Source organism: Pseudomonas sp. NPDC077649 (genome assembly GCF_044542855.1).
Taxonomy (GTDB): domain Bacteria; phylum Pseudomonadota; class Gammaproteobacteria; order Pseudomonadales; family Pseudomonadaceae; genus Aquipseudomonas.
In genome coordinates, this window is the sequence record NZ_JBITVF010000008.1 from 1 (window position 1) to 226,121 (window position 226,121).

Sequence of the window (226,121 nt, forward strand, 5' to 3'; positions counted from 1 at the left end):
CGGGTTACCTGGTCGATTTTGATCGACGGCCCGCTTTCAAAAGCAGCGAGGGCTGAAGTTGACCGGAAATACAGGGCTACTTCAGACCTTCCCTAGTAGCTCCGTTTAACCGGATTTCTCAAGCTCGTAGGGTTCGCACCGCCCATTCGGCGCGCTAGCACAAGACCGGCCTCGCTAGCCGTCAAGTCGAGCCCCTAGTGGGTGTTTGGGTCCTAGTCAAACATCTGTGGTTAGGCGAGGTGCAGGAGCTGCCTGCTTCGGGCGTCCCCAATCAGGCACCCAAAGCTAATTCTATAATGTTCTATAATCACTCTATAATCGACTATAAACCCGGTTCTAGAGCGCCCGGCGCTGCCTAAGAAGCCGATCAGTTGCTGTATGCATGTGTCACTTAGATACTGCATTCAAGGGCGGCGGCAAAGACATCTGGTTGGCGAGACTGCTTTCGGCTCGGCAGTAACGAAATGGCCAGTCATAATGGACGACAGTCCGCAGCCCTTCGTTGCGTAGGAGTAGCCCATCATGATCTGCCCAATCGAAACCCGGGTTATCACGGCTCACGTCCCAGTACAGCTAGCTGAGAGAGTCGATCAGATGGCCGCACATCTGGGCCGCTCCACGGACTGGATTCTCAAGCAAGCCTTGGCCACATGGATTGATCAGGAAGAAGAGCGCGGCCGCCTGACCCGAGCGGCCCTGGCCGATGTGGACGCAGGCCGCGTGATCGATCACCAAGCAGTTCAGGCCTGGGCCGACAGCCTTAGCAGCAATACACCGCTGCCGGTGCCTCGCTGAAGGTCATTTGAGTAGGTGACCAGTAAGCGTACGGGGAATACGTCTTGCGCAGGACGGGAAGTAGTGATCCAACTGCATTCGGTCATATTGAGTTCAAGCATGAAAGGCTGACGAAAAAATCAGAGTGCCGGCGCTGAGGGAAGTAAAAATCCGAAGCTGGGGGAAATTCCGCGATTTGGATTATTGATACACAGAAATTTGGATCTTCACTTCCGGGTACTACAGGGGCTGGTACATTCATGCACATATCTGAAATGGCACGTTATTTAACATAATATACATTATGCGAAGCCTTGGTTGTGCGGGAGTGGGTCGCCCTGGGAGCTTTTGGGCGATCAAAGCTGGTGTGGAGCTGGGTTCGTCAGTTGTTGGCCGGAACTGCTGCTGTCGGTCGCTCCGCTCGCGACAGTAGCAGTTCGGCCAACAAGCTTGCGGGAGTCGCTTGCCCAGTGCGTGGAATCACCCCGACCGCTCCAGGGCGTGGCCCGCATGCCGTCCACCTGGCAATGCCAATTCACGCCATCAGGGAACGCCTCGCACTCAGTCGAGACCACGTAGCGCAGGCCGTGAATCTCAGAGTGCAGAATCACCAGATCGGGCATCGTACCGCGCTTGCCCTCGGCCTGAACGCCGTTGTAGCCACCAACCGAAGACCAACCAGCCTGACCAGCATCACCCTTTTCGCCGCGGCGGATGTAGCCGGCGACACGCCAGATGATCGAATCGACCGGGCCGGCCGGAACGACCTCGACAGGCACCGATACTGCCTGAGCAGGCGAGGAGCTGGAGCCAGGCGGCGGCGGGTTCACGTTACCGACAATCGCAGGTGCCGGAGCCGATTGCTCGGCCCCCTCTTCGACCAGACCAAAGCCAGACGTGAAGAAGCCCACCAGCCACCAGAGCAGCAAAGGAATCAGCAGCACAGGCGCGACAAACGAGGCTATCAACCAGGGCGACCGCCAGACGTTGGCACGCTTGTCGGCCCGCTTTTCATTGCCAACGTCGCCCGTTTTGCTCTTGGTCGAAGACGAGTAGTAGGCGTAGTAAGCAGGGTCGTATTTATCGAAGATCGAACGAATAAACTGCGACTTCGGCGGCTTCTGCCCGGTTACACAACCCTCATAGATATCGACTCGAAACCGGTTGTCAGCGCCCACAGCATCGAGCTTCTGGCTGCGATAGGTCTTATCGACCTTGCCCCGAGCGAAGGCAGCGATATCCGCCAAATCCTGAGTAACCAGCACCACGCGCGTCGTGTTGCCGTTCTCATCCACGTTATGGCCGTGTTCTGCGAGAAACTCCTTATCCTTGAACGGAAACACGTTGGCTTTCATGCCGGACGGCCAGCGGCGCCAGAGTTCGTCCAGCGCAACAACCGCGCCGGCCGGAAACAGGTCAGCCAGATCGGGCGAACTAAACCAGTCCTTAGCCAGCTGGTGAATCTGACCGGGAAACTCGTCGTGCGCCTTCTGCGTCATCGGAATATTCGTGTAGACGTGCCGACCTTCCCGGAGGCTAGGAAGGATCACGTTTTTTACCACGCTGTAGCTTTTGCCACTGCGCGGGTTGCCAGTGTATGCATCGATAGCCATAGGTCACCCGATCAGCGGAATGCGGCGGATCAAAAAGCGGATACCGTAGGCCGCGAGAACCATTGCGACCCCTTCACCAAACGCGAATTTCTGCGCGAAGAACAACACGTTGCCCGACAGCGAGCCGAACGCCGATTGCGCCTGATAGACGAAATCAGGCACCGGGATAGCAGCGATGACAGCCGCCAACCCCTCAAGAATTTGCGCCCATATCGTCTGGAACAGCCACGCGAAGAAGTCTTTCAGCCACTCCAACACCTTGTTGATCATTTCGGCCATGTCGTCACCTATGCGCTCATCAGGACGCGGACGGCAGCGAGTGCCCAGACCGCGAGGAAGACGTAGTAAAGATCGTTGAGCCAGTTAGAGTTCTGACAGATGTAATCCAGGGATATAGTCCCAATCGCGGTGCTGGTGCTGCCCATGTTGCAGGAGCCGCTACCGCTTACGCCGATGCCGCTGATGGCGGTCATGATCGGAGAGCCCTCGACAGCCGAAACGAAGTTTTCAACCGATTCGCCATAGCCTGGAACGTCATCGAGCTCAGGACCGGCCACCTCGCCGCCCTCATCTTCATCGCAGTCAACGATGCAAGTCCCCTCCCCGTCGCCGTCACCGTCCCCTGACTTGCCGGTGCCGCATTTGGCACCAGTGCAATCGGTGCTACTGGAGACCGTGTTGCCGTTGCCGTCCTTGATGGTCACGTTTGTCGTTTTTGTCGTGACTGACTGGCAGGCGTTGACGCCGGTACAGTTCACATCGGTGCGGACGTCTGTTTTCGTTACGGTGGTAGTTCCGTCCGGGTTCGCCTTTGTCTGCACAGTCGTGTCGATTTTGGCGCCAGTGGAAGTAGGCTTTTTGGCGGTGATGCACTGCCACTCACCGTTGACGCTACCGCAATCGGTCGACTCGCCAGGGACGCCTCGGTAGTCCAGGGAGCTGCAAGACACCATGCCCTCACCGTCCGCGTAGTAGCTGCACGGCTCGCTTTCCGTGATGACAGGCTCATCCGGGAGAGCGCAGTCGTCACCGGGAGCGCAGACGTCCGGAACAGTGGGCGAAGTGTTGAATTGCGGAGAATCACCCTCAGCGACCTCGCCGGAAAAGTTGACCGCAACGCGACAGCGCTGGGCCGGCGGGCCAAGAGTGATAGTGCCAGTTGCGCGAGTCGCCGGGGCCTTGCAGTTGGTCACATCAAGAACGGTGGCAACACAGCCCTGTTCTATGACCGGAGGCGGCGGAATCGGATTGCCGTCACCGTCGAAGTTGACGTACGTAGTAGTGAATCGAGTCTCCTGAGCGAAATGCGCGCACTGGGAAGGCTTATCGGCGGTCTCGAACTCCACACAATCGCCTGTCGCGTTGATGATTTTCGGAAGGCCAGTGGTGTCGCTGACGCCGCACTGCTCTCCACCGGGCGCAGGGGGAGCAATGCATTCGCCGGTCAGCGGGTCGATACCGTCAGGACAAGCCGGGGGAGCTGGCGTATAGGTCTTATCGTTCTTGTCGTAAAGGGGGCCGCCAGGGAACGTCGAAAACTTGAAGCGACAGCGGAAATAGTCATTTTCCGGAACAAGCGTATAACCGCCTGATCGATAAGGGGAATTATTGAAAAGATAGGAGCAGGCCGCGTCGGGGGAGGACTTTGGCGTGCTCGGGTATGTTTCGGTGTACCAAGAAGCGGCAGACGCGACACCGGAGACCAACAGGAACAGGATTGACGATAAAAACCTGAACATGGATCACCACCCCTGAAACGCAAGGAAGGCAGCCCCGCCGCCGAAGATGAACAGGGTCAGGTACCAGACTTGATCCATAGCGAAGCCCTCAAATGAAAACGGGGGCAAAAGCCCCCGTGGTGCCCAGGGGCGCCGTTACTTGATCATGCCCAGCAGCTTGCGAGCGCCCATGCGGGCGACCAGAGCCAGGGCGATGACAGCAGCGATGCCACCGATGCCAGTGACGACGTCGGTAACGGATACAGCGGTAACGATTGCTTCCATGTTTGAAACCTCACTTGATCATCGAGAGAAGAACCCTGAAGCACTTGCCGGCAAACCAGCAGGTACCCAGGATCACGAATCCAGCCGAGAACGCGGCCGCCAACATGGCGGGGTCGAGGTGTTCAAGGCTGAACGGCTCAGGCACCGGGACCAATTCCCAGACACCAGAACACAAGGGAGCGCCATCCCCGGCGACGGTTACCGAACCGTCACAGCGGAGGACGCCGGAACTCATTTGCAGGCCTCGCGTATAGCGCTGGTGAAGGATTCATCGAGCAGCGGAATAAGCTCGACAACCTGCCAAGACCAGATGAGCCACGAGGTAATAGCGCCGATCAGGAACGGGATGGACCAGTGCCAGAGCAACGCAACGAAGTAGCGAGGACGGAACGTCATAGGGCAGCCGCCAGGGCGAAATCAGCGAAGGCCCACACGTAGCCGGAGACCAGACCCACGGCGAACATCGAGAGATAACGGAACATGGCGGCGCCCTCCCCTTAGCTGGCCGCTGCGGCGGCAGGCTTGGCCTGCTGCTGGGGAGCGGACGGAGCTACAGCAGCAGGTCGCTCGCGGGCAACTTCCTGGAGGCGCAGCGGGATGCCGGCGAGGCTGTAACGAATACGGGACTTGCCGTTGTATTCGTCGATTTCGTCGGAGAAAGGCGCGTAGACCTCGGAGCCTTCCAGGGCGCGATAGGCGTTATGGAGACCGTCCTTGAACTGCTGGCCGGCGACCATGAATTTGTGCAGGTGGACCTGATCGAAACCGTCGCGATCCTGGCTGATGGACTCGATACCAACGAGCGCCCAGGGCTTTTGCTCGCTGCCCTTGGTGACGACACCTTTGACGAAGCCGCGCAGAATTTTCATTGGGGGTTTTCCTCTTGCGTAGTGGATCGGTCACCACAGAACGGGGCGCCGGTAAAGGACTCCTCGGTGACGAGGCGACCGTATTTCTCGAACGAATCGACCATCGACCAGTAAGCGCTATCGTCCTGCTGGGCGGTGAGCTTGGGGCGCGGGGCTGGAGGGCCTACGAGCACCGGAAAGCGCTCGCGCAGGGCCGGCCAGTCGGGCTCGGCGTAGTTACCAGGACGCATGGCGCGCTCAAGCTCCAGGCGGCGGCGCTGGCTGGCGGAAAGGCTCATTCCCTGATGGGATACACGTTTCATGCGGGCACCAGCGGGGCGAGTAGCCAAGTGAAGCCGGAAACACAGGCGAGCAACAAAATGGCCACAGACAAGGCGAACAGGACTTCTGTTATGTCGCTCATGCGGCCACCAGTTGCAGATGGCGCGGCACGACCGCATGGCGGTAAAACGCAGGAACCTGATGGTCGAAGGTGACCTCAACCTCGCGCACGTTGCGGGTGAACGTGAACACCGTCCCATGGCGGGTCTGGTCGTAGGGCACCTTGATGTCGATATTCAGCCGACGAAGCCGGGCGCGATGCTCCTGAACAGCCGACTTGTTAAAGTCGAAAGTCTGGCCGGCGCGCCAGAGCGACACGTACTGCGACGTGGTGTAAGCCGCTTTGGTGTTTTTGCAGATGCCTTCGGCAACCAGCTGTTGCGCGATGGTCAGTTCGTCGTAGTTGGTCACTTCCAATCGGTTGCCGACCATGAGGAACCCCTTGTGGATTTCCACTAGCTTGGTTTCGTCAAAGAGGCCCCAGAAGCTGAGGCCCTCCCGTTTCAAGAACTCTGATCGACACTTGATTTCGGAGCGCACCATGCCGACAGAGGCGCACCAGTCGCGCAGGTCCCGGACGTACCGGTATTCGTCAGAGTCTTCGCCGTAAGAGCGCTTCACCTTGGGCAAGAGGTGAGCATCGAGCTCGGCGGCTTTCGCGTAGTTGCCCGGGTAGACCAAGCGGCCGGCCTTCTCGCCGCCCTTGGGAGTCCAGACGCAGGTATTGCCGTCCGGGTAGAGATACGCAATCGAGTTGCGGTAGCGCTGGCTGGAAATGGCGCGCATATACGCCCTTTCGTTGCCCTGCCCTACGTAGAAATTCGAGGTCAGGTCGAGGCGCTGGAGAACGGCGCCATTGGCAATGGCCGAACCGTCCTGCAAACGCTGGACGCTGGTGCATCGTGTCAGCGGCGGCAATCCATACTCAGCAAGCAGCGCGTTGATGACGCGGAAACAGCCGTCGAGGCTGTCGATGCCGAACACGTTATCCAGGCGGTTGATCCGGGACGGGTTGCCGTCGACTGTGATTCGGCGGCCGCAAACATGAATGCGAAACGTGGTGCAGTAGCTCCCTTCGGCGAAAAAGGCGGGAACGGACGTCGAAAGGAGGGCCTCAGTCTCAGCGTCAAAGCGTCGGGTAATGACATCGCCGACCTGAGGGAGGTCGTAGTCATAGTCCTGAAAGGCCTTGATCCAATCGAAGAACATTCCGTTTCTCAACTTCTAAGAAATTAGATTCCGAGCGGAAATTAGTTTCTGAGAATCTCATTGTCAAGGGCCTTAGAAAATAAGCCTAAAATCCGATACCAGAAAATTGACGGGAGACTGGCAGTGCCGACCAAGCACATCGACGACGAAACCTGGCGGAAGGTGGAGCAGGCAGCCGTGAAAGCGACCATCGCAACCAAGCGATCAGTGAAAGAAACGCAGATGCTGCGTTGGCTGATCCTCAAGGGTCTGGAGGAGATCAACGAGGACGACTTTCAGCGACTGGTCAAGGGGAAGGACTGATGAAATGGGCCCTGCTGCTGTGGGCAACAGGGGGCGATATGGCGCCCCTGGAGATCGGTCTATTCCCGTCCGAGCAGGAATGCAGGAAGGCAGGAATGCTGATCCAGCTGGTGGCAGGAAAGGCAAAAAATCCCGATGAGAAAGAGGCCCTGAATCAAATGCTTCTGTCGGGGCTGGAAAGCAAGTGCGAGATGAAATAACCCCGGGATTCCGGGGCAAAGTGGGGGTGTTACAGCACCCCCACCCCTCAGCCGGCGTCGCCAGGGGTGCCGCAAACGTCGTAGGGCGCTGCCCTACAACCCGCTCTCGCCGCCGAGGGCTCGGGAGCAGGGAGGGAAAAGCGCCCTCCCTACTCACGAGCAGAGGCTGTTCCTGGTCGAGGGAAGTTCAAGTGTTCGCTTCGCCCGGCGCTCCGTTCTGCGGGCGGTGAAGCGCTGCCCGCCGAGCCGGTGCGGCGGCACTTGACCAGGCGAGCGAGGCGCGCGAATTGACGTTACGGAATGGCGTAACAGATATTCCGACGAGCGGTCGAATTATCGTTACGTAACGATAGCCTATTTATCGTTACGTAACTATAATTACTCCATAGCGAAACGCACTGGAGCTGAGATCATGATCGACCACCTGGACAAGCAAACCCAATCCCTCCCCCTGGAGCCGAAGCGCGGGCGCGGCCGTCCAGCTACCGGGCAGGCACTCAGCAATGCCGAGCGTCAACGCCTCTACCGCGAGCGCCAAAAAGCGCAACGTAACGAAAAACCGGACAGCCACAAGGCGCCCTATGAAGAAGTGGTAGCGATTGCCCAGGAGCTAGGCGAGCGCTGCAAAAAAGCAGAGGCCGAAGTAGAGCGATGGAAGAAGCTGGCAAGAGCAGCTGAGCGAGCCAGGCAGGTAGTGGCAGAAGAGTTAGCGCAACGTAACGATAATGAGCTGATGAAGCGCGTAGAGCTGGCCGAGGCCCGCGCCGACGCAATGGGCAACGAGCTGGCCATCGTCAAAGCGCAGCTCAGTAATCCACGCAAGAAACGCCACAGGGACGACCCGCCAGTAGATATCAGAGAATGGGCGATTCAGCGTCAGTCGCCGAAGGGGCAGTGGCGAACGGTCGCGAAATACGATACCGCCGCAGAGGCCAATATAGCGTTGGCAGATCAGGCAGGGGCGATGGGGCATCTGTACAGGGTCAAAGCTCCAAAATAGCCCGGCAGGCGTCCTGCAGGGCTGATACTCGGGCGTCCAGGGCGGCGCCCTCCTCGTCCATCTGCGCTAACCGGCGGCGCAGCTGGCGAACATCACCGACAAGCCGGCCATAGTCCTCAAGCACATGCGCGACAGCGCCCAGATCGTCACGACCTGGAGCGTAGAGGCGTGCGTTACGTAACAGATATTCAGGAAGGTCGAGGACTGGCATCGCATAATGGACGTTACATTCAATCGCGCCGGGAGCTTACCAGCATTGTCCCGACGCGATTAAACGTAACGTCACGGATATTATGCGAAGCCTTGGTTGTGCGGGAGTGGGTCGCCCTGGGAGCTTTTGGGCGATCAAAGCTGGTGTGGAGCTGGGTTCGTCAGTTGTTGGCCGGAACTGCTGCTGTCGGTCGCTCCGCTCGCGACAGTAGCAGTTCGGCCAACAAGCTTGCGGGAGTCGCTTGCCCAGTGCGTGGAATCACCCCGACCGCTCCAGGGCGTGGCCCGCATGCCGTCCACCTGGCAATGCCAATTCACGCCATCAGGGAACGCCTCGCACTCAGTCGAGACCACGTAGCGCAGGCCGTGAATCTCAGAGTGCAGAATCACCAGATCGGGCATCGTACCGCGCTTGCCCTCGGCCTGAACGCCGTTGTAGCCACCAACCGAAGACCAACCAGCCTGACCAGCATCACCCTTTTCGCCGCGGCGGATGTAGCCGGCGACACGCCAGATGATCGAATCGACCGGGCCGGCCGGAACGACCTCGACAGGCACCGATACTGCCTGAGCAGGCGAGGAGCTGGAGCCAGGCGGCGGCGGGTTCACGTTACCGACAATCGCAGGTGCCGGAGCCGATTGCTCGGCCCCCTCTTCGACCAGACCAAAGCCAGACGTGAAGAAGCCCACCAGCCACCAGAGCAGCAAAGGAATCAGCAGCACAGGCGCGACAAACGAGGCTATCAACCAGGGCGACCGCCAGACGTTGGCACGCTTGTCGGCCCGCTTTTCATTGCCAACGTCGCCCGTTTTGCTCTTGGTCGAAGACGAGTAGTAGGCGTAGTAAGCAGGGTCGTATTTATCGAAGATCGAACGAATAAACTGCGACTTCGGCGGCTTCTGCCCGGTTACACAACCCTCATAGATATCGACTCGAAACCGGTTGTCAGCGCCCACAGCATCGAGCTTCTGGCTGCGATAGGTCTTATCGACCTTGCCCCGAGCGAAGGCAGCGATATCCGCCAAATCCTGAGTAACCAGCACCACGCGCGTCGTGTTGCCGTTCTCATCCACGTTATGGCCGTGTTCTGCGAGAAACTCCTTATCCTTGAACGGAAACACGTTGGCTTTCATGCCGGACGGCCAGCGGCGCCAGAGTTCGTCCAGCGCAACAACCGCGCCGGCCGGAAACAGGTCAGCCAGATCGGGCGAACTAAACCAGTCCTTAGCCAGCTGGTGAATCTGACCGGGAAACTCGTCGTGCGCCTTCTGCGTCATCGGAATATTCGTGTAGACGTGCCGACCTTCCCGGAGGCTAGGAAGGATCACGTTTTTTACCACGCTGTAGCTTTTGCCACTGCGCGGGTTGCCAGTGTATGCATCGATAGCCATAGGTCACCCGATCAGCGGAATGCGGCGGATCAAAAAGCGGATACCGTAGGCCGCGAGAACCATTGCGACCCCTTCACCAAACGCGAATTTCTGCGCGAAGAACAACACGTTGCCCGACAGCGAGCCGAACGCCGATTGCGCCTGATAGACGAAATCAGGCACCGGGATAGCAGCGATGACAGCCGCCAACCCCTCAAGAATTTGCGCCCATATCGTCTGGAACAGCCACGCGAAGAAGTCTTTCAGCCACTCCAACACCTTGTTGATCATTTCGGCCATGTCGTCACCTATGCGCTCATCAGGACGCGGACGGCAGCGAGTGCCCAGACCGCGAGGAAGACGTAGTAAAGATCGTTGAGCCAGTTAGAGTTCTGACAGATGTAATCCAGGGATATAGTCCCAATCGCGGTGCTGGTGCTGCCCATGTTGCAGGAGCCGCTACCGCTTACGCCGATGCCGCTGATGGCGGTCATGATCGGAGAGCCCTCGACAGCCGAAACGAAGTTTTCAACCGATTCGCCATAGCCTGGAACGTCATCGAGCTCAGGACCGGCCACCTCGCCGCCCTCATCTTCATCGCAGTCAACGATGCAAGTCCCCTCCCCGTCGCCGTCACCGTCCCCTGACTTGCCGGTGCCGCATTTGGCACCAGTGCAATCGGTGCTACTGGAGACCGTGTTGCCGTTGCCGTCCTTGATGGTCACGTTTGTCGTTTTTGTCGTGACTGACTGGCAGGCGTTGACGCCGGTACAGTTCACATCGGTGCGGACGTCTGTTTTCGTTACGGTGGTAGTTCCGTCCGGGTTCGCCTTTGTCTGCACAGTCGTGTCGATTTTGGCGCCAGTGGAAGTAGGCTTTTTGGCGGTGATGCACTGCCACTCACCGTTGACGCTACCGCAATCGGTCGACTCGCCAGGGACGCCTCGGTAGTCCAGGGAGCTGCAAGACACCATGCCCTCACCGTCCGCGTAGTAGCTGCACGGCTCGCTTTCCGTGATGACAGGCTCATCCGGGAGAGCGCAGTCGTCACCGGGAGCGCAGACGTCCGGAACAGTGGGCGAAGTGTTGAATTGCGGAGAATCACCCTCAGCGACCTCGCCGGAAAAGTTGACCGCAACGCGACAGCGCTGGGCCGGCGGGCCAAGAGTGATAGTGCCAGTTGCGCGAGTCGCCGGGGCCTTGCAGTTGGTCACATCAAGAACGGTGGCAACACAGCCCTGTTCTATGACCGGAGGCGGCGGAATCGGATTGCCGTCACCGTCGAAGTTGACGTACGTAGTAGTGAATCGAGTCTCCTGAGCGAAATGCGCGCACTGGGAAGGCTTATCGGCGGTCTCGAACTCCACACAATCGCCTGTCGCGTTGATGATTTTCGGAAGGCCAGTGGTGTCGCTGACGCCGCACTGCTCTCCACCGGGCGCAGGGGGAGCAATGCATTCGCCGGTCAGCGGGTCGATACCGTCAGGACAAGCCGGGGGAGCTGGCGTATAGGTCTTATCGTTCTTGTCGTAAAGGGGGCCGCCAGGGAACGTCGAAAACTTGAAGCGACAGCGGAAATAGTCATTTTCCGGAACAAGCGTATAACCGCCTGATCGATAAGGGGAATTATTGAAAAGATAGGAGCAGGCCGCGTCGGGGGAGGACTTTGGCGTGCTCGGGTATGTTTCGGTGTACCAAGAAGCGGCAGACGCGACACCGGAGACCAACAGGAACAGGATTGACGATAAAAACCTGAACATGGATCACCACCCCTGAAACGCAAGGAAGGCAGCCCCGCCGCCGAAGATGAACAGGGTCAGGTACCAGACTTGATCCATAGCGAAGCCCTCAAATGAAAACGGGGGCAAAAGCCCCCGTGGTGCCCAGGGGCGCCGTTACTTGATCATGCCCAGCAGCTTGCGAGCGCCCATGCGGGCGACCAGAGCCAGGGCGATGACAGCAGCGATGCCACCGATGCCAGTGACGACGTCGGTAACGGATACAGCGGTAACGATTGCTTCCATGTTTGAAACCTCACTTGATCATCGAGAGAAGAACCCTGAAGCACTTGCCGGCAAACCAGCAGGTACCCAGGATCACGAATCCAGCCGAGAACGCGGCCGCCAACATGGCGGGGTCGAGGTGTTCAAGGCTGAACGGCTCAGGCACCGGGACCAATTCCCAGACACCAGAACACAAGGGAGCGCCATCCCCGGCGACGGTTACCGAACCGTCACAGCGGAGGACGCCGGAACTCATTTGCAGGCCTCGCGTATAGCGCTGGTGAAGGATTCATCGAGCAGCGGAATAAGCTCGACAACCTGCCAAGACCAGATGAGCCACGAGGTAATAGCGCCGATCAGGAACGGGATGGACCAGTGCCAGAGCAACGCAACGAAGTAGCGAGGACGGAACGTCATAGGGCAGCCGCCAGGGCGAAATCAGCGAAGGCCCACACGTAGCCGGAGACCAGACCCACGGCGAACATCGAGAGATAACGGAACATGGCGGCGCCCTCCCCTTAGCTGGCCGCTGCGGCGGCAGGCTTGGCCTGCTGCTGGGGAGCGGACGGAGCTACAGCAGCAGGTCGCTCGCGGGCAACTTCCTGGAGGCGCAGCGGGATGCCGGCGAGGCTGTAACGAATACGGGACTTGCCGTTGTATTCGTCGATTTCGTCGGAGAAAGGCGCGTAGACCTCGGAGCCTTCCAGGGCGCGATAGGCGTTATGGAGACCGTCCTTGAACTGCTGGCCGGCGACCATGAATTTGTGCAGGTGGACCTGATCGAAACCGTCGCGATCCTGGCTGATGGACTCGATACCAACGAGCGCCCAGGGCTTTTGCTCGCTGCCCTTGGTGACGACACCTTTGACGAAGCCGCGCAGAATTTTCATTGGGGGTTTTCCTCTTGCGTAGTGGATCGGTCACCACAGAACGGGGCGCCGGTAAAGGACTCCTCGGTGACGAGGCGACCGTATTTCTCGAACGAATCGACCATCGACCAGTAAGCGCTATCGTCCTGCTGGGCGGTGAGCTTGGGGCGCGGGGCTGGAGGGCCTACGAGCACCGGAAAGCGCTCGCGCAGGGCCGGCCAGTCGGGCTCGGCGTAGTTACCAGGACGCATGGCGCGCTCAAGCTCCAGGCGGCGGCGCTGGCTGGCGGAAAGGCTCATTCCCTGATGGGATACACGTTTCATGCGGGCACCAGCGGGGCGAGTAGCCAAGTGAAGCCGGAAACACAGGCGAGCAACAAAATGGCCACAGACAAGGCGAACAGGACTTCTGTTATGTCGCTCATGCGGCCACCAGTTGCAGATGGCGCGGCACGACCGCATGGCGGTAAAACGCAGGAACCTGATGGTCGAAGGTGACCTCAACCTCGCGCACGTTGCGGGTGAACGTGAACACCGTCCCATGGCGGGTCTGGTCGTAGGGCACCTTGATGTCGATATTCAGCCGACGAAGCCGGGCGCGATGCTCCTGAACAGCCGACTTGTTAAAGTCGAAAGTCTGGCCGGCGCGCCAGAGCGACACGTACTGCGACGTGGTGTAAGCCGCTTTGGTGTTTTTGCAGATGCCTTCGGCAACCAGCTGTTGCGCGATGGTCAGTTCGTCGTAGTTGGTCACTTCCAATCGGTTGCCGACCATGAGGAACCCCTTGTGGATTTCCACTAGCTTGGTTTCGTCAAAGAGGCCCCAGAAGCTGAGGCCCTCCCGTTTCAAGAACTCTGATCGACACTTGATTTCGGAGCGCACCATGCCGACAGAGGCGCACCAGTCGCGCAGGTCCCGGACGTACCGGTATTCGTCAGAGTCTTCGCCGTAAGAGCGCTTCACCTTGGGCAAGAGGTGAGCATCGAGCTCGGCGGCTTTCGCGTAGTTGCCCGGGTAGACCAAGCGGCCGGCCTTCTCGCCGCCCTTGGGAGTCCAGACGCAGGTATTGCCGTCCGGGTAGAGATACGCAATCGAGTTGCGGTAGCGCTGGCTGGAAATGGCGCGCATATACGCCCTTTCGTTGCCCTGCCCTACGTAGAAATTCGAGGTCAGGTCGAGGCGCTGGAGAACGGCGCCATTGGCAATGGCCGAACCGTCCTGCAAACGCTGGACGCTGGTGCATCGTGTCAGCGGCGGCAATCCATACTCAGCAAGCAGCGCGTTGATGACGCGGAAACAGCCGTCGAGGCTGTCGATGCCGAACACGTTATCCAGGCGGTTGATCCGGGACGGGTTGCCGTCGACTGTGATTCGGCGGCCGCAAACATGAATGCGAAACGTGGTGCAGTAGCTCCCTTCGGCGAAAAAGGCGGGAACGGACGTCGAAAGGAGGGCCTCAGTCTCAGCGTCAAAGCGTCGGGTAATGACATCGCCGACCTGAGGGAGGTCGTAGTCATAGTCCTGAAAGGCCTTGATCCAATCGAAGAACATTCCGTTTCTCAACTTCTAAGAAATTAGATTCCGAGCGGAAATTAGTTTCTGAGAATCTCATTGTCAAGGGCCTTAGAAAATAAGCCTAAAATCCGATACCAGAAAATTGACGGGAGACTGGCAGTGCCGACCAAGCACATCGACGACGAAACCTGGCGGAAGGTGGAGCAGGCAGCCGTGAAAGCGACCATCGCAACCAAGCGATCAGTGAAAGAAACGCAGATGCTGCGTTGGCTGATCCTCAAGGGTCTGGAGGAGATCAACGAGGACGACTTTCAGCGACTGGTCAAGGGGAAGGACTGATGAAATGGGCCCTGCTGCTGTGGGCAACAGGGGGCGATATGGCGCCCCTGGAGATCGGTCTATTCCCGTCCGAGCAGGAATGCAGGAAGGCAGGAATGCTGATCCAGCTGGTGGCAGGAAAGGCAAAAAATCCCGATGAGAAAGAGGCCCTGAATCAAATGCTTCTGTCGGGGCTGGAAAGCAAGTGCGAGATGAAATAACCCCGGGATTCCGGGGCAAAGTGGGGGTGTTACAGCACCCCCACCCCTCAGCCGGCGTCGCCAGGGGTGCCGCAAACGTCGTAGGGCGCTGCCCTACAACCCGCTCTCGCCGCCGAGGGCTCGGGAGCAGGGAGGGAAAAGCGCCCTCCCTACTCACGAGCAGAGGCTGTTCCTGGTCGAGGGAAGTTCAAGTGTTCGCTTCGCCCGGCGCTCCGTTCTGCGGGCGGTGAAGCGCTGCCCGCCGAGCCGGTGCGGCGGCACTTGACCAGGCGAGCGAGGCGCGCGAATTGACGTTACGGAATGGCGTAACAGATATTCCGACGAGCGGTCGAATTATCGTTACGTAACGATAGCCTATTTATCGTTACGTAACTATAATTACTCCATAGCGAAACGCACTGGAGCTGAGATCATGATCGACCACCTGGACAAGCAAACCCAATCCCTCCCCCTGGAGCCGAAGCGCGGGCGCGGCCGTCCAGCTACCGGGCAGGCACTCAGCAATGCCGAGCGTCAACGCCTCTACCGCGAGCGCCAAAAAGCGCAACGTAACGAAAAACCGGACAGCCACAAGGCGCCCTATGAAGAAGTGGTAGCGATTGCCCAGGAGCTAGGCGAGCGCTGCAAAAAAGCAGAGGCCGAAGTAGAGCGATGGAAGAAGCTGGCAAGAGCAGCTGAGCGAGCCAGGCAGGTAGTGGCAGAAGAGTTAGCGCAACGTAACGATAATGAGCTGATGAAGCGCGTAGAGCTGGCCGAGGCCCGCGCCGACGCAATGGGCAACGAGCTGGCCATCGTCAAAGCGCAGCTCAGTAATCCACGCAAGAAACGCCACAGGGACGACCCGCCAGTAGATATCAGAGAATGGGCGATTCAGCGTCAGTCGCCGAAGGGGCAGTGGCGAACGGTCGCGAAATACGATACCGCCGCAGAGGCCAATATAGCGTTGGCAGATCAGGCAGGGGCGATGGGGCATCTGTACAGGGTCAAAGCTCCAAAATAGCCCGGCAGGCGTCCTGCAGGGCTGATACTCGGGCGTCCAGGGCGGCGCCCTCCTCGTCCATCTGCGCTAACCGGCGGCGCAGCTGGCGAACATCACCGACAAGCCGGCCATAGTCCTCAAGCACATGCGCGACAGCGCCCAGATCGTCACGACCTGGAGCGTAGAGGCGTGCGTTACGTAACAGATATTCAGGAAGGTCGAGGACTGGCATCGCATAATGGACGTTACATTCAATCGCGCCGGGAGCTTACCAGCATTGTCCCGACGCGATTAAACGTAACGTCACGGATATTATGCGAACCTTAACATAAGCCGTTATGTACGAAGGGATGCACATTAAAAAAGCCGCACTGGAAACCCAGGCGGCTGCTAAGTCTTAACCAAGGAGATGAAGCGCAGTCAGCGAGCCGCGCCGAACGCGCGGCTCATGGAATCTTCATCGCGTGCAGGCTAGCGCCGTTCGTCCCGTTCGGCTTATCGAAGCAATCGATAGTGATCATCGATCAGCGTCAATGGTCCGCTCGCCAGCCCGGTGATAACTCTTAGCGGCCCCTCTGGGCCGGGCCTGACCTCGCTGTCAGGCCTGCTCGCATAAAACACCGACACCGGGAGCCCCCATGTACAACAAGCACTGTCTCGCGCTGGCATGCAGCCTCGCGCTCGGCACGCCGTTGGCTCATGCCAGCAGCCAGGCACAATCGAACGGCTTCGTCGAAGATGCCAGCCTCGATCTGCTGCTGCGCAACGCCTACTTCAACCGCGACTACAAGGACCGTACCAACGACGCCAAGTCCTGGGGCCAGGGTTTCATCGCCACCTTCGAGTCGGGATTCACCCAGGGCACCGTCGGGGTCGGCGTCGATGCCTTCGGCCTGCTGGGGGTGAAACTCGACAGCGGCCGCGGGCGCAACTACCGCGCCTTCTTCGACACCGACAGCGAGGGCCGCCCGGTCGACGAGCTGTCTCAGGCCGGCGCCGCGGTCAAGCTGCGCCTGTCCGATACCGTGATCAAGTACGGCAACCAGTTCCCGTCCCTGCCCGTGCTGGCCCATGACGACAGCCGCCTGCTGCCGCAGTCCTTCACCGGCACCCTGGTCACCAGCAACGAGATCGAGGGCCTGGAACTCAATGCCGGCCGCTTCACCGCCGACAGCCCGATGGGCGATCCGGCGCGCGATCCCAATCGTCTCAAGAGCATCGACGTGCTCGGCGGCAGCTACGCGGTCAGCGACGATCTGAGCCTGGCGCTGTACCACTCCGACATCGAGGACCTGTACAAGCGCTATTACGCCAACCTCAACTACAACCTGGCGCTGACCGCCGAGCAGGCGCTGAATTTCGACTTCAACCTCTACCGCACCAAGTACGACGACGGCTCTACCGCCGCGCTGGATTTCGGCGGCGACGGCCAGGGCGATCGCAACAGCATCTGGAGCCTGGCGGCCAAGTACAGCGTCGGCGCCCACGCCTTCATCCTCGCCCATCAGCGCAACAGCGGCGATGCCGGTTTCGCCTACGACTACGGCGACGGTGGCGCGAGCATCTACCTGGCCAACTCCTACTACTCGGACTTCAACCGCAAGGACGAGCGCTCCTGGCAGGCCAGCTACGAGCTGGATTTCAGCGACTATGGTGTTCCGGGGTTGCGCTACAAGCTCGCCTACGTACGCGGCGACAATATCGACACCGGCGTCGACAACGAGGGCACCGAGCGCGAGCTGTTCAACCAGGTCAGCTACACCGTGCAGAGCGGTGCGGCCAAGGACCTGTCGCTGCGCCTGCGCAATTCCATCTACCGCTCCAGCACCGATGTCGGTCCGGATCTCAACGAGATTCGCGCCTTCGTCGAGTACCCGCTGAACATTCTCTGAGCAGCGCCCTGCCCCGGCCTTGATGGGCCGGGGCAGGGAATGCGAAGAGGAAGACGCGGCCTAGCGCTGGCCGCTGATCTGGCGAAAGGCGTTGAGCAGGGCCTGGCTCAGGTCGACCGAGGAAAACTTGGTGAGCACCGCGTTGGCGCCCACCGACCTGGCTTTCTCGGTGTTCATGGTGCTGTCCAGCGAGGTGTGCAGCAGCACGTAGGTGTCGGCGATGTCGGCACTGCGGCGGATTTCCCGCACCAGGTTGTAGCCGTCCATCTCCGGCATCTCGATGTCCGAAACCAGCAGCTCGAACGGCATGCCGGCCTGGCGATACTCCTGCAGCTTTTGCAGCGCGGCCTGGGCGCTGCGCACCGCGGTGCAGTCCAGGCCCAGCTGCCGCAGGACATTGACCGTCTGCTGCAGGGCCACCTGGGAGTCGTCGACTATCAGTACGCGGCGGCCCTGCAACAGCTGGCCGTCGTCGCCTTCGAGCAATTGCCCCACCGGCGCATCGTCCAGCGCCGGGGCGATGTCGTGCAACACCTTCTCGATATCGAGGATCTGCACGATGGCGCCATCGATCTGGGTCACCCCGGTGATGAAGGCGCGACTGCCGGAGGCGGCAGGTGGCGGCCGTACGTCGCGGGTCGAGCATTGCACGATGCGCTCGACGCTCTTGACGTGCAGACCCTGGCGCGAGCGACTCAACTCGGTGACGATCAGACAGCCCTCGTCCTCGCTGGAGCCGCCGCGTTCGCCGATGGCGCGAGCCAGGTCGATCACCGTCAACGCCGAGCCGCGCAAGGTGGCGATGCCGCGCACGTTGGGATGGCGGTTGGGCAGCTTGGTCAGCGGCGGACAGGGGATGATCTCGTTGACCTTGAGCAGGTTGATGCCCAGCAGCCTGCCGCTGTGCAGGCGGAACAACAGCAGCGACAGGGCATCGCCGGTGACGAGGGTCATGAAGGGATCCTTGGACTGAAAACCTGCAGGTTATAGCGGCCGAACGGCCGCGGACTTTAATCCGCGGCCAGTTCCAAGGCCACCCGCCCACGATTCGGACAGGTTTCCATATAGTGGTGTGCCGCGACGAAATCCTCGAAGGCGAACACCTTGTCGATCACCGGCGTAAGCAAACGGTCGGCGGTCATCTGGTTGATGTGCTGCAGCGCGCGCTGCACCGCCTCGGCGTTGGGCTCGATGCCCAGCTCCGGGTGGCCGGTGAAATCCAGCACGCAGTGCCGGTAGAACTGCAGGTGCTTCTTGAACGCGGCGCAGGCCGGAAACGCGGTGTCGTTGCCACCGTTGACCCCGTAGAGGATCAGCTTGCCGCGCGGCGCGGCGATGTCGCCGAGCAGCTTCATCTGCGGCCCGGCGCACTGGTCGAGGATGACCTCGACGCCCTTGCCTTCGGTGTAGCGCTCGATTTCCAGCACCAGGTCCTGTTCCTCGGTGACCACCACCTTGTCGGCGCCCAGGCCGCGCAGGAACTCGCGGTCGTCGGCCGAGCCGGTGGCGGCGATGACCTTGGCGCCGAGCGCCTTGGCCAGCTGCACGGTCTGCGGCGCCATGCAGTGACTGGCCTCGGTGATCAGCACGTGCTGGCCGGGTTTGAGCTGGGCCAGGTCGACCAGGGCGAAATAGCCGAACAGCAGTGCGGTGTAATGCACGCTGGCAGCCACCGGGCTGAGCACCTCGGGATAACGGGTCAGTGCGTAGCGCGGCATCAGCACCAGATCGCCCCAGGTCGGGTAGCGATTCGGCGTGCTGGCGGGGAAACCGGCCACGGCGGTGCCGAGCGGAAAGTCGTCGACGCCCTCGCCCACTGCAGCCACCGTACCGGCCAGTTCGAAGCCCATGCCGGCCGGCAACTGCGCCTGCTCGGCAGCCAGATTCTGCCGCCACAGCACGTCCTTCCAGCCCAGGCCCACGGCCTGCACGCGCACCAGCACCTCGCCGGGGCCCGGCACAGGAGTGGGTACTTCCTCGTACTGGAGTACCTCGGCATCGCCGAATTTATGGAAACGGATCATGCGGGACATCGCTATACCTCGAGCTCCGATCACGGATTAACACTTCAATGCCTGTGGACTCTATCCGCAGATCGCCGCTGGCACCACCCGCCGGCATCGATAGTGCACATGCCTGGCAGTGATTCAACAGCGTGCCGGGCACCTTTCAATCTCGCCCGTACTGCCCGTACTATTGCGCGGCAAGGCTCTCATTTGCCACGCCGTGCTGACAAGGCCCGGTCTCTCGGATGGTAACCGGATGAACCGCAACGACCTGCGCCGCCTCGACCTCAACCTGCTGATCGTCTTCGAGACGCTGATGCACGAGCGCAGCGTGACCCGCGCCGCGGAAAAGCTGTTCCTCGGCCAGCCGGCGATCAGCGCCGCCCTCGCCCGCCTGCGCAGCCTGTTCGACGACCCCCTGTTCGTGCGTACCGGGCGCAGCATGGAGCCGACCCCGCGCGCCCAGGAAATCTTCGCCCTGCTCGCCCCGGCACTGGACTCGATCTCCACCGCGGTCAGCCGCGCCGCCGACTTCGACCCGGCCACCAGCAAGGCGGTGTTTCGCGTCGGCCTGTCCGACGACGTCGAATTCGCCCTGCTGCCGGCCCTGCTCCGCCGTCTGCGCGCCGAGGCACCGGGCGTGGTGCTGGTGGTGCGGCGCACCAACTACCTGCTGATGCCGGGCCTGCTGGCCTCCGGCGAAATATCCGTAGGCGTCGCCTACACCGAGGAGCTGCCGGCCAACGCCAAGCGCAAGGTGCTGCGCCGCAGCAAGGCGCGCCTGCTGCGCGCCGACGCCGTGCCCGGTGCGCTGAGCCTGGACGACTACTGCGCCAGGCCGCATGCGCTGGTGTCGTTCGCCGGCGACCTCACTGGCTTCATCGACGAGGAACTGGAGAGGATCGGCCGCAAGCGCCATGTGGTGCTGGCCGTGCCGCAGTTCAACGGCCTAGGCACGCTGCTCGCCGGCACCGACATAGTCGCCAGCGTGCCGGACTACACCGCCGCCGTGCTCACCGCCGCCGGTGGCCTGCGCGCCGAGGAGCTGCCGCTGCAGACCCAGTCCTTCGAGCTGCACATGGCCTGGCGCGGTGCCCAGGACAACGACCCGGCCGAGCGCTGGCTGCGCTCGCGCATCCAGATGTTCTGCGGCGATCCGGACAGCCTGTAGCCGCCAGGCGAAAAGGCACCGATAACGGGCGCCGCAACGCCTTCGCGCACCATCATCGAGCCTCGACGATAGAGCGCTGCCAATCATCATTACCGCTGATATTCAACTTCGCGGCATTCGATTCGTCGTCGGCCAGCCCTCGCAGCAGACTCCGCCCATTCACAAATCCGACTGGCGGAGTCACTCATGGAACAGCCCCATAAGAACATCTGGATTTTTCCCCTGGCGCTCGCCGCCACCCTGGTGCTCAGCGCCTGCGGTCAGGCGCCGGACGCCATGCAGCAGCTGCCGGCGCCCAAGGTCAGTGTGGCCGAGGTGATCGAGCAGCCGATCAACGAGTGGGACGAGTTCACCGGCCGCCTCGAGGCACCGCAGTCGGTCGAGGTGCGCCCGCGGGTGTCCGGCTATATCGACAAGGTGGCCTTCGCCGAAGGCGGCCTGGTGAAGAAAGGCGACCTGCTGTTTCAGATCGACCCGCGTCCCTTCCAGGCCGAGGTCAAGCGCCTCGAAGCCCAGCTGCAGCAAGCCCGCGCCAACCTGACCCGAGCCAACAGCGAAGCCCGTCGCGGCGAACGTCTGCGCCAGAGCAACGCCATCTCCGCCGAACTGGCCGACGCCCGCGCCAGCGCCGCCGCCGAGGCCCAGGCCCAGGTCGCGGCGATCCAGGCGGAGCTGGACAACGCCCGCCTCAACCTCGATTTCACCCGCATCACCGCGCCCATCGACGGCCGCGTCAGCCGCGCCGAGATCACCGAAGGCAACCTGGTCGGTGCCGGCGAGAGCCTGCTGACTTCGGTGGTCTCCACCGACAAGGTCTACGCCTACTTCGACGCCGACGAGCGAGTGTTCCTCAAGTACCTCGAGCTGGCCCGCCAGGCCGGCGGCGACGCCCGCGGCGCCAGCCCGGTGTACCTCGGTCTGTCCAGCGAAGACGGTCATCCGCACCTGGGCCAGCTGGACTTTCTCGACAACCAGGTCAACCCGCGCACCGGCACCATCCGCGGTCGTGCGGTGTTCGACAACGCCGATGGCCGCTTCACCCCGGGCCTCTACGCCCGGCTGAAACTGGTCGGCAGTGCGGCCTACCCCGCCGCGCTGATCAAGGACGAGGCGGTCGGCACCGACCTGGGCAAGAAGTTCGTCCTGGTGCTCGGCGAGGACAACGCCGTGGCCTACCGCGCCATCGAGCTGGGGCCGAAGCTGGAGGGCCTGCGCATCGTCCGCAGCGGCCTGGCCAAGGGCGAGAAGATAGTGGTCAACGGCCTGCAGCGGGCCATGCCTGGCGCCACCGTCGATCCTCAGGCGGTGCCCATGGCCGATCCCGCGACCCTGGCCCAGCTGGCGCAGATGCGCCAGGCCGTGGATGGCACTCAGGCCCCGCGCCTGGCCAGCAAGAGCAACGCCGCCGGTACGCCGCGCAGCTGATAACGCCTTGGTGCGCGCAGCGCTCCCTGCATAGGGGGCGCATGGCGCACCCGTGCCCGAGGACAGTCCCATGAATTTCTCGCAATTCTTCGTGCTGCGGCCGATCTTCGCCGCGGTGCTGTCGCTGATCATCCTGATCGGCGGCGCCATCTCGCTGTTCCAGCTGCCGATCAGCGAATACCCGGAAGTGGTGCCGCCTACCGTGGTGGTGCGCGCCAACTTCCCCGGCGCCAACCCCAAGGTGATCGGCGAGACCGTCGCCTCGCCGCTGGAGCAGGCGATCACCGGCGTGGAAGGCATGCTCTACATGTCGTCGCAGTCCACCGCCGACGGCAAGCTGACCCTGACCATCACCTTCGCCCTCGGCACCGACCTGGACAATGCCCAGGTGCAGGTGCAGAACCGCGTGACCCGCACCATGCCGACCCTGCCCACCGAGGTGCAGCGCCTCGGCGTGACTGTCGACAAGGCCTCGCCCGACCTGACCATGGTGGTGCACCTGACCTCGCCGGACGACCGCTACGACATGCTCTACCTGTCCAACTACGCCGCGCTCAACGTCAAGGACGAGCTGGCGCGGCTGGACGGCGTCGGCGACGTGCAGCTGTTCGGCCTGGGCAACTATTCGCTGCGCGTGTGGCTCGACCCGAACAAGGTGGCCTCGCGGGGCCTCACCGCCACCGACGTGGTGAGCGCCATTCGCGAGCAGAACCGCCAGGTGGCGGCCGGCTCGCTCGGCGCGCCGCCCTCAGACGCCGGCAACAGCTTCCAGCTGTCGATCAACACCCAGGGCCGCCTGGTCGACGAGGAGGAGTTCGAGAACATCATCATCCGCGCCGGCGAAGACGGCGAAATCACCCGCCTCAAGGACATCGCCCGCATCGAACTGGGTTCCAGCCAGTACGCCCTGCGCTCGCTGCTCAATAATAAGCCGGCGGTAGCCATCCCGGTGTTCCAGCGCCCCGGTTCCAACGCCATCGAGATCTCCGATGCGGTGCGGGCACGCATGGCCGAGCTCAAGCAGAGTTTCCCCCAGGGCGTGGACTACGAGATCGTCTACGACCCGACCATCTTCGTGCGCGGCTCCATCGAGGCGGTGGTGCACACCCTGCTTGAGGCCATCGTGCTGGTGGTGCTGGTGGTGGTCCTGTTCCTGCAGACCTGGCGCGCCTCGATCATCCCGCTGGCCGCCGTGCCGGTGTCCTTGATCGGGACCTTCGCCGTGATGCACATGTTCGGCTTCTCGCTCAACGCCCTGTCGCTGTTCGGCCTGGTGCTGGCCATCGGCATCGTGGTGGACGACGCCATCGTCGTGGTGGAGAACGTCGAGCGCAATATCGGCCTGGGCAAGACGCCGGTAGAGGCGACCAAACAAGCCATGAAGGAAGTTACCGGGCCCATCGTCGCCACCGCCCTGGTGCTGTGCGCGGTGTTCGTGCCGACCGCCTTCATCTCCGGGCTGTCCGGGCAGTTCTACCAGCAGTTCGCGCTGACCATCGCCATCTCCACGGTGATCTCGGCGTTCAACTCGCTGACCCTGTCGCCGGCGCTGGCCGCCGCCCTGCTGAGGAGCCATGATGCGCCCAAGGACGGCTTCTCGCGCCTGCTCGACAAGCTGTTCGGCGCCTGGCTATTCACCCCCTTCAACCGCTTCTTCGACCGCGCCAGCCACGGCTATGTCGGCACCGTGCAGCGCGTACTGCGCACCAGCGGCGTGGCCATGTTCCTCTACGCCGGCCTGCTGGGGCTGGGCTACCTGGGCTTTTCGACGACGCCCACGGGCTTCGTGCCGCAGCAGGACAAGCAGTACCTGGTGGCCTTCGCCCAGTTGCCGGACGCCGCCACCCTGGACCGCACCGAAGCGGTGATCAAGCGCATGTCGGAGATAGCCGGCAAGCACCCGGGCGTGGAGAACACCGTGGCCTTCCCCGGTCTGTCGATCAACGGCTTCACCAACAGCCCCAACAGCGGCATCGTCTTCACCCCGCTCAAGCCGTTCGACGAGCGCAGTGACCCGTCGATGTCGGCCAACGCCATCGCCGCCGAGCTCAACGCCCAGTTCGCCGAAATCCAGGACGCCTACATCGCCATCTTCCCGCCGCCGCCCGTGCAGGGTCTCGGCACCATCGGTGGCTTCCGCCTGCAAATCCAGGACCGCGGCAGCCTGGGCTACGAGGAGCTGTACGCGCAGACCCAGAACATCCTGGGCAAGGCGCGCCAGTTGCCGGAGCTCAACCCCATGTCGGTGTTCACCAGCTACCAGGTCAACGTGCCGCAGATCGATGCCAACATCGACCGCGAGAAGGCCAAGACCCACGGCGTGGCCATCAGCGACATCTTCGACACCATGCAGGTGTATCTGGGCTCGCTGTACGCCAACGACTTCAACCGCTTCGGCCGCACCTACCAGGTCAACGTCCAGGCTGACCAGCAGTTCCGCCTGGAGCCGGAGCAGATCGGCCAGCTCAAGGTGCGCAACAACCGCGGGGAAATGGTGCCGCTGTCCACCTTCGTCAAGGTGGAGAACAGCGCCGGCCCCGACCGGGTGATGCACTACAACGGCTTCCTCACCGCCGAGATCAACGGCGCGGCGGCGCCCGGCTACAGCTCCGGCCAGGCCGAGGCGGCGATCGCCAAGCTGCTGAAAGAAGAACTGCCCAACGGCATGACCTTCGAGTGGACCGAGCTGACCTATCAGCAGATCCTCGCCGGCAACAGCGCGATCTTCATCTTCCCGCTCTGCGTGCTGCTGGTCTTCCTGGTGCTGGCCGCCCAGTACGAGAGCTGGAGCCTGCCGCTGGCGGTGATCCTGATCGTGCCGACGGTGCTGTTCTCCGCCATCACCGGGGTGATCCTGGCCGGCGGCGACAACAACATCTTCACCCAGATCGGCCTGATCGTACTGGTGGGCCTGGCGTGCAAGAACGCCATCCTCATCGTCGAGTTCGCCAAGGAGAAACAGGAGGAAGGCCTGGATCGCATCAGTGCGGTGCTGGAAGCCTGCCGCCTGCGTCTGCGGCCGATCCTGATGACCTCGATCGCCTTCATCATGGGCGTGGTACCGCTGGTGCTGTCCTCTGGCGCCGGCGCCGAGATGCGCCATGCCATGGGCGTGGCGGTATTTAGCGGGATGATCGGCGTGACCTTCTTCGGTCTGCTGCTGACCCCGGTGTTCTACGTGCTGATCCGCGCCTTCGTCGAGAAACGCCAGGCGCGCAAAGCCCAAGCCGCTGCCCACGAGGTGCACGCATGAAGCGCGTTGCCAATGCCCTGAAGATCAGCCTGCTGGCCCTGGCGGTCAGCGCCTGCGCGGTCGGCCCGGATTACCGCGCGCCGCAGACCGAACCGGCGCGCCTCGACGCGCTGGAGGCCGGCGACTACGACCGCACCCGTTTCGAGGCCGCCTGGTGGCAGCAGTTCGACGACCCGACGCTGAACCGCCTGGTGCAGCGCTCGCTGGCGGACAACCGCGAGCTGCGCGTGGCCTTCAGCCGCCTGCGCGCGGCGCGGGCGATCCGCGACGATGTCGCCAACGACCGCTTGCCCACCGTCACCAGCCGCGCCAGCGGCGAGTTCGGCAAGGCCCAGCAGCCGCCCACCAGCGAGCAGCGCATCCGTCAGGAACGCTACGACCTGGGCCTGGACATGGCCTGGGAACTCGACCTGTTCGGCCGCATCCAGCGCCAGCTGGAGGCCAGCGAAGCGCAGATCGAGGTGGCCGAGGCCGACTACTACCAGCTGCAGGTGAGCCTGATCGCCGAGCTGGTGGATGCCTACGGCACCCTGCGCGGCGCCCAGCTGCGCGAGCACATCGCCCGCGAGAATCTGAAGAACCAGCAGGACTCGCGGGCCATCACCGAGCAGCTGCGCGACGCCGGCGTCGGCAGCGAGCTGGACGTGCTGCGCGCCGACGCCCGCCTGGCCGCCACCGAGGCCAGCCTGCCGCAGCTGCAGGCCGAACAGGTGCGCGCACAGAACCGCATCGCCACCCTGCTCGGCCAGCGTCCGGAGCAGCTGGAGGTGGACCTGTCGGCCCGGCCGCTGCCGGCCATCGCCAAGGCCCTGCCGATCGGCGATCCGGGCGAGCTGCTGCGCCGCCGTCCCGACGTGCAGGCCGCCGAACGCCAGCTGGCCGCGGCCACGGCGCAGATCGGCGTGGCCACCGCGGATCTGTTCCCGCGGGTCAGCCTGTCCGGTTTCCTCGGTTTTACCGCCGGGCGCGGCTCGCAGCTGGGCTCCTCGGCCGCACGCGCCTGGGGCGTGGCGCCGAGCATCAGCTGGGCGGCGTTCGACCTGGGCAGCGTGCGCGCCCGCCTGCGCGGCGCCGAGGCCGACGCCGACGGCGCCCTGGCGCAGTACGAGCAGCAGGTGCTGCTGGCCCTGGAAGAATCGGAAAACGCCTTCAGCGACTACGCCAAGCGTCAGCAGCGCCTGCTCTCGCTGCTGCGCCAGGCCGAGGCCAGCCGCGCCGCCGCCGAACAGGCGGCGATCCGCTACCGCGAAGGCACGGTGGATTTCCTCGTGCTGCTGGACGCCGAACGCGAACGCCTGGCCGCCGAAGACGCCCAGGCGCTGGCCGAGGTCGAGCTGTACAGCGGCATAGTCGCCATCTACAAGGCGCTCGGCGGCGGCTGGCAACCACAGGCCTGACGCTTTCCTCTCTCCCGACCGGCAACCGCCAGTCGCTCCGGCCCCAGGGTGTTGGCTCCTTACCCTGGGGCTTTTTTTGCCGATGAAGGCATGGCCGTGGGGAGCGCCGCCACTGCAGATACAGGATGCCTCAGGGGTGACCGAGATAATCCATCTTGCCCAGCGGCACGCCGTTATGGCGCAGGATGGCGTAGGCGATGCTGAGGTGGAAATAGAAGTTGGGCAGGACGAAATTGAGCAGATAATCCTGACCGCTGAAGCGCAGTTCCAGGCCGGGAAAACTCAGGCTGACGGCGCGGCTTTCGCTGCCATCGAGCTGCTGCGGGCTGACGCTGCGCAGAAAGTCGCAGGTCTTGCCGATGCGCGCCTGCAGCTCGGCGAAGCTACTCTCGGTGTCGGCGAAGCTGGGCACCTCGATCCCCGCCAGGCGCGCCGCACAGCCCTTGACCGCGTCGCTGGCGATCTGCACTTGGCGGGTCAGCGGGTACATGTCCGGCGCCAGGCGGGCGCTCAGCAGCACCTCGGCGGCGATCTTGTGGTCGTGGGCATGCTGCTCGGCCTTGTCGAGAATCGCCGCAAGATTGCCGAGCATGCGCAGGAAAACCGGAATCGAAGCGTGGTACATGGACAGCGACATGGTGCACTCCCAGGTGGGTGGATAGACTTGCCAGCTTAGTCCTCCGCCAATCGCCCTGGAGCCGGAAATGACCTCCGATCAGATCGCCGCCTTCTGTCTGGCCCTGCCCGGCGTCCGCGAAGACCTCAAGTGGGGCCGCAACCGGGTATTTTCGGTGGCCGGCAACAAGATGTTCGCCATCCTCGATTTTCTCGGCGAAGACCTGGCGTTCAAGGTGGACGGCGACCTGTTCCTCGGCTTCGTCGACCGCCCCGGCATCCGCCCGGCCCCGTACCTGGCGCGGGCACACTGGATCAGCATGAGCGGGCGGCAGCCGCCGCTGGGCGAAGCTGAACTGCGGCGATTGCTCACCCGCTCGCACCAGTTGGTGGTGCGCAAGCTGGCCAAGCGCCTGCAGCCGGGGCTGCTACTGGACGAACAGCGGTAAATGGCGGGCGATATAGGCGCCATCGAGCAGCAGCCAATCGAGCCAGAACGCCTGATGAGCGGCGACGATCAGCCAGAAAACCGTCTGGTAGGAAGCCTTGCGCGTCTTGTGGCGCAGGAACTGTTGCGCGAGCAGCGCACCGGGCCAGCCGCCAGCCAGCTCCACCAGGTGCAGGGTGTTTTCCGGGGTACGCCGGCCGCCGCCCTGGGCGCTGCGTTTATCCAGCCAGTACAGCAGCAAGCCGAGCAGACTGGCCGCCAGATACAGCGGCAACACCCACGGCAGCCCGGCGCCGAGCAGCTGCAAAGCCCCCAGTAGCGGCAGCGCGCAGAGCGCGGCGAACAGCGCGAGCTTCAGCCCCGGATTGCGAACGCCGTTAGTCGCGCCGCGCGCCTCCCGCGCCCCTGCAGGCTGGCGCGGCGCCCTGGGTTGGCGGCGGATCGCCGGCCGGTCCAGACTCGGTGAGCCCGCCAGGCGCATATGCTCGGCCCGCGGCCGGCCGCGGGTATCGCGCCCCTCGACATAGAACAGGCTGTCGCCGACTTGCGGGCGCCGCTCACCGCGCATCGCCGAAATATGCGCGAACACCTTGGCGCCGCCGCCCTGCGGCTGGATAAAGCCGAAGCCCTTGTCGTCGTTCCAGCTGGTGAGGCGCCCCGCGCGCTCCTTGGCCATCATCCCTGCGCGGTGCTCCAGTCGATCAGTTGCAGTTGCCAGGTGGCGAGGATCAGCAGACCGAAGCCAATGCGGTACCAGGCGAACAGAGCGTAGCTGTGGTTGGCGATGAACTTGAGCAATGCCCGCACGGTGAACATCGCCACGATAAAGGTGGTGACGAAGCCAATGGCAAAGGTGGGCAGGTCGCTCAGTTGCAGGATGTCGCGATACTTGAACAGGGAGTAGACGGTCGCGGCGACCATGGTCGGCATGGCCAGGAAGAAGGAAAACTCGGTGGCCGCCTTGCGTGACAGGCCGAACACCAGTCCACCGATGATGGTGGCGCCGGAGCGGGAAGTGCCGGGAATCAGCGCCAGGCACTGGGCGAAGCCGACCTTGAGGGCCAGGCTCCAGGTCATGTCGTCGACCGTTTCGGCCTTGATCTCGTGCTCGCGCTTCTCTGCCCAGATCATCACGATGCCGCCTACTATCAAGGCAGTGGCCACGGTGATGGGGTTGAACAGCCAGTGCTCGATGAGATCGGCGAAGGCCAGACCGAGGATCACCGCCGGAATGAAGGCCAGCAGCAGGTTGAAGGTGAAGCGTTGCGCCTGCGGCTCGCTCGGCAGCCCGCGCACCACGTCGAAGATCCTCTGGCGAAACTCCCACATCACCGCGAGGATGGCGCCCAACTGGATGATGATCTTGAACGCGGTGGCGGTCTCGCCGTTGAAGTCCAGCAGGTCGCCGACCACGATCAGGTGTCCGGTACTGGAAATCGGCAGGAACTCGGTCAGCCCTTCCACTATGCCCAGAATCAAGGCCTGCATGGCCGCCCAGAAGTCCATCGAATTCCCCCAGAAATCGCGGCGAACGCCGCACAAGTAAATAGGCCGGCACAGTCGAACGCTGTGCCGTGCGCTGGGACACGGAGGCGCCCCAGAGGTTCCCCGTCTCCTCTAGCCCGATGCAAACTCAGGTTCTGCGCCGAGCGGCCGAAATGCTATCAGACAACTAGAGTAAAGAATGCCTCGCCGTGACCGGCAGTTCGCGCCGCCCGGCCAGGCCGCTTCGGGCCCGACAACAACAAGAATCAGGAACTCGTCCATGAACAGCTTACGTAGTCTTCCCATCAGCCGGCGCCTGTGGCTGATCCTGGCGCTGGCCATCCTGACCCTGATCCTGCTCGGCGCCTATATGCTGCGCCAGATCAATCTCGACCTGTATGCCGGCAAGGCGGAAAAGACCGAGCACGTGGTGCAGAGCGCCGCCGGCATCCTCAAGCACTACCACGGCCTGGAGAGCGCCGGCAGCCTGAGCCGCGAAGACGCGCAGAAACAGGCCATGGAGCTGATCCGCGGGCTGCGCTACGCCGGCCAGGAGTACTTCTGGATCAACGACCAGACTCCGGTGATGATCATGCACCCGACCAACCCCAAGCTGGAGGGGCAGAACCTCTCCGGTTTCAAGGATCCGGACGGCAAGGCGCTGTTCAACGAGATGGTGGCCGTCACCCGCAGCCAGGGCGCCGGCCAGGTCGACTACCGCTGGCCCAAGCCGGGCGCCAGCGAGCCGGTGCCGAAGATTTCCTATGTCGAACTGTTCCAGCCCTGGGGCTGGATCATCGGCTCCGGCGTCTATGTCGACGACGTCCAGGCGGTGTTCAAGGAACAGGCCCTGCGCGCCCTGGGCATCGGTCTGCTGATCACCCTGATGCTCGCCGCCCTGGTGTTGCTGATCGCCCGCAGCATCGCCCAGCCGCTGCAGGCCGCGGTGGACGCCATGGCCAATATCGCCAGCGGCGAAGGCGACCTGACGCGCAACCTCGATACCCACGGGCGCGATGAGCTGACCGCCCTGGCCAGCCATTTCAACGCCTTCACCGACAAGCTGCGCGGCGTCATCCGCCAGCTGCTCGACTCGGCCGGCTCGCTGGATCAGGCCGCGCGCTCGCTCGGCGACATTTCCAGCGAGGCGCAGCAGCACAGCCAGCAGCAGGCGCAGCAGATGGAGCTGGTGGCCACAGCGGTCAACCAGGTGACCTACGGCGTACAGGACGTGGCGAAGAACGCCGAGCACGCCTCCAGCGAGGTGCACGCCGCCGAGGAACAGGCCATTCAGGGCCAGCAGAACATCGAGGCCAGCCTGCGCCAGATCGACCAGCTATCGGCCACCATCGACAAGGCGGTGGCGGTGATCCAGTCGCTGGCCAGCGAAAGCACGCAGATCGGCAGCGTGCTCGAGGTGATCCGCTCGATCGCCGAGCAGACCAACCTGCTCGCACTCAACGCCGCCATCGAGGCGGCGCGGGCCGGCGAACAGGGCCGCGGCTTCGCCGTGGTAGCCGACGAGGTGCGCCTGCTGGCGCAGCGCACCCAGCAGTCGACGGCGGAAATCCAGGGCATGATCGAACGTCTGCAGGGCAACTCCGAGGCGGCGGTCAAGGTCATCCACGAAAGCAGCCGCGCCTCACAACTGACCGTGGAACAGGCCAGCCAGGCTGGTCAAAGCCTGGCGCAGATCGCACAATCGCTACGCAACCTGACCGGGCTCAACGCCTCGATCGCCAGCGCCACCCTGGAGCAGTCGCACGTGGTGGAAGACATCAACCAGAACGTCACCCAGACCGCCGGCCTGGCGCACAACACCGCCGCGGCCGCCGAGCAGTCCAGCGCCGCCAGCCAGCACCTGAAGCAGCTGGCCGACCAGTTGGGCCGCCTGCTGGGACAGTTCCGCGTATGAGGCAAGCATGAGCAACATGGAGCATCAGGAGGTCGACTTCAGTCGGCCGCAGAACCAGGACCTGATCTGGGACCTGGACAGCATGGGCCGCCGCGAGCTGGCCGAGCGCTTCATCAAGCTGTTCGAGAACCGCCTGTGCGTCTACTCCGAGTCGGTGGGCCAGCTGTACACCAACTACAGCCTGCATTTCCCCAGCGACCTCGGGCGCAAGATGGTGGTGCTGCCCAACCCCTACGCCTTCCACGACACCCTGCACGGCATCGACAGCCAGGCCATACGCAAGACCGGCCTGTGCGTGCTGCCGGGCCAGGTGCTGGGCAAACCCGGCCTGCTGCTCGGCACCCAGCTCAAGGACGGCGGCCCGGCGCCCAAGACCATGGCCTTCAAGCCGGCGCTGGCGCAGATCATCAGCAACCAGAAGAAGGTCGGCGATGTGTTCCTGCCGGTGCTGATCAAGGGCGATCTGCGCGAATTCGATCAGCAGATGCCCTATATCCACCTGCACCGCCTGCAACTGGCGCGCCTGCCGCGGCTGTCCAGCTTCGAACGCGAGGACATCCAGCAGACCATCACCCGCAAGCTGCTGATGCTCTATCGCCTGGCCGACACCCTGGCGTGCTGAACGCCGGGCGGATCGCTACAATCGCTCCCCCTTTCCCTCCCGAGTAGCTTGGATGTCCTGGCTCGAACTCATCGCCGCCGGTCTCGGCATCGTCGCGGTCTGGCTGACGGTACGACAAAACCCCTGGTGCTGGCCCATCGGCCTGGTCATGGTGCTGCTCTATGCCTGGCTGTTCTTCGACTGGCGGCTGTATTCCAATCTGCTGCTGCAGCTGCTGTTCGCCGGCCTGCAGCTGTACGGCTGGTGGCAATGGACCCGCGGCGGCGAGCATCACGACGGGCGCCAGGTCAGCAGCCTCAGTGTTTCCGGCCTGGCCGCGGGACTGAGCGCCGGAGCCGGCGGCGCCCTGCTGCTCGGCTACCTGATGGCCACCCACACCGACGCCAGTTCGCCCTGGCTGGACGCCACGCTCACCGCCTTCAGCCTGATCGCCCAGTTGTGGATGGCGCAGAAGCGTCTGCAGTGCTGGGCGCTGTGGATAGTCGTGGACCTGTGCTATGTCGCCTTCTTCCTGCACAGCGCGCTGTACCTGACCGCCGGCCTGTACGCCGCCTTCACCGCGCTGGCTGTCAGCGGCTGGCTGAGCTGGCGTCACGCCACGGCGCTGCGAGCCAGCGCATGAAGGTACTGGTGTTGACCGGCCCCGAATCCAGCGGCAAGAGCTGGTTGGCGACCGAGATCCAGGCGCGCTTCGGCGGCCTGGTGGTGGGCGAGTACGTGCGCCATTTCATCGAGCGGGAGCGGCGCGACACCTGTTACGCCGATATCCCGGCCATCGCCCGCGGCCAACTGGCCTGGGAGGATGCCGCGCGGGCCGAACGCCCGGCGCTGCTGATCCTCGACACCCACCTGCTGAGCAACCTGCTGTGGAGCCGCTGCCTGTTCGGAGACTGCCCGCCGTGGCTGGAACACGAACTGCGCGCGCGCCGCTACGACATGCACCTGCTGCTCGACCCGCAGGGCGTGCCCTGGGTCGACGACGGCCAACGCTGCCAGCCGCAGCTGGCCGAGCGCTTGGCCTTCCAGCGCGCCTGCCGACAGTGGCTGGTGGACAACCGCCAGCCATTCTGCGAGCTGTCCGGCGATTGGCCGCAACGCCGCCAGACCGCGCTGGAACGGGTCGAGGCGCTGCTGGACTCAGCGGATCAGCACGCTGGCCCAGGCCAGTAGCAGGCTGGCGCAGACCACCAGGGTCAACGGCGTGCGCAGCGCCGGGTACCACTGCGGCGCCAGCCCCACCTTGACCGCGTGCAAGTCGGCCAGATAGAGGCCGATGAAGGCCAAGAGGAAGATCGGCAGCGCCAGGGCCATGGGCAGACCGCTGGCCAGCGCGGCCCAGCCGAGCAAAGGCGGAATCACCGACAGGCCCAGTTGCAGTTGGGCATTCTCGTCGGTCTCCTCCGCGCGCATCGCCAGGCCCCAGTGGATCGCGCCCATGAAGGCGAGGATCACCGCGGCAAAATCCAGCAGCGCCGCCAGCACGAAGGGCCGCCAGCCCAGCGGGATCACCCAGATCCCCAAGGCTCCGCTGACGAAGGGCACCAGCCCGGCATAGCCCAGCAGCATGGCCAGTTGCGGCGGTTTCTCGGCGTCGAACGGGTGCATGGCGATCTCCTTGGCAAGATGGTGCGCCCTGCACCTTAGCAGTGTTTCGCCAGCGATACAGCCGCGGCGGGTCAGCGCAGGCGGTGCTTGTGCAGCAACCGATAGAAAGTCGGGCGGGAAATACCCAGGCTGCGCGCCGCCTGGCTCATATTGTTGGCGTAGCGTGCCAGCACGTCGTTGAGCGCCTGGCGCTCGGCGCGCAGGATGTAGTCGGCCAGGGTGGCGACCGCCGCGCTCTGCTCCTGCCCCGGCTCCAGGCCGAGATCGCGGGCGAGAATCTGCCGCCCCTGCGCCAGCACCAGGGCGCGCACCACCCGATTGCACAGCTCGCGCACGTTGCCCGGCCACAGGTGCTCGGCCATGGCGTCGATCGCCTCGTCGCTGAACCGCCGATGGCGCCGACCGATGACCGCGCCATAGACCTTGGCGAAATACTCGGCCAGCAGCAGCAGGTCGCCGCGGTGCTCGCGCAGCGGCGTGGTCTGCAGCTGCTGGCTGGCCAGTAGGCGGTACAGGTCGTCGCGCAAGCGGCCCTGGCGCACCGCCTCCTCCAGCTCGCCGCGGCTGATGGTCAGCAGGTGCAGGCCCGGATGCGCCTGCAGATGCTGCAGCAAGCGGCGCTGCCCGGCGCCGTCGAGCGCGGCGACGCCCTCCAGCACCAGGGTGCCGCCCGCCGCTGCAGCCAGGGCGCCTCCTTCGCCGAACAAACGGGCCTCGAGCTGTGCGGCGGGCGGCGCGGCACAGTCGAAACGCAGATAGAGCTTGCCGGCGCGCGCCGAGCGCTCGTGCAACAGGCGCGCCAGCAGGGCCTTGCCGCTGCCGCGTTCGCCAGTGAGCAACAGCGGCGCCTCCAGCCCGGCGCAGCGCTCGATCTGTTTGCGCAGTGCGCGGGTCTGACTGCTGTTGCCGAGAAACTGACGGGGGTGGCGCTCGCCCTGCAGGCTGCGCAGGCGCGTGGTGGCCTGCGCCTGCGCCAGCGACTCGAGCAGCACCTCGGCCTCGCACGGCAGCGCATGGGCGGCGAAGAACCATTCGCCGATCAGCTCGGCGACCTCGCTCCGCGCCAGGCTCGGCCCATCGAGCAAGGCGACGCAACTGGCGGCGCTGCGCCGCAACAGCGCAAGCAGTCCCTGCGGCTGTAGCAGCAGCGCCTCGCCCAGGCGGATCAGCACGACATCGCCGTGCAGGCTGTCGCACTCGTCCAGGCGACAGCGGCGCAGTGCCCAGCCGGCGGCCTGCACACGCGGCAGCAGGCGTTCGCACTCGTCACAGGGGTCGATCACCAGTAACTGGCGGGATGCGACGGATACAGCCTCCAACATATCCCATCCTTGGCGCCATTATTTTGTAATCCCAATAAAAACAATGATTTGGCGCACATAGCTGTAACGCTAGCAAGAACTTTGACGCCGCTTGGAACATTTCTCTATATCACTTGTTCTGGCTGGTTATGGCGAACTTCTCTTAGCCGTCAAGATGGCAACTTGCCAAGCGCCTGCGGTATTGGCATAACAAGCCCATTAATAAGAACGCCACAAGGAAGTCTCTGATGCGTCTGCTCCGTCGTACCCTGAAACTCATCCTGTTGCTGGCGCTGATCGGCCTGGCGGTGGTGCTTTACTACATCGCCAACCCCAACCTGCCGACCTTCGAACAACCCAGCCGGCTGCATTACCTCGAGCAATGGAGCGACGAGGAACGTCAGACCTACTACTACACACCCCAGGGCACTACGGTAAAAGGCCTGCGCTACGACTGGTTCAGTGCCCTGGAAATGCCCTTCGGCAGCGCCAAGTTCGCCCGCCCCGAATACCTCGCCCGCTTCGGTTTTCTCACCGACCCGAACCAGCGCGCCACGCCCCTCAACCCCGGCAACCTGCCGGTGGGTTTCGCCCGCCACCAGGACGACGACAGCGGCGAGCACTTCCTCGACATCAGCTGCGCCGCCTGCCACACCGGCGAGCTGCGTTACCAGGGCCAGGCGGTGCGCATCGACGGCGGCGCCGCCCTGCACTCGCTGGCCTCCACCGTGCCGACCCTGCGCGGCGGCGGCTTCGGCCAGGCCCTGGGCATGAGCATGGCCTTCACCTACTACAACCCGCTGAAGTTCCGCCGCTTCGCCCGCGAAGTGCTCGGCGAGCAGTACCCGCAGGGGCGCGACGAACTGCGCAAGGACCTCAAGCAGGTGCTCGATCGCCTGCTGGCCACGGCGAAGAACGACTGGCACCGCGGCCTGTATCCCACCGAGGAAGGCTTCGGCCGCACCGATGCCTTCGGCCGCATCGCCAATACCGTGTTCGGTGACGCCCTCGACGAGGCCAACTACCGCATCGCCAATGCCCCGGTGAGCTACCCGCAGCTGTGGGACATCTGGAAGTTCGACTGGGTGCAGTGGAACGGCTCGGCGATGCAGCCTATGGCGCGCAACGTCGGTGAGGCCCTCGGCGTCGGCGCCAGCCTGCACCTGCTCGACGAGCAAGGCCGCGGCGTCGCCGAGGCCGAGCGCTATGCCTCCAGCGTGCGCCTGCACGACCTGCATACCCTGGAAGAAACCCTGAAGAAACTGCAGCCGCCGAAGTGGCCGCAGGCCGTCTTCGGTCAGCTCGACCTGCCGCTGGCCAGTCGCGGCAAGGCGCTGTACACGGAAAACTGCGCCTACTGCCACGCCCCCGATCCGAAGCCGCGCGACCAGCGCCTGGCGCCGGCGCGCGACCCGGAATGGAAGATGCGCATCGTGCCGACTGCCATCGTCGGCACCGACCCGACCACCGCCGACAACATCGCCGACCACCGCTTCGACATCAGCCGCCTGGGCTGGACCAAGGCCGAGCTGTCGCGGCTGGACGTCCAGCTGTTCGGCGCCAGCCTCGACGAGGTCGACTTCAAACGCATCTCCAGCGCCAAGGGCCTGGCCTATATCACCGCCTACGTGGAAAACCGCGCCTATCAGGACGCCGGCATCTCCCCGCGCCAGCGCTGGCGCATGGACGGCTATGGGCTGTCCATCGGCGTGCAGGAGAAGCGCGGCTACAAGGCCCGTCCGCTGGACGGCATCTGGGCCACCCCGCCCTTCCTGCACAACGGCTCGGTGGCCAACCTGTTCGAGCTGCTGTCGCCGGTGTACGAACGGCAGACGCAGTTCTGGGTCGGCAACTTCGAGTTCGACCCGGTGCGCGTCGGCTACCGCAGCGAACCTTTCCCCGGCGGTTTCCTGTTCGACACCCGCATCACCGGCAACGGCAACGGCGGCCACGAGTTCCGCGACGGCTGCCGCCAGCAGGGCGTGATCGGTCGCGCCCTGGCGCCGGAGGAACGCCTGGCGCTGATCGAGTACCTCAAGGTGCTCGGCAACGCCGAACTGGAAAGCCAGCTCAGCAACGTGCCGGCCAAGGCCTGGACACCGGGGCCCGAGTGCGCGGGCCTGAACTGAACCCGACTGAAGGAAGACATCCGATGCTCGAAACGCTCTGGCTGTGGTTCTGCCGTCTGTTCGGCCGGCTGCTGGCCCTGCTGCTCATCCTCGCCGGCCTCGCCTGGGCGCTGGGTGAACTCTATTACGCCTGGAAGTTCTCCGGCCCGGTCTCCAGCGAAGAACAGATTCCGCCGGACGAAGCGGCGCTGACCCGACTGATCATCGAAGACGCCGTGCGCATCGTCGAACAGCACCGCGACAACACCCGTGTGCTGCGCGATGCCCACGCCAAGGCACATGGCTGCGTCAAGGCCGAAGTGCAGGTGTTGGACGATCTGGACGAGAGCTTGCGTCATGGCGTATTCAGCGAACCGGGGCACACTTGGCAAGCCTGGATGCGCCTGTCCAACGGCAACGCCTACCCGCAGTTCGACCGCGCCCGCGATGCCCGCGGCATGGCCATCAAGCTGCTCGAGGTACCAGGCGAGAAGCTGATGAAAAGCCCTGCGCATGCCGGCGAACAGGACTTCGTGATGTTCAACCATCCGGTGTTCTTCGTGCGCGACGTGGCCGAATACCGAAGCAACTTCGCCGCCCAGGCCGACGGCAAGAAGGTGCTGGCCTTCCTGCCCAGCTGGGATCCGCGCAGCTGGGAAATCCGCCACCTGATCATCGCCCTGAAAACCCTGGCGCCGGCGCCGGAAAGCCCAGTGGCGACCACCTACAACTCCATCGCGCCGTTCAAGCTCGGCCCGCACAACATCAAGTACCGGGTGGTGCCGGCGCCACAGCACTGTCCACCCTACCAACTGCCGGAGCAGAACAGCGCCCTGCCCAACTTCCTGCGCAACGCGCTGTACCAGCAACTGTCGCTGGATCGCGCGCCGGCCTGCTTCGAACTGCAGGTGCAAAGGCAGAATCCGCAGTACTACATGCCCATCGAAGACACCAGCGTCGAGTGGGACGAAAAGATCGCGCCATTCGAAAGCGTGGCACGTATCAGCGTGCTGGCCCAGGACTTCGATAGTCGCGAACAGAATCTGTTCTGCGACAATTTGTCCTTCAATCCCTGGCATGCCCTGCCGGAACATCGGCCGATTGGCGGTATCAACCGTTTGCGCCAGGCGGTATATGAGGCGGTGAGCGCTTATCGCCATCAACGCAATGCTGCGCCCTGAGCCACAGGGCGCGTGGTTCCGGGCCTGCAGCCGGTAGAGCGAAACAGGAAAAAGGAACTTTCGCGGCAGGAAGTTGTAAAGGGCGCGACGTTGAAACTTCTTTACCGGACACTTTTGCGAACTGCGTTAAAACTTTTTTCGGTACCGTGTGACTTATAGGTCGACTGCGTTCATCAACAGCTTTGACAGGCCAACTCAATAAACCGCTGGCCGCCATTATTGCTGGGATCAACTCGGAGATACCGACCCCATGAACACCCCGCTGCGTTTTAACGAAGCCCTGCTGATTGCCGATCGCGCCTTCCGCCCGTTCCAGTGCGTGGCCTGGGCCCAGCAGGACGGCACCGGCGTCGTCAGCATCAGCGTCATCGACCGCACCAGCACCCGCCTGCTCGGTCGCACCCAGCTGTCCAGCGCCACCTACAGCGACCCGGAGCAACTGGCCGATGCCCTGCAGCGCTCCCGCGAGGAACTGCGTCGCCAAGGCTTCGACCTGGCGCCCTGGAGCATGCCGGAGTAAGCCCGTTCGGGGCGCCGCCCGGCGCCCCCTGAGTTTTGCTACCCCTTGGCAATATCTGTGGGCTTATTGTCCTTGTTGCCATGATCCTGCCGGCGCAGACTGCCTCCAATTCCCTAGGAGGCCCTCATGGATGCGCTCAGAACCATCGCCTGCCTGATCTACCCCGACGTCATGAGCCTGGACGTCAGCGGGCCGTTGCAGGTATTCGCCTCGGCCAACGTCGAACGCCAGCGCCAGGGCCTGCCGCCCTGCTACCGCATTCGCCTGCTGGCCGACGAGGCCGGCCCGGTGAGCACCTCCGCCGGTTTCCAGCTGGTGGCCGACGGCAGTTGGCGCCAGCTCGACGGCGCAACCCTGGATACCCTGCTGGTTCCCGGCGGCCTGGGCGAAAGCCGGCAATGCGTCAACGCGCCGCTGCTGGCCTGGCTGCGCGAGAACGAGCCGCGCGTGCGCCGGCTCGGTTCGGTTTGCTCCGGCGCACTGATCCTCGCCGCCGCCGGACTGCTCGACGGGCGCCGCGCCACCACCCACTGGGCCGACGTAGAGACCCTGCGTCAGGGCTATCCAGAGGTCGAGGTGCTGGGCGACTGCCTGCACACCTATGACCCGCACGACCTGGGCGGTGCCGCGCACCTCTTCACCTCCGCCGGGGTCACCGCCGGTATCGACCTGGCCCTGGCGCTGGTGGAGGCCGATCTGGGGCGGGCCATGGCCCTGGCGGTCGCTCGCCGCCTGGTGATGTTCCTGCGCCGGCCCGGAGGACAAGCACAGTTCAGCGCCCTGCTCAGCCCGGAGCCAAGCCGCGTGCCGCGCCTGGCGACCCTGCTCGAATGGATCCCCGCCCACCTCGGCGACGACCTGTCGCTCGAGGCGCTCGCCGCCCAGGCACGCATGACCCCGCGCACCCTGTCGCGGGTGTTCAGCCAGGAACTGGGCATGGGGCCGGGCCGCTACGTCGAGCGCGTCCGCCTGGAGGCCGCACGCAACCTGCTGCAGGACGCCCAGGCCTCGATCGCCACGGTGGCGCGCCTGACCGGCTTCGGTCATGCCGAGAACCTGCGGCGCAGCTTTCACAAACACCTGGCCGTCAGCCCGCAGGACTACCTGCAGCGCTTCGGCCAGCGCCAGGAGAACGTCCATGCTTGAACTGCGCCCCAATTGCGAATGCTGCGACCGCGACCTGCCAGCCGACAGCCTGGACGCACTGATCTGCTCCTTCGAATGCACCTTCTGCAGTGCCTGCAATGAGCGGGTTCTGCACGGCAGCTGCCCGAACTGTGGCGGCGAACTGGTCAGGCGACCGATCCGTCCAGCCGAAAAGCTGGAGCGTTTCCCGGCCTCCTGTCAGCGGGTGCTCAAGTCCGCCAACTGCGACTAGAAGCAAGACACCTCGAGACCCTAGCTGTTATCTGGAGCCAGCTGATGCTGCTGATACGTAACCCTTCGATCCGCATACTGTTTGCCGGCCAGGCACTGTATTGGTCCTGCTCGATGATCGGGATCACCCTGACCGCGCTGGTGGGGCTGCAACTGGCCCCCTTGAATGCCCTGGCGACCCTGCCACTGGGCTTGTGGATGCTGGGCAACTTGTTCGCCGTACAACCCTTGTCGCTGTTTATGCAGCGCCATGGTCGTCGCCCCGGCTTGCTGCTCGGCGCCGGTGCCGGCGTGGTGGGCGGTTTGCTCAGTGCACTGGGCGTCTGGCTGGCCGATTTCGCCCTGTTCTGCCTGGGTGCACTGCCCATTGGCGTCTATCAGGCGTCGGCGATGTACTACCGCTTTGCCGCGTTGGAGGCCGCCGAAGAGGCGCACAAGGGCCGCGCCAGTGCCTATGTGATTGGTGGTGGCGTACTGGCGGCCGTGCTGGTACCGAGTATGACGCTGTGGGCGCGCTCCGCCCTGAGCACGCCTTTTGTCGGTGCCTACCTGCTGATCGCGATCCTGGCAGCGCTCGCTGCGTTGCTGATGATGAAGCTACCGGAGGGCACTGCACCGCGCCGGGCCAAGGCTGGCCTCGGTGAGCTGAGACTGCTGCTGCGCCGCCCGGTGGTACGCGCGGCGATCGCCACCACGGCGATTGGCAATGGGCTGATGGTCTTGGTGATGAATGCTACGCCCTTGGCCATGAACCTTTGCGGATTTGGCCTGGCCAGCAGCGCCCAGGTGATTCAATGGCACATGCTCGGCATGTTCCTCCCGGCCTTTCTGGCGGGCCCCTTGGTGGATCGCCTCGGCAGCCGACGGGTAGCCGTGCTGGGCGGGGTGATACTGCTGGCAAGTGCCGCCATAGCCTTGGCCGGCCTGCAGCAGTTGCACTTTCTGCTCAGCTCGCTGCTGCTCGGACTGGGCTGGAACCTGATGCTGGTCGCCGGCACCACCCTGCTGGCCGAAGGCCACAGCGACACGGAACGTGGCCAGGCCCAGGGCTTGATGGAATTGCTCAACGGCCTGATGGCGGCCTGTGCCGCGTTCACCGCCGGCGCGCTGATCAGTGGCCTTGGCTGGGACGCGATCAACCTGATCATCCTGCCCCTGGTAGGCCTGGCCATGCTGATGTTGCTGCCGGCCAGGCGTTGCCTGCTGGAGGCCGCCGGCTAAGCCGATGCACCCAGCCAGGCAGCAAAAAGGCGACCCATGGGGTCGCCTTTTCATTTGACTCGCAACTGGGTGCCTCAGTAGTAGGCGTTTTCCCGGTTGCTGTGGTCGGTCACGTCGCGCACGCCCTTGAGTTCGGGAATGCGCTCGAGCAGGGTTTTCTCGATGCCTTCCTTGAGGGTGTAGTCGGCCTGACCGCAGCCCTGGCAGCCGCCGCCGAACTGCAGCACGGCGATGCCTTCGTCGACCACGTCGACCAGGGTCACCTGGCCGCCATGGCTGGCCAGGCCGGGGTTGATCTCGGTCTGCAGGTAATAGTTGATACGCTCGTTGAGCGGACTGTCCTCGTTGACCATCGGCACCTTGGCGTTCGGCGCCTTGATGGTCAGCTGGCCGCCCATGCGGTCGGTGGCGTAGTCGACCACGGCGTCTTCGAGGAAGGGCTCGCTGACCGCGTCGATCCAGGCGGTGAAGCTGGCCAGGCCGACGGCGGTGTCTTCAGGTTTCTGCTCACCCGGCTTGCAGTAGGCGATGCAGGTTTCCGCATAGGACGTGCCCGGCTGGGTGATGAACACGCGGATGCCGATGCCCGGCGTGTCCTGCTTGCTCAGCAACTCGGCCAGGTAGTCTTCGGCGGCTTGGGTAATGGTGATGGCGCTCATGGCAACTCCTCGCAAACATGGGCGCAGTGTACGCCAGTGCGTTGCGCGGTTAAAGCCCAAGCAAATTAGTAGGAATTAATTGCAGCTATGGCGACCGCCGGGATTGGTTGGTCGCCACAGGTGGGTGCCGAGCTGACGAAGCCCAAGCTACAGGTTCTGGTAGCGGTTCATGTCCAGCACGCCGGCCTCCAGCGGCTGGGTCTCGCGGATATGCTCGGCCAGGTCGTGGAAATAGCGCCAGAACTCGGGGTGGCTGCGGCGAATGCCCCAGCGTTCGACGATGCGCTCGAAGGCCTTGGCATCGGCGGCGCGCTCCATCTGCGCAACGAACGCGTCCATCTCCTCGGCCTTGAGGCTGAACAGGAAGTTCGGGTAGCTGCTCAGCACCTCCGGGTAGATGGTCAGACTGTCCAGGCGCGGCTGGTAACGCAGCTCTTCGCCGAGCATGAAGGCCACGTTGCTGTGCGCACGGTTGCGCAGCAGGCTGTAGACCTCGTGCGAGCCGTCGCTCAGCTCGACCCGCAACAGGGTCGCCTCCGGCAGCTGCTCGATCACCCGCAGGCCGCCGGCCGGGCGACTGGCCAGGCGCGCCAGCGCCTGCTCGGCGTGCTGCAGCTCCGCCGCCAGCCCCTCGCGGTAGCAGCGTGCGCCGGTGCAGCGGTTGATCGGGTCGGGCCGGGCATTGAGCTTGGCCAGGCGCTGCAGCAGTTGCTCGGCGAACTGGCGCTTGGGATCGCCGCCGTCCAGCGCCAGCGCGCTGGGCGTGCGGTGGTCGACCGCGGTGTAATCCAGCCACATCTTCAGCTTGCCGCTGTTCTGGTACCAGTCGTCCAGGTAGCCCTTGCGCGCCTGGGCCGGCAGCAGGCGGAGGAAGTTGACCTCGGCGCCGTTGCGGATCAGATCGAAGTACAGGCGGGTCTGCGCCTGGTGCGAGACGTTGCCGAACACGTCGAAATTGACCACCAACTGGTAGTAGGTGCGCTCCAGCAGCGGGTAGTCCATCCACCAGAGGGTCTGCGGGATCTCGCCGAGCAGCCCCTTGCGCACCGAGGCGCTGTCGTGCTGACGGAAGATCGACAGCAGCGCGTTGTCGTTGCCGCGCCAGATATGCGCCCAGTCGGCCGGCGGCGCGTCGGCGTAGGCGTCCTTGCGCAGGTTCTCGTAGTGGTTGCGCTTGTCCCGGTAATTGCGCCACAGCCCGGGCAGGTCGCCGATCTCGTCGAACTGCCCGGGCATCGCCAGCAGCGGCGTGGCCTGGGCACGATAGTCGGCATCGGTGATATAGAGGTCGTGCTGCGGGTCCTGGAACAGTGTCCAGAAGTTGTCGCGGATCACGTCGGTGGCGATCTGTCCGCGGCACACCGGGCCGCGAATAAAGGTGCGCACGAAGTACTCGGCGTTATCCAGCATGAACTGGTAGCGCGCCCGCGGCGGGATCGCGGCGAAGGTCTCGAAGGGGTTGGCGCGGCGCTGCGCGCCGTAGCCGGGCACCGCGTCCAGCGGCCAGTCCTCGGCGAAGAACAGTTCCTTGACCCGCGCCAGCTTGGCGCTGCTCAGCGGATAGGTGATGTGGGTCTTATGCACGATGACGCCCTGGATCGGCCACAGACGATAGTGGAACGCGGTGCCCGGGTCGTCGTTGGGCCGGCGCGTGGCAATCGGATCGATGGCCTGGCCGCTGGGCGTGCGCGAGCGCACCAGCTGGAAGAAATGCCCCGGCTCGCCGCCGTCGACATGCAGATGGGCGAGAAACAGGTGCTCGTAGAGCCAGCGCGACACCAAGTTCTGCCGCGCGCCGGGGGCGTTGAGGAAGGCCTCCCACTCGGCGATCTGCCGACGCTCGGTGGCGTTGGGGTACAGGGCCTGCTCGGCCACCGGCGCGCCCTGCTCCAGCCATTGCTGCAGGGTGGCGTACTCGGCGTCGCTCAGGCCGGCGACGGCGAAGGGCATGCCGCCGTGAGCATTTTTCTTGGCATAGGCGGCGAACTCGCCGGGCAGCGGGCAGCTGTTGCTGCGGTTGATGGAGATGTCCAGGGCCTCCGGCAGCTTGGCACCCGCTTCCAGCGGTTGGCTGTGCCCCAGTTCCAGCATGCGTTTGAGCAATGCGGCCTGGCCTTTCCCGTCGCCGAGCACCGAGTGGAAATCGCGCTGGCGCCAGGCGGCCTCGCCGCGGGCATCCAGGTACAGGCGCGAAGTGGCTTGCGCCTTGGTCCGCGTGCCGTCGTACACCGGCTGCTTGCTGGCGCCGCGCATCAGCCCTTCGCCGCTGCCCAGGTTGAGTTGGCAGGGCGCGTCGTAACAGGCGTGGCAGGCCACGCACTTGTGGGTGAGGATGGGCTGGACGTCGTTCGCGTAGGAAATCGGCTCGGCCCGCGCCAGACCGGCTGCGAAGGAAAGAACAAACAGGGCAGCGGGCTTGAGCATGGCAACTTCCTTGATGACGATAACGGCGATTCTAGCCAGATGTCGCCGCCTGCAACATGAGCGCAATTCATGCAAAAGGCGCAGGCACTCCAGAACCCTGCAGCTTTGCTATCATCGCGCACCTTTGTTCCCGCTTTGCTCAGGTAGTTCCCATGTCCGATCGCAGCGCCCGCCTCCACGCCCTCCAGCAAGCCCTGAAGGAGCGCATCCTGATCCTCGACGGCGGCATGGGCACCATGATCCAGAGCTACAAGCTGGACGAGGCCGACTATCGCGGCGAGCGCTTCGCCGACTGGCCGAGCGACGTCAAGGGCAACAACGACCTGCTGCTGCTGTCGCGCCCGGACGTGATCCAGGCCATCGAGAAGGCCTACCTGGATGCCGGCGCCGACATCCTGGAAACCAATACCTTCAACGCCACCCAGGTGTCCCAGGCCGACTACGGCATGGAGGCGCTGGTCTACGAGCTGAACGTCGAAGGCGCGCGCCTGGCCCGTGAAGTGGCCGATGCCAAGACCCTGGAAACCCCGGACAGGCCGCGCTTCGTCGCCGGCGTCCTCGGCCCGACCAGCCGCACCTGCTCGATCTCCCCCGACGTCAACGATCCCGGCTACCGCAACGTCAGTTTCGACGAGCTGGTGGAGAACTACACCGAGGCCACCCGCGGCCTGATCGAGGGCGGCGCCGACCTGATCCTGATCGAGACCATCTTCGACACCCTCAACGCCAAGGCGGCCATCTTCGCCGTGCAGGGCGTGTTCGAGGAACTCGGCATCGAGCTGCCGATCATGATTTCCGGCACCATCACCGACGCTTCCGGCCGCACCCTGTCCGGCCAGACCACCGAGGCCTTCTGGAACTCGGTGGCGCACGCCAAGCCGATTTCCGTGGGCCTGAACTGCGCCCTCGGCGCCGCCGACCTGCGCCCCTACCTGGAAGAGCTGTCGAACAAGGCCGGCACCCATGTCTCGGCTCACCCCAACGCCGGCCTGCCCAACGCCTTCGGCGAGTACGACGAGACCCCGGCGGAAATGGCCGCGGTGGTCGAGGAGTTCGCCGCCAGCGGCTTCCTCAACATCATCGGCGGCTGCTGCGGCACCACTCCGGCGCATATCCAGGCCATCGCCGAGGCCGTGGCCAAGTACCCGCCGCGGGCGATCCCGGAGATTCCGCGCGCCTGCCGCCTGTCGGGCCTGGAGCCCTTCACCATCGACCGCAATTCGCTGTTCGTGAACGTCGGCGAGCGCACCAACATCACCGGCTCGGCCAAGTTCGCCCGACTGATCCGCGAGGAAAACTACACCGAAGCGCTGGAAGTGGCGCTGCAGCAGGTGGAAGCCGGCGCCCAGGTGATCGACATCAACATGGACGAGGGCATGCTCGACTCCAAGGCGGCGATGGTGAAGTTCCTCAACCTGATCGCCGGCGAGCCGGACATCTCGCGCGTGCCGATCATGATCGACTCCTCCAAGTGGGAGGTGATCGAGGCCGGCCTGAAATGCATCCAGGGCAAGGGCATCGTCAACTCCATCTCGATGAAGGAAGGCGTCGAGCAGTTCAAGCACCACGCCAAGCTGTGCAAGCGCTACGGCGCCGCCGTGGTGGTGATGGCCTTCGACGAGGTCGGCCAGGCCGACACCGCCGCGCGCAAGAAGGAAATCTGCAAGCGGTCCTACGACATCCTGGTCAACGAAGTGGACTTCCCGCCGGAAGACATCATCTTCGACCCGAACATCTTCGCCGTGGCCACCGGTATCGAGGAGCACAACAACTACGCGGTCGACTTTATCGAGGCCTGCGCCTATATCCGCGACGAGTTGCCGTACGCCCTGAGTTCCGGCGGCGTGTCCAACGTGTCGTTCTCCTTCCGTGGCAACAACCCGGTGCGTGAGGCGATTCACTCGGTGTTCCTCTACTACGCGATCCAGAACGGCCTGACCATGGGCATCGTCAACGCCGGCCAGCTGGAAATCTACGACGAGATACCCAAGGAGCTGCGCGACGCGGTCGAGGACGTGGTGCTCAACCGCCACGACGGCGCCACCGAGGCGCTGCTGGCCATCGCCGACAAGTACAAGGGCGACGGCGCCGCCAAGGAAGTGGAAAACGAGGAATGGCGCTCGCTGCCGGTGAACAAGCGCCTGGAACACGCGCTGGTCAAGGGCATCACCGCTTTTATCGTCGAGGACACCGAAGAGTGCCGCCAGCAGTGCGCGCGCCCCATCGAGGTGATCGAAGGCCCGCTGATGAGCGGCATGAACCTGGTCGGCGACCTGTTCGGCTCGGGCAAGATGTTCCTGCCCCAGGTGGTCAAGTCCGCGCGGGTGATGAAGCAGGCGGTGGCGCACCTGATCCCCTTTATCGAAGCCGAGAAAGGCGACAAACCCGAGGCCAAGGGCAAGATCCTCATGGCCACCGTGAAGGGCGACGTGCACGACATCGGCAAGAATATCGTCGGCGTCGTTCTGGGCTGTAACGGCTACGACATCGTCGACCTGGGCGTGATGGTGCCGGCGGAGAAGATCCTGCAGACGGCGATTGCCGAGAAATGCGACATCATCGGCCTGTCCGGCCTGATCACCCCCTCGCTGGACGAGATGGTCCACGTGGCCAAGGAAATGCAGCGCCAGGGCTTCACGCTGCCGCTGATGATCGGCGGCGCCACCACCTCCAAGGCGCACACCGCGGTGAAGATCGACCCGCAGTACAGCAACGACGCGGTGGTCTACGTCACCGACGCCTCGCGCGCCGTCGGCGTGGCCACCCAGCTGCTGTCCAAGGAGCTCAAGGCCGACTTCGTGCAGAAAACCCGCGAGGAATACGTGGTGGTGCGCGAGCGCACCTCGGCGCGCGCCTCGCGCACCGAACGCCTGAGCTATGCCGACGCCATCGCCAACAAGCCGCAGTTCGACTGGGCCGGCTACAACGCGCCCAAGCCGAGCTTCATAGGCGCGCAGGTGCTGGAGGATATCGACCTGGCCACCCTGGCCGAGTACATCGACTGGACGCCCTTCTTCATCTCCTGGGACCTGGCCGGCAAGTACCCGCGCATCCTCACCGACGAGGTAGTCGGCGAAGCCGCCAGCGCGCTGTTCGCCGACGCCCAGGCCATGCTGAAGAAGCTGATCGACGAGAAGCTGATCAAGGCCCGCGCGGTGTTCGGCTTCTGGCCGGCCAATCAGGTGGCGCACGACGATATCGAACTGCGCGACGCCCAGGGCAAGCCCATCGCCCTGCTCCACCACCTGCGCCAGCAGAGCATCAAGGCGGACGGCAAGCCGAACCTGTCGCTGGCCGACTTCGTCGCGCCCAAGGAGAGCGGCAAGACCGACTATGTCGGCGGCTTTATCACCACCGCCGGCATCGGCGCCGAGGAAGTGGCCAAGGCCTACGAGGCCAAGGGCGACGACTACAACAGCATCATGGTCAAGGCGCTGGCCGACCGCCTGGCCGAGGCCTGCGCCGAGTGGCTGCACGAACGTGTGCGCAAGGAGTACTGGGGCTATGCCGCCGACGAGCAGCTGGCCAACGAGGACCTGATCAAGGAGCAGTACAAGGGCATCCGCCCCGCTCCCGGCTACCCGGCCTGCCCGGACCATAGCGAAAAGGCCACTTTGTTTAGGCTGCTCGACCCCGAGGCCGGCTACAACCAGGCCGGGCGCAGCGGCGTGTTCCTTACCGAGCACTACGCCATGTTCCCGGCGGCCGCGGTGTCCGGCTGGTACTTCGCCCACCCCGAGGCGCAGTACTTCGCCGTCGGCAAGGTGGACCAGGACCAGGTCGAGAGCTACAGCAAGCGCAAGGGCCAGGACATCGCCGTCAGCGAGCGCTGGCTGATGCCGAATCTGGGCTACGACGGCTGACGCGGGCTCGCGTTGCGTAGGGTGGGCAACGCTCTGTTCGCCCACCGCTGCCTGGCCAATCGAAAACGCCTTGCGCGCTTTCCGGACTATGCCCGAGCGCCGTCAGACCCTGCTGCGCACGATCTTGATCGAGTACTCCATCTGCGGCTTGCGCGTCACGCTGACGGCACGGCGGCTCACGGTATCCAGGGTGATGTTCCAGAAACCGCTGCTCGGCACGCGGATCTTCGCCGGGAACTTGATAAAGGCGCCGCCGTGGTAGCTGTGCCGGCCACGGTTCTTGAAGGCGCGGAAGTTGGCGTCGTTCATCAGGCGGATGTTGCAGGGCTGCGAACACTCGATGACCACCAGGTCGCCCTCGTTCAGCTGTTCGCGTTGATGGATGAATTTCATGCGTGCTTCCGGTTGGATCGGGGGCGCGACGATAGCACGAGCGCGCGCCGCGGGCAGCGCCGAGACGACGGGGCGCGCCTGCCCAAGCGCTGCTAGGCTGATTTCAGCCACCGCGCCGGAGCGCGCGGCAAGCACCTTCGGCAAACGCAGCACGTCGCCTCTCGCAGGAGCCCGCCCATGAAGATATCCAGCTTCCTTGCCCCCTTTCTCGTCGCCGGCCTGCTACACGGCGGTTATCGCCAGGCCGAGGAGCAGCTCGGCGGCGAGCATGACCGCAGCGAATCCTTCGAACCGGGCAAGCCCGGCGGCGCGGTGCTCGAAACCGAAGAGGTACACGCCAAGGTCAGCGCCATCGATACCGCCACGCGCAGCTTTACCCTCACCGACGAGCAGGGGCACAGCCGCACCCTGCAGGCGCCGCCGGAGATGCGCAACTTCGAGCAGCTCAGGGTCGGCGACCAGGTGCGCGCGATGATCGGCCTGGAACGCATCGTCCAGCTGCGCGAGCCGGGCGATACCAGCGAAGACGGCGCCGCCGGCATCCTAGCTACCGCACCGGAGGGGGGCAAGCCGGGCCTGCTGATGGCCGAGACACTGGAAATCACCGCGGTGATCAAGGCCATGGACAGCACCCAGCGTACCGCCACGTTGCAGTTTGCCGACGGCAGCCAGCGTACCGTCAAGGTGCGCCCCGACGTCGAGATGAAACCCGAGTACCTGGGCCGCGAGCTGGTGCTGCGCATGACCTCGGCGGTGGCCGTCAGCGTCGAGGCGCAGTGATAGCTGACGGCTGAATGGGCAGGCGAGGCCGTAGCGCTGGCGCCCCGCGGCAACGGCCGTTAGCGCGGCGCAGTCACGGCCCGGGCTGGACACCCTGGGGAGCGGGCCCTAGCATGCGCGGCCACGCCGTCGTACAGCGCCGCCATGAAAATCCTGCTAGACCGCATCCCCACCCTGCTCGCCTGGGTCCGCCGCTACCCCGGCCTGGTCGCCGCCTTCGGCTTCTGCTCGGGCTTGGCCAGCTTCCTGCTGGTCGAGCGCCAGGCCAATCTGGCCAAGGTGCTCGGCGTGGTGCTGCTGGCCAGCTGGTTGTGGCTGATGCTGGAAAACCTACTGCGCGAGCACATCGCCCGGCGTTTCGGCTTCGAGCTGCCGATCCCGCTGCTGCGCTACGCGACGCAGATGATCCACCAGGAAAGCCTGTTCTTCGTCCTGCCGTTCTTCTTCATCACCACCACCTGGAATAGCGGCCAGTTGCTGTTCAGCGGCCTGCTCGCCGTCGCCGCGCTGATATCCATTACCGATCCGCTCTACTACCGCTGGCTGGCGGCCCGGCGCTGGCTGTTGCTGATGTTTCACAGCCTGGCGCTGTTCGCGGTGATGCTGACCGCGCTGCCGATCATCTTCCACCTCAGCACCCCGCAGAGCTACCGCGTCGCCCTGGTCCTGACCACGCTACTGACGCTGCCGAGCCTGCCCGGGCTGATCGGCTTCGTCGGCTGGCGCCGCGCCGTGGCCCTGGCCGCGCTGCCGCTGATCCTCGGCGCCGGCGGCTGGCTGGCACGCACCTGGGTGCCACCGGCCACGCTCTGGCTGAACGAGGTGGCGGTGACCGCCGAGTTCGACGGCGCGCAGCGCTCGCCGGGGCGCTCGATCGAACGCATCAGCCCGGCCCAGCTGAGCGCCGGCGGGCTCTACGCCTACACCGCGATCAACGCGCCGCGCGGGCTGAACGAACGCATCTACCACGTCTGGCGCCACGACGGCCGCGAGGTCGACCGCATCGCCCTGGATATCCAGGGCGGGCGCAAGGAGGGCTACCGCGCCTGGAGCCACAAGCAGAACTTCCCCGCCGAGGCCCAGGGCCGCTGGCAGGTGCAGGTGCTTACCGAGGCCGGGCAGCTGATCGGCGTGCTGCGCTTCGACGTGGCCGACGCCCCCGGCACCTGATAGCATCCGCGCCCCATGCAGCTCGCCGATCTCACTCAACGCCTCGCCGCCCTTGGCGCCAAACCCCAGCACATCGGGCGGATCACCCGTGCCTGGCTGCAGGGCAAGGCGCTGGACACCGGCACCAAGCACCAGAAGACCGAGAACTTCCTGCCGCTGTCCGTACGCCAGGGCCTGCCGGCGCTTGCCGCCGACCTCGATAAGCTGGCCCGGCTGCGCTCCGAGCATCCCGGCGCCGACGGCTCGGCGCGCCTGCTGGTGGAGCTGGCCGACCAGCAGATGGTGGAAAGCGTGCTGCTGCCGCGCGATGGCCTGTGCATTTCCAGCCAGGTCGGCTGTGCGGTGGGCTGCGTGTTCTGCATGACCGGCAAGAGCGGCCTGCTGCGCCAGCTCAGTAGCGCCGAGATGGTCGCCCAGGTCGCCCTCGGCCGGCGCTTTCGCCCGGTGAAGAAGGTGGTGTTCATGGGCATGGGCGAGCCGGCGCACAACCTCGACAACGTGCTCGAGGCCATCGACCTGCTCGGCACCGAGGGCGGCATCGGCCACAAGAACCTGGTGTTTTCCACGGTGGGCGATCCGCGGGTGTTCGAGCGTCTGCCGCAGCAACGCGTGCGCCCTGCCCTGGCGCTGTCGCTGCACACCACCGACGCCGAGCTGCGTCAGCGCCTGCTGCCCAAGGCGCCGCGCATCGATCCCGAGCAGTTGGTGGAACTGGGCGAGGCCTACGCCCGCTGCATCGACTACCCGATCCAGTACCAGTGGACCCTGCTCAAGGGCATCAACGACAGCCAGGAGGAAATGGACAACATCCTGCGCCTGTTCAAGGGCAAGTTCGCCGTGCTCAACCTGATTCCCTACAACAGCCTGGAAGCCGACGACTACCAGCGCCCGGACGGCGAGCGCATCGTGCAGATGGTGCGCTACTTGCACAGCCGCGGCGTGCTGACCAAGGTGCGCAACTCGGCCGGCCAGGATATCGACGGCGGCTGCGGCCAGCTGCGCGCCCGCGCCAGCGAGCTGATCCCGCTGCGCCGGGTTCGCTGACCCCGCCCGCAGGGTGGCGCCGGGCCGCCTAGGCCGCGTGCACCAGCAATCGAAGCCCTCCTCAACTCATCAGACGTTCCATGCGCTCGGCCACGGCCTGCGCCAGACGCCGGCGCCAGGCCGGGCTGTGCGGATTGGCCAGCACCCGATCCTCGTGGACGAAGCTGCGGATGATGGCGTTATAGCCGAGCCAGCGGCACGGCTCGGGCTCCCAACGGCGCAGGCGGGAAATCGAGCTGTCGGGTAGCACCCAGGGCTGGCGCAGCAGTTCGCTGTCGCGACCGAGGATGAGGTCGGCCAGGGTGCGCCCGCCCAGGTTGCTGGCGCCGACGCCCTCGCCGCCGTAGCCGCCGGCCAGGGCGATGCGCTGCTTCAGGTCGCGCAGCATATGCGGCTGGAAGCGCCGCGCCATGCCCAGATTGCCGCCCCAGGCGTGGCTGAAACGCACCGTGCGCAGCTGCGGGAACAGCTCGCCCAGCAGGTAGCGACGCAGATTGCGTTCGTTCTCGGTCAGGTTGAAGTCGCGGCGCAGGCGGCCACCGAAGCGATAGCCACCGCGCGCGCCGAACACCAGGCGGTCGTCGCGACTGCGCTGGCCATAGGTGACCTGGCGACTGAACTCGCTGAAAGCCTGGCCGCGCTGCAAGCCAATGTCGGCCCAGACCTCCGCCGGCAGCGGCTCGGTGGCAATGATCAGGCTCTGCACCGGCAACTGATGCCGGCCCAGCGGCGGCAAGCCGGCGGCGTATCCCTCGATGGCCGGCACCACCCAGTCGGCACGCACGCTGCCTTGCGCGGTGCGCACCAGACCGGGCTGCCAGTCGATCACCGCACTGCGTTCGTAGAGCTGGACGCCGAGCGCCTCGACGCAGCGTGCCAGGCCGCGCACCAGCTTGGCCGGATCGATGGTGGCGCAGTGCGGGCTGTACAGCGCGCCGTAGGCGTTGGCCAGGCGCAGTTGCTCGGCCAGCTCGCTCGGCGCCAGCCAGCGGTAGTCGTCCTCGCCCAGGCCGAGCGCGCGCAGGCCGCCGAGGTACTCGCGCAGGCGCACTTCCTGCTCGGGATAGCGCGCCGCGCAGTAGAGCACCCCGCCCTGGCGCAGGTCGCAGTCGATACCCTCGCGGGCCACCACCTGCGCCACCTCGTCGGGAATGCCATGCAGCAGATCGAAGGAAGCTTTGCGTTCGGCGGCAGGCAGGCCCGCCAGCAGGCGATCCTCGCCGAGCAGGTTACCCATCAACCAGCCGCCGTTGCGCCCGGAGGCGCCGAAGCCGGCGGTCTCGGCCTCCACTATCGCCACGCGCAGCTGCGGCGCCTGGCGCTTGAGGTAATAGGCGGTCCACAGCCCGGTATAGCCGGCGCCGATGATCGCCACGTCCGCCTGCAGATCGGCCTGCAGGCGGGGTCGCGCCTGCAGCGGATCGTCGATTCGATCCATCCACAGACTGATATTGCGCCAGGGATTCATCCACGCCTCCGTCATCGATCGATGCCCCAAGGCTAGCGGCACGGCTCAGTAGCTGTCTTGCGTGCGGACCCGCGCGGAAATCTGCTAGAGAACCCGCCTAGAATCTGCTGCGCGTCGGCCCTGCTGCGTTAAAAACGGGCTATAGCTCGCCAGATCCTGGACGGGCTCTAAGATAGGCCTTCGGCGACAGCCCGGTATGCCGCTTGAAGCAGCTGTAGAAGGCCGACAGCGAGTTGAAACCGGCGGCGAAGGCCAGCTCGTCGATGCGCTTGAGGTCGCTGCCCGCCTCCAGACCGGCGAGCAGGTGCTGCAGGCGGGCGCGACTGACGTAGCGGTAGAAGCTCTCGCCGAGCACCTGGTTGAGCAGATGGGAGATCTGGTTGCGGCTGTAGCCGGTGGCCGCCGCCACCTGCTGCAGGTTCAGCTCGGGATCGAGAAAGGCTTTGCTGCGCTGGAAATACTCCTGCAGGTCCTGCGCCAGCTGGCCGAGCTGACGGGGCGACAGACCCAGCCGGCTGATCGCCGGGCGCGCACCGACCGGCTGGTCGGCAGGGTTCGCCTCGCGCACCAGGGTGGCGTACTCGTTGATGCGCCAGATCAGCCCGTCGCGCACGGTGATCGCCTCGCCGGTGCGGAACGACACCAATCCCGCACCGCCCTGCAGGCTGGTGCGGTACTGGATGAAGGCGGTGTGGCCGTCGATGCGGATGCGGTCGAGATGCTCCAGCACCTCGCCGGGGTGACGCGGCAGGTTGCTCTCGACATAGCCGCGCAGCTCGGCCAGGCGCATGCAGCGCTGCTGGTAGAAGTCGTTGTACTCCACGTCCGGGTGGTACAGCGCCAGCACCGCCTCCAGGTCGCGCTGCTTCCAGCTCAGGTGATAGCGCAGGACAGTCTCGCGGGTGCGCGCGGTCTGCGCGGCGTCGTCAGGGAAATTGTCGTCGAACATGGCGGGCATCGTTTCAGGGGCGCCTTGCAGCTTGCCCGATTCGCCCTGGCCAGCCTAGAGGGCTATGCCAGGGGCCCCTCGCGCGGGTCACGGCGCCTTCATCTCGAGCCAGTCCTCCAGGCGCACCGGCTTGTGCACGGCGAAGCCCTGCACGTAATCCACGCCCATTTCCAACAGGCGTGCGCGAATGGTGGGGGTTTCGACATACTCGGCGATGGTCTGACGCCCCAGGGCATGAGCGATTTCGTTGATCGAGCGAACCATGGCCAAGTCGCTGGGCGAGCGCTCGATCTCCTTGACGAAGCTGCCGTCGATCTTTACGTAGTCCACCGGCAGGCGCTTGAGGTACTCGTAGGAGGAGAAACCAACGCCAAAATCGTCGATGGAGAAGCTGCAACCTGCGCTCTGCAGGTGGCGCACCAGATCGGCGGTCTTGGCCAGATTGGCCACCGCCGTGGTCTCCGTTAACTCGAAACAGATGCGCCGCGGATCCACTGCATAGCGTTCGAACAGGCTCTCGATGAACCCCAGCAGCTTGTCGTCGCTCAGACTGCTGCCGGACAGGTTGATGGACATGCCGCTGCAGCGCTCCCACAACTGCGGATGACGTTCCAGTTCGCTGAAGATGCGCCGCAGCACCCAGCGATCCACCTTGCTCATGCGGTGGTAGCGTTCGGCGGCGGCGATGAAATCTTGCAGCAGCAATTCGTTCTGCATCACCAACAGCAACTCGAAATGCGGCAACTCGTTGGCGTCTTCGGCGGTCGGTGCGATCTGCTGGACGCGCAGCGCCAGCTCCTCGCGCTCGACTATGTCGTCGACCCGCGCGGCAATGGCCTGCAGCCCGGTGCGCACCTCGTCGTCAGCCACGCTGAAACGGTGCACGCGGTTGCGTCCGGCCTCCTTGGCGCTGTTGCAGGCGGTCTGCAGGTCGCAGAACAGGTTGGCCACATCATGGCGCTCGGCTGCCTCGACCACGCCGATGCTGAGGGTGATACCGTGACGGTGATCGGCCCAGACGAATCCGCTGCTCTCCGCCTCCAAGCGAACCTGTTCGGCCAGCGCCATGGCCTCGGCCTCGCCGCAATCGGGCAGCACCGCGGCGAAATCCACCCCACCGATACGCGCCACGCAACTGGCAGCCGCGAGCCGATGGCGCAGCTGACCGGCCACCTGGCGCAGGCAGGCATCGCCGGCCACCGGCCCGGCGAGGTTGTTGAGCAGGCTGAACTGGTCGATATGCATCATGATGAAGGAAGGCCGCGCCCCTTCGGCCAGACTCTGCGCCACCAGGCCCTCGAAAATCCTTCGGTTGTACAATCCGGTCAGCTCGTCGTGGCTGCGCGCATGGGCCACCTCGCGATACAGCCTCCCGACTATGTCCTGCATGCCCTGCTGGATCAGACTCTGCGGTTCGCTGACGACCTCGCCGATCAGCAGCGCGCCCTCGGCCAATTGGCTGGCCAGTTCGGCGGCGCGAAAGCTGCCGACCTCACGGCCCTGGGCGCTGACCAGTACATAGTGATCCAGGTCGCGGTTGCTCCAGATCAGCTGTAGCGGCTGGCCGTCGCGATCATGTAGCCAGTCGCCCTCCTGCAGGGCGTCGAGGCGTTCGTGCCAGCGCTGCAGCGCCTCGGGAACCGCCGGAGGAGCAGGTGGAGCAGGCGGAGCAGCGACGAACTGCACAGGTTCCTCGCCGAGCAGCTCGGCGCGCAGGCGCGCCAGCACCACACCATGTTGATAGAAGCCAGGACTGAACTCCTCGATGCGCCGGCGCAGTATCTGCAGCTGATGGTCCACGTCATAGACCCGTGCCACCTGGTCACCGTGGCTGCTGCTCTGCCCCTGTAGCTGCAACTGCCTGCAAAGCATGCTGGTCAGCGACAGGTCCAGCCGCCAGTGGTAGTTGTCCCTACCCAGGCGGATCAGGCCGTGGACCAGCAACTCGCGCCAGCCAACCGCGAGCCAGTCGAGAAAGGATTGCGCCACCCGCTCGCCACTCATCTGGGCCAACGCGCCAGCCACCTCGCGCTGGGCCAGCTCCAGGGTGTCGCGCCCCTTGTTCAGCTGTTTGAGCCACTCGACGTTTTGCCGACAGGCGCGCTGCTGCAGCTTGAGCAGCTCGTCCAGTTCCCCGTCGCAGGCGGCGAAGGCGTCGTTGTCGCCCTGGTAGTCGTTGAGGATGCGGTCGATCAGCTCCTGCAGGCGCTGTTCTAGTGCCTTGTTCGGCAGCTCGCTGTTATGGGCCAGGTGCAGCAGGCGATCCAAGGTCGCGCGTACCGGATGGGCGCTGTCGGAGATGGCTGCCGGCTCCCTGAGGGTGGCCTGCAACACCGGCAGCAGCAACCGCTCCACCGCAGGCCGGATGCTCGGAACCAGCTGCTCGCCCTGGACTATGTACTGAAACAGCTCGCTGACCAGATGGGTGTCTTCGCGCTGGCGCGCACTCAAGTGGCAAGCCTGCTGTTCGAACTGCTCAAGCAGAACTTGGGCACTCCAGCCACCGGGCGGCGCCTCGAGCCGACGCAGGTAGCCCAGCACTTCCTCGGGCACCAGTGAACTGCCCTGTTCCCGGGTCTGGGGCTCGTCCGGCGACTCCGGCGCGCACTGGCGCAGTTGGCCTATGGCCTGATAGGTTGCGCTATCCGAGGGTGTGGGTGCCGGCCCCTGGCGCCCGCGTACCAGCACCTCGGGCTCCGGCAGGGGCTCGACCTGATGGCTCTGGAAGGCTTCAAGCAGGGTTTGCAGATAGGGCTTGAGCAGCACGGGCAGGACTCGCCCGGCCTCGCCGAGATACAGCGCCCGTACTGCCGCTGGCTGATGACGCAACTGCAGGTTGGTCTGTAGCTCGCGCAGCAGAAATTCGAAGGCCAGCGGATGATCGGCATCGGTCACGTGGTGGCCGAGCAGGCGGTTGTAACAGCCACAGATATGCCACTCCAAGGCGCCTAGGGTATCGCGCAGCACCCGCACCAGGCGTCGAGCCAGGAGCATGTCCTCGACCTCGGCATCGTCGACCAGGCGCCATTCACCGCGATCATCGAACACCGTTGGCTGGATCCCGCCCATCCGCTGGATGCCTTGAGCCACGGCCTGGTAGGTCGCACGCAGCACACGCTCGCCCTGGCCGTGGCAGAAGCGCAGGAATTCGTCGCAGGCCTGCGCCTCTCGATTGGAGAAGGCGCGCATGCGCTGCTCTATCAAGGCATGCTCCAGGCCCTTGAGCAGTTCATGCAGGATAACCGGCAAACGGCCCCGCACCTGGGCGATAAGCGCATCGCGAAGTGGTACGGGTAGCAAACTGGACATCCGTGTTGCGCTCCTACCAAACAGCATTCTGGCATGACTATAGCCGGTCTTGCCGCCACGAGAACTCCCGCCATCAGAATCATGCCACCAAATAGCCATCCTTATGCATAGGGTGCACGCCGCCGGCAATGAGCAGAAACGCACGTCCTGACCAGGGCCTCGGGCTGCAGCTCGACTAGGCTAATTGATATAAGAGGGGATTGAACATGAACGAACCGGACAAGCAACCGCCGCCACCGCCACTGACGTTCTGGGAAATGCTGCAGAGCGTGCTGGCCGCCGCCTTCGGGGTGCAGAGCGGGAAGAATCGCAGCCGCGACTTCAGCCGCGGCAAACCCAGCCACTTCATCCTCCTCGGGCTGCTGTTCACCGGGTTGTTCGTGCTGGTGCTGCTGGCCCTGGTGAAACTGGTGCTGCACTTGGCGGTCGGCTGATCAGCGCAGCAGGCTGTCGATGGAGCAGGCGTAATGGCTCATCTGCGGCTGGCGAGTGGCACTGAACTGGCGGAAGTCCAGGTCGAGGTCACCCTGTTCGAGGCGCCGCATCAGACGCCCGGCAGCTTCGTCATCGACCAGGCGCAGCAGGCTGGCCACCTGATCCTTGCCGCCGCGCGCGGCGAAATCCAGCCCCTTGGCGTGGTCGTGGAGCATCACCAGGGCACAGGCGCCGAGCAGGAAATGTCCGCTGGCCAACACCTCGATGCGCCCGTCGACGCGCGCCTGCAGCACCCGCGCGGAATTGTTCAACGCCGCGTAGCGCAGCTGCCGCCCCTGCTCGGCGGCCGCCTGCATCACGCCGAAGGCCATCTCGTCGTTGGCCGACCACACCAGGCTCAGCTGCGGGTAGCGCGGCAACAGGGCCAGCGACTGCTCGTAGGCGCGCTGCTGGCGCCACTCGCCGTACAGCACCTGCTGCAGGCGGACATGCGGCGCCTCGGCCAGGGCTCGCTGCAGGCCGACGATGCGCAGGGTCGCCGAGGGCGTCTGCTTGATGCCGGTGAACGCCAGCATCTGCGCCGGCTCACCGCCGGCCAGGGCGATCAGCGCCCGCCCCATCAGGTAGCCGGCTTCCTCGTCGTTGGGCACCAGACTGCCCAGCCAGTGGCGATAGCGCTCGCGGCTGCCGCCGACCAGCGCCTGCTGCTCCGGCGTCAGGGTGCTGTGCAGGGCGAACAGACGCACCTGGGTGCCGTCGAACAGGCGCAGGATCTCCGGGCCGGTGAACTGCTCGTTGACGAAGATCAGGTAGTCGGGCAACTCGCCCCGCTCCAGGACCTCATGAGCGTTGCGCAGAATGCGTGCGGTATCGCGCTCGCCGTAGATCACCCGCAGGTCGATGCCCAGATCGCCAGCGGCGTCCTGCATATAGTGCGAATAATCGGCCCAGAACGGCTCGGCGGCATGGCCGGGGTTGAGAAACACCACGGAAAGCGGCCGCCCCTGCGCCTCGGCAACGCACCAGCCCAACATGGCCAACAGCCCCAGCACCCACCTGATCACGACGCCCCTCCCAATAACCGGGCGCAGTATAAGGGCATAAGCGCAAAAAGGCCGACCGCGGTGGCGGGTCGGCCTGTATGCCGGCGCGGGTGCTACTGACCGCTGACCCAGAACACCGCCGTGGCCACGGCAATCAGGATCAGGCTGAAGATGGCCCAGGCGTCGACGCGGCTGTCGGTTTTTTCCATTTCGCTGTGGTCGTGCATGACTCCCCCTGGTTCTTGTGCTTATGGGTGACACGCCCTGCAGTTAAGACCAGCCCGAGCCAGGGCTCAAGCCCTCAGGTTATGTTCCGTCGCGCTCTTATTGCTCAAAGTTCTGTTTATATACTCAAACATCACTTTTACGCATAAAGCTGAGCTGGTATCGTGCCCCGGCTCCGTGGGGAGTGCGCGGCCGTGCGCGCTGATTGGCAGTAGTAGCCTGACAACAGGACCCTTCATGTACGTATATGACCAGTACGATCAGAAGATCGTCGAGGATCGCGTCAAGCAGTTCCGCGATCAAACCCGCCGCTACCTCTCCGGAGAGCTGAGCGGCGAGGAATTCCGCCCGCTGCGCCTGCAGAACGGTCTTTATATCCAGCGTTTCGCGCCCATGCTGCGCATCGCCGTGCCCTACGGCCTGATGTCCTCGGCACAGGTGCGCATGATGGCCAAGATCGCTCGCGACTACGACAAGGGTTACGCGCACATCAGCACCCGGCAGAACGTGCAGTTCAACTGGCCGGACCTGGAAGACGTGCCGGAGATTCTCGCCGAGCTGGCCACCGTGCAGATGCACGCGATCCAGACCAGCGGCAACTGCATCCGCAACACCACCACCGATCAGTTCGCCGGCGTGGCCAAGGACGAGATCGTCGATCCGCGCCCCTGGTGCGAGATCATCCGCCAGTGGTCGACCTTCCACCCCGAGTTCAGCCACCTGCCGCGCAAGTTCAAGATCGCCGTCAACGGCGCCGTCAGCGACCGCGCCGCCATCGAGGTGCATGACATCGGCCTGGAAGCGGTGAAGAACGCAGCCGGCGAGCTGGGCTTCCGCGTTTCCGTCGGCGGCGGCCTGGGCCGTACCCCGATCGTCGGCAGCTTCATCAACGAATTCCTGCCCTGGCAGCACCTGATCAGCTATCTCGACGCCATCCTGCGCGTGTACAACCGCTACGGCCGTCGCGACAACAAGTACAAGGCGCGCATCAAGATCCTGGTCAAGGCGCTGACCCCCGAGGTATTCGCCGAGCGGGTGAACGCCGAATGGGCGCACCTCAAGGATGGCCCGAGCACCCTGACCGACGCCGAAGTGGCGCGCGTTGCCGGCCACTTCGTCGACCCGGCCTATCAGGCCCTGAACGACGAAGACGCCCTGCTCGCCCAGCAGGACGCCGAGCACCCGGGCTTCGCCCGCTGGCGCCAGCGCAACACCTTCGCCCACAAGAAGCCCGGCTACGTCGCCGTGACCCTGTCGCTCAAGCCCACCGGCACCGCGCCGGGTGACGTCACCGACAAGCAGCTCGATGCCATCGCCGACCTGGCTGATCGCTACGCCTTCGGTGAAGTGCGCAACAGCCACAACCAGAACATCATCCTCGCCGACGTCGAGCAGCGTCAGCTGCTGACCCTGTGGGGCGAGCTGCGCGAGCAAGGCTTCGCTACGCCGAACGTGGGCCTGCTGACCGACATCATCTGCTGCCCGGGTGGCGATTTCTGCTCGCTGGCCAACGCCAAGTCGATCCCGGTGGCCGAAGCCATTCAGCGCCGCTTCGACGACCTCGACTACCTGTTCGACATCGGCGACATCGACCTGAACATCTCCGGCTGCATGAATGCCTGCGGTCACCACCACGTCGGCCATATCGGCATCCTCGGCGTGGACAAGAAAGGCCAGGAGTTCTACCAGGTCTCGCTGGGTGGCAGCGCCGGTCGCGAAGCCAGCCTGGCGCAGATTCTCGGCCCGTCCTTCGCTCAGGACGACATGCCGGACGTGATCGACAAGATCATCAAGGTCTACGTCGAGCAACGCACCGAAGAAGAAAGCTTCCTCGATACCTACCGCCGCATCGGTATCGACCCGTTCAAGGAGCGCGTCTATGCAGCGAATCATTAAGAACGGCCAGGTGATCGACGAAACCTGGCACCTGCTGGCCAAGGACGTGACCCTCGACGCCATCCCCAACTGTGACGACATCATCGTTCCGCTGGCGCTGTGGCGCGAGCACGCCCATGCGCTGAAGGCCCGCGACGGCGGCCTGGGCGTGTGGCTGGAAGCCGGCGACGAAGTCGAGGAAATCGCCGACGATCTCGCGCATTTCCAGGTGATCGCCCTGGACTTCCCGGCCTTCACCGACGGTCGCCATTCCTCCAGTGCCTACCTGCTGCGCACTCGCTACGGCTACACAGGCGAAGTGCGCGCCATCGGCGACGTGCTGCGCGACCAGCTGTTCGCCCTGCGCCGCGTCGGCTTCGATGCCTTCGCCCTGCGCGCGGACAAGGACCCGTACGACGCGCTCAAGGCCTTCGAGGACTACAGCGAGGTCTACCAGGCCTCGGCCGACCAGCCACAACCGCTGTTCCGCCGCCGCGCCTGATCGCCGCCGCTTGTACGCAAAAGCCCCGCTATTGGCGGGGCTTTTGCGTTTGGTGTGGCGCAGCTGCGCTCCGCGAATGCGCGACGGCTTACCCCCAATTGCAGCCGGGCTACCGGCAAGATCCTGCTTCCCTGCGCCTAGGAAGTCGCCCGCACCGACTCCCAGGCGATCTGCGCCAGGAGTTCGCGACAGGCCCCCAGCTCGCTCTGGCTGCGGCCGGCCAACCAGTTGCGAGCCAGATCCTGGCTCGGGCCGATCACCACCGCGGCGAAGCAGTCGTCGGCCATGGCCCTGAACAGCCCCTGCTGGCGGTACTCGTCCAGTGCCGCGAGAATCCGCGCGAAGTGCAGGCGATTGGCCTCGCGCAGCGCCTCGCCCATTTCCCCTGCCTCGACCCGACCGCGACTGTGCAGGATGAAGCGCGCCCAGTCCGGATTGGCCACCACCCAATCGATATAGCTGGTCACCAGCAGCTTGACGCAGGCCTCGGCGCTGCCTGCCTTGGCGAAACCGTGCTCGAGCCGTTCGGCGTACTGCGCGGTGCCGGCCAGGTACAAGGCACCGATGATGCGCTCCTTGTTGCCGAAGTGGTGATACAGGCTGCCGATGCTGGCGCCGGAACGGTCGCGGATCATCTCGATGGTGGTGGCATCGACGCCCTGCTCGGTGAAACAGGCCAGCGCGGCCTGGAGAATCTCGTCTTTACGCGATGGACGGGCCATGCCACTCCCTGATGACTAGAATATTTTTCTAGAATTATTTTCTAACGTTCGTATACTGCCCCGGCGCGCGCTCATCTTCAATCGCAAACCCGCAGGAGACAGTCATGAGTCAGATGTTGCAGATGTTCCAGCAAGCCGGCCCGGCGCAGTTCAACGCACTGATCGGCCAGGTCGCCCCCTACTTCGCCAGCATCGCCCCGCAGATGGTCGAGCTGCGCCCCGGCTATGCCGAGCTGACCTTCCCCAAGCGTCGCGAGGTGCTCAACCATATCGGCACGGTGCACGCCATCGCCCTGTGCAACGCCGCCGAACTGGTCGCCGGCAGCATGACCGACGCCTCGATCCCGGCCGGCTGTCGCTGGATTCCCAAGGGCATGACGGTGGAGTACCTGGCCAAGGCCGACGGCGATATCCGCGCCGTGGCCGACGGCAGCGCGTTGGACTGGAGCCAGCTCGGCGACATCAAGGTGCCGGTGCTGGCCTATGTCGGCGACAAGCCGGTGTTTCGCGCGGAAATCACCATGTACGTCAGCCGGGCGTGAAACGCAGAGGCCCGTCGAAGGCGGGCCTCTCGCTCAATCCAGCCTCACCAGCACGCGGCCGACCATGCCGCCGGCGAGTATCCGCTCGATGGCCGCCGGCAACTCTTGCAGGGCGACTTCCTGGCACAACGCCGAGAGATCGAGCTTCCACTGCAGCGACAGCTTGTCCCACATCGACGCCTTGACCACCAGCGGCAGCTCAACGGAATCCACGCCAAGCAGGTTGACCCCGCGCAGGATGAACGGCAGCACGCTGGCCTGGAAGCCGACGCCGGCGGTCAGCCCGCAGCACGCCACGCTGCCGCTATGGCGTAGGGACTTGACCACATTGAACAGGATGTCGCCGCCCACGGTGTCCACCGCCGCCGCCCAGCGCTCCTTGAGCAATGGCCGTTCGACGCCCTGCAGCAGCTCTTCGCGGCTGACGATCTCGTCGGCGCCGAGACCACGCAGGAATTCGCCCTGCTCGGCCTTGCCGGTGGCGGCCGCGACCCGGTAGCCCAGCGCCTTCAACAGCACCACGGCGATACTGCCGACCCCGCCGGTGGCGCCGGTAACCAGCGCAGTGCCGGCCTCGGGGGTGACTCCGGCCTGCTCCAGCTTGTCCACGCACAGCGCGGCGGTGAGGCCGGCGGTGCCGAGGATCATCGCCTCGCGCAGGGACAGGCCCTGCGGACGCTTGATCGCCCAAGCCGCCGGTACGCGAATGTATTGGCCGAAACCGCCGGCGGTGTTCATGCCCAGGTCGTAACCGGTGACTATCACCTCGTCGCCTGGGGCGAACTCGGCGACGGCGGACGCCTCCACCACGCCGGCAGCGTCGATGCCCGGCGTGTGCGGATAGGCTTTGGTGACGCCACGGTTGCCACTGGCCGACAGCGCGTCCTTGTAATTGAGCGAGGAATAGCGCACGCGGATCAGCAGCTCGCCAGCGGGCAGCTCCTCGATCCGCCGCGCCACCACCTGGCGTTGAAAACCGCCATCGGCGCCTTCGCTGACCAGCAAGGCCTTGAATTCAGTCATCACCTTCTCCTCTTGTCGTTGTTCGGTGGCGTGCTCTTACCAGAAGCGCTGCTGATTGAGTCTGCTCAGCCAGGTCAGCACGAAGCGGTCCAGGGCCATGCTGGCAGCCAGCCCCACGCGCTCCTGCAGGCTCTTCTTGTGGGCGAAATGCAGGTGGAACAGCTCGGCCTCGGCAGCGCGCTCGGCCAGGTATTGGTCGCTGGTCTTCAGTTCGTCCACCAGCAGGCGCTCCTGGGCGGACAGGCCCAGCCAGACCTCGCCGGTGGCGATGGCGTCGATATCCAGTTGCGGGCGGTAACGGGCGACGAAGCCCTTGAACAGCTCGTGGGTGGTTTCCAGGTCTTCCTGGAACTTCTCCCGGCCTTTTTCGGTGTTCTCGCCGAACACGGTCAGGGTGCGCTTGTACTCGCCGGCGGTGAGCACCTCGAAATCGATGTCGTGCTTCTTCAGCAGGCGATGCACGTTGGGCAGCTGCGCCACCACGCCGATGGAACCGAGGATGGCGAACGGCGCAGCGAGAATCTTCTGGCCGATGCAGGCCATCATGTAGCCGCCGCTGGCCGCCACCTTGTCGACGCAGACGGTGAGCGGGATGCCGGCCTCGCGAATGCGCACCAGCTGCGAGGAGGCCAGGCCATAGCTGTGCACCATACCGCCGCCGCTTTCCAGGCGCAGCACCACCTCGTCCGAGGCCTTGGCCAGCGACAGCAGCGCGGTCACCTCATGGCGCAGGTGATCGGTGGCCGAGGCCTTGATATCGCCGTCGAAGTCCAGCACGAACACCCGCGGCTTGCTCGGCGGGTGCTTCTTCTCCCGTTTGGCCGCCTTGGCCTCGGCCTTGCGCGCGGCCTTGAGCTGGTCCTTGTGCAGTACGCTGTGCTCCAGGCGCTCGCGCAGGTCTTTGTAGAAGTCGTTGAGCTTGTGCACCTGCAACTGGCCGCTGCTGCGCCGGCCCTTGCCGCGCGTAGCGGCGACCGCCGCCAGCACCAGGACGATGGCGACCACCAGGGTCAGGGTTTTCGCCAGAAAGCCGGCGTACTCGCTAAGAAACTCCACAGATCCCCCTTGGACAATGCGGCGGCGCCGAGGCGCGCAAAGGCTCAAGCATACCGGCGCCATCGGCCGGCGGCCAAGCGCGACGAAGGTCGACGGGCACCGTACAGCGGATTCAAACAAGCGTATGTTTTTTCGTTGACAGCCCCCGAGCTTCCTCATACCCTCGCGGAACTTTCAACGCGCCGGGACCGAAACGGACGTGGGCAGCATTTACCTGATTCGACATGGCCAGGCCTCATTCGGCGCGGACGACTACGATGTCCTGTCCGCCATCGGCGTGCGCCAGGCAGAAGTATTGGGCGAGCACCTGAATCAGCTCGGCATCGTCTTCGATCGCTGCGTCAGCGGCAGCCTGCGCCGCCAGCAGCATACCGCCAATGCCGCGTTGCAGCGCATGAGCGACGCCCCGCCACTGGACATCGACGCGGCCTTCAACGAGTTCGACGCCGATGCGGTGATCCGCGCCCTGCTCCCGGGCATCCTGCCCGAAGAACCCGAGGCCCTGCATATCCTGCGTAACGGCGCGCAGAACCGGGCCGAGTTCCAGCGCCTGTTCTCCAAGTTGATCGCCCGCTGGGTTTGCGGCGAATACGAGCAGCCCGGTCTGCAGAGCTGGCAGGCCTACGTCGAGCAGGTCGAAGGCGGCCTGGCCCGCATCCTCGAGCAGGCCCGGAGCAAACAGAACATCGCCGTGTTCACCTCCGGCGGCACCATCACCGCCCTGCTCCGGTTGATCACCGGCGTACCGGCGGACAAGGCCTTCGAACTGAATTGGCAAATCGTCAACACCTCGCTCAGCCAGCTGAAGTTCCGCGGCCGTGAGGTGAGTCTGGCTTCCTTCAACAGCCATGTGCATCTGCAGCTGCTGAAGGCGCCGGAGCTCATCACCTACCGATGAGTTTTGGCCCACTGCGGCCGCGAGGCTGCGCGAAAAACCTGAAAAAAGGATAAGACCATGAGCGTTGCTGACATCGTCCAAACCATGCAATCCAAGTTCAACGCCAGCGCCGCCGCCGGCCTGGATCTGGTGTTCCAGTTCAATATCGAAGACGGCGAGAACTACGCGCTGATCGTCAAGGACGGCACCTGCGCCGTCGAGCAAGGCGACAACCCGAACGCCAACGTGACCCTGATCATGGACAGCGAAACCCTCAAGGGCATCACCAGCGGCGAAACCGACGGCATGCAGGCCTTCATGGCCGGCAAGCTGCGCGCCGAAGGCGACATGATGCTGGCGATGAAGCTGGGCGAACTGTTCCCGGTCTAAGCGTCTAGGCTGACCGTGACACAGACGAAACCGGAGTCCTTGGGCTCCGGTTTTTTTATGCGCAGCCGCCGCCTGCGGGCGAATCAGGCAGCTTGATTGTGGTGCAACACGCCCGCCTATAACGGCGCGTATTGCTTGTGACGGTTCGGGTGCAGCATTAGATTAGCCAATTATCTAGGGCACCCATCATAAGTAGAAGGGATAAGCATGGCGCTCACCGACCAATCCACCCGCATCCGCGCAGGCGAAGAACTCGACGCCTCCGTCATCGACGCCTATCTCAAGGCCCATATTCCCGGCCTGAGCGGCGCAGCGAAGATCAGCCAGTTCCCCGGCGGCGCCTCGAACCTGACCTACCTGATCGAGTATCCGCAGCAGGAGTTCGTCCTGCGCCGCCCGCCATTCGGCCACAAGGCCAAGTCGGCGCACGACATGGGCCGCGAGTACCGCATCCTCAACCAGCTCAATGCCGGTTTCCCCTACTGCCCCAAGGCCTACGTGCACTGCACCGACGAGTCGGTGATCGGCGCCGAGTTCTACGTGATGGAACGGGTCAAGGGCATCATCCTGCGCTCGGAGATGCCGACCGAGCTGAACTTCTCGCCCGAGCAGACCCGCGCGCTGTGCAAGAGCTTTATCGACAAGCTGGTCGAGCTGCACAACGTCAACTACAACGCCTGCGGTCTCGGCGACCTGGGCAAGCCGGAAGGCTATGTGGAGCGCCAGATCGGCGGCTGGATCAGCCGTTACGAGAAGGCCCTGACCCCCGATGCGCCCACCTGGGAGCCGGTCAAGGCCTGGCTGCGCGACAAGATGCCGGCCGACCACCACAAGCCGGGCATCGTGCACAACGACTACCGCTTCGACAACGTCATCCTCGACCCGAACAACCCGATGCAGATCATCGGCGTGCTCGACTGGGAAATGACCACCATCGGCGACCCGCTGATGGACCTGGGCAACACCCTGGCCTACTGGATCGAGGCGAACGACCCGCCCCCCGTGCAGCTGATGCGCCGCCAGCCGAGCAACGCGCCGGGCATGCTGACCCGCCGCGAGTTCGTCGACTACTACGCCGAGCGCGCCGGCATCCGCATCGACAACTTCGATTTCTACTACGTGTACGGCCTATTCCGCCTGGCCGGCATCGTCCAGCAGATCTACTACCGCTTTTACCATGGCCAGACCCAGGACAAGCGTTTCGCCCAGTTCATTCAGATGAACAAGCTGCTGGAACAGATGAGCCTGCAGGTCATCGGCAAATCCACTCTCTAACCCCGGGGTAATCACAATGTCCAAGACCCAACTGTTCGACCTCGACGGCAAGATCGCCTTCGTTTCCGGCGCCAGCCGCGGCATTGGCGAGGCCATCGCCAAGCTGCTGGCCCAGCAAGGCGCGCACGTGATCGTCTCCAGCCGCAAGCTCGAAGGCTGCCAAGCCGTGGCCGACGCCATCGTGGCCGAGGGCGGCAAGGCCACTGCCATCGCCTGCCACATCGGCGAGATGGAGCAGATCGCCAGCGTCTTCGCGCAGATCAAGGAGCAGTTCGGCCGCCTCGACATCCTGGTCAACAACGCCGCCACCAACCCGCAGTTCTGCAACGTGCTGGATACCGACCTCGGCGCCTTCCAGAAGACCGTGGACGTGAATATCCGCGGCTACTACTTCATGTCCATCGAGGGCGGCAAGCTGATGAAGGCGGGCGGCGGCGGCTCGATCATCAACGTCGCCTCGATCAACGGCGTCTCGCCCGGCGAGTTCCAGGGCATCTACTCGGTGACCAAGGCCGCGGTGATCAGCATGACCAAGGTGTTCGCCAAGGAGTGCGCGCAGTTCGGCATCCGCTGCAACGCACTGCTGCCTGGTCTGACCGACACCAAGTTCGCCTCGGCACTGACCAAGAACGACGCCATTCTCAACATGGCGCTGCAGCGTATTCCGCTCAAGCGCGTGGCCGACCCCAGCGAGATGGCCGGCGCGGTGCTGTACCTGGCCAGCGCAGCGTCCAGCTACACCACCGGCGTGGCGCTCAACGTCGACGGCGGTTTCCTCTCCTGAGGTCAAACGCCATAAACGACGAAGGCACCCTAGGGTGCCTTTTTGCTTCGTAGAATATTTCGCTCTCCTCTCCCACCCTTCGGACACCCTCCGGGTCGCCAAATGGCCGCAAAGCGGCCGCTACCAATCCTTCAATGCCGCTTCGGCTGCCGGATTCATCGGCTCGGCCAGCAGCCCGGTCGGCGTCAGGCTGACGCTGTACACCGCATCGGCGGCGATCGGCAGGTAGGTCACGCGCAATGCCTGCGGGTCGAACAGCAGCAGGTCGCGCTGGCTCAGGCGCAGCCAGCGCCACAGGTCGACGCCGTAGGGGCTCTCGGCCAGCTGCACGCGACCGTGCTGGGCCAGGGCCTGTTGCTCGATGGCGAGAAAGCGCCCGGACAAGCGCTCGAAACGGTAGCCGGGCTCCAGGCCGATCAGCTCGGCCAGGCCCTTCCAGCGGATCAGCCGGCCATCGAGCTGCCACAGATCACCCTCCAGGATCAGCGTGCGCTCGCGGCCGCCTTCCAGCAGGCTGACACGGTAACGCTGCGGGCCGTCGGCCTTGAAACTGAGCGTCGCCAGCGGCTTGCCCTGCGGCAGCGGCGCGTAGCTGTAGAGGTCGTAGGCGACCAGGCCGACCAGGCCGGCCAGGGCGAGGAACGCCAGGCCGCAGGTGCCGCGCAGCCAGCCGAGAAACCAGCCGCTATTGAGCAGAATGCGCAGCGCCACCAGCAGTGCCAGCACCGCCAGCAGCGCCACCGCCCAGGCCAACCCGTCGTATTGCATCTATTGCGTTCCTTCCGCCGGAAAATCCCGGCATTATGCGCAGCTCGCCGGACGCCGAACAGTCGGCAGGCTGCGCACTCGCCCACAAGTCGACACTTTATATGCCCTTCGCTCTCGAACTCGCCATCGATCCCAGCACCCTGGCCATCCTGGCGCTGGTCGCCTTCATCGCCGGATTCATCGATGCCATCGCCGGCGGCGGCGGCCTGCTGACCATTCCCGCGCTGCTCACCGCCGGGCTGCCGCCGCACCTGGTGCTGGGCACCAACAAGCTGTGCGCCACCTTCGGCTCAGGCACCGCGGCGCTGACCTTCTACCGGCGCAAGCTGTTCGATCCCGGACAATGGCGCGGGGCACTGCTGGCCACGCTGATCGGCGCCCTGCTCGGCGCGCTGATCGCCCACTGGCTGCCGGCCGAATGGCTCAACCAGATGCTGCCGGCGGTGGTGTTCGCCTGCGGCCTGTACCTGCTGTTCGGTCGCACGCCCGAGGCGCCGAGCGAGCAGAACCTGCCCATTGCCCGCGGCCGCCAGTGGCCGCAAGGCCTTGGCCTGGGCTTCTACGACGGCGTCGCCGGCCCCGGCACTGGGGCCTTCTGGACCGTCAGCAGCCTGCTGCTCTACCCGCTCGACCTGGTTCGCGCCAGCGGCGTGGCACGTACCATGAACTTCGTCAGCAACGCCGCGGCGCTGGCGGTGTTCATCGCCTTCGGGCAGGTGGCCTGGGTGCTGGGGCTGAGCATGGGCGCGGCGCTGATGGTCGGCGCCTTCCTCGGTGCGCGCACGGCGATCAAGGGCGGCTCGAAGTTCATCCGCCCGGTGTTCATCCTGGTGGTGCTGGCGCTGACCGCGCGCCTGGCCTGGCAGCACTGGTTTGGCTAGCTCCGACGGGCCATCCGGGATCTTGTAGGAGCGGCTTGAGCCGCGAAAAGGTAACCGAGGTTCGCGGCCGAAGCCGCTCCTACAAGGGGTCTTACGCTGGCAGCACAGGCTCGGGCAAACCCAATCGGCGTGCCACGTAGAGATCGATCAGGTGGCGGGCGATGGAGCGCGACGCCGGCAGCGGCGGCAAGTCGTCGACGCGGAACCAGCGGGCATCCTCGATCTCGTCCGCCTGCATGACGATCTCGCCGCCGGCGTACTCGGCGTGAAAGCCGAGCATCAGCGAATGCGGGAAGGGCCAACCCTGACTGCCGATGTACTGCAGGTTGCGCACCTCGACGCCGACTTCCTCGCGCACCTCGCGCGCCACGCAATGTTCCACCGACTCGCCCGGCTCGACGAAGCCGGCCAGGGTGCTGTAGACCCCGGCAACGAAACGCGGCGAACGGGCCAGAAGGATTTCGTCGCCACGGCTGACCAGCACGATCATGCTCGGCGAGATGCGCGGATAGTGCTGCGACTCGCAGGCGTCGCAGCGCATCGCCCGCTCGCCGGGTAGCTGGCGGGTCGGCGCGCCGCAACTGCCGCAGAAACGATGCTCGGCATACCAGGTGCCGATCTGCGCGGCGTAGGCGAGCATGCGGAAGGTCTCGGCCTCGCCCTGCAGCATGAACTGGCGCAGGCTCTGCCAGCTGGCGCCGTCCAGCTGGGTGGAGGGCGTAACCTGCAGCAGGTAGACGGCATCCTCGCCGAAATGACCGATGCCCTGCTCGGCGAGAATGTCCAGCTCCTGGCGCTTGATCCAGTCGCGGGGAAACAGCACACCATTGGCGTCGGCGAGAAACTGCTGCCGGCAGTACAGCAGCGCCCAACCGCCGGGCTGGGCGGGGTCGAGAAAGGCGTTGCGCCAGACCATCAGGCCGCCACCGGCATTCCCAGGGCCTTGACGCTCTCCTCGGCCAGATCGAGTACGCTGGGCTGGGTTTCCGGACGCAGCACGGCGCCGGCTTCCAGGTAGTACTCCAGGCTGCTCAGGGCGTCGGCCAGGGTTTCCAGCATCTGCTCGGAGGGCATCTGCCCGGACTCGAGCATGCGCGTCTGGATATAGTCGGCGCAGGCGCCGACCAGGGTCGCCGCACGGCGCTGCTCGAGGAACCACAGGCCGCCACGCACCGCCTGCAGGCTGAACGGCACGTTGGCCAGGTGCATCCTGTCGCCGCCGGCTTCGAGGTAGGCGGTGATCGCCCGCTTGGCCAGGGCCAGGCCGGCCTGAGCCTCATCGACCACGACGATGCGCGCCTCGTTGAGCTGGTGGCTGGCGAAGGAATCAGCCTCGCTGCCCGGCTCGGCCGGGGTCGGTCGCGTGTCGCGGCTTTCGCCGCGTTCCAGACTGGCGACCATGCCTTCGACGTAGAGCACCGCATCGGCCAGCTTGTGCAACTGCGCAGGCGCCGGCGGCGTGGCGTCGCTCCAGGCGGCGACCAGTGGCAACTGGGCGCCGAGGGCGTTGCCGGCGGAGGTCAGGCCGACCATGCCCAGGGTCTTGGCCAGCTTGCCGAGCAGGGCGTGCAGCGTGCCCAGGGTCTCGCTCTGCAGGTTGCCGCGCTCCATCAGGTCGAGCATGTCCTTGACGCTGGCCAGCTCCTCGCGAATGGCGGTGGACAGCGAACGCATCACCGCCTTGCCGGGGCCGGCCAGGCGCTGGTACTCGGCTTCCAGCAGGTGGTCGGTGAACGGTAGCGGGGTCAGGCCGAACACCTGGCGCATGGCGCTGGCATGCGGGCCGTGACTGTCAGCCAGGGCCACCAGGTACAGCAATTCCTTGAGCAGGCTGCGCGGCGCCTCGTACTGCGGGTTGCCCAGCATCAGCTTGAGTTCGCGATCCAGGCGCGAGAACAGCTGCTTGCGCGACTTGCGCGGCAGCAACTGGCCGTCGCTCTGCGCCTCAATGGCGGCGGCGCCGATCCAGCACATGCGCCCGCGCGGCTCGTTGGCGAACAGGCTGTCCAGGCGGCCCATGGCGCGCACCATCAGCTTGAGGCTGGCCTGTGGGTTCTGCTCGCGGATAAAGCCGAGCAAGCCCACCTGGTACATATGGCGCAGGCGCTTGCCTTCGGCCAGCTTGGCCGCGCCGTCGAGTGCCAGGCTGGCGCTGTGCGGTCGGGCCTGGTCGAGGCGCACGCTGAAGAAGAAGCTTTCCGGCAGCGGCTGCTGGGCGCCGGCCTGGCGCAGGTCGTTGATCGCCGGCAGCAGCAGCTCGGGCATTTCCTGGCGATGGGCGTCGACGTTTTCCAGGTAGCGGCGCAGCACGTGCAGCGCGTTGCTCAGCGCCGCCAGCTGCACGTCGCGCTCCTCGCCGGCGCCGGCGGGGATGTCGGTGGCCTGGTCCAGCACTTCCTGGGCCAGCAGCTCGGCGCCGGCCAGCTCGATCAAATTGAGCGTGCCGCGCACCTGCTGCAGGCTCTCCACCGCCTGCTGCAACAGGCTGCCGTTGTGCCGTTCGGCGATGAAGTGCTCGAGGCTCTGCTCGGCCTCTTCCATGGTGACGAACAGTTCGTCGCGCACCAGGCTCAGGGATGTGGCTCCACTCACCATGCTCTAGGCACCTCGCGGCTCGCTGCGGACAACAGTGGATACGGCATCAGTCGGCGAACTCCGGTTTCTGCTTGCTCATGTGCGCGGTCATGGCCAGGCGCAGGTCTTCGGACTGCAGCATGGCCGCGTTCCAGGTGGCGATGTACTCGAGGCCATCGTCGACCCGATGGTCGCGCATGTAGCGAATCATTTCCTTGGTGCCGCGTACCGCCACCGGCGACTTCGCCGCGATCTCGCCGGCGATCTGCAGCACCCCGGCGAGCAGCGCCTCCTGGGTCTCGTAGGTGCGGTTGACCAGACCGATGCGCTGGGCCTCGACGCCGTCGATGCTGCGCCCGGTGAACGCCAGCTCGCGCATCATGCCGTCGCCGATGATCCGCGGCAGGCGCTGCAGGGTGCCGACGTCGGCGGCCATGCCCATGTCGATTTCCTTGATCGAGAACTGCGCGTCCAGCGTGGAATAACGCATGTCGCAAGCACTGATCAGGTCGATGGCGCCGCCCAGGCAGTAGCCCTGGATGGCCGCCAGCACCGGCTTGCGGCACTGGTCAACAGCGTTGAAGGAAGCCTGCAGCTCGAGGATCTTGCGCCGCAGGGCATCGGCATTGCGGCCGACGTCCTTGCCCAGCTGAGCGCCGACCAAGGCCAGCAGCATCAGGTCGATGCCGGAGGAGAAATGCTTGCCGGCGCCGGACAGCACCACCACGCGCACCGCATCGGTGGCGTCGACCCAGCGGAAGATCTCGACGATCTCGCGCCAGAAGTCGGCGTTCATGGCATTGACCTTATCCGGACGGTTGATCTGCACATGGGCGATCTTGTCCGCCAGTTCGACGCGAAAGGCTTGGTAGTCGGACACGGCAGTCATCCTCAGCCGCTGCTCGGCAGCGCACGCAATTATTTTGTGATTAAAACCGAGCAACTATAACAAGCACGACATAAAAGTCGATGCTTGCCGCTGTGACGCAGGGCACGCCCCGGAGGTTAAGAACTGCTTTGACTATCGTGAATAAGGGATTGATCTGCCAAGGGTCTCGCCCCCTCGGCAGAGCGCCAAGCTCACTCCACCAGGCAGTCGACGCAGTACTGGCCAGCCTCGGTCTGCAGACCGTGCACGTCGATATCGAAGCCCGGGAAGGCCTGGTCGAAGGTGTGGGCGAAGGCCAGGTAGTCGAGGATCGAACGGCTCGCCGCGGTGAAGCGTTCGCCCGGCATGATCAGCGGGATGCCCGGCGGATAGGGCACCAGCATCACTGCGGCGATGCGCCCCTCCAACCGCTCGATCGGCACCGCCTCCACCGCGCCGCGCACCAGGCGGTCGTAGGCGTCGGCCGGTTTGATCGCCACTTCCGGCAGCGCCGTGTACATGCTTTTCAGCGCCTTGGCCGTGGCGTTGTCGCGGTAGCAGCCGTGCAACGCGTCGCACAGGTCGCGCAGGCCCATGCCCTGGTAGCGCCCCGCGCCGGCCTGGGCGATGGACGGCAGCACCTGGGTCAGCGGCAGGTTGGCGTCGTAGCTGCGCTTGAACTCCAGCAGCTCGGTCAGCAGGGTGCTCCACTTGCCCTTGGTGATGCCCATGGAGAACAGCACCAGGAAGGAATACAGACCGGTCTTCTCCACCACCAGGCCACGCTCCCAGAGGAACTTGCTGACCACCGCCGCGGGGATGCCCTGCTCCTCCAGCTTGCCGGCGGCATTGAGCCCGGGCATCACCAGGGTCACCTTGATCGGATCAAGCAGCACGTAGTCCTCGGCCACTTCACCGAAGCCATGCCAGTCGGCATCCGGCTGCAACACCCAGTCGGCGGTGGCCAGGCTATCGGCACCGTCGGCCGCCGCCGGCTGCCAGATGCTGAACCACCAGTCATCGGCGTCGAGATTGCGCCGCACGTTGGCCAGGGCGCGGCGGAAGCTCAGCGCCTCGTCGAAGGTTTCCTGAATCAGCGAGCGGCCAGCCGGGCCCTCCATCATCGCCGAGGCCACGTCCAGCGAGGCGATGATGCCGTACTGCGGCGAGGTGGAGATGTGCATCATGAAGGCTTCGTTGAAGCGGTCGCGATCCAGCTGGCGCTGCCCGCCGTCCTGCACGTGAATCATCGAGGCCTGGCTGAAGGCCGCCAGCAGCTTGTGCGTGGAATGGGTGCTGAACACCAGTGGCGAATGTTCGTCGCACTGGGTGCCCATACCGTAGCGCCCGGCGTAGAACTCGTGGAAGGCGGCGTAGGCGTACCAGGCCTCGTCGAAGTGCAGCACCTCGACCGAATCGCCCAGGGCCTGCTTGACCATCTCGGCGTTGTAGCACAGACCGTCGTAGGTGGAGTTGGTCACCACCGCCAGCTTGACCTTGGGCGCGCGCCCCTTGGCCAGCGGGCTGGCGTCGATCTTGGCCTGGATCGACTCCCTGCTGAACTCACTCAGGGGAATCGGCCCGATGATGCCCAGCTCGTTGCGCTCCGGGCACAGGTACAGCGGAATGGCGCCGGTCATGATGATCGAATGCAGGATCGACTTGTGGCAGTTGCGATCCACCAGTACCAGGTCGTCACGGCCGACCATCGAATGCCAGACGATCTTGTTCGCCGTCGAGGTGCCGTTGATCACGAAGAAGGTGTGGTCGGCGCCGAAGTTGCGCGCGGCGCGCGCCTCGGCCTCGGCCAAGGGGCCTGTGTGATCGAGCAGCGAGCCCAGCTCCGGCACCGACACGGATAAGTCCGAGCGCAGCGTGTTCTCGCCGAAGAACTGGTGGAAGGCCTGCCCCACCGGGCTCTTGCGGTAGGCCACGCCGCCGCCGTGGCCGGGCGTGTGCCAGGAATAGTTCGATTGCGCAGTGTGCTGCACCAGCGCCTTGAAGAACGGCGGCAGCAGGCCGTCGAGGTAATTGTGTGCGGCGCGCGCCACCTGGCGGGCGAGGAAGGACACGGTGTCCTCGTACAGGTAGAGGATGCCGCGCAGATGGTTGAGATCGGCCATGGCCTCGGCCGGCGCGTTCTCGATGGTCACCTGCTCGCCCAGGGCGAAGATCGGCAGCTGCGGCGCGCGCACCCGGGCGATGCGGATCAGCTCGACCATGTCCTGCAGCAGGCGCTGGTTCTCCCCCGCGCCCTCGGCGGCCACCAGGATGCAGGCCAGGCCGTGGTGGGTGGAGGCGACGATGCGCCCCTCGGCGGCGCTGGCGGTGGGCAGGATGCTGAAACCGTCCTGCGTCAGCTCCTGGGCGATAGCACGCACGCGATCACCGGCGACGGTATCGGCCTTGATATCGCGGTGGACGATGAGGACGGGGAATTTGAGGTCTTTGTACATTGTGACGTCCTGAAGGCTGGCAGGTCCGACCTGCCCATCGTCTCAGGGTAGAGATTCGCCCGAACGGGCGGAACCCCCCATGCGTCACGCTATACGAAAAGGTCGCAATTGCGCTGTTGGCTTATTCCGGCGCCTGTTCCAACTGCGCCCACAAGGCCGGCCCACCGGCGGATTTCTCGATGGCCGCCAGCCGCGTCAGGTGCGCGGCCAGCTCGTCCTGGCTGGCGCGAATCACCCGGGTACGCGGCCGCGCGGCGTCCAGACGGCGGATCGGAGTGGCCTGCTGACGACCGCTGCCATCGCCGTCGCCGCCTTCGCCGGCCAGCGACAGGTTGGTCTGCCCGCCGGTCATCGCCAAGTAGACGTCGGCGAGGATCTCCGAGTCGAGCAAGGCGCCGTGCAGTTCGCGGTTGGAGTTGTCCACGCCGTAGCGCTTGCACAGCGCATCCAGGCTGTTGCGCTGCCCCGGATGCCGCTCGCGCGCCATCATCAGGGTGTCGAGCACGGTGCAGTAATCGCTGACGTCGGCGCGCTCGCTCTGCCCCAGCAGGGCGAACTCGTTGTTGATGAAGCCGACGTCGAACGCCGCGTTGTGGATGATCAGCTGGGCGCCCTTGATGAATTCGTAGAACTCATCGGCCACGTCCTTGAACCGCGGTTTGTCGGCGACGTATTCGTTGGTGATGCCGTGAACCGCGATGGCGCCTTCGTCGATCTCGCGATCCGGGTTGAGGTAGACGTGAAAATGCCGCCCGGTCAGGCGCCGGCCCATCAGCTCGACGCAGCCGATCTCGATGATGCGGTGCCCCTCGGCGACCGGCATACCCGTGGTTTCGGTGTCCAGCACCACGTAGCGGATGACACTGTTATCGCTTGTCACGTCTCGTCTCTCTCATCAATCGCTTGCCGCACGCGGCCAGCGCGGCATCTTAACCCAGCGGCTCAGCGCGCCGCGCGCACCTCGTCGACGCCGCGGTTGGCCAGCTGGTCGGCACGCTCGTTGCCAGGATGGCCGGTGTGGCCGCGCACCCATTGCCAGCTGACCTGGTGACGGTTGACCTCCTCGTCCAGCTTCTGCCAGAGGTCGGCATTCTTCACCGGCTCCTTGGCAGCGGTTTTCCAGCCGCGCTTCTTCCAGTTCGGCAGCCATTCCTGGATGCCCTTCATCACGTACTGCGAGTCGGTCACCAGCTTGACCGAGCAGGGCCGGGTCAGGGCGACCAGCCCGGCAATCGCCGCCATCAGCTCCATGCGATTGTTGGTGGTACTGGGATCGCCGCCCCAGAGTTCCTTTTCCGCCCCCCGGTAGACCAGTAGAGCGCCCCAGCCGCCGGGGCCGGGATTGCCCTTGCAGGCACCATCGGTATAGATCACGACTTGATCGGTTTCAGACATCGTTTCCAGGCCTACGAAAATCGCCGCGCGCAGGCGCTGCTCGTAGAGCGCCTAACGTTCGGCATTGCGCCGGCTGACCTTGGCCACCGGCATCGGCAGCAGCTTGCCCATGGGCTCGCGACGTGCCGGACGCAGCGGGCGCAAGCCGACCACCAGCTTGCGCGCCACCAATAGATAGAAGCCGGCGCCCGGCAACTGCCAGGCCTCGCCCCATTGCTCCAGTCGGCTCAGGCGCGCTTGCCAGGCCGCTGCAGCGAGCGGCGGACGATAGCACCCGAAGCGGCGTTTCTCCAGCGCGAAGCCGAGCAGGGTCAACCAGTCGCCGACCCGATTGGGCGAGATGCAGCGTGCGCGCTTGAGTCCGTCGCCGGCGAACAGGCTGCAGGCGCCCCAGCTGCTCCAGGGGTTGATGCCGAGAATCAGCAGATGGCCGCCCGGCCGCACGCTGCGCGCCGCCTCGCGCAGCAGGCCGTGCGGCGACAGGCTGAAATCCAGGCCGTGCTGCAGCACCACCACGTCGGCGGCGTGCTCGCTGAGCGGCCAGGCCTGCTCCTCGCAGACGATCTGCACCCCCGGCAGCGGCGCCCCGAGGCGCACGTTGCACTGGATCTGCCCGGCATCCGGCGGTGGCTCGGCCCCCGGGCCATAGCTGACCAGGTAACCGCCGAAGAATTTCGCCAGCTCCTCCTCCAGCAGGCGCCGCTCCTCGCCCAGCAGCAACTGGCCGAGCGGCCCGGCCAGCCAGTCACGGGCCTCGCCGATCAGCTTGAGCCAGTCGGGGTCGGCTTGGGCGAATGCCTGATCGCTCATCGGATTCCTCTCATGACAGTCGTCGTGCATGGGGACTAAGATGCACCTTTATTAGCAGCTTAGCGACCCGCAATGATCCGCATCGACGCCCTGCCCGCCTTCACCGACAACTACCTCTGGTTGCTGCAGGATGCCGCCAGCCAGCGCTGCGCCGTGGTCGACCCGGGCGATGCGGCGCCGGTGCTGGCCTGGCTGGCGGCCCATCCGGGCTGGCAGCTCAGCGACATCCTGGTCACCCATCATCATTTCGACCATGTCGGCGGCATCGAAGGGCTCAAGGCCACCACCGGCGCCCGCGTGCTCGGTCCGGCAGACGAAAACATCCCGGGACGGGACCTGGGCCTGAGCGACAACGACAGCATCGAGGTGCTCGGCCTGAAGTTTCGGGTCATCGCCGTGCCCGGTCATACCCTCGGTCATATCGCCTATTACCAGGCCGAGCAGCACCTGCTGTTCTGCGGCGACACCCTGTTCGCCGGCGGCTGCGGGCGCCTGTTCGAGGGTACGCCGCAGCAGATGCACGAATCGCTCGGGCGCCTGGCGGCGCTGCCCGGCGCCACCCAGGTGTATTGCACCCATGAGTACACCCTGAGCAACCTGCGCTTCGCCCAGGCGGTGGAGCCGGACAATCCGCAGATCGCCGCCCGTCTGGCCGAGGTCAGCCGCTGGCGCGAGGCCGGGCGCATCAGCCTGCCCTCGAACATCGCCCTGGAGCTGGCCAGCAACCCCTTCCTGCGCACTGCCGAGGCTGCGGTGATCGGCGCCGCCGAACGGCGCGACGGCCGGACCCTTGCCGAGCCAAGCGCCGTGTTCGCCAGCCTGCGCGCCTGGAAAGACCAGTTCTAAAAGCACGACGGGCGCGCAAAAAAAAACGCCTGGAGCGTTTATTGACGTCGCTCTGCGACGGCCCGGCAGGCTGACCGACAGGGATGCCGGTCACAAAAGACTGGTGAAAACTTGACCAGTCCAGGCTCGATTCCTAGAATCGCCCGACCTTTTCGCCGGGAATACCACCTCGACCAATGCCTTTATCACCACGCAAGCCCTTGAATTTAAAGGCATTGGCACAAAGCACTCAGGTGCTCGTGGTGATGTGCTGCATGACCCTGGCCGGCTGTCAGAGCCTGGCCCCGTCCGCTCCGGCCGACGCCGACACCTCGCGCGCCGTCGGCCTGGAGCGTGAACCGGAGTGGCTCAGCAGCCAGGTCAAGCCTCGCGAATACGCCGACATCTGGGAGCGCATGCGCGACGGTTTCAAGCTGCAGGACGAGATCGGCATCAACCCGCGCATCGAACGCCTGCGCCTGTGGTACGCCAGCAACCCCAAGCACGTCGATACCGTCAGCGAACGCAGCGCCCCCTATATCCACTACATCGTCGAACGCCTGGCCGAGCGCGACATGCCCATGGAGCTGGCGCTGCTGCCGGTGATCGAGAGCGCCTACGACCCGCAGGCCTACTCCTCCGCCCACGCCGTCGGCCTGTGGCAGTTCATCCCCTCCACCGGCCGTCACTACAACCTGCGCCAGACCAGTTGGTACGACGGCCGCCGCGACGTCACCGCCTCGACCCAGGCTGCGCTCAACTACCTGAGCCGCCTGCACGAGATGTTCAACGGCGACTGGCTGCTCGCCCTGGCCGCCTACAACGCCGGCGAAGGCCGCATCAGCAGGGCCATCGAGCGCAACGAGAAACTCGGCCTGCCCAGCGACTACTGGAACCTGGCGCTGCCCAAGGAAACCGAAGACTACGTGCCCAAGCTGCTGGCCCTGTCGCAGGTGATACTCACCCCGGAGGCCTATGGCGTGAGCCTGTCGCCGGTGGCCAACGAGCCCTATTTCGAACAGGTGGCGATCAAGCAGCACATGGACCTGTCGCGTGTCGCCCGCCTGGCCGACCTCGACGAGGAGGAGCTGCTGCAGCTCAACCCCGCCTACAAGCGCGGCGTCACCCTCGACGGCCCGCAGCACCTGCTGGTGCCGACGGACAAGGCGGAGATGCTCAGCGCCAACCTGGCCCTGATGAAACCGCAGGAGCTGGTCGCCTGGCAGAGCTACACCGTGCGCGCCGGCGACAGCCTGCATGGTATTGCCAACCGCCATCACCTGACGGTGAACACGCTCAAGGACGTCAACCGCCTCAGTGGCAACAACCTGCGTATCGGCCAGGTGCTGACCATTCCCGGCAAGCCCGGCGCGCAGCCGAGCGAACCGCTGTACCAGCGCAGCACGGCACAGGCGCCGGCAGCGCGCAGCTATCAGGTGAAAGACGGCGACAACCTGTGGCAGATCGCCCGCGCCCACCAGGTCTCGGTGCACGACCTGCAGCGCTGGAACAAGTTGCGGGGCAACCAGTTGAAGGTCGGCCAGCGCCTCAGCCTGGCGCCTGCCGACACGGGCAGCCAGGTCGCCAGCAACACGCGCAGCAGCACCTCGCGCGACAAGGCCACCTACTACCGGGTGCAGAAAGGCGACTCGCTGTACGTCATCGCCAAGCGTTTCAAGATCGACCTCAAGCGCCTGCAGGCCTGGAACCCGCGCAGCAGCAGCCTGCGCCCGGGACAGATGCTGACCCTCTACCTGCCCTGATCAGCGCCGACTCAAGGCCTCCAGACAACGCCCGGTCAGCTGGGTGAAACGCTGGAAGGCGACGAACTGCTCGTGACGCAGCGCGCGCCCGGACAACCGGCTGTCGGCGTAGAGCACGCCGATCTCCCGCGTCCCCGCAATGATCGGCGCGATAAAGAACATCCCCGCTCCCAGACTGCGGCGGATCGGCTGGGTGACCAGCTCGGCCAGGTTATAGCTGGCCGGCACGCCCATCCAGATCGCCTCGCGATGGCGCAGGGCATAGCTGAAGACATGCGGCTGTTCCACCTGCTCGGCCGGCAGGACGAAATCCTTCAACCACTGCTCGGTCTTGTCGCCGATCACCCGCTTGGCGCGGAAACAGCTCTGCTCGTCGGCCAGCACCGCCAGCATCACCCGCTCCAAGCCGGCGCCGCGATGCAGGCCCTTGAGCAGAGTATCGAGGATCAGGCCGACGTCGCCGCGCTTGCTCACCATCAGGCCGAGATCCTGCAAGGCCTGCTGCAGCACCAGCAGATCCGGCTGCAACAGGCGCGCCTTGCGCTCCTCCTGCTGCAGGCGGATCTGTTCGGGGTCGGTATTGGGAATCAGTCGGCACAGCTTGCTGGCGCCGAAGGTGGAGGCCACCTTGACCGCCTCCTCGGCGCTGGCCAGCACCTGCTGCAGGGCTTCCTCCGGGCTGAGGTCGACGAAGACGGCCATCTTCGCCAGCACCGCCTCCATTTCCGGCGAATCCCAGCCCTGCAACGCCGCCTCGCTGATGCGCACGCCCAGCTGCACCGCGTAGGCCGCCGGGTCGTGCTGGTTGGCGCCGGCATGCGCCAGGCTGACGGTTTCGCCCAGGTTCCAGCTTTTCACCAGGCCCTGGGTCAACTGCCGGAAGCTGGTGCCGAGCACCTCGCGCACCGCCTCGTCCACCTCCACCCCCGGCTGAGCCAGGGCGGCGGCCAGCTCGTCGGCCTGTTCGCCGCCGCAGCCCCAGAACGCCAGTTCGCCCAGGTGGTGGAGCAAGGCGGCGATGAACACTTCCTCGGCATGCTTGGAGAGCACGTACCCGGCGATGTTGCGCGCCTGCACCGCGGCGTGGAAGGAGCGCGCGAGCAGCTCCTGCAGCTGCTCGCGCGGGGCGCGGGTGAGCAGACCGTCGATCAGGCTGACCGACAGGCCGATCAGCCGCACGTTGTCGAAACCGATCAGCACGATGGCCCGCGAGATGGTCTTGATGGCCTCCTGCGAGGGGTTGTAATAGACGCTGTTGCCGACCCGCAGCACCTTGGAGGTCAGCGCCGCGTCGCGCAGCAGCACGTCGGCCAATTGCTGCACCGAGGCCGAATCCTGCTGCGCCAGGCGCTGCAAATCCTGCACCACGGCGGCCAGCGCGGGCAGTTCGGCTTGGTTCAAGCGATCGATCCATGACTGCAAACCATGGCTACGTTCTGGCAAATCGGTACCCTCGCTGAGCTTTCCCCAAGTGTATGCCAAAGTGCCGTCATTGCTTGCCTGGCACGGCGGTCTTTTTCCTGCCGATACAAGCTGTTACTGTACCGACCCAGAAGCCCAAAAGCCGCCATGGATCGGATCTCACCCCCGATGCGTTCCCCCCTCCCGCTGTTCCTCAGCCTGGCCTTGAGCTTTCCCGTCTCTGCGACCATCAGCGAGAGCCACGGCTACGCCCAGTTCGGGACGCTCAAATACCCCGCCAGCTTCAGCCATTTCGACTGGGTCAACCCCGAGGCGCCCAAGGGCGGCACCCTGCGGATCATGGCCTCGGGCACCTTCGACACGCTCAATCCCTACACTTTCAAGGGCAGCAGCCCGATCTCCACTGCGCATTTCCTGCAGTACGGGGTCAACGAGCTCAACGAGCCGCTGATGGTCGGCACCGGCGCCTACGACCCCTCCGGCGACGAGCCGGCCTCCAGCTACGGGCTGATCGCCGCCAGCGTGGAGTACAGCGAGGACCGCAGCTGGGTGGTGTTCAACCTGCGTCCCGAGGCGCGCTTTCACGACGGCAAGCCGATCACCGCCTACGACGTGGCCTTCTCCTACCGCCTGCTGCGCAGCGACGGCCATCCGCAGTACCGCACCCACCTGCAGGAGGTGAAGCGGGTCGACATCCTCAATCGCCAGCGCATCCGTTTCGTCTTCAAGCGCGCCGGCAACCCGCTGCTGATCCTGCGCCTGGGCGAGCTGCCGGTGCTGCCGCAGCACTACTGGAAGGACCGCGACTTCAAGGCCACTACCTTCGAGCCGCCGTTGGGCAGCGGCCCCTACCGCATCGCTCAGGTGGTGCCGGGGCGAAGCCTGGTGTTCCAACGGGTCAAGGACTGGTGGGGCAAGGATCTGCCGGTCAATCGCGGCAAGTACAACTTCGACCGCGTCGAGGTGGAGTTCTACCGCGACAACCACGTGGCCTTCGAGGCCTTCAAGGCCGGCGAATTCGACTTCTACATCGAGAACCAGGCGAAGAACTGGGCCAACGGCTACCGCTTTCCCGCCGTCACCCGCGGCGAGGTGATCCGCGCCGAGATCGCCCACCAGATCCCTACCCAGACCCAGGCACTGTTCATGAACACCCGCCGCGGCCTGTTCGGCCAGCGCAAGGTGCGCGAGGCGCTGGGACTGATGTTCGACTTCGAGTGGACCAACCGCACCCTGTTCAACAACTCCTACGTGCGCGCCAGCAGCTACTACCCCAACAGCGAGTTCTCCGCCACCGGCAAGCCGGAAGGCGCCGAGTGGCTGCTGCTGTCGCCGCACCGCGACAAGCTGCCGGCGCGGCTGTTCAGCCAGCCCATAGTGCAACCGGTGACCGACGGCCGCGGCATCCCGCGGGAAACCTTGCGCCGCGCCCTGGGTCTATTGGCCGACGCCGGCTGGAAGCCTGCCGGCCAGGAGCTGCGCAACGCCCGCGGCGAGCGTTTCGAATTCGAGATCATGCTGGTCAACCCCAGCCTCGAGCGCATCCTCCAGCCCTACGTCGCCAATCTGGCCAGCATCGGCATCCGCGCCAACCTGCGCACCGTCGACCGCGCCCAGTACAAACAGCGCCTCGACCAGTTCGACTACGACATGATCCTGCTGACCCTGCCACAAACCTTGAGCCCTGGCCTGGAGCAGTCGCTGTATTTCCACTCCAGCCAGGTGAACGTCAAGGGCAGCAAGAACTACGCTGGCGTCGCCCACCCGGTGGTCGACGCGATGATCGACAAGTTGCTCTCGGCGCAGACCCGCGACGAACAGATCGCCGCCACCCGCGCCCTGGACCGGGTCTTGCTTTGGCAGCACTACAGCATCCCCAACTGGTACATCAACTATCACCGCCTGGCGTACCGCAACCGGTTCGCCTTCGTCACCACGCCGCCCTACACCCTGGGCCTGCGCACCTGGTGGCTGAAGCCCACGGAGAACGCTCGATGACCCACCCGCTGCGCAGTTTCCTGCTTCACGGTAGCAGCCTCATCCTGCTCGGCCTGGCAGGCCTCGCCCTCGCCGCCCCCAAACACGCGGTCACCCTCTACGACGAGGCGCCCAAGTATTCGGCCGGCTTCCAGCACTTCGAGTACGCCAACCCCGATGCACCGAAAGGCGGCACCCTCCGCCAGGCCGGCTTCGGCGGCTTCGACAGCCTCAACCCCTTCATCAACAAGGGCGTCGCCGCCGACGATATCGGCCTGATCTACGACACCCTCACCGTGCAGAGCCAGGACGAGCCGTTCAGCGCCTACGGCCTGGTGGCGGAGAAGATCGAGAAGGCCCCCGACAATGCCTGGGTACGCTTCCACCTGCGCCAGGAGGCACGCTTTCACGACGGCACGCCGATCACCGCCGAGGACGTCAAGTTCACCTTCGATACCCTGATGGAGAAAGGCGCGCCCATGTACCGCGGCTACTACGCCGACGTCGAGCGGGTCGAGGTGGAATCGCCGCAACGCGTGCGCTTCGTCTTCAAGCACGCCGGCAATCGCGAGCTGCCGCTGATCGTCGGCCAGTTGCCGGTGCTGCCCAAGCACTGGTGGGCCGAGCGCGACTTCAGCAAGAGCAACCTGGAGGTGCCGCTCGGCAGCGGCCCCTACCGGGTCGCCCGGGTGCAGGCCGGGCGCAGCATCCGCTACGAGCGGGTGACGGATTGGTGGGCCAAGGACCTGCCGGTGAGCCGCGGTTTCTACAACTTCGACGCCATCCAGATCGACTACTACCGCGACAACACCGTGGCCCTGGAGGCGCTCAAGGCCGGCCAGTTCGACTACTGGCTGGAGACCAGCGCGAAGAACTGGGCCACCGCCTACAGCGTGCCGGCCGTGGCCAACGGCCAGTTGGTCAAGGAAGAGATCCAGAACCGCAACCCTACCGGCATGCAGGGCTTCGTCTTCAACACCCGCCGCGCGCAGTTCCAGGATCGTCGCGTGCGCGAGGCCCTCGGCCTGCTGTTCGACTTCGAGTGGGCCAACAAGCGCCTGTTCAACGGCGCCTACACCCGCACCCGCAGCTACTTTGACAACTCCGAGCTGGGCTCCAGCGGCCTGCCGGGCGAGGACGAGCTGGCCATTCTCGAACCGCTGCGCGGCCAGATCCCGGCCGAGGTATTCAGCGAGGAGTACCGCGTGCCGACCACCGACGGCAGCGGCATCATCCGCGAGCAGCAGCGCCGCGCCTACCAGTTGCTGCAACAGGCCGGCTGGCGCATCGACGGCGACCGCATGCTGGATGCCAGCGGTCAGCCGGTGAGCTTCGAGTTCCTCCTGGCGCAGACCGAATTCGAGCGCATCCTGCTGCCGTTCAAGCGCAACCTGGCCGATCTCGGCATGGAGCTGGTGATCCGCCGGGTCGACGTCTCGCAGTACATCAATCGCCTGCGCTCGCGCGACTTCGACATGATCGTCGGCGGCTTCGGTCAGTCCAACTCGCCGGGCAACGAGCAGCGCGAGTACTGGCACTCCTCCAGCGCCGACAATCCCGGCAGCCGCAATTTCATCGGCCTCAAGGATCCGGCCATCGACCAGATCGTCGAGGGGCTGATCAACGCCGACTCGCGCCAGAGCCTGATCGCCCATACCCGCGCCCTTGACCGCGTGCTGCTGTGGGGCCACTACGTGATCCCCAACTGGCACATCAAGACCTGGCGCGTGGCCTACTGGAACCGCTTCGAACACCCCAAGGTGACGCCGCTCTATGACATCGGCCTGCACACCTGGTGGGTACGCCCTGGCCTCAAAGAGCCAAGCGAGGCCCAGCAACAGGCGACCGAAGAGGCGAAGCAATAATGCTGGCCTATATCCTTCGCCGCCTGCTGCTGATCATCCCGACCCTGTTCGGCATTCTGGTGATCAACTTCGTCATCATCCAGGCCGCGCCCGGCGGCCCGGTCGAGCAGATGATCGCCAAGCTGGAGGGGTTCGATGCGGCCGCCGGCGGCGCCACCGGGCGCATCGGCGGCGGTGGCGCCGAAGTCTCGGTGGCCGGCTCCAATTACCGCGGCGCCCAGGGCCTCGACCCGCAGCTGATCGCCGAGATCGAGAAGATGTACGGCTTCGACAAGTCGGCGCCGGAGCGTTTCTGGATCATGCTGAAAAACTACGCGCAGCTGGACTTCGGCGAGAGCTTCTTCCGCGACGCCAAGGTCATCGACCTGATCGTCGAGAAAATGCCGGTGTCGATCTCCCTGGGGCTGTGGAGCACCTTGATCATGTACCTGGTCTCCATCCCCCTGGGGATCGCCAAGGCCACCCGCCACGGCAGCGCCTTCGACGTCTGGACCAGCTCGGCGATCATCGTCGGTTATGCCATCCCGGCCTTCCTCTTCGCCATCCTGCTGATCGTGCTGTTCGCCGGCGGCAGCTACTTCGACTGGTTCCCGCTGCGCGGCCTGACCTCGAACAACTTCGATGAGCTAAGCCTCGGCGGCAAGATTCTCGACTATCTCTGGCACCTGGTGCTGCCGGTCACCGCGCTGGTGATCGGCAACTTCGCCACCCTGACCCTGCTGACCAAGAACAGCTTCCTCGACGAGATCAACAAGCAGTACGTGGTCACCGCCCGCGCCAAGGGCCTGACCAACCACCGCGTGCTCTACGGTCACGTGTTCCGCAACGCCATGCTGCTGATCATCGCCGGCTTCCCCGCCGCCTTCATCGGCATCTTCTTCACCGGCTCCTTGCTGATCGAAGTGATCTTCTCCCTCGACGGCCTCGGCCTGATGAGCTTCGAGGCGGCGATCAACCGCGACTACCCGGTGGTGTTCGGCACCCTGTTCATCTTCACCTTGCTGGGGCTGATCGTGAAATTGATCGGTGACATCACCTACACCCTGGTCGATCCGCGCATCGACTTCGAAAGCCGGGAGGGCTGAACATGAAGCTTTCCCCGCTCAATCAACGGCGTTTCGAGCGTTTCAAGGCGCACAAGCGCGGCTGGTGGTCGCTGTGGCTGTTTCTCGTGCTGTTCGGCCTGAGCCTGGGCGCCGAGCTGATCGCCAACGACAAGCCGCTGGCGGTGCGCTACGACGGCCAGTGGTACTTCCCGGTGCTCAAGCGCTACCCGGAGACCGTGTTCGGCGGCGAATTCCCGCTGCAGGCCAACTACAAGAGCCCCTATATCCAGGAGCTGATCGCGGAAAAAGACGGCTGGATGCTCTGGCCGCCGATTCCCTTCAGCTACTCGAGCATCAACTACGACCTGGAGGTGCCCGCCCCCGCCCCGCCCTCGGCGCAGAACTGGCTGGGCACCGACGATCAGGGCCGCGACGTGCTGGCGCGGGTGATCTACGGCTTTCGCATCTCGGTGCTGTTCGCCCTGATCCTGACCCTGGCCAGCTCGGTGATCGGCGTGATCGCCGGCGCATTGCAGGGCTTCTACGGCGGCTGGGTCGACCTGCTTGGCCAGCGCTTCCTGGAAATCTGGTCGGGCCTGCCGGTGCTCTACCTGCTGATCATCCTCGCCAGCTTCGTCCAGCCGAACTTCTGGTGGCTGCTGGGCATCATGCTGCTGTTCTCCTGGATGAGCCTGGTCGACGTGGTGCGCGCCGAATTCCTGCGCGGGCGCAACCTGGAGTACGTGCGCGCCGCGCGGGCGCTGGGCATGGGCAACGGCGCCATCATGTTCCGTCATATCCTGCCCAACGCCATGGTCTCGACCATGACCTTCATGCCCTTCATCCTCACCGGGGCGATCGGCACCCTGACCGCCTTGGACTTCCTCGGCTTCGGCCTACCGCCTGGCGCGCCGTCGCTGGGTGAGCTGGTCGCCCAGGGCAAGAGCAACCTGCAGGCGCCCTGGCTGGGCATCAGCGCCTTCGCCGTGCTGGCGATCATGCTGAGCCTGCTGGTGTTCATCGGCGAAGCCGCCCGCGATGCCTTCGACCCGAGGAAATGACATGAGCCAGCACGAAACCCTGCTGCAAGTACGCGACCTGGCCGTCGAGTTCGTCATGGGCGAGCAGTGCCAGCGCGTGGTCGAAGGCGTCAGCTTCGACATCCGCAAGGGCGAGACCCTGGCCCTGGTCGGCGAAAGCGGCTCGGGCAAGTCGGTCACCGCCCACTCCATCCTGCGCCTGCTGCCCTACCCGCTGGCGCGCCATCCGGCCGGCAGCATCGAGTACGCCGGCGAGGACCTGCTCAAGCTCGGCGAGGGCCGTCTGCGCGGCATCCGCGGCAACCGCATCGCCATGGTGTTCCAGGAGCCGATGACCTCGCTCAACCCGCTGCACAGCATCGAAAAGCAGATCAACGAGGTGCTCGCCCTGCACAAGGGCCTGCGCGGCAAGGCCGCCAGCGCCCGCACCCTGGAACTGCTGGAGCTGGTCGGCATTCCCGAACCGAAGAAGCGCCTGAAGGCCTACCCGCACGAGCTGTCCGGCGGCCAGCGCCAGCGGGTGATGATCGCCATGGCCCTGGCCAACGAGCCCGAGCTGCTGATCGCCGACGAGCCGACCACCGCGCTGGACGTCACCGTGCAGCTGAAAATCCTCGAACTGCTCAAGGATTTGCAGGCGCGCCTGGGCATGTCGCTGCTGCTGATCAGCCACGATCTCAACCTGGTGCGCAGAATTGCCCATCGCGTATGTGTCATGCAGCACGGTCGCATCGTCGAACAGGCGTCGTGTGAAAACTTGTTCCAGGCGCCGCAGCATCCCTATACCAAGGAACTGCTCGGCGCCGAACCCAGCGGCGAGCCCGCGGCCAACCCCGCGGGCCAGCCGCTGCTGGAAGTGGACGACCTGCGCGTATGGTTCCCGATCAAGAAGGGCCTGCTGCGCCGGACGGTAGATCATGTCAAGGCGGTGGACGGCATCAACTTCAGCCTGCCCCAGGGTCAGACCCTGGGCATAGTCGGCGAAAGCGGTTCCGGCAAATCCACCCTGGGCATGGCCATCCTGCGGCTGCTCGCCAGTCGCGGCGACATCCGCTTCCAAGGCCAGCAGTTGCAGGGTCTGAGCCAGCATGAGGTACGGCCGCTGCGGCGGCAGATGCAGGTGGTGTTCCAGGACCCCTTCGGCAGCCTGAGCCCGCGCATGTCGGTGGGCCAGATCGTTGGCGAGGGCCTGCGCATTCATGGCATGGGCAACGAGGCGGAGCTGGAACAGGCGATCATCGACGCGCTTTTGGAGGTAGGGCTGGACCCGCAGACGCGGCACCGCTACCCCCACGAGTTTTCCGGCGGGCAACGGCAGCGGATTGCCATTGCTCGGGCACTGGTGTTGAAACCGGCGCTGATCCTGCTGGACGAGCCCACCTCGGCGCTCGACCGCACGGTACAGCGTCAGGTGGTGGAGTTGTTGCGCGGCTTGCAGGCCAAGTACAACCTGACCTATCTGTTTATCAGCCATGACCTGGCGGTAGTCAGAGCGCTGAGCCACCAACTGATGGTGGTCAAGCAGGGCCAGGTGGTCGAACAGGGGTCTGCCGAGTCGATCTTCGGCGCACCGCAACACCCTTATACACAGCAGTTGCTGGAAGCCGCTTTCATGGCCCCGGCAACCGCTCACTGATCCTTGAAACAGGAAGAGGAATAGCACAATGGGTTTTCTAACCGGTAAGCGCGTACTCATCGTTGGCGTTGCCAGCAAACTGTCCATCGCCTCGGGTATCGCCGCCGCCATGCACCGCGAAGGTGCCGAGCTGGCTTTCACCTACCAGAACGAAAAGCTCAAGGGCCGCGTCGAGGAGTTCGCCGCCGGCTGGGGCTCCAGCGCCGACCTGTGCTTCCCCTGCGACGTGGCCAGCGATGAGGAGATCGACGCGGTATTCGAAGCGCTGAGCAAGAAGTGGGACGGCCTGGACTGCATCGTCCACTCCGTCGGTTTCGCCCCGGGCGACCAGCTCAATGGCGACTTCACCGCGGTGACCACCCGCGAAGGCTTCAAGATCGCCCACGACATCAGCGCCTACAGCTTCGTTGCCCTGGCCAAGGCCGGCCGCGAGATGATGAAGGGCCGCAACGGCAGCCTACTCACCCTCTCCTACCTGGGTGCCGAGCGCACCATGCCCAACTACAACGTCATGGGCATGGCCAAGGCCAGCCTGGAAGCCGGCGTCCGCTACCTGGCCGGCAGCCTCGGCCCGGAAGGCACCCGCGTCAACGCCATCTCCGCCGGGCCGATCCGCACCCTGGCCGCCAGCGGCATCGCCAGCTTCCGCAAGATGCTGGCTGCCAACGAGAAGCAGACCCCGCTGCGCCGCAACGTCACCATCGAGGAAGTCGGCAATGCCGGCGCCTTCCTCTGCTCCGACCTGGCCTCGGGCATCAGCGGCGAGATCATGTACGTCGACGGCGGCTTCAACACCACCGCCATGGGCGCGATGGAAGACTGATGGACTCGTTCTCGGCAATAGCAGATTGCCGGGAACGACTTGAGACGCCCCATCGGGCAATAAAAAACCCGCACGATGTGCGGGTTTTTTATTGCCCGAAGAGCGCCTCGAACGAGGCGCCCGGAAAGGCTTAGAAACGCTCGATATCGGCCTTGGCTTCGAGCTGCTTGCGGTAGGCGGCGAAGTCCTGCTGACCGGCGCGCGAGGCCAGGAAGTTGCGGTACATGCCCAGCTCCTCCGCGCTCAGCGCCTGCTCCGGCACATTCACCCCATCCAAACGCAGCAGCACGTAGTCGCCGTTGTTCAGCGTCACCCCGGCATAGGTCGGCGTGCCGGCGGCAACCGGCTTGGGCATGCGGAACAGCGCCTGCAGCACCTTGGGCTCGACGCCCTCCTGGCTGCGCGTCGCCGCTTCCTGCACCTGCCAGCTCTCGCTGCTGCCCTCGCCGGCCTGCACCGCCGCCAGCAGCTTCTCGCCTTCGGCCTTGGCCGCGGCCGCGGCGCGCTCCTGCAACAGGTGGCTGCGAATGCTCTCGGCGACCTGCTCCAGCGGCAGCTGTTCGGGCTTCTTGTGCTCCTTCACCCGGACCACCACGACCGTGCTCGGATCCAGTTCGATGGTGGAGCTGTTGTTGCCGTCTTCCAGTACTTCCGGGCTGAACGCCGCCTGCAGCACCTGGCGGTTGGCGGTGACACCAGTGGCGCCGCCTTCGCGACCGACCGCCTCGCTGACCTTGACCTCCAGACCGAGCTCCTGCGCCGGCTGCGCCAGATCGGAGGCCTCGAACGCCGCGTCTTCCAGCTGCTTGGTGGCCTCGACGAAGCGCTGCTCGACCTGCTGCGCCTTGTAGTCGCGCGCCAGCTTGTCCTTCAGGCTGTCGAAACTCGGCACCTCGGGCGCCTGCACGCCGAGCAGTTTGATCAGGTGCCAGCCGAATTCGCTCTTCACCGGTGCAGACACCTGGCCCTGCTGCAGGGCGTAGAGCGCCTCTTCGAAAGACGGGTCGTAGACGCCGGGGCCGGCGTAACCCAGATCGCCGCCATCGGCAGCGGAGCCCGGATCCTGGGAGAACTCCTTGGCCAGCGCGGCGAAGTCCTCGCCGGCGTCGATACGCGCCTTGAGCTCCTCGAGCTGGGTACGCGCCGCCTCGTCGTCGCCCTCGATCAGGATATGCGCCGCCTGGCGCTGCTCGGCCAGGTTGGCGATTTCGCTCTGATACAGCGGCTGCAGCTCTTCGTCGCTGACCTCGACCTGATCGAAGAAGCTGTCCTTGTGCAGCTCGACGTACTCCAGCACCACCTGCTCGGGGCTCATGAACTCGCTGGCGTGTTCGTCGTAATAGGCCTGCACGTCGCCATCGGCCAGCTCGACCGTCGCCGGGTCGGCCTTGATCGCCAGGCTGGCGAAGTCGCGGGTCTGCCGCTCCAGGCTGGCGAACGTACGGGCTTCCTGCTCGGTGACGAAGCTGCTGGCACCGAGGCCGGCGCGCAGCTGACCGATGAGCATTTCCTCTTCCAGCATCCGGCGGAACTGCAGGCGGCCGTAGCCCATCTGGCGGATCACCTGATCGAAGCGCGCGGCATCGAATCGGCCATCGACCTGGAATTCGGGGGTTTGCAGAATGACCTGATCCAGCGCCGCCTGGGAGAAGGCGAAATCGGCATCGCCGGCGCCCTGCAGCAGCAGCTTGCGGTCGATCAAGCCCTTGAGTGCGGACTCGCGCAGCAGGCGCTCGTCGAGCAGCGAGGCATCGAAATCACGCCCCAGCTGTTGCAGCAGCTGACGACGCTGCATTTCCACGGCCTGGCCCAGCTCGTTGAGCGTGACCTCGTCACCGTTGACCGCGGCAGCATTCTGGCTGTTGCTGGTGCCGGTGAGAATCGCCTCGAAGCCGGTAAAGGCCATAAGCAGGACGATGAGGCCGATGATGGTTTTGGCAATCCAACCCTTTGAATTGTCCCTGATATTTTGCAGCATGCTTCCCCCAGAACGTCCGTAAAGAATGACCGGCCGCGCAGCGTGGGTAATGTCCGGATAGAAGAAAGGCGCATCCGAGGATGCGCCTTCTCGTAACGTGCGAAGCGGCTGATGCGGGCTGAGCCGACCTTGGCGCTTCGCGACCGCTGCGCAACCTGTGTGCAGCGGCGGGGCAAAGACCCGGAAGACGCTTAGTTGACGGCGTCTTTCAGAGCTTTACCGGCTTTGAAGCCCGGGATCTTGGCAGCAGCGATGCTGATCGGCTTGCCGGTCTGCGGGTTGCGACCAGTGCGAGCAGCGCGCTCTTTGACAGCGAAGGTACCGAAACCAACCAGTACAACGGAATCGCCAGCCTTCAGAGCGCCAGTGACGGATTCAATCACTGCATCCAGCGCGCGGCCAGCAACAGCTTTCGGGATATCAGCAGATGCAGCGATGGCATCGATCAGTTCCGACTTGTTCACTCTAAGTCCCCTTATTTCTGTTGAGTTTGTTTCTTGATTTTTAGTGTAAGCAAAGCGGGTGCTGGATGGCCTGCCGACACAATAAGAGCCGCTTTATAACAAGGGCTCAAAAAATGTGTCAAGGAAGCCCCCCGGCTAATGCGTGCTGATTCGCTCCTTGGAATCAGACTCGCGTTTGTCATCCGTTGCAACCATCTCCGGAGCCGCATCGGGCAAGGGCTCCGGGGCGTATTGCAGCGCAATTTGCAGGACCTCGTCAATCCATTTAACCGGTTTAATCTGCAGGTCTTGCTTAATATTTTCCGGAATTTCCCGCAGGTCGCGCACGTTTTCTTCCGGAATGATCACCGTCTTGATCCCGCCCCGGTGAGCCGCCAGAAGTTTTTCCTTGAGCCCGCCAATGGCCAACACCTGACCACGCAGGGTGATCTCGCCGGTCATGGCCACATCGGCGCGCACCGGAATCTGGGTCAATGCCGACACCAGCGCGGTGCACAGGCCGATACCCGCGCTGGGGCCGTCCTTGGGCGTGGCGCCTTCCGGCATATGGATGTGAACGTCGCGCTTCTCGTTGAAATCGGCGGCGATCCCCAGGCTCTTGGCGCGACTGCGGACCACGGTCATTGCAGCGGTCATGGACTCGGCCATGACGTCGCCGAGCGAGCCGGTCTTGATCAGCACGCCCTTGCCCGGTACCACGGCGGTTTCGATGGTCAGCAACTCGCCGCCCACCTGGGTCCAGGCCAGACCGGTGACCTGGCCGATCTGATCCTGCTGCTCGGCCAGGCCGTAGCGGTACTTGCGCACGCCGAGAAAATGCTCCAGCGACTCGGCCGTGACCTGTACCTGGAAGCGCTTCTCGCGCAGGTGCTCCTTCACCGCCTTGCGGCAGACCTTGGCGATCTGCCGCTCCAGGCCGCGCACCCCGGCCTCGCGGGTGTAGTAGCGGATGATGTCGCGAATGGCGCCTTCGTCGAACGCCAGCTCGCCCTTCTTCAGGCCGTTGGCCTGGGTCTGCTTCGGCGCCAGATACTTGATGGCGATATTGACCTTCTCGTCCTCGGTATAGCCCGGCAGGCGGATGACTTCCATGCGGTCCAGCAGCGGCCCGGGAATGTTCATCGAGTTGGCGGTGCAGAGGAACATCACATCGGACAGGTCGTAATCGACTTCCAGATAGTGATCGTTGAAATTGTGGTTCTGCTCCGGATCGAGCACCTCGAGCAACGCCGAGGCGGGGTCGCCGCGCATGTCCTGGCCCATCTTGTCGATCTCGTCGAGCAAGAACAGCGGGTTGCGCACGCCGACCTTGGTCATCTTCTGGATCAGGCGGCCGGGCATCGAGCCGATGTAGGTGCGGCGGTGGCCGCGAATTTCGGCTTCGTCGCGTACACCGCCCAGGGCCATGCGCACGAACTTGCGGTTGGTCGCGGTGGCGATGGATTCGGCCAGCGAGGTCTTACCCACGCCGGGCGGACCGACCAGGCAGAGCACCGGCCCCTTGAGCTTCTTCACCCGTTTCTGCACGGCGAGGTACTCGAGGATGCGCTCCTTGACCTCCTCCAGGCCGTAGTGGTCGGCATCAAGAATGCTCTCGGCGCGCGCCAGATCGAGACGCACCTTGCTCTCGGCCTTCCACGGTACGTTGACCAGCCAATCGATGTAGGTACGCACCACGGTGGCTTCGGCAGACATCGGCGACATCTGCTTGAGCTTGTTCAGCTCGGCATTAGCCTTGGTCAGCGCCTCCTTGGACAGACCGGCGTTGTCGATACGCTTGCGCAACTCGTCTAGCTCGCTATGCCCTTCGTCTATGTCCCCCAGCTCCTTCTGAATGGCCTTCATCTGCTCATTCAGGTAGTACTCGCGCTGGCTGCGCTCCATCTGCTTCTTGACCCGGCCGCGAATGCGCTTTTCCACCTGCAGCAGGTCGATCTCGGCATCCAGCAGCGCCAGCACATGCTCGACACGAGCGGACAACGAGGTGATTTCGAGGATCTCCTGCTTCTGCTCGATCTTCAGCGCCATATGCGCCGCCATGGTGTCGACCAGCCGGCTCGGCTCGTCGATGCCGTTGAGCGAGGACAGCACCTCGGCCGGCACCTTCTTGCCCAACTGCACATACTGCTCGAACTGGCTCAGCAGGCTGCGGGTGAACACCTCGGACTCGCGCTCGGCGGTGTCGCCCTCCTCGATCAGCTGCACCTCGGCACGACAATGACCGTCGACCTCTATGAAGCGCTCGATGGCGCCGCGCTGCTCGCCCTCGACCAGCACCTTGACGGTGCCGTCGGGCAGCTTGAGCAGCTGCAGTACGGTGGCGACGGTACCGACCCGATACAGATCCTGATCATCCGGATCATCGACCGCAGGATTCTTCTGGGCGACCAGAAGAATCTGCTTGTCGCCCGTCATCGCTGCCTCCAGGGCTTCGATAGATTTCTCGCGCCCGACAAAAAGCGGGATCACCATGTGCGGATAGACCACAACATCGCGCAATGGCAGGAGAGGCAATTCGATGGTTGTCTTCATGATTTCGGCTCAGCGGCGGCCATAAGGCCGTAAACAGATGGGATTACCCTTGGCTTTTAAGATGGGGGTAGGCCCGGCAAAAAACAAGCACTGCGGCCAGAAAAGCGAAGGGGCCCAGCGGGCCCCTTCATTGCACCATGTAACTTGAGCGTTACACGTCTGGCGCGGCTTTGGCTTGCGGCTCGCTGTTCTCGTAGATCAGCAGCGGCTTGGAGCTGCCTTCGATCACGCTCTCGTCGATCACCACCTTGCTCACTTCCTGCTGGGAAGGGATCTCGTACATGGTGTCGAGCAAGATACCCTCGAGGATCGAACGCAGGCCGCGGGCGCCGGTCTTGCGCTCCAGGGCCTTGTGTGCGACTGATTTCAGCGCATCCGGACGGAACTCCAGATCCACCCCTTCCATCTCGAACAGCTTGGCGTACTGCTTGGTCAGCGCGTTCTTCGGCTCGGTGAGAATCTGCACCAGCGCCGCTTCATCCAGCTCCTCGAGGGTGGCGATCACCGGCAGGCGACCGACGAACTCGGGGATCAGACCGAACTTGACCAGATCGTCCGGCTCCACTTCACGCAGGGACTCGCCGAGTTTCTTACCGGTGTCCTTGCTGCGCACCTCGGCGTTGAAACCGATGCCACCCTTGGTCGAGCGCCCCTGAATGACCTTCTCCAGGCCGGAGAAGGCGCCGCCGCAGATGAACAGGATGTTGCGCGTATCGACCTGCAGGAACTCCTGCTGCGGATGCTTGCGCCCGCCCTGCGGCGGAACCGAGGCCACGGTGCCTTCGATCAGCTTGAGCAGCGCCTGCTGCACGCCCTCGCCCGACACATCGCGGGTGATCGAGGGATTGTCCGACTTGCGCGAGATCTTATCGATTTCATCGATATAGACGATGCCCATCTGGGCCTTCTCGACGTCGTAGTCGCACTTCTGCAACAGCTTCTGGATGATGTTCTCGACGTCCTCGCCCACGTAACCGGCTTCGGTCAGGGTGGTGGCGTCGGCGATGGTGAACGGCACGTTGAGCAGACGCGCCAGGGTTTCCGCCAGCAGGGTCTTGCCCGAGCCGGTCGGACCGATCAGCAGAATATTGCTCTTGCCCAGCTCGACATCGTCTTTCTTGTCGCGCTGGTTGAGGCGCTTGTAGTGGTTGTACACCGCTACCGAAAGCACCTTCTTGGCCCGCTCCTGACCGATCACATACTGATCGAGGATGCTGCTGATTTCCTTGGGAGCCGGCAATTTGTGCGCACTGCTCTCGGCCTGGGCTTCCTGCACCTCCTCGCGGATGATGTCGTTGCACAGGTCGACGCACTCGTCGCAGATGAATACGGAGGGACCGGCAATCAATTTGCGTACTTCATGCTGGCTTTTGCCGCAGAAAGAGCAATAGAGCAGCTTGCCGTTGTCCTCGCCGTTGCGGGTATCAGTCATTCGATCAATCCAATACGGTAGGCTTGAAACACAAGATGAAGGCAAATGCGGGCATTTTCAAGCCCGCGACGCGGCCGACTCGTCGCCGACCGCTCTATGGCGCGGTGCTTCAGACCGCCAGTTGACGCTTGTCCAGAACCTTGTCGATCAGACCGTACTCCACCGCCGCCTCGCCGCTCATGAAGTTGTCGCGGTCGGTATCCTTGGCGATAACCTCGATCGGCTGGTTGCAGTGGTCGGCGAGGATCTTGTTCAGGCGCTCGCGAATGGTGAGGATCTCGCGGGCATGGATCTCGATATCCGAGGCCTGGCCCTGGAAGCCGCCCAACGGCTGGTGGATCATCATGCGCGAATGCGGCAGGCAGTAACGCTTGCCGGCGGCGCCGCCAGCCAGCAGCAACGCCCCCATGCTGCAGGCCTGGCCGATGCAGATGGTGGAGACGTCCGGCTTGATGAACTGCATGGTGTCATAGATCGACATGCCGGCAGTCACCGCACCGCCCGGCGAGTTGATGTACAGGTGGATGTCCTTGTCCGGGTTCTCCGCTTCGAGGAACAGCAGCTGCGCCACCACCAGGTTGGCCATGTAGTCTTCGACCGGGCCGACCAGGAAGATCACCCGCTCTTTGAGCAGGCGCGAATAGATGTCGTAGGCACGCTCACCGCGGGCCGACTGTTCGACGACCATGGGCACCAGGCCGCCGGCGGCCTGGATGTCGGGCATGTGTTGCATAAAAGGATTGCGGGACATGTCTTGCGCTCACTCCCTAAATAGTCATGTCTCAAATACGCATAAGCCAGCACTAAGGCTGGCTTATGGTGTGCTCGAACGAGGTTGCGAGATCAGTCGGCTTTCGGGGCTTCTGCCGGCTTGACTGCGTCTTCGTAGGAGACCGTTTTGTCGGTCACGTTGGCCTTCTGCAGAACAGTATCTACAACTTGTTCTTCCAGTACAACCGAGCGAACTTCGTTCATCTGCTGGTCGTTCTTGTAGTACCAGGCCACGACCTGCTCCGGCTCCTGGTAGGCCGACGCCATTTCCTGGATCAGCTCGCGCACGCGGGCGTCATCGGGCTTCAGCTCGAACTGCTTGACCACTTCGGCGACGATCAGACCCAGCACGACGCGGCGCTTGGCCTGCTCCTCGAACAGCTCGGCCGGCAGCTGATCCGGCTTGATGTTGCCGCCGAACTGCTGAACGGCCTGCACGCGCAGACGGTTCACTTCGTTGCTGATCAGCGCCTTCGGCACTTCGACCGGGTTGGCGGCCAGCAGGCCATCCATCACCTGGCTCTTCACCTTGGACTTGATGGCCTGGCGCAGTTCGCGCTCCATGTTCTTGCGTACTTCGGCGCGGAAGCCTTCCAGACCGCCTTCCTTGATGCCGAACAGGGCGAAGAACTCGTCGTTCAGCTCAGGCAGTTGCGGGGCGGAAACGCTGTTCACAGTGACGGTGAACTCGGCGGTTTTGCCGGCCAGGTCGAGGTTCTGGTAGTCCTCGGGGAAGGTCGGGGTGATCACGCGCTCTTCACCGGCCTTGACGCCGACCAGGGCATCTTCGAAGCCCGGGATCATGCGACCGGAGCCCAGCACCAACTGGGTGCCCTTGGCGCTGCCGCCGGCGAAGGCTTCGCCGTCGATCTTGCCGACGAAGTCGATGTTCAGCTGGTCGCCATTCTCGGCGGCACGCTCGACGGCTTCGAAACGGGTGTTCTGCTTGCGCAGGATGTCCAGCATGTTGTCGACGTCGCTATCGACCACGTCGGCTTGCAGGCGCTCGATGGCGATGGAGTCGAAACCGGCAACCTGGAACTCGGGGAACACTTCGAAGGTGGCGACGTATTCCAGATCCTTGCCCTTCTCGAAGGACTTCGGCTCGACGGACGGCGCACCAGCCGGGTTCAGCTTCTGCTCGACCACGGCTTCGTAGAAGGTGGCCTGGATCAGGTCGCCCAGAGCTTCCTGACGAGCGGCGTCTTCGTAACGCTGACGGATGACGCTCATCGGCACCTTGCCAGGACGGAAGCCAGGAACCTTGGCGCGACGGGCAGTCTGCTGCAGACGCTTGTTGACTTCGGTCTCGATGCGCTCGACGGGGACGCCGACGGTCATGCGGCGCTCAAGAGCAGAAGTGCTTTCAACAGAAACTTGCATGGATATTCCTCGTTGCACAGACATAAGCCGGCTCGAACCGGCCCCGAATCAAGGGCATGCATTCTAGAGGGTCGATGTGCAGAAGTCACCCTAGAAGCAGGCGGCAGTCGGGAGGGCTAGATAAAGATGGTGCGGACGGAGAGACTCGAACTCTCACACCTTGCGGCGCCAGAACCTAAATCTGGTGTGTCTACCAATTTCACCACGTCCGCGTGGTCGGAACCTTAAAACAAAAACGCCAGGCTTTGGGGCCTGGCGTTCTGGAATATGGGGTGGACGATGGGAATCGAACCCACGACACCAGGAGCCACAATCCTGTGCTCTACCAACTGAGCTACGCCCACCATATTGCTTTTTTGCTTGCATGCCTAGCTGCCAAATGGCACGCCCGGCAGGACTCGAACCTGCGACCATCCGCTTAGAAGGCGGATGCTCTATCCAGCTGAGCTACGGGCGCCTATCCATCTGCAAGCGCAGACTTAAAGCTTTCGGCTTAGGCTCTACCACAAGGGCTTTACCGCTGCCGTCTTACCCAGCGACTGGCTGTGCTCGACAAGCGGGGCGAATGTTATAGAGGCGGCCACACCCCGTCAACAGAAAAAATCAAAAAAATTCAGCGATATAAAGGAGTTACGCGAAAACGACGGCAGGCGCCTTTGCCCGGGGGAGCGCCCATGCGAGAATGCGCGTCCTTTTTTCATCCTTATTAATGGTTAATCAGCGCAATGACCGCACAACTGATCGACGGCAAGGCGATCGCCGCCAGCCTCCGCCAGCAGATTGCCCAACGTGTCGCCGAGCGCCGCCAGCAAGGCCTGCGCGCGCCGGGCCTGGCCGTGATCCTGGTCGGTACCGATCCCGCCTCCCAGGTCTATGTGTCCCACAAACGCAAGGACTGCGAAGAGGTCGGTTTCCTCTCCCGCGCCTACGACCTGCCAGCCGAGACCAGCCAGGCCGATCTGCTCGCCCTGATCGACGAACTCAACGAAGACCCGGCCATCGACGGCATCCTGGTGCAACTGCCGCTGCCCGAACACCTGGACTCCTCCCTGCTGCTCGAGCGCATTCGCCCGGACAAGGACGTGGACGGTTTCCACCCCTACAACATCGGTCGCCTGGCCCAGCGCATGCCGCTGCTGCGCCCCTGCACGCCGAAGGGCATCATGACCCTGCTGCAAAGCACCGGCGTCGATCTGTACGGCATGCATGCCGTAGTAGTCGGCGCCTCCAATATCGTCGGCCGGCCGATGGCCATGGAGCTGCTGCTGGCCGGCTGCACCGTCACCGTCACCCACCGCTTCACCAAGGATCTGCCGACCCACGTTGGCCAGGCCGACATCGTCGTGGTCGCCGCCGGCAAGCCTGGTCTGGTCAAGGGCGAGTGGATCAAGGAAGGCGCCATCGTCATCGACGTCGGCATCAACCGTCAGGAAGACGGCAAGCTGGTCGGCGACGTGGTCTACGAGACTGCCCTGCCCCGCGCCGGCTGGATCACCCCGGTGCCGGGCGGCGTCGGCCCGATGACCCGCGCCGGGCTGCTGGAAAACACCCTGCACGCCGCCGAACACCTGCATAAGTAAGCAGCGCTCACAACGAACAACGGCACCCGCGGGTGCCGTTGTCGTTTCTGCCTTACCGATCAGTTGCGCGTCTGCTCCCAGGACTTGAGCAGCTCGTCATAGGCGATGGTCTCGCCCTTGGGCTTTTCGTTGTCCAGCTTCGGTTTCGGCGCACCCGGCTGATCCAGCCAGTATTGCGGATCACGCGGCTCGTTCAGCTTTGGCCCGCATTCACCCAGCACGCCGGAGCGCTCCAGGCGGCCGAGCATGGTGTCCTGCGCCGCGGCCAGACCATCGAGCGCCTGCTGCGGGGTCTTGTCGCCGCTGGCGGCCTCGGCGATGAACTGCCACCACAGCTGGGCCAGACGTGGATAGTCCGGCACGTTGGTGCCGGTCGGCGTCCATTGCACCCGCGCCGGGCTGCGGTAGAACTCCACCAGCCCGCCGAGCTTGGGCGCGGCGTCGGTCATGGCCTGGGAATTGATGTCCGACTCACGAATCGGCGTCAGGCCGACCAGGGTCTTCTTCAGCGACACGGTCTTGGAGGTGACGAACTGGGCGTAGAGCCAGGCAGCCAGACGCTGCTTCTCCGGGGTGGACTTGAGGAAGGTCCAGGAGCCGGCGTCCTGATAGCCGAGCTTCATGCCCTCCTCCCAGTACGGGCCCTTGGGCGACGGTGCCATGCGCCACTTCGGCGTACCGTCCTCGTTGACCACCGGCAGGCCCGGCTTGGTCATGTCGGCGGTAAAGGCGGTGTACCAGAAGATCTGCTGGGCGATGGCGCCCTGCGCCGGCACCGGCCCGGCCTCGGAGAAGGTCATGCCCTGGGCCTCCGGCGGGGCGTACTGACGCATCCAGTCGACGTACTTGCTGGTGGCGTAGACCGCCGCCGGGCCGTTGGTGTCGCCGCCACGGGCGACGCTGGAGCCCACCGGCCGGCAACCGTCGACACGAATGCCCCATTCGTCCACCGGCAGGCCGTTGGGCAGGCCCTTGTCGCCACCGCCGGCCATGGAGAACCAGGCATCGGTAAAGCGCCAGCCCAGCGACGGGTCCTTCTTGCCGTAATCCATATGGCCGTAGACGCGCTGGCCGTCGATTTCCTTGACGTGCACCGAGAAGAACTCGGCGATGTCCTCGTAGGCCGACCAGTTGACCGGCACGCCCAGCTCGTAGCCGTAGATTTCCTTGAACTTGGCCTTGAGCTCCGGGCGCTCGAACCAGTCGGCGCGGAACCAGTAGAGGTTGGCGAACTGCTGGTCCGGCAGCTGGTAGATCTTCTTGTCCGGCCCGGTGGTGAAGGAGATGCCGATGAAGTCCTCGAGATCCAGGGTCGGCGAAGTGAAGTCCTTGGCCTCGCCGGCGATCATGTCGCTGATCGCCACCGCCTTGCCGTAGCGCGCGTGGGTGCCGATCAGGTCGGAGTCGTTGACCCAGCCGTCGTAGATGTTCTTGTCCGACTGCATCTGCGTCTGCAGCTTCTCGACCACGTCGCCTTCCTGCAGCAGGTCGTGCTTGAGCTTGATGCCGGTGATCTCGCTGAAGGCGCGAGCCAGCACCTTGGACTCGTACTCGTGGGTGGTGATGGTTTCCGACACCACGCTGATGTTCATGCCGCGGAACGGCTCGGCGGCCTTGATGAACCATTTCAGCTCTTCGAGCTGCTGCTCGGGCGTCAGGGTCGAGGGATTGAACTCCTCGGCGATCCATTTCTTCGCGGCCTCCTCAAAGGCATCGGCCCAGGCCGCACCGCTCAAACCGGACAACGCCAGCAGGGCGGCCAACGCCATGCTATGTCGGGTCTTGTTGTTATTGTCGAACATAGAGACCTCCATCTCAGGATATGGGGAGAGGCATACCGGTGGCAGCCCGGCTCAGCCCCAGCGCATGACTGCGCACAACCACAACAGCGATAGCAGCGAGGCTATCCACACGCTCCAGTCGGTCACGCCTATCACCAGCAGGTGCAGGTAGGCGCTGCCGAGCAGACCGATAAACAGCCGATCGCCCCGGGTGGTGGCAATCGGCAGAAAACCCTTGCGCTCGACGCAAGGCCAGCGCAGCTCGACCAGCGTCATGCCGGCCAGCAGCATGGCGATGCCGGCGAAGAACAGCGCGGTCGGTAGAGTCCAGGCCATCCAGCTCATGACGAACCTCCCTTACACGCGACCGAGGGCGAAGCCCTTGGCCACATGGTTGCGAACGAACCAGATCACCAGCATCCCCGGAAGGATGGTCAATACCCCGGCAGCGGCCAGCACGCCCCAGTCGATGCCCGAGGCGGACACGGTACGGGTCATCACCGCCGCGATGGGCTTGGCGTCCACCGAGGTCAGGGTGCGCGCCAGCAGCAGCTCGACCCAGGAGAACATGAAGCAGAAGAAGGCAGTGACGCCGATGCCGGAGCGAATCAGCGGAATGAAGATCTTCACGAAGAACTTGGGAAAACTGTAGCCGTCGATATAGGCCGTCTCGTCGATTTCCTTGGGCACGCTGGACATGAAGCCCTCGAGAATCCACACCGCCAACGGCACGTTGAACAGGCAGTGGGCCAGCGCCACGGCGATATGAGTGTCGAACAGGCCGATGGACGAGTACAGCTGGAAGAACGGCAGCAGGAACACCGCCGGCGGCGCCATGCGGTTGGTCAGCAGCCAGAAGAACAGGTGCTTGTCGCCAAGGAAGCGGTAGCGCGAGAAGGCATAGGCCGCCGGCAGCGCCACGCTGAGCGAGATCAGGGTGTTGAGGCTGACGTAGTACAGCGAGTTGAGGTAACCCTCGTACCAACTGCGGTCGGTGAAAATCACCCGGTAGTTGTCCAGGGTGAAGTTTTGCGGCCACAGACTCAGGCCGCCGAGGATCTCGGTATTGCCCTTGAACGACATGTTCAGCAGCCAGTAAATCGGCACCAGCAGGAACAGGAAGTAGAGCAGCAGCACCAGGCGTTTGCGCAGCATCATGGTCGGCCTCAGCGGGTTTTGTCGTCGTGGGTCATGGCGGTGTAGAACAGCCAGGACACCAGCAGGATGATCAGGAAGTACACCAGCGAGAACGCCGCCGCCGGGCCCAGGTCGAACTGGCCGATGGCCATTTGCGTCAGGGTCTGGCTGAGGAAGGTGGTGGCGTTGCCCGGCCCGCCGCCGGTGAGCACGAAGGGCTCGGTGTAGATCATGAAGCTGTCCATGAAGCGCAGCATCACCGCGATCAGCAGCACGCTTTTCAGCTTGGGCAGCTGAATATGGCGGAACACCGCCCAGTTCGACGCGCGGTCGATGCGCGCCGCCTGGTAGTAGACGTCGGGAATGGCGCGCAGCCCCGAGTAGCACAGCAGCGCCACCAGCGAGGTCCAGTGCCAGACGTCCATGATCAGCACCGTCACCCAGGCGTCCATGGTGTTGGAGGCATAGTTGTAGCTGATGCCCAGCTTGTTCAACACCCAGCCCAGCAGGCCGATGTCGGCGCGGCCGAAGATCTGCCAGATGGTGCCCACCACGTTCCACGGGATCAGCAGCGGAATGGCCATCAGGATCAGGCACAGCGAGGCCCAGCGCCCGCGCGTCGGCATGCACAGGGCGATGGCGATACCCAAGGGAATCTGGATCAGCAGCACGCAGGCGGAGAAGATGAACTGGCGCAGCAGCGAATCGTGCAGGCGCGGGTCCTGCAGCACCTGGCGATACCAGTCGACGCCGACGAAATAGCGGGTGGACGGATCGAAGATGTCCTGCACCGAGTAATTGACCACCGTCATCATCGGCACGATGGCGCTGAACGCCACCAGCAGGAACACCGGCAGCACCAGCCACCAGGCCTTGTTGTTCTGCACCCTCATGGCGCCACCTCCACCAGGTAGTCTTCGGCGTAGAGCATCAGCCACTGCGCCGGGAAGCTCAGGTACACCTGCTCGCGCGGCACCGGCTGATCCTCCTGCAGGCGCGCCTTGAGCACCTGGCCGTCGAGGTCGAAGGTGAGGATCTTGTAGGTGCCGAGGTCCTCGACGTGCAGCACCCGACCGCACAGCGCGTCTTCGTAGGCGCCATCCCAGACGTGGACGAACTCGGGACGGATGCCCACCTGCAGGCGCTTGCCGTCCAGCTCGACCAGGCGCTGGTTGAGCGCGTCGGAGAGCGGCAATACCGTCCCGGCAAAACGCACCCCGCCCTCGCAGCGCTGCACCTCGATCAGGTTCATGCCCGGACTGCCGATGAAGTAGCCGACGAAGGTGTGCCCGGGGCGCTCGAACAACTCGCGCGGCGTGCCAAACTGGACGATCTGCCCGCCGTACATCACCGCGATCTTGTCGGCGAAGGTGGAGGCCTCCAGCTGGTCGTGGGTGACGTAGACCATGGTGATATTGAACTGCTCGTGGATCTGCTTGAGCTTGCGCCGCAGCTTCCACTTCAGGTGCGGGTCGATCACCGTCAGCGGCTCGTCGAAGAGGATCGCCGACACGTCGTCGCGCACCAGGCCGCGACCCATGGAGACCTTTTGCTTCTCGTCGGCGGTGAGGTTACGCGCCTTCCTGTGCAGCAGCGGATGCAGTTCCAGCACCTCGGCGATCTCGTGCACCTTGCTCATCACCCGCGCTTCGTCCAGGCCCTGGTTGCGCAACGGGAAGGCCAGGTTGTCGAACACCGTCATGGTGTCGTAGACCACCGGGAACTGAAAAACCTGGGCGATATTGCGCTGCTGCGGCGACAGCGCGTTGACCGCCTTGCCGTCGAACTGCACCTCGCCCTGCGACGGGCTGAGCAGGCCGGAGATGATATTGAGCAGGGTCGACTTGCCGCAGCCCGACGGCCCCAGCAACGCATAGGCGCCGCCCTGCTGCCAGACGTGATTCATCTCGCGAATTGCATAGTCTTCCGGCGCCTTCGGTGCGCCGCTGTAGCTGTGCGCGAGGTTGTGCAGACGAATCTCGGCCATCAGGCGGCCCTCCCCTGACGGCGGCTGGGCGCCTGCACCAGTTGCCCGTCGGCGGCGAAGACGAACAGCTTGTGGGTGGGGATATAGATGAGGATCGGCGCATCCACCGCGTACTCGTGCACCCCGGGTAGGTGCAACACCAGCACGAACTGCTCGTTGCGCACGTGGAGGAAGGTTTCCGAGCCGCTGATCTCGGCCAGCTCGACGGTCACGGCCAGTTCCAGATCATCGTCGTTGGACGGCACCAGGCCGATATGACTGGGCCTGACGCCGAAGCGGTACTCGCCCTCGGCGATGCCGCGCAGATCGGGGTTGAGCGGAAAGTGCACGCAATCGGCGAAGCTCACCTCGGTGCCACTGATGCGCCCCGGCATCAGGTTGATCGCAGGTTCCGAGAACAGCTCTGCGGCCAGCACCTGCTGCGGGCGATGGTAGACCTCGGCGGTCCTACCGCTCTGCACCACCCGTCCTTCGTGCAGGATGGTGGTGGTGCCACCCAGGGCCAGCGCCTCGTTGGGCTCGGTGGTGGCGTAGATGGCGATGGTGTGGCGCGCCTGGAACAGCTCGCGCATTTCCTGACGCAGCTCCTCGCGCAGCTTGTAGTCGAGGTTGACCAGGGGCTCGTCGAACAGGATCAGCGAGGCATCCTTGACCAGCGCCCGCGCCATCGCCGTGCGCTGCTGCTGACCGCCGGACAGCTCCAACGGATAGCGCGACAGCAGTTTCTCGATGCGCAGCATGCGCGCCGTGGCCTCGACCTTCTCGACGATCTGCTCCTTGGCCACACCGGCCTGGCGCAGCGGCGAGGCGATATTCTCGAACACCGTCAGGGTCGGGTAGTTGATGAACTGCTGGTAGACCATCGACACGTTGCGCTGGCGCACCGGCACCCCGGTGACATCGGCGCCGTTCATCAGCACCCGCCCGCTATTGGGCCGATCCAGCCCGGCCATCAGGCGCATCAGGCTGGTCTTGCCGGCCAGGGTACGACCGAGCAGAACGTTGAAGGAGCCGGGTTCGAAACTGAGGCAGGCATCGTCGATATGCACCTGGCCGTCGACGATACGGGTGACGTGTTCGAGCTTGAGCGACATGGCCTGTCCTTTTTCTTGTGCTGCCATTCGGTTTCGAACACCTACAGCGACAAGCGTGCCAGACCGCCAAAAATCAGAATATCTATCTGTTCCAGAAGAGAAATAAGCGCAGAGCCGGGTTGCTGGACGATGTTCGACTGAACACTTTTGAACAGTCGAATGTGAACAACTGAACAATTCGTTCGTTGACATTGAACAGTGTTGAACGAGACTGGACCCATCGCGACGCAGATCGCGAACCGACAAGAAGAGATCGCACCATGACAGAAGCTGCCCGTGCCCCGGCGCACGACACCATCATCCAGGAGTCCTGGTCGCGCTGCCGTGACTACGGCCTGACCCACCAGAGCACGCCGCGCTTCGACCCGCCGCCCCCCGGCGAACTCTCGGCCCTGCTGGAAAGCCGCCAGGCCTTGGTGCAGACCACCCACCAGGAGGTGCTGCCCTACTACGGCACCATCCTCGCCAACTCCAACTGCCTGATCATGCTGGCCGACGAGCAGGGCCGGCTGCTGCAGTCCTGGGGCGACCGGCGCTTCATCGAGCCGCGCCAGGCCGCCGGCTTCGTCGCCGGCGCCAGCTGGCTGGAGCGCTACACCGGCACCAATGCCATCGGCACCGCACTCGGTTGCGGCCAGGCCGTGCATATCCAGCACGACGAGCATTTCCTCAAGGCCAACCGCTTCATGACCGGTTCGGCCTCGCCGATCTTCGACGAACAGCGGCGCATGATCGCCGTGCTCGACGTCTCCAGCGACAGCTACCTGCCGCCGGCGCATACCCTCGGCATGGTCAAGATGATGAGTCAGTCGGTGGAGAACCGCCTGATCCTCAAGCTGTTCGCCGACCAGTACCACCTGCTCAGCTTCAACACCAGCCTGGACAACCTCGACAGCCCCTGGGCCGGCCTGGTGGTGTTCGACGAACAGGGCCATGTGGTCTCGGCCAACCGCCGCGCCGATAACCTGCTCGGCCAACCGCTGGCCTACGGCGCCATCGAGCAGCTGTTCGACGTGCCCCTGCAGCAACTGCTCAACCAGCCGGACGGCCAGCCATTCGGCCTGCGCACCAGCGGCCAGTTGCGTTTCCATGCGCGGATTCGACGCCCGGCGCAGCCGGCACCGATCCAGGCCCGCGATTTCCGCCCGCAGACCGCACCGCGCCCCAGCGGCGAACCCGAGCTGCATGCGCTGAGCCTGGGCGATGCGCGGATGGACAAGGCCATTCGCCAGGCCGAACGCCTGCTGGAGAAGGACATTCCGATCCTGGTGCAGGGTGAAACCGGCGCCGGCAAGGAGGTCTTCGTCAAGGCCCTGCACCGTGCCAGCTCACGCGCCAGCCACCCCTTCGTCGCGGTCAACTGCGCCGCCATTCCGGCGGAACTGGTGGAATCGGAGCTGTTCGGCTACGAAAAGGGTGCCTTCACCGGCGCCAGCCAGAAGGGCCATGTCGGCCTGATCCGCAAGGCGCACAAGGGCACCCTGTTTCTCGACGAGATCGGCGACATGCCGCTGCGGGTGCAGGCCCGTTTGCTGCGCGTGCTGCAGGAGCGCTGCGTGCAGCCGCTGGGCAGCAGCGAACAGCATCCGGTGGACGTGCGGCTGATTTCCGCGACCAACCGCCCGCTGCGCCAGGACGTCGACAGCGGCCAGTTCCGCGCCGATCTGTACTACCGCATCAGCGGGCTGAACCTAGAACTGCCGCCGCTGCGCGAACGCAGCGACAAGCAGGCGCTGTTCCAGCGGCTGTGGGAGCAGCACCGCGAGCCCAAGCAATGGGCCGGACTCAGCCGCGAGGTGGTGGAACTGTTCCAGCATCATCCCTGGCCGGGCAACCTGCGTCAGCTCAGTAGCGTGCTGCGCGTGGCGCTGGCCATGGCCGACGACCAGCCCATCCGTACCGAGCACCTGCCGGACGACTTCTTCCTCGATCTGCCGGCGAGCGCACCCGGTACGGCGCAGGCATCGTCGGTCGAGCCCAGCGATCTGGCCAGCCAGTACCGCGCCTGCGGCGGCAACGTCTCAGGCCTGGCGCGGCGCCTGGGCGTCAGCCGCAATACCCTGTACAAGCGCCTGCGCGAGCAAGGCGTGCGCGTCTAGCGCGGGAGGTTGCATGCCACACGAAGCCTTCTGTCGCGAGGCCGGCAACGGCCCGGCGGTGGTCTGCCTGCACGCCAACGCCAGCAGTTCCAGCCAGTGGCAAGCGCTGATGGAGCGCCTGGCGCCCGACTACCGAGTCCTCGCGCCCGACGCCTACGGCGCCGGCAAGAGTCCGGACTGGCCGTCGGATCGGCAGATCAGCCTGGGCGACGAAGTCGGGCTGATCGAGCCGCTGCTGGCGAGGGCCGGCGCGCCGCTGGCGCTGGTCGGTCACTCCTACGGCGCGGCGGTGGCCCTGCTCGCTGCCCTCAGGCACCCCGAGCGGATCGCCGCCCTGGTGCTCTACGAACCGACGTTGTTCGCCCTGATCGATGCCCGGCAACCGCCGCCCAATGCCGCCGACGGCATTCGCGCGACAGTGGCGCAATCGGCGGCCGCTCTGGATGCGGGCGATCCCGCGGCGGCCGCCGAACACTTTATCGACTACTGGATGGGGCCCGGCAGCTGGCGGCAGATGCCCGAGCGGCGTCAGGCCCCCATCACCGCCTCGGTGCGCAACGTGCGCCGCTGGGCTTATGCGCTGCTCAGCGAGCCCACAGCGCTAGCGGCCTTCACCACGCTGCGCGTGCCGGTGCTATACCTGATCGGCGAGCGCTCGACCGCCGCCGCGCACGCGGTGGCCGAGCTGTTGCTGGCCAGCCTGCCCCGGGTCGAGCGGCTTGAATTCGCCGGTCTCGGCCATATGGGCCCCGTCACGCACCCGCAGCCGGTCAACGAGGCGATTGCAGCCTTTCTCGCCCTGCATCACCCTGTACGCTGATCTCACTGGCTAGCATTGGCGACGCCGCCGCATCGCCAGCGTCGCGCTAACGAGCGCGCACAACATGACAATTCACCTCATATAAACTCAATAACCAACTGATTTTAATGAAATTAAAAATCCTAGAATCTACTTTAAGTCGCCTGCGTGCAGCGTTTCTGCTGGGCTTGCTGCTCGGCGCCGGCGACACTCTGGCCGGCAGCACGGCGAAGCAGCAGATCGAAACGGCGGTGAACGCCATCATTGAACCGCTGATGGCCGAGCACGCCATTGCCGGCATGGCGGTCGCCCTGAGCGTCGAGGGCCGGCGCTACACCTTCAACTACGGCCTGGCCTCGAGGGAAACGGGGCAAGCCGTCGACGACGTCACCCTGTTCGAGATCGGCTCGGTCAGCAAGTTGTTCAGCGCCACCCTGGGCGCCTACGCCGCGGCCAGCGGCACACTCGACCTGCACGACAGCGCCAGCCAGCACCTGAGCGAGCTGCGCGGCGGCCCCTTCGAGCAGATCAGCCTGCTCGACCTGGCCACCTACAGCGCCGGCGGCCTGCCCCTGCAGTTTCCCGAACAGGTGCTGGATCGCGCGTCGATGCTGGCCTATTACCGCAGCTGGCAACCGAGCTATGCCACCGGCACCCAGCGCCTCTACTCCAACCCGAGCATCGGCCTGTTCGCCCACCTGGCCGCCGCCAGCCTGGGCGAGCCTTTTGCCGAATCGATGGAACGGCGGCTGTTTCCGGCCTTCGCCCTGACGCAAAGTTATATCCAGGTACCGCCCTCGCGCCTGCCCGCCTACGCCCAGGGCTACGACAAGGCGGATCAGCCGGTGCGGGTCAACCCCGGCATGCTGGACGCCGAGGCTTATGGGGTAAAAGCCAGCGCGGCGGATCTGCTGCGTTTCGTCGAGGCCAACCTGCACCCCGAGGCGCTACCCGAGCCTTGGCCGCGCGCCGTGGCGATGACCCAGGCCGGCTATTACCGGGTCGGCGACATGAGCCAGGGCCTGGGCTGGGAGCGCTACGCCTACCCCATCGACCTGGCGCGCCTGCAGGCCGGCAACTCCGCGGACATGGCGCTGCAGCCACAGGCCATCGAGCGCTTCGACGCGCCCATACCCGCCACAGGCGACCTGCTGCTGAACAAGACCGGCTCGACCAACGGCTTCGGTGCCTACGTCCTGCTGCTGCCGGCACGGGACATCGGCCTGGTGCTGCTGGCCAACCGCAACTACCCCAACGCCGAGCGGGTGCGGGTGGCCCTGCAGATACTCGAGGCGCTGCCGCGCTGAATGTCGCTGTAGCCCGATGCAATCCGGGCAGGCGCCGACTGCAGGCTGGCGCGGTCACGGCGCTTGGCAGATGAAACCCGCCAGCGCCGGGCGCCGCAGTTGCCTCATCAGCCCGGATGCGGTCAGCGGCGAGCCCTCGCCGAGCGGCAGCCCGGCCGCCGCCAGCGCCTCGACGACCCAGGTGTTGCAGGTATTGAGCAGCGAGTAGCGGCCGTTGGCCCGGTAGAAGCGACTGTGCCCGTACAGGCCGGGGCCGAGCGCTTGCGGCCGACCTTCGGCATCCAGGGCGAAGCCGGCCTGCAGGTAGTCCAGCAGACGCTGGTAGCCCGCCTCGTCCAGCGCCAGGGTCATCTGCCCGCCAGTCGGCCGCGCGACCAGCTGCACCAGGTGCAGCACGCTGTCGCCCGACCAGAACAGCGCCTGCACGCCCTGAGCGAAACCGGCATCCGGGTTGCGGTAGAAGCCCTCGTCGCCCCAGCCCAGCTCGATAAAACCCGTGCCAGGGAAGTCCTCGGCCAGGCCCGGCAGGCGCTGCAGCAGGTCGGCTGCCGGCAGCAGCAGGCCGGCGTGCAGGCCGTGGTCGACCACCTGCACCGCCCTGCGCGGGGCGCAATCCGGCGGCGCCTGGGGAGGCTCGGGCGCAGTGGCGCAGCCGAGCAGCAGCACGACAAACAGCAACGGGATGCGCATAGGCGGTCGACTCGCAGCCGGGATCAGGCTCAACCATAAGCCAGATCCCGCCCATCCGTGCACGCGGGCCGCGCTAACCGAAGCGCGGCACCCGCTCACCCTCCTCCAGCTGCTGCAACAGCGCCGCACGGGTCGCATCGCGCAGGCGGATCGCCTCCAGCCAGCTGTTCTGCTGCGCCCTCAGCGGCGCACAGAACTCGACCCGCAGCGAACTCCGACGAGGCAGCCAGTGACCGTCGCGCAGCCACTCGCGCGTACCGCCGATGGCCAGCGGCAGCAGCTCGGCGCCACTGCGCGCGGCCAGGACGAAGGCACCCATGCGCAACGGCCGCAGCCCCGGCTCGGGGCCGAAGGTGCCCTCGGGGAAGATCACCAGCGACTCGCCTGCCGCCAGCGCCGTCAGCAGTGCCTCGGCATCGGCGGCGCCACCGCGCGGGTCGACGCGCTCGACGAAGTGGGCGCCGAGCCGGCGCAGGAAACGCCCGGCGATGCGCTGCTCGGCCAGCTCGCGCTTGGCGACGAAGGCGAACTGCGGCGGCAGCACGGCGCAGAGCAGCAGACCGTCCAGGTAGCTGGCATGGTTGGCGGCCAGGACCTGTACCGAAGCGGTGGACAGCCGCTGCAACCCGCCGACCGCCGGCGACACGCCGGACAGCGCGAGGTACAGGCGCGCCCCGGCCCGCGCCCACAGACGACACCAGCGCCGCCGCGGCAGCAGGGCCACGCCGAGCCAGGTCGGCGCCGCCAGCAACGCGAACAGCAGCCAGCAGTACAGGCCATAGAGCCACGCGCCGGCATCACGCCAGCTGCGCCGCAACTGCCCGCGCAGGCCCTGGCCGACCAACCGCAGCAGCTGCCGCCAGACCGCCAGACGCGGCCGGCCTATGTCGCCGCGCTCGTAGGCCTCGCGGCAGGCCGCGCGGCGGATCTTGCCGCTGGAGGTCTTCAGCACGCTGTGCGGCGGCGCCAGGACGATGTCGTCCGGCGGCACGCCGGCCAGCTCGAGCACCACGCGGCTGACCTCCTGCTGCAGTTGCCGACGCCGCCCGGCCTCCTGCTCCAGGGTTTCCGCCAGCACCACCAGGCGCTCCGTGCCACTGGCCGGATCCTGGCTGCCGAACACCGCGACGCAGCCCTTGCGCAGCCCCGCCAGGTTGCCCACCGCGGTTTCCAGGTCGTAGGGGTAGATATTGCGCCCGGCGCGGATGATCAGGTCCTTGGCGCGCCCGGTCAGGTAGACCTCGCCGCCGGCCATGTAGGCCAGGTCGAGCGAGTCCATCCAGCCGTCGCGCAGGACCCGGCGGGTTTCCTCCGGGTTGCGCAAGTAGCCGGCGCTGGTGGACGGGCCGCTGAACTGCAGGTGCCCTTCGCGGCGCTCGGGCAGTTCGACGCCGCGCTCGTCGACGATGCGGATGCGGTGCCCCGGCAACGGCCGGCCGCAGGCGACGAACTGCAGCACCGCGTCATCCTGCACGCCCGCCGGCCGCGCCTCGCCGCGGCGCTGGAACGCCTCGCGCTGCACCCGGTCGACCAGCAGCCCGCGGCCCAGCGGCGGAAAGGCCACGCCCAGGGTCGCCTCGGCCAGGCCGTAGACCGGGGTCTGCGCGGCCGGGGCCAGGCCGTAGCGGGCAAAACGCTCGGCGAAGCGCCGCAGGGTGTCCGGGTTGACCGGCTCGGCGCCGTTGCAGGCCAGGCGCCAGCAGCTCAGGTCGAGGCCCTCCAGCTCCGCCTCGGGCAACTTGCTCAGGCACAGTTCGTAGGCGAAGTTGGGCGCCGCCGACAACGTGCCGCGCAAGCGATGGATGGTCCACAGCCAGCGCGCCGGGCGGGCGAGGAAGGCCAGCGGCGACATCAGCGCCAGGCGCACGCCGTGGTACAGGCTGCCCAGCCAGGCGCCGATCAGGCCCATGTCGTGATACATCGGCAGCCAGCTGACGAACACATCCTGCGGCCCCACCTGCAGGGCCTGGCCCATGGCGCGCAGGTTGGCCAGCAGGTTGGCGTGGCTGACCATCACCCCCTTGGGCTGGCCGGTGCTGCCCGAGGTGTACTGCAGGAAGGCGAGGTCCTGCGCGCCCCTGGCCGGCGTGACGCAGCCACCGCCCTCGCCGGCCAGTTCGGCGACGCTGGCGATACGCCGCAGGCTCGGCACCTGCGGGCGCAGCAGGCGGGCCAGCAGGCGCGCCTCGCTCACCGTGATCAGCAGCCGCGCCTCGGCGTTGGTGAGGATGCCGACCTGGCGGCGCAGGTGCTCCTCGATCTGCGACAGGCGCAGGGGCGGATAGATGGGCACGGGCACCCCGCCGGCCAGCAGGATGCCGAAGAAGGCGTAGAGAAAGTCGCGCCCGGTGGGCAGCATCAGCGCCACCGCCTGTCCCGGCCGCAGGCCGCCGAGCTGCAGGCCGGCGGCCACCGCCTGGGCGCCGCGGTGCAGAGCGCCGTAGCTGATGTCCTCTTGCTCGTCGCCCTCGCCCAGCAGGTGCACGTGGGTGCGTTGCGGGTGGCGGCGCGCGTGCCACTCCAGCACCTGCATCAGGGTCTGCGCCGTCGCCGGCACCCGGGCGGTGTCCGCCTCGGTGTCGGGCGCGACGACGGGCGACGCGGCGGCCGCCGGCGCAGTGCGCCCCTGCAGCGCCCGCAGCAGGTCGGCGGGGGTCTCGGCACTGGCGAACAGGCTATCCGGCAGGCGCACGCCGAATTCCTGCTCGATGCGCGCCCACAACTCGGCGCGGGCCAGGCTGTCCAGGCCCAGATCGCGATCCAGCACGCTGTCCAGGCCCGGTTGCAGCGCAGTCGCGGCCTGCGGGCGCAACTCGCTGACGGTGTGCCGCACGATCTCCAGCAGGCGCTCCACATCCCTTTCGCAACCCGGCGCGGCCTTGGTTGACGGTGGCGGACGAGACATCGGCGACCCTCACAGGTTGTGTAGGTCAGTGGCCATTATGCGCCCAATAGGCAAGATGGGCGTTCCGCCTGACGAGACGGCCACCCCCGGCTAGGCTTGCAGCTACCAACGCGATGAAAGAGAGAGCCGCATGCCAAGCAGTCTCGCCCCCGGCGTACGCCGCCGAGAAGTCTGGGCCTGGGCGATGTTCGACTTCGCCAACTCCGGCTACACCACGGTGGTGATCACCGCGGTGTTCAACGCCTACTTCGTCGCCGTGGTGGCCGGCGGCCAGGCCTGGGGCACCCTGGCCTGGACCAGCGCAATCGCCCTGTCCTATGCCCTGGTCATCCTCAGTGCGCCGCTGCTCGGCGCCTATGCCGACGCCCTCGCCTGCAAGAAGCGCCTGCTGCTGGTCAGCGCCCTCGGCTGCATCCTGTTTACCGCGGGGCTGGCACTGGCCGGGCCGGACACGCTGGTCGTGGCGCTGATCTTTATCGTGCTGTCGAACTTCTGCTTCGGCACCGGCGAGAACCTGATCGCCGCCTTCCTCCCCGAACTGGCCCGACGCGAGGCGCTGGGCCGGGTCTCGGGCTGGGGCTGGGGCTTCGGCTATATCGGCGGGCTGGTCAGCCTGGGCGCCTGCCTGGCCTACGTGACCTGGGCGCAGGCACAGGGCCAAAGTGCCGAGCAGTTCGTGCCGGCCTGCATGCTGATCACCGCGGCGCTGTTCGCCATCGCCTGCACGCCCACCTTTCTCTTCCTGCGCGAGCGCAGCCGGCCGCAGCTGGGCGCCGCCACCGGCGCACGGGCGGCCTGGGCACGCCTCGCCCAGACCCTGGGCGAGGCCGGGCGCTACCGCGACCTGCTGCGTTTTTTGCTGTGCACCGTGTGCTACCAGGCCGGCATCTCGGCGGTGATCACCCTGGCCGCCATCTATGCCGACCAGGTCATGGGCTTCAGCACCCAGGACACCCTGCTACTGATCTTCGCGGTGAACGTCACCGCCGCCATCGGCGCGGTGCTGTTCGGCTGGCTGCAGGACCGCATCGGCCACCGCGCCACCCTGAGCCTCACCCTGCTGGGCTGGATCGCCATGGTCGGTCTGGTCTGGGCGGCCCAGGGGCCGGGGCTGTTCTGGCTGGCCGCCAACCTCGCTGGCCTGTGCATGGGCGCCAGCCAGTCGGCCGGGCGCGCCATAGTCGGGCTACTGGCGCCGTCGACGCGCCTGGCGGAGTTCTTTGGCCTGTGGGGCCAGGCGGTCAAGCTGGCGTCCATCCTCGGCCCCATGACCTACGGCCTGACCAGTTGGCTGTCGGGCGGCGACCACCGCCTGGCGATGCTGATCACTGGCAGCTACTTCGTCATCGGCCTGCTGATCCTGGCCAGCGTCGACCTGGAGCGCGGCCGGCGCGCGGCGCTGGCATAAACGACAAGGGCCACTCGAAAGCGGCCCTTGTCGTGTTACCTGCGCAATCTGTTACTCGGCCAGGCGCCAGCTGGTGCCGCCCTTGCCGTCTTCCAGCACCACGCCCATGGCGGTGAGCTGGTCGCGGATGCGGTCGCTCTCGGCCCAGTTCTTCTCGGCGCGGGCCGCAAGGCGCGCGGCGATCAGCGCTTCGACCTCGGCGGCGTCGACCTTACCGGCGGCGCCGGCCTGCAGGAAGGCATCCGGCTCGAGCTGCAGCACACCGAGCACGGAGGCCAGCTGCTTGAGCTGGGCGGCCAGGCCGGCGGCAGCCTGGACATCAGTCTCGCGCAGGCGGTTGACCTCGCGGATCATCTCGAACAGCACAGCGCAGGCTTCCGGCGAGTTGAAGTCGTCATCCATCGCCGCACCGAAACGCTCGACGAATTCCTCGCCGCCGGCAGGTGCCACTTCCGGCAACCCCTTCAGACCGTTGTAGAAGCGCTCCAGGGCGCCCTTGGCTTCCTTGAGGCTGTCTTCGGAATAGTTGATCGGGCTGCGGTAGTGGCTGGACACCAGCAGGTAGCGCACCACCTCGGGGTGGTACTTCTCCAGCACTTCGCGGATGGTGAAGAAGTTGCCCAGGCTCTTGGACATCTTCTCGCCGTCCACGCGCACCGCGCCGGCGTGCATCCAGGCCTTGGCGTAGAGCTTGCCGGTGGCCGCCTCGCTCTGCGCGATCTCGTTCTCGTGGTGCGGGAACACCAAATCCGGGCCGCCGCCGTGGATGTCGAAGGTCTCGCCCAGGCAGCAGGTGGACATCACCGAGCACTCGATGTGCCAGCCCGGACGGCCCTTGCCCCAGGGCGAATCCCAGCACGGCTCGCCGGGCTTGGCGCCCTTCCACAGGACGAAGTCCAATGGGTCCTGCTTGATCTCGTCGACCTCGATGCGCGCGCCGATCTTCAGCTCGTCGATCTTGCGGCGCGACAGTTTGCCGTAGCCTTCGAACTTGCCGACGCGGTAGTACACGTCGCCATTGCCCGGGGCGTAGGCGTAGCCCTTGTCGATCAGGGTCTGGATCATCTGGTGCATGCCGGCGATATGGCCGGTGGCGCGCGGCTCGATGTCCGGGCGCAGCACACTCAAGCGCGCCTCGTCCTCGTGCATGGCTTTGATCATGCGCTCGACCAGGGCCTCGAACGGCTCGCCGTTCTCCTGCGCGCGCTTGATGATCTTGTCGTCGATATCGGTGATGTTGCGCACGTAGGTCACATCATAGCCGCGCTGGCGCAGCCAGCGGGTGACCACGTCGAAGGCCACCATGACGCGGGCGTGGCCGATATGGCAGAAGTCGTAGACGGTCATGCCGCACACGTACATGCGCACGCTGTTGCCTTCCAGCGGCTGGAAGGCGTCCTTGGTCTTGCTCAGGGTGTTGTAAATGCTCAGCATCTTTTCAGATTCCTCAAGAACGGCTTTCAAAGCAGCGAGCGAAGATCAGGCAAGGCGAAGCGGGGTGAGGAAGCGGAATGTACTGCAGTACATGAGCATTCCGAACCTCGCTTCAACACAGCATGATCGAGCGCAGCAATTTGACAGCCGTTATTGCCCCCAGGAGTCGCGCAGGGTGACGGTACGGTTGAACACCGGCTTGCCCGGCTGCGAGTCCTTCAGGTCGGCGACGAAGTAGCCTTCGCGCTCGAACTGGAAACGCTCTTCCGGCGCGGCCTGCGCCAGCGACGGCTCGGCGCGGCAGCCCTTGAGCACCACCAGCGAATCCGGATTGATGTTGTCGAGGAAGGTCTGGCCCTCCTCGGCCTTCTCCGGGTTGGCCGAACGGAACAGGCGATCGTACAGACGCACTTCGCACTCGACGCTTTCGGCGGCCGGCACCCAGTGGATCACACCCTTGACCTTGCGGCCTTCCGGGTTCTTGCCCAGGGTGTTCTCGTCATAGCTGCAGCGCAGCTCGATCACGTTGCCGGCGGCGTCTTTCACGGCCTCGTCCGCGCGGATCACATAGCTGCCGCGCAGGCGCACTTCGCCGCCCGGGATCAGGCGCTTGAAGCCATCCGGCGGGGTTTCCTCGAAGTCGCTGGCGTCGATATAGAGCTCGCGGCTGAACGGCAGCACGCGCACGCCCATGTCCTGCTTGGGATGGCGCGGCAGTTCGAGGTTCTCGACCTGGCCCTCCGGGTAGTTGGTGATGACGACCTTGAGCGGCTTGAGCACGCACATGGCACGCGCGGCGTTGGCGTCCAGGTCCTCGCGGATGGCGAACTCCAGCATGCCGATATCCACCACGCCGCCGGCGCGGTTGACGCCGATCATGTCGCAGAAGGCGCGGATCGAGGCCGGGGTGTAGCCGCGGCGGCGGTAGCCGGACAGGGTGGACATGCGCGGATCGTCCCAGCCCTGCACATGGCCTTCATCGACCAGCTGCTTGAGCTTGCGCTTGCTGGTGATGGTGTAGTTCAGGTTGAGCCGGGCGAATTCGTACTGACGCGGCTGCGCCGGCACCGACAGGTTGGCCAGGAACCACTCGTAGAGCGGGCGATGGTCCTCGAACTCCAGGGTGCAGATGGAGTGGGTGATACCCTCGATGGCGTCCGACTGACCGTGGGTGAAGTCGTAGCTGGGGTAGATGCACCACTTGTCGCCGGTCTGATGGTGATGGGCGTGACGGATGCGGTAGAGGATCGGATCGCGCAGGTTGATGTTCGGCGAGGCCATGTCGATCTTGGCGCGCAGCGAGCGGGCGCCGTCGGCGAACTCGCCGGCCTTCATGCGGGCGAACAGGTCGAGGTTCTCCTCCACCGAACGCTCGCGGAACGGGCTGTTCTTGCCCGGCTCGGTCAGGCTGCCGCGGTAGGCGCGCATCTCGTCGGCGTTGAGGTCGCAGACGAAGGCCTTGCCGGCCTTGATCAGCTCGATGGCCCAGGCATGCAGCTGGTCGAAGTAGTCGGAGGCGTAGCGCTCGCTACCGGCCCACGAAAAGCCCAGCCACTCGACGTCGGCCTTGATCGCATCGATGTATTCCTGGTCTTCCTTGGCCGGGTTGGTGTCGTCGAAGCGCAGGTTGCACTCGCCGCCGAACTCCTGGGCCAGGCCGAAGTTCAGGCAGATGCTCTTGGCATGACCGATATGCAGGTAGCCATTGGGCTCCGGCGGGAAGCGGGTGACGATCTTGGCGTGCTTGCCGCTGTCCAGATCGGCCTGGACGATGGGGCGCAGGAAGTTGGCGGCTTTTTCGACGGTGGGCTTGCTCATGGGGTCCTTAAGATCATGCTGGCGCGGCGCAGGGGGGAACCTCTAAAAACGTAGGCGAGGCAGCCAGAGCAAGGCGCAACGACCAACGGGAGTAACAGCCAAAGGCTGGCCCGAAGGGCGAGCGCCAGCGAGTCAAACAGGCGAGGAAGCGCAGTTTACGAGTTGTAAATGAGCATTCCGAGCCTGTTTTTAACGCAGCAATGGCAACGCAGGTAGTTTTTAGAGATTCCCCCTGGGTAGGCCGACTGGAACAAAGCCCGTATCATACCCAACCCGTCAACCCCCTGACAGCTGCAATGCAGTGGCCGCTCCGGCGCCCGCCCGAGCTCGGTGCCCTGCCCCATTCGAGAGTGAGTCCCCCCATGATCAAACTGCACACCAACCACGGCGTCATCACCCTGAAGCTGTTCGCCGACAAGGCCCCGGAAACCGTGGCCAACTTCGAACAGTACGTGAAGGAAGGCCACTACGACGGCACCATCTTCCACCGCGTGATCGGCAACTTCATGATCCAGGGCGGCGGTTTCGAGCCGGGCATGAAGCAGAAGCCGACCCGCGCGCCGATCAAGAACGAAGCCAACAACGGCGTCGCCAACAAGGTCGGCACCATTGCCATGGCCCGCACCATGGAGCCGCATTCGGCCAGCGCGCAGTTCTTCATCAACGTCGCCGACAATAGCTTCCTCAACCACAGCGCACCGACCGTTCAGGGCTGGGGCTACGCGGTGTTCGGTGAAGTGGTCGAAGGCATGGACGTGGTCGAGAAAATCAAGGCCGTGGCCACCACCATGAAGGCCGGCCACCAGGACGTGCCGGTGGACGACGTGATCATCGAGAAGGCCGAAGTCGTCGCCGAGTAAGTCGATGATCCTGCTGATCTCCGATCTGCATCTCGAAGAGCAACGCCCGGACATCACCCGGGCGTTTCTGCATTTTCTCGCCACTCGCGCGCGCCAGGCCGAGGCGCTGTACATCCTCGGCGACTTCTTCGAAGTCTGGATCGGCGACGATGGCATGACGCCCTTCCAGCATGAAATCGCCCGCGCGCTGCGCGAACTGAGCGACGCCGGCACGCGCATCTACCTGATGCACGGCAACCGCGACTTCCTCATCGGCCAGCGCTTCTGCCGCGAGGCCGGCTGTACCCTGCTGAAGGATCCCAGCCTGGTCGAAATGGCCGGAGAGCGCGTGCTGCTGATGCACGGCGACAGCCTGTGCACCCTGGATGTCGGCTATATGAAGCTGCGTCGCTGGCTGCGCAACCCGCTGTCCTTGCTGATCCTGCGCAACCTGCCACTGGGCACCCGACAGAAGCTGGCGCGCAAGCTGCGCAACGAAAGCCGCGCACAGACGCGGATGAAAGCCAGCGAGATAGTCGACGTCACGCCGGCGGAGGTGGTGGAGGTGATGGCCGCGCACGGCGTGCGCACGCTGATCCATGGCCATACCCACAGGCCGGCGGTGCACGAACTGGACGTGAACGGCCAAGCGGCGCGGCGCATCGTGCTGGGTGACTGGGATCGCCAGGGGTGGGCGCTGCAGGTCGATGACGAGGGGTTCAACCAGGCGCCGTTCGAGCTTGCTCCCGCAGGAGCCTCCAAACCGTAGCCCATACAAATTTGCAGGAGCGGCTTCAGCCGCGAAAGGCCGTTATCGCCGTGTTCGCGGCTGAAGCCGCTCCTCCATATTTTGTGCGCGTTCTCCCGCCCGCTTTCAGGCCGGCACACCGCTATGGAAACGGAACTGCTCGTCCGCCGAGGTGATCAGCTCCTGCTCCACCGCACGCACCACTTCGATACGCGCATCCACGTCGGCTGAGTCGCCATAGAGGTAGGCGAGCTTGAGATAGCCCCGATAGTGGCGCCCTTCGCTCTCCAGCAGCCCGGCATAGAACTTGGCCAGTTCGGCATCCAGTCGCGGCACCAGAGCGGCGAAGCGCTCGCAGGAGCGCGCCTCGATAAAGGCGCCGATCACCAGCACATCCACCAGCCGCTCCACTTCCCCGCCCCGCAGCAGCGCGCGCAGGCCGGCGGCGTAGCGCGAAGCGGAAACGTGGCGGACCTCGATGCCGCGGCCGCGGATGATCTTGCTCACCTGCTCGAAGTGCACCAGCTCCTCACGGGCCAAACGCGACATTCTCGCGGTCAATTCGGTCTTGGTCAGGTAGCGCCCCATCAGGCTCAGGGCCGTCTGCGCCGCCTTGTATTCCAGATTGCGGTGGTCGAGCAGGAGGATTTCCTGCTGGCGCAGGGCCTCGTCCAGCCAGGCCGCCGGGGTGGCGACGCCGCCGAGAAACTCGAGGATTTCCTGCAGGATCGACGCGCTTTCCTCGCCTTTACTCGGAATATGCTGGGCAATTGACATCATCAGGGGGCGCTCTCGAACGCTGGCGGGGTTGGCAATGGCGGGCCATTATACGAGTGAGCGCCAAGACGGCCAGCGCGCCGTTGATGCAGGTCAACAAGCCCGTCAACCGCGCACCGCTATAGTTGAACAAGTGCCACTCATTCTCAGGGAGACGACCATGCAAGCGATCCGCAGCATCCTGGTGGTAATGGAGCCGCAGCACCCGGAGGGCCTCGCGCTCAAGCGCGCGAAACTAATAGCCGGAGTCACCCAATCGCGCCTGCACCTGCTGGTGTGCGACAAGAAGGGCGAGCACAGCGCCTGGCTCAACGACCTCAGCAGCAGCCTGAGCGAGGAAGGTTTCGCCGTCTCCGCCCAGCAGGCCTGGCACGACAGCCCGCACCAGACCATCATCGCCGTGCAACAGGCCGAAGGCTGCGGCCTGGTAGTCAAGCAGCATCTGCCGGACAACCCACTGAAGAAAGCCATCCTCACCCCCGACGACTGGAAGCTGTTGCGCTACTGCCCAGGCCCGGTGCTGATGGTCAAGACCGACAAGCCCTGGACCGGCGGCACCATCCTCGCCGCGGTGGACGTGGGCAATGCCGACGGCGAGCACCGCACCCTGCACGCCGGCATCATCAGCCACGGCTACGACATCGCCGGCCTGGCCAAGGGCGAACTGCACGTGATCACCGCCCACCCAACGCCGATGCTGTCGGCGGCCGACCCGACCTTCCAGCTCAAGGAAACCATCGAGGCGCGCTACCGCGAGCAGTGCAGGAGCTTCCAGGCCGAATACGAGATCGGCGACGACCGCCTGCACATAGTCGAAGGCCCGGCCGACGTGCTGATCCCACAGATCGCCCACCAGCTCAGCGCCGTGGTCACTGTGATCGGCACCGTGGCGCGCACCGGGCTGTCCGGCGCCCTGATCGGCAATACCGCCGAAGTGATTCTCGACTCGCTGGAAAGCGACGTGCTGGTGCTCAAGCCGGACGAGATCATCGCCCACCTCGAAGAGCTGGTGGCGCAACGCTGAAATAAACGCCAGCCAGACAAAAATGCCGCTCGCAAATGCGAGCGGCATTTTTTGTGCTCCGGACAAAAGCCAGGCAGTGGATCGCCGTGCGCGAGCTGGCGGATTGCATCCGGGCTACCCACCCGGTCTCACACACGCAGTTCCAGGCCTTCGCGGAGGAATTTCGGCGCGATATAGCGCTCGTAGTGCGCCTCGGAGAGCAGGAAGAACTCGCGGTCGATGGCGTCACGCAGCTCCGGCAAGGCCCAACCACGGAACTCGGGCAGCAGCGCCATGCCGTAGGCATCGAGCTGGTTGATCACCCGCGCGCCGCGTGCGATCAGCTGGTAGGCCCAGCAATAGGGCGACTGCTGCGGCACGAAACGGATTTGCCGCTGCTCCAGCTGGGTGCGCAGGCGCTGCTCGTCGAACACCTCGACCTTGGCCGTCATCACCTGCACCAGCAACACTTCCAGGCGCAGCCAGACGGCGCGCTTTTCCTCGTCGCCGTAGCTGTTCCAGTTGATCACCTCGTGGTGAAAACGCTTGCAACCGCGGCATACCACATCGCCGTAAACGGTCGAGCACAGACCCACGCAAGGCGTCTTGATGCGTTGATTGGACATGGAGAAGCAATATAGACAGCAGGACGGCCGAGCATGTTAGCCCTTTGTCTAAGCAAGATCACCCCCGCCAAGCCCAGGGCTTTGGCTTAACTTTATCCGCGCTTTCCATTAGAATCGGCCCGCCTTTTACGGCGCCAATGTCCGTTGGAAGCTGTTTTCAAAGCGTCACGAGCACAGTCGATCCTGCAGGTACGATGGCGGCGCAGTCACTCGGAGTCCCCCCGAGCCTCTGCGCCCGCCCTCATCAGACCCCGTCCTGCCGGCGTAAAACTTTGAAAGCAGCTTCTACAAGAGACTCGTGAAACCTCGGCTGATCGGCTCATAAAGTCGAAAAGCGCCTGGTTCATGAGTATCTGGATCGCGTCCCGGACAACCCTTTGGGACCACTGATGAGGGTAATAACTGTGCTTGAAGCCTATCGCAAACACGTAGCAGAGCGTGCCGCTCAGGGTATCGTGCCCCAGCCGCTGAACGCCGAACAAACCGCAGGCCTGGTCGAGCTGCTGAAAAACCCGCCGGCTGGCGAAGAAGAATTCCTCGTAGACCTGATCACCAACCGCGTACCGCCAGGCGTCGATGAAGCCGCCTACGTCAAGGCCGGTTTCCTCTCTGCCGTGGCCAAGGGCGAAGCCACTTCCCCGCTGATCAGCAAGCAACGCGCCGTCGAGCTGCTGGGTACCATGCAGGGCGGCTACAACATCGCCACCATGGTCGAGCTGCTGGACGACGCCACCCTGGGCGCCGTTGCCGCCGAGCAACTCAAGCACACCCTGCTGATGTTCGACGCCTTCCACGACGTCGCCGAGAAGGCCAAGGCCGGCAATGCCAACGCCAAGGCCGTGCTGCAGTCCTGGGCCGATGGCGAGTGGTTCACCAACAAGCCGGCCATCGCCGAGAAATACAGCCTGGCCGTGTTCAAGGTGCCGGGCGAAACCAACACCGACGACCTGTCCCCCGCTCCGGACGCCTGGTCGCGCCCCGACATCCCGCTGCACGCCCTGGCCATGCTGAAAATGGCTCGCGACGGCATCGTGCCGCAGCAGCAAGGCGCCATCGGCCCGCTGAAGCAGATCGAAGAGATCAAGGCCAAGGGTTTCCCGGTTGCCTACGTCGGTGACGTGGTCGGTACCGGTTCGTCCCGTAAGTCCGCCACCAACTCGGTGCTGTGGTTCTTCGGTGACGACATTCCTTACGTTCCGAACAAGCGCGCTGGCGGCTTCTGCTTCGGCACCAAGATCGCCCCGATCTTCTACAACACCATGGAAGATGCCGGCGCCCTGCCGATCGAGTTCGACGTATCGAACATCAACATGGGCGACGTGATCGATGTCTACCCGTACGCTGGCAAAGTCTGCAAGCACGGCACCGACGACGTCATCACCACCTTCGAACTGAAAACCCCGGTGCTGCTCGACGAAGTCCGCGCTGGCGGCCGTATCCCGCTGATCGTCGGCCGTGGCCTGACCGAGAAGGCGCGTGCCGAACTGGGCCTGGGCTCCTCCGACCTGTTCAAGAAGCCGGACCAGCCTGCTGCCAGCACCAAGGGTTTCACCCTGGCGCAGAAGATGGTCGGCAAGGCCTGCGGCGTCGAAGGCGTGCGTCCGGGCACCTACTGCGAACCGAAGATGACCACCGTCGGCTCCCAGGACACCACCGGCCCGATGACCCGCGACGAGCTGAAAGACCTGGCGTGCCTGGGCTTCTCCGCCGACCTGGTGATGCAGTCCTTCTGCCACACCGCGGCCTATCCCAAGCCGATCGACGTTACCACCCACCACACCCTGCCGGATTTCATCCGCACCCGTGGCGGCGTGTCCCTGCGTCCGGGCGACGGCATCATCCACAGCTGGCTGAACCGCATGCTGCTGCCGGACACCGTCGGCACCGGCGGCGACTCGCACACCCGCTTCCCAATCGGCATCAGCTTCCCGGCAGGCTCCGGCCTGGTGGCCTTCGCTGCCGCCACCGGCGTCATGCCGCTGGACATGCCGGAATCCGTGCTGGTGCGCTTCAAGGGCAAGATGCAACCCGGTATCACCCTGCGTGACCTGGTCCATGCCATCCCCTACTACGCCATCCAGAAAGGCCTGCTGACCGTCGAGAAGAAGGGCAAGAAGAACATCTTCTCCGGCCGCATCCTCGAGATCGAAGGTCTGGACAACCTGACCGTCGAGCAGGCCTTCGAGCTGTCCGACGCCTCCGCCGAGCGTTCGGCTGCCGGTTGCACCATCAAACTGCCGGAAGCGGCCATCGCCGAATACCTGCAGTCCAACATCACCCTGCTGCGCTGGATGATCAGCGAAGGCTACGGTGATGCCCGTACCCTGGAGCGTCGTGCTCAGGCGATGGAAGCCTGGCTGGCCAACCCGGTACTGATGGAAGCCGACAAGGACGCCGAGTACGCCGAAGTCATCGAAATCGACCTGAGCCAGCTCAACGAGCCCGTCCTGTGCGCCCCGAACGACCCGGACGACGCCCGCCTGCTGTCCACCGTGGCTGGCGACAAGATCGACGAAGTGTTCATCGGTTCGTGCATGACCAACATCGGTCACTTCCGCGCTGCCGGTAAGCTGCTGGACAAGGTCAAGGGCGGTATCCCGACCCGTCTGTGGCTGTCGCCGCCGACCAAGATGGATGCTCACCAGCTGACCGAAGAAGGCTACTACGGCATCTACGGCAAGGCCGGTGCACGTATGGAGATGCCGGGCTGCTCGCTGTGCATGGGTAACCAGGCACGTGTGGCTGCCAACTCCACCGTGGTATCGACCTCCACCCGTAACTTCCCGAACCGTCTGGGCGATGGCGCCAACGTGTACCTGGCCTCTGCCGAACTGGCCGCGGTCGCTTCGATTCTCGGCAAGCTGCCGACCGTCGAGGAGTACATGGTCTACGCCAAGGATATCGACAGCATGGCTGGCGATATCTACCGCTACCTGAGCTTCGACCAGATCGCCGACTTCCGCGAAGCGGCGGCCAACGCCAAGATCCCGGTCGTTCAGGCCTGATCCCAGCGCTGTAGAACAAGCCCCGCCCCGTGCGGGGCTTGTTGTTTATGGCTGGCGCAAAACGTCGCGGCGCCTTGCGGCGGCAACGGCAGCGTCTACCTTCTGAATTGGGAACACCCCATACGACCATTCAGGAGCACATCATGAAGCCATGGATCATCGCCGCCCTGTGCCTGTTCGGCCTGGCCGGCTGCAGCAGCGAGTACATCATCACCACCACCGATGGACAGATGCTCACCAGCGACGGCAAGCCGGAACTGGATCGGGACACCGGCATGCTCGAGTTCACCGACAGCGAAGGCCGCAAGCAGCAGATCCCGCAGAGCAACGTCAAGCAGATGCTGGAGCGCTAGCTAGCGCCTCCCCCTCAAAGATCGGCAAACGCCAGCACGCCGCCCGTGATGGCATATGCATTGCTTCAGTCCCGATAACAGAGCGCTTCCAACGGCGGAAGCCGCTCACGACAATGGCGTCGTTCCCCTGCTGCCCCAGTGGCGGACGTGGGTGCGGCGCCTTTTTGCGTGGAGAAGGGACAAGCAACATGAGCGAACGACAAGCAGTCCTCAGCGATGCGCCGGGTGGAGCCGGGATCGGCGATGCGCCGGAGAAGCGTACGCTGAACATCGGTTTCATGGCCCTGACCGATGCCGCCTCGGTGATAGTGGCCGCCACTCAGGGCTTCGCCGAGAAACACGGACTGACCCTCAATCTGCAGCGCCAGAGTTCCTGGGCCGGGCTGCGCGACAAGCTGCTGAGCGGCGAACTGGACGCCGCGCACAGCCTCTACGGCCTGATCTATGGTGTCCAGTTCGGCTTGGGCGGCGCTCCGGCTACCGACATGGCGGTCCTGATGGGCCTGAACCAGAACGGTCAGAGCATCAACCTGTCGCAGCCGCTGCTGGCCGCAGGCGTGAGCAGTGGCGAAGCACTGCTGCATCGCGCGCACCAACAAGGTGCACGCCTGACCTTCGCCCAGACCTTCCCCACCGGCACCCACGCCATGTGGCTCTATTACTGGCTGGCCAGCCAGGGCATTCACCCATTGCACGACGTCGACAGCGTGGTGGTGCCGCCGCCGCAGATGATCGCGCACCTCAAGGCGCGCCGCATCGACGGTCTCTGCGTCGGCGAACCGTGGAGCGCGCAGGCGGTGGACGAGGGCCTTGGCTGTACCGTCGCCACCAGTCAGTCGATCTGGGCCGATCACCCCGAGAAGGTGCTCGGCTGCACCCGCGAATTCGCCCTGCAGTATCCCAATACCGCCCGCGCGCTGATCATGGCGGTGCTGGAAGCCAGTCGCTTCATCGACGAGAGCGAGGAGAACAAGCGCAGCACGGCACAACTGCTCAGCGGCCGCGACTACGTCGACGCACCGCTGTCGGCCATTCAGCCCCGTTTTCTCGGCCAGTACCAGGACGGCCTCGGTCACGCCTGGCAGGACGCCCATCCGCTGCGCTTTCATGGCGAGGGCGCGGTGAACCTGCCCTACCTGTCCGACGCCATGTGGTTCATGACCCAGTTCCGCCGCTGGGGCCTGCTGCGCAGCGACCCCGACTACCTCGGCGTCGCCCGCCAGGTGCAGCAACTGGAGCTTTACCGCGAGGCGGCGCAGGCGCTGAATATCCCCATACCCGCGGACATGCGCAGCGCCACGCTGCAGGATGGCACCCGCTGGGACGGCAGCGACCCGGCCGGCTACGCCCGCAGCTTCCGTCTCCACGCCCTGGCCGACAGCCCGGCTGTCGCCCTGTAATCGCCCGGAGAGTCCACGATGCTGCGTATCCTGCTGATCAACGACACCCCGAAGAAGGTCGGCCGCCTCAAGTGCGCGCTGATCGAGGCCGGCTTCGAGGTGATCGACGAGTCCGGGCTGACCATCGACCTGCCCGAGCGGGTCGAGGCCGTGCGCCCCGACGTGATCCTGATCGACACCGAGTCCCCCAGCCGCGACGTGATGGAACAGGTGGTGCTGGTCAGCCGCGACCAGCCGCGACCGATCGTCATGTTCACCGACGAGCACGACCCCGGCGTGATGCGCCAGGCGATCCAGAGCGGGGTCAGCGCCTACATCGTCGAGGGTATCCACGCCCAGCGCCTGCAGCCGATTCTAGACGTGGCCATGGCCCGCTTCGAGAGCGACCAGGCCCTGCGCGCCCAGTTGCAGGCGCGCGACGCCCAGCTGGCCGAACGCAAACGCATCGAGCTGGCCAAGGGCCTGCTGATGAAGATGAAGAGCTGCAACGAGGAAGAGGCCTACACCCTGATGCGCCGCCAGGCCATGAGCCGCCAGCAGAAGCTGATCCAGGTCGCCGAGCAGATCATCGCCATGCACGACATGCTCGGCGGCTGAGCGCCGCTGCAGTAGCCCAGGCGCACTGCACCGGCAATTTTTCCCGCCACTGCGCTGGACAGCAGAGCTGCCGGCGCCTTATCGTCGCCTCCGGCCAGCGCAGTGGCCAACGTCGCTCGGACGGTTCCGGGCGCTTACGTACTTCGAGGAAATCATGGCCGACAACGCCAAGCGCCGCTTTGCGCGCATCGATCGTCTCCCCCCCTATGTGTTCAACATCACCGCCGAGTTGAAGATGGCCGCCCGCCGCCGTGGCGAGGACATCATCGACTTCAGCATGGGCAACCCCGATGGCGCCACGCCGCCGCACATAGTCGAGAAGCTGGTGCAGGTCGCCCAGCGCGAAGACACCCACGGCTACTCCACCTCGCGCGGCATCCCGCGCCTGCGCCGCGCCATCTCGCGCTGGTACCAGGAGCGCTACGCGGTGGACATCGACCCGGAAAGCGAAGCCATAGTCACCATCGGCTCCAAGGAAGGCCTGGCGCACCTGATGCTGGCCACCCTGGACCATGGCGACACCGTGCTGGTGCCCAACCCCAGCTACCCCATTCATATCTACGGCGCGGTGATCGCCGGCGCCCAGGTGCGTTCGGTGCCGCTGGTGCCGGGGGTGGACTTCTTCGCCGAGCTGGAACGGGCGATTCGCGAATCCATCCCCAAGCCGAAGATGATGATCTTGGGGTTTCCCTCCAACCCCACCGCGCAGTGCGTGGAGCTGGACTTCTTCGAGCGCGTGGTGGCCCTGGCCAAGCAGTACGACGTGCTGGTGGTGCACGACCTGGCCTACGCCGACATCGTCTACGACGGCTGGCAGGCCCCCTCGATCATGCAGGTGCCGGGGGCCAAGGACATCGCGGTGGAGTTCTTCACCCTGTCCAAGAGCTACAACATGGCCGGCTGGCGCATCGGCTTTATGGTCGGCAATAAAGAACTCGTGTCCGCCCTGGCGCGGATCAAGAGCTACCACGACTATGGCACCTTCACTCCGCTGCAGGTGGCCGCTATCGCCGCCCTGGAAGGCGACCAGCAGTGCGTGCGCGACATCGCCGAGCAGTACCGCCAGCGTCGCAACCTGCTGGTCAAGGGCCTGCACGAGATCGGCTGGATGGTGGAAAAACCCAAGGCCTCGATGTACGTCTGGGCCAAGATTCCCGAGGCCTATGCCCCGCTCGGCTCGCTGGAATTCGCCAAGAAGCTGCTGGCCGAAGCCAAGGTCTGCGTCTCGCCGGGCCTGGGCTTCGGCGACTACGGCGACGACCACGTGCGCTTCGCCCTGATCGAGAACCAGGATCGCACCCGCCAGGCGCTGCGCGGGATCAAGGCGATGTTCCGCGCCGACGGCCTGCTGCCGGCGAAGAAGGCCAAGGCCGCTGACGAGTAAAGCCACCAGGGCGCCGCGAGGCGCCCTGGTCATATCAGCCGGAATAATCCAGCGCCGTCCAGGCGCGACTCAGGCCCTGGGCCAGCACGCAGCCCGGGCTGGCCAACTCCTCGTTGAACGCCGCCGGCAGCAGGGTGGTTTCCCCCTCCGCCGCGCCATGGCGCTCGGTCAGCCACTGCAGCTTGCCGCAGTTGGGCGTGTCGATCACGTAGCTGGCGGCAATGCTCGAGTGATGTCCGGGCAGGCGGATCACGTCCAGCACCCTGCCCGCCTCCTCCACGCGCCGGCCGTCGGACACCAGCACGGCCCAGGCCTGCTCGCCCTCGATCACCAGGTAGGCGCCATTGGCCTGCGGCCGTTCGATCTGCGGCTGGGCGCAGCCGCTCAGCACAGCCAATAGCACAATCGTCATCAGCATCTGTTGCATTGCCAATTCTCCTCTCGCAAGGCGTCCACCGTGCGGGGCGGACGGGTCGATGTCGCTGCAGTGGCCTCACTATTCACCAACACTGTTTATTTGTACAGTATTTTTCGTTTACCCTTGGTCTCTCGAACCAATGCACAGGTGCCGCACCATGCTGGACGTACTGCAGCTGAAACACCGGGTGAACCGCATGCCGCTGGAGCGGGTGCGCGAAATGGTCGAGGAACTGCAGCTCGAGGGCATCGTCACCGAGAACCGCACGCCCTTTAACCGCCAGCACTTCAACACCTGCTTCGCCGAGATCGAGGCGCTGCTGCAGCGCGCCGGCTACCACCGCCAGCTGGATGTGGTCGGCTATCAGGGCCTGGCCTACGCCCTGTTCGACCCGGCGCGCTGGGAGGCGGTGGAAGTGCTGCGCTGGCTGCGCGATTTCGTCGAGGAAGCGCGCGTCCAGCCAGCCTCCTGAGCTCGGCACCTCGAACCAAAACGGCTCAGCGGCGCCCGGCCATGCACGCCATTGGCCCACGAGCGCGCCGGCGCCGGCGGCTGCTGGGCCGCCCGGCAGGCCCCTGCCAATGGCTCCAGCCCATATCCAAGTCATTGATTTCTATCGGCTAGCCATTCGCCAGCTGAGGCCCCTGCGGCACTCGCCGTGCGCTGCCGAGAACGTCAGGGTCTTTGCCTGGAAAAACTGGCAAGCCCCTTGCTACGTCCCTGTCAACCATCCTGCGTAGCACGCCAACGGCGGCGGGCCGAGGATCACGGACAACGGCGTCCGTCAGGCCACCTCCTCTTACCGAGGCGGCCTGGCGTACGCCGTTTTTTGTTTATGTGCCTGACAAGGATTAGCCCCATGACCGAGCGTGATTCGAACAAGCCCCTGGATACCAGCCGCCGCAACTTCCTCAAGCAATCCATCGCCCTCGCCGGTGCCGTTGGCGGCATCGCCGCGCTCGGCCTGTCGGCGCCGGCCTCACTGCGCAGTGCGGCCTGGGCCGCCGGCTCCGACGCACCGGAAAAGGCCGCGCTGAAAGTCGGCTTCATCCCCCTGACCGACTGCGCCTCGGTGGTGGTGGCCGCCACCCAGGGCTTCGGCGAGAAGTACGGCCTGAGCATCACCCCGAGCAAGGAAGCCTCCTGGGCCGGCGTGCGCGACAAGCTCAACACCGGCGAGCTGGATGCCGCCCACGTGCTCTACGGCATGATGTACGGCGCCCAGCTCGGCCTGGCCGGGCCACAGAAGGACATGGCGGTGCTGATGGGCCTGAACCAGAACGGCCAGGCCATCACCCTGTCCAAACAGTTGCGCGACGCCGGTGTGACCAACGGCGCGCAACTGGCCGCGCACGTGAAGAAAGGCGGCAACCCGCTGACCTTCGCCCAGACCTTCCCCACCGGCACCCACGCCATGTGGCTGTACTACTGGCTCGGCAGCCTGGGCATCAACCCCTTGAGCGACGTGAAGACCATCGTCGTGCCGCCGCCACAGATGGTCGCCAACATGCGCGTCGGCAACATGGACGGCTTCTGCGTCGGCGAGCCCTGGGGCGCGCGGGCGATCTTCGACAAGATCGGCTTCACCGCCACCACCACCCAGCAGATCTGGCCGGACCACCCGGAGAAGGTGCTTGGCACCACCCGCGCCTTTATCGAGCAGTATCCCAATGCCGCCCGCGCACTGATCATGGCGGTGCTCGACGCCAGCCGCTTCATCGAGGCCAGCGAGGAGAACCGCAAGAGCACCGCCAAGCTGATTTCCGGCAAGGCCTACGTCAACGCGCCGGTACAGGTGATTGAACCGCGCTTTCTCGCCCAGTACGAGGACGGCCTCGGCAACAGCTGGCAGGACGAGCACGCCATGACCTTCTGCAAGGACGGCAGCGTCAACTTCCCCTACCACTCCGACGGCATGTGGTTCCTCACCCAGTTCAAGCGCTGGGGCCTGCTCAAGGACGCGCCGGATTACGCCGCCGTGGCGGCGCAGATCAACCAGACCGCGCTCTACGCCGAGGCGGCCGGCGCCCTCAAGCTGGCCGTGCCGAGCAGCCCGCTGCGCAGCAGCACGCTGATCGACGGCGTGGTCTGGGACGGCAGCAACCCGGCCGCCTACGCCGACTCCTTCGCCATCAAAGCCTGATCGGAGGTGACCATGAATGCGCCCCTGAAAACTCCGCTGCCGCAGCTGGCCAAGCCGCGCTTCTCGCCCATGACCCTGCTGCCCAGCGTGCAGACCCTCGGCAACGGGCTCAAGGCGGCCATCGCGCCGCTGCTGGGCATCCTCGCCTTCATCGGCCTGTGGGCCCTGCTCGCCCAGCACAGCGAGGGCCTGCCCGGCCCGCTGAGCACCTGGCAGGCCGCCCTGGTGCTGTTCGCCGATCCCTTCTACGACAACGGCCCCAATGACATGGGCATCGGCTGGAACATCCTCAACTCGCTCGGCCGGGTCGGCGTCGGCTTTGGCCTGGCGGCGCTGGTGGGCATTCCGCTGGGCTTCGCCATCGGCCGCTTCGCCTTCCTCGCCGGCATGCTGGCGCCGATCATCAGCCTGCTGCGTCCGGTGTCGCCGCTGGCCTGGCTGCCAATCGGCCTGCTGGTGTTCGAGGCCGCGGGCCCGGCGTCGATCTGGGTGATCTTCATCAGCTCGATCTGGCCGATCATCCTCAACACCGCCGCCGGCGTCGCCAGCGTGCCGCAGGACTACCTGAACGTGGCCCGCGTGCTCAAGCTGTCGGAGTTCAAGGTGCTGACGCGCATCCTGTTTCCCGCCGTGCTGCCGCACCTGATGACCGGCATCCGCCTGGCCATCGGCGTGGCCTGGCTGGTGATAGTCGCCGCGGAGATGCTCACCGGTGGCATCGGCCTGGGCTTCTGGGTGTGGGACGAGTGGAACAACCTCAACGTCGAACACATCCTCATCGCCATCATCATCGTCGGCCTGGTCGGCCTGGCCCTGGAGCAGGCGCTCCTGCTGCTGGCCAAGCGCTTCGACTACGCGAATTAAGGAGCCACCCATGGATAAGTTCGTCGAGCTGACCGCCGTCAGCAAACACTTCGACACCAAGAAAGGCCGCTTCCAGGCCCTGGAAGGCGTCAACCTGAGCATCGCCCGCGGCGAGTTCGTCTCGCTGATCGGCCACTCCGGCTGCGGCAAATCCACCGTGCTCAACCTGATCGCCGGCCTGCTCGAAGCCAGCGCGGGCGGGCTGATCTGCAACGGCCGCGAGATCGACGGCCCCGGCCCCGAACGCGCCGTGGTGTTCCAGAACCACAGCCTGCTGCCCTGGATGACCTGCTACGGCAACGTCCACCTGGCCGTGGAGAAGGTCTTCGGCGCACGCGAGAGCAAGGCCCAGCTCAAGGCGCGCACCGAGCAGGCGCTGCAGTTGGTCGGCCTCGCCCATGCCATGCACAAGCACCCCAGCGAAATCTCCGGCGGCATGAAGCAGCGCGTCGGCATCGCCCGTGCCCTGGCCATGGAGCCCAAGGTGCTGCTGATGGACGAGCCGTTCGGCGCCCTCGATGCGCTGACCCGCGCCCACCTGCAGGACGAACTGCTGCGCATCGTCGGCGCGACCCACAGCACCGTGGTGATGGTCACCCACGACGTCGACGAAGCGGTGCTGCTGTCCGATCGCATCGTGATGATGACCAACGGCCCGGCCGCCACCGTCGGCGAGATCCTCAAGGTGGAGCTGGCGCGCCCGCGCGACCGCCTAGCGCTGGCCAATGACGCGCAGTACCACGGCTATCGCGGTGCGGTACTGGAGTTCCTCTACCAGCGCCAGCAGCGCCCGGCCGCCTGACAGGCGCGGCAACCGCTCTGGCACGCTGGTCGGAGCGGTTGAACCAATGGCCGAACGGGCACACGAAGAGAGGTTCCCCCAGCCCTCGACCAAGGAAAGCCCGTGCTCGACCTCACCACCTGGAACCTCTCGATCCCCACCGATCCCAGCCCCACCACCATCAGCACCGCGCGGCTGAACAACGGCTACCAGAGCCAGTACCTGCGCCGCAACGCCGACGGCAGCCTGACCTTCTGGGTGCCGGTCGGCGGCTCCACCACCGCCGACGCCAGCTACCCACGCAGCGAACTGCGCGAGACGCAGAGCGACGGCAGCCTGAGCAACTGGCTGCACGCCAGCGCCGACAGCTACCTCAGCGCGGTGCTGCAGGTCGACCAGGTACCGAGCAAGAACAAGGTGGTCATCGGCCAGATCCACAGCAAGGACGAGCCCGGCAGCCACAACGATCCGCTGCTCAAGCTGCAATACCACTATCGCCGAGGCGTCGGTCGCCTCGAACTGCTGCTGCGCGAAAAACCCGGCGACAGCCAGGTGCAGAACATCCTGCTGGCGGACAACGTGCAGCTGGGCGAGCGCTTCGGCTACGACCTGCGCGTCACCCCCAGCGGCAGGCTCGGCGTCAGCGTGGTCAGCAAGGACGGCGACCAGGGCTCGCTGTACCGCCAGCTCGACCCCGCCTGGAGCACACAGCAGCTGTATTTCAAGGCCGGCGCCTATATCCAGGACAACGAAGGACCGAGCGACGAGGGCGGCCGGGTGACCTTCTTTCATCTGAACAGCCTGCATCGCTGAGGCGTCGCGCCGTCATTGCCGCGGCGAATGACGGCGCCAGCCCCTGTCGCTCGCGTACAATCGCCGCCCCACCTGCGACGAGACGCGCCATGGCCCGCCTGACCCTCGAGTTTCCCGAAGACCAGTACTGCTACAGCACCCACCTCACCGTGCGAGTCACCGATATCAACGGTGCCAACCACCTGGGCAACGACTCGATGATCTCGATGATTTCCGAGGCGCGGGCGCGTTTTCTCTACGAGTTCGGCATCCGCGAGACCGACGGCAACGGCACCGGCATCATCGTCACCGACCTGGCCACCACCTACCGCGCCGAAGCCCATGCCCGCGACCAGTTGCTGTTCGAGGTGGGCGTGATGGACTTCAACAGGTACGGCGGCGACATCACCTTCCGCATCAGCCGTCCGGCCGACGGCACGCTGGTGGCCATGGCCAAGTCCGGCTTCGTGTTCTTCGACTACCGCCAGTCCAGGGTGGTGCCGATGCCGGCGGAGTTCGCCGCCAAGTTCCCGCGGGTCAATCGCCTCGACTGAGTCACCGCGCGCTGCCAGCCCGCGCGGCAGCCCGCGAGGCAGCGCCTATACTGGCCAGTGACGGCTCCCGCGCCGGGGCCGCCGAGCCCTGACGCCGCGATTTGCAACGCCGTTCGCCACCGGCAGGGGCTTTGTGTAGCCAGGCGCGCCCGGAACAGGATGCGGCCCCATGGCGTTTGCAATCGTCTTGATACTGCTGGTGATCGGCTCGCTGCTGTTTCACCTGCTCAGCCCCTGGCAGGCCACCGAGGCGGCGTCCAACTGGGTGTCCATCGACACCGCCCTGCTGATCACCCTGCTCATCACCGGGCTGTTCTTCGTCGCGGTGTGCCTGTTCATGGTCATCGCCATCATCCGCTTCCGCCACAAGGCGGGGCGGCGGGCGGCCTACCAGCCGGAAAGCAAGAAACTCGAGTGGTGGTTGTTCGCCGTTACCAGCCTGGGCATCGTCGCCCTACTGGCCCCCGGCCTGGTGGTCTACGACGATTTCGTGCGGGTGCCGCAGGAAGCCCGCGAGGTCGAGGTGGTGGCCCAGCAGTGGCAGTGGGCCTACCGTTTCCCCGGCGCGGACGGCCGCCTGGGTCGCTCCGCCATCAAATGGGTCGAGCCGCGCAACCCCTTCGGCCTCGACCCCGGCGACCCGGCCGCGGCGGACGACGTGCTGGTGCAGGGCGGCGAGCTGCGCCTGCCGCTGGATCAGCCGGTCAAGGTGCTGCTGCGCTCCAAGGACGTGCTGCACAACTTCTACGTACCGCAGATCCGCGCCAAGATGGACATGGTGCCGGGCATGGTTTCCTACTTCTGGTTCACCCCGACCCGCCTGGGCCGCTACGAGGTGCTCTGCGCCGAGTATTGCGGCGTGGCCCACTTCAATATGCGCGGACGCCTGATCGTCGAGGAGGCCGAGGCCTTCGAGCAGTGGCTGGCCGGCCAGCCGACCTTCGCCCAGAGCCTGCGCGCCGCGCCGCCGAGCGCCGCCAGCCTGCTGGACAAGGGCCGCCAGCTGGCGCAGAACCTCGGCTGCCTGGCCTGCCACAGCCTCGATGGCAGCGCCAACCTGGCCCCGACCTGGCAGGGCCTGTACGGCAGCACCCGGCAACTGGCCGACGGTAGCAGCCTGCAGGCCGACGAGGCCTACCTGCGCGAATCCATCCTCGCCCCGCAGGCCAAGCTGGTGCAGGGTTTTCCGCCGGTGATGGTGGCCTACCGCTTGAGCGAGGAGGAACTGGCCGCCCTGCTCGCCCTGATCCAGTCGCTAAGCGACAAGGCACCGGCCACCGAGCACGACGCTGCCAGCCCGGCCGAACAAGGCCGCGCGCTGGCCGCCAGCCTCGGTTGCCTAGCCTGCCACAGCCTCGACGGCAGCGCCGGCATCGGCCCGACCTGGCGCGGGCTGTACGGCAGCACCCGGGATTTCGTCGACGGCAGCACGGCCCGGGCCGATGCGGCCTATATTGAAGAGGCGATACGCCAGCCCAACGCCCAGGTGGTGCAGGGCTATGCCGCGATCATGCCGGTCCTGGCCGTCGACGCGGCGCAGCTCGAGGCGCTGACCGCCTTTATCGCCTCCCTCGCCGACGGCTCCGACGAGGCCGCGGATCCCTCGCCCTGACTGCCTGACCAGGAGGATGACGCGATGGCCTATGCGCACCAAGCCGAAAGCACGGCCCTGCATGAGCCGCGCAGCTTCCTGACGCGCTATATCTGGAGCCAGGACCACAAGGTCATCGCCATCCAGTACGCGCTGACGGCGATCTTCGTCGGCCTGATCGCCCTGGTGCTCTCGGGCCTGATGCGCCTGCAGATCGGCTTTCCCGGCAGCCTGGAGTTCATGGACGCCAGCACCTATTACCAGGCCATGACCCTGCACGGCATGATCATGGTCATCTACCTGCTCACCGCGCTGTTTCTCGGCGGCTTCGGCAACTACCTGATCCCGTTGATGGTCGGCGCGCGGGACATGGTGTTCCCCTACGTCAACATGCTCAGTTACTGGCTCTACCTGCTCTCGGTGCTGGTGCTGCTGGCCAGTTTCTTTGTTCCCGGCGGCCCCACCGGCGCCGGCTGGACCCTCTATCCGCCGCAGGCGATCACCGCCGGCACCCCGGGCACCGACTGGGGCATAGTGCTGATGCTGGTGTCGCTGGCGATCTTCATCGTCGCCGCCACCATGGGCGGCCTCAACTACGTGACCACGGTGCTGCAGGCACGCACCCACGGCATGACCCTGATGCGCATGCCGCTGTCGGTGTGGGGCATCTTCATGGCCTCGATCCTCGCCCTGCTGGCCTTCCCGGCGCTGCTGGTCAGCGCGGTGATGATGCTGTTCGACAGCCTGCTCGGCACCAGCTTCTTCATGCCGGCGACCATCTCCCTTGGCCAGCCGCTGGAGCACGAGGGCGGCAGCCCGATCCTGTTCCAGCACCTGTTCTGGTTCTTCGGCCACCCGGAGGTGTACATCGTCGCCCTGCCCGCCTTCGGCCTGGTCTCCGACCTGATCAGCACCCACGCGCGCAAGAACATCTTCGGCTACCGCATGATGGTCTGGGCCATAGTCGCCATCGGCGTGCTGAGCTTCGTGGTGTGGGCGCACCACATGTACGTCAGCGGCATGAACCCCTACTTCGGCTTCTTCTTCGCCATCACCACGCTGATCATCGCCGTGCCCACCGCGCTGAAGGTGTACAACTGGGTGCTGACCCTGTGGCAGGGCGACATCCACCTGACCGTGCCCATGCTGTTCGCCCTGGCCTTCATCCTCACCTTCCTGGTCGGCGGCCTGACCGGGCTGTTCCTCGGCAACGTGATAGTCGACATCCCGCTGTCGGACACCTATTTCGTGGTCGCCCACTTCCACATGGTCATGGGCGTGGCGCCGATCCTGGTGGTGTTCGGCGCCATCTACCACTGGTACCCGAAGATCACCGGGCGGCTGCTCGACGACCGCCTCGGCCAGCTGCATTTCTGGATCACCTTCCTCGGCACCTACGCCATCTACTTTCCCATGCACTACCTGGGGTTTCTCGGCATGCCGCGGCGCTACTACGCCTTCGACGACTACGAGTTCATCCCGCAGTCGGCGCAGGACCTCAACGCCTTCATCACCGTCGCCGCCCTGGTGGTCGGCGTCGCCCAGCTGCTGTTCCTGTTCAACCTGTTCTGGAGCCTGGCCAAGGGCAAGCCCGCCGGCGCCAACCCCTGGCGCGCCGCCAGCCTGGAATGGCAGACCCCGCAGACTCCGCCGGTGCACGGCAACTGGGGCGCCCGCCTGCCGGTGGTGCACCGCTGGGCCTACGACTACAGCGTGCCAGGCGTGGAGCAGGACTTCGTGCCGCAGACGGTATCGGACGAGGAGCTGCAACGGATGAAGAACGCGGCGACGGAGCACAGGCCATGAACCGGCTCTTGCTGCGCGACGGCGAGGAACTCGGCCCCGGCGGCTGGCCGCAGACCCCGGAGACGACGCCGGCCGAGCGCCTGCACACCGCCCGGGTCGGCCTGCGCCTGCTGCTGGCGGCGATCAGCTCGCTGTTTCTGCTGTTCCTGCTGGCGTTGCTGATGCGCTCGCAAGTGGGGGACTGGCAGCCCTTGACCGACCCACTGGCGCCGCTGGCGCAGCCCTGGCCGCTGTGGGGCAACAGCGCCGTGCTGCTCGCCGCCAGCCTGTGCCTGCAGGGCGCCCGGCTGGCCGCGCGGCGCTCGCGAATGGCGACGAGCCAGCTGGCCTTCGCCGCCGGCGGGCTGCTGGCGGTGGTGTTTCTCCTCGGCCAGCTGTGGTTCTGGCAACGCGTCGCCGCCTGGGGCTATCCGCTCGCCGGCAACCCGGCCAACAGCTTCTTCTACCTGCTCACCGGCCTGCACGGCCTGCACCTGCTCGGCGGCCTGGCAGTCTGGGCCTGGGCCCTGGCCACGCGGCTGCGCCGGCCGCACGCCTTCGCCGTCGCCGTGGAGCTCTGCGCCAGCTACTGGCACTACCTGCTGGGGCTGTGGCTGCTGCTGTTCGCCGTGCTCACCAGCAGCCCGCAGACCTACCAGGCCATCGCCGCCTTCTGCGGCCTGAGGTGATCCGCCATGGCCAGTCGTCGCGAACACGCCACACCGGACACCGCCACGCCGCCCTGGCAGGCAGTCGCCGCCGACTGGGCCGCGGATAAGGAAGCCTTCCACCAGGTGCCCTGGGGCAAGGCGATGATGTGGATCTTCCTGCTCAGCGACACCTTCGTCTTCACCTGCTTCCTCACCGGCTACATGGCGGTGCGCATGACCACCACCGAGCCCTGGCCGAACACCAGCGAGGTGTTCGCCCTGACCATCGCCGGGCAGAGCATCCCGCTGATCCTGATCGCCATCATGACCTTCGTGCTGATCAGCAGCAGCGGCACCATGGCCATGGCGGTCAACTACGCCTATCGCCGCGAACGCGGGCGCACCGCCGCGCTGATCCTGGCCACCGCCCTCGGCGGCGCCGCCTTCGTCGGCATGCAGGCGTTCGAATGGAGCAAGCTGATCGAGGAAGGCGTCAGGCCCTGGGGCAACCCCATGGGCGCCGCCCAGTTCGGCGCCAGCTTCTTCATGATCACCGGTTTCCACGGCCTGCACGTGTCGATCGGCGTGCTCTACCTGTGCATCGTCGCCTGGAAGGTCTGGCGCGGGGCCTATGAGCGCACAGGCAACTACCAGAACGTCGAGATCGCCGGGCTGTACTGGCACTTCGTCGACCTGGTGTGGGTATTCATCTTCGCCTTCTTCTACCTCTGGTGAGGGACTCGCCATGGCTCAGACCCAGCAGCATCCGATCGGCCTGTACCTGAAGATCTGGGGCTTGCTGTTCGTCCTCAGCACGCTCTCCTACCTGGTCGACTACTTCCATCTCGCCGGCTACCTGCGCTGGTCGCTGATCCTGCTGTTCATGCTGCTCAAGGCCGGGCTGATCGTCGCCATCTTCATGCACATGGCCTGGGAGCGCCTGGCCATGGTCTACGCCATCCTGCTGCCGCCGTTGTGCCTGCTGGTACTGGTGGGACTGATGGCGAGCGAGGCGAACTACGTGTTTCTCAGCCGCGTGCTGTTCTTCGGCCAGGGGCCGGCGCCCGGCGCGCCGTGAGCGGCCGGGCGGACAGCGACTGGCTAGCTCAGATGGTGCGCTTGAACTGGTGCCAGCGCTGCAACCAGGCGACTATCCAGTGCGGCGCCGCCTCACCGGTGCCGGCATCGCTCAAGCGCGGATGATGGCCGACCACCTGGGCCAGCAGGGGCTCCTGCTCCGGCTCGACGTCGACGAAGAACACGTGCTTGCCGTCTTTCAGGTACTGGCGGAAGCGACGGAAATGCGCGTTGGGCACCTGAATACCGAAGAAGCCGCCTTCCCAGGTGCAGAAGCCGAACAGCACGATGGCCAGGAAGATGAACGGCATCCAACCCGCCGCGCTGGCCGTCCAACCCAGCCAATAGGCGGCGAGCAGCACCGCGGCGGCCAGCACCAGCCCGACCAGCGCGCCGATCTCGCCAGAGTGCACCACGTCCTGCTTCATGAAGGAGGGCACGTCATGCAGGTGATGGTGCTCCACCTCGGCGTCCTGCTCGCTGAGCACATGAATCTGCTCGGTGCTGATCCCTTGGGCTTCCAGTTCCTGCTCGACACGCTCGAGCTCGTCCAGGTTGTCGCTGATGTAGTAGTGCCGATTCATGACCCACCTCCCATCTCGCTTTGCCATGCTGCCGAGCGTCCCGCAGGCGCCGCCGGGTAGGCGGCTCGCCAGGCGGCGATTTGTCTATTTTTTGATCAGGATTGCAGTATAGCACCGCCGTTTTTTCGCCCCGAGACGCCGGACGACGGGCGATTGCGCGATTCTTGCAGCCGTCGCCGTGACAGCAGGCCATTCGTCTGCTACGCCTAGGGCAGAACAGCAAGAAAGGGGGGATTCGCCATGTCTACTCGCTATCGCCGCGCGCGCCAGGCAGGCCTGCTGAGCAACCTGCTGGCCCTGGCCCTGCTGACCCTGCCGCTGCCGACGCACGCCGCCAGCGGCGCCGTGCTCGCCGCAGACCAACCGCGCAGCCTGGTCGCCGCCGCCCGCCACTGAGCCGCTCGGCAACCAACAACGCCCCGTCCAGGTGCATGTCGCCGCACCTGCGCCTCCTTTTGCGGCAGCCAGCCGCCAGCGCAACGCCCGGAAACCCGCACCGCCAGGCCCATAGACGATTGGCGCGGCTCTTGCTTGGACCCTGCACAAGGTAGCCAACGGCGGCCACCTCCTTCACGACAAAGACGTCGCCTCACCTCGCCTCAACGGCCAGCGGTGAAGCGGCGTTTTTTTTCGTGTTCGCCCCAGTGTCCGGGGCCGGCGCAGGCGTCGCGATCCGAACCTGCACTGCAATCGTTCAACCCTGCTGTGGCCTCGGCCGCAGGGCCGCGCGCCACAAGTGCGCGGCCTCCCCGGCAGGCGCGGCCGCCGTGTCCACGACCACGGTCGGCCGCGCCGTGCCGGGCCCCTTCTCGCTGATGAGGTGATCGATGAATACAAGTTTCTGGAAAGCCGGCCACGCCCCCACCCTGTTCGCCGCCTTCCTCTATTTCGACCTGAGCTTCATGGTCTGGTACCTGCTCGGCCCGCTGGCGGTGCAGATCGCCACCGACCTCGATCTCAACGCCCAGCAGCGCGGCCTGATGGTGGCCACGCCGATTCTCGCCGGCGCCGTGCTGCGCCTGCTGATGGGCTTTCTCGCCGACCGCCTGTCGCCGAAGACCGCCGGCCTGCTCGGCCAGGTGGTGGTCATCGTCGCGCTGTTCTGCGCCTGGCAGATCGGCATCGGCAGCTACGAGCAGGCGCTGCTGCTCGGCCTGTTCCTCGGTTTCGCCGGCGCCGCCTTCGCCGTGGCCCTGCCGCTGGCCTCGCAGTGGTACCCGCCGCAGCACCAGGGCAAGGCCATGGGCATCGCCGGCGCCGGCAACTCCGGCACCGTGCTGGCGGCGCTGTTCGCCCCCGGCCTGGCGGCGCTGTCCGGCTGGCAGAACGTGTTCGGCTGGGCGCTGATCCCGCTGCTGGCGACCCTGGTGATCTTCGCCCTGGTGGCCAGGAACGCGCCGGAGCGGCCCAAGGCCAAGGCCTTCGGCGACTACCTCAAGGCCCTCGGCGACCGCGACAGCTGGTGGTTCATGTTCTTCTACAGCGTCACCTTCGGCGGCTTCATCGGCCTGGCCAGCGCCCTGCCCGGCTACTTCAGCGACCAGTACGGGCTGAACCCGGTGACCGCCGGCTACTACACCGCCGCCTGCGTCTGCGCCGGCAGCCTGCTGCGCCCACTCGGCGGCGCCCTGGCCGACCGCATCGGCGGCATCCGCTCGCTGCTGATGATGTACACCATCGCCTCGCTGTGCATCGCCGCGGTGGGCTTCAACCTGCCCAGCGCGACCGCCGCCCTGGCCCTGTTCGTCGCCGCCATGCTCGGCCTCGGCGCCGGCAACGGCGCGGTGTTCCAGCTGGTGCCGCAGCGCTTTCGCAAGGAGATCGGCGTGATGACCGGGCTGATCGGCATGGCCGGCGGCATCGGTGGCTTCTTCCTCGCCGCCGGCCTCGGCACCATCAAGCAGCACACCGGCGACTACCAGCTGGGCCTGTGGCTGTTCGCCAGCCTCGGCGTGCTGGCCTGGATCGGTCTGCACGGAGTCAAGCAGCGCTGGCGCACCACCTGGGGCAGCGCCGCGGTGACCGCCGCGCGGGTGTGAGCGAATCCTCGGCGATCCGCACCCTGCCATCCGAAGCGCCGAGGCAAATAAACGATCTGTGGAAACAGCCATGGCCCTGCAACTGAGCATCGGCGAGACCAGCGCCACCGGCCCGCGCAGCGAGAACCAGGACGCCCTGCGCGTGGTCACCCCGGCGCCGGCCCTGGCCGCCAGCAAGGGCTACCTACTGGGCCTGGCCGATGGCGTCAGTCAGTGCGCCGACGGCGGCCTGGCCGCACGCGCCACCCTGCAGGCGCTGGCCCTGGACTACTACTCCACCCCGGAAACCTGGCCGGTGCAGCACAGCCTGGACCGCCTGCTCAGCGCGCATAACCGCTGGCTGCAGGCCAATGGCGGCGGCCAGCCGCTGCTGACCACCCTCACCGCCCTGGTGCTGCGCGGCCGGCGCTACACCCTGGCGCATATCGGCGACAGTCGCGCCTACCTGTGGCGTGACGGCCAGCTGCTGCGCCTGACCGAGGACCATGTCTGGGAACAGCCGGGCATGCAGCACGTGCTCAAGCGCGCCATGGGCCTGGATCAGCACCTGGTGGTGGACTACCGCGACGGCGAGCTGCAGACCGGCGACCGCTTCCTGCTGGTCAGCGACGGCGTCTGGGCCTGCCTCAGCGACAGGCGCATCGGCGAACTGCTGCAACAGGGCGATGACGCCGAGGCGATCTGCCAGGCGCTGGTCGACGAGGCCCACCGCGCCGGCAGCCAGGACAACGCCAGCGCCCTGCTGGTGTACATCGAGCAATTGCCCGAGGCGGCGCTGGCCGACACCCTGGCCCAGCTCGAGCACTGGCCGCTGCCGCCGCGCCTGCGCGACGGCCAGGAGTTCGAGGGCTGGCAGGTCGAAGGCCTGCTCGGTGAATCGCGCCAGTCGCTGATCTACCGAGTGCGCGACGCGCACCATCAGCCCTGGCTGCTCAAGACCCTGCCGGCCAACCGCGCCGGCGAGGAGCAGGCCGGCCCGGCGCTGCTGCAGGAGGAATGGTTCCTGCGCCGCGTCGCCGGCCGCCACTTCCCCGAGCTGCACGCCCTGCCGCAGCGCCAGCACCTGTATTACGTGCAGCGCGAGTACGCCGGCCAGACCCTGGCCGCACGCCTGCAGCAGGCCGGCCCGCTGAGCCTGGCCGACTGGCAGGACCTGGCGCCGCGGCTGATCAAGGCCCTCGGCCTGCTGCACCGGCGCAATGTCATCCACCGCGACATCAAGCCGGAGAACCTCTTGCTCGGCGACGACGGCGAGCTGCGCGTGCTCGACTTCGGCCTGGCCTACTGCCCGGGCCTGACCCGCGACGAGGCCCATGCCCTGCCCGGCACCCCCAGCTATATCGCCCCGGAAGCCTTCGCCGGCAGCCCGCCCAGCGCCCAGCAGGATCTCTACGCGGCCGGCGTGACCCTCTATCACCTGCTCACCGGTCACTATCCCTATGGCGAGGTCGAGGCCTTCCAGCATCCGCGCTTCGGCCAACCTGTGCCGGCCAGCCGCTACCGCCCGGACTTGCCTGCCTGGCTCGATGAGGTCTTGAACCGCGCGGTGGCCGCCGCCCCGGCGCAGCGCTTCGAAACTGCCGAGGAATGGCTGCTGGCCCTGGAAAGCGGCGAGCGCCAGTCCATCGGCAGCCGCCCACGGCCGCTGCTGGAGCGCGAGCCGCTGCTGGTCTGGCGCACGGTGGCCTTGGTGTCGCTGCTGCTCAACCTGCTGCTGGCGCTGTTGCTGCTCAAATAGCGCCACTCGCACCAAAGCGGCGCAAAACGCCTCGCAAAGGTGCACGAGCAGGCTCGGCAGAAGCCGGCAAGTGCCTGAAAAGCCTGAAAAACCGTGATGTTGGAAAGTTGGCACAGGCGCTGCATTAGTCTTGGCACAAGTTGAATAAAGCGCGACCTTCAACGAAGAAGGCTGCACTTCCCGATCGAACGGGACCTGGACAAAGGCGTCCTCGCTAGGTGACTAGCGGGACGCCTTTTTTGTTTTTTTATGGCCTGCCATCCCTGGCGGCCACTCTTCGAGCCGTCGCGGAGCGACGTTAAAAATTGCTCCCGACAATTTTTTCGACCGTGATTTTTCTTCAGGAGATGGCCGGCATGCAAAAACTCAAGCTGGTGATGATCGGCAACGGCATGGCGGGTGTACGCACCCTCGAAGAGCTGCTCAAGCTCGCCCCCGATCTCTACGACATCACCGTGTTCGGCGCCGAGCCGCACCCCAACTACAACCGCATCCTGCTCTCGCCGGTGCTGGCCGGCGAGCAGACCTTCGAGGAGATCGTGCTCAACGATCTGGGCTGGTACGCGGAAAACGACATCAAGCTGCTGCTGGGGCGCAAGGTGGTCAAGATCGACCGCAAGAAGCGCCTGGTGATCGCCGACGACGGCAGCGAAGCCGAGTACGACCGCCTGCTCATCGCCACCGGTTCCAACCCCTTCATCCTGCCGATCCCGGGCAAGGACCTGCAGGGCGTGATCGGCTACCGCGATATCGCCGACACCCAGATGATGATGGACACCGCCAAGACCCATAAGCACGCGGTGGTCATCGGCGGCGGCCTGCTCGGCCTGGAGGCGGCCAACGGCCTCAAGCTGCGCGGCATGGACGTCACCGTGGTGCATCTGGGCGACTGGCTGCTGGAGCGCCAGCTCGATCGCACCGCCGGCGAGCTGCTGCAGAAATCCCTGGAAGACCGCGGCTTGAAGTTCCTCCTGCCCAAGCACACCGCCGAGCTGCTGGATAACGGCGAAGGCCGCGTCTGCGCGGTGAAGTTCAAGGACGGTGAGGTGATCCCCGCCGACCTGGTGGTGATGGCCGCCGGCATCCGCCCCAACAGCGACCTGGCCGAGAGCGCCGGCATCGCCTGCAACCGCGGCATCCTGGTCAACGACACCATGCAGACCTATGACCCGCGCATCTACGCCATTGGCGAATGCGCCAGCCACCGCGGCATCGCCTACGGTCTGGTGGCGCCTTTGTTCGAGCAGGCCAAGGTCTGCGCCAATCACCTGGCCCAGCTCGGTTTCTCCCGCTACCAGGGCTCGGTGACCTCGACCAAGCTCAAGGTCACCGGTATCGATCTGTTCTCCGCCGGCGAATTCATGGGCGGCGAAGGTACCGAGACCATCACCCTCTCCGACCCCATCGGCGGCGTGTACAAGAAGCTGGTGATCAAGGACGACGTGCTGGTCGGCGCCTGCCTGTACGGCGATACCGCCGACGGCGGCTGGTACTTCCGCCAGATCCGCGAGAGCCACAACGTCAGCGAGATTCGCGACCATCTGATGTTCGGCGAAGGCGCCATCGGCGACGTCGGCCACCAGGGCGCCGACAAGACCGCCAACATGCCCGATAGCATGGAAATCTGCGGCTGCAACGGCGTGTGCAAGGGCACCATCGTCAAGGCCATTCAGGAGAACGGCCTGTTCTCGGTCGACGAGGTCAAGAAGCACACCAAGGCCGCCAGCTCCTGCGGCTCCTGTGCCGGTCTGGTCGAGCAGATCCTGATCAGCACCGTGGGCGGCGCCGCCGACGTCAAACCCAAGAGCGAGAAGGCCATCTGCGGCTGCTCCGACCTCAACCACGGGCAGATCCGCAAGGCCATCCGCGAGCAGCACCTGACGTCCATGGCGCAGACCATGGCGTTTCTCAACTGGAGCACGCCCAACGGCTGCGCCACCTGCCGCCCGGCGCTGAACTACTACCTGATCTCCACCTGGCCGGGCGAGGCCAAGGACGACCCGCAGTCGCGCCTGATCAACGAACGCGCCCACGCCAATATCCAGAAGGATGGCACCTACTCGGTGGTACCGCGCATGTGGGGCGGCGTGACCAACCCGTCCGAGCTGCGCCGCATCGCCGATGTTGCCGACAAGTACAAGGTGCCCATGGTCAAGGTCACCGGTGGCCAGCGTATCGATCTGCTCGGCATCAAGAAGGAAGACCTGCCGGCGGTGTGGAAAGAGCTGGATATGCCTTCGGGCCACGCCTACGGCAAGTCCATCCGCACGGTGAAAACCTGCGTTGGCAGCGAGTTCTGCCGCTTCGGCACGCAGAACTCGACCCAGCTGGGCATCGACCTGGAGCACGACCTGTTCAATATGTGGTCACCGCACAAGGTCAAGCTGGCGGTCTCCGGCTGCCCGCGCAACTGCGCCGAGGCCGGCATCAAGGACGTCGGCATCATCGGTGTGGACTCGGGTTTCGAGATGTATATCGGCGGTAACGGCGGGATCAAGACCGAGGTTGCCGAGTTCTTCGTCAAGGTCAAGACCGCCGAGGAAGTGCGCGAGTACAACGCCGCCTTCCTCCAGCTGTATCGCGAGGAGGCCTTCTACCTGGAGCGCACCGTGCACTACATGCAGCGCGTCGGCATGGAGCACATCAAGAAGGCGGTGCTGGAAGACGAAGCCAACCGCAAGGCCCTGGCCGCGCGCCTGCACTACGCCCTGTCGTTCGAGCAGGACCCGTGGAAGGAGCGCATCGAGACGCCGCAACTGAAGAAAGAGTTCGACACCATCAAGGTGGTGCAAATCGAGGAGGCCACCGTATGAACTGGCTGGATATCTGCGCCCTGGACGAAATCAACGTGCTCGGCTCGCGCATCGTCAACGGCCCCAAGGGCGATATTGCCATCTTCCGTACCGCGGCCGACGAGGTCTTCGCCCTCGACGACCGCTGCCCGCACAAGGGCGGCCCGCTGTCCCAGGGGCTGATCTACGGCAAGCGCGTGGCCTGCCCGCTGCACAACTGGCAGATCGAGCTGGAAAGCGGCGAGGCCGTGGCACCGGATGTGGGCTGCGCGCACCGGCACCATGCGAAGGTGGAAAGCGGCCGCGTGCTGCTGGCCCTGAACACCGCCGCGAAGTGCGCCTAAGCCGTCCGGCGGCAGGCACGCGGTCTGCCGCCAGGCGTATTGCCTCCTAGGAGCTCCGAACATGGCCAACCCCACTCAAGTCACCGCCTCCACCTGCTGCTACTGCGGCGTGGGCTGCGGCGTGCTGATCGAGCACGACGGCGAGCAGATACTCGGCGTCGCCGGCGACCCCAGCCACCCGGCCAACTTCGGCAAGCTGTGCAGCAAGGGTTCGACCCTGCACCTGACCGGCGACCTCGACGCCCGCGCCCTCTATCCCGAGCTGCGCCTGGGCAAGGGCCTGGCCCGTTCGCGCACGGACTGGGACAGTGCCCTGGATCACGCCGCGACGGTGTTCGCCGAGACCATCCGCGAGCACGGCCCGGACAGCGTCGCCTTCTACATCTCCGGCCAGCTGCTGACCGAGGACTACTACGCCTTTAACAAGCTGGCGAGAGCATTGGTGGGAACCAACAATATCGACAGCAACTCGCGGCTGTGCATGTCCAGCGCCGTGGTCGGCTACAAGCGCAGCCTCGGCGCCGATGCCCCGCCCTGCAATTACGAGGACATCGAGCAGAGCGACTGCCTGCTGATCGCCGGCTCCAACATGGCCTACGCCCATCCGGTACTGTTCCGCCGCCTGGAAGAAGCCAAGGCGCGCCGTCCGGAGATGCAGATCATCATCGTCGATCCGCGGCGTACCGACACCTGCGAGCTGGCCGACCTGCACCTGGCGATTCTGCCCGGCACCGACGTCGCGCTGTTTCACGGCATCCTGCATCTCCTGCTGTGGGAAGGCTGGGTCGACCGCCGCTATATCGACGTCCACACCGAAGGTTTCGCGGCGCTGAAGAACCTGGTGCGCGACTACAGCCCGGCGGCCACCGCCGACATCTGTGGCATCAGCCTGGACGCCCTGCAGCGCTGCGCCGAGCTGATCGGCAAGGCGCCCTCCTTCCTCTCGCTGTGGTGCATGGGGCTCAATCAGTCCAGTGCCGGTTCGGCAAAGAACAGCGCGCTGATCAATCTGCACCTGGCCACCGGGCAGATCGGCAAGCCCGGCGCCGGCCCCTTCTCGCTGACCGGCCAGCCCAACGCCATGGGCGGCCGCGAGACCGGCAGCCTGAGCAACCTGCTGCCAGGCCATCGCGAGGCCGGCGATGCCGAGCACCGCGCCGAAGTCGCCGCCTACTGGGGCGTCGACGCCCTGCCGCAGACGCCCGGCCTGTCCGCCATCGAACTGTTCGATGCGGTGCACGACGGCCGCATCAAGGCGCTGTGGATCGCCTGCACCAACCCGGCGCAGTCCCTGCCGAACCAGAACAAGGTGCACGAGGCCCTGGCCGCCTGCCCCTTCGTCGTGGTGCAGGAAGCCTTCTTCACCACCGAGACCTGCCGCTACGCCGACCTGCTGCTGCCCGCCGCCAGCTGGGGCGAGAAGGAAGGCACGGTGACCAACTCCGAGCGCCGCGTCAGCCATGTACGCCGCGCCGTGCCAGCGCCCGCAGAGGCGCGGCCCGATTGGTCGATCACCTGCGATTTCGCCCGTCGCCTGGAAACTTTGCTCCGCCCCGGCCTGCCCAGCCTGTTCAACTTCACCAGCGCAGAAGCGCTGTTCGAGGAATACAAGCACCTGACCGCCCAGCGCGACCTCGACCTCTCCGGATTGAGCTACGCGCTGCTCGATGACCAAGGTCCCCAACAATGGCCGTTCCCGTCCGGCGCACGCCAGGGCACCGCGCGGCTCTATGCCGACGGCCGCTTCCCCACGGCCAGCGGACGCGCGCAGTTCCACGCCGACCCGTACCGCGCGCCGAAGGAAAAGCGCGAGGCGCGTTACTCCCTGACCCTCAACACCGGCCGCCTGCGCGACCAGTGGCACGGCATGAGCCGCACCGGCACCGCTGCGCGCCTGTTCGGCCATGTCGAGGCCGCCGTGCTCGGCCTGCACCCGGACGAGTTGCGTCGCCGTCGTCTGCAGGACGGCGACCTGGTCAGGCTGCGCAGCCGCCGCGGCAGCCTGATCCTGCCGGTGCAGGCCGATGAATCGGTGCGCCCAGGCCAGGCCTGGCTGCCAATGCACTGGGGCGACCGCTTCCTCAAGGGCCTGGGCACCAACGTGCTGACCCAGCCGGCCTTCGACCCGCTGTCCAAGCAGCCGGAGCTCAAGCACGCCGGGGTCGAGGTGGACAGGGTCGAGCTACCCTGGCAGCTGTTCGCCCTGGTCGAGGGCGAGGTGCAGAGCCGCTTCGAGGCCCTGCGCCCGCTGTTCGAGGACTTCGCCTACGCCAGCCTCACCCCCACCGGCCGCGAGCACCCCGCCCTGCTGATCCGCGCCGCCTGCGCCGTAGCGCCGCAGCCGGAGCTGCTGGCACAGATCGACCGCCTGCTGCGCCTGCACCAGGGCCCGGTGCTGGCCTACGACGACCCGCGCCGCGCGGTGGGCAAGCGCGTGCGCATCGAGGACGGCCGTATCGTCAGCATCCGTCTGGCCGGCGAAACCGCCGCCAGCGAATGGCTCAGAAGCCTGTGGCTGGACGGCCAGGCCGACGCCGACCTGCGCCGCTGGCTGCTCGCCCCGGTCTCCGCGCCGCCGGGCAACGCCGTTGCCACCACGCGCGGCAAGACCCTGTGCAACTGCCTGAACGTCAGCGAAAGCGCGGTGTGCGCCAGCATCGCTCGCGGTCTGGACCTGGACGGCCTCAAGCAGGAACTCAAGTGCGGCACCAGCTGCGGCTCCTGCGTCCCCGAAATCAAACGTCTGCTGGCTAACCAGCCGCTTGCCGTCAACGCCTAGAGGAATCCGATATGAGCGCAAAAGTCTGGCTGGTGGGCGCTGGCCCCGGTGATCCCGAGCTGCTGACGCTGAAGGCGGTCAAGGCCCTGAACCAGGCCGAGATCGTGATGATCGACGATCTGGTCAACCCGGCCGTGCTGGAACACTGCCCCGGCGCGCGCATCGTTTCGGTGGGCAAGCGCGGCGGCTGCCGTTCCACCCCGCAGGCCTTTATCCATCGCCTGATGCTGCGCTACGCGCGCCAGGGCAAGTGCGTGGTGCGCCTGAAAGGCGGCGATCCGTGCATCTTCGGCCGCGGCAGCGAGGAAGCCGACTGGCTCGGCGCGCACGGTATCGAGGTGGAGCTGGTCAACGGCATCACCGCCGGGTTGGCCGGCGCCACCAACTGCGGCATTCCCCTGACCCTGCGCGGCGTGGCGCGCGGCGTGACCCTGGTCACCGCCCATACCCAGGACGACAGCAGCCTGAACTGGGCGGCCCTGGCCCAGGGCGGCACCACCCTGGTGGTCTATATGGGCGTGGCCAAGCTGGTCGACATCCAGGCCGGCCTGCTCGCCGGCGGCATGAGCGGCGAAATGCCGGTGGCGATGATCGAGAACGCCTCGTTGCCCGAGCAGCGCGAATGTCGCAGCCAGCTGGCCAATATGACCGCAGATGCCCGTGCCTTCGCCCTGAAGAGCCCGGCCATCCTGGTGATCGGCGAAGTCGCCCGCACCAGCGCCCAGATCAGCATGCCCCAGCTCCTGCATGCCTGACCGCTTCGCGCTCCTGCGAAGTCGTTGTTTGCCCGCCGCCCCCTCGGCGGGCTTTTTTATTCCGGAAAAGAAAAAACCCGGCCGAGGCCGGGTTTTTTCTTAGCGCACCAGAAGCATTACTGCTGGATCTGGGCTTCCACTTCGGCTTCAACGCGACGGTTGACGGCGCGGCCAGCGTCGGTGGCGTTGTCGGCTACCGGGCGCGACTCGCCGTAACCGGCGGTGTTCACGCGGCTGCCATCGACACCGTACTGGTTGACCAGCACGTCGCGAACGGCGTTGGCACGACGCTCGGACAGACCCTGGTTGTAGGTGTCGCTGCCGACGGAGTCGGTGTGACCTTCAACGGTGGTGGTGGTCTGCGGGTACTGGTTCATGAAGTCGGCCAGGTTCTTGATGTCGCCGTAGCTTTCTTCTTTCACGCGGTCCTTGTCGAAGTCGAACTTGACGTCCAGCTCGACGCGTACGGCTTCCATTACCGGCTCCGGAGCGGGCTCGGGCATCGGCTCAGGCGCTACCGCGACAGGAGCCGGGGCCGGCTTGCCGCCGCCGAAGTTCAGACCGACGCCGACGCCGGCCTGCCACTCGGTGTCGCCCTGGTCGATGTTGTACAGAGCGTCGACGCCGGCACGGGCGTAGAACATCTCGGTGAAGTAGTACTTGGCACCGGCACCGGCGATGGCCAGGGTGGAGTGGTCACGGCCGCCACTGTTGGCGTCGCCGATGCTCTGATGGCCGAAGCCGGCAGACACGTAGGGACGCAGGCCCGCGCCCGGCTGACCGAAGTGGTAGAGGGCCTTCAGGTCGGTCAGGTTGCCTTTGATGTCCTTGCTGCCAGCAGCGCCTTCGCCACGCAGGTCGTGGTACTCGCCGTAGGACAGGGCCAGTTCGACATCGTCGGTCAGATAGTAGCCAATGCTGGCGCCGAACAGGTTGCCTTCATCGTGAGCGAAGTCACGCTGGGTGTCGGCGAAGTAGCGATTGACGAAGCCCTCCACCTCGACAGCGCCTTGGCCTTGCGCCAGCGCGCCGAAGGAAGTTGCGGCAACGAGAGAGCCAATGACTACGCCCAAGGTGTTTTTCAGTTTCATCCGTTAAATCCCCATCTTGGTGGTTAATAAGTTGCCTGCGGTTTCAGTCGGCAACTTGGCGACGAGTTTAGCAGGGTTCGTCCTTCCCTTAGTGGTCGGCTAGCTGAACTAAGTTTCGGCAGTGTCCGAAAATTTGTCGCGCAACCGATCCAAAGCTCGCTTGTAGCGCATTTTCGTGGCGCTCAAGCCCATATGCATGATGTCGGCGATCTCCTGGAACTCCAGCTCTGCGACAAAACGTAGCACCAGAATTTCCCGATCGATCGGGTTGACGTGCACCAGCCAGCGATCCAGACCGCCGCGCTCCTCGACTTTCGGCGTCTTTTCCTCGGACGCCTCTTCCAGCGGATCGAGACTCAGGGCGTCGATCAAACGCCGCTTTCTGCGCTCTTTGCGGTACTGGGTAATGCACTCGTTATAGGTGATGCTGTAGAGCCAGGTCTTGAACTTGGACTTGCCCTCGAAGTTCTTCAAACCATAAAGAACTTTCAGCATGACCTCTTGACAGACATCGTCGGCATCCCTTTCGTTCCCCAGATAACGCGCGCAGACATTGAACAGGGTGCGCTGGTAACGGCGCATGAGTTCTTCATAAGCACGGGTGATGTGGAACAACTCGTCGTGAGCGCGCGCCACCAGCTCCTCATCGGTGAGCTCGCGGGGGTCGTAACGCGTGGGCAAGGTTTGGGCTTTGTTCAAAACAAGTTGGGCCGAGAGTCGGGACGAAAACCGCCCAACAGGCTATACCTGTCGGGCGGCGGCATAAAGTAGCAGGATTGGCGCGTTAGCGACTGTTTACCCGTTGCTCGAGCATCACGCGGTTGGCCACCGAGACCAACTCACCCGCATCGGTTAACAGGATAGTCTTGACCGTGCCGATTTCCTCGATCTGGCCTTCGACCTCACCAACCTGCACTTGTTGCCCGACCTGGTACAACTCGCGCACATAAATGCCGGCCAGGATCTGGCTGGCGATTTCCCGACTGCCCAGGCCCAGGGCCAGCGCCACCGCCAGGCCGACCGAGATCAGCACGATGGCGATGACGTTGTTGAGCAGATCGGTCTTGACTTCCAGCTGACCGATGGCCACCGAGATGCTGATGATGATCACCAGGCCCTGGGCCACACGACCCAGGCCGTGGGCATAATCCAGGCCGACGCCCTCTGCCGCGCCACGCACCAGGCTGCTGACCAGCTGCGCCAGGAGCACGCCGGCGAGCAGCACCAGGGCCGCGCCGAATACCTTGGGCAAATACAGCGCCAGCACGTCGAGGGTGGCGGAAACCCGCTGCAGGCCGAGCGACTCGGCCGCCGAGACGAGGAAAATCAGCAGCACGAACCAGTAGACGATCTTGCCGATCAGGGTCGACACCGAAGCCTGGATGCCGACGCGCGCCAGCAGTTTGGTCAGCCCGGTGCCCATCATCAGGCGATCCAGCCCGACCTTGCCGAGCAGCTTGGACAGCAGGGTGTCGAGCAGCTTGGCGACGACGAAGCCGAGCAGCACCAGCACCAGGGCGACGAACAGGTTGGGAATGAAGCCGGCGACCTTGGTCCAGAGTGCGGTCATGGCGGCGATCAGGCTTTGGGTCCAGGGGTCGAGTTCCATTTCAATCGGCCTTATCAGCGGAAGCAGGGGAATGGGTACGGCGCGAAACCGGCGCGACATGCGCCGAGCCGTTGTTCAGGGCAATCATCAGGGCTTCGAGCCAGTGGCCCATCAGGCTGAACAGGTCGCCGGCGCCTACCTGACGGTTGGCGGTCTTGAGAACCCGGTGCAGGCAGGCATCGTCGTCATGATCGGACGACGACGACTTGAGCAAATCGCGTAGGGATTCTTCGAATGGATCGTGCATGCGCACCTCACGGGATGTCACGGCTAGACGCGGCGGCGAGCGGCCAAGTCACACATCACAGCCAGCGCCAGCGGCGGAACAGCCACAGCTGGCCGAGCGCCAGGGTCACCATTAGGCCGCAGGCGACGAAGAAACCGAGTGGGCTTTCGGCGCCGGGTATGCCGCCGACGTTGATGCCCAGCAGGCCGGTGAGGAAGGTCAGCGGCAGGAACAGCCCGGTGATGATGCTGAAGCGGTACATGATGCGGTTCATCCGCTCGCTCAGGCGCCGACTCTCCGCCTCCAGCACCAGGCTGACGCGCTCGCGGATCAGTTCCAGCTCCTCCAGGTAGCGGGTCAGGCGGTTGTTCAGCTCGTTCCAGTAATCGTCGTCGTCCTCGACGAACCAGGGCTGGCGGTTGCGCGCCAACTGGGCGTAGAGATCGCGCTGTGGCGCCAGGAAGCGGCGCAGGCTGGCCGCGCGCCGGCGCACCTGGAGCATCAGGCCGTGTTCGGGACGGTAGCGCTCGTCGGCATCCAGGCGATCTTCCTCGCCGTCGAGCAGCTCGCCCAATTCGGCGATCAGGTCGTCGACGCGATCGGTCAGGTAGCGCGCCAGCTCCAGCAGCAGCTCGGACGGGGTTTTCGGCCCCCTGCCCGCCTGCAGGTCCTCGATCAGCGCCTCGGTGGCGCGCAGCGGGCGCAGGCGCAGCGAGATGACCCGCCGCGCATCGGCGAAGATGCGCACCGAGACCATGTCTTCCGGCTCGGCGCCGGGGTTGCGGTTGACCCCGCGCAGGAACAGCAGCAGCTCGTCGTCCGGCAGCGGCAGCAGGCGCGGCCGGGTGTTTTCCTCGAGCAGCAGGTCGCAGCTGAACTCGTCCAGCCCGCTGTGTTCGCGCAGCCAGTGCTGCGCCTGGGGTTGGCTGCGATCCCAGTGCAGCCACAGGCTTTCCTGCTCGGCCAGCTGCAGACCGTCCAGCTCTTCGCCCGTGATGCTGCGTGCGCCGCCGCGTCCGTCGAGGACGAAGGCGTGCAGCAGGGCCGATTGCTGATCCTGCATGGGCTTATTCCGGCATGCTCAGGGCTTGCGGGGCGACGATGATGCCGTTGTTGTCGGCATACAGGTACTCGCCCGGGCGGAAGGTCACGCCGCCAAAGGTGACCGGCACGTTGAGGTCGCCGATGCCGCGCTTGTCGGTTTTCATCGGGTGGCTGGCCAGCGCCTGCACGCCCAGTTCGGTCTGGGCGATCACGTCGACGTCGCGGATGCAGCCGTATACCACTATGCCTTCCCAGCCGTTCTTGGCCGCCTTCTCGGCGAGCATGTCGCCGAGCAGGGCGCGGCGCAGCGAACCGCCGCCGTCCACCACCAGCACCTTGCCCTGGCCGGGCAGGTCGACCTGCTCCTTGACCAGCGAGTTGTCCTCATGGCACTTGATGGTGACGATCTGGCCGCCGAAGGAGTCGCGACCGCCGTAGTTGGCGAACATCGGCTCGACCACCTGGACCAGCTCCGGGTAGGCGTCGCACAGGTCGGGGGTGATGTAGTGCATGGCAAAACTCCTTTCAGCAATGAATGGGTGAGACGGCTAGAGGTCGACACCGATGCGGTCGCCGTCGTAGGCCGCGTGCAACAGGGACAACCCGGCGCACTGGGCGTTCAGCGCCTGCCCGCTGCGCAGGTCGAACTCGACGCCATGGCGTGCGCAGCACCCGGCCCTGCAGGCTGGCGTCGTGCAGCGGCGCGCCCTGGTGCGGGCAGCGGTTTTCCAGCAGCACCGGCTGCCCCTCGACCACCAGCAGCAACAGGCTGCGCCCGGCAACCTGGAAGCTGCGCCGGTAGCCCTCGTCGAGGTTGATCAGACGCTCCAGCGCGATGAACATGCCCCCTCCGGCGACTCCTGAAATGACCGCAAGCCTTTATCGCGTCACATCTTAACGGCATGCGCGCGGCGAAGGAACGCCTGCGCCGCCTCAAGTCCCCGTAGCAGAGGGCTGCTCGGCGAAACCCGCCGGCAGCTGCAGGTGGTTCAGCCAGTACTCGGCCAGCGGCCAGACCTCGCGCTGCGCCTCCTTGCTGACCAGCATCTCGACATGCCCGTAGTCGCTGGAGAAACCGCCCTGCTTGCTCAGCAGGAGGAACTGCTGCGGCGCCGCCGCGCATTGCTGCAGCAGCTTGCGGCAGGCCCAGGGCGGATCCTGGCGGTCGCCGGCGGCGGCCACCGCCAGCAGCGGCACCTCGACGCCGGCCAGGCCGGCCCACCAATCCTGCTCGCGGTCGCCGAAACGGCCGAACAGGCCGTGCCAGCGCAGGCTCTCCAGGGCGATGCCGATGGGTTCGTCCTCCGGCCCCTGCTTCATCCGCCGCCCGGAAATATAGGGCAGGCCCTTGAGCAGCAGACGCCCGCCCCACTCCACCGGCGGCAGCTTGAGCGGCCAGTGGACGCGGCTGATCTGGCTGCCGAACAGCGCCGCCGAGCGCACCTGCCGGGCGTCCAGGTAGCCGCCGCCGAGCGCCGCGGCCAGGGTGATGCCCCCCAGGGAATGACCTATCCAGTGGGCGACCTGCCCGTTCTGCTCGGCGATGAAGGCGGCAATGGCCGGCAGGTCGTGGCGCACGTACTGCGCCACGCTGTTGTGGCGGTAGCCCTCGTTGCGTGGCGACAGGCCGTGGCCGCGCATCTCGGCGATCCACACATCGAAACCGGCACGCGCCAGGTACGCGCCCAGGCCGACGCCCCTGGGCGAGTACCAGAAACGCCGGTTGGAAAAGCTGCCGTGCAGCAGCACCACTGGCACCCCGCGCGCCTCTTCGGCGCCGGCCAGGCCGAGACGGGTCAGGGCCAGCTCGACGCTGGAGTCCGGGCTGTTGTTGGGTTTGACAAGGTAGACGTCCTCGCTGAGATCGCCGCGCAATTCGGCGCTGATCAGGGCGACGGGGAAAAGCTCACTGCTGCTTTGCATGGATCGGACGACCGGAAGCGCTTACACGAAATATTGCCGGGAGAGATCGTTTCACAGCGGCTTGCAAGACGGCGGTGCACAAAAAAGGGCGGGATCGACCCGCCCTTTGTCGCCGTCAGGCACGGCCTCAGGCGGGTTGAGTCTCGGCGAGGAAGAACCAGGTGTCGAGCACCGAGTCCGGGTTCAGCGAGACGCTCTCGATGCCCTGCTCCATCAGCCACTTGGCCAGGTCAGGGTGGTCCGAGGGACCCTGGCCGCAGATGCCGATGTACTTGCCGGCCTTGTTGCAGGCGGCGATGGCGTTGGCCAGCAGCTTCTTCACCGCCGGGTTACGCTCGTCGAACAGGTGGGCGACGATGCCGGAGTCGCGGTCCAGGCCCAGGGTCAGCTGGGTCAGGTCGTTGGAACCGATGGAGAAGCCGTCGAAGAACTCGAGGAACTCCTCGGCCAGGATGGCGTTGGACGGCAGCTCGCACATCATGATCACCTTCAGGCCGTCCTGACCGCGGGCCAGGCCGTTGCTGGCGAGCAGCTCGACCACTTGCGAGGCCTCGCCCAGGGTGCGCACGAAGGGCACCATGATCTCGACGTTGGTCAGGCCCATCTCGCCGCGCACCTTCTTCAGCGCGCGGCATTCCAGCTCGAAGCAGTCGCGGAAGGACTCGCTGATGTAGCGCGAGGCGCCGCGGAAGCCGAGCATCGGGTTCTCTTCTTCCGGCTCGTAGAGCTTGCCACCGATCAGGTTGGCGTATTCGTTGGACTTGAAGTCCGACAGCCGCACGATGACCTTCTTCGGCCAGAAGGCTGCGGCCAGGGTACTGATGCCCTCGACCAGCTTCTCGACGTAGAAGTCCACCGGATCACCGTAACCGGCGATGCGCTTCTCGACGCTGTCCTTGATCTCGGCCGGCAGACCGGCGAAGTTCAGCAGCGCCTTGGGGTGCACGCCGATCATGCGGTTGATGATGAATTCCAGACGGGCCAGGCCCACGCCTTCGTTGGGAAGCTGGGCGAAGTCGAAGGCGCGGTCCGGGTTGCCGACGTTCATCATGATCTTGAACGGCAGCTCGGGCATGGCGTCGACCGAGTTCTTGCGAATGTCGAAGCCCAGCTCGCCTTCGAAGATGAAGCCGGTGTCGCCCTCGGCGCAGGAGACGGTGACGCCCTGGCCGTCTTTCAGCACCTGGGTGGCGTTGCCGCAACCGACCACGGCCGGAATGCCCAGTTCGCGGGCGATGATCGCCGCGTGGCAGGTACGCCCGCCGCGGTTGGTGACGATGGCGCTGGCGCGCTTCATCACCGGCTCCCAATCCGGGTCGGTCATGTCGGAGACCAGCACGTCGCCCGGCTGCACCTTGTCCATCTCGGAGACGTCGTGGATCACCCGCACCTTGCCGGCGCCGATGCGCTGGCCGATGGCGCGGCCTTCCACCAGTACGGTGCCCTTCTCTTTCAGCAGGTAGCGCTCCATCACGGTGGCGCTGGCGCGGCTCTTCACGGTTTCAGGGCGGGCCTGGACGATGTACAGTTTGCCGTCGTCGCCGTCCTTGGCCCACTCGATGTCCATCGGCCGGCCGTAGTGCTTCTCGATGATCAGTGCCTGCTTGGCCAGCTCGCTGACCTCGGCGTCGCTGATGCAGAAGCGCGCGCGCTCGGCGCGGTCGACTTCCACGGTCTTGACCGAGCGACCGGCCTTGGCTTCGTCGCCGTAGACCATCTTGATCGCCTTGCTGCCCAGGTTGCGACGCAGGATCGCCGGGCGGCCGGCTTCCAGGGTCGGCTTGTGCACGTAGAACTCGTCGGGGTTGACCGCGCCCTGCACCACGGTTTCGCCCAGGCCGTAAGCGCCGGTGATGAAGACCACGTCACGGAAGCCGGATTCGGTGTCGAGGGTGAACATCACGCCGGCAGTGCCGGTTTCCGAGCGCACCATGCGCTGTACGCCGGCGGACAGGGCGACCAGCTTGTGGTCGAAGCCCTGGTGCACGCGGTAGGCGATGGCGCGGTCGTTGAACAGGGAGGCGAAGACTTCCTTGGCCGCGCGGATCACGTTGTCCACGCCGCGGATGTTGAGGAAGGTCTCCTGCTGGCCGGCGAAGGAGGCGTCCGGCAGGTCTTCGGCGGTGGCGGAGGAACGCACGGCCACGGCCATGTTGTCGTTGCCGGCGCTCATGGTGGCGAAGGCATCACGGATCTGCTTGTCCAGTTCGGCCGGGAACTCGGCGTCCATCACCCACTGGCGAATCTGCGCACCGGTCTTGGCCAGGGCGTTGACGTCGTCGACGTCGAGGGCATCGAGGGCCGCGTGGATCTGCGCGTTCAGGCCGCTCTGCTCGAGAAAGTCGCGGTAGGCCTGAGCCGTAGTGGCGAAACCGCCGGGAACCGAGACACCGGCACCAGCCAGGTTGCTGATCATCTCGCCGAGGGATGCGTTCTTGCCCCCCACATGCTCAACATCGTGATTGCCGAGCTTATCGAGGGAAACTACGTACTCTACCAAGGTGATCTCTCCACTAACGGTGTTGGAAAAGCTCAGGGGGCTCTGGAAGGTCCGGCGAACTCAAGATCGCGAGATTGTGGCCTGGCCCTTGTATAAGTAACAATGCCGAACCCGGTGGGGCCGGCGAAAAACGCGGCCTATGATAGCCAAGAATCGAACTCAGCTTAAGGCCTTTGGCGCAAATGAAACGAACCGCTTTCTTTATCTCCGATGGCACCGGCATCACCGCCGAAACCCTGGGCCAGAGCCTGCTCGCGCAGTTCGAGAATATTCAGTTCACCAAACTGACGCGTCCCTATATCGACAGCGTCGATAAAGCGCGCGCCATGGTACAACAAATCGATCTGGCTGCCGAAAGGGACGGCGCACGCCCGATCATCTTCGACACCATCGTCAACCAGGACATCCGCGACGTACTGGCCACCGCCAACGGTTTCATGATCGACATCTTCTCCACCTTCCTCGCGCCGCTGGAGCAGGAACTGACCTCGCACTCCTCCTACTCGGTGGGCAAGTCCCACTCCATCGGGCAGAACTCCAACTACATGGAGCGCATCGAGGCGGTGAACTTCGCCCTGGACAACGACGACGGCGCACGCACCCACTACTACGACAAGGCCGACCTGATCCTGGTCGGCGTGTCGCGCTGCGGCAAGACCCCCACCTGCCTTTATATGGCCATGCAGTACGGCATTCGCGCCGCCAACTACCCGCTGACCGAGGACGACATGGAGCGCCTGCAACTGCCGGCCGCGCTCAAGCCGTACAAGAACAAGCTGTTCGGCCTGACCATCGACCCCGACCGGCTCACCGCCATCCGCCACGAGCGCAAGCCCAACAGCCGCTACGCCAGCTTCGCCCAGTGCGAGTTCGAGGTGCGCGAGGTGGAGAACCTGTTCCGCCGCGAGAACATCGCCTATATCAACTCCACGCATTTCTCGGTGGAAGAGATTTCCGCCAAGATCCTGGTGGAAAAAGGTGTAGAGCGCCGGCTCAAGTAATCGCCATAACAAGCTGTTTTAAAAAGAAAAAGGCTCGCAATTTCGAGCCTTTTCCAGTTTTCGCCATCAGAAACTGTCGCCCGGCACCCGTACCCAGCCTTCCATCAGGATGCGCGCACTGCGACTCATGATGGCCTTGGTCACCGTCCATTGGTCGTCGACCCGCTTCGCCTGGGCGCCGACGCGCAGGGTGCCGGACGGATGGCCGAACCGCACCGCCTCGCGCTCGCCGCCGCCGGCCGCCAGGTTGACCAGGGTGCCGGGAATCGCCGCGGCCGTGCCGATGGCCACTGCGCAGGTGCCCATCATGGCGTGGTGCAGCTTGCCCATGGACAGCGCACGCACCAGCAGATCGACCTCGCCAGCCTCTATCTGCTTGCCACTGGAGGCCTTGTAACTCTTCGGCGGGGAAACGAAGGCGATCTTCGGCGTGTGCTGGCGGGTAGCCGCTTCTTCCGCCGTCTTGATCAGGCCCATGCGCAGCGCGCCGGCCACGCGGATTTGCTCGAAACGCGCCAGTTGCGCCGGATCGCCGTTGATGGCTTCGCGCAGTTCGGTGCCCTGGTAGCCGATGTCCTCGGCATTGACGAACACGGTCGGGATGCCGGCGGTGATCATGGTCGCCTTGAAGGTACCGACGCCGGGCACTTCGAGGTCATCGACCAGATTGCCGGTGGGGAACATCGAGGCGCCCTCCTCGCCATCGTCGGACGGGTCGAGGAACTCCAGCACGATCTCCGCCGCGGGGAAGGTCACCCCGTCCAGCTCGAAGTCGCCGGTTTCCTGCACCTGGCCATTGCTGATCGGCACATGGGCGATGATGGTCTTGTGGATATTGGCCTGCCAGATACGCACCACGCAGGTGCCGTTGTCGGGAATCCGCGCCGGATCGACCAGGCCGGCATGGATGGCAAAGGCACCGGCCGCGGTGGACAGGTTGCCGCAGTTGCCGCTCCAGTCGACGAAGGCCTTGTCGATGGAAACCTGGCCGTAGAGGTAGTCGACGTCGTGTTCGGGCTGGCTGCTTTTCGACAGGATCACGCACTTGGAGGTGCTCGAGGTCGCGCCGCCCATGCCGTCGATATGCGCGCTGTACGGGTCGGGGCTGCCGATCACGCGCATGAACAACGCATCGCGCGCCGCGCCCGGCACCTGGCAGCGCTCGGGCAGATCCTGCAGGCGGAAGAACACGCCCTTGCTGGTACCGCCACGGATATAGGTGGCAGGAATCTTGATCTGGGGTTGATGAGCCATAGGTGAGTCCTGGCTGGAAGATAAATGAATCCTAGGGTGGATCACGCCTCACCGATCCACCGTGGAACCAGCCACGGTGGATGGAAAAAGCGCCATCCACCCTACGAAATCAGGCGACCGCGCCTTCGAGGAAGTCCTTGGCGAAGCGCTGCAGCACGCCACCGGCCTTGTACACGCTGACGTCGGCAGCGGTGTCCAGGCGGCAGGTCACCGGTACCTTGACCACCTCGCCGTTGCGGCGATTGACCACCAGGGTCAGGTCGCAGCGCGGCGAAATCTCGCCCTCGACATCAAAGGTCTCGGTGCCATCCAGACCCAGGGTCAGGCGGGTGGTACCCGGCTTGAACTCCACCGGCAGCACGCCCATGCCCACCAGGTTGGTGCGGTGGATGCGCTCGAAACCTTCGGCGACTATCACCTCGACACCCGCCAGGCGCACACCCTTGGCCGCCCAATCGCGGGACGAACCCTGGCCGTAGTCGGCGCCGGCGACGATGATCAGGTTCTGCTTGCGGTTCATGTAGATCTCGATGGCCTCCCACATGCGCATCACCTTGCCTTCCGGCTCGACGCGGGCCAGCGAGCCCTTCTTCACCTGGCCATCGACCACGGCCATCTCGTTGACCAGTTGCGGGTTGGCGAAGGTGGCGCGCTGCGCGGTCAGGTGATCGCCCCGGTGGGTGGCGTAGGAGTTGAAGTCCTCCTCCGGCAGGCCCATCTTCGCCAGGTACTCGCCGGCCGCCGAGTCCGCCAGGATGGCGTTGGACGGCGACAGGTGGTCGGTGGTGATGTTGTCCGGCAGGATCGCCAGCGGACGCATGCCCTTGAGCGTGCGCTCGCCGGCCAGCGCGCCTTCCCAGTACGGCGGGCGGCGGATATAGGTGGACATCGGCCGCCAGTCGTACAGCGGGCTGTCGGCTTCCTTCACCGTCCCGAGGTCGAACATCGGGATATAGATCTGCTTGAACTGCTCGGGCTTCACGCTCGCCGCGACTATGGCGTCGATCTCCTCGTCGCTCGGCCACAGGTCCTTGAGGGTGATGGGATTCCCCTGGGCATCGGTGCCCAGCGCATCCTGCTCGATATCGAAGCGCACGGTACCGGCGATCGCATAGGCCACCACCAGCGGCGGCGAGGCCAGGAAGGCCTGCTTGGCGTAGGGGTGGATACGGCCGTCGAAGTTGCGGTTACCCGAGAGCACGGCGGTGGCGTACAGGTCGCGGTCGATGATTTCGTTCTGGATCTTTGGCTCCAGCGCGCCGGACATGCCGTTGCAGGTGGTGCAGGCGTAGGCGACGATGCCGAAACCGAGTTTCTCCAGCTCCGGCAGCAGGCCGGCCTCCTCCAGGTACAGCTTGGCGACTTTCGAACCCGGTGCGAATGAAGTCTTGACCCAGGGCTTGCGCACCAGGCCCAGGGCGTTGGCCTTCTTCGCCACCAGGCCGGCGGCGATGACGTTGCGCGGATTGGAGGTGTTGGTGCAGCTGGTGATGGCGGCGATGATCACCGCGCCGTCAGGCATCAAGCCCTGGGCTTCTTCGCCCTTGCCGGCTTGCAGCTTGGTCTCGTCGGCAATGCCGCGCTCGGCCAGCGCCGAAGTGGGCAGGCGGCGATGCGGGTTGCTCGGGCCAGCCATGTTGCGCACCACGCTGCCCAGGTCGAAGCGCAGCACACGCTCGTACTCGGCGGTCTTCAGCGCATCGCTCCACAGGCCGAGGGTCTTGGCGTAGTTCTCCACCAGTGCCACCTGCTCCGGCTCGCGGCCGGTGAGCTTGAGGTAGTCGATGGTCTGGCCGTCGATATAGAACATCGAGGCGGTGGCGCCGTATTCCGGGCACATGTTGGAGATGGTGGCGCGGTCGCCGATGGTCAGGCTGTCGGCGCCCTCGCCGAAGAACTCGACCCAGGCACCGACCACGCGCTCCTTGCGCAGGAACTCGGTGATGGCCAGGACTATGTCGGTGGCGGTGATGCCGGGCTGGCGCTTGCCGGTCAGCTCGACGCCGACGATGTCGGGCAGGCGCATCATCGACGGATGGCCGAGCATCACCGTCTCAGCCTCCAGGCCGCCGACGCCGATGGCGATCACGCCCAGGGCGTCGACGTGCGGGGTGTGCGAGTCGGTGCCGACGCAGGTGTCGGGGAAGGCCACGCCGCCGCGCGCCTGGATCACCGGGCTCATCTTCTCCAGGTTGATCTGGTGCATGATGCCGTTGCCGGCCGGGATCACGTCGACGTTCTTGAACGCGGTCTTGGTCCAGTCGATAAAGTGGAAGCGGTCCTCGTTGCGCCGATCCTCGATGGCGCGGTTCTTCTCGAAGGCATCCGGGTCGAAGCCCGGCGCCTCGACGGCCAGCGAATGGTCGACGATCAACTGGGTCGGCACCACCGGGTTGACCTTGGACGGGTCGCCACCCTGCTCGGCGATGGCGTCGCGCAGGCCGGCCAGATCCACCAGCGCGGTCTGGCCGAGGATGTCGTGGCAGACCACCCGCGCCGGGTACCAGGGAAAATCCAGGTCGCGCTTGCGATGGACCAGCTGCTCCAGCGCGGCGGTCAGATCCTGCGGCTCGCAGCGGCGCACCAGCTGCTCGGCGAGCACGCGCGAGGTATAGGGGAGCTTGTCCCAGGCGCCGGCCTGGATCGCCTCGACCGCCTCGCGGGCGTCGAAGTAATCCAGCGCGGTGCCGGGCAGGCTTTTACGGTATTGAGTGTTCATCATTTGCGCTCCTTGAGCGGCACGAACTTCAGGTCTTCGGGGCCTGTGTAGTTGGCGCTCGGGCGGATGATCTTGCCGTCGATGCGCTGCTCGATGACGTGCGCGGACCAGCCGGCGGTGCGGGCGATGACGAACAGCGGGGTGAACATGGCGGTGGGCACGCCCATCATGTGGTAGCTCACGGCGCTGAACCAGTCGAGGTTGGGGAACATCTTCTTGATTTCCCACATCACGCTTTCCAGGCGCTCGGCGATGTCGAACATCTTGGTGTTGCCCTGCTCCACCGACAGCTCGCGGGCCACTTCCTTGATCACCTTGTTGCGCGGGTCGCTGACGGTGTAGACCGGGTGACCGAAGCCGATCACCACTTCCTTGCGCTCGACGCGGGCGCGGATATCGGCCTCGGCATCATTCGGATTGTCGTAGCGCTTCTGGATCTCGAAGGCCACCTCGTTGGCGCCGCCGTGCTTGGGCCCGCGCAGCGCGCCGATGGCGCCGGCGATGCAGCTGAACATGTCGGAGCCGGTGCCGGCGATCACCCGCGAGGTGAAGGTCGAGGCGTTGAATTCGTGCTCGGCGTACAGGTTGAGCGAGGTGTGCATGGCGCGCACCCAGGAATCGCGAGGCTTTTCGCCGTGCAGCAGGTGGAGGAAGTGGCCGCCGATGGAGTCGTCGTCGGTCTCCACCTCGATGCGCTTGCCGTTGTGGCTGTAGTGGTACCAGTACAGCAATGCAGCCCCGAGGGACGCCATCAGCTTGTCGGCGATATCGCGCGCGCCCGGGTGGTTGTGGTCGTCCTTCTCCGGCTGCAGGCAGCCGAGCACGGACACCGCGGTGCGCATCACGTCCATCGGGTGGGCGGAAGGCGGCAGGGTTTCCAGGGCGGCCTTGACGCCGGCCGGCAGGCCACGCAGGGCCTTGAGCTTGGCCTTGTAGCCGGCCAGTTCGGCGACATTGGGCAGCTTGCCATGCACCAGCAGGTGAGCGATTTCCTCGAACTCGCAGCGGTTGGCGAAGTCGAGCACGTCATAGCCGCGGTAGTGCAGGTCGTTGCCGGTGCGGCCGACGGTGCACAGGGCGGTGTTGCCGGCGGCGGTGCCGCTCAGGGCGACCGATTTCTTCGGTTTGAAGCCGGCAGTGGTTTCGGCGCTCATCTCTTATCTCCTCGAATCCGGTTGATGCATTGTTATTTTTTCGCGGCGAACAGCGCGTCGAGCTTCTGCTCGAAGGCGTGGTAGCCGATGCGGTCATAGAGTTCGGCACGGGTCTGCATCAGCTCGATCACGTCCTTCTGGTGGCCGTTCTGGCGGATCGAGGTGTAAACCGCCTCGGCTGCCTTGTTGGCGGCGCGGAAGGCCGACAGCGGGTAGAGCTGGATGGCCACGCCGACCGAAGCCAGCTCGTCGCGGGAAAACAGCGGGGTGGCGCCGAATTCGGTGATGTTGGCCAGCACCGGGACGTTCAGTGCCTCGACGAAGCGCTGGTAGGTCGGCAGGTCATAGGCGGCCTCGGCGAAGATGCCGTCGGCGCCGGCCTCGACGTAGGCCTGGCAGCGCTCGATGGCGGCATCGACGCCCTCGGCCTGGATCGCGTCGGTGCGGGCGATGAGGAAGAAATCCGGATCGGTCTTGGCGTCGGCGGCGGCGCGCACGCGGTCGACCATTTCCTCGCAGGAGACGATTTCCTTGCCCGGACGGTGGCCGCAGCGCTTGGCGCCGACCTGGTCCTCGATATGGGCGGCGGCGGCGCCGGCCTTGATCAGGCTCTTGATGGTGCGCTCGATATTGAAGGCCGAAGGGCCGAAGCCGGTGTCGATATCCACCAGCAGCGGCAGGTCGCACACGTCGGTGATGCGGCGCACGTCGGTGAGCACGTCATCGAGGGTGTTGATGCCCAGATCCGGCAGGCCCAGGGAGCCGGCCGCGACGCCCCCACCGGACAGGTAAAGGGCGCGAAAACCGGCGCGCTTGGCCAGCAGCGCATGGTTGGCGTTGATTGCGCCGATCACCTGCAATGGCGTCTCGATGGCGAGGGCCTGGCGGAAGCGCTGGCCGGGGGAAAGCTGACTCATGACTCACCTCGTTTCTTGGCTGTCTTGGACTGAGCATCCAGATAATGGCGCTCGATATTGCGTTTGGAGGCGCCGATATGGCGGCGCATCAGGAGTTCGGCCAGCTCGCCGTCACGCTCGGCGATGGCATCGAGAATGCGGTGGTGTTCGGCGAACGCCTGGCGCGGCCGATTCGGCACCGAGGAGAACTGCAGGCGATACATGCGCACCAGCTGATACAGCTCGCCGCAGAGCATCTTGGCCAGGGTCTCGTTGCCGCTGCCCTGGATGATCCGGTAGTGGAAATCGAAATCGCCTTCCTGCTGGTAGTAACCCCGGCCGGCCTGAAAGGCCTCGTCGCGTTCGTGGGTGTCCAGCACCCGGCGCAGCTCGTCGATCTCGCCCTGGCTCATGCGCTCGGCGGCCAGGCGACAGGCCATGCCTTCCAGGGATTCGCGGATCTCATACAGCTCGATCAGCTCGGCGTGCGACAGCGACACCACTCGCGCGCCGACATGGGGCACGCGCACCAGCAGCTTTTGCCCTTCCAGACGGTGGATCGCTTCGCGCAGCGGCCCGCGACTGATGCCGTAGGTGCGCGCCAGCTCGGGCTCGGAGATCTTGCTGCCGGGGGCGATCTCGCCTTTGACGATGGCGGCCTGGATCAGGCGAAAGACGTGCTCGGAAAGCGTCTCCGAATCGGCCTGGGGCGCAGCGGTGAGCGTTGAATCGATCAACATGATTGTCGACACCATGGCTATGCAATGGCATAAAAAATAAGCTTAAGACCGGTTCTTGTCAAAGAAAAATTAGTCATTGTCGACAATCTGTAGCAGGCCACTCCGCCAGCCAACCGCCGACCTTACTTGCAGAAAGCTACATAAGCGTCTGTCAGCACGGAAAAACCCCATGCTAGAATGGCGCCCGCTCAGACCGGGCCTTGCGCCCGGCCATGCCTGCTAGACTCCTGGCAAGCAAACGCGCCGGTTATCCGCCGCCAGTCGCCCACACGCCCCTGGCAACATTCCCTTCAAGGACTTATGACACTCAAGCCCTTCGCCTTGTTGCTTTGCCTGCTGGCCCTGTCCTGCCCGAGTCTCGCGGTGGGCAAAACCGTCTATGGCCTCAACGAATACACCCGCGTGCTCGACTTCGACCTGGAAGTCGCCGCCAAACTCGATACCGGCGCCAAGACCGCCTCGCTCAGCGCCCGCGACATCAAACGCTTCAAGCGCGACGGCGAGACTTGGGTGCGTTTCGTCCTGGCCATCGACGGCGGCCAGGAGCAGACCATCGAACGCCCGCTGGCGCGGATCAGCAAGATCAAGCGCCGCGCCGGCGACTACGACCCGGATGAAGGCAAGACCTACACGGCGCGCCCGGTGATCGAGCTGCAGCTGTGCATGGGTCAGGCCCTGCGCACCATCGAAGTGAACTTGACCGACCGTAGTGCATTCCAATACCCGCTGCTGATCGGCTCCGAAGCGCTCAAGCACTTCGAAGCCCTGGTCGATCCAAGCCTTAAATACGCCGCCGGCAAACCCGGCTGCGACTCTGACGCAACCCCTGGCGAGTAACTCCCCATGCGCTCTCTGAACCTGCATCTGAAAGTCCTGATCACCTTGTTGGTGGCCCTGGGCGTTCTGATTACGGCATACCAAATTTTCATCCTCGGCATTCCGGTGACCGAAGACGAGACCGACGACCTGTGGAACATCGACGCCAAGGTCGAGTTCCAGGCCAGCCCGCGCGAGCCGGTCAAGCTGCAGATGTATGTGCCGCCGCTGAACCAGGACTACGTCAGCCTCAACGAGAGCTTCATCTCCAACAACTATGGCGTCAGCGTCAACCGTGCCGACGGCAACCGCCGCGTCACCTGGTCGGCCCGTCGCGCCAGCGGCAAGCAGACCCTCTACTACCGCCTGGTGCTGACCAAGCGCTACAGCGGCGAACAGACGCCGGCCAAGGGGCCGATCTTCCGCGACAGCATCCCGGTCGAAGGTGCGGAGAAGATCGCCGCCGACGCCCTGCTCGCGCCCATCCGCCAGCACTCGGCCGACGTCGAAACCTTCATCAGCGAGACCATCAAGCGGGTCAACAACGCCAATGACGACAACGTCAAACTGCTGCTCGGCGGCGACGCCTCCACGGCCAACAAGGCCAAGGTGATCGACCTGCTGCTGTCCATCGCCCACGTGCCGATGGAGCGCGTGCACACCATTCGCCTGCAGGCCGAGACCAGCCAATCGCCGGAGCTCTGGCTGCGCAGCTTCAACGGCGAGAAGTGGCTGTACTTCAACCCGGAAAGCGGCGAACAGGGCCTGCCGGCCGACCGCCTGGTGTGGTGGATCGGCGATGGCGACCTGGTCAGCCTGGAGGGCGGCAAGCAGGCGCAAGTCAGCTTCAGCCTGAACAACAGCGAGATGAACGCCATTCGCCTGGCCAAGCTGACCGACGAAACCACCGACGCCGACTTCCTCGAGTACTCGCTGTACGGCCTGCCGCTGTCGACCCAGCAGACCTTCCAGATCATGATCGTCATCCCCATCGGCGTGCTGGTGATCCTGATCCTGCGTAACCTCGGCGGCCTGCAGACCCTCGGCACCTTCACCCCGGTGCTGATCGCCCTGGCCTTCCGCGAGACCCAGCTGGGCTTCGGCATCTTCCTGTTCACCGTGATCACCGCGCTCGGCCTGTCGCTGCGCTCCTACCTGGAGCACCTCAAGCTGCAGATGCTGCCGCGCCTGTCGGTGGTGCTGACCTTCGTCGTGGTGCTGATCGCCGCCATCAGCCTGTTTAGCCACAAGCTGGGCCTGGAGCGCGGTCTGTCGGTGGCGCTGTTCCCCATGGTGATTCTGACCATGACCATCGAGCGTCTGTCGATCACCTGGGAAGAGCGCGGCGGCAGCCATGCCTTCAAGGTCGCCATCGGCACCCTGGTCGCCGCCACCCTGGCGCACCTGCTGATGAGCGTGCCGGAGCTGGTGTACTTCGTGTTCACCTTCCCGGCGGTGCTGATGATCCTGGTGGGCTTCATGCTGGCGATGGGTCGTTACCGCGGCTACCGTCTGACCGAACTGTTCCGCTTCAAAGCCTTCCTCAAGGACTAACGCCATGTTCGGCCTGATCAAGACGTGGAAGGCCCTTGAAGCCAAGGGCATCATGGGCATCAACCGACGCAATGCGGACTACGTGCTGAAGTACAACAAACGGCACCTCTACCCCATAGTCGACGACAAGATCATCACCAAGGAGCGGGCGATCGAGGCCGGCATCGACGTGCCCGAGCTGTACGGCATCATCGACACCGAGAAAGGCATCGACAAGCTCGACGAGATCATCGCCGGGCGCACCGACTTCGTCATCAAGCCGGCGCAAGGCGCCGGTGGCGACGGCATCCTGGTGATCGCCGACCGCTTCGAGGAGCGCTTCAAGACGGTGTCCGGCAAGATCGTCAGCCATGAGGAGCTGGAACAGCAGATCTCCAACATCCTTTCCGGCCTCTACTCGCTGGGCGGCCACCGCGACCGCGCGCTGATCGAGTACCGGGTGACCCCGGACACCATCTTCAAGAGCATCAGCTACGAAGGCGTGCCGGACATTCGCATCATCGTGCTCATGGGTTATCCGGTGATGGCCATGCTGCGCCTGCCGACCCGTCAGTCCAACGGCAAGGCCAACCTGCACCAGGGCGCTATCGGCGTCGGCGTCGACCTGGCCACCGGCGTGACCCTGCGCGGCACCTGGCTGAACAACAAGATCAGCAAGCACCCGGACACCACCAACGCGGTGGACGGCGTGCAACTGCCGAACTGGGACGGCTTCATGAAGCTGGCCGCCGGCTGCTACGAGCTGTGCGGCCTGGGCTACATCGGCGTGGACATGGTGCTGGACCAGGACAAGGGCCCGCTGATCCTCGAGCTCAACGCCCGCCCCGGCCTGAACATCCAGATCGCCAACGACTGCGGCCTGACCCACCGCGCCCACGCCGTCGAGGCGCGCCTGGAAGAGCTGAAGAAGAAAGGCATCCAGGAAAGCCCGGAGGAACGCGTGCGCTTCTCCCAGCAGCTGTTCGGCCACGTCCAGCAGAACGCCTGACGGCGCCGAGACGATGAAAGGGCCCGGTCAAATGACCGGGCCCTTTCATTTGTAGGTTGGCGCCAGGCGCAGCGAAGCCCAACCTACCGCACGATCGCCAGTTCGAAGGCCCCCTCGTCGGCATGGGCATGGCGCTGCATGCCCGCCGCATCGGTCGCCAGCGCCTGCAGCGGACGCTTGAACGGCTTGTTGTCGAGGGTCTGCAGGCTGCGATCCTCGTCGGTGGTGAGCAGCAGCACGTAGCGCTCGCCGCGCTCGGCGCGCACCTGCACCGTGCCTTCGATAAAGGCGTAGCGATACCAGGTTTCCGGGTGCAGCTGGTACACCGCGTCGCTGACCAGGCGCGTCGGCCGCTTGGCCTCGTCGAGAAACAGCAACGAGGGGTAGACCACCTGGCGATTGGCGAAACTGCGCACGCGCAGGCCGTAGGTCTGGCGCGATGCCGGCAGCTTCAGCGCCGCGTAGTAGCTGCGGCCCATGGGGAACTCGAAGCTGGGCGAGAAGCGGTCGAGCTCCTCGTAGCGCGGCTCGTCGGCGGACAGCGCGGTGAAATCGCTGTCGCGCAGCTGGCCGCAGCAGCGTGTCAGCAATTCGCCGTAGAGGCCGTCGCCTCGGCTCTGGCTGCCGGCCAGCAGCGCCTGCATGGCCGCGGTCGGCTGGCCGTCGAGCAGCGGCAGGGCCGGCTGGCCGCGCTCGAACTCGATCTGCCGGCCCTCGCTATAGCGCACCGACGTGCTTTGTTCGCTGCCACGGGCACCTCGCTGGCCGGCGGCGACCGGCGAGTTGTGCATCCGCCCCTGCTCGTCGATCCAGGTGTAATAGGGGCTGTCGTCGCCATCGCGGAGGAAGTCGCGCCCCTCTAGGACCGCCGAATCGATGTAGTCCCCTGCCCGCTCGCCGCTGGCCAGCAAGCGGTCTCGGCGAGCCACGCCGGCGACCTGCTCGCCGGCATAGAAACTGTTCTGCAGCTGGCCGCTGCCGTCGACCCAGGTGAAATAACGGCGCTTGCTCTCGCCGGTGCTCGGTGCACTGCCCGGCCAGGCGCCGCCGTCGCCAAGGCGGGCCTGATCGCTCTGCTGCGCGCGGCGCTGGGCCAGGCGCTGCTGCTCGGCGAAGCGGGTATCGACGAAGGTGTTGTGCACCCGGCCGAGGTCGTCGACCCAGGTCAGGTAGCGGCTGCTGGCAGCGGCATGCATCAGCGGCAGCAGCATCAGGACGAACAGCAGACTGCGCATCGCCTCAGAACCTCGAGGTGTAGGTCATGGAGAAGATATAGGCCTTGACCGTGGTTTCGACATTGAGCCCGGCATAGGGGTTGTAGACCAGGTTGTCCAGGCCCTCGCAGCTAAGGTTGCAGCTGCTGCCGGCGGGGATGTTCTGCTTGGAGACGAAGTAGTTGAAACCGATGTCGATGCTGCTGTCCTTGTCCCAGCGGTAGCCCACGCCCAGGCCGTAGAGATCGCCGTCGCCCACCGGCGCCAGCACGTCGGCCTTGTCCTTGGGGATGGCCGAGGGGCGGTATTCGTAACCGGCGCGCAGGGCCAGGCGGTCGTTGACCTCGTACTGCACGCCCACGCCCCAGCTCCAGGTGTCGCGGTAGCCGCGGTCGAGGATGATGCTGCGATCGGTGGCGTTGCCGCCGCCGAAGGTCTTGGCGATGCGCAGCAGGTCCAGTTCGCGGTCGAACTCGATCTCGAAGTTGTTCCAGTCGCTGTAACCGACCCAGCGCAGGTCGAGGTTGAACTGCCACTTGTCCAGCGGGCGCAGCTTGATCCCGGTGCTGAAGGCATCCGGGTAGGTCAGCTTGAGCGAGGCATTGCCGCTCTCCTCGTCCGCGCCGTAGGGAAACAGCGGGCTGAGCACCTGGCCGAACAGCGAGCCCTGCAGCCCCGACCAGAACCCGGCCCAGTCGTCCGTGTAGTCGATGCGGTACTTGCCCTGCAGGTTCATCCGCGCCTCGCTCTGGTAGGTGGCGCCCCAGGCGAACCAGTCGCTGGGCTCCCAGAGGATGCCCAGGTTGTAGGTCGGCGACAGGCTCTGCTGCAGGTCCAGATCGAGGTTGGCCAGCGAGTCGAAGGGGCCGATCTTGCCGCTACAGACGTTGATGAAGGGCCCGAGGATCTCCTCCAGACCGGGCAGGCACAGCGCCTCGTTGAGGATGCGGGTCAGGCCGGTGAGCATGCCGGGGTTGCGAAAATCCTGGTTGAGCGCCACGGCCTGGTGCGAGAAGCCCACGGACAGCCCCACGGAGAGTTCATCGTTGACCTGATAGGCCAGCGAGGGGGAGAAGTAGGTGATGCGCTGCAGCGATACCTGGCGCCCCTGGAAGCGCCCCGGGTCGCTGTCCGAATCGCGCGAGTAGCCCAGCGCCATCGGCGCGTAGACGTTGGTGGCGAAGGTGAACTTCGAGCCCGGCGGGTTGATCGACAGCCCCGCCAGCGGTGCCACCAGCACCGGCAGCTCGGTCATGCCGCCGACGCCGGGCAGGTACATGGTCGGCGTCAGGGTGCGGCTGCTGGAGTTCTTGAACGGGTCGTCGTCGAAGCCCATGAAGCCGTAGTCTTCCTTGGCCTCGAATTCGGCGCGGATGTCCATCACCCCGCTGAGCAGCTTGACCGTGGTCTGCCGGCCCTTGAGCTTGCTCAGCGCGGCCGGGTTGTAGTGCACGGCGTCGATGCCGGTGGAATCGGCGGTCACCGCGTTGCCCATGGCCATGGCCTTGGGATTGCCGATGGTCAGGTTATTGGCCAGCTGGGCCTGGGCCTGCAGGGCGCAGCCCGCGCTCAGGCCGACCAGCAGCACGGCCTGCAGCGTCGCAAGATGGGTCATATCGGCTTCGCTCGCTGCTTATTCGGCCTTGAGGCCCTTGATGTCCAGGGGCATGGAGACGCCGAGCAGGACATCGGGCGAATCTTCGGTCATGCCGAAGCCGGCGTTGACGTTGACGATATGGTTCGGCGAGGTGCGCAGGCCGAGGGAGAAGTTCATCACCGCGCTGGTCTGCTCGCTGCCTTCGAAGCTGGCGTCGCTGAACTTGAACTTCGGCGCCAGGTTGTGCGCCATCTGGAACGAGGTGGCCAGCGACACGTCGTAGGACAAGGCGTAGGCGAAGCCCATGCTCAGCGACAGGCTCGAGCCCGGGTCGACCTCTTCCAGCAGGCGGCCGGCGCGCACCTGGTCGGCGTCGCGGATCGGCAGGTTGTAGGTGTAGCCCAGCGAGCCGAACAGCACTACCGGGTCGATCACGTAGGACAGGTTGGCGCCGACGCCCAGGCTGTAATAGCCGTTGCCGCTGGACAGGCCGTTGTCCAGGCTGACGTCGTAGGGGCTGTCGCCGGTGGGCAGGCCGAGGGTGGCGAACAGCGTGGTGACCGGCCGCCCGCGCGCCGACGACCAGGGCTGCCAGCGCAGGCTGGCGGAGACGTCGCCGAGGCTGTAGGTGCTGAGGTCGCGCTCGGTGTCGTACTTGGCCAGGAACGGCACGCGCATGCTGAAGGTCAGGTTGTCCCACACCCCGTAGTCGAAGGTGAAGGAGTTGGTGAAGGTGTGCTGCGCCTCGCTCTGGCCGATCACGCTGAACACGTTGCTGCCGGTGCGCACGGTCTGGATCTGGGTATCGCGCAGCAGCGAGTAGTCGAAACCGTAGGTCAGGGTGCGTTCGCCCTTCTTGAGCAGGGTGTAGCTCTTCTCGGCGGCCTGGAACACCTCTTCCAGCGCCTTGGCGCTGTCGGCATCGTCTTCCTTCTTGGTCAGCGCCTCGCGCGCCTCCTCGACCGTCGCCTCTTCGGCGCAGGCCGGCTGCGCCATGGCCAGCGCCAACGCGGCCAGCCCTGCGTACCCCCAAACTCCCATGACGCTATCCCCAGGTCGTTATTGTTATGCCGGGTGAATCACTTGCGGCGAATGTATTGAATGTCGCCCCCCGATCCCAGCTGATCGGCCTGATTGGCGGTGAACTTGGCCATCTGCGGAAACTCGCGGAAGGCCAGCAGACTGATGGTGCGGTCGTCGATGATGCGCAGATCGCGGTCGGTCAGGGCCATGGCATTGGCCGGCTCGTTGCCGCTGGGAAAGATCACGAACAGTACGTTCTGGTCCCAGATCTGCTCGAAGCGCACGCGGGTGAAGCTGATATTGCCCAGCGCCGGATCGGCGACGAAGACGTGCTCGTTGTAGACGTCGCGCACCACCACGAAATGCTTGAAGCCGGCATACTCGATCGGCACGATGGCCGGGTGCTCGAGCTGCTCGAGGTCGGCGAAGTCGGCGCGAAAGCCGCCGCTCTTGTAGCCCAGCGCGGTGACGAAGCGCTTCATGTCGAGCAGCGAAAAGCCGCGACGCTCGACGATCTTCTCCGCCTCGCCGAAATGCAGCAGCCCTTCCATCACCTGACGCTCTTCCAGATTGCGCCCCAGGTAGTAGTCGAGCAGGGTGGTCAGCGCCGCGGAACCGCAGCTGTAGTCGTAGGCCTGGCGGATCACGTTGCGAAACTGCAGCTGGCTCATCGGCTCCAGCACCACCGACTCGCGCAACGGGCCATTGGGCACCAGCGGCTGGCTGATATTCACGACTCCGGCAGGTTGCGGCTTGGTGTCGACCGCCTCGGTAAAACCGTACAAACCGATCAGGCTGCCCACGAGAATCTCGATCATTGGTCAATCCGCGACTGCGTACAACGAAGCAGGAAGCCCCGCCGCGCCTGGCGACAGGGCTCCTGTGGATCGGGTCAAACGAGGATCAATGACCCCAGACCTTGACGGTGGAGCCGGCCATGTCCAGGCCGTTGATGGCCAGACCGCCGATGCTGTTGGCACCGATCTTCACCGCGGCCACCGACACACCGCCGTTGATGCCCGGCAGGCCGATTTCCAGCTTGCTGTCGACCACGTCGATGGTCAGCGGGTTGCTTTCGTCGATGTTGAAGCCGGACAGGGTGACGGTTTCCAGGGTCAGGCTGTTGCTGCCGTCGGTGACGCCGGCTTCGGTGTCGGTGTAGACGATGGAGCCGATGGTGGCGTCGAAGTTACCGGCGATGCTGATCCCGGCCTGACCGGTCACACCGGCCAGATCGGCGTCGTCCAGCGCCTTCAGGTCGGCCTGAGCCATGAACGGAACGGCCATGATGGCGGCGGCAAGAGCGATTTTTTTCAGGGTCATCATTGTTGTTATCTCCACAGTTCTAATGGGGGTTCCCCGGGGCTCTGCCAGCGACTCCCTGTCGCAAGCAGCTGGATCGGCTCATACCGATCACCAGGCCTGCCGCTGCTTCCCTAAGCGCGCCAGGCTTGGATTCGCGAAGCAGCGTGCTTCTCGACCTGGCTACAAGCTACTAACCCCCTCCCCGACTGCCAGCCCATCCAAGGGATGGAGCACGGCCGCTCACTTTCCTCACCGGACAGCTCAGGCCTCGCTGAGCAGGCCCAGGCTCTTGCCCTTGAGTACCGCCTGGGTGCGGCTGCGCACCCCCAGCTTGGAAAACAGGTTGTGCAGGTGCCACTTGATGGTGGCCTCCGACAGGTGCACCGCCTGGGCGATATCGCGGTTCGACAGGCCCGCCGCCACCAGCCGCAGGATCTCCCGCTCGCGATGACTAACATCCTGATTTTCCTCGAAACTTTCCGGATCTATGGCCATTCGCCGACATTGCTCGCGGAGCAGTTCGGCGAGCCCCTGCCAGGCCGCGGCGCGCTTGGGTTCGGCGCTGCTCCAGGCGTCCCAGAGCGGCAGCAGCCACAGCGCATCGTCCTGGAACAGGCGGCGGTAGCCGCACTGCCAGGCCTCCTCCAGCGTCGCGCGGAACAAGGCGAAGGCTTTTTCGCTGTTACCTTTGCGCCAGTACGCCACAGAAAGTAACAGGGCCAGACGCAGCCGGCGGTCGCGCTGGTGCTCGGCGCCCTGCTTGGCCAGGCAGGCTTCCAGACTGGCCTGGGCTTTTTCCACCCGGCGCTCGGCCAGGGCCAGACGCGCCTGGCTCAGGGCCAGGGCGGTATGGGCATCGCCATAGCGTTCGATGGGCAGCGCCGCCAGGTGCCGCTCCAGCTGCAGGTAGATGCGCTGCGCCTCGTTGGGCCGGCGCAGCCACAGCAGGAACTGCACCTTGCAGCCCATGCCCAAGGCGAATACCCGCTCGTAGCCCGGGCCCTGCAGGCCGGCCAGCCACTCGTCGAGCTCGGCCAGCCCCTGCTCGGCCTCGCCGGCGAAGAACCGCGCGCGCGCCATCACCAGCTTGCCGCGGCTGATCAGCTCCACCGGCGTGGCCACGTCGCGCCAGGTGGTGGCCAGCGGCAGCTCGGCGAGAATGGCGCCATGCCGATCCTGTTCGTAGAGCAGGTCGGCGTAGGCCAGACCCAGCGGCCCGCCGACCCGACTGCGCCGGCCGAACACCTGCTCGACCCGCGCCCGCGCGGTTTCCGCCAGGGCGCGACCGCGCTCCAGCTCGCCGTATTCCTTGCAGATCAGCGCCTCGATCAGGCTGGCCATCACGTGCAGGTATTCGCTCTCGCACTGGCGCAGGTTCTCCCGCGCCACGGCGATGGCCTTGGCCGCTTCGCCGAATTCGCCGAGCAGGGCGAACGCCGCGGCCTGCACGCAGGCCAGGCTGGCGCGGAACACCGGCTGGTTCTGCGGCACCAGGGCCAGCCAGTGCCCGGCCACCTTGAGGCAGGCTTCCAGCTTGTCCTGGTACAGCAGCACCAGCGCCTTGAGCACCTGCGCCGCCGCCAGCAGCTCGATAAGGCCGAAGTGCATGCCCTTGCCGCGCCCCTGGGTCAGGCGCGTGCTGACCTCTTCGATCAGTGCCTCGGATTCGGCGAACTTCTGCTCGAAGGCCAGCTGCCAGGCATAGAAGATCTGGAACACCGGCTGCTCGCCGATCACCACCGGCGGCACGTCCTTGAGGATGGCGAGGATGCCGTACACCCGGTTGCCGGCGATCAGCCGCGCGCCCTGGCGCTCCAGCAGTTCGGCGGCGAATGCGTAGTCGCGGGCGCGCAGGGCGTACTTGATCGACTTGTCGGCCAGGTCGCGGCCCTCGCACCAGCGTGCCGCGGCGTGCAGCAGGTGGGCCGGATCGCCGCGCTTGGCCAGGCGGCCCTGGAGGAATTCGGCGAACAGGTGGTGATAGCGGAACCACTCGCCCTGCTCGTCCAGCGGGATCACGAACAGTTGCTCGCCCTGCAGCCGACGCAACATGTCGCGGCCGTCGCGGCGGCCGGTCAGGGCGTTGCACAGCTCGGCGTTGAATTCGTCGAGCACCGAGGTCTGATCGAGAAACAGCTGCAGCGCCTCGGGCAGGCTGGCCACCACGTCCTCGGCCAGGTAGTCGGCGATATCGCGTTCGGCGCCGGACAGCCCGGCGAGAAAGGCGGCGCGATCCTGCTGGCGCGGCAAGGCCAGCGCGGCCAGGTGCAGGGCGGTGATCCAGCCCTCGGTACGCGCATAGAGCTGGTTGAGCTCGCCCTCCTCCAGCGCCAGCTGCTTGATTTCGCGGAAGTAGGCGGCGGTCTCGGCGCGGCTCAGGCGCAGGTCCTCGGCCTTGAGCCAGAAGGCCCAGGCGCCGAGCGACGGCGGCTCGTCGAGAAAACGCGGCTGGTAGCGCGTGCTGACCACCAGGTGCACGTGCCTGGGCAGGCGCTCGACCAGGTAGCGCGCCCCCTGGCCGAGGGACGGATGGCGGATGCGGTGGAAGTCGTCGAGCATCAGGTAGAGCGCGTGCGGCAGGCCCTTGAGGTCGTCGATGAAGGCGTCGATCACCGCCTCCAGCGGCCAGCTGATGTCGCCCTGCAGCAGCGCCGAGGCGCTGCTGCCGAACCCCGGGCAGGCCAGTTCGATGGAGGCGATCAGGTACTGCAGAAAACGCGGCGGCTCGCTGTCGGCCTCGTCGCACGACAGCCAGGCGACGCGCGCGCCCTGCGCCTGCAAACGCCGTCGCAACTGGCTGAGCACCGTGCTCTTGCCGAAGCCGGCCGGCGCGCTGAGGAGCAACAGGCGTTGTTCGCGCGCCGCCAGCAGACGCTCGAGCAGCGCCGAGCGCTCCAGCAGCGGTGCGCCTTCGCCGTGGGCGGGATAGAGCTTGGTGCGCAGCAGGGGAAACGCCTGCAGGCGGGGCTGGTTTTGACTGGTCATGATTCGAGTAGGCTCAGCTCACGGGCGCGACGGATGGCTTGGGTGCGATTACGCACCTTGAGCTTTTCGTAGATGTTGTGCAGGTGCCATTTGACGGTCCCCAGGGCCAGCGACAGCTGCTGGCCGATCTCGTCGTTGGACAGGCCCTTGGCGGCCAGGCAGACCACTTCGCGCTCGCGCTCGGTCAGCCCCTCCTCCAGCACGTCCAGGGCCTGGCGCGACTCCTGCCCCGGCCAAATCGCCAGCAGGCTGCGGATGAACCCCTGCAGCGCCGGCTGGCGCTCGGCGGCTTCCAGCTGCTGCAACAGCAGGCGAATGGCCTCGCCTTCCTCGACGAACAGGCTGCGCGCCTCTTCCCGCTCGGCACCGATCAGGCATTGCACCAGCAGGCTCTGCGCCCGTTCCTGATAGCCCAGGCGCTGGTAACTGAGCGCCGCCAGCAGGTCCAGGCGCAGCCGCTGCAGGCCGTGCCAGCCGCTCTGCAGCTGGCTGCGCAGCTGGGTGATCTCGTGCAGCGCCTCGCTGTAATGGCCGCGCGCCTGTTGCAGGCGAATGCGGGTCAGGCCCAGCACCCAGAGCACCGGGTTGAAGCTGCGCTGCTTGTAGTGCGCCGCCAGCTTGTGCCAGTCCACCGCCTTCAAGCGCTGCTCGGCGCGCTTGCTGCGGTCGGCCGCCGGCTCCTGCAGGATCAGGGCGATCTCCTCGCCCACCGCCTGCACGTAGAAGCGCCAGGAATGGTTGCGCGCCGCCAGGTTCTGCATCAGCACCAGGGTCGCGGCCGCCTCCTTGGGTGCGTCCTGCATGCGCTGCACCCGCGCCAGGCAGAGCATGGCCTGGGCGTAGAGATCGATGGGGTTGATCACGTCGACCGTGGCCAGAGCCCAGCGCAGACGCTCCTGCAGCCCGGCAAGCCGCCCCTGGCGGTAGGCGATCAGCGCCTCGGTGATGGTCGGTAGGGCCAGAGCGCGGGACTTCTCGCCGAACCAGGGCATCACCCGCGCACGCAGCTGCTCGAACAGCAGCTGCGCCTGCTTGATCCGCCCCTGCTCCAGGCACAGCAGGATTTCCACGTTGGCCAGCTGCATGTCCAGGTAGCGGCCTTCGAGAAAATGGTTGCGCTGCTGCGCCAGGGCCAGCAGACGGCGCGCCGGCTCGGCCTGACCGAGCATGACCTGGGCCAGAGCGCCGACCGTGAGGATCGCCACCTCGAGAAAGGCGGTGTGCTGGCCGAGCTGCGCCTCGATGCGCCGCGCCAGGCTCACGCAGGTGTCCAGGTCGTCCTTCTGCAGGGCGATCACCGCCTTGATCGCCAGGGTGGCCAGCAGCTTGTCGCTGAGCGGCCCGCTGCTGCGCGACTCGCCCCAGCGCTCGAGCAGCTCGTCGAGCATGCGGTTGGCTTCGCTCAGGCCGAGTTCGGCGGCGCGGGTCCAGACGTCGGCGAGCACCAGCACGGGAAAACGCCCGGCGATCTCGTCCGGCACGTGCTGGCGCCACTTGTAGATCAGGTTGAGCTGGCCGCGATTGATCAGCTCCAGGCCGCAGCCGTCAAGCAGCGCGGCGAGCATCTCGGCGTCCTCGGCCAGGCAGGCGTGCTCGATGGCCAGGTTCTGCATGTGGTGATTGGTGAACCACAGGCTGGCATTGAAATGCAGCTGCTTGAGGCGTTCGGGGTCGCGTTCCTTGAGACGGTTGCGGAGGAATTCGGCGAACAGGTTGTGGAAGCGGTACCACTGTCGCTCGCGATCCAGCGGCAGGAGAAACAGCTGCATGGCTTCCAGCTCCTCCAGCAGGCGCTGGCCGTCCTGTCGGCCGGTCAGCGCGTTGGCCAGATCGCCGCTGAGCTGCTGCGCCACGCCGAGGGCCAGCAACTGCTCCTGGCGCTCGAGCGGCAGTTGCTCGAACACCGAGCGCAGCAGGTAGTCGCCCACCGCGTGCTGCTCCGCGCCCAGCTCGGCCATGCGCGCGCCGGGCTGGGGCTGATGACGCAGCCACAGGCTGGCCAGGTGCACGCCGACCATCCAGCCCTCGGTGTGGCTGTACAGCGCGCGGAACGCCTCGGCATCGAGCTGCAGGCCGCTGCGTTCGAGGTAGCTGCGCGCCTCCTGCGGGTTGAGGCGCAGCTCCTCGCTGCCGATTTCCAGCAGCAGCCCCTTGGCGCGCAGCGTGGCCAGGTTCAGCTGCGGTTGCGAGCGGCTGCCGATGGCCAGGGTGAAGTTCGGCGGCGCCAGCTTGACCAGGCGATTGAGCGAGCCGAGCAGCTCGCCGTCCTGGATCAGGTGCAGATCGTCGAGCACCAGCAGCAGCGGCTCCTGGCGCTGCGCCAGATCGACCAGCAGGCTTTCCATGACGGCCTCGACCGGCACGCGCATGGTGTTGCGCAGGTAGCCCAGGGCGTCGTCGCCCAACCCGGGCAGCGCGCGGCCGAGGGCCTCGAGCAGTTGCTGGAAGAAGCGCACCGGCTCGTCGTCGCCAGGGCCGAGGGACAACCAGGCGATGCCGGCACCGGCGCTGCGGCGCTCGGCGGCGAACATCGCCAGGGCGGTGGTCTTGCCGAAGCCGGCGGGAGCGGAAAAGAGCACGAGGCGGGCATGCGGATGGGCTGAAAGCGCGGCTTCAACCTGGGGCCTTGCCAGATGGTCGGTGGAGGCCTGGGGCGGCGAGAGTTTCGAGCGCAGCAGGCTTCCAGCGGCTGGATCTATAACTTCATCCATGGCCTGGATCCCTTCGTTAATTATTGTTCTGGTACGGCGGTTCAACGTTCCGGCACGGCCTCATACTAATCAGCCGGCGGCTCCCGAGTAAACCCGGGCGCAAGCTCTAGGATGAATGTTAGCGGCAGACTACAATCGCCCCTTCAGCCCTCTCGACTGCCACGCATGCCTAGCTGCTCCCTGCACTCTCTGCCCTACCGGGCCGATCCCGCCGAGTATTTCCAGCGTATCCGTCAGGCTCCCGGCGCCGTGTTGCTGGATGCCGGCCGGCCGGGCGCCGAGCGTGGACGCTATGACCTTATGAGCGCCTGGCCATTGGCAGAGCTGGCGCCGGCTGCCGACGAATCGGCCAACGACTTCCTCGCCCGCCTGCGTGCCGCGTTGCAGAGCCTCGGCCCGGCCGAGGTGCCGGCCGGCAGCGCGCTGCCGTTCGTCGGCGGACTGATCGGCTACCTCGCCTACGACTTCGGCCGGCGCCTGGAGCGCCTGCCCGCGCACAGCCGCGACGACCTGGCCTTGGGCGATGCATGCTTCGGCCTGTACGGCTGGGCGCTGATCAGCGACCACCTGCTCGGCACCAGCCAGCTGCTGTTCCACCCGGCCCTGGCGCCGGCCGAACGCACGCGCCTGTGCCAGCTGTTCGCCACGCCGGCAGCCGACGCGGATGCGCACTTTCGCCTGCTGCAGCCGTTTCGCGCCGATCTCGACCAGGCCGCCTACCGCCGCGCCATCGAGCGCATCCAGGGCTATATCCTGGCCGGCGACTGCTACCAGGTGAACTTCGCCCAGCGCTTCCAGGCACCATGCGAAGGCGATCCCTGGGCCGCCTACCAGGCCCTGCGCCGGGCCTGCCCGACGCCCTTCGCCGGCTTCCAGCGCCTGGCCGACGGCAGCGCCATCCTCAGCCTGTCGCCGGAGCGCTTTCTCAAGGTCAGCGCCGGCCAGGTAGAAACTCGACCGATCAAGGGCACCCGCCCGCGCGGAGCGGATGCAGCGGACGACCAGGCGCAGGCGCAGGCGCTGCTGGCCAGCGGCAAGGACCGCGCGGAGAACCTGATGATCGTCGACCTGCTGCGCAACGATCTGGGGCGCAGCTGCCGCATCGGCTCGGTGCGGGTGCCGGAGCTGTTCGCCTTGGAGAGCTACCCCAACGTGCACCACCTGGTCAGCGCGGTGACCGGCGAGCTGGCGCCGGGTAAGGACGCCCTGGACCTGCTCGCCGGCAGCTTTCCCGGCGGCTCCATCACCGGCGCGCCGAAGATCCGCGCGATGCAGATCATCGACGAGCTGGAGCCGACCCGCCGCGGCCTGTACTGCGGCTCGCTGCTCTACCTGGACGTGCGCGGCGAGCTGGACAGCTCCATCGCCATCCGCAGCCTGCTGGTCAAGGACGGCCAGGTCAGTTGCTGGGGCGGCGGCGGCATAGTCGCCGACTCGGACTGGCAGGCCGAGTACCAGGAGTCCATCACCAAGGTGAAGGTGCTGCTGCAGACCCTGGAAAGCCTATGAGGCAGAAAGCACAAGGCCCGCAGCAGCGGGCCTTGTAGCATTGCGGCGAGCCTTACAGGCTCAGCTGGCGATTGGACGCCTTGAGGAACTCGCGCTTGAGGTCTGCATAGCTGTGCACGGCCGGAAACTGTGGGAACTCGCGGATCACGTTGTCCGGAGCATGGAACAGGATGCCGGCGTGGGCCTCGCTGAGCATGGTGGTGTCGTTGTACGAATCGCCGGCGGCGATCACCCGGTAGTACAGGCTCTTCAGCGCGATCACCGACTGGCGCTTGGGGTCCTTCTGACGCAGCTGGTAACTCACCACCCGATCGGTGTCGTCGGTAATCAGCTTGTGGCACAGCAGCGTGGGGAAGCCCAGCTGACGCATCAGCGGCTGGGAGAATTCGTAGAAGGTGTCGGAGAGGATCACCACCTGGAAGCGCTCGCGCAGCCAGTCGACGAACTCCACCGCGCCGTCCAGCGGCTTGAGGGTGGCGATCACTTCCTGGATGTCGCGCAGCTTCAGGCCGTGCTCGTCGAGGATGCGCAGGCGCTGCTGCATCAGCACGTCGTAGTCGGGAATGTCCCGGGTGGTCGCCTTGAGCGACTCGATGCCGGTTTTTTCCGCGAAGGCGATCCAGATCTCCGGGACCAGCACGCCTTCCAGGTCGAGACACGCGATTTCCACAGGCCACTCCTCGATTGAGCTTGAAAGAAGGCGGCACTCTAACGGCTCGCCAGAAGCCGCGCAACGCAGCCCTTATAGCCAAGTAATGCAGTAACAAGGGGTATTGGTTATTTAGACGCATAACCGGCTTTTGCTACCATCGCCGCCAGAGCGCCCAGCGCCACCCCGATCAATAAGGAAGCCCGCCTGATGAGCCACCCCTTCGACGTCGCCGAACTGGCCGCGACCTACGCCAGCAAATCCCCCCAGGACATCCTCAAGCTCGCCTTCGAGCACTTTGGCGACGAGCTCTGGCTGTCCTTCAGCGGCGCCGAGGACGTGGTGCTGGTGGACATGGCCTGGAAGCTGAACAAGAACGTCAAGGTGTTCAGCCTCGACACCGGTCGCCTGCACCCGGAAACCTACCGCTTCATCGAGCAGGTGCGCGAACACTACGGCATCGCCATCGAGGTGCTCAGCCCCGACGCCGCCGCGCTCGAAGCGCTGGTCAAGGCCAAGGGCCTGTTCAGCTTCTACAAGGACGGTCACGAGGAATGCTGCGGCGTGCGCAAGATCGCCCCGCTCAAGCGCAAGCTGGCCACGGTCAAGGCCTGGGCCACCGGCCAGCGCCGCGACCAGAGCCCCGGCACGCGCAGCCAGGTCGCCGTGCTGGAACTGGACCAGGCCTTCTCCACCGCACAGCACAGCCTATACAAGTTCAACCCGCTGGCGCAGATGAGCAGCGAAGAGGTCTGGGCCTATATCCGCATGCTGGAGATCCCCTACAACCCGCTGCACGAGCGCGGTTTCATCAGCATCGGCTGCGAGCCCTGCACCCGCCCGGTACTGCCCAACCAGCACGAGCGCGAGGGCCGCTGGTGGTGGGAGGAAGCCACGCAGAAGGAATGCGGCCTGCACGCCGGCAACCTGATCGCCAAACACTGAGCAGAAAAAAGCCCGCGCGACGCGGGCTTTTTCATGGGCGACGCCGGCCTTCAGTAAGTCGGCAACTCGACGCCGTGGAACAGCTCTTCGAGCTCCGACTTGTTGTGGCACTGCACCGCCTTGGCCAGCACCTCGCGGGTCAGGTGCGGGGCGAACTTCTCGATGAAATCGCACATGAAACCGCGCAGGAAGGTGCCGCGACGGAAGCCGATCTTGGTCACGCTGGCCTCGAACAGGTCGCTGGCATCGAGCACCACCAGGTCTGGGTCGAGCTTGGCGTCCACCGCCATCCGGGCCACGATGCCGACGCCCAGGCCCAGGCGCACATAGGTCTTGATCACGTCGGCGTCGGCGGCGGTGAACACCACCTTGGGCGTCAGGCCGCGATGGCTGAAGGCTTCGTCCAGCTTGGAACGGCCGGTGAAGCCGAACACGTAGGTGACGATGGAATGCTCGGCCAGCGCCTCCAGGGTGAGCTTGGGCAGCTTGGTCAGCGGATGCCCCTGCGGCACCACCACGCAGCGGTTCCAGCGGTAGCAGGGCATCATGATCAGGTCGTTGAACAGCTCCAGGCCTTCGGTGGCGATGGCGAAATCCACCGTGCCATCGGCGGCCATTTCGGCGATCTGCATCGGCGTGCCCTGGTGCATGTGCAGGGCGACGTCCGGGTACTGCTTGATGAAGGCGCTGATCACCGGCGGCAAGGCGTAGCGCGCCTGGGTGTGGGTGGTGGCGATGGACAGGGTGCCCTTCTTCTCGTTGGAGAACTCCTGGGCGATCTGCTTGATGCTCTCGACCTTGCGCAGGATCTCGCCGGCGGTGGTGATGATGCGTTCGCCGGCCGGGGTGACGCGCGTCAGGTGCTTGCCGCTGCGTGCGAAAACCTCCACGCCCAGCTCGTCCTCGAGCAGGCGGATCTGCTTGCTGATCCCCGGCTGCGAGGTGTACAGGCTCTGTGCGGTCGCCGATACGTTGAGGTCGTGGTGCGCGACTTCCCAGATGTAGCGCAGTTGCTGAAGCTTCATATGTTTCCCTCAAAGCTGGTAGGCCGGCCCGTGGCCGCCGAGGCCTTATATAACCATATTATTGGTTTAAACCAACAATCTAGACCATTTATTCGGATTCGCCTCCTAGAGTTCGCCATGTCCGCGATGTTGCAGCATCGGCACCAGGTACACCGGCGCCTCCGACAGCTGCACCACCCGCGCCGCCGTGCGCCCCAGCGGCACGGCTAGATCGGCGCCGTGGCTGTGACTGCCTACGACCAGCAGATCCACCCCGAGTTTCTGCGCCTCCGCGAGAATCACCGCCGGCGGGTCGCCCTGCAGCACGCGCACTGCGCGGATCAGCTGCAGGTCCTGCTGGCCCTCGCCCAGCTCGTCGCGAAACCCCTCCAGCACACGCTGCTCGATGCTCGCCATCACCGTGCTCAGGCCGTTGCGGCGCAACTCGCCGAGGGTGTCTTCGTCCAGGTAGGTTTGCAGCACGGATTCGGCGAACAGGCCCATGGGCTCCACCGCGTGCACCACGTAGAGATCGGCGTTGAAACTGCGGGTCAACGCCAGGGCATGCTGCAACACATAGGAGGCATAGAGGCCGAGATCGGTGGCGTAGAGTATCGAGCGGATCACGCGGCCTCCTTGACTGCTGGCCCAGGCCCTTGATTGAGCTTAGCAGCGCATCAGGCAAAGCAAGATCGGAGGCGCTATTTAGGACGAATGGCTATATAGCGACGAGCCGCTCAGGGTTGCAGCTCGTTGCTCACCCCGTGCGGCACATGCCCGGTCGCCACCACCTGACGGGCCTTCTCGCAATGGCCGGTCTGGTCGTCGAAGAACACGTCGGCGGCGAAGGCTTCGAGCACCGCCGACTTGTCCAGGCCGCCGAGGAAGAAGGATTCGTCGAGGCGGATGTTCCACTCGCGCAGGGTGCGGATCACCCGTTCGTGGGCCGGCGCCGAGCGCGCGGTGACCAGCGCGGTGCGGATCGGACAATCCGCCTCGGGGAACTCCTGCTGCAGGCTGTGCAGCGCCGCCAGAAACGGCTTGAACGGCCCGCCCGGCAGCGCCTGCCGCGCCGCCTCGCGCTCGTGGCTCTGGAAGGCGTGCAAACCGCCACTCTGGTAAACCCGTTCGGAGTCATCGGAAAACAGCACCGCATCACCGTCGAAGGCGATGCGCAGCTCGTTGTTGTTCGCCCGCCGGGTACCGCCGGAAAGCAGGGTTGCCGCGCCAAAGCCGGCTTTCAATGCATTGCGCACGTCATCGGCATGGGTCGACAGGAACAGGTGGCAGCCGAAGGCCGCCAGGTAGGGATCGGGACTGCGGCCGCCGACGAAAGCCGCGCGGGAGATGCCCAGGCCGTAATGCTGGATCGAGTTGAAGGCGCGCAGGCCGGTGTCGGCGCTGTTGCGCGAGACCAGAATCACCTCGACGCGCTGCTCGCTGAGGCGCTGGTTGAGCCCCAGCAGCTTTTCCACCAGGGGAAAGGCATCGCCCGGCATCAACACCTCGTCTTCGTGTTCGATCTGGTAGCGGCGGTAGGCTTCCACCCCGTCGCTCTCGTAGATCTGGTGGCTCTCGCTCAAGTCGAACAAGGCCCGCGAGGAAATCGCCAGCACCAGCTTGTCGCCCAATCCCTTGCCCATGGCCTAGGCCTCCCGACGCGCCTGAATGAAGCTGAGCGCCTGATACAGCGCGCGGACCCTGGGCATGTCGCAACCGACCGCCGCCGCGGCCGCCAGCGGCGCCTCGTAGATGGCATGCAGTTCGGCCGGCCGCCCCTGGGCGAAGTCGTGGTACATGCTCGGCAGATAATCGGGCATCCGTTCGGTGGCCGCCAGCAGCTTGTCGGCGTAGTTGTCCGGCATGCCGTGGCCGAGTGCCTGAGCGGCCTGCACCACTTCCAGCATCAGGTCGCGAATCAGCGCGCGGCTGTCGGGGTTGCCCATCAGCTGGCGGGTGTCGGCATCGAGCAGCACCGACAGGCCGTTGTAGGGCACGTTCCACACCAGCTTCTGCCAGCGTGTCTGGGCCAGGTTGGGCATGGCCGCGGAATCCAGCCCGGCGCCGCGGAACATGCCCGCCCCCTCCTCGGCCAGCGCCAGGCGCGCCTCGCCCTGCGCCGCCGGCCCGGAGTGATAGGCCAGGTTGATCGCGCCCAGCGCCTGGTGCTCGATCGCCCCGGGACCGCTGCGGTGCACGCAGATGTAGCAGAGCCCGCCGAGCAAATGCAGGTCGTCTGCCAGCAGCGGACGCAGCTCGTCCTCCACCGCCAGGCCGTTCTGCAGCAGCACCACCTTGGCGCCGGGCGCCGCCGCCTGGGCGATCAGCGGCGCCAGCTCGGCGTTGGCGGTGGTCTTGGCACCGACCAGTAGCCAGTCGCAGGGCGGCATGTCGCCGGCATTGCGATAGGCCTGCACCGGCGCCAGCTGCAGGGCGCCATGCAGCGCGCTGTTGAGCTGCAGGCCGCGCTCGGCCACCGCGGCATATTCGCTGCGCAGGAGGAAATGCACGTCGTAGCCGGCGCGCGCCAGCAGCAGGCCATAAAAGCCGCCGATGGCACCGGTGCCGATGATGCCGATGCGCGGCGCGGGGGATTGAGACATCAGGGAAGCTCCTCAGCCGGGCGACGCAGCGCTTCGCCCATGGCGGCAACAAGATCGGTGGGGGTCAGGCGCGCCTGCAGCGCGCCAAAGAACTGACCGTCGCGGATCAGAAACAGCGCCGGCAGGTGAAACACCTCGTAGCGCGTCACCAGACCGGCGTTGTGCCCGGCGTCGACCCAGCACAGGCGCGCCACCGGCAAGGGCATGGCCGGCAGCACCCGACGCGCCCAGCGGCAACTGGCACAGCCCGTGCTTGTGAACAGGAGTAGCGAGGTGCCGGGCAGATCGAGCAGGCGGCGGTCCGCATCCAGATCGGTCAGTTCCAATTGCGTCGCTATACTGAAATCACTGATATCAGTTTGCCTGCATTCGAGGTCGGTGCTCATGCGTAAGTTTCTGCGTCATCCAAGCGACATGCCGGTGGAACTGGTATTGCGCAGACAGGCCTGCATTCCGCGGCAACGGCTGAACAATATCAGCCTCGGCGGGGTGGCGTGCAACTCGACGCGCGGCTTTCGCCGCGGCACCTCGGTGGAACTGCGCATTCCCCTGTTCGGCGAACAGGCGCGCTACCCCGGTGTGGTCGCCTGGTGTCGCCGCCAGGCTGAAGACTATCTGGTGGGCATCGCCTTCCTCGACGAGGACACCCTGTTCCGTGCGCGCATGGTCGAGCAGGTGTGCCAAATCCAGCATTACCGCCAGCAACTGGAGCAGGAGACGGGCCAGCCCATGGCCATCGAACACTGCGCCCGCGAATGGATCGCCAAGCACGCCGCGCAATTTCCCTATCTGGCCTGATGCGCCCCCTCTATAGGCCTCATTGAACCTACCGCCCATTGTCGCGAAGCCCCTTACGCGCTAAGGTTCGGCCTCCCCCTGCGCCAACTAGCTGTGCACCGCCACAGGGGATCGCTGGCGGCCGGCACCCGTGACCTGACGACCTGACCCGATGAATAGCACGATGGCTGATTTACCGATCGACGACCTCAACGTCGCCTCCAACGAAACCCTGATCACCCCCGATCAGCTGAAACGCGAGATTCCCCTGACCGATGCCGCGCTGAAGACCGTGGCCCACGGTCGCCAGGTGGTGCGCGACATCCTCGACGGCAAGGATCATCGCCTCTTCGTGGTGGTCGGCCCCTGCTCGATTCACGACATCAAGGCCGCCCACGAATACGCCGAGCGCCTCAAGGTGCTGGCCGCCGAGCTGTCCGACAGCCTGTTCCTGGTCATGCGCGTGTACTTCGAGAAGCCGCGCACCACGGTCGGCTGGAAAGGCCTGATCAACGATCCCTACCTGGACGACTCGTTCAAGATTCAGGATGGCCTGCACATCGGTCGCCAGCTGCTGCGCGACCTGGCCGAGATGGGCCTGCCCACCGCCACCGAGGCGCTCGACCCGATTTCCCCGCAGTACCTGCAGGACCTGATCAGCTGGTCGGCCATCGGCGCGCGCACCACCGAATCCCAGACCCACCGCGAAATGGCCTCGGGCCTGTCGTCCGCGGTCGGCTTCAAGAACGGCACCGACGGCGGCCTGACCGTGGCGATCAACGCCCTGCAGTCGGTGTCCAGCCCGCACCGCTTCCTCGGCATCAACCAGGAAGGCGGCGTCTCCATCGTCACCACCAAGGGCAACGCCTACGGCCATGTGGTGCTGCGCGGCGGCAACGGCAAGCCCAACTACGACTCGGTCAGCGTTGCCATTTGTGAGCAGGAACTGACCAAAGCCGGCATCCGCCCGAACATCATGGTCGACTGCAGCCACGCCAATTCCAACAAGGACCCGGCGCTGCAACCGCTGGTGATGGAAAACGTCGCCAATCAGATTCTCGAAGGCAACAACTCCATCGTCGGCCTGATGGTCGAGAGCCACCTGGGCTGGGGCAACCAGTCGATTCCCAAGGATCTCTGCGACCTCAAGTACGGCGTGTCCATCACCGATGCCTGCATCGACTGGGACACCACCGAGAAGAGCCTGCGCAGCATGCACGCCAAGCTCAAGGACGTGCTGCCCAAGCGTCAACGCGGCTGATTCGGCAGCAGCGCAAAGGAAAACGCCGGGCGATGCCCGGCGTTTTCGTATCCGCGTTCGGCCTCAGCCGGCCTGGTGGCGCGACCGACGTTCCATATAACGCTCGACGTAGGAACAGGACGGAATCACCGTGTAGCCCTTGCCCTCGGCGTAGCGCAGGGCGTGCTCGGTGAGCGCCGCGGCGATGCCGCGACCGCGCAGGGCGTTGGGGACGAAGGTGCGATAGATGTCCAGGGTCTGCTTACCGAGGTCCATATAGGCCAAGTAGGCACGATCACCGTCAACGGACGTCACGAACTGGTGACCCGCCTGATCGTGGTGAATGGACAACCCCTCGCTCATCTTCACTCCTCTAGCCGCGAGCCTGTCGCGGCACATCCGTATTTCATACCTACGCTTTACCGAAAGCGCAAATCCCCGCGCCTCGTCTCGTCGGCGCGAGCCGACAGCTTATCAGGCCAAAGACCGCCCAGTCATGCGCAATCACAGGCTCAAGACCGCGATGCACAGCAGCACGGCCAGCACCGGGATCAGTACGGTGATGACGAAGATATCCTTGTAGGCCTGTTTGTGGGTCAGGCCCATGATCATCAGCATGGCGATCACCGCCCCGCAGTGCGGCAGCGAATCCAGGCCACCGGCGGCGATATTGGCGATACGGTGCAGCACCTCAGGCTCCACGCCCATTTCCAGATAACGCGGCGCTAGGGTCTGCATGAAGATCTGCAGGCCGCCGGAGGATGAGCCGACGATGCCGGACACCACGCTGACCGAGGCGAATACCGAGAGCAGCGGCGGCAGGTCCACCGCCAGTATCCATTGCGCGAACTGGGCGAAACCCGCGGTCTGCGTCACCACGCCGCCGAAGCCGATCACCGCCGCGGTATTGAGCAGCGGCATGATCGCGTCGTCGGCGCCCTGCCCCAGCACACCCAGGGTGTTGCGACGCAAGGTTGGGAACATCAGCACCGCCACTCCGGTGGCCAGCACCAGCGCCAGGCTCGGCCAGAGAATCGGTTGCGCCTGGCTGAACGCCAGCAGCCCGCCCAGGGCGCCCTCGCCGGGCGCGCCCGCGCCGGACAAGGCCAGCAGACGCGGCAGCAGGATGATGCCCAGCACCACGACGATCGGCACCAGCGCCATGCCCCAGTGCGGCCCGGTTCCCGGCGTGCCGGCCAGTTGCTCCATGCGCGCATCCTGGGCGTTGGCCTCGAAGCCCTCGCCCCGCTCGCGCGCCAGGCCCCACTCGCGCTGCAGATAGGCCATGCCCAGGCCGATCATCAGCAGGCTGGCGAACACGCCGATCCAGGCCCCGGCGAACAGATCGGTGCCCAGGGCACTGGCGGCGATCACGTTATGGATCGACGGCGAACCCGGCAAGGCAGTCATGGTGAAGGTGCCCGCGCCCAGGGCCGTCGCCGCGCAGAACAGGCGCTTGGGCAGGTTGGCCTCGCGCATCAGGGTGATGCCCAGCGGGTACATGGTGAAGATCACCACGAACACCACCACGCCGCCGTAGGTCAGCACCGCGCAGACCAGCATGGCCACCCACAGGGTGCGCTGGGTACCGAGGCCGCGAGTGATCGCCTGGGCGATGCTGCCGGCGGCCTGGCTGGCGGCCATGACCTTGCCGAAGATGGCGCCGCAGAGAAACAGCACGAAGAACTTGCCGGCGAAGGTGAATGCGCCCAGCGGGCCGAACGGAAAGTGCTCGAGCAAGGCCTTGGGCACGGCCAAGCCGTTGCTCAAGGCCACCAGCATGGCGCAGACCAGCGCCGCAATGAAAATGTTCACCCCACGCAGCGCCATGTAGATAAGCAACGCCAAGCCCAGCAACAAACCCAAGTTACCCAACATCTTCGTCCCCGCCCTTATTGTTGTAGTCCTTGCGCGACAGTTATAACAGCTTGGCCGCGAGTACGTCCTAACAGCATCGGAGTTGGCTATTTTTTATCCAAAGAGCATAGCCACTGACCTGAAAACGACTCACCCAGTAAAAAAACACGCAACTCTTGCTCGCCCTCCGTTTACTTACTAAAAGTAATAGGTAGTATGTAGGCCGGCTAATTTCCCGCAGTTGGGGAATTGCTTTTATGGAAAACTCCACCTCAAGGGGAACACGATGAACAACGTTCTGAAATTCTCTGCTCTGGCTCTGGCCGCAGTTCTGGCTACCGGTTGCAGCAGCATGTCCAAAGAAACCGAAGCTCGTCTGACTGCTACCGAAGACGCAGCTGCCCGCGCTCAAGCCCGTGCCGACGAAGCCTACCGCAAGGCCGATGAAGCTCTGGCTGCCGCTCAGAAGGCTCAGCAGACCGCTGACGAAGCCAACGAGCGCGCTCTGCGCATGCTGGAAAAAGCCAGCCGCAAGTAATAGGCGACCGGCTTATAGAAAGCCGACCCAGGCAACTGGGTCGGCTTTTTTATTGGCCGCTGCACGCACACTACCAGCAATAAAAAGCCCGCCGGCACATGTGCGGGCGGGCTGTTCGGCACAGATCGCGTTAGAACGGGTTAGCGCTGCTCGCCACCACGTTGTCGCCCTGGGCGGCGATCGGCACCGGCAGGCCGTCTTCCGAAGCCACCACTTCGCGGACCATCTCCCAGTCCAGGCGCAGGCCGCTGAGTTCCTCGCGCTTGAGCAGGGTATTGATCACCGCCGTGTGCTTGTCGACGACCGAGGGCGCGCCTTCGTCGTCCAGCGGCGCATGGGCCTCCAGATAGACCTTGCCGCCACTCACACCGAACTTGTACGGCTCGTTGAGGATGCGCACCGGCGTCCCCACCGGCGCCATGTCCGCCAGCTCCAGTACGTTGTGGTTGAGCATGCGGAAGCAGCCATGGCTGACGCGCATGCCGATGCCGAACTTCTTGTTCGAGCCGTGGATCAGGTAGCCGGGGAACGACAGCCCCATCTTGTACGGCCCCAGCGGGTTGTCCGGCCCCGGCGGCACCACGGTGGGCAGAATATCGCCTTCGGCGGCATGCTCCTCGCGGATCGACTTGGGCGGATACCAGGCCGGGTTCGGCGTCTTCGCGGTGATGCGTCCGGTGCCCAGCGGCGAGCCCCAGCCCTCGCGGCCAATGCCGAGGGGGAAGGTATGCACCACGTTCTGGCCTTTCGGGTAGTAGTACAGGCGGTACTCGGCCAGGTTGATCACTATGCCTTCGCGCGGGCCCGGCGGCAGGACGTAGCGCGTCGGCAGGACGATCTCGGTGCCCTCGCCCGGCAGCCAGGGGTCGACCCCGGGGTTGGCGGCGACCATTTCCAGGTAGCCCAGGTCGTGGGTGGTTCCCAGATCGGCGAAGGTATCCTCGTACTTGGCCTTGATCACCTGCACCTGACCGACCACGTCTTCGCCGGGCGGCGGCAGGGGAAGTTCGAGCGCCTGCACCGCGGCGCTGGTGCACAGCGCCATGAGGGTCAGGCAACGGTTGACCGCAGAGAATCGCGACAACATCCGGGAATCCTTGATGGGTTGACTAGAAGTGCAGCGATTGTACACCGCCGTTCGAGCCCAGGGCAGCCGTCAGCCATCCGCCCAGTTCGAGTACAGCCCCTGGCGCTGGGCCTCGAACGTGGCCAGGCAGGCCGGACACAGGCGCCGGTCGCGCAGCAAGGGTTTGTCCAGTGCCCGCCAGCGCGGCTGCGCCGGCAGCAAACCGCCGCACAGGGTACGGTCGGCATGGCCGCCCAGGCGCAACTGACGGGCGACCAGGTGCAGGCGCACCTCGCGGCAGGCGAACAGATCCAGCTGCTCGTCCGGCTCGATCAGTTGATAGGCATACAGGGACCAGGCGAGACGCGGCATCTGGGGCTCCATGGCGGGCCGGCCACATTAGCCGAAAGGCTTGGGGCGGAAAAGTCTCAGAGCAGCGGTTTCAGCGCCGGCCAGACGTTATCGAGCAGCAGCGGCTGCGCCGCCGCGGTGGGGTGAATGCCGTCGGCCTGCATCATCGCCGGCACGCCGCCAACGCCTTCGAGGAAGAACGGCACCAGCGGCACCTGCTTGTCCTGCGCCAGGTCGGCGAACACCTGGGCGAAGGCCTGGGTGTAGCGGGCGCCGTAGTTGGGCGGCAAACGCATGCCGAGCAGCAGCACGCGCGCCCCGGCGACCTGGGACTGCTCGATCATCGATGCAAGATTCTGTTGCAATTGCGCAGGCGGCTGGCCACGCAGGCCATCGTTGCCGCCCAGCTCGATGATCACAAGCGTGGGCTGGTGCTCGGCAAGCAGCGCAGACAGCCGTGCGGCGCCGCCTGCGCTGGTATCGCCGCTGATCGAAGCGTTGACCACCCTGTGGTCGAAACCCTCCTCCTGCAGGCGTTGTTCCAGCAGCGCGACCCAGCCCTGGCGGCTATCCAGGCCAAAAGCCGCGCTGATACTATCGCCGACCACAAGCAGGGTGCCTGCAACCGCCCCCTGGGCCCAGAACAGCAGGGCCAAGGCACCACTCAGCCACCATGCACGCATTGGAATCTCCATGACTTCGAGCATTCTCGCTGCGCGGAACCTTAGCAAAGTGGTCGAGAGCGCGGAAGGCGAGCTGACCATCCTCCACGACCTCGACCTGAACCTGGCCAAGGGCGACAGCCTGGCCATAGTCGGCAGCTCCGGCTCGGGCAAATCCACCCTGCTCGGCCTGCTCGCCGGGCTCGACCTGCCCAGCGGCGGCACCGTGCTGCTGGCCGGCAAGGACCTCGGCGAACTCGACGAAGACCAGCGCGCACGGCTGCGCGCCGAGCATGTCGGCTTCGTCTTCCAGTCCTTCCAGTTGCTCGACAGCCTCAACGCGCTGGAGAACGTCATGCTGCCGCTGGAGCTCGAAGGCCATGGCGACGCCCGCCAGCGCGCCCGCGCCCTGCTCGAGCGGGTCGGTCTGGGCCAGCGCCTGTCGCACTACCCACGCCAGCTGTCCGGCGGCGAGCAGCAGCGGGTGGCCATCGCCCGCGCCTTCGCCGCCGAGCCGGACGTACTGTTCGCCGACGAGCCCACCGGCAACCTCGACAGCCACACCGGCGAGCGCATCAGCGACCTGTTGTTCGAGCTCAACCAGGAGCGCGGTACCACCCTGGTGCTGGTCACCCACGACGAACGCCTGGCCCATCGCTGCCAACGCCTGATCCGTCTGGAGGCCGGCCACCTGATCGACCGCGTGGAACCCTGATGAACCGCGTACCGCTTACTCGCCTGCTGGCACTGGCCACCCGCCAGTTGCTGCGCGACGCCCGCGCCGGCGAGCTGCGCGTGCTGTTCTTCGCCCTGCTGGTGGCGGTGGCCGCCAGCAGCGCCATCGGCTACTTCAGCGCGCGGCTGAACGACGCCATGCTGCTGCGCGCCAGCGAATTTCTCGCCGCCGACCTGCGCCTGAGCGGCAGCACACAGGCCAAACCCGAACAGATCGAGGCCGGCACCCGCCTGGGCCTGGATCACGCGCAGATAGTCGAATTCTCCAGCGTGGTCGCCGCCGGCGACGGCATCCAGCTGGCCAGCGTCAAGGCCGCCAGCGATGCCTACCCGCTGCGTGGTGAACTGAAAAGCGCCGCCGCCCCCTATCAGCCGGAAGAGCCCGGCGCGGGTCCGGCGCCCGGCGAAGCCTGGGCCGAGACGCGTCTGCTGGCCGCCCTGGGCCTGCAGATCGGCGACGAGATCGAGATCGGCGCCAAGCGCCTGCGCCTGACCCGCGTGCTGACCTACGATCCGGACGGCGCCGGCGACTTCTACAGCCTGACCCCGCGGGTGCTGATGCATCTGGACGATCTGGCTGCCACCGAGGTGGTGCAACCGGGTAGCCGCGTGCGCTTTCGCGAGCTGTGGCGCGGCCATGCCGAGGTGCTGGCCGCCTACCGTCAGGCGGTGCAGACCAGCCTCGAACCCAACCAGCGCCTGGAGGATGCTCGCGATGGCAATCGCCAGGTCGGCAGTGCGCTGGGCCGTGCCGAGCGCTACCTGAATCTGGCCAGCCTGGCCGCCGTGCTGCTCGCCGGGGTGGCCGTGGCACTGTCGGCGGCGCGCTTTGCCGCCCGCCGTTTCGACGCCAGCGCGCTGCTGCGTTGCCTGGGCCTGTCGCGCCGTGAAGCGCTGACGCTGTTTGCCCTGCAGCTGGCGCTGCTCGGCCTGCTCGCCTGCCTGCTGGGCGCCCTGCTCGGCTGGCTCGGCCAGCACGTCTTGTTTCACCTGTTGCGCGGGCTGATCCCCGACGACCTGCCGCCGGCCGGCGTCTGGCCGGCCCTGGCCGGCATGGCCACCGGCCTGGTGGCGCTGGCCGGCTTCGCCCTGCCGCCGCTGGCCGCGCTCGGCCGTGTGCCGCCGCTGCGGGTGTTGCGCCGCGACCTGCTGCCGGTGCCGGCCAGCTCCTGGCTGGTGTACGGCGCGGCGCTGCTGGCGCTCGGCCTGATCATGTGGCGCCTGAGCCTGGATCTGCGCCTGACCCTGGCGCTGCTCGGCGGCGGCCTGCTCGCCGCCCTGCTGCTCGGCGGCCTGCTGCTGCTCGGCCTGCAGAGCCTGCGTCGTCTGCTGCAACGCGCCGCCCTGCCCTGGCGCCTGGGCCTCGGCCAACTGCTGCGCCATCCGCTGGCCGCCGCTGGCCAGTCGCTGGCCTTCGGCCTGATCCTGCTGGCCATGGCGCTGATCGCCCTGCTGCGCGGCGAACTGCTCGACACCTGGCAGGACCAGTTGCCGGAAGACGCACCCAACCACTTCGCCCTCAACGTGCTGCCGGCCGAGCGTGACGCCTTCGCCGCGCGCCTGGCCGAACTCTCGCCGCATCCGGCGCCGCTCTACCCGGTGGTGCCGGGCCGCCTGGTGACGATCAACGACGAGCCGGTGCGTCAGCTGGTGAGCAAGGAGAGCCGCGGCGAACGGGCGATCCAGCGCGACCTCAGCCTGACCTGGGCCGAACAGTTGCCCGCGGACAACCAGATCACCAGCGGCCGCTGGTGGGGCGCGGCGCATGCCAGCGAACTGCCGGGGGTGTCGGTGGAAGCCGAACTGGCCGAGAGCCTGCAACTCGAGCTGGGCGACCGCCTGCGTTTCAACGTTGGCGGCATCGAACGCGAGGCGCAGGTCAGCAGCCTGCGCGAGGTGGACTGGGACAGCTTCCAGCCCAACTTCTACATGATCTTCGAGCCACAGACCCTGCAGGACCTGCCCGCCACCTACCTGACCAGCTTCTACCTGCCGCCGGGTCAGGACGCCGAGCTGGTGACGCTCAGCCGCGCCTTCCCCAGCGTCACCCTGCTGCAGGTCGACGCGCTCTTGGCGCAGCTGCGCAGCATCCTCGCCCAGGTCACCCTGGCCATCGAGTACGTGCTGCTGTTCGTCCTCGCCGCCGGCATCACCGTGCTGCTCGCCGGGTTGCAGGCGACGCTCGACGAACGCATCCGCCAGGGCGCCCTGCTGCGCGCCCTGGGCGCCGAACGCCAGCTGCTGGTCAGCGCCCGGCGCGCCGAATTCGGCCTGCTCGGCGCCGCCGCCGGCCTGCTCGCCGCGCTGGGCTGCGAACTGGTGAGCTTCCTGCTGTATCGCTATGCCTTCGACATGAGCTGGCAACCGCACCCCTGGCTGCTGCTGTTGCCGCTGATCGGCGCCCTGCTGGTGGGCACCGCCGGCGTGCTCGGCACCCGCCGCGCGCTCAATGCCAGCCCGCTAAGCGTGCTGCGCGAGGGTTGATCAACCTGAGGGGGATCGGAGCCCGCACGGTGGATCGGTGAAGCGTGATCCACCCTACGCCTGCTCCATGGGACTGCCCTGAGCGGCCTGCTAGACTGGCGCCCCACCCAGCCACCAGAGATACCATGAGCCGCTACCGCCCCCCTCGCCCCGCCGGCACGCCGCTGATCACCCCCGAAGGCGAGGCGCGCCTGCGCGCCGAACTGCACGAGCTGTGGCACGTGCGCCGGCCGCAGGTGACCCAGTCCGTCAGCGAGGCCGCCGCCCAGGGCGACCGCTCGGAGAACGCCGAGTACACCTACGGCAAGAAGATGCTGCGCGAAATCGACAGCCGCGTGCGCTTTCTGAGCAAACGCCTGGAAAAGCTCAAGGTGGTCTGCGACAGACCCTCGGACCCGAACAAGGTCTATTTCGGCGCCTGGGTCACCATCGAGGACGAAGACGGCGAACAGTCGCGCTACCGCATCGTCGGCCCGGACGAGCTGGATCTGAAACAGGGGCTGATCAGCATCGACTCGCCGCTGGCCCGCGCGCTGGTGGGCAAGCCGCTGGACGCCGAGGTGCGGGTGCACAGCCCGAGCGGCGAGAAGACCTGCTACATAGTCGAGATCGACTACCCCTGAGGCTCCCTACCGCCGGGTAATCAGGCCCTGGCGCGCCACCCGAACCAGCTCGGCGACCGTTTCCGTCAGGGCATCGGCGCTGGGCGCCTGCACCACCGCCAGGTCGAAGCTGTCGGGCGGAAAGCGCGCCAGCGACTCGCCGCGCTGCACGAACTGGATACGGAAGGTACGCGGCCCGCTCCAGCGCTTGGGCCAGCCGTCGAGGTAACGCAGCAGGGTCGGTTGGTGATTGCCGCCGAGCAGGATGCGCGGGTTGCGCAACAACAGCCCCGAGGTGATGGGGGCCAGGCGAATGTGCGGTTGGGGACAGGTCATGCTCGAGTCTCCGCCTCAAAAATCCCGCTGGGCAGCGGTGGGAGGCGACACCGAACCAGCGCTTTAGCGGAATTTCGGGTGCTGGAAGCTTCACCCTGTGGCGCCCCGCAAGTAGCTGTTTAAATCGGCGCAGCGCGCATCCTAGAGAAGCCCGCGCGATACTGTCAAGGCGAGCCACCACCGGCCAAGCGCCATGACCGCCGACCAGTTGCGCCTGTTCTTCGCCCTGCCCTGCCCGCCGCCGCTGGCCGCGGCGATCTGCGCCTGGCGTGAGCGCGAAGCGCCCGGCGGCAGGCCGGTCGATGCCGCCAACCTGCACCTGACCCTGGCCTTTCTCGGTGCACAGCCGGCCAGTTGCCTGGCGCCGCTGCTGAGCCTCGCCGCGCAGTTGCCGGGCGAAGGCTGCGAGCTGCGCCTGGATCGCCTCGGCCGCTGGCGCGGCGGCGTGCTGCACCTGGCGCCCAGCCGGGTGCCGCAGGCGCTGGACGAGTTGCAGCGGCAGCTGCACGCACGCCTGAGCGGAGCCGGTTTCGAACTGGAGCGGCGCGCCTTCCGCCCGCACCTGACCCTGGCGCGGCATTACCCGCAGCCGCCGGCCGGCGCCGCCCCAACCTTCGATTGGCCGCTGCGGCAGTTCGCCCTGTTTTGCTCGGAATATGACGGCCACGGCTGCCGCTATCGCCTGCTCGGCCAGTGGCCGTTGCGGCCTGCGACCCCAACCGGGCGTAGCGCCCCGTAACAGCAAAGCCTGGGCAATCTCGCCGGCAAAACAGGGCAATCTCTGGAAAAGTGCCGCGATAGAGGGGTTAGTCTGGAAAATTCGGCAATGGCATGTTTCCTGCCCTCTCCCTCGTGCCGTACGTGCCACGGGATGGGCGCGATTTTGTTGCAGGACGCACCTCAACACACCCATCGAGAGCGCCCATGAACAAGAACAAGACCCTGCTCGCCCTCTGCCTCGGCGCCGGCCTGCTCGCCAGCGGCCAGACCCAGGCCTTCTGGTTCGGCTCGTCCGGCTATACCCAGACCCAATACCCCATCGTCCTCGGCCACGGCATGCTCGGCTTCGACAGCATCCTCGGCGTCGACTACTGGTACGGTATTCCCGCCGCCCTGCGCCGCGACGGCGCCAGCGTCTACATCACCGAGGTCAGCCAGCTGGACACCTCCGAAGCGCGCGGCGAGCAATTGCTGCAGCAGGTCGAGGACATCGTCGCCATCAGCGGCAAGGCCAAGGTCAACCTGATCGGCCACAGCCACGGCGGCCCCACCACCCGCTACGTCGCCGCCGTGCGCCCGGATCTGGTCGCCTCGGTCACCAGCGTCGGCGCGCCGCACAAGGGCTCGGCCACCGCCGACTTCCTCAAGGGCATCAGCGACGGCCCCGCCGGCCCGGTCGCCACCCCGCTGCTGGCGGGCATCGTCAATGGCCTCGGCGCGCTGATCAACTTCCTCTCCGGCAGCCCCAGCACCACCCCGCAGAACGCCCTCGGCTCGCTGGAGTCGCTCAACAGCGAGGGCGCGGCGCGCTTCAACGCCAAGTTCCCGCAGGGCATTCCCACCAGCGCCTGCGGCGAAGGCGCCTACAGCGTGAACGGCGTGCGCTACTACTCCTGGAGCGGCACCAGCCCGCTGACCAACCTGCTCGACCCCAGCGACCTGCTGATGGGCGCCAGCGCGCTGACCTTCGGCAGCGAAGCCAACGATGGCCTGGTCGGCCGCTGCAGTTCGCGCATGGGCCAGGTGATCCGCGACAACTACCGGATGAACCACCTCGACGAGGTCAACCAGACCCTGGGCCTGACCAGCCTGTTCGAGACCGATCCGGTGACCGTCTACCGCCAGCATGCCAACCGCCTGAAGAACGCCGGGCTCTGAGCCAAAGTCCGGGCCGGCGTCATCCGGCCCGGACGCCGTAGTGGAATCTGCCGTGAACAAAGCCCTGTTGCTGTTGCCCCTGCTGTTCGCCGTCTGCCTGGCGTCGATGCTCTATCTCGAGCCCGGGCATCTGCCTGATCGGTTCAATCCACCCGCGGCCAGCGGGGAAACCCCGCCACCGGCGGCGCCACCCGCGCTGCAGCAAGCGCTGCCCGCGCCCGTCACGCCGGCGAGAAAAGCAGCCGGTCTCGGCTTGCCGGCATCCTTCGTCGGCACCGAGGTGGACGGCCGCTTTCGCGTCGATGCCGCCGGCAACCTGATCGTCAGCGAAGACATTCGGCGTATTTTCGACTACTTCCTCGCCAGCCTCGGCGAGGAGAACCTGGACGCCAGCGTCGCGCGTCTGCGCGGTTATATCGACGGCCAGCTGCAGGAGCCGGCCCGGGCCCGCGCGCAGGCGCTGCTCGACCAGTACCTGGCCTACAAGCGCGAGTTGGTGCTGCTGGAGCGCGACCTGCCGCAACTGGCCAGCCTGGACGCCATGCGCCAACGCGAAGCGGCGGTGCAGGCGCTGCGCGCGCGGCTGTTCGACAGCGAGAGCCATCAGGCCTTCTTCGCCCGCGAGGAAGGCTACAACCGCTTCACCCTGGAGCGCCTGGCGATCCGCCAGGACGCCGGACTGAGCGACGAGGAAAAGGGCCTGGCGGTCGACCGGCTGCGCGCCAGCCTGCCGGAGGAGCTGCAGGACATGGTGCTGCCGCAGCTGCAGCAGGAGCTGCGCCAGCACACCGCGCGCCTGCAGGCCGAAGGCGCCAGCGCCGCGCAGATTCGCCAGCTGCGCCAGCAGCTGGTCGGCGCCGAGGCCACCGCCCGCCTGGAGGCGCTGGACAGCCAACGCCAGGGCTGGCAGAAGCGTCTCGATGAGTATCTCGCCGCCAAGGCGCATATCCAGGCCAACGAGGGACTCAGCAGCGGCGACAAGCGTGCCGCCATCGAGGCGCTGGCGGCGGAACGTTTCGACGAACGCGAGCGCCTGCGCCTGGAGGCGGCCGAGCAGTTGGCCGAGGCAGGCAGAAATACGAACGGCGGCTGAGTCCGGGCCGCCGGATCGTCGGGCGGAGCGCGTTGCGCTCCCCGTTGGGCTTCGCTGCGCTCAGCGCCAACCTACCCGGCGCGGCCTCCCTTACCCTCAGGTGCTGTCGCGCATCACCAGTTCGAAGCCGACGTCGATGCAGTGCTGCTCGGGCGTCTCGCCGCGCATCAGGGCCAGCAGCATGTTCGCCGCCAGCTCGCCGATACGCCCACGGGTGGTGCGCACCGTGCTCAGCGCCGGGTGCATCCAGGCCGCCGCCGGCAGGTCGTTGAAGCCGGCGATGGCCAGCCGTCCCGGCACCTCGAGGCCCAGCTGACGGGCGCGGAACAGCGCGCCCATGGCCAGGTCGTCGTTGTTGAAGAACACCGCATCGATCTGCGGCTGCTGCGCCAGCAGACGGTCGAGCAGCTCGGCGCCGAGGCCGATGGACGACAGCTCGGGGGTGAGCAGCTCCAGCGCCGGGTCGTGACGATTGAGGTAGCGCATCACCTGGCGGTAGCCCTCGGCGCGCTGCAGGGTGCGCGGGTCGAGCTGGGCAGCGGCGAAGGCGATATGCCGGTAGCCGCGCTGGACCAGGGCGCGGGTCATGGCGGCGCCGGCCTCGACCTGGGAGAAACCGACGCAGTAATCCTCCGGCTCGTCGCTCAGCTCCATCAGGGTCACCAGCGGGCAGCTGCTGGCGCCGAGGATCTCGCGCGCCGCGTCGCTGCGCTCGAAGCCGGTGACCAGCAGGCCGGCCGGCTGGTGCGCCAGGTAGGAACGCAGCAGGCGTTCGTCCTCCTCGACCCGGTAGTGGCTGACGCCGATCATCATTTCGAAGCCGGCCGGCATCAGCACCCGCTGGATCGCCTCGACGGTATCGACGAACACCGAGTTCGACAGCGAGGGAATCACCACCGCCACCAGGTTCGAGCGCGAGCTGGCCAACGCCCGCGCCGCCGGATTGGGCACGTAGCCGAGCGCCTGAGCGGCGCGCATCACCTGCTCGCGCAGGGCGTCGGAGACCCTGCCCGGCTGCGACAGCGCGCGCGAGGCTGACATCAGCGAGCAGCCGGCAGCCTTGGCCACATCCGACAGGGTGACGCGTTCGGCGGAACGGCGACGACGTTGACTCATAGCGCCTCCAGGAAAGACCAGGCCGCGATTCTAGCAGCCTGGACGACGAATAAAGCGCGGGACACGCCGCCCGGGAGGCCACCACCATGCAAGGAGCGGCCGTCCCAACGTGCCCCGCGAAACTTACAAGGCAGCCTTGGCGGCCTCGGCCTGCACCTGATCGAACAGCTGCTGGCCGACCGTCTCGACCACCTTCTGGATCGCCGGGGCGGCCTGCTCGCGCATGCGCTGCACCTCGGCGGCGTCCACTTCGTTGATCTGCATGCCCTTGTCCTTCAGTTCGGCCAGGGCGCGGGCGGCCTCGGCGCGGGTGTCCTGGCGCTCGAAGTCACGCGCCTTCTGCGCCGCCTCCATGAGAATGTTCTGCTCGGTGGCAGACAGGCCGTCCCACCAGCGCTTGGACACGGTGAGAATCCACGGGCTGTAAACGTGGTTGGTCACGGTCAGGTACTTCTGCACCTCGTAGAACTTCGAGGAGAGGATGGTGTTGAACGGGTTTTCCTGACCGTCCACGGCCTTGGTCTCCAGCGCGGTGAACAGCTCGGAGAACGGCAGCGGCACGGCGTTGGCGCCCATCAGCTTGAAGGTCTCGAGGAACACCGGGTTGGGCATCACGCGCAGCTTGATGCCGGCGAAATCCTCCAGCTTGCTGATCGGCCGGGCGTTGTTGGTCAGGTTGCGGAAACCGTTCTCCCAGTACACCAAGCCAACCAGGCCCTTCTCCTGCAGCTTGTCCATCACCTGGCGGCCGACCGGGCCGTCGAGCACGGCGTCGGCCTGCTCGGCGCTGCTGAACAGGAAAGGCGTGTCCCACACCGCCATTTCCTTGGTGATGCCGACCAGGGTGGCGGTGGAGCCGACCATCATTTCCTGGGCGCCGCCGATCAGCGCGCTCTGCATCTGGTCGTCCGAACCCAGGCTGGCGGCGCCGAAGGTGCGCACCTTGAGCTTGCCGTCCGAGGCTTTGGCCACCTCCTCGGCGAACAGCTTGGCCGCGCGGCCCTGGTTGCTGTTCTCGTTGAGGCCGTAGCCGAAGCGGATCATCCGCGAGCGGATTTCATCGGCGTGGACGCTGACGGCGGCGAGCGGGCTGCACAGCAGGGCAGCGGTGAGGATGGCGAGCAGCGGACGTTTCATCGGAACTACCTCTTATTGTTGTGAACGAAGCCGGCGCGCCCGCGCCGGTTGGGGCGAATCAGCGCAGCCAGGTCAGCGGCACGGTGACGATGGCCGGGAAGGCGATCAGCAACGCGACTATGCCCAGGTAGATCAGGAAGAACGGCATCACCCCGCGCACCAGTACCTCCATGCGCAGCCGACCGATACCGCCGACCACGTTGAGCACGGTGCCCACCGGCGGGGTGATCAGGCCGATGGAGCCGATCAGCACGAACATCACGCCGAAGTACACCGGGTCGACCCCAGCCTTGATCGCGATCGGCGCCAGCACCGGGGCGAGGATGAGGATGGTCGGGGTCAGGTCGAGGACCATGCCCACCGCGATCATCAGCAGCATGATCGCCAGCACCAGCAGTTGCGGGTGGTCGGCCAGCGGCCCGAGCATGGCGCCGATCTCGTCCGGCAGCTGGGCCAGGGTGATCATGTAGGCCGATACCGTGGCGGCGGCGCAGAGGAACATCACCGAGGCGGTGGTGCGGCTGGCGCGGGTCAGGGTTTCCATCAGGCTGGCCCAGCTCAGCTCGCGGTACAGCAGGGTCGACACCGCCAGGGCGTAGACCGCGGCGACCACCGCCGCCTCGGTCGGGGTGAAGATGCCGAAGCGCAGGCCGCCGACTATGATCACCGGCAGCATCAGCGCCGCGGCGCCGTCGACCAGCACGCGGCGGCGCTCGGCGGCGCTGGCCTTGGCCGGGGTCGGCTCGGTGAAGCCGCGGGCGATCAGGCTCCAGGCGACGATCAGCCCGGCGCCCATGATCAGCCCCGGCACCAGGCCGGCCATGAACAGCTGGCTGATCGAGGTGTTGGTGACCACGCCGTAGATCACGAAGGGCATCGACGGCGGGATGATCGGCGCGATGATGCCGCCGGCGGCCACCAGGCCAGCCGAGGAATGCAGCGGGTAGCCGCGCTGGCGCATCATCGGCAGCAACAGGGTGGCCAGCGCCGCGGTGTCGGCCAGGGCCGAGCCGGACATGCTCGCCAGCAGCACCGCGGCGGCGATGGCGACGTAGCCGAGGCCACCGCGCAGGTGGCCGAAATAGGCCTGGGCCATGGCGATGATGCGCTTGGAGATGCCGCCGGCATTCATCAGCTCGCCGGCGAGGATGAAGAAGGGCACGGCCAGCAGCGGGAAGCTGTCAGCGCCGGCGAGCAGGTTCTGCGCCAGCAACTGTACGTCCCAGAAGTCCAGGTACCACATCAGCAGCGCCGCCGTGAGGATCAGGGCGAAGGCGATGGGCATGCCGAAGGCCATGAAGCCTAGCAGGGATGAAAGGAAGACGGCGACGGTCATCGGCAGGTCCTCGGTGGGCAGTGCCCGTTCTTGTTAGTGATGACGCAGCCTCAATCGACTTGCGCGTGAGCCAGACTTGCCTGCGGCGTGCGGCGCCACAGGTTGATCAGTTGCACCAGGGCGAGAACGGCCAGCACCGTCATGCAGGCCAGCACCGGCACCATGGCCAGCACCACCGGATAACCGACCACGGTGCTGTGGTTGCCCCAGCCGAACTGCACCTGCATCCAGGCGCCCCAGGCCGCCAGCAGGCTGGCGCCGGCCACCAGCAGCCAGCTCAGCGAGTCCAGCAGACGTTGCGCAGACTGCGGGAAGCGGTCGCGGATCATGCGGAAGGTCATCAGCTCGCCGCGGCGCATACTCGAGGCCACGCCGACGAACACCAGCCAGACGAAGGCCAGCCGCGACAGTTCCTCGGCCCCGGCCCAGCCGGTGCCGAAGGCGTAGCGCAGCACCACGTTGGCGAACACCGCCAGTACCATGAAGGCCATCAGCGTCGCCATCAGGCCGTCGGTGAGGCGGTCGAACAGCCGCGCCAGACGGCCCTCGTAGATGGGTTCTGCGCCCAGCTGCGCAGCATGGTTAGCGCTATCAATTTCTGTCGTCGGACCAGCGGTGGCGGCGCCCGAGCCGGCCTCCGGCAGATCGCGGCGCAACCAGGCGCAGATATCCGCCAGCAGCGCCTCGCGGCTGGCGGCCGCATCCAGGGTCAGCACCTGGGGTTCGCCGGCCGGCGCTTCGAGGGTGGCAAACTGGCTGTCGACCAGCGAGGTGGGCATGAAATGCCCGGGACGCGCGCCGACTCGCTGCAGCGCGGTGGCCTGGTCGATCTGCAGATGCACGAACTGCAGCCCCGGCACCGCCGCGCGCAGGCGCTCGCGGTAGGCGCGCTTGAGCGCCGAGCAGGCCAGCACGAAGCCCTCGCCCGCCGCCTGGGCGGCCAGCATCTGCTCGCTCAGGGCGTCCAGCCAGTGGCTGCGGTCGTCGTCGCTCAGGGGGATGCCGGCGCGCATGCGCTCGACGTTCTCGCGGGGATGGAAGTGATCGGCTTCGATATGGCGCCAGCCGAGCGCGGTGGCCACCGCCTGGCTGATCTCGCTCTTGCCGGAGCCGCTGACGCCCATGACCACCAATGTGGTGCGGGCAGGCAGTGCGAAAGGCTGTTGCTGCATGGGAACTCCAGGGCGCCATCGACGTGGTGCCGCTCATTGTTTGGCCGGATGTTAGCGCTATCCAAATCGTTCGACAACCCTATTGCGGCAACATTTCGTAGAGCATTTCTGCGCCAGGCGGCGCAGCGACTCTAGCCCGCGGTCCGCCGCTGCGGTCACCATCGCGGGATAGCGACCGCAGAAGATCCCTCGACCATGACCCCATTCCGCCCTCGCCCCTGGCTTGCCTCCCTGCTGCTGCCGCTGGCCGCGCAGGCCGAGAACGTGCCCGACTACCAGGCCGAACCGCTGGTGGTCACCGGCAGCCGTTACCAGGCCAGCGGCTGGCGCCTGCCCTTCTCGGTCAACCGCATCGATGCCGAGCAGGCCACCCTGGGCAAGCCGGGGGTCAACCTGTCCGAGGCGCTCGGCAGCGTGCCCGGCCTGGTGGTGCAGAACCGGCAGAACTACGCCCAGGATCTGCAGCTGTCTTCGCGCGGCTTCGGCGCCCGCTCGGCCTTCGGCATTCGCGGTGTCAAGCTGCTGGCCGATGGCGTGCCACTGTCCAACCCCGACGGCCAAGGCCAGGCGGCGACCTTCGACCTCGATACCCTGGAGCGCATCGAGGTGCTGCGCGGCCCCTTTGCCAGCGTCTACGGCAGCAACTCCGGCGGAGTGATCCAGCTGTTCTCGCGCGATGGCGAAGGCGCACCGAGGGTATCGCTCGATACCTCGCAGGCGGCTTTCGGCACCAGCCGCACGCGAGTCAGTGCCGAGGGCGGCAACGACCAGGCCGGCTTTATCCTCAACCGCTCGCACTTCGAGACCGACGGTTATCGCGAGCACAGCGGCGCCATCCTCGACAAGAGCTTCGCCAAGCTGACCCTGTACCCGGACGATGCCAGCAAGCTCAGCCTGAGCTTCAATCAGCTCGACCAGAACGACACTCAGGACCCGCAGGGCCTGACCTGGCAACAGGTGCAGGCCGACCGTCGCGCCGCCGCCCCCAGCGCTTTGGCGTTCAATACGCGCAAGACGGTGGATCACCAGCAGCTTGGCCTGAATTACGAGCGCAGCTTCGCCGCCGGCACCTGGCAGAGCACCCTGTACAGCGGTATCCGGCGGGTGATCCAGTACCAGTCGATCCCGGTGGCGGTGCAGGCCAACCCGTCCCACTCAGGCGGAGTGATCGACTTCGAGCGGCGCTTCTTCGGCGCCAGCAACCGCTGGATCCAGCCCTTCGACCTGGGCAGCAGCCTGCTGACCCTGACCGCCGGCCTGGACTACGACCATTCCCGCGACGACCGCCAGGGCTTTGAGAACTTCGTCGGCAGCACCCTGGGGGTGAAGGGCAACCTGCGCCGCGACGAGCGCGATGAGGTCAGCAGCCTGTCGCCCTATGTCCAGGCCGCCTGGCAACTGGGCAAGCTCGACCTGCAGGCCGGCCTGCGCCACAACGAAGTGCGGTTCGAGGTGGACGACCGCTTCCTGAGCAATGGCGACGATGGCGGCGCGGTCACCTACCGCGAGCTGACCCCGACCCTGGGTGCCAGCTACGCGCTGCTGCCGGAGCTGAATCTGTACGCCAGCTGGGGCAAGGGCCTGGAGACGCCGACGCTCAACGAACTGTCGTACTCCGGTCCCGACAACGGTTTCGGCTTCGACCTGCAATCGGCCACCAGCAAGCAGCTGGAAATCGGCCTCAAGGCCCGCCTCGGACAGGCCAGCGACCTGCAACTGGCGCTGTTTCAGATCGACACCGACGACGAGCTGGTGGTGGAATCGGCCAGCGGCGGCCGCACGCGCTTTCAGAACGCCGCACAGACCCGCCGCCGCGGCGTGGAACTGGCGGTGGCAAGCCAACTGAGCGAAACCCTGCGCGGCAACCTCGCCTACAGCCATATCGAGGCCGTCTACAGCCAGGACTTCGCCAGCGGCGGCCGGCCGATCGCGTCTGGCAATCGCCTGCCCGGCATCCCCGCCAGCACCCTGTATGGCGAACTGGCCTGGCAGCCGCGCGAGGGTTTCAGCACCGCCCTCGAAGGGCTGTACCGCAGCAAACTGTATGTCGAGGACAGCAACCAGGCCAAGGCCGCGCCCAGCTACGCCCTGTTCAACTGGCAGGCGCGCTTCGAGCAGCAGCTCGGCGCGCTGACCTTCAACCAGGTACTGCGCATCGACAACCTGCTGGACCGCCAATACATCGGCTCGGTGATAGTCGGAGAGAGCAACGGCCGCTACTACGAACCGGGCCCGGAACGGGCCTGGTATGTCGGCGCTGGGGTGCAGTACCGGTTCGATTAGGTCGCACGACGTCCCGCAGGGCGTCGCGGGGCCGTCTGGGTCGCGCGCACCGCCTGGCCTGGCACCAATGCTCGATCACCACGCGGATTTGCTCCCCTCTCCCACTTGAGGGAGAGGGGTTGGGGGAGAGGGTCGGTTCTCTGAGCCTCCGGCGCACCCTACGGCAGCCGGCGCCTACAAACTGCGCGCAATCACCATCCGTTGCACGTCGCTGGTACCCTCGTAGATCTGGCACACGCGCACGTCGCGGTAGATGCGCTCGACCGGGAAGTCCTTGAGGTAGCCGTAGCCACCCAGGGTCTGGATCGCCGCCGAACAGACCCGCTCGGCCATCTCCGAGGCGAACAGCTTGGCCATCGAGGCCTCGGTCAGGCATGGCAGGCCGGCTTCGCGCAGGCAGGCGGCGTGGTGCACCATCTGCCGCGCCACGGCGATCTGGGTGGCCATGTCGGCCAGGCGGAACGCCACCGCCTGGTGCTCGATGATCGGCTTGCCGAAGGTGACCCGCTCGTGGGCGTAGTCGCGCGCCGCCTCGAACGCGGCGCGGGCCATACCCACCGATTGCGCGGCGATGCCGATGCGCCCGCCTTCCAGGTTGGCCAGGGCGATGCGGTAGCCCTCGCCCTCCTCGCCCAGGCGCAACTCGGCCGGGATGCGCACCTCGTCGAGCTGGATCTGGCAGGTGTCCGAAGCGTGCTGGCCGAGCTTGTCCTCCACCCGTACCACCGAGAACCCGGGCGTGTCGGTCGGCACGATAAAGGCGCTGATACCTTTCTTGCCGGCAGCCGGATCGGTGACGGCGAAGACGATGACCATGCCGGCCTGACTACCGGAGGTGATGAACTGCTTGGCGCCGGTCAGCACATAGTGCTCGCCGTCGCGCCGCGCGCGGGTGCGCAGGTCGCTGGCATCCGACCCCGCCTGCGGCTCGGTCAGGGCGAAGGCGCCGAGCATGCTGCCTTCGGCCAGCGGACGGAGGAAGCGCTGCTTCTGCGCCTCGCTGCCGTACTTGAGGATCGGCATGCAGCCCACCGAGTTGTGCACGCTCATGATGGTGGAGCAGGCGCCGTCGCCCGCCGCCACCTCTTCCAGGGCCATGGCGTAGGCCAGGTGGCCGGTCTCGGCGCCGCCCCACTGCTGCGGCACCAGCATGCCCATAAAGCCCAGCTGGCCCATCTCGGCAATGGCCTCGGTTGGGAAGCGATGCTCGCGGTCCCAGTCGGCGGCGAAGGGCTTGAGCCGTTCCTGAGCGAACTGCTGGGCCATGTCGCGGATCTGGATGTCCTGTTCGGATGGAATCATCTCGCTGCTCCTCTAGATGCGCTCGATGGCCACGGCGGTGGCCTCGCCGCCGCCGATGCATACTGCGGCCACGCCGCGCGTCAAGCCGCGCTGCTGCAGCGCCGCGAGCAGGGTCACCAGGATGCGCGCGCCGGAGGCGCCGATGGGATGGCCCAGGGCGCAGGCGCCGCCATTGACGTTGAGCCGGGCGTGGGGAATGTCAAGGTCGCGCATGGCCACCATGGGCACTACGGCGAAGGCCTCGTTGATCTCGAACAGGTCCACCTCATTCAGCGACCAGCCACTGCGCGCCAGCACACGCTGGATGGCGGTGACCGGAGCGGTGGTGAACAGGTTCGGCGCCTGGGCATGGCCGGCATGGGCGACAATACGCGCCAGCGGGCTCAGGCCACGCCGCACGGCCGCTGACTGGCGCATCAGCAGCAGGGCCGCAGCGCCGTCGGAAATCGAGCTGGAGTTGGCTGCGGTCACGGTGCCGCCGTCGCGGAACGCCGGCTTGAGCGTGGGAATCTTCTCCGGCCTGGCCTTGGGCGGCTGCTCGTCGGCGGCGATCAGGCGCCGCTCACGCCCGGCAGGAGCCTCGACCGCGACGATCTCGTCGGCAAAATGGCCGGCCTCCATCGCCTGCTGCGCCCGGCGTAGCGACTCCAGGGCGTAGGCGTCCTGTTCCTGGCGGGTGAAACCGTAGCTCTGCGCGCAGTCCTCGGCGAAGGTGCCCATCAGCCGGCCGCGCTCGTAGGCGTCTTCCAGACCGTCGAGGAACATATGGTCGAGTACCTGGCCGTGGCCCATGCGATAGCCCGCGCGGGCGCGCGGTAGCAGGTACGGCGCGTTGGACATGCTCTCCATGCCGCCGGCCACCAGCACCTCGGCGCTACCGGCCAGCAGCTGGTCGTGGCCGAGCATCAGCGCCTGCATGCCCGAACCGCACATCTTGTTCAAAGTGGTGCATTGCGCCGCCTGGCTCAGGCCCGCGCCGAGCGCCGCCTGGCGCGCCGGGGCCTGGCCCTGACCGGCCTGCAGCACGCAGCCCATCAGCACGGTATCCACCGCCTCGGCCGCGAGTCCGGCGCGCTCCAGGGTGGCGCGGATGGCGGCGGCGCCCAGTTCGGCGGTGGACAGGCCGGCCAGGTCACCGAGAAAACCGCCCATGGGGGTACGGGCGGCGCTGACGATCACGACCGGATCGGTTGCAGACATGGTTGTCTCCTGAAAGTCGATGGTTTGCCATGGGTTGCGGCCAGGCCGATCAGCTCACCCCGGCCGGATGCAATCCGGGTCATTTGTCGGTTATTTCGCCGCCATACGCAGCGCGCCATCGAGGCGGATCACCTCGCCGTTGAGCATGGGGTTCTCGACGATGTGGCGCACCAGCGCGGCGTATTCCTCGGGACGGCCCAGGCGCGGCGGGAACGGCACGCCGGCGGCCAACGAGTCGCGCACCTCCTGCGGCATGCCGGCCATCATCGGCGTCTCGAAGATGCCCGGGGCGATGCACATCACGCGGATGCCCGAGCGCGCCAACTCGCGCGCCGCCGGCAGGGTCATGGCGGCCACCCCACCCTTGGACGCGGCATAGGCGGCCTGACCGATCTGCCCGTCGAAGGCCGCCACCGAAGCGGTGTTGACGATCACCCCGCGCTCGCCCTCGGCATTCGGCGAGTTCTGCGCCATGGCCTCGGCGGCCAGGCGCAGCAGGTTGAAACTGCCGATCAGGTTGACCTCGACGGTGCGGCGGAAACTGTCCAGGCCGTGCACGCCGTTACGTCCCAGCACCTTCTCGGCCGGTGCGATACCGGCGCAGTTGACCAGCCCGTGCACGGCGCCGAAGGCCTCCAGGGCCTGCTCCACGGCCGCGCGGCCATCCTCCTCGCGGGTGATGTCGGCCTGCACGAAGCGGGCGCCCTCTCCCAGCTCTAAGGCGGCGCGCTGCCCCGCCTCGGCATTGATGTCCAACAGCAGCACCTTGCCGCCCTGGCCGAGCAGCTGACGGGCAGCGGCCAGGCCCAGGCCGGAACCGCCACCGGTAACCAGAAACACGGAACCTTCGATACGCATAACAACTTTCCCCGAGGCAGTGAGGTTCTGCCATTTACCTTTACGTTAACGGAAAGTAACGTCAAGCCCCTTTTTTGCCCGGATGCGACCCGCCGGTCGTTTTTTATCGCAGCACGCCGATGCCTATTCCACGGACGCCACGCCGCGCTTGACAGGGTGACGAAGCCAGCTTTACGTTAACGTAAAGGTAAACGAGAGCACCCCGATGCCCACCACCTACTCCATCTCCGACCTGGCCCGCGAATTGGACGTGACGCCGCGCGCCATCCGCTTCTACGAGGAGCAAGGCATGCTCGCCCCCGAGCGCCGCGGCCAGGAGCGCATCTTCAGCCCCCGCGACCTGGTCACCCTGAAGCTGATCCTGCGCGGCAAGCGCATCGGTTTTTCCCTGGCCGAGTGCAAGGAGCTGATCGACCTCTATGACCCCAGCAGCGGCAACCGCAAGCAGCTGGAAACCTTCATGGAAAAGATCGCCGCACGCCGCGCCCAGCTCGAGCAGCAGTTGCTGGACATCCGGCAGATGCAGCTGGAACTCGATACCGCCGAGGAGCGCTGCCTGGCAGCCCTGGCCGAAACCGACATGTAGGGTGCGTCGCGCCCCCAACCGACCCGGTGCGCACCGCGCACCCCAAAACAACAAAAGGTGTCCCATGAGCTACCCCACCCTCAACTTCGGCCTCGGCGAAACCATCGACATGCTGCGCGATGCCGTCCACCACTTCGCCCAGGCCGAGCTGGCCCCGCGCGCGGCGCAGATCGACCGCGACAACGAGTTCCCCATGGACATGTGGCGCAAGTTCGGCGACATGGGGCTGCTGGGCATGACCGTGGAAGAGGAATACGGCGGCACCAACATGGGCTACCTGGCCCATGTGGTGGCCATGGAAGAGATCAGCCGCGCCAGCGCCTCGGTCGGCCTGTCCTACGGCGCGCATTCGAACCTGTGCGTCAACCAGATCCGCAAGAACGGCACTCACGAGCAGAAGCTCAAGTACCTGCCCAAACTGTGCTCCGGCGAGCACGTCGGCGCCCTGGCCATGAGCGAGCCCAACGCCGGCTCCGATGTGGTGTCGATGAAGCTGCGCGCCGAGAAGCGCGGCGACCGTTACGTGCTCAACGGCAACAAGATGTGGATCACCAACGGCCCGGACGCCAACACCTACGTGATCTACGCCAAGACCGACATCAACGCCGGCTCGCGCGGCATGACCGCCTTTATCGTCGAGCGCGACTTCAAGGGCTTCTCCCGCCATCAGAAGCTGGACAAGCTGGGCATGCGCGGCTCCAACACCTGCGAGCTGGTGTTCGAGGACTGCGAGGTGCCGGAAGAGAACATCCTCGGTGTCGAAGGCGGCGGCGTGCGCGTGCTGATGAGCGGCCTGGACTACGAGCGCACCGTGCTTTCCGGCGGCCCCACCGGGATCATGAGCGCCTGCATGGACGTGGTGCTGCCCTACGTGCACGAGCGCCAGCAGTTCAAGCAGTCCATCGGCGAGTTCCAGCTGGTGCAGGGCAAGCTGGCCGACATGTACGCCGGCATGAACGCCTCCAAGTCCTACCTGTACAACGTCGCCAAGGCCTGCGACCGCGGCGAGGAATCGCGCAAGGACGCCGCGGCGGTGATCCTCTACACCGCCGAGATGGCCACCAGGATGGCCCTGGACTGCATCCAGCTGCTCGGCGGCAACGGCTACACCAACGAGTACCCGGCCGGCCGCCTGCTGCGCGACGCCAAGCTCTACGAGATCGGCGCCGGCACCAGCGAGATCCGCCGCATGCTGATCGGCCGCGAGCTGTTCAACGAGACCAAATAATCCGTAGGGTGCGCCATGCGCACCAAAACAACGGCAGGGTGCGCACGACGCACCCTACAGGAAGCGACCATGGCCATCCTGCATACCCAGATCAATACCCGCTCCCCCGAGTTCGCCGCCAACAGCGCGGCCATGCTCGAGCAGGTCGCCGACCTGCGCGCCCTGCTCGCCCGCCTGCACGAAGGCGGCGGCGAGAAGGCCCAGGCGCGCCACACCGCGCGTGGCAAGCTGCTGCCGCGCGAACGCATCAACCGCCTGCTCGATCCCGGCTCGCCCTTCCTGGAGATCGGCCAGCTCGCCGCCCATGAGGTCTACGGCGAAGAAGTGCCCGCCGCCGGGGTGATCGCCGGCATCGGCCGAGTCGAAGGCGTCGAGTGCATGATCGTGGCCAACGACGCCACGGTAAAAGGCGGCAGCTACTACCCGCTGACCGTGAAGAAGCACCTGCGCGCCCAGGCCATCGCCCGCGAGAACCGCCTGCCGTGCATCTACCTGGTGGACTCCGGTGGCGCCAACCTGCCGCGTCAGGACGAGGTGTTCCCCGACCGCGAGCACTTCGGCCGAATCTTCTTCAACCAGGCCAACATGAGCGCCCTGGGCATTCCGCAGATCGCCGTGGTGATGGGCTCCTGCACCGCCGGCGGCGCCTATGTGCCGGCGATGAGCGACGAGACCATTATGGTGCGCCAGCAAGCGACGATCTTTTTGGCTGGACCGCCGCTGGTAAAGGCCGCCACCGGTGAAGTGGTGAGCGCCGAGGAGCTGGGCGGCGCCGATGTGCACTGCAAGACCAGCGGCGTGGCCGACCACTATGCCGACAACGACGAGCACGCCCTGGCCCTGGCCCGGCGCAGGGTCGCCAATCTCAACTGGCGCAAGCTCGGCCAGCTCGACGCCCGCGCGCCCATCGCCCCGCGCTACCCGGCCGAGGAGCTGTACGGGGTGATCCCGGCGGACGCCAAGCAGCCGTTCGATGTGCGCGAGGTGATCGCGCGTATCGTCGACGATTCGCAGTTCGATGAATTCAAGGCGCTGTTCGGCACCACCCTGGTGTGCGGCTTCGCCCGCATCGACGGCTACCCGGTGGCGATCCTGGCCAATAACGGCATCCTGTTTGCGGAATCGGCGCAGAAAGGCGCGCACTTCGTCGAACTGGCCTGCCAGCGCGGCATTCCGCTGCTGTTCCTGCAGAACATCACCGGGTTCATGGTGGGCAAGAAATACGAGGAAGGCGGCATCGCCAAGCACGGCGCCAAGCTGGTCACCGCCGTGGCCTGCGCCCAGGTGCCGAAGTTCACCGTGATCATCGGCGGCAGCTTCGGCGCCGGCAACTACGGCATGTGCGGCCGCGCCTACGACCCGCGCTTCCTGTGGATGTGGCCCAACGCCAAGATCGGCGTGATGGGCGCACAGCAGGCCGCCGGCGTGCTGGTGCAGGTCAAGCGCGAGCAGGCCGAGCGCGCCGGTCAGCACTATTCGGACGAGGACGAGCAGCGCCTCAAGCAGCCCATCGTCGAGCAGTACGAGAAGCAGGCGCACGCCTACTACTCCAGCGCCCGGCTGTGGGACGACGGCGTGATCGACCCGGCGCAGACCCGCGAGGTGCTGGCCCTGGCCCTGTCGGCCAGCCTCAATGCGCCGATCGAGCCGACCCGTTTCGGCGTGTTCCGCATGTAATCCGTGGGAGGGGCTTCAGCCGCGACAACCGCTCTACAGGTCGCGGCTGAAGCCCCTCCCACACTGAATCCAATGTATCGGTGCGCACGGCGCACCCTACGGAATGACCATGACCGACTTCACCACCATCGAGCTTGCAAAAGACCCGCGCGGCTTCGCCACCCTGTGGCTCAACCGCCCGGAGAAGAACAACGCCTTCAATGCCGCGATGATCCGCGAGCTGATTCTCGCCCTCGACGCCGTCGGCGAGGACAGGAGCCTGCGCTTCTTGCTGCTGCGCGGCCGCGGCAAGCACTTTTCCGCCGGCGCCGACCTGGCCTGGATGCAGCAGGCCGCCGAGCTCGACTACAACGCCAACCTCAGTGATGCCCGCGAGCTGGCCGAGCTGATGTACAACCTGGCCGCCCTGAAGATCCCCACCCTGGCCGTGGTGCAGGGCGCGGCCTTCGGCGGTGCGGTGGGCCTGGTCAGTTGCTGCGACATGGCCATCGGCGCCGAGGACAGCCTGTTCTCCCTGTCCGAGGTGCGTATCGGCCTGGCCCCGGCGGTGATCAGCCCCTTCGTGGTCCAGGCCCTGGGCGAGCGCGCGGCCAAGCGCTATGCGCTGACCGCCGAGCGCTTCGACGGCCACCGCGCCCGCGAGCTGGGCCTGCTGGCCGAGACCTGCCCGGCCGCCGAACTCGATGCCCGGGCCGAGGCCTGGATCGCCAACCTGCTGCTCAATAGCCCGCAGGCCATGCGCGCCAGCAAGGACCTGCTGCGCGAAGTCGGCAGCGGCGAACTGACGCCGGCCCTGCGCCGCTATACCGAGAACGCCATCGCCCGTCTGCGCGTCAGCGCCGAAGGCCAGGAAGGCCTGCGCGCCTTCCTCGACAAACGTACGCCCGCCTGGCAGGAGCAACAAGCATGAACCTCAAGCCTATCGACACCCTGCTGGTGGCCAACCGCGGCGAGATCGCCTGCCGCGTGATGCGCACGGCCAAGGCCATGGGCATCCGTACCGTGGCGGTGCATAGCGCCATCGACGCCACCGCGCGGCATGTGCGCGAGGCCGACCTGGCGGTGAATCTGGGCGGCGCCAAGCCGGCGGAAAGCTACCTGCTGATCGACAAGCTGATCGACGCGGCCAGGGCCAGCGGTGCCCAGGCCATCCACCCCGGCTACGGCTTTCTCTCGGAAAACGCCGGTTTCGCCCGCGCCATCGAAGAGGCTGGGCTGATCTTCCTCGGCCCGCCCGCCTCGGCCATCGACGCCATGGGCAGCAAGTCCGCGGCCAAGGCCCTGATGGAGGCCGCCGGCGTACCGCTGGTGCCGGGCTATCACGGCGAAGCGCAGGATATCGACACCTTCCGCCAGGCCGCCGAGCGCATCGGCTACCCGGTGCTGCTCAAGGCCGCTGCCGGCGGTGGCGGCAAGGGCATGAAGGTGGTCGAGCGCGAAAGCGAGCTGGCCGAGGCCCTGGCCAGCGCCCAGCGCGAGGCGCAGTCGTCGTTCGGCGACTCGCGCATGCTGGTGGAAAAATACGTACTCAAACCGCGCCACGTGGAAATTCAGGTATTCGCCGACCAGCACGGCCACTGCCTGTACCTGAACGAGCGCGACTGCTCGATCCAGCGCCGCCACCAGAAGGTGGTGGAAGAAGCCCCCGCCCCCGGCCTGTCACCCGAACTGCGCCGCGCCATGGGCGAGGCGGCGGTCAAGGCCGCCCAGGCCATCGGCTACGTCGGCGCCGGCACCGTGGAATTTTTGCTGGACGAGCGCGGCGACTTCTTCTTTATGGAGATGAACACCCGCCTGCAGGTGGAACACCCGGTCACCGAGCTGATCACCGGCCTCGACCTGGTGGCCTGGCAGATTCGCGTCGCCCGCGGCGAGGCGCTGCCGATCACGCAGGAACAAGTGCCGCTTAACGGCCACGCCATCGAGGTGCGCCTGTACGCGGAAGATCCGGACCACGACTTCCTCCCGGCCACCGGCACCCTGGCGTTGTGCCGCGAAGCTGCCGCCGGCCCCGGCCGGCGTACCGACAGCGGCGTGGCCCAGGGCGATGTGGTCTCGCCCTTCTACGATCCCATGCTCGGCAAGGTCATCGCCTGGGGCGAGAACCGCGAGGAAGCGCGCCTGCGCCTGCTCGCCATGCTCGACGAAACCCTGGTCGGCGGGGTCAAGACCAACCTGGCCTTCCTGCGTCGCGTGCTGGCCCACCCGGCCTTCGCCGCCGCCGAGCTGGACACCGGCTTTATCCCGCGTCACGAGGCGCAGCTGCTACCGCCGCCGAGCGAGCTGCCGGAGGCCTTCTGGCAGCTGGCGGCCGATGCCTTTATCCAGAGCGAAGCCGCACGCCGTCGCGCCGACGATGCCCATTCGCCCTGGGCCGCGCGCAGCGGCTGGCGCAGCGGCGGCCCGGCGGAGATCGAGCTGCACCTGAGCTGCCAGGGCAGCAGCCGCAAGGTGCGCGCCAGCGGCCAGGCGCATCTGCAGGGCGACAGCCTGCTGGTGCCCGGCGCGGCGCAGCAGCGCCTGCCCGCGATCCGCCAGGGCGACACCCTGTACCTGCAATGGCAGGGAGAACTGCACGCGGTCAGCCGCTTCGACCCGATCGCCGCCGCCGAGGCCAGCCATCATCAGCACGGCGGCCTGACCGCGCCGATGAACGGCAGCATCGTCCGCGTACTGGTCGAGCCGGGCCAGGCCGTGGAGGCCGGCACCGCCCTGGTGGTGCTGGAGGCGATGAAGATGGAGCACAGCATCCGCGCGCCCGAGACCGGTACGGTCAAGGCCATCTACTGCCGCGAAGGCGAGCTGGTCAGCGACGGCGCGGTGCTGGTGGAGATCGAGTAGCCGCAGGGTGCGCCATGCGCACCAACGGCTGCGTTGGTGGATGTAAAAAGCGACATCCACCCTACGCTGTCGTGCGTCATGCGCAGCAAGCGCCCTAAGATAGCCAAACCCCATGGTGCGCACGGCGCACCCTACGCCACCGCGCACGCGCGATGACAACGGATACATACTAGGAACCCCGATGAGCCTGCCCAAATCCGTACGCCTGGTCGAAGTCGGCCCGCGCGACGGCCTGCAGAACGAGAAACAGCCGATCAGCGTCGCCGACAAGGTGCGCCTGGTCGACGACCTGAGCGCCGCCGGCCTCGGCTACGTGGAAGTGGGCAGTTTCGTCTCGCCCAAGTGGGTGCCGCAGATGGCCGGCTCCGCCGAGGTGTTCGCCGCCATCCAGCGCCAGCCGGGCGTCACCTATGCCGCGCTGACGCCGAACCTGAAAGGCTTCGAGGCCGCCCTGCAGGCCGAGGTCGAGGAGGTGGCGGTATTCGCCGCCGCCAGCGAAGCCTTCTCGCAGAAGAACATCAACTGCTCCATCGCCGACAGCCTGGCGCGCTTCGTGCCGCTGATGGAGGCGGCCAAGGCCGCCAAGGTGCGCGTGCGCGGCTATGTGTCCTGCGTGCTCGGCTGCCCCTACGACGGCGAGATCGACCCGGCGCAGGTCGCCAGCGTCGCCCGCGAGCTGTACGCCATGGGTTGCTACGAAGTGTCCCTGGGCGACACCATCGGCACCGGCACGCCGGGCAAGACCCGCCACCTGATCAACGTGGTCGGCCGCGACATCCCCCGCCACCTGCTGGCCGGACATTTCCACGACACCTACGGCCAGGCGCTGGCCAATATCTACGCCAGCCTGCTCGAAGGCATCCAGGTGTTCGACAGTTCGGTCGCCGGCCTCGGCGGCTGTCCCTACGCCAAGGGCGCCACCGGCAACGTCGCCACCGAGGACGTGCTCTACATGCTGCAGGGTCTGGGCATCGACACAGGCATCGACATGGACAAGCTGATCGCCGCCGGCCAGCGCATCTGCGAGGTGCTGGGCAAGGCCAACGGTTCGCGGGTGGCGCGCGCACGCCTAAGCCGATAAGCACCCGAGGGTGGATGACGCTTTTCTCATCCATCGTTGTGGTGGATCGGTGAAGCGTGATCCACCCTACGCTCCGAGCGGCCTTGCGTTTCGCGCCAGTTGCCGTGGCGGCGTCACTGCGACAGAGGGTCGGCCGCGTGGCGATAAGCGTCGCTGCGCGTCAAGGCAACCCCGTCCGCTTGCGCTAGGGTAGAAAGTATCGACAAGCAACGACGAGGACCGGCCATGCAGCAGCCCCTCTGGACGCCCTCCGCCGAACGTATCGCCGCCACCCGCCTGGATGCCTTCCGCCGCCTGATCAACCGGCGCCACGGCCTCGATCTGGCCGACTACCCGGCCCTGCACGCCTGGAGCGTCGAACAGCGCGAGGCCTTCTGGCAGGCCATCGTTGATTTTTTCGAGATTCGCTTCAGCACGCCCGCCGAGCGGGTACTGCGCGAGGGCCCGGCCATGCCCGACGCCGACTGGTTCCCCGGCGCCCGGCTGAATTTCGCCGAACACCTGCTGCGCCGCCGCGACCCGCATCCGGCGCTGGTGGCCGTGGGCGAAGACGGCAGCCGCGAGCAGCTCAGCTACCTGGAGCTGGCCGGGCATGTCGCCGGCCTGCAGCGCAGCCTGCGCGAGGCCGGCGTGGGCGTCGGCGACCGGGTCGCGGCCTTTATGCCCAACACCTGGCAGACCGTGGTGGGCATGCTCGCGGCCACCAGCCTAGGCGCCACCTGGTCGTCCTGCTCGCCGGACTTCGGCACCCAGGGGGTGATCGACCGCTTCGGCCAGATCGAGCCCAAGGTGCTGATCGCCGCTGCCGGCTACCGCTACGCCGGCAAGAACCTGGACCTGACCGCCAAGCTGGGTGAAATCCTCGAACGCCTGCCGAGCCTGCAGCAGCTCGTCGTCGTGCCCTACTCCCGGCCCGAGGCGAAGCCCGCCGACTTCAGCACCCAGGCCCGAGTGGCGCTATGGCAGGACTTCTACCAGCCCGGCGGCGAACCCGAATTCACTGCCGTGCCCTTCGACCAGCCGCTATACATCCTCTACTCCAGCGGCACCACCGGCGTGCCCAAGTGCATCGTCCACGGCGTGGGCGGCACCCTGCTGCAGCACGTCAAGGAACTCGGCCTGCACACCGACCTGACGGCCAACGACTGCCTGTTCTACTACACCACCTGCGGCTGGATGATGTGGAACTGGCTGGTCTCCGGCCTGGCCCTGGGCGCCACCCTGGTGCTGTTCGACGGCTCGCCCTTCCATCCGGGGCCCGAACGCCTGATCGAGCTGATCGATGCCGAGGGCATCAGCATCTTCGGCACCAGTGCCAAGTACCTCGCCGCGCTGGAGAAGGCCGGCGCCAAGCCACGCGAAACGCACAAGTTGCAACGCCTGAAAGCGCTTCTCTCCACCGGCTCGCCGCTGGCCCACGAGAGCTTCGACTTCGTCTATCGCGATTTCAAAACCGACCTGTGCCTGTCGTCCATCTCCGGCGGCACCGACATCGTCTCCTGCTTCGCCCTCGGCAATCCGGTGCTGCCGGTGTGGCGCGGCGAGCTGCAGTGCAAGGGCCTGGGCATGGACGTGCAGGTGTGGAACGACGGTGGCCAGCCGGTGACAGGCGAGAAAGGCGAACTGGTCTGCGCCCGGCACTTTCCCTCGATGCCGCTGGGTTTCTGGAACGACGAAGGCGGCGAGAAATTCCGCGCTGCCTATTTCGCCACCTTCCCCGGCGTCTGGGCCCATGGCGACTACGCCGAGGAAACCGCGCACGGCGGCCTGGTGATCCACGGCCGCTCCGATGCGGTGCTGAATCCGGGCGGCGTGCGCATCGGCACCGCGGAGATCTACCGCCAGGTGGAAAAGGTGCCGCAGGTGCTGGAATCCATCGCCATCGGCCAGGACTGGGCTGGCGATGTGCGCGTGGTGCTGTTCGTCCGCCTGCGCGAGGGCGTGGTGCTGGACGAGGCGCTGGAAAGCGAGATCCGCCAGGTGATCCAGGCCAACACCACCACGCGCCACGTGCCGGCGAAGATCGTCGCGGTGGCCGATATCCCGCGCACCATCAGCGGCAAGCTGGTCGAGCTGGCGGTGCGCAACGTGGTGCATGGCCGCCCGGTGAAGAACACCGATGCCCTGGCCAACCCGCAGGCGCTGGAGCTGTTCCGCGACCTGCCGCAGCTGCGGCAATAGCCGCAACACGCCCTATCCACGCCAGGCGACGAGCCGAACGATGCCGCCATTGGGCTCACACCCTTGCAGTCCCCGCGCCGCGGAAGACTGATAGCAAATCGCCTTCTGCCAATCGAAAGTACCTATACTGGCGTCATTTTTACGCCCTCGCGAGTTCGCAACCTCGCTCAGCGAGGTGCTTTCGCTTGTCGAGGTGACCGCGTGAGTATCATCCAGCGCAACCATGTTCAGCAGCTGCTGCCGGCGCATGCCGACGCCCCGGTGCTGGTCTACGGCCACGGCTTCGGCTGCAGCCAGGAGATGTGGAGCAAGCTCACACCAGCATTTGCACCGCACTACCGGCAGGTATTGTTCGACTACGTGGGTAGCGGCCGCTCCGACGCCAGCGCGTTCGATGCCGGCCGCTATCGACTGCTCGAGGGCTACGTCCAGGACCTACTGGAGGTTTGCGACGCCCTGCAACTGAGCGGTGACATCACCTTTGTCGGCCACTCGGTCAGCTGTAGCATCGGCATACTCGCCGCCATCGAACGGCCATCGTTGTTCTCCCGACTCGTGCTGCTCGGTCCCTCGCCCTGTTTCCTCAGCGACCCGCCGGCCTACGAAGGCGGCTTTCGGCGCAGCGACCTGGACAGTCTGCTGGAGCTGATGGAGCACAACTATCTGGGCTGGACGCAGCACTTCGCGCCGCTGGTGTCCGGCGCGGAGGCGGGCCAGCCGGTGACCGCGCAGCTGTCCGACAGCTTCTGCTCGACCGACCCGCTGATGGCGCGCCTGTTCGCCGAGGCCACCTTCAGCTCCGACATACGCGCCGCGCTGCCGCACTGCCCGGTGCCCAGCCTGATCCTGCATCACCGTCGCGATGCGCTGGTACCGCCAGCGGTAGCCGACTACCTGCACACTCACCTCAAAGCGAGTACCCTCGAGATCCTCGACGTCAGCGGCCACTGTGCCCACATGAGCCACCCGGAGCTGGTCGCCGTCGCCATGCTCCGCTACCTGCAAGGAAGCCATCACCTTGTTCTACCTTGAACGCCTGCCCTGTCCAGTGCTGGTGACCGACTGCAACGGCCAGATCAAGCACTCCAACCACGACTTCAAGCGCCTGGCCGGCGTCCTGCTGGTCGACAGCATGGATCATTACTTCCCGCCGGCGAGCCGCATCTTCCTGCACACCCATGCCTGGCCACTGCTGCTCAGAAACGGCGAATTCAACGAACTGCACCTGCAGCTACTGGCGACGGATCAACAGCACATCCCGGTGATGGCCAATGCCCGGATGAGCGAGGTGGATGGCGAACGCGAGGTGATCTGGCTGTTCTTCGTCGCCAAGGATCGTCAGCGCTTCGAGGCCGAACTGCTCAAGGCCCGCGAACAGGCGCAGGAAAACGCGGCGCAGCTGGCCAAGGCCAACCTCGCCCTGCAGAGCGCCTACGCCCAGCTCGCCGAATACGCCGTGGAGATCAAGAGCGAGGCGGAACAGTTCGCGCAGCTGAGCCACACTGACCCACTGACTGCGCTGGGCAACCGCCGGGCGCTGTCGCTGCACGTAGAACAGTGGACGGCAACGGTCAGCGCGCAGGCGCACGCCAGCCTGCTGCTGATCGATATCGACTACTTCAAGCAGATCAACGACCGCTTCGGCCATGCCGAGGGCGATCGGGTGCTCATCGAGCTGGCCCAGCAACTGCTCAAGAGCGTGCGCAGCCAGGACAGCGTCGTGCGCTACGGCGGCGAGGAGTTCGCGCTGTGGCTGCCGTTCGCCGATGGCGACGAGGCCGCGGTCATCGCCCGGCGCGTGCACGAGCAGGTTTCCCTGCTGCAGATCGCCGACCAGCGCCTTACCGTGAGCATCGGTATCGCCAACCTCGTACCGCAGGGGCAAGACCCCGAGCGCTACCTCGAACAACTCCTCGAAGAGGCCGACACGGCGCTGTACGCGGCCAAGGCCCAGGGACGCAATCGCAGCGTTCGCCATGACCGCCGCTGAGCCGGCGCACGGGGTCGATCCTGGCCGCCTGCCGCCGCATGAGCAAGAGCCGCGCGGCGTCACAGGTAGCCCGTGACCGTGCTGCGTATACTCGAGTAAGACCCTCCTACTGGGAACCCTGCCGTGTCGCTACGTCAACTCTGCTGCTGCGCCCTGCTCGCCCTGGCCGCCACCGGTCAGGCCGAGGAAGTCGTCGAGCTGTACATGCCGGAAGCGCCACCGCTGACCCTGGTCGCATTCGAGGCCGGCTACGGCATGGTCGGCGATATCACCCTGGCCGCCCTGGCTCGCGCGGGCTACCTCGCCGAGCTCAAGGTCGAGCCCTGGGCTCGCGCCCAGCGCACGGTTGCCGGCGGCCGCAACCAGCTGATCATTCCCCTTTCGCGCACCCCGCAGCGCGAAGCGCTGTATACCTGGATCGCGCCGATCATGCCGCTGGAACGCGCCTTCTTCAGCCTCGACGAGCCGGTGCAGAGCTTCGCCGAGGCACGCCAGCGCTACCGGCGCATCGGTGTCGGCCTGGGCACGGCGCAGGTGGAAATCCTCAGAACGCAGGGTTTCGCCGACCGGCAGATCGTCACCCACAACCTGGGCGAAAACCCCGTTCACCTGCTCGAGCGCGGGCGTATCGACGCCTGGTTCACCGGCGTGCCGGAGGCGCTGTATATCTGGCCACAGCACTCCAAGCGCGAGCTGCAGATGAGCCCGGCGCTGGCCAGCACCGACCTCTACCTGGCCTGTTCCAGGGACTGCGACACGCAGCTGGTGGAAAACCTGCGCGCCGCCGTGCAGAGCCTGCACGACGAGGGCATCAGCCAGCGCCTGATCGAGGCCTATCGGCCCGAGCCGCGTTGAGTCAGATCCCCTGCCGCCCCGGATCCTCCGGCGGCAGGTCCTCCTCGATGTCTTCCAGCTTGAGCTCCAGGCCCCAGTCGCCGGCATCGGCCACCTTGGGCGCGCTGACCGGCGCCGCTGCCGGTCGGGCTGCCGCGGCGGCCGCCGGCGCGGCATTGGCCGGGTTGTCGCGGTAGAGCTTGAGCTTCAGGCGCACGTTGTTCGCCGAGTCGGCGTTTTTCACCGCCTCGTCCTCGTCGATGGCGCCCTCGTGGACCAGATCGATCAGCGCCTGATCGAAGGTCTGCATGCCGAGGTTCTTCGACTTTTCCATGATCTCCTTGAGCTCGGAGAACTCGTTGCGCTTGATCAGGTCGCGCACCGTCGGCGTGCCCAGCATCACCTCCACCGCCGCACGGCGCTTGCCGTCGACGGTCTTGACCAGGCGCTGGGAGACGAAGGCCTTGAGGTTGTTGCCCAGGTCGTTGAGCAGCTGCGGGCGGCGATCCTCGGGGAAGAAGTTGATGATGCGGTCCAGCGCCTGGTTGGCGTTGTTCGCATGCAGGGTGGAGATGGCCAGGTGACCGGTATCGGCGAAGGCCAGGGCATGTTCCATGGTCTCGCGGTCGCGGATCTCGCCGATCAGGATCACGTCCGGTGCCTGGCGCAGGGTGTTCTTCAGCGCGGCGTGGAAACTGCGGGTGTCCACCCCCACCTCGCGCTGGTTGATGATCGACTTCTTGTGCCGGTGCACGTACTCCACCGGGTCCTCGATGGTGATGATATGGCCGCCGCTGTTGCGGTTGCGGTAGTCGATCAGCGCCGCCAGCGAGGTCGACTTGCCCGAGCCGGTGCCGCCGACGAACAGCACCAGGCCGCGCTTCTCCATCACCGTGCTGAGCAGCACCTCGGGCAGCTTGAGGTCCTCGAAGCGCGGAATGTCCAGCTTGATATTGCGCGCCACTATCGAGACTTCGTTGCGCTGCTTGAAGATGTTGATGCGAAAACGCCCGACGCCGGCCAGGGAGATCGCCAGGTTCATCTCCAGCTCGCGCTCGAATTCCTCACGCTGGGCGCTGTCCATGATCGACTCGGCGATGGCCGCCACGTCGCCGGACTTCATCGGCTCCTGGCTGAGCGCCTTGAGCACGCCGTTGAACTTGGCGCAGGGCGGCGCCCCGGTGGACAGGTAGAGGTCGGAACCGTCCTGGCTGGACAGGATTTTCAGCATTGCGTGGAGATCCATGGCGACGTTTCCGTGAGGCGCGATTGAAATACCATAGGCCATCATTCGCCGGCGTCGCGGGCAATGCATGACCCAAAATC

General features: G+C 65.7%; 204 protein-coding genes, 3 tRNA genes and 1 pseudogene. 104 read left to right on the forward strand and 104 right to left on the reverse strand.

Features of this window, described 5'->3' with window-relative positions:
- The first annotated feature begins 522 nt into the window (after positions 1-522).
- Positions 523-795, forward strand: a complete 273-nt coding sequence (locus tag ACIGFL_RS20595) for a CopG family ribbon-helix-helix protein (RefSeq protein ID WP_012018603.1) — start codon at positions 523-525, stop codon at positions 793-795.
- Positions 796-1,130: 335 nt separating this feature from the next.
- Here the strand turns inward: ACIGFL_RS20595 and ACIGFL_RS20600 are convergent, their stop codons facing one another.
- The 4 genes from ACIGFL_RS20600 to ACIGFL_RS20615 form a co-directional block, all read right to left on the reverse strand.
- Entirely contained in the window at positions 1,131-2,387 is a 1,257-nt protein-coding gene (locus ACIGFL_RS20600) for a zonular occludens toxin domain-containing protein (RefSeq protein ID WP_397498397.1), read from the reverse strand.
- Positions 2,388-2,390: 3 nt separating this feature from the next.
- On the reverse strand, positions 2,391-2,666 hold the full coding sequence (locus tag ACIGFL_RS20605) for a hypothetical protein (RefSeq protein ID WP_397498398.1): 276 nt from the start codon (positions 2,664-2,666) through the stop codon (positions 2,391-2,393).
- 8 nt (positions 2,667-2,674) lie between these two features.
- Positions 2,675-4,126, reverse strand: coding sequence for a hypothetical protein (locus ACIGFL_RS20610; protein WP_397498399.1), 1,452 nt, complete (start codon positions 4,124-4,126; stop codon positions 2,675-2,677).
- Between the two features lie 135 nt (positions 4,127-4,261).
- Positions 4,262-4,390 (reverse strand): hypothetical protein, encoded by a 129-nt coding sequence (locus ACIGFL_RS20615; protein WP_397498400.1) that lies wholly within the window; start codon positions 4,388-4,390, stop codon positions 4,262-4,264.
- Between ACIGFL_RS20615 and ACIGFL_RS20620 the strand changes: the two genes are divergently transcribed.
- Positions 4,389-4,769 (forward strand): hypothetical protein, encoded by a 381-nt coding sequence (locus tag ACIGFL_RS20620; RefSeq protein WP_397498401.1) that lies wholly within the window; start codon positions 4,389-4,391, stop codon positions 4,767-4,769. The genes ACIGFL_RS20615 and ACIGFL_RS20620 overlap by 2 nt on opposite strands.
- Before the next feature lie 118 nt (positions 4,770-4,887).
- Here the strand turns inward: ACIGFL_RS20620 and ACIGFL_RS20625 are convergent, their stop codons facing one another.
- The 3 genes from ACIGFL_RS20625 to ACIGFL_RS20635 form a co-directional block, all read right to left on the reverse strand.
- On the reverse strand, positions 4,888-5,259 hold the full coding sequence (locus tag ACIGFL_RS20625; RefSeq protein WP_397498402.1) for a hypothetical protein: 372 nt from the start codon (positions 5,257-5,259) through the stop codon (positions 4,888-4,890).
- The gene (locus tag ACIGFL_RS20630; RefSeq protein ID WP_397498403.1) at positions 5,256-5,561 is read right to left on the reverse strand and encodes a hypothetical protein; all 306 of its coding nucleotides are present in this window, start codon (positions 5,559-5,561) and stop codon (positions 5,256-5,258) included. The genes ACIGFL_RS20625 and ACIGFL_RS20630 overlap by 4 nt, the downstream gene beginning before the upstream one ends.
- 97 nt (positions 5,562-5,658) lie before the next feature.
- Positions 5,659-6,789 carry a phage/plasmid replication protein gene (locus ACIGFL_RS20635; RefSeq protein WP_397498404.1) on the reverse strand — a complete coding sequence of 377 codons (1,131 nt, stop codon included), beginning with the start codon at positions 6,787-6,789 and terminating at the stop codon, positions 5,659-5,661.
- Between the two features lie 123 nt (positions 6,790-6,912).
- Between ACIGFL_RS20635 and ACIGFL_RS20640 the strand changes: the two genes are divergently transcribed.
- The 3 genes from ACIGFL_RS20640 (at position 6,913) to ACIGFL_RS20650 (ending at position 8,292) form a co-directional block, all read left to right on the forward strand.
- Complete coding sequence (locus tag ACIGFL_RS20640; protein ID WP_397498405.1) at positions 6,913-7,092, forward strand: hypothetical protein; 180 nt, start codon at positions 6,913-6,915, stop codon at positions 7,090-7,092.
- Positions 7,092-7,292 carry a hypothetical protein gene (locus ACIGFL_RS20645; protein ID WP_397498406.1) on the forward strand — a complete coding sequence of 67 codons (201 nt, stop codon included), beginning with the start codon at positions 7,092-7,094 and terminating at the stop codon, positions 7,290-7,292. Before ACIGFL_RS20640 ends, ACIGFL_RS20645 begins: the two co-directional genes overlap by 1 nt.
- 412 nt (positions 7,293-7,704) lie before the next feature.
- Complete coding sequence (locus ACIGFL_RS20650) at positions 7,705-8,292, forward strand: hypothetical protein (protein ID WP_397498407.1); 588 nt, start codon at positions 7,705-7,707, stop codon at positions 8,290-8,292.
- Positions 8,293-8,637: 345 nt separating this feature from the next.
- On the opposite strand, the gene ACIGFL_RS20655 is transcribed toward ACIGFL_RS20650, so the two are convergent.
- The 4 genes from ACIGFL_RS20655 to ACIGFL_RS20670 form a co-directional block, all read right to left on the reverse strand.
- On the reverse strand, positions 8,638-9,894 hold the full coding sequence (locus tag ACIGFL_RS20655; RefSeq protein ID WP_397498397.1) for a zonular occludens toxin domain-containing protein: 1,257 nt from the start codon (positions 9,892-9,894) through the stop codon (positions 8,638-8,640).
- Between the two features lie 3 nt (positions 9,895-9,897).
- Positions 9,898-10,173, reverse strand: coding sequence for a hypothetical protein (locus tag ACIGFL_RS20660; protein ID WP_397498398.1), 276 nt, complete (start codon positions 10,171-10,173; stop codon positions 9,898-9,900).
- Between the two features lie 8 nt (positions 10,174-10,181).
- Positions 10,182-11,633: a hypothetical protein gene (locus ACIGFL_RS20665; RefSeq protein ID WP_397498399.1), complete on the reverse strand. Its 1,452-nt coding sequence runs from the start codon at positions 11,631-11,633 to the stop codon at positions 10,182-10,184.
- Between the two features lie 135 nt (positions 11,634-11,768).
- On the reverse strand, positions 11,769-11,897 hold the full coding sequence (locus ACIGFL_RS20670) for a hypothetical protein (RefSeq protein ID WP_397498400.1): 129 nt from the start codon (positions 11,895-11,897) through the stop codon (positions 11,769-11,771).
- On the opposite strand from ACIGFL_RS20670, the gene ACIGFL_RS20675 reads away from it, so the two are divergent.
- On the forward strand, positions 11,896-12,276 hold the full coding sequence (locus ACIGFL_RS20675; RefSeq protein ID WP_397498401.1) for a hypothetical protein: 381 nt from the start codon (positions 11,896-11,898) through the stop codon (positions 12,274-12,276). The genes ACIGFL_RS20670 and ACIGFL_RS20675 overlap by 2 nt on opposite strands.
- A 118-nt stretch (positions 12,277-12,394) precedes the next feature.
- On the opposite strand, the gene ACIGFL_RS20680 is transcribed toward ACIGFL_RS20675, so the two are convergent.
- The 3 genes from ACIGFL_RS20680 to ACIGFL_RS20690 all read right to left on the reverse strand — a co-directional run bounded on the left by ACIGFL_RS20680 (position 12,395) and on the right by ACIGFL_RS20690 (position 14,296).
- Entirely contained in the window at positions 12,395-12,766 is a 372-nt protein-coding gene (locus tag ACIGFL_RS20680; RefSeq protein ID WP_397498402.1) for a hypothetical protein, read from the reverse strand.
- Positions 12,763-13,068: a hypothetical protein gene (locus ACIGFL_RS20685; protein WP_397498403.1), complete on the reverse strand. Its 306-nt coding sequence runs from the start codon at positions 13,066-13,068 to the stop codon at positions 12,763-12,765. Before ACIGFL_RS20685 ends, ACIGFL_RS20680 begins: the two co-directional genes overlap by 4 nt.
- Positions 13,069-13,165: 97 nt before the next feature.
- On the reverse strand, positions 13,166-14,296 hold the full coding sequence (locus tag ACIGFL_RS20690) for a phage/plasmid replication protein (RefSeq protein ID WP_397498404.1): 1,131 nt from the start codon (positions 14,294-14,296) through the stop codon (positions 13,166-13,168).
- Between the two features lie 123 nt (positions 14,297-14,419).
- Here ACIGFL_RS20690 and ACIGFL_RS20695 point away from each other — a divergent pair, with 123 nt between their 5' ends.
- From ACIGFL_RS20695 to ACIGFL_RS20710, 4 genes are all read left to right on the forward strand, one after another.
- Positions 14,420-14,599 (forward strand): hypothetical protein, encoded by a 180-nt coding sequence (locus tag ACIGFL_RS20695; RefSeq protein WP_397498405.1) that lies wholly within the window; start codon positions 14,420-14,422, stop codon positions 14,597-14,599.
- Positions 14,599-14,799 carry a hypothetical protein gene (locus ACIGFL_RS20700; protein WP_397498406.1) on the forward strand — a complete coding sequence of 67 codons (201 nt, stop codon included), beginning with the start codon at positions 14,599-14,601 and terminating at the stop codon, positions 14,797-14,799. The genes ACIGFL_RS20695 and ACIGFL_RS20700 overlap by 1 nt, the downstream gene beginning before the upstream one ends.
- A 412-nt stretch (positions 14,800-15,211) precedes the next feature.
- Positions 15,212-15,799 carry a hypothetical protein gene (locus tag ACIGFL_RS20705; protein WP_397498407.1) on the forward strand — a complete coding sequence of 196 codons (588 nt, stop codon included), beginning with the start codon at positions 15,212-15,214 and terminating at the stop codon, positions 15,797-15,799.
- Positions 15,800-16,416: 617 nt separating this feature from the next.
- Positions 16,417-17,670, forward strand: coding sequence for an OprD family porin (locus tag ACIGFL_RS20710; protein ID WP_397498408.1), 1,254 nt, complete (start codon positions 16,417-16,419; stop codon positions 17,668-17,670).
- Positions 17,671-17,730: 60 nt separating this feature from the next.
- Here the strand turns inward: ACIGFL_RS20710 and ACIGFL_RS20715 are convergent, their stop codons facing one another.
- Both ACIGFL_RS20715 and ACIGFL_RS20720 read right to left on the reverse strand, forming a co-directional pair.
- Positions 17,731-18,624 carry a chemotaxis protein CheV gene (locus ACIGFL_RS20715; RefSeq protein ID WP_397498409.1) on the reverse strand — a complete coding sequence of 298 codons (894 nt, stop codon included), beginning with the start codon at positions 18,622-18,624 and terminating at the stop codon, positions 17,731-17,733.
- 56 nt (positions 18,625-18,680) lie between these two features.
- Positions 18,681-19,703, reverse strand: a complete 1,023-nt coding sequence (locus tag ACIGFL_RS20720) for a zinc-dependent alcohol dehydrogenase family protein (RefSeq protein ID WP_397498410.1) — start codon at positions 19,701-19,703, stop codon at positions 18,681-18,683.
- A 229-nt stretch (positions 19,704-19,932) separates the two neighbouring features.
- Here ACIGFL_RS20720 and ACIGFL_RS20725 point away from each other — a divergent pair, with 229 nt between their 5' ends.
- The 4 genes from ACIGFL_RS20725 to ACIGFL_RS20740 all read left to right on the forward strand — a co-directional run bounded on the left by ACIGFL_RS20725 (position 19,933) and on the right by ACIGFL_RS20740 (position 26,922).
- Entirely contained in the window at positions 19,933-20,847 is a 915-nt protein-coding gene (locus ACIGFL_RS20725; protein WP_021446223.1) for a LysR substrate-binding domain-containing protein, read from the forward strand.
- Between the two features lie 186 nt (positions 20,848-21,033).
- Complete coding sequence (gene mexE, locus ACIGFL_RS20730; protein WP_397498411.1) at positions 21,034-22,272, forward strand: multidrug efflux RND transporter periplasmic adaptor subunit MexE; 1,239 nt, start codon at positions 21,034-21,036, stop codon at positions 22,270-22,272.
- Positions 22,273-22,342: 70 nt separating this feature from the next.
- Entirely contained in the window at positions 22,343-25,525 is a 3,183-nt protein-coding gene (locus ACIGFL_RS20735; RefSeq protein WP_397498412.1) for an efflux RND transporter permease subunit, read from the forward strand.
- Positions 25,522-26,922 (forward strand): efflux transporter outer membrane subunit, encoded by a 1,401-nt coding sequence (locus tag ACIGFL_RS20740; RefSeq protein WP_397498413.1) that lies wholly within the window; start codon positions 25,522-25,524, stop codon positions 26,920-26,922. The genes ACIGFL_RS20735 and ACIGFL_RS20740 overlap by 4 nt, the downstream gene beginning before the upstream one ends.
- A gap of 130 nt (positions 26,923-27,052) precedes the next feature.
- Here the strand turns inward: ACIGFL_RS20740 and ACIGFL_RS20745 are convergent, their stop codons facing one another.
- Positions 27,053-27,559 carry a DUF1993 family protein gene (locus tag ACIGFL_RS20745; RefSeq protein ID WP_397498414.1) on the reverse strand — a complete coding sequence of 169 codons (507 nt, stop codon included), beginning with the start codon at positions 27,557-27,559 and terminating at the stop codon, positions 27,053-27,055.
- A gap of 67 nt (positions 27,560-27,626) precedes the next feature.
- On the opposite strand from ACIGFL_RS20745, the gene ACIGFL_RS20750 reads away from it, so the two are divergent.
- Entirely contained in the window at positions 27,627-27,986 is a 360-nt protein-coding gene (locus tag ACIGFL_RS20750; RefSeq protein WP_122107948.1) for an MmcQ/YjbR family DNA-binding protein, read from the forward strand.
- Here the strand turns inward: ACIGFL_RS20750 and ACIGFL_RS20755 are convergent.
- Positions 27,966-28,664, reverse strand: coding sequence for a DUF1294 domain-containing protein (locus tag ACIGFL_RS20755; protein WP_397498415.1), 699 nt, complete (start codon positions 28,662-28,664; stop codon positions 27,966-27,968). The two genes, ACIGFL_RS20750 and ACIGFL_RS20755, sit on opposite strands and share 21 nt — an antisense overlap.
- Positions 28,661-29,491, reverse strand: a complete 831-nt coding sequence (locus ACIGFL_RS20760) for an undecaprenyl-diphosphate phosphatase (RefSeq protein WP_397498416.1) — start codon at positions 29,489-29,491, stop codon at positions 28,661-28,663. Before ACIGFL_RS20760 ends, ACIGFL_RS20755 begins: the two co-directional genes overlap by 4 nt.
- 349 nt (positions 29,492-29,840) lie before the next feature.
- Here ACIGFL_RS20760 and ACIGFL_RS20765 point away from each other — a divergent pair.
- The 5 genes and pseudogenes from ACIGFL_RS20765 to ACIGFL_RS20785 all read left to right on the forward strand — a co-directional run.
- A pseudogene (locus ACIGFL_RS20765) lies at positions 29,841-30,527 on the forward strand (cache domain-containing protein); the annotation flags it as partial.
- Between the two features lie 123 nt (positions 30,528-30,650).
- Positions 30,651-31,385: a methyl-accepting chemotaxis protein gene (locus ACIGFL_RS20770; RefSeq protein ID WP_371921460.1), complete on the forward strand. Its 735-nt coding sequence runs from the start codon at positions 30,651-30,653 to the stop codon at positions 31,383-31,385.
- 7 nt (positions 31,386-31,392) lie between these two features.
- The gene (locus ACIGFL_RS20775; RefSeq protein WP_021443619.1) at positions 31,393-32,007 is read left to right on the forward strand and encodes a hypothetical protein; all 615 of its coding nucleotides are present in this window, start codon (positions 31,393-31,395) and stop codon (positions 32,005-32,007) included.
- A 52-nt stretch (positions 32,008-32,059) separates the two neighbouring features.
- The gene (gene pnuC / locus ACIGFL_RS20780) at positions 32,060-32,629 is read left to right on the forward strand and encodes a nicotinamide riboside transporter PnuC (protein ID WP_397498417.1); all 570 of its coding nucleotides are present in this window, start codon (positions 32,060-32,062) and stop codon (positions 32,627-32,629) included.
- Positions 32,626-33,177, forward strand: a complete 552-nt coding sequence (locus ACIGFL_RS20785; protein WP_397498418.1) for an AAA family ATPase — start codon at positions 32,626-32,628, stop codon at positions 33,175-33,177. The genes pnuC and ACIGFL_RS20785 overlap by 4 nt, the downstream gene beginning before the upstream one ends.
- On the opposite strand, the gene ACIGFL_RS20790 is transcribed toward ACIGFL_RS20785, so the two are convergent.
- Together ACIGFL_RS20790 and ACIGFL_RS20795 are read right to left on the reverse strand one after the other, a co-directional pair.
- Positions 33,145-33,612 carry a DUF3429 domain-containing protein gene (locus ACIGFL_RS20790; protein ID WP_021443622.1) on the reverse strand — a complete coding sequence of 156 codons (468 nt, stop codon included), beginning with the start codon at positions 33,610-33,612 and terminating at the stop codon, positions 33,145-33,147. The two genes, ACIGFL_RS20785 and ACIGFL_RS20790, sit on opposite strands and share 33 nt — an antisense overlap.
- Positions 33,613-33,683: 71 nt before the next feature.
- Positions 33,684-34,934 (reverse strand): sigma-54-dependent transcriptional regulator, encoded by a 1,251-nt coding sequence (locus ACIGFL_RS20795; protein WP_397498419.1) that lies wholly within the window; start codon positions 34,932-34,934, stop codon positions 33,684-33,686.
- 227 nt (positions 34,935-35,161) lie between these two features.
- Here ACIGFL_RS20795 and ACIGFL_RS20800 point away from each other — a divergent pair, with 227 nt between their 5' ends.
- The 6 genes from ACIGFL_RS20800 (at position 35,162) to ACIGFL_RS20825 (ending at position 41,320) form a co-directional block, all read left to right on the forward strand.
- Positions 35,162-37,042: a di-heme-cytochrome C peroxidase gene (locus ACIGFL_RS20800; protein WP_397498420.1), complete on the forward strand. Its 1,881-nt coding sequence runs from the start codon at positions 35,162-35,164 to the stop codon at positions 37,040-37,042.
- Positions 37,043-37,065: 23 nt separating this feature from the next.
- A complete protein-coding gene (locus tag ACIGFL_RS20805) occupies positions 37,066-38,202 on the forward strand; it encodes a catalase family protein (RefSeq protein ID WP_397498421.1) in 1,137 nt (378 codons plus the stop codon).
- A gap of 250 nt (positions 38,203-38,452) precedes the next feature.
- Entirely contained in the window at positions 38,453-38,722 is a 270-nt protein-coding gene (locus ACIGFL_RS20810) for a hypothetical protein (RefSeq protein ID WP_397498422.1), read from the forward strand.
- Between the two features lie 126 nt (positions 38,723-38,848).
- The gene (locus ACIGFL_RS20815; RefSeq protein ID WP_397498423.1) at positions 38,849-39,868 is read left to right on the forward strand and encodes a GlxA family transcriptional regulator; all 1,020 of its coding nucleotides are present in this window, start codon (positions 38,849-38,851) and stop codon (positions 39,866-39,868) included.
- Positions 39,861-40,100, forward strand: a complete 240-nt coding sequence (locus ACIGFL_RS20820; RefSeq protein WP_397498424.1) for a DUF1272 domain-containing protein — start codon at positions 39,861-39,863, stop codon at positions 40,098-40,100. Before ACIGFL_RS20815 ends, ACIGFL_RS20820 begins: the two co-directional genes overlap by 8 nt.
- A gap of 47 nt (positions 40,101-40,147) precedes the next feature.
- Positions 40,148-41,320 carry an MFS transporter gene (locus ACIGFL_RS20825; RefSeq protein ID WP_397498518.1) on the forward strand — a complete coding sequence of 391 codons (1,173 nt, stop codon included), beginning with the start codon at positions 40,148-40,150 and terminating at the stop codon, positions 41,318-41,320.
- 74 nt (positions 41,321-41,394) lie between these two features.
- Here ACIGFL_RS20825 and nfuA read toward each other — a convergent pair whose 3' ends face one another.
- Both nfuA and ACIGFL_RS20835 read right to left on the reverse strand, forming a co-directional pair.
- Positions 41,395-41,979: a Fe-S biogenesis protein NfuA gene (gene nfuA, locus ACIGFL_RS20830; protein ID WP_021443630.1), complete on the reverse strand. Its 585-nt coding sequence runs from the start codon at positions 41,977-41,979 to the stop codon at positions 41,395-41,397.
- A gap of 147 nt (positions 41,980-42,126) precedes the next feature.
- Positions 42,127-44,403 (reverse strand): fatty acid cis/trans isomerase, encoded by a 2,277-nt coding sequence (locus ACIGFL_RS20835; protein ID WP_397498425.1) that lies wholly within the window; start codon positions 44,401-44,403, stop codon positions 42,127-42,129.
- Between the two features lie 152 nt (positions 44,404-44,555).
- Here ACIGFL_RS20835 and metH point away from each other — a divergent pair, with 152 nt between their 5' ends.
- Complete coding sequence (gene metH, locus ACIGFL_RS20840; protein WP_397498426.1) at positions 44,556-48,266, forward strand: methionine synthase; 3,711 nt, start codon at positions 44,556-44,558, stop codon at positions 48,264-48,266.
- A gap of 102 nt (positions 48,267-48,368) precedes the next feature.
- Here the strand turns inward: metH and ACIGFL_RS20845 are convergent, their stop codons facing one another.
- Entirely contained in the window at positions 48,369-48,659 is a 291-nt protein-coding gene (locus ACIGFL_RS20845) for a DUF1883 domain-containing protein (protein WP_122107959.1), read from the reverse strand.
- A gap of 177 nt (positions 48,660-48,836) precedes the next feature.
- Here ACIGFL_RS20845 and ACIGFL_RS20850 point away from each other — a divergent pair, with 177 nt between their 5' ends.
- The 3 genes from ACIGFL_RS20850 (at position 48,837) to ACIGFL_RS20860 (ending at position 51,653) form a co-directional block, all read left to right on the forward strand.
- The gene (locus ACIGFL_RS20850; protein WP_397498427.1) at positions 48,837-49,439 is read left to right on the forward strand and encodes a hypothetical protein; all 603 of its coding nucleotides are present in this window, start codon (positions 48,837-48,839) and stop codon (positions 49,437-49,439) included.
- A 144-nt stretch (positions 49,440-49,583) separates the two neighbouring features.
- Entirely contained in the window at positions 49,584-50,609 is a 1,026-nt protein-coding gene (locus tag ACIGFL_RS20855) for a DUF5924 family protein (protein ID WP_397498428.1), read from the forward strand.
- A gap of 15 nt (positions 50,610-50,624) precedes the next feature.
- Complete coding sequence (locus ACIGFL_RS20860) at positions 50,625-51,653, forward strand: RNA methyltransferase (RefSeq protein ID WP_397498429.1); 1,029 nt, start codon at positions 50,625-50,627, stop codon at positions 51,651-51,653.
- A gap of 61 nt (positions 51,654-51,714) precedes the next feature.
- Here the strand turns inward: ACIGFL_RS20860 and ACIGFL_RS20865 are convergent, their stop codons facing one another.
- The 3 genes from ACIGFL_RS20865 to ACIGFL_RS20875 form a co-directional block, all read right to left on the reverse strand.
- Positions 51,715-53,121, reverse strand: coding sequence for an NAD(P)/FAD-dependent oxidoreductase (locus ACIGFL_RS20865; protein ID WP_397498430.1), 1,407 nt, complete (start codon positions 53,119-53,121; stop codon positions 51,715-51,717).
- A 139-nt stretch (positions 53,122-53,260) separates the two neighbouring features.
- The gene (locus ACIGFL_RS20870) at positions 53,261-54,070 is read right to left on the reverse strand and encodes a helix-turn-helix domain-containing protein (RefSeq protein WP_397498431.1); all 810 of its coding nucleotides are present in this window, start codon (positions 54,068-54,070) and stop codon (positions 53,261-53,263) included.
- 87 nt (positions 54,071-54,157) lie between these two features.
- On the reverse strand, positions 54,158-57,379 hold the full coding sequence (locus tag ACIGFL_RS20875; RefSeq protein ID WP_397498432.1) for a DUF1631 family protein: 3,222 nt from the start codon (positions 57,377-57,379) through the stop codon (positions 54,158-54,160).
- Positions 57,380-57,585: 206 nt separating this feature from the next.
- On the opposite strand from ACIGFL_RS20875, the gene ACIGFL_RS20880 reads away from it, so the two are divergent.
- A complete protein-coding gene (locus tag ACIGFL_RS20880) occupies positions 57,586-57,813 on the forward strand; it encodes a DUF2970 domain-containing protein (RefSeq protein WP_397498433.1) in 228 nt (75 codons plus the stop codon).
- On the opposite strand, the gene ACIGFL_RS20885 is transcribed toward ACIGFL_RS20880, so the two are convergent.
- Entirely contained in the window at positions 57,814-58,848 is a 1,035-nt protein-coding gene (locus ACIGFL_RS20885) for an ABC transporter substrate-binding protein (RefSeq protein ID WP_397498519.1), read from the reverse strand.
- A gap of 471 nt (positions 58,849-59,319) precedes the next feature.
- Here ACIGFL_RS20885 and ACIGFL_RS20890 point away from each other — a divergent pair, with 471 nt between their 5' ends.
- Complete coding sequence (locus tag ACIGFL_RS20890) at positions 59,320-60,978, forward strand: nitrite/sulfite reductase (RefSeq protein ID WP_021443928.1); 1,659 nt, start codon at positions 59,320-59,322, stop codon at positions 60,976-60,978.
- On the forward strand, positions 60,962-61,459 hold the full coding sequence (locus ACIGFL_RS20895) for a DUF934 domain-containing protein (protein WP_021443929.1): 498 nt from the start codon (positions 60,962-60,964) through the stop codon (positions 61,457-61,459). The genes ACIGFL_RS20890 and ACIGFL_RS20895 overlap by 17 nt, the downstream gene beginning before the upstream one ends.
- Positions 61,460-61,596: 137 nt before the next feature.
- Here the strand turns inward: ACIGFL_RS20895 and ACIGFL_RS20900 are convergent, their stop codons facing one another.
- Positions 61,597-62,181: a TetR/AcrR family transcriptional regulator gene (locus tag ACIGFL_RS20900; protein WP_397498434.1), complete on the reverse strand. Its 585-nt coding sequence runs from the start codon at positions 62,179-62,181 to the stop codon at positions 61,597-61,599.
- A 104-nt stretch (positions 62,182-62,285) separates the two neighbouring features.
- Between ACIGFL_RS20900 and ACIGFL_RS20905 the strand changes: the two genes are divergently transcribed.
- Positions 62,286-62,723: a hotdog fold domain-containing protein gene (locus ACIGFL_RS20905; RefSeq protein WP_397498435.1), complete on the forward strand. Its 438-nt coding sequence runs from the start codon at positions 62,286-62,288 to the stop codon at positions 62,721-62,723.
- A 33-nt stretch (positions 62,724-62,756) separates the two neighbouring features.
- On the opposite strand, the gene ACIGFL_RS20910 is transcribed toward ACIGFL_RS20905, so the two are convergent.
- Positions 62,757-63,746: a YhdH/YhfP family quinone oxidoreductase gene (locus ACIGFL_RS20910; RefSeq protein ID WP_021443932.1), complete on the reverse strand. Its 990-nt coding sequence runs from the start codon at positions 63,744-63,746 to the stop codon at positions 62,757-62,759.
- A gap of 36 nt (positions 63,747-63,782) precedes the next feature.
- The gene (gene sohB / locus ACIGFL_RS20915; RefSeq protein ID WP_397498436.1) at positions 63,783-64,802 is read right to left on the reverse strand and encodes a protease SohB; all 1,020 of its coding nucleotides are present in this window, start codon (positions 64,800-64,802) and stop codon (positions 63,783-63,785) included.
- A 199-nt stretch (positions 64,803-65,001) separates the two neighbouring features.
- Here sohB and ACIGFL_RS20920 point away from each other — a divergent pair, with 199 nt between their 5' ends.
- The 4 genes from ACIGFL_RS20920 (at position 65,002) to ACIGFL_RS20935 (ending at position 68,128) form a co-directional block, all read left to right on the forward strand.
- Positions 65,002-65,700: a histidine phosphatase family protein gene (locus ACIGFL_RS20920; RefSeq protein ID WP_397498437.1), complete on the forward strand. Its 699-nt coding sequence runs from the start codon at positions 65,002-65,004 to the stop codon at positions 65,698-65,700.
- Positions 65,701-65,757: 57 nt separating this feature from the next.
- Positions 65,758-66,069, forward strand: a complete 312-nt coding sequence (locus ACIGFL_RS20925; protein ID WP_003239871.1) for an SCP2 sterol-binding domain-containing protein — start codon at positions 65,758-65,760, stop codon at positions 66,067-66,069.
- A 207-nt stretch (positions 66,070-66,276) separates the two neighbouring features.
- Positions 66,277-67,344 carry a phosphotransferase family protein gene (locus ACIGFL_RS20930; protein WP_397498438.1) on the forward strand — a complete coding sequence of 356 codons (1,068 nt, stop codon included), beginning with the start codon at positions 66,277-66,279 and terminating at the stop codon, positions 67,342-67,344.
- 16 nt (positions 67,345-67,360) lie between these two features.
- Positions 67,361-68,128, forward strand: a complete 768-nt coding sequence (locus ACIGFL_RS20935) for an SDR family oxidoreductase (RefSeq protein WP_397498439.1) — start codon at positions 67,361-67,363, stop codon at positions 68,126-68,128.
- A 120-nt stretch (positions 68,129-68,248) separates the two neighbouring features.
- Here the strand turns inward: ACIGFL_RS20935 and ACIGFL_RS20940 are convergent, their stop codons facing one another.
- Entirely contained in the window at positions 68,249-68,896 is a 648-nt protein-coding gene (locus ACIGFL_RS20940) for a hypothetical protein (RefSeq protein ID WP_021443937.1), read from the reverse strand.
- Between the two features lie 101 nt (positions 68,897-68,997).
- Here ACIGFL_RS20940 and ACIGFL_RS20945 point away from each other — a divergent pair, with 101 nt between their 5' ends.
- A complete protein-coding gene (locus ACIGFL_RS20945; protein WP_021443938.1) occupies positions 68,998-69,777 on the forward strand; it encodes a TSUP family transporter in 780 nt (259 codons plus the stop codon).
- Positions 69,778-69,868: 91 nt separating this feature from the next.
- On the opposite strand, the gene nudC is transcribed toward ACIGFL_RS20945, so the two are convergent.
- From nudC to ACIGFL_RS20980, 7 genes are all read right to left on the reverse strand, one after another.
- Positions 69,869-70,693 carry an NAD(+) diphosphatase gene (gene nudC, locus ACIGFL_RS20950; protein WP_122107973.1) on the reverse strand — a complete coding sequence of 275 codons (825 nt, stop codon included), beginning with the start codon at positions 70,691-70,693 and terminating at the stop codon, positions 69,869-69,871.
- On the reverse strand, positions 70,693-72,372 hold the full coding sequence (locus tag ACIGFL_RS20955; RefSeq protein WP_397498440.1) for a ferrous iron transporter B: 1,680 nt from the start codon (positions 72,370-72,372) through the stop codon (positions 70,693-70,695). Before ACIGFL_RS20955 ends, nudC begins: the two co-directional genes overlap by 1 nt.
- A 46-nt stretch (positions 72,373-72,418) precedes the next feature.
- Positions 72,419-73,231: a crotonase/enoyl-CoA hydratase family protein gene (locus ACIGFL_RS20960; RefSeq protein WP_397498441.1), complete on the reverse strand. Its 813-nt coding sequence runs from the start codon at positions 73,229-73,231 to the stop codon at positions 72,419-72,421.
- A gap of 200 nt (positions 73,232-73,431) precedes the next feature.
- Positions 73,432-75,675, reverse strand: a complete 2,244-nt coding sequence (locus tag ACIGFL_RS20965; RefSeq protein WP_397498442.1) for an Orn/Lys/Arg decarboxylase N-terminal domain-containing protein — start codon at positions 75,673-75,675, stop codon at positions 73,432-73,434.
- 121 nt (positions 75,676-75,796) lie between these two features.
- Positions 75,797-76,534 carry a DNA polymerase III subunit epsilon gene (dnaQ, locus tag ACIGFL_RS20970; protein ID WP_031303094.1) on the reverse strand — a complete coding sequence of 246 codons (738 nt, stop codon included), beginning with the start codon at positions 76,532-76,534 and terminating at the stop codon, positions 75,797-75,799.
- 83 nt (positions 76,535-76,617) lie between these two features.
- Complete coding sequence (gene rnhA / locus ACIGFL_RS20975) at positions 76,618-77,070, reverse strand: ribonuclease HI (protein WP_021443944.1); 453 nt, start codon at positions 77,068-77,070, stop codon at positions 76,618-76,620.
- Between the two features lie 51 nt (positions 77,071-77,121).
- Positions 77,122-77,880: a methyltransferase domain-containing protein gene (locus ACIGFL_RS20980; protein ID WP_021443945.1), complete on the reverse strand. Its 759-nt coding sequence runs from the start codon at positions 77,878-77,880 to the stop codon at positions 77,122-77,124.
- A 72-nt stretch (positions 77,881-77,952) separates the two neighbouring features.
- Here ACIGFL_RS20980 and gloB point away from each other — a divergent pair, with 72 nt between their 5' ends.
- Complete coding sequence (gene gloB, locus ACIGFL_RS20985) at positions 77,953-78,726, forward strand: hydroxyacylglutathione hydrolase (RefSeq protein WP_397498443.1); 774 nt, start codon at positions 77,953-77,955, stop codon at positions 78,724-78,726.
- 176 nt (positions 78,727-78,902) lie between these two features.
- A complete protein-coding gene (locus ACIGFL_RS20990) occupies positions 78,903-80,468 on the forward strand; it encodes a lytic transglycosylase domain-containing protein (RefSeq protein ID WP_122107978.1) in 1,566 nt (521 codons plus the stop codon).
- On the opposite strand, the gene ACIGFL_RS20995 is transcribed toward ACIGFL_RS20990, so the two are convergent.
- A complete protein-coding gene (locus ACIGFL_RS20995; RefSeq protein WP_397498444.1) occupies positions 80,469-81,890 on the reverse strand; it encodes an HDOD domain-containing protein in 1,422 nt (473 codons plus the stop codon).
- 168 nt (positions 81,891-82,058) lie between these two features.
- Between ACIGFL_RS20995 and ACIGFL_RS21000 the strand changes: the two genes are divergently transcribed.
- The 6 genes from ACIGFL_RS21000 to fabI are packed head-to-tail and all read left to right on the forward strand — an operon-like array spanning position 82,059 to position 90,277.
- Entirely contained in the window at positions 82,059-83,888 is a 1,830-nt protein-coding gene (locus tag ACIGFL_RS21000) for an extracellular solute-binding protein (protein WP_397498445.1), read from the forward strand.
- A complete protein-coding gene (locus ACIGFL_RS21005) occupies positions 83,885-85,732 on the forward strand; it encodes an extracellular solute-binding protein (protein ID WP_397498446.1) in 1,848 nt (615 codons plus the stop codon). Before ACIGFL_RS21000 ends, ACIGFL_RS21005 begins: the two co-directional genes overlap by 4 nt.
- Positions 85,732-86,817 (forward strand): microcin C ABC transporter permease YejB, encoded by a 1,086-nt coding sequence (locus ACIGFL_RS21010; RefSeq protein ID WP_122107982.1) that lies wholly within the window; start codon positions 85,732-85,734, stop codon positions 86,815-86,817. Before ACIGFL_RS21005 ends, ACIGFL_RS21010 begins: the two co-directional genes overlap by 1 nt.
- Before the next feature lie 2 nt (positions 86,818-86,819).
- A complete protein-coding gene (locus ACIGFL_RS21015; RefSeq protein WP_397498447.1) occupies positions 86,820-87,839 on the forward strand; it encodes an ABC transporter permease in 1,020 nt (339 codons plus the stop codon).
- 1 nt (position 87,840) lies between these two features.
- A complete protein-coding gene (locus ACIGFL_RS21020; RefSeq protein ID WP_397498448.1) occupies positions 87,841-89,454 on the forward strand; it encodes an ABC transporter ATP-binding protein in 1,614 nt (537 codons plus the stop codon).
- Between the two features lie 28 nt (positions 89,455-89,482).
- Positions 89,483-90,277, forward strand: a complete 795-nt coding sequence (fabI, locus tag ACIGFL_RS21025; protein WP_021443954.1) for an enoyl-ACP reductase FabI — start codon at positions 89,483-89,485, stop codon at positions 90,275-90,277.
- Positions 90,278-90,407: 130 nt separating this feature from the next.
- On the opposite strand, the gene ACIGFL_RS21030 is transcribed toward fabI, so the two are convergent.
- The 9 genes from ACIGFL_RS21030 to ACIGFL_RS21070 all read right to left on the reverse strand — a co-directional run bounded on the left by ACIGFL_RS21030 (position 90,408) and on the right by ACIGFL_RS21070 (position 99,294).
- Entirely contained in the window at positions 90,408-92,255 is a 1,848-nt protein-coding gene (locus ACIGFL_RS21030; RefSeq protein WP_397498449.1) for a SurA N-terminal domain-containing protein, read from the reverse strand.
- A 191-nt stretch (positions 92,256-92,446) separates the two neighbouring features.
- Positions 92,447-92,719: a nucleoid-associated protein HU-beta gene (hupB, locus tag ACIGFL_RS21035; RefSeq protein ID WP_003239952.1), complete on the reverse strand. Its 273-nt coding sequence runs from the start codon at positions 92,717-92,719 to the stop codon at positions 92,447-92,449.
- Between the two features lie 135 nt (positions 92,720-92,854).
- Positions 92,855-95,251, reverse strand: coding sequence for an endopeptidase La (gene lon, locus ACIGFL_RS21040; protein ID WP_397498450.1), 2,397 nt, complete (start codon positions 95,249-95,251; stop codon positions 92,855-92,857).
- 151 nt (positions 95,252-95,402) lie between these two features.
- Positions 95,403-96,683, reverse strand: coding sequence for an ATP-dependent Clp protease ATP-binding subunit ClpX (clpX, locus tag ACIGFL_RS21045; protein WP_021443957.1), 1,281 nt, complete (start codon positions 96,681-96,683; stop codon positions 95,403-95,405).
- Positions 96,684-96,792: 109 nt separating this feature from the next.
- Positions 96,793-97,434 carry an ATP-dependent Clp endopeptidase proteolytic subunit ClpP gene (clpP, locus tag ACIGFL_RS21050; RefSeq protein ID WP_031303098.1) on the reverse strand — a complete coding sequence of 214 codons (642 nt, stop codon included), beginning with the start codon at positions 97,432-97,434 and terminating at the stop codon, positions 96,793-96,795.
- Between the two features lie 92 nt (positions 97,435-97,526).
- Positions 97,527-98,837 carry a trigger factor gene (gene tig, locus ACIGFL_RS21055; protein WP_122107985.1) on the reverse strand — a complete coding sequence of 437 codons (1,311 nt, stop codon included), beginning with the start codon at positions 98,835-98,837 and terminating at the stop codon, positions 97,527-97,529.
- 127 nt (positions 98,838-98,964) lie between these two features.
- A tRNA-Leu gene (locus ACIGFL_RS21060) sits at positions 98,965-99,049 on the reverse strand.
- Positions 99,050-99,105: 56 nt separating this feature from the next.
- Positions 99,106-99,181, reverse strand: a tRNA-His gene (locus ACIGFL_RS21065).
- A gap of 36 nt (positions 99,182-99,217) precedes the next feature.
- Positions 99,218-99,294: transfer RNA gene (locus ACIGFL_RS21070), tRNA-Arg, on the reverse strand.
- Positions 99,295-99,562: 268 nt separating this feature from the next.
- On the opposite strand from ACIGFL_RS21070, the gene folD reads away from it, so the two are divergent.
- Positions 99,563-100,417, forward strand: coding sequence for a bifunctional methylenetetrahydrofolate dehydrogenase/methenyltetrahydrofolate cyclohydrolase FolD (gene folD / locus ACIGFL_RS21075; protein ID WP_021445157.1), 855 nt, complete (start codon positions 99,563-99,565; stop codon positions 100,415-100,417).
- A 59-nt stretch (positions 100,418-100,476) separates the two neighbouring features.
- On the opposite strand, the gene ACIGFL_RS21080 is transcribed toward folD, so the two are convergent.
- The 6 genes from ACIGFL_RS21080 to ACIGFL_RS21105 are packed head-to-tail and all read right to left on the reverse strand — an operon-like array spanning position 100,477 to position 106,416.
- The gene (locus ACIGFL_RS21080) at positions 100,477-102,219 is read right to left on the reverse strand and encodes an ABC transporter substrate-binding protein (RefSeq protein ID WP_397498451.1); all 1,743 of its coding nucleotides are present in this window, start codon (positions 102,217-102,219) and stop codon (positions 100,477-100,479) included.
- 51 nt (positions 102,220-102,270) lie between these two features.
- Positions 102,271-102,543 carry a DUF2160 domain-containing protein gene (locus tag ACIGFL_RS21085; protein WP_397498452.1) on the reverse strand — a complete coding sequence of 91 codons (273 nt, stop codon included), beginning with the start codon at positions 102,541-102,543 and terminating at the stop codon, positions 102,271-102,273.
- Between the two features lie 12 nt (positions 102,544-102,555).
- Positions 102,556-103,356 (reverse strand): carbohydrate ABC transporter permease, encoded by an 801-nt coding sequence (locus ACIGFL_RS21090; protein WP_021445160.1) that lies wholly within the window; start codon positions 103,354-103,356, stop codon positions 102,556-102,558.
- A gap of 8 nt (positions 103,357-103,364) precedes the next feature.
- On the reverse strand, positions 103,365-104,228 hold the full coding sequence (locus ACIGFL_RS21095) for a carbohydrate ABC transporter permease (RefSeq protein ID WP_397498453.1): 864 nt from the start codon (positions 104,226-104,228) through the stop codon (positions 103,365-103,367).
- Positions 104,225-105,322: an ABC transporter ATP-binding protein gene (locus ACIGFL_RS21100; protein ID WP_397498454.1), complete on the reverse strand. Its 1,098-nt coding sequence runs from the start codon at positions 105,320-105,322 to the stop codon at positions 104,225-104,227. Before ACIGFL_RS21100 ends, ACIGFL_RS21095 begins: the two co-directional genes overlap by 4 nt.
- Complete coding sequence (locus ACIGFL_RS21105) at positions 105,322-106,416, reverse strand: ABC transporter ATP-binding protein (protein ID WP_397498455.1); 1,095 nt, start codon at positions 106,414-106,416, stop codon at positions 105,322-105,324. Before ACIGFL_RS21105 ends, ACIGFL_RS21100 begins: the two co-directional genes overlap by 1 nt.
- A 260-nt stretch (positions 106,417-106,676) precedes the next feature.
- Between ACIGFL_RS21105 and ACIGFL_RS21110 the strand changes: the two genes are divergently transcribed.
- The 3 genes from ACIGFL_RS21110 to ampC all read left to right on the forward strand — a co-directional run bounded on the left by ACIGFL_RS21110 (position 106,677) and on the right by ampC (position 110,621).
- Entirely contained in the window at positions 106,677-108,515 is a 1,839-nt protein-coding gene (locus tag ACIGFL_RS21110) for a sigma-54-dependent Fis family transcriptional regulator (protein ID WP_397498456.1), read from the forward strand.
- 13 nt (positions 108,516-108,528) lie between these two features.
- Positions 108,529-109,335: an alpha/beta fold hydrolase gene (locus ACIGFL_RS21115; protein WP_397498457.1), complete on the forward strand. Its 807-nt coding sequence runs from the start codon at positions 108,529-108,531 to the stop codon at positions 109,333-109,335.
- 107 nt (positions 109,336-109,442) lie between these two features.
- Positions 109,443-110,621, forward strand: coding sequence for a class C beta-lactamase (gene ampC / locus ACIGFL_RS21120; RefSeq protein WP_397498458.1), 1,179 nt, complete (start codon positions 109,443-109,445; stop codon positions 110,619-110,621).
- 54 nt (positions 110,622-110,675) lie between these two features.
- Here ampC and ACIGFL_RS21125 read toward each other — a convergent pair whose 3' ends face one another.
- Both ACIGFL_RS21125 and ACIGFL_RS21130 read right to left on the reverse strand, forming a co-directional pair.
- A complete protein-coding gene (locus ACIGFL_RS21125) occupies positions 110,676-111,311 on the reverse strand; it encodes a DUF2459 domain-containing protein (RefSeq protein WP_397498459.1) in 636 nt (211 codons plus the stop codon).
- 73 nt (positions 111,312-111,384) lie between these two features.
- The gene (locus ACIGFL_RS21130) at positions 111,385-114,165 is read right to left on the reverse strand and encodes an AMP-binding protein (RefSeq protein ID WP_397498460.1); all 2,781 of its coding nucleotides are present in this window, start codon (positions 114,163-114,165) and stop codon (positions 111,385-111,387) included.
- A gap of 181 nt (positions 114,166-114,346) precedes the next feature.
- Between ACIGFL_RS21130 and ACIGFL_RS21135 the strand changes: the two genes are divergently transcribed.
- Positions 114,347-115,624, forward strand: coding sequence for an MFS transporter (locus tag ACIGFL_RS21135; RefSeq protein ID WP_397498461.1), 1,278 nt, complete (start codon positions 114,347-114,349; stop codon positions 115,622-115,624).
- Between the two features lie 51 nt (positions 115,625-115,675).
- On the opposite strand, the gene cysS is transcribed toward ACIGFL_RS21135, so the two are convergent.
- A complete protein-coding gene (gene cysS, locus ACIGFL_RS21140) occupies positions 115,676-117,058 on the reverse strand; it encodes a cysteine--tRNA ligase (protein ID WP_021445883.1) in 1,383 nt (460 codons plus the stop codon).
- Between the two features lie 150 nt (positions 117,059-117,208).
- Complete coding sequence (locus ACIGFL_RS21145; protein ID WP_397498462.1) at positions 117,209-118,876, reverse strand: glutamine--tRNA ligase/YqeY domain fusion protein; 1,668 nt, start codon at positions 118,874-118,876, stop codon at positions 117,209-117,211.
- A gap of 362 nt (positions 118,877-119,238) precedes the next feature.
- On the opposite strand from ACIGFL_RS21145, the gene ACIGFL_RS21150 reads away from it, so the two are divergent.
- Positions 119,239-119,736: a peptidylprolyl isomerase gene (locus ACIGFL_RS21150; RefSeq protein ID WP_021445885.1), complete on the forward strand. Its 498-nt coding sequence runs from the start codon at positions 119,239-119,241 to the stop codon at positions 119,734-119,736.
- 4 nt (positions 119,737-119,740) lie between these two features.
- On the forward strand, positions 119,741-120,484 hold the full coding sequence (gene lpxH / locus ACIGFL_RS21155; RefSeq protein ID WP_397498463.1) for a UDP-2,3-diacylglucosamine diphosphatase: 744 nt from the start codon (positions 119,741-119,743) through the stop codon (positions 120,482-120,484).
- Positions 120,485-120,589: 105 nt separating this feature from the next.
- Here the strand turns inward: lpxH and ACIGFL_RS21160 are convergent, their stop codons facing one another.
- Entirely contained in the window at positions 120,590-121,243 is a 654-nt protein-coding gene (locus tag ACIGFL_RS21160) for a tRNA-(ms[2]io[6]A)-hydroxylase (protein ID WP_021445887.1), read from the reverse strand.
- Positions 121,244-121,400: 157 nt separating this feature from the next.
- Here ACIGFL_RS21160 and ACIGFL_RS21165 point away from each other — a divergent pair, with 157 nt between their 5' ends.
- The gene (locus ACIGFL_RS21165) at positions 121,401-122,264 is read left to right on the forward strand and encodes a universal stress protein (protein WP_122107997.1); all 864 of its coding nucleotides are present in this window, start codon (positions 121,401-121,403) and stop codon (positions 122,262-122,264) included.
- Positions 122,265-122,392: 128 nt separating this feature from the next.
- Here ACIGFL_RS21165 and ACIGFL_RS21170 read toward each other — a convergent pair whose 3' ends face one another.
- The gene (locus tag ACIGFL_RS21170) at positions 122,393-122,869 is read right to left on the reverse strand and encodes a DUF1289 domain-containing protein (protein ID WP_031303887.1); all 477 of its coding nucleotides are present in this window, start codon (positions 122,867-122,869) and stop codon (positions 122,393-122,395) included.
- A 404-nt stretch (positions 122,870-123,273) separates the two neighbouring features.
- Between ACIGFL_RS21170 and acnB the strand changes: the two genes are divergently transcribed.
- From acnB to alaC, 5 genes are all read left to right on the forward strand, one after another.
- Positions 123,274-125,874, forward strand: a complete 2,601-nt coding sequence (gene acnB / locus ACIGFL_RS21175; protein ID WP_397498520.1) for a bifunctional aconitate hydratase 2/2-methylisocitrate dehydratase — start codon at positions 123,274-123,276, stop codon at positions 125,872-125,874.
- A gap of 143 nt (positions 125,875-126,017) precedes the next feature.
- The gene (locus ACIGFL_RS21180; protein WP_122109788.1) at positions 126,018-126,227 is read left to right on the forward strand and encodes a YgdI/YgdR family lipoprotein; all 210 of its coding nucleotides are present in this window, start codon (positions 126,018-126,020) and stop codon (positions 126,225-126,227) included.
- Positions 126,228-126,415: 188 nt separating this feature from the next.
- Complete coding sequence (locus tag ACIGFL_RS21185; RefSeq protein WP_397498464.1) at positions 126,416-127,627, forward strand: CmpA/NrtA family ABC transporter substrate-binding protein; 1,212 nt, start codon at positions 126,416-126,418, stop codon at positions 127,625-127,627.
- A gap of 18 nt (positions 127,628-127,645) precedes the next feature.
- The gene (locus ACIGFL_RS21190) at positions 127,646-128,224 is read left to right on the forward strand and encodes an ANTAR domain-containing response regulator (RefSeq protein ID WP_122109786.1); all 579 of its coding nucleotides are present in this window, start codon (positions 127,646-127,648) and stop codon (positions 128,222-128,224) included.
- A 154-nt stretch (positions 128,225-128,378) separates the two neighbouring features.
- A complete protein-coding gene (alaC, locus tag ACIGFL_RS21195; protein ID WP_021445893.1) occupies positions 128,379-129,608 on the forward strand; it encodes an alanine transaminase in 1,230 nt (409 codons plus the stop codon).
- Positions 129,609-129,642: 34 nt separating this feature from the next.
- Here the strand turns inward: alaC and ACIGFL_RS21200 are convergent, their stop codons facing one another.
- Positions 129,643-130,035, reverse strand: a complete 393-nt coding sequence (locus ACIGFL_RS21200; RefSeq protein ID WP_021445894.1) for a lipoprotein — start codon at positions 130,033-130,035, stop codon at positions 129,643-129,645.
- A 148-nt stretch (positions 130,036-130,183) separates the two neighbouring features.
- Between ACIGFL_RS21200 and ACIGFL_RS21205 the strand changes: the two genes are divergently transcribed.
- The 11 genes from ACIGFL_RS21205 (at position 130,184) to ACIGFL_RS21255 (ending at position 140,264) form a co-directional block, all read left to right on the forward strand.
- On the forward strand, positions 130,184-130,498 hold the full coding sequence (locus tag ACIGFL_RS21205) for a hypothetical protein (RefSeq protein WP_021445895.1): 315 nt from the start codon (positions 130,184-130,186) through the stop codon (positions 130,496-130,498).
- Positions 130,499-130,885: 387 nt separating this feature from the next.
- On the forward strand, positions 130,886-132,169 hold the full coding sequence (locus ACIGFL_RS21210; RefSeq protein ID WP_397498465.1) for an ABC transporter substrate-binding protein: 1,284 nt from the start codon (positions 130,886-130,888) through the stop codon (positions 132,167-132,169).
- Positions 132,170-132,181: 12 nt separating this feature from the next.
- A complete protein-coding gene (ntrB, locus tag ACIGFL_RS21215) occupies positions 132,182-133,033 on the forward strand; it encodes a nitrate ABC transporter permease (protein WP_397498466.1) in 852 nt (283 codons plus the stop codon).
- A 10-nt stretch (positions 133,034-133,043) separates the two neighbouring features.
- Complete coding sequence (locus ACIGFL_RS21220) at positions 133,044-133,835, forward strand: ABC transporter ATP-binding protein (RefSeq protein ID WP_397498467.1); 792 nt, start codon at positions 133,044-133,046, stop codon at positions 133,833-133,835.
- Positions 133,836-133,937: 102 nt separating this feature from the next.
- The gene (locus tag ACIGFL_RS21225; protein ID WP_021442201.1) at positions 133,938-134,627 is read left to right on the forward strand and encodes a polysaccharide lyase family 7 protein; all 690 of its coding nucleotides are present in this window, start codon (positions 133,938-133,940) and stop codon (positions 134,625-134,627) included.
- Positions 134,628-134,716: 89 nt separating this feature from the next.
- Positions 134,717-135,160 (forward strand): thioesterase family protein, encoded by a 444-nt coding sequence (locus tag ACIGFL_RS21230; protein WP_397484877.1) that lies wholly within the window; start codon positions 134,717-134,719, stop codon positions 135,158-135,160.
- 169 nt (positions 135,161-135,329) lie between these two features.
- On the forward strand, positions 135,330-136,772 hold the full coding sequence (locus ACIGFL_RS21235) for a c-type cytochrome (protein WP_397498468.1): 1,443 nt from the start codon (positions 135,330-135,332) through the stop codon (positions 136,770-136,772).
- A gap of 24 nt (positions 136,773-136,796) precedes the next feature.
- Entirely contained in the window at positions 136,797-138,557 is a 1,761-nt protein-coding gene (gene ctaD / locus ACIGFL_RS21240; RefSeq protein WP_397498469.1) for a cytochrome c oxidase subunit I, read from the forward strand.
- Entirely contained in the window at positions 138,554-139,225 is a 672-nt protein-coding gene (locus ACIGFL_RS21245) for a cytochrome c oxidase subunit 3 (RefSeq protein ID WP_397498470.1), read from the forward strand. Before ctaD ends, ACIGFL_RS21245 begins: the two co-directional genes overlap by 4 nt.
- A 6-nt stretch (positions 139,226-139,231) precedes the next feature.
- Positions 139,232-139,921, forward strand: coding sequence for a heme-copper oxidase subunit III family protein (locus tag ACIGFL_RS21250; protein WP_122109775.1), 690 nt, complete (start codon positions 139,232-139,234; stop codon positions 139,919-139,921).
- 10 nt (positions 139,922-139,931) lie between these two features.
- Positions 139,932-140,264: a cytochrome C oxidase subunit IV family protein gene (locus ACIGFL_RS21255; RefSeq protein ID WP_021444949.1), complete on the forward strand. Its 333-nt coding sequence runs from the start codon at positions 139,932-139,934 to the stop codon at positions 140,262-140,264.
- Positions 140,265-140,292: 28 nt separating this feature from the next.
- Here ACIGFL_RS21255 and ACIGFL_RS21260 read toward each other — a convergent pair whose 3' ends face one another.
- A complete protein-coding gene (locus tag ACIGFL_RS21260) occupies positions 140,293-140,847 on the reverse strand; it encodes a hypothetical protein (protein ID WP_021444948.1) in 555 nt (184 codons plus the stop codon).
- 240 nt (positions 140,848-141,087) lie between these two features.
- Between ACIGFL_RS21260 and ACIGFL_RS21265 the strand changes: the two genes are divergently transcribed.
- From ACIGFL_RS21265 to cobA, 7 genes are all read left to right on the forward strand, one after another.
- Positions 141,088-141,243 (forward strand): hypothetical protein, encoded by a 156-nt coding sequence (locus ACIGFL_RS21265; RefSeq protein WP_178082579.1) that lies wholly within the window; start codon positions 141,088-141,090, stop codon positions 141,241-141,243.
- Positions 141,244-141,674: 431 nt separating this feature from the next.
- Positions 141,675-142,886: a NarK/NasA family nitrate transporter gene (locus ACIGFL_RS21270; protein ID WP_021442821.1), complete on the forward strand. Its 1,212-nt coding sequence runs from the start codon at positions 141,675-141,677 to the stop codon at positions 142,884-142,886.
- A 70-nt stretch (positions 142,887-142,956) separates the two neighbouring features.
- Positions 142,957-144,624: a protein kinase gene (locus tag ACIGFL_RS21275; protein WP_397498471.1), complete on the forward strand. Its 1,668-nt coding sequence runs from the start codon at positions 142,957-142,959 to the stop codon at positions 144,622-144,624.
- Positions 144,625-144,980: 356 nt separating this feature from the next.
- Entirely contained in the window at positions 144,981-147,437 is a 2,457-nt protein-coding gene (gene nirB, locus ACIGFL_RS21280; protein ID WP_397498472.1) for a nitrite reductase large subunit NirB, read from the forward strand.
- Positions 147,434-147,760 carry a nitrite reductase small subunit NirD gene (gene nirD, locus ACIGFL_RS21285; RefSeq protein WP_397498473.1) on the forward strand — a complete coding sequence of 109 codons (327 nt, stop codon included), beginning with the start codon at positions 147,434-147,436 and terminating at the stop codon, positions 147,758-147,760. Before nirB ends, nirD begins: the two co-directional genes overlap by 4 nt.
- A 61-nt stretch (positions 147,761-147,821) precedes the next feature.
- Positions 147,822-150,539 (forward strand): molybdopterin-dependent oxidoreductase, encoded by a 2,718-nt coding sequence (locus ACIGFL_RS21290; RefSeq protein ID WP_397498474.1) that lies wholly within the window; start codon positions 147,822-147,824, stop codon positions 150,537-150,539.
- Between the two features lie 11 nt (positions 150,540-150,550).
- Positions 150,551-151,294: a uroporphyrinogen-III C-methyltransferase gene (cobA, locus tag ACIGFL_RS21295; RefSeq protein ID WP_397498475.1), complete on the forward strand. Its 744-nt coding sequence runs from the start codon at positions 150,551-150,553 to the stop codon at positions 151,292-151,294.
- 116 nt (positions 151,295-151,410) lie between these two features.
- Here cobA and ACIGFL_RS21300 read toward each other — a convergent pair whose 3' ends face one another.
- The 9 genes from ACIGFL_RS21300 to ppsA form a co-directional block, all read right to left on the reverse strand.
- On the reverse strand, positions 151,411-152,385 hold the full coding sequence (locus ACIGFL_RS21300; RefSeq protein WP_397498476.1) for an OmpA family protein: 975 nt from the start codon (positions 152,383-152,385) through the stop codon (positions 151,411-151,413).
- Positions 152,386-152,493: 108 nt separating this feature from the next.
- Positions 152,494-153,084, reverse strand: coding sequence for an RNA polymerase sigma factor SigX (sigX, locus tag ACIGFL_RS21305; protein ID WP_397484892.1), 591 nt, complete (start codon positions 153,082-153,084; stop codon positions 152,494-152,496).
- An 85-nt stretch (positions 153,085-153,169) separates the two neighbouring features.
- Positions 153,170-153,994, reverse strand: coding sequence for a mechanosensitive ion channel domain-containing protein (locus ACIGFL_RS21310; protein ID WP_021443662.1), 825 nt, complete (start codon positions 153,992-153,994; stop codon positions 153,170-153,172).
- A 1-nt stretch (position 153,995) separates the two neighbouring features.
- Complete coding sequence (locus ACIGFL_RS21315; RefSeq protein WP_397498521.1) at positions 153,996-154,247, reverse strand: CrfX protein; 252 nt, start codon at positions 154,245-154,247, stop codon at positions 153,996-153,998.
- Between the two features lie 49 nt (positions 154,248-154,296).
- On the reverse strand, positions 154,297-155,283 hold the full coding sequence (locus ACIGFL_RS21320) for a zinc transporter ZntB (RefSeq protein WP_397498477.1): 987 nt from the start codon (positions 155,281-155,283) through the stop codon (positions 154,297-154,299).
- A gap of 4 nt (positions 155,284-155,287) precedes the next feature.
- Positions 155,288-155,776 carry a ribonuclease E activity regulator RraA gene (gene rraA / locus ACIGFL_RS21325; protein ID WP_397498478.1) on the reverse strand — a complete coding sequence of 163 codons (489 nt, stop codon included), beginning with the start codon at positions 155,774-155,776 and terminating at the stop codon, positions 155,288-155,290.
- 13 nt (positions 155,777-155,789) lie between these two features.
- Positions 155,790-156,107, reverse strand: coding sequence for a Rieske (2Fe-2S) protein (locus tag ACIGFL_RS21330; RefSeq protein WP_397498479.1), 318 nt, complete (start codon positions 156,105-156,107; stop codon positions 155,790-155,792).
- A gap of 90 nt (positions 156,108-156,197) precedes the next feature.
- Positions 156,198-157,187: an alpha/beta fold hydrolase gene (locus tag ACIGFL_RS21335; RefSeq protein ID WP_397498480.1), complete on the reverse strand. Its 990-nt coding sequence runs from the start codon at positions 157,185-157,187 to the stop codon at positions 156,198-156,200.
- Between the two features lie 127 nt (positions 157,188-157,314).
- Positions 157,315-159,687 carry a phosphoenolpyruvate synthase gene (gene ppsA, locus ACIGFL_RS21340; protein WP_031303835.1) on the reverse strand — a complete coding sequence of 791 codons (2,373 nt, stop codon included), beginning with the start codon at positions 159,685-159,687 and terminating at the stop codon, positions 157,315-157,317.
- A gap of 182 nt (positions 159,688-159,869) precedes the next feature.
- Between ppsA and ACIGFL_RS21345 the strand changes: the two genes are divergently transcribed.
- Entirely contained in the window at positions 159,870-160,688 is an 819-nt protein-coding gene (locus ACIGFL_RS21345; protein ID WP_021445819.1) for a pyruvate, water dikinase regulatory protein, read from the forward strand.
- Between the two features lie 66 nt (positions 160,689-160,754).
- On the opposite strand, the gene prpF is transcribed toward ACIGFL_RS21345, so the two are convergent.
- The 5 genes from prpF to ACIGFL_RS21370 all read right to left on the reverse strand — a co-directional run bounded on the left by prpF (position 160,755) and on the right by ACIGFL_RS21370 (position 167,451).
- Positions 160,755-161,942: a 2-methylaconitate cis-trans isomerase PrpF gene (gene prpF, locus ACIGFL_RS21350; protein ID WP_397498481.1), complete on the reverse strand. Its 1,188-nt coding sequence runs from the start codon at positions 161,940-161,942 to the stop codon at positions 160,755-160,757.
- Between the two features lie 109 nt (positions 161,943-162,051).
- Entirely contained in the window at positions 162,052-164,661 is a 2,610-nt protein-coding gene (gene acnD, locus ACIGFL_RS21355; RefSeq protein ID WP_397498482.1) for a Fe/S-dependent 2-methylisocitrate dehydratase AcnD, read from the reverse strand.
- Entirely contained in the window at positions 164,661-165,815 is a 1,155-nt protein-coding gene (gene prpC, locus ACIGFL_RS21360) for a 2-methylcitrate synthase (protein WP_397498483.1), read from the reverse strand. Before prpC ends, acnD begins: the two co-directional genes overlap by 1 nt.
- Positions 165,816-165,847: 32 nt before the next feature.
- Positions 165,848-166,732 carry a methylisocitrate lyase gene (prpB, locus tag ACIGFL_RS21365; protein WP_397498484.1) on the reverse strand — a complete coding sequence of 295 codons (885 nt, stop codon included), beginning with the start codon at positions 166,730-166,732 and terminating at the stop codon, positions 165,848-165,850.
- Positions 166,729-167,451 carry a GntR family transcriptional regulator gene (locus ACIGFL_RS21370; RefSeq protein WP_021445814.1) on the reverse strand — a complete coding sequence of 241 codons (723 nt, stop codon included), beginning with the start codon at positions 167,449-167,451 and terminating at the stop codon, positions 166,729-166,731. Before ACIGFL_RS21370 ends, prpB begins: the two co-directional genes overlap by 4 nt.
- Positions 167,452-167,751: 300 nt before the next feature.
- On the opposite strand from ACIGFL_RS21370, the gene ACIGFL_RS21375 reads away from it, so the two are divergent.
- From ACIGFL_RS21375 to ACIGFL_RS21385, 3 genes are read left to right on the forward strand one after another with little or no spacing between them, the layout of a single operon-like run.
- The gene (locus ACIGFL_RS21375) at positions 167,752-168,288 is read left to right on the forward strand and encodes an ATP-dependent zinc protease (RefSeq protein ID WP_021445813.1); all 537 of its coding nucleotides are present in this window, start codon (positions 167,752-167,754) and stop codon (positions 168,286-168,288) included.
- A gap of 6 nt (positions 168,289-168,294) precedes the next feature.
- On the forward strand, positions 168,295-169,821 hold the full coding sequence (locus ACIGFL_RS21380; RefSeq protein WP_021445812.1) for an inactive transglutaminase family protein: 1,527 nt from the start codon (positions 168,295-168,297) through the stop codon (positions 169,819-169,821).
- 4 nt (positions 169,822-169,825) lie between these two features.
- A complete protein-coding gene (locus tag ACIGFL_RS21385) occupies positions 169,826-170,809 on the forward strand; it encodes an alpha-L-glutamate ligase-like protein (protein WP_021445811.1) in 984 nt (327 codons plus the stop codon).
- An 83-nt stretch (positions 170,810-170,892) separates the two neighbouring features.
- Here ACIGFL_RS21385 and ACIGFL_RS21390 read toward each other — a convergent pair whose 3' ends face one another.
- The 7 genes from ACIGFL_RS21390 to ACIGFL_RS21420 all read right to left on the reverse strand — a co-directional run bounded on the left by ACIGFL_RS21390 (position 170,893) and on the right by ACIGFL_RS21420 (position 181,644).
- Entirely contained in the window at positions 170,893-172,044 is a 1,152-nt protein-coding gene (locus tag ACIGFL_RS21390) for a MalM family protein (RefSeq protein ID WP_397498485.1), read from the reverse strand.
- Between the two features lie 4 nt (positions 172,045-172,048).
- The gene (locus ACIGFL_RS21395) at positions 172,049-173,638 is read right to left on the reverse strand and encodes an outer membrane protein transport protein (protein WP_397498486.1); all 1,590 of its coding nucleotides are present in this window, start codon (positions 173,636-173,638) and stop codon (positions 172,049-172,051) included.
- Between the two features lie 18 nt (positions 173,639-173,656).
- Complete coding sequence (locus ACIGFL_RS21400) at positions 173,657-174,661, reverse strand: transporter (RefSeq protein ID WP_397498487.1); 1,005 nt, start codon at positions 174,659-174,661, stop codon at positions 173,657-173,659.
- A 38-nt stretch (positions 174,662-174,699) separates the two neighbouring features.
- Positions 174,700-175,461, reverse strand: a complete 762-nt coding sequence (locus tag ACIGFL_RS21405) for a C39 family peptidase (protein ID WP_021445807.1) — start codon at positions 175,459-175,461, stop codon at positions 174,700-174,702.
- An 85-nt stretch (positions 175,462-175,546) separates the two neighbouring features.
- Complete coding sequence (locus ACIGFL_RS21410; protein WP_397498488.1) at positions 175,547-175,969, reverse strand: DUF6160 family protein; 423 nt, start codon at positions 175,967-175,969, stop codon at positions 175,547-175,549.
- Positions 175,970-176,209: 240 nt separating this feature from the next.
- Positions 176,210-178,933, reverse strand: coding sequence for a LuxR C-terminal-related transcriptional regulator (locus ACIGFL_RS21415; protein ID WP_397498489.1), 2,724 nt, complete (start codon positions 178,931-178,933; stop codon positions 176,210-176,212).
- On the reverse strand, positions 178,930-181,644 hold the full coding sequence (locus ACIGFL_RS21420) for a LuxR C-terminal-related transcriptional regulator (RefSeq protein WP_397498490.1): 2,715 nt from the start codon (positions 181,642-181,644) through the stop codon (positions 178,930-178,932). The genes ACIGFL_RS21415 and ACIGFL_RS21420 overlap by 4 nt, the downstream gene beginning before the upstream one ends.
- A 165-nt stretch (positions 181,645-181,809) precedes the next feature.
- Here ACIGFL_RS21420 and pabB point away from each other — a divergent pair, with 165 nt between their 5' ends.
- Complete coding sequence (pabB, locus tag ACIGFL_RS21425) at positions 181,810-183,153, forward strand: aminodeoxychorismate synthase component I (RefSeq protein WP_397498491.1); 1,344 nt, start codon at positions 181,810-181,812, stop codon at positions 183,151-183,153.
- A gap of 52 nt (positions 183,154-183,205) precedes the next feature.
- Here pabB and thrH read toward each other — a convergent pair whose 3' ends face one another.
- Complete coding sequence (thrH, locus tag ACIGFL_RS21430; protein ID WP_021445802.1) at positions 183,206-183,823, reverse strand: bifunctional phosphoserine phosphatase/homoserine phosphotransferase ThrH; 618 nt, start codon at positions 183,821-183,823, stop codon at positions 183,206-183,208.
- 189 nt (positions 183,824-184,012) lie between these two features.
- On the opposite strand from thrH, the gene ACIGFL_RS21435 reads away from it, so the two are divergent.
- Complete coding sequence (locus ACIGFL_RS21435; protein WP_021445801.1) at positions 184,013-184,747, forward strand: phosphoadenylyl-sulfate reductase; 735 nt, start codon at positions 184,013-184,015, stop codon at positions 184,745-184,747.
- Positions 184,748-184,797: 50 nt separating this feature from the next.
- Here the strand turns inward: ACIGFL_RS21435 and cysB are convergent, their stop codons facing one another.
- The 5 genes from cysB to ACIGFL_RS21460 form a co-directional block, all read right to left on the reverse strand.
- Complete coding sequence (cysB, locus tag ACIGFL_RS21440) at positions 184,798-185,772, reverse strand: HTH-type transcriptional regulator CysB (RefSeq protein WP_021445800.1); 975 nt, start codon at positions 185,770-185,772, stop codon at positions 184,798-184,800.
- 105 nt (positions 185,773-185,877) lie between these two features.
- A complete protein-coding gene (locus tag ACIGFL_RS21445; RefSeq protein WP_021445799.1) occupies positions 185,878-186,378 on the reverse strand; it encodes a universal stress protein in 501 nt (166 codons plus the stop codon).
- A gap of 110 nt (positions 186,379-186,488) precedes the next feature.
- Positions 186,489-187,394, reverse strand: coding sequence for a 5'-nucleotidase (locus tag ACIGFL_RS21450; RefSeq protein WP_397498492.1), 906 nt, complete (start codon positions 187,392-187,394; stop codon positions 186,489-186,491).
- Positions 187,395-187,397: 3 nt separating this feature from the next.
- On the reverse strand, positions 187,398-188,354 hold the full coding sequence (locus tag ACIGFL_RS21455) for a putative 2-dehydropantoate 2-reductase (RefSeq protein ID WP_397498493.1): 957 nt from the start codon (positions 188,352-188,354) through the stop codon (positions 187,398-187,400).
- Positions 188,354-188,740, reverse strand: coding sequence for a thioredoxin (locus tag ACIGFL_RS21460; RefSeq protein ID WP_397498494.1), 387 nt, complete (start codon positions 188,738-188,740; stop codon positions 188,354-188,356). Before ACIGFL_RS21460 ends, ACIGFL_RS21455 begins: the two co-directional genes overlap by 1 nt.
- On the opposite strand from ACIGFL_RS21460, the gene ACIGFL_RS21465 reads away from it, so the two are divergent.
- Positions 188,739-189,152: a PilZ domain-containing protein gene (locus tag ACIGFL_RS21465; protein ID WP_021445795.1), complete on the forward strand. Its 414-nt coding sequence runs from the start codon at positions 188,739-188,741 to the stop codon at positions 189,150-189,152. The two genes, ACIGFL_RS21460 and ACIGFL_RS21465, sit on opposite strands and share 2 nt — an antisense overlap.
- Positions 189,153-189,315: 163 nt before the next feature.
- The gene (locus tag ACIGFL_RS21470; protein WP_021445794.1) at positions 189,316-190,392 is read left to right on the forward strand and encodes a 3-deoxy-7-phosphoheptulonate synthase; all 1,077 of its coding nucleotides are present in this window, start codon (positions 189,316-189,318) and stop codon (positions 190,390-190,392) included.
- 63 nt (positions 190,393-190,455) lie between these two features.
- Here ACIGFL_RS21470 and ACIGFL_RS21475 read toward each other — a convergent pair whose 3' ends face one another.
- Both ACIGFL_RS21475 and ACIGFL_RS21480 read right to left on the reverse strand, forming a co-directional pair.
- Positions 190,456-190,734 (reverse strand): GNAT family N-acetyltransferase, encoded by a 279-nt coding sequence (locus ACIGFL_RS21475; protein WP_021445793.1) that lies wholly within the window; start codon positions 190,732-190,734, stop codon positions 190,456-190,458.
- A 141-nt stretch (positions 190,735-190,875) separates the two neighbouring features.
- The gene (locus ACIGFL_RS21480) at positions 190,876-192,249 is read right to left on the reverse strand and encodes a GntP family permease (protein ID WP_397498495.1); all 1,374 of its coding nucleotides are present in this window, start codon (positions 192,247-192,249) and stop codon (positions 190,876-190,878) included.
- Positions 192,250-192,514: 265 nt separating this feature from the next.
- Between ACIGFL_RS21480 and oprI the strand changes: the two genes are divergently transcribed.
- On the forward strand, positions 192,515-192,766 hold the full coding sequence (gene oprI / locus ACIGFL_RS21485) for an outer membrane lipoprotei OprI (protein WP_003239826.1): 252 nt from the start codon (positions 192,515-192,517) through the stop codon (positions 192,764-192,766).
- A 130-nt stretch (positions 192,767-192,896) separates the two neighbouring features.
- Here the strand turns inward: oprI and ACIGFL_RS21490 are convergent, their stop codons facing one another.
- The 3 genes from ACIGFL_RS21490 to ACIGFL_RS21500 all read right to left on the reverse strand — a co-directional run bounded on the left by ACIGFL_RS21490 (position 192,897) and on the right by ACIGFL_RS21500 (position 194,866).
- Positions 192,897-193,853 carry a L,D-transpeptidase family protein gene (locus ACIGFL_RS21490; RefSeq protein ID WP_021445791.1) on the reverse strand — a complete coding sequence of 319 codons (957 nt, stop codon included), beginning with the start codon at positions 193,851-193,853 and terminating at the stop codon, positions 192,897-192,899.
- Positions 193,854-193,922: 69 nt separating this feature from the next.
- Positions 193,923-194,204, reverse strand: coding sequence for a hypothetical protein (locus ACIGFL_RS21495; protein ID WP_021445790.1), 282 nt, complete (start codon positions 194,202-194,204; stop codon positions 193,923-193,925).
- Positions 194,205-194,260: 56 nt separating this feature from the next.
- Positions 194,261-194,866, reverse strand: coding sequence for an arylesterase (locus ACIGFL_RS21500; RefSeq protein WP_397498496.1), 606 nt, complete (start codon positions 194,864-194,866; stop codon positions 194,261-194,263).
- Between the two features lie 10 nt (positions 194,867-194,876).
- Here ACIGFL_RS21500 and ACIGFL_RS21505 point away from each other — a divergent pair, with 10 nt between their 5' ends.
- The 3 genes from ACIGFL_RS21505 (at position 194,877) to greB (ending at position 198,687) form a co-directional block, all read left to right on the forward strand.
- A complete protein-coding gene (locus tag ACIGFL_RS21505; protein ID WP_122109752.1) occupies positions 194,877-195,560 on the forward strand; it encodes an ABC transporter ATP-binding protein in 684 nt (227 codons plus the stop codon).
- Complete coding sequence (locus ACIGFL_RS21510; protein WP_397498497.1) at positions 195,560-198,064, forward strand: ABC transporter permease; 2,505 nt, start codon at positions 195,560-195,562, stop codon at positions 198,062-198,064. Before ACIGFL_RS21505 ends, ACIGFL_RS21510 begins: the two co-directional genes overlap by 1 nt.
- Positions 198,065-198,189: 125 nt before the next feature.
- Positions 198,190-198,687, forward strand: coding sequence for a transcription elongation factor GreB (gene greB / locus ACIGFL_RS21515; protein WP_397498498.1), 498 nt, complete (start codon positions 198,190-198,192; stop codon positions 198,685-198,687).
- Between the two features lie 6 nt (positions 198,688-198,693).
- Here greB and ACIGFL_RS21520 read toward each other — a convergent pair whose 3' ends face one another.
- Positions 198,694-199,002: a class I SAM-dependent methyltransferase gene (locus tag ACIGFL_RS21520; protein WP_397498499.1), complete on the reverse strand. Its 309-nt coding sequence runs from the start codon at positions 199,000-199,002 to the stop codon at positions 198,694-198,696.
- Positions 199,003-199,195: 193 nt separating this feature from the next.
- Between ACIGFL_RS21520 and thpR the strand changes: the two genes are divergently transcribed.
- The 3 genes from thpR (at position 199,196) to ACIGFL_RS21535 (ending at position 201,973) form a co-directional block, all read left to right on the forward strand.
- Positions 199,196-199,741, forward strand: a complete 546-nt coding sequence (gene thpR / locus ACIGFL_RS21525; protein ID WP_397498500.1) for an RNA 2',3'-cyclic phosphodiesterase — start codon at positions 199,196-199,198, stop codon at positions 199,739-199,741.
- Positions 199,742-199,926: 185 nt separating this feature from the next.
- Complete coding sequence (locus ACIGFL_RS21530; RefSeq protein WP_397498501.1) at positions 199,927-200,880, forward strand: triacylglycerol lipase; 954 nt, start codon at positions 199,927-199,929, stop codon at positions 200,878-200,880.
- A gap of 52 nt (positions 200,881-200,932) precedes the next feature.
- Positions 200,933-201,973: a lipase secretion chaperone gene (locus ACIGFL_RS21535; protein ID WP_397498502.1), complete on the forward strand. Its 1,041-nt coding sequence runs from the start codon at positions 200,933-200,935 to the stop codon at positions 201,971-201,973.
- Between the two features lie 96 nt (positions 201,974-202,069).
- Here ACIGFL_RS21535 and ACIGFL_RS21540 read toward each other — a convergent pair whose 3' ends face one another.
- The 4 genes from ACIGFL_RS21540 to ACIGFL_RS21555 form a co-directional block, all read right to left on the reverse strand.
- Entirely contained in the window at positions 202,070-203,089 is a 1,020-nt protein-coding gene (locus ACIGFL_RS21540) for a LacI family DNA-binding transcriptional regulator (RefSeq protein WP_122109747.1), read from the reverse strand.
- Positions 203,090-203,212: 123 nt separating this feature from the next.
- On the reverse strand, positions 203,213-204,226 hold the full coding sequence (locus ACIGFL_RS21545; protein ID WP_397498503.1) for a TRAP transporter substrate-binding protein: 1,014 nt from the start codon (positions 204,224-204,226) through the stop codon (positions 203,213-203,215).
- Between the two features lie 58 nt (positions 204,227-204,284).
- Positions 204,285-205,562: a TRAP transporter large permease gene (locus ACIGFL_RS21550; RefSeq protein ID WP_021446292.1), complete on the reverse strand. Its 1,278-nt coding sequence runs from the start codon at positions 205,560-205,562 to the stop codon at positions 204,285-204,287.
- A 50-nt stretch (positions 205,563-205,612) separates the two neighbouring features.
- Positions 205,613-206,734 carry a gluconokinase, GntK/IdnK-type gene (locus tag ACIGFL_RS21555; protein ID WP_397498504.1) on the reverse strand — a complete coding sequence of 374 codons (1,122 nt, stop codon included), beginning with the start codon at positions 206,732-206,734 and terminating at the stop codon, positions 205,613-205,615.
- Between the two features lie 195 nt (positions 206,735-206,929).
- Here ACIGFL_RS21555 and ACIGFL_RS21560 point away from each other — a divergent pair, with 195 nt between their 5' ends.
- Positions 206,930-209,017, forward strand: a complete 2,088-nt coding sequence (locus tag ACIGFL_RS21560; protein WP_397498505.1) for a TonB-dependent receptor family protein — start codon at positions 206,930-206,932, stop codon at positions 209,015-209,017.
- Between the two features lie 174 nt (positions 209,018-209,191).
- Here ACIGFL_RS21560 and ACIGFL_RS21565 read toward each other — a convergent pair whose 3' ends face one another.
- The 3 genes from ACIGFL_RS21565 to ACIGFL_RS21575 form a co-directional block, all read right to left on the reverse strand.
- A complete protein-coding gene (locus ACIGFL_RS21565; RefSeq protein WP_397498506.1) occupies positions 209,192-210,319 on the reverse strand; it encodes an acyl-CoA dehydrogenase family protein in 1,128 nt (375 codons plus the stop codon).
- Positions 210,320-210,331: 12 nt separating this feature from the next.
- Positions 210,332-211,519, reverse strand: coding sequence for an acetyl-CoA C-acyltransferase (locus tag ACIGFL_RS21570; protein WP_397498507.1), 1,188 nt, complete (start codon positions 211,517-211,519; stop codon positions 210,332-210,334).
- A gap of 90 nt (positions 211,520-211,609) precedes the next feature.
- A complete protein-coding gene (locus ACIGFL_RS21575; RefSeq protein WP_397498508.1) occupies positions 211,610-212,377 on the reverse strand; it encodes a 3-hydroxyacyl-CoA dehydrogenase in 768 nt (255 codons plus the stop codon).
- 205 nt (positions 212,378-212,582) lie between these two features.
- Here ACIGFL_RS21575 and ACIGFL_RS21580 point away from each other — a divergent pair, with 205 nt between their 5' ends.
- The 10 genes from ACIGFL_RS21580 (at position 212,583) to ACIGFL_RS21625 (ending at position 224,816) form a co-directional block, all read left to right on the forward strand.
- Complete coding sequence (locus tag ACIGFL_RS21580; protein WP_003239740.1) at positions 212,583-212,963, forward strand: MerR family DNA-binding transcriptional regulator; 381 nt, start codon at positions 212,583-212,585, stop codon at positions 212,961-212,963.
- Positions 212,964-213,027: 64 nt separating this feature from the next.
- Positions 213,028-214,191: an isovaleryl-CoA dehydrogenase gene (locus ACIGFL_RS21585; protein ID WP_397498509.1), complete on the forward strand. Its 1,164-nt coding sequence runs from the start codon at positions 213,028-213,030 to the stop codon at positions 214,189-214,191.
- A gap of 69 nt (positions 214,192-214,260) precedes the next feature.
- Positions 214,261-215,868 carry a carboxyl transferase domain-containing protein gene (locus ACIGFL_RS21590; protein ID WP_397498510.1) on the forward strand — a complete coding sequence of 536 codons (1,608 nt, stop codon included), beginning with the start codon at positions 214,261-214,263 and terminating at the stop codon, positions 215,866-215,868.
- A 109-nt stretch (positions 215,869-215,977) separates the two neighbouring features.
- Positions 215,978-216,778 carry a gamma-carboxygeranoyl-CoA hydratase gene (locus tag ACIGFL_RS21595; protein WP_397498511.1) on the forward strand — a complete coding sequence of 267 codons (801 nt, stop codon included), beginning with the start codon at positions 215,978-215,980 and terminating at the stop codon, positions 216,776-216,778.
- The gene (locus tag ACIGFL_RS21600; protein ID WP_397498512.1) at positions 216,775-218,709 is read left to right on the forward strand and encodes an acetyl/propionyl/methylcrotonyl-CoA carboxylase subunit alpha; all 1,935 of its coding nucleotides are present in this window, start codon (positions 216,775-216,777) and stop codon (positions 218,707-218,709) included. The genes ACIGFL_RS21595 and ACIGFL_RS21600 overlap by 4 nt, the downstream gene beginning before the upstream one ends.
- Before the next feature lie 181 nt (positions 218,710-218,890).
- On the forward strand, positions 218,891-219,790 hold the full coding sequence (locus ACIGFL_RS21605; RefSeq protein ID WP_397498513.1) for a hydroxymethylglutaryl-CoA lyase: 900 nt from the start codon (positions 218,891-218,893) through the stop codon (positions 219,788-219,790).
- Positions 219,791-220,015: 225 nt separating this feature from the next.
- Entirely contained in the window at positions 220,016-221,971 is a 1,956-nt protein-coding gene (locus ACIGFL_RS21610) for an acetoacetate--CoA ligase (protein WP_397498514.1), read from the forward strand.
- A gap of 201 nt (positions 221,972-222,172) precedes the next feature.
- Entirely contained in the window at positions 222,173-223,003 is an 831-nt protein-coding gene (locus tag ACIGFL_RS21615) for an alpha/beta fold hydrolase (protein WP_397498515.1), read from the forward strand.
- A complete protein-coding gene (locus ACIGFL_RS21620; protein WP_397498516.1) occupies positions 222,990-223,961 on the forward strand; it encodes a diguanylate cyclase in 972 nt (323 codons plus the stop codon). Before ACIGFL_RS21615 ends, ACIGFL_RS21620 begins: the two co-directional genes overlap by 14 nt.
- 204 nt (positions 223,962-224,165) lie before the next feature.
- Positions 224,166-224,816, forward strand: coding sequence for a transporter substrate-binding domain-containing protein (locus ACIGFL_RS21625; protein ID WP_082457825.1), 651 nt, complete (start codon positions 224,166-224,168; stop codon positions 224,814-224,816).
- 1 nt (position 224,817) lies between these two features.
- Here ACIGFL_RS21625 and ACIGFL_RS21630 read toward each other — a convergent pair whose 3' ends face one another.
- Entirely contained in the window at positions 224,818-226,041 is a 1,224-nt protein-coding gene (locus tag ACIGFL_RS21630; protein ID WP_397498517.1) for a PilT/PilU family type 4a pilus ATPase, read from the reverse strand.
- Between the last annotated feature and the right edge of the window lie 80 nt (positions 226,042-226,121).

Bases quoted from the DNA above. Each gene is read 5' to 3' on its own strand.
- ACIGFL_RS20595 (WP_012018603.1), top strand. From the start codon at position 523: ATGATCTGCCCAATCGAAACCCGGGTTATCACGGCTCACGTCCCAGTA.
- ACIGFL_RS20600 (WP_397498397.1), bottom strand. From the start codon at position 2,387: ATGGCTATCGATGCATACACTGGCAACCCGCGCAGTGGCAAAAGCTAC.
- ACIGFL_RS20605 (WP_397498398.1), bottom strand. From the start codon at position 2,666: ATGGCCGAAATGATCAACAAGGTGTTGGAGTGGCTGAAAGACTTCTTC.
- ACIGFL_RS20610 (WP_397498399.1), bottom strand. From the start codon at position 4,126: ATGTTCAGGTTTTTATCGTCAATCCTGTTCCTGTTGGTCTCCGGTGTC.
- ACIGFL_RS20620 (WP_397498401.1), top strand. From the start codon at position 4,389: ATGTTTGAAACCTCACTTGATCATCGAGAGAAGAACCCTGAAGCACTT.
- ACIGFL_RS20615 (WP_397498400.1), bottom strand. From the start codon at position 4,390: ATGGAAGCAATCGTTACCGCTGTATCCGTTACCGACGTCGTCACTGGC.
- ACIGFL_RS20625 (WP_397498402.1), bottom strand. From the start codon at position 5,259: ATGAAAATTCTGCGCGGCTTCGTCAAAGGTGTCGTCACCAAGGGCAGC.
- ACIGFL_RS20630 (WP_397498403.1), bottom strand. From the start codon at position 5,561: ATGAAACGTGTATCCCATCAGGGAATGAGCCTTTCCGCCAGCCAGCGC.
- ACIGFL_RS20635 (WP_397498404.1), bottom strand. From the start codon at position 6,789: ATGTTCTTCGATTGGATCAAGGCCTTTCAGGACTATGACTACGACCTC.
- ACIGFL_RS20645 (WP_397498406.1), top strand. From the start codon at position 7,092: ATGAAATGGGCCCTGCTGCTGTGGGCAACAGGGGGCGATATGGCGCCC.
- ACIGFL_RS20650 (WP_397498407.1), top strand. From the start codon at position 7,705: ATGATCGACCACCTGGACAAGCAAACCCAATCCCTCCCCCTGGAGCCG.
- ACIGFL_RS20655 (WP_397498397.1), bottom strand. From the start codon at position 9,894: ATGGCTATCGATGCATACACTGGCAACCCGCGCAGTGGCAAAAGCTAC.
- ACIGFL_RS20660 (WP_397498398.1), bottom strand. From the start codon at position 10,173: ATGGCCGAAATGATCAACAAGGTGTTGGAGTGGCTGAAAGACTTCTTC.
- ACIGFL_RS20665 (WP_397498399.1), bottom strand. From the start codon at position 11,633: ATGTTCAGGTTTTTATCGTCAATCCTGTTCCTGTTGGTCTCCGGTGTC.
- ACIGFL_RS20675 (WP_397498401.1), top strand. From the start codon at position 11,896: ATGTTTGAAACCTCACTTGATCATCGAGAGAAGAACCCTGAAGCACTT.
- ACIGFL_RS20670 (WP_397498400.1), bottom strand. From the start codon at position 11,897: ATGGAAGCAATCGTTACCGCTGTATCCGTTACCGACGTCGTCACTGGC.
- ACIGFL_RS20680 (WP_397498402.1), bottom strand. From the start codon at position 12,766: ATGAAAATTCTGCGCGGCTTCGTCAAAGGTGTCGTCACCAAGGGCAGC.
- ACIGFL_RS20685 (WP_397498403.1), bottom strand. From the start codon at position 13,068: ATGAAACGTGTATCCCATCAGGGAATGAGCCTTTCCGCCAGCCAGCGC.
- ACIGFL_RS20690 (WP_397498404.1), bottom strand. From the start codon at position 14,296: ATGTTCTTCGATTGGATCAAGGCCTTTCAGGACTATGACTACGACCTC.
- ACIGFL_RS20700 (WP_397498406.1), top strand. From the start codon at position 14,599: ATGAAATGGGCCCTGCTGCTGTGGGCAACAGGGGGCGATATGGCGCCC.
- ACIGFL_RS20705 (WP_397498407.1), top strand. From the start codon at position 15,212: ATGATCGACCACCTGGACAAGCAAACCCAATCCCTCCCCCTGGAGCCG.
- ACIGFL_RS20710 (WP_397498408.1), top strand. From the start codon at position 16,417: ATGTACAACAAGCACTGTCTCGCGCTGGCATGCAGCCTCGCGCTCGGC.
- ACIGFL_RS20715 (WP_397498409.1), bottom strand. From the start codon at position 18,624: ATGACCCTCGTCACCGGCGATGCCCTGTCGCTGCTGTTGTTCCGCCTG.
- ACIGFL_RS20720 (WP_397498410.1), bottom strand. From the start codon at position 19,703: ATGTCCCGCATGATCCGTTTCCATAAATTCGGCGATGCCGAGGTACTC.
- ACIGFL_RS20725 (WP_021446223.1), top strand. From the start codon at position 19,933: ATGAACCGCAACGACCTGCGCCGCCTCGACCTCAACCTGCTGATCGTC.
- mexE (WP_397498411.1), top strand. From the start codon at position 21,034: ATGGAACAGCCCCATAAGAACATCTGGATTTTTCCCCTGGCGCTCGCC.
- ACIGFL_RS20735 (WP_397498412.1), top strand. From the start codon at position 22,343: ATGAATTTCTCGCAATTCTTCGTGCTGCGGCCGATCTTCGCCGCGGTG.
- ACIGFL_RS20740 (WP_397498413.1), top strand. From the start codon at position 25,522: ATGAAGCGCGTTGCCAATGCCCTGAAGATCAGCCTGCTGGCCCTGGCG.
- ACIGFL_RS20745 (WP_397498414.1), bottom strand. From the start codon at position 27,559: ATGTCGCTGTCCATGTACCACGCTTCGATTCCGGTTTTCCTGCGCATG.
- ACIGFL_RS20750 (WP_122107948.1), top strand. From the start codon at position 27,627: ATGACCTCCGATCAGATCGCCGCCTTCTGTCTGGCCCTGCCCGGCGTC.
- ACIGFL_RS20755 (WP_397498415.1), bottom strand. From the start codon at position 28,664: ATGATGGCCAAGGAGCGCGCGGGGCGCCTCACCAGCTGGAACGACGAC.
- ACIGFL_RS20760 (WP_397498416.1), bottom strand. From the start codon at position 29,491: ATGGACTTCTGGGCGGCCATGCAGGCCTTGATTCTGGGCATAGTGGAA.
- ACIGFL_RS20770 (WP_371921460.1), top strand. From the start codon at position 30,651: ATGGAGCTGGTGGCCACAGCGGTCAACCAGGTGACCTACGGCGTACAG.
- ACIGFL_RS20775 (WP_021443619.1), top strand. From the start codon at position 31,393: ATGAGCAACATGGAGCATCAGGAGGTCGACTTCAGTCGGCCGCAGAAC.
- pnuC (WP_397498417.1), top strand. From the start codon at position 32,060: ATGTCCTGGCTCGAACTCATCGCCGCCGGTCTCGGCATCGTCGCGGTC.
- ACIGFL_RS20785 (WP_397498418.1), top strand. From the start codon at position 32,626: ATGAAGGTACTGGTGTTGACCGGCCCCGAATCCAGCGGCAAGAGCTGG.
- ACIGFL_RS20790 (WP_021443622.1), bottom strand. From the start codon at position 33,612: ATGCACCCGTTCGACGCCGAGAAACCGCCGCAACTGGCCATGCTGCTG.
- ACIGFL_RS20795 (WP_397498419.1), bottom strand. From the start codon at position 34,934: ATGTTGGAGGCTGTATCCGTCGCATCCCGCCAGTTACTGGTGATCGAC.
- ACIGFL_RS20800 (WP_397498420.1), top strand. From the start codon at position 35,162: ATGCGTCTGCTCCGTCGTACCCTGAAACTCATCCTGTTGCTGGCGCTG.
- ACIGFL_RS20805 (WP_397498421.1), top strand. From the start codon at position 37,066: ATGCTCGAAACGCTCTGGCTGTGGTTCTGCCGTCTGTTCGGCCGGCTG.
- ACIGFL_RS20810 (WP_397498422.1), top strand. From the start codon at position 38,453: ATGAACACCCCGCTGCGTTTTAACGAAGCCCTGCTGATTGCCGATCGC.
- ACIGFL_RS20815 (WP_397498423.1), top strand. From the start codon at position 38,849: ATGGATGCGCTCAGAACCATCGCCTGCCTGATCTACCCCGACGTCATG.
- ACIGFL_RS20820 (WP_397498424.1), top strand. From the start codon at position 39,861: ATGCTTGAACTGCGCCCCAATTGCGAATGCTGCGACCGCGACCTGCCA.
- nfuA (WP_021443630.1), bottom strand. From the start codon at position 41,979: ATGAGCGCCATCACCATTACCCAAGCCGCCGAAGACTACCTGGCCGAG.
- ACIGFL_RS20835 (WP_397498425.1), bottom strand. From the start codon at position 44,403: ATGCTCAAGCCCGCTGCCCTGTTTGTTCTTTCCTTCGCAGCCGGTCTG.
- metH (WP_397498426.1), top strand. From the start codon at position 44,556: ATGTCCGATCGCAGCGCCCGCCTCCACGCCCTCCAGCAAGCCCTGAAG.
- ACIGFL_RS20845 (WP_122107959.1), bottom strand. From the start codon at position 48,659: ATGAAATTCATCCATCAACGCGAACAGCTGAACGAGGGCGACCTGGTG.
- ACIGFL_RS20850 (WP_397498427.1), top strand. From the start codon at position 48,837: ATGAAGATATCCAGCTTCCTTGCCCCCTTTCTCGTCGCCGGCCTGCTA.
- ACIGFL_RS20855 (WP_397498428.1), top strand. From the start codon at position 49,584: ATGAAAATCCTGCTAGACCGCATCCCCACCCTGCTCGCCTGGGTCCGC.
- ACIGFL_RS20860 (WP_397498429.1), top strand. From the start codon at position 50,625: ATGCAGCTCGCCGATCTCACTCAACGCCTCGCCGCCCTTGGCGCCAAA.
- ACIGFL_RS20865 (WP_397498430.1), bottom strand. From the start codon at position 53,121: ATGAATCCCTGGCGCAATATCAGTCTGTGGATGGATCGAATCGACGAT.
- ACIGFL_RS20870 (WP_397498431.1), bottom strand. From the start codon at position 54,070: ATGTTCGACGACAATTTCCCTGACGACGCCGCGCAGACCGCGCGCACC.
- ACIGFL_RS20875 (WP_397498432.1), bottom strand. From the start codon at position 57,379: ATGTCCAGTTTGCTACCCGTACCACTTCGCGATGCGCTTATCGCCCAG.
- ACIGFL_RS20880 (WP_397498433.1), top strand. From the start codon at position 57,586: ATGAACGAACCGGACAAGCAACCGCCGCCACCGCCACTGACGTTCTGG.
- ACIGFL_RS20885 (WP_397498519.1), bottom strand. From the start codon at position 58,848: ATGTTGGGCTGGTGCGTTGCCGAGGCGCAGGGGCGGCCGCTTTCCGTG.
- ACIGFL_RS20890 (WP_021443928.1), top strand. From the start codon at position 59,320: ATGTACGTATATGACCAGTACGATCAGAAGATCGTCGAGGATCGCGTC.
- ACIGFL_RS20895 (WP_021443929.1), top strand. From the start codon at position 60,962: ATGCAGCGAATCATTAAGAACGGCCAGGTGATCGACGAAACCTGGCAC.
- ACIGFL_RS20900 (WP_397498434.1), bottom strand. From the start codon at position 62,181: ATGGCCCGTCCATCGCGTAAAGACGAGATTCTCCAGGCCGCGCTGGCC.
- ACIGFL_RS20905 (WP_397498435.1), top strand. From the start codon at position 62,286: ATGAGTCAGATGTTGCAGATGTTCCAGCAAGCCGGCCCGGCGCAGTTC.
- ACIGFL_RS20910 (WP_021443932.1), bottom strand. From the start codon at position 63,746: ATGACTGAATTCAAGGCCTTGCTGGTCAGCGAAGGCGCCGATGGCGGT.
- ACIGFL_RS20925 (WP_003239871.1), top strand. From the start codon at position 65,758: ATGAGCGTTGCTGACATCGTCCAAACCATGCAATCCAAGTTCAACGCC.
- ACIGFL_RS20930 (WP_397498438.1), top strand. From the start codon at position 66,277: ATGGCGCTCACCGACCAATCCACCCGCATCCGCGCAGGCGAAGAACTC.
- ACIGFL_RS20935 (WP_397498439.1), top strand. From the start codon at position 67,361: ATGTCCAAGACCCAACTGTTCGACCTCGACGGCAAGATCGCCTTCGTT.
- ACIGFL_RS20940 (WP_021443937.1), bottom strand. From the start codon at position 68,896: ATGCAATACGACGGGTTGGCCTGGGCGGTGGCGCTGCTGGCGGTGCTG.
- ACIGFL_RS20945 (WP_021443938.1), top strand. From the start codon at position 68,998: ATGCCCTTCGCTCTCGAACTCGCCATCGATCCCAGCACCCTGGCCATC.
- nudC (WP_122107973.1), bottom strand. From the start codon at position 70,693: ATGGTCTGGCGCAACGCCTTTCTCGACCCCGCCCAGCCCGGCGGTTGG.
- ACIGFL_RS20955 (WP_397498440.1), bottom strand. From the start codon at position 72,372: ATGGTGAGTGGAGCCACATCCCTGAGCCTGGTGCGCGACGAACTGTTC.
- ACIGFL_RS20965 (WP_397498442.1), bottom strand. From the start codon at position 75,675: ATGTACAAAGACCTCAAATTCCCCGTCCTCATCGTCCACCGCGATATC.
- rnhA (WP_021443944.1), bottom strand. From the start codon at position 77,070: ATGTCTGAAACCGATCAAGTCGTGATCTATACCGATGGTGCCTGCAAG.
- ACIGFL_RS20980 (WP_021443945.1), bottom strand. From the start codon at position 77,880: ATGAGCGATCAGGCATTCGCCCAAGCCGACCCCGACTGGCTCAAGCTG.
- gloB (WP_397498443.1), top strand. From the start codon at position 77,953: ATGATCCGCATCGACGCCCTGCCCGCCTTCACCGACAACTACCTCTGG.
- ACIGFL_RS20990 (WP_122107978.1), top strand. From the start codon at position 78,903: ATGCCTTTATCACCACGCAAGCCCTTGAATTTAAAGGCATTGGCACAA.
- ACIGFL_RS21000 (WP_397498445.1), top strand. From the start codon at position 82,059: ATGCGTTCCCCCCTCCCGCTGTTCCTCAGCCTGGCCTTGAGCTTTCCC.
- ACIGFL_RS21005 (WP_397498446.1), top strand. From the start codon at position 83,885: ATGACCCACCCGCTGCGCAGTTTCCTGCTTCACGGTAGCAGCCTCATC.
- ACIGFL_RS21010 (WP_122107982.1), top strand. From the start codon at position 85,732: ATGCTGGCCTATATCCTTCGCCGCCTGCTGCTGATCATCCCGACCCTG.
- ACIGFL_RS21015 (WP_397498447.1), top strand. From the start codon at position 86,820: ATGAAGCTTTCCCCGCTCAATCAACGGCGTTTCGAGCGTTTCAAGGCG.
- ACIGFL_RS21020 (WP_397498448.1), top strand. From the start codon at position 87,841: ATGAGCCAGCACGAAACCCTGCTGCAAGTACGCGACCTGGCCGTCGAG.
- fabI (WP_021443954.1), top strand. From the start codon at position 89,483: ATGGGTTTTCTAACCGGTAAGCGCGTACTCATCGTTGGCGTTGCCAGC.
- ACIGFL_RS21030 (WP_397498449.1), bottom strand. From the start codon at position 92,255: ATGCTGCAAAATATCAGGGACAATTCAAAGGGTTGGATTGCCAAAACC.
- lon (WP_397498450.1), bottom strand. From the start codon at position 95,251: ATGAAGACAACCATCGAATTGCCTCTCCTGCCATTGCGCGATGTTGTG.
- clpX (WP_021443957.1), bottom strand. From the start codon at position 96,683: ATGACTGATACCCGCAACGGCGAGGACAACGGCAAGCTGCTCTATTGC.
- clpP (WP_031303098.1), bottom strand. From the start codon at position 97,434: ATGTCCCGCAATCCTTTTATGCAACACATGCCCGACATCCAGGCCGCC.
- tig (WP_122107985.1), bottom strand. From the start codon at position 98,837: ATGCAAGTTTCTGTTGAAAGCACTTCTGCTCTTGAGCGCCGCATGACC.
- folD (WP_021445157.1), top strand. From the start codon at position 99,563: ATGACCGCACAACTGATCGACGGCAAGGCGATCGCCGCCAGCCTCCGC.
- ACIGFL_RS21080 (WP_397498451.1), bottom strand. From the start codon at position 102,219: ATGTTCGACAATAACAACAAGACCCGACATAGCATGGCGTTGGCCGCC.
- ACIGFL_RS21085 (WP_397498452.1), bottom strand. From the start codon at position 102,543: ATGAGCTGGATGGCCTGGACTCTACCGACCGCGCTGTTCTTCGCCGGC.
- ACIGFL_RS21090 (WP_021445160.1), bottom strand. From the start codon at position 103,356: ATGATGCTGCGCAAACGCCTGGTGCTGCTGCTCTACTTCCTGTTCCTG.
- ACIGFL_RS21095 (WP_397498453.1), bottom strand. From the start codon at position 104,228: ATGAGGGTGCAGAACAACAAGGCCTGGTGGCTGGTGCTGCCGGTGTTC.
- ACIGFL_RS21100 (WP_397498454.1), bottom strand. From the start codon at position 105,322: ATGGCCGAGATTCGTCTGCACAACCTCGCGCACAGCTACAGCGGCGCA.
- ACIGFL_RS21105 (WP_397498455.1), bottom strand. From the start codon at position 106,416: ATGTCGCTCAAGCTCGAACACGTCACCCGTATCGTCGACGGCCAGGTG.
- ACIGFL_RS21110 (WP_397498456.1), top strand. From the start codon at position 106,677: ATGACAGAAGCTGCCCGTGCCCCGGCGCACGACACCATCATCCAGGAG.
- ACIGFL_RS21115 (WP_397498457.1), top strand. From the start codon at position 108,529: ATGCCACACGAAGCCTTCTGTCGCGAGGCCGGCAACGGCCCGGCGGTG.
- ampC (WP_397498458.1), top strand. From the start codon at position 109,443: ATGAAATTAAAAATCCTAGAATCTACTTTAAGTCGCCTGCGTGCAGCG.
- ACIGFL_RS21125 (WP_397498459.1), bottom strand. From the start codon at position 111,311: ATGCGCATCCCGTTGCTGTTTGTCGTGCTGCTGCTCGGCTGCGCCACT.
- ACIGFL_RS21135 (WP_397498461.1), top strand. From the start codon at position 114,347: ATGCCAAGCAGTCTCGCCCCCGGCGTACGCCGCCGAGAAGTCTGGGCC.
- cysS (WP_021445883.1), bottom strand. From the start codon at position 117,058: ATGCTGAGCATTTACAACACCCTGAGCAAGACCAAGGACGCCTTCCAG.
- ACIGFL_RS21145 (WP_397498462.1), bottom strand. From the start codon at position 118,876: ATGAGCAAGCCCACCGTCGAAAAAGCCGCCAACTTCCTGCGCCCCATC.
- ACIGFL_RS21150 (WP_021445885.1), top strand. From the start codon at position 119,239: ATGATCAAACTGCACACCAACCACGGCGTCATCACCCTGAAGCTGTTC.
- lpxH (WP_397498463.1), top strand. From the start codon at position 119,741: ATGATCCTGCTGATCTCCGATCTGCATCTCGAAGAGCAACGCCCGGAC.
- ACIGFL_RS21160 (WP_021445887.1), bottom strand. From the start codon at position 121,243: ATGATGTCAATTGCCCAGCATATTCCGAGTAAAGGCGAGGAAAGCGCG.
- ACIGFL_RS21165 (WP_122107997.1), top strand. From the start codon at position 121,401: ATGCAAGCGATCCGCAGCATCCTGGTGGTAATGGAGCCGCAGCACCCG.
- ACIGFL_RS21170 (WP_031303887.1), bottom strand. From the start codon at position 122,869: ATGTCCAATCAACGCATCAAGACGCCTTGCGTGGGTCTGTGCTCGACC.
- ACIGFL_RS21180 (WP_122109788.1), top strand. From the start codon at position 126,018: ATGAAGCCATGGATCATCGCCGCCCTGTGCCTGTTCGGCCTGGCCGGC.
- ACIGFL_RS21185 (WP_397498464.1), top strand. From the start codon at position 126,416: ATGAGCGAACGACAAGCAGTCCTCAGCGATGCGCCGGGTGGAGCCGGG.
- ACIGFL_RS21190 (WP_122109786.1), top strand. From the start codon at position 127,646: ATGCTGCGTATCCTGCTGATCAACGACACCCCGAAGAAGGTCGGCCGC.
- alaC (WP_021445893.1), top strand. From the start codon at position 128,379: ATGGCCGACAACGCCAAGCGCCGCTTTGCGCGCATCGATCGTCTCCCC.
- ACIGFL_RS21200 (WP_021445894.1), bottom strand. From the start codon at position 130,035: ATGCAACAGATGCTGATGACGATTGTGCTATTGGCTGTGCTGAGCGGC.
- ACIGFL_RS21205 (WP_021445895.1), top strand. From the start codon at position 130,184: ATGCTGGACGTACTGCAGCTGAAACACCGGGTGAACCGCATGCCGCTG.
- ACIGFL_RS21210 (WP_397498465.1), top strand. From the start codon at position 130,886: ATGACCGAGCGTGATTCGAACAAGCCCCTGGATACCAGCCGCCGCAAC.
- ntrB (WP_397498466.1), top strand. From the start codon at position 132,182: ATGAATGCGCCCCTGAAAACTCCGCTGCCGCAGCTGGCCAAGCCGCGC.
- ACIGFL_RS21220 (WP_397498467.1), top strand. From the start codon at position 133,044: ATGGATAAGTTCGTCGAGCTGACCGCCGTCAGCAAACACTTCGACACC.
- ACIGFL_RS21230 (WP_397484877.1), top strand. From the start codon at position 134,717: ATGGCCCGCCTGACCCTCGAGTTTCCCGAAGACCAGTACTGCTACAGC.
- ACIGFL_RS21235 (WP_397498468.1), top strand. From the start codon at position 135,330: ATGGCGTTTGCAATCGTCTTGATACTGCTGGTGATCGGCTCGCTGCTG.
- ctaD (WP_397498469.1), top strand. From the start codon at position 136,797: ATGGCCTATGCGCACCAAGCCGAAAGCACGGCCCTGCATGAGCCGCGC.
- ACIGFL_RS21245 (WP_397498470.1), top strand. From the start codon at position 138,554: ATGAACCGGCTCTTGCTGCGCGACGGCGAGGAACTCGGCCCCGGCGGC.
- ACIGFL_RS21250 (WP_122109775.1), top strand. From the start codon at position 139,232: ATGGCCAGTCGTCGCGAACACGCCACACCGGACACCGCCACGCCGCCC.
- ACIGFL_RS21255 (WP_021444949.1), top strand. From the start codon at position 139,932: ATGGCTCAGACCCAGCAGCATCCGATCGGCCTGTACCTGAAGATCTGG.
- ACIGFL_RS21260 (WP_021444948.1), bottom strand. From the start codon at position 140,847: ATGAATCGGCACTACTACATCAGCGACAACCTGGACGAGCTCGAGCGT.
- ACIGFL_RS21265 (WP_178082579.1), top strand. From the start codon at position 141,088: ATGTCTACTCGCTATCGCCGCGCGCGCCAGGCAGGCCTGCTGAGCAAC.
- ACIGFL_RS21270 (WP_021442821.1), top strand. From the start codon at position 141,675: ATGAATACAAGTTTCTGGAAAGCCGGCCACGCCCCCACCCTGTTCGCC.
- ACIGFL_RS21275 (WP_397498471.1), top strand. From the start codon at position 142,957: ATGGCCCTGCAACTGAGCATCGGCGAGACCAGCGCCACCGGCCCGCGC.
- nirB (WP_397498472.1), top strand. From the start codon at position 144,981: ATGCAAAAACTCAAGCTGGTGATGATCGGCAACGGCATGGCGGGTGTA.
- nirD (WP_397498473.1), top strand. From the start codon at position 147,434: ATGAACTGGCTGGATATCTGCGCCCTGGACGAAATCAACGTGCTCGGC.
- ACIGFL_RS21290 (WP_397498474.1), top strand. From the start codon at position 147,822: ATGGCCAACCCCACTCAAGTCACCGCCTCCACCTGCTGCTACTGCGGC.
- cobA (WP_397498475.1), top strand. From the start codon at position 150,551: ATGAGCGCAAAAGTCTGGCTGGTGGGCGCTGGCCCCGGTGATCCCGAG.
- ACIGFL_RS21300 (WP_397498476.1), bottom strand. From the start codon at position 152,385: ATGAAACTGAAAAACACCTTGGGCGTAGTCATTGGCTCTCTCGTTGCC.
- ACIGFL_RS21310 (WP_021443662.1), bottom strand. From the start codon at position 153,994: ATGGAACTCGACCCCTGGACCCAAAGCCTGATCGCCGCCATGACCGCA.
- ACIGFL_RS21320 (WP_397498477.1), bottom strand. From the start codon at position 155,283: ATGCAGGATCAGCAATCGGCCCTGCTGCACGCCTTCGTCCTCGACGGA.
- rraA (WP_397498478.1), bottom strand. From the start codon at position 155,776: ATGCACTACATCACCCCCGACCTGTGCGACGCCTACCCGGAGCTGGTC.
- ACIGFL_RS21330 (WP_397498479.1), bottom strand. From the start codon at position 156,107: ATGTTCATCGCGCTGGAGCGTCTGATCAACCTCGACGAGGGCTACCGG.
- ACIGFL_RS21335 (WP_397498480.1), bottom strand. From the start codon at position 157,187: ATGCAAAGCAGCAGTGAGCTTTTCCCCGTCGCCCTGATCAGCGCCGAA.
- ACIGFL_RS21345 (WP_021445819.1), top strand. From the start codon at position 159,870: ATGAAACGAACCGCTTTCTTTATCTCCGATGGCACCGGCATCACCGCC.
- prpF (WP_397498481.1), bottom strand. From the start codon at position 161,942: ATGGCTCATCAACCCCAGATCAAGATTCCTGCCACCTATATCCGTGGC.
- acnD (WP_397498482.1), bottom strand. From the start codon at position 164,661: ATGAACACTCAATACCGTAAAAGCCTGCCCGGCACCGCGCTGGATTAC.
- prpC (WP_397498483.1), bottom strand. From the start codon at position 165,815: ATGAGCGCCGAAACCACTGCCGGCTTCAAACCGAAGAAATCGGTCGCC.
- prpB (WP_397498484.1), bottom strand. From the start codon at position 166,732: ATGAGTCAGCTTTCCCCCGGCCAGCGCTTCCGCCAGGCCCTCGCCATC.
- ACIGFL_RS21370 (WP_021445814.1), bottom strand. From the start codon at position 167,451: ATGTTGATCGATTCAACGCTCACCGCTGCGCCCCAGGCCGATTCGGAG.
- ACIGFL_RS21375 (WP_021445813.1), top strand. From the start codon at position 167,752: ATGACACTCAAGCCCTTCGCCTTGTTGCTTTGCCTGCTGGCCCTGTCC.
- ACIGFL_RS21380 (WP_021445812.1), top strand. From the start codon at position 168,295: ATGCGCTCTCTGAACCTGCATCTGAAAGTCCTGATCACCTTGTTGGTG.
- ACIGFL_RS21385 (WP_021445811.1), top strand. From the start codon at position 169,826: ATGTTCGGCCTGATCAAGACGTGGAAGGCCCTTGAAGCCAAGGGCATC.
- ACIGFL_RS21390 (WP_397498485.1), bottom strand. From the start codon at position 172,044: ATGCGCAGTCTGCTGTTCGTCCTGATGCTGCTGCCGCTGATGCATGCC.
- ACIGFL_RS21395 (WP_397498486.1), bottom strand. From the start codon at position 173,638: ATGACCCATCTTGCGACGCTGCAGGCCGTGCTGCTGGTCGGCCTGAGC.
- ACIGFL_RS21400 (WP_397498487.1), bottom strand. From the start codon at position 174,661: ATGGGAGTTTGGGGGTACGCAGGGCTGGCCGCGTTGGCGCTGGCCATG.
- ACIGFL_RS21405 (WP_021445807.1), bottom strand. From the start codon at position 175,461: ATGATCGAGATTCTCGTGGGCAGCCTGATCGGTTTGTACGGTTTTACC.
- ACIGFL_RS21410 (WP_397498488.1), bottom strand. From the start codon at position 175,969: ATGATGACCCTGAAAAAAATCGCTCTTGCCGCCGCCATCATGGCCGTT.
- ACIGFL_RS21415 (WP_397498489.1), bottom strand. From the start codon at position 178,933: ATGACCAGTCAAAACCAGCCCCGCCTGCAGGCGTTTCCCCTGCTGCGC.
- ACIGFL_RS21420 (WP_397498490.1), bottom strand. From the start codon at position 181,644: ATGGATGAAGTTATAGATCCAGCCGCTGGAAGCCTGCTGCGCTCGAAA.
- pabB (WP_397498491.1), top strand. From the start codon at position 181,810: ATGCCTAGCTGCTCCCTGCACTCTCTGCCCTACCGGGCCGATCCCGCC.
- ACIGFL_RS21435 (WP_021445801.1), top strand. From the start codon at position 184,013: ATGAGCCACCCCTTCGACGTCGCCGAACTGGCCGCGACCTACGCCAGC.
- cysB (WP_021445800.1), bottom strand. From the start codon at position 185,772: ATGAAGCTTCAGCAACTGCGCTACATCTGGGAAGTCGCGCACCACGAC.
- ACIGFL_RS21450 (WP_397498492.1), bottom strand. From the start codon at position 187,394: ATGGGCAAGGGATTGGGCGACAAGCTGGTGCTGGCGATTTCCTCGCGG.
- ACIGFL_RS21455 (WP_397498493.1), bottom strand. From the start codon at position 188,354: ATGTCTCAATCCCCCGCGCCGCGCATCGGCATCATCGGCACCGGTGCC.
- ACIGFL_RS21465 (WP_021445795.1), top strand. From the start codon at position 188,739: ATGCGTAAGTTTCTGCGTCATCCAAGCGACATGCCGGTGGAACTGGTA.
- ACIGFL_RS21460 (WP_397498494.1), bottom strand. From the start codon at position 188,740: ATGAGCACCGACCTCGAATGCAGGCAAACTGATATCAGTGATTTCAGT.
- ACIGFL_RS21470 (WP_021445794.1), top strand. From the start codon at position 189,316: ATGGCTGATTTACCGATCGACGACCTCAACGTCGCCTCCAACGAAACC.
- ACIGFL_RS21475 (WP_021445793.1), bottom strand. From the start codon at position 190,734: ATGAGCGAGGGGTTGTCCATTCACCACGATCAGGCGGGTCACCAGTTC.
- ACIGFL_RS21480 (WP_397498495.1), bottom strand. From the start codon at position 192,249: ATGTTGGGTAACTTGGGTTTGTTGCTGGGCTTGGCGTTGCTTATCTAC.
- oprI (WP_003239826.1), top strand. From the start codon at position 192,515: ATGAACAACGTTCTGAAATTCTCTGCTCTGGCTCTGGCCGCAGTTCTG.
- ACIGFL_RS21490 (WP_021445791.1), bottom strand. From the start codon at position 193,853: ATGTTGTCGCGATTCTCTGCGGTCAACCGTTGCCTGACCCTCATGGCG.
- ACIGFL_RS21495 (WP_021445790.1), bottom strand. From the start codon at position 194,204: ATGCCGCGTCTCGCCTGGTCCCTGTATGCCTATCAACTGATCGAGCCG.
- ACIGFL_RS21500 (WP_397498496.1), bottom strand. From the start codon at position 194,866: ATGCGTGCATGGTGGCTGAGTGGTGCCTTGGCCCTGCTGTTCTGGGCC.
- ACIGFL_RS21505 (WP_122109752.1), top strand. From the start codon at position 194,877: ATGACTTCGAGCATTCTCGCTGCGCGGAACCTTAGCAAAGTGGTCGAG.
- ACIGFL_RS21510 (WP_397498497.1), top strand. From the start codon at position 195,560: ATGAACCGCGTACCGCTTACTCGCCTGCTGGCACTGGCCACCCGCCAG.
- greB (WP_397498498.1), top strand. From the start codon at position 198,190: ATGAGCCGCTACCGCCCCCCTCGCCCCGCCGGCACGCCGCTGATCACC.
- ACIGFL_RS21520 (WP_397498499.1), bottom strand. From the start codon at position 199,002: ATGACCTGTCCCCAACCGCACATTCGCCTGGCCCCCATCACCTCGGGG.
- thpR (WP_397498500.1), top strand. From the start codon at position 199,196: ATGACCGCCGACCAGTTGCGCCTGTTCTTCGCCCTGCCCTGCCCGCCG.
- ACIGFL_RS21530 (WP_397498501.1), top strand. From the start codon at position 199,927: ATGAACAAGAACAAGACCCTGCTCGCCCTCTGCCTCGGCGCCGGCCTG.
- ACIGFL_RS21540 (WP_122109747.1), bottom strand. From the start codon at position 203,089: ATGAGTCAACGTCGTCGCCGTTCCGCCGAACGCGTCACCCTGTCGGAT.
- ACIGFL_RS21545 (WP_397498503.1), bottom strand. From the start codon at position 204,226: ATGAAACGTCCGCTGCTCGCCATCCTCACCGCTGCCCTGCTGTGCAGC.
- ACIGFL_RS21550 (WP_021446292.1), bottom strand. From the start codon at position 205,562: ATGACCGTCGCCGTCTTCCTTTCATCCCTGCTAGGCTTCATGGCCTTC.
- ACIGFL_RS21555 (WP_397498504.1), bottom strand. From the start codon at position 206,734: ATGCAGCAACAGCCTTTCGCACTGCCTGCCCGCACCACATTGGTGGTC.
- ACIGFL_RS21560 (WP_397498505.1), top strand. From the start codon at position 206,930: ATGACCCCATTCCGCCCTCGCCCCTGGCTTGCCTCCCTGCTGCTGCCG.
- ACIGFL_RS21565 (WP_397498506.1), bottom strand. From the start codon at position 210,319: ATGATTCCATCCGAACAGGACATCCAGATCCGCGACATGGCCCAGCAG.
- ACIGFL_RS21570 (WP_397498507.1), bottom strand. From the start codon at position 211,519: ATGTCTGCAACCGATCCGGTCGTGATCGTCAGCGCCGCCCGTACCCCC.
- ACIGFL_RS21575 (WP_397498508.1), bottom strand. From the start codon at position 212,377: ATGCGTATCGAAGGTTCCGTGTTTCTGGTTACCGGTGGCGGTTCCGGC.
- ACIGFL_RS21580 (WP_003239740.1), top strand. From the start codon at position 212,583: ATGCCCACCACCTACTCCATCTCCGACCTGGCCCGCGAATTGGACGTG.
- ACIGFL_RS21585 (WP_397498509.1), top strand. From the start codon at position 213,028: ATGAGCTACCCCACCCTCAACTTCGGCCTCGGCGAAACCATCGACATG.
- ACIGFL_RS21590 (WP_397498510.1), top strand. From the start codon at position 214,261: ATGGCCATCCTGCATACCCAGATCAATACCCGCTCCCCCGAGTTCGCC.
- ACIGFL_RS21595 (WP_397498511.1), top strand. From the start codon at position 215,978: ATGACCGACTTCACCACCATCGAGCTTGCAAAAGACCCGCGCGGCTTC.
- ACIGFL_RS21600 (WP_397498512.1), top strand. From the start codon at position 216,775: ATGAACCTCAAGCCTATCGACACCCTGCTGGTGGCCAACCGCGGCGAG.
- ACIGFL_RS21605 (WP_397498513.1), top strand. From the start codon at position 218,891: ATGAGCCTGCCCAAATCCGTACGCCTGGTCGAAGTCGGCCCGCGCGAC.
- ACIGFL_RS21610 (WP_397498514.1), top strand. From the start codon at position 220,016: ATGCAGCAGCCCCTCTGGACGCCCTCCGCCGAACGTATCGCCGCCACC.
- ACIGFL_RS21625 (WP_082457825.1), top strand. From the start codon at position 224,166: ATGCCGGAAGCGCCACCGCTGACCCTGGTCGCATTCGAGGCCGGCTAC.
- ACIGFL_RS21630 (WP_397498517.1), bottom strand. From the start codon at position 226,041: ATGGATCTCCACGCAATGCTGAAAATCCTGTCCAGCCAGGACGGTTCC.